187 protein-coding genes, 6 tRNA genes, 9 pseudogenes and 1 riboswitch (2 of these 203 only partly in view) are annotated in these 230,686 nt (G+C 50.5%); of the genes and pseudogenes, 121 read left to right on the forward strand and 81 right to left on the reverse strand.

What is annotated here, in order from left to right:
* The 20 genes from LVJ88_RS00255 to LVJ88_RS00350 all read left to right on the forward strand — a co-directional run.
* On the forward strand, positions 1–1,586 hold the 3' portion of the coding sequence (locus LVJ88_RS00255) for an ABC transporter ATP-binding protein (protein WP_085418536.1). The gene continues 265 nt to the left of window position 1, outside the view; 1,586 of the gene's 1,851 nt are visible here — the last part of the coding sequence; its start codon lies off the left edge, out of view; its stop codon occupies positions 1,584–1,586.
* Between the two features lie 656 nt (positions 1,587–2,242).
* Positions 2,243–2,611, forward strand: a complete 369-nt coding sequence (locus LVJ88_RS00260; protein ID WP_054599408.1) for an NADH-quinone oxidoreductase subunit A — start codon at positions 2,243–2,245, stop codon at positions 2,609–2,611.
* Complete coding sequence (locus LVJ88_RS00265) at positions 2,602–3,081, forward strand: NuoB/complex I 20 kDa subunit family protein (RefSeq protein ID WP_009115715.1); 480 nt, start codon at positions 2,602–2,604, stop codon at positions 3,079–3,081. Before LVJ88_RS00260 ends, LVJ88_RS00265 begins: the two co-directional genes overlap by 10 nt.
* A 9-nt stretch (positions 3,082–3,090) precedes the next feature.
* Positions 3,091–3,678 (forward strand): NADH-quinone oxidoreductase subunit C, encoded by a 588-nt coding sequence (locus LVJ88_RS00270; RefSeq protein ID WP_054599409.1) that lies wholly within the window; start codon positions 3,091–3,093, stop codon positions 3,676–3,678.
* Positions 3,671–4,927 (forward strand): NADH dehydrogenase (quinone) subunit D, encoded by a 1,257-nt coding sequence (nuoD, locus tag LVJ88_RS00275; RefSeq protein WP_085358685.1) that lies wholly within the window; start codon positions 3,671–3,673, stop codon positions 4,925–4,927. The genes LVJ88_RS00270 and nuoD overlap by 8 nt, the downstream gene beginning before the upstream one ends.
* Entirely contained in the window at positions 4,927–5,400 is a 474-nt protein-coding gene (gene nuoE, locus LVJ88_RS00280) for an NADH-quinone oxidoreductase subunit NuoE (RefSeq protein WP_054599411.1), read from the forward strand. Before nuoD ends, nuoE begins: the two co-directional genes overlap by 1 nt.
* Positions 5,401–5,440: 40 nt before the next feature.
* Positions 5,441–5,836, forward strand: coding sequence for a GFA family protein (locus tag LVJ88_RS00285; RefSeq protein WP_085418535.1), 396 nt, complete (start codon positions 5,441–5,443; stop codon positions 5,834–5,836).
* A gap of 306 nt (positions 5,837–6,142) precedes the next feature.
* A complete protein-coding gene (gene nuoF / locus LVJ88_RS00290; RefSeq protein ID WP_009119547.1) occupies positions 6,143–7,438 on the forward strand; it encodes an NADH-quinone oxidoreductase subunit NuoF in 1,296 nt (431 codons plus the stop codon).
* Positions 7,439–7,446: 8 nt separating this feature from the next.
* Positions 7,447–7,725, forward strand: coding sequence for a hypothetical protein (locus tag LVJ88_RS00295; RefSeq protein ID WP_085418544.1), 279 nt, complete (start codon positions 7,447–7,449; stop codon positions 7,723–7,725).
* A gap of 87 nt (positions 7,726–7,812) precedes the next feature.
* Complete coding sequence (nuoG, locus tag LVJ88_RS00300) at positions 7,813–10,071, forward strand: NADH-quinone oxidoreductase subunit NuoG (protein ID WP_085418543.1); 2,259 nt, start codon at positions 7,813–7,815, stop codon at positions 10,069–10,071.
* A 2-nt stretch (positions 10,072–10,073) separates the two neighbouring features.
* A complete protein-coding gene (gene nuoH, locus LVJ88_RS00305) occupies positions 10,074–11,123 on the forward strand; it encodes an NADH-quinone oxidoreductase subunit NuoH (RefSeq protein WP_009119545.1) in 1,050 nt (349 codons plus the stop codon).
* A gap of 15 nt (positions 11,124–11,138) precedes the next feature.
* Complete coding sequence (nuoI, locus tag LVJ88_RS00310; protein ID WP_009115726.1) at positions 11,139–11,618, forward strand: NADH-quinone oxidoreductase subunit NuoI; 480 nt, start codon at positions 11,139–11,141, stop codon at positions 11,616–11,618.
* Between the two features lie 12 nt (positions 11,619–11,630).
* Positions 11,631–12,290 (forward strand): NADH-quinone oxidoreductase subunit J, encoded by a 660-nt coding sequence (locus LVJ88_RS00315; protein ID WP_085356625.1) that lies wholly within the window; start codon positions 11,631–11,633, stop codon positions 12,288–12,290.
* Complete coding sequence (gene nuoK / locus LVJ88_RS00320; RefSeq protein WP_009115728.1) at positions 12,287–12,592, forward strand: NADH-quinone oxidoreductase subunit NuoK; 306 nt, start codon at positions 12,287–12,289, stop codon at positions 12,590–12,592. The genes LVJ88_RS00315 and nuoK overlap by 4 nt, the downstream gene beginning before the upstream one ends.
* An 18-nt stretch (positions 12,593–12,610) precedes the next feature.
* Positions 12,611–14,629: an NADH-quinone oxidoreductase subunit L gene (gene nuoL / locus LVJ88_RS00325; protein WP_085418534.1), complete on the forward strand. Its 2,019-nt coding sequence runs from the start codon at positions 12,611–12,613 to the stop codon at positions 14,627–14,629.
* A gap of 103 nt (positions 14,630–14,732) precedes the next feature.
* Positions 14,733–16,253 (forward strand): NADH-quinone oxidoreductase subunit M, encoded by a 1,521-nt coding sequence (locus tag LVJ88_RS00330; RefSeq protein ID WP_054599415.1) that lies wholly within the window; start codon positions 14,733–14,735, stop codon positions 16,251–16,253.
* Between the two features lie 9 nt (positions 16,254–16,262).
* Positions 16,263–17,705 carry an NADH-quinone oxidoreductase subunit NuoN gene (gene nuoN, locus LVJ88_RS00335; protein WP_085418533.1) on the forward strand — a complete coding sequence of 481 codons (1,443 nt, stop codon included), beginning with the start codon at positions 16,263–16,265 and terminating at the stop codon, positions 17,703–17,705.
* A gap of 113 nt (positions 17,706–17,818) precedes the next feature.
* Entirely contained in the window at positions 17,819–18,118 is a 300-nt protein-coding gene (locus LVJ88_RS00340) for a DUF2818 family protein (protein WP_085418532.1), read from the forward strand.
* Positions 18,119–18,170: 52 nt separating this feature from the next.
* Positions 18,171–19,295 carry a glutamate 5-kinase gene (gene proB / locus LVJ88_RS00345; RefSeq protein ID WP_085418531.1) on the forward strand — a complete coding sequence of 375 codons (1,125 nt, stop codon included), beginning with the start codon at positions 18,171–18,173 and terminating at the stop codon, positions 19,293–19,295.
* A 229-nt stretch (positions 19,296–19,524) separates the two neighbouring features.
* Positions 19,525–19,953 (forward strand): hypothetical protein, encoded by a 429-nt coding sequence (locus tag LVJ88_RS00350; RefSeq protein ID WP_233127596.1) that lies wholly within the window; start codon positions 19,525–19,527, stop codon positions 19,951–19,953.
* A gap of 89 nt (positions 19,954–20,042) precedes the next feature.
* Here LVJ88_RS00350 and udk read toward each other — a convergent pair whose 3' ends face one another.
* Positions 20,043–20,678 (reverse strand): uridine kinase, encoded by a 636-nt coding sequence (gene udk / locus LVJ88_RS00355; RefSeq protein ID WP_233127594.1) that lies wholly within the window; start codon positions 20,676–20,678, stop codon positions 20,043–20,045.
* A 139-nt stretch (positions 20,679–20,817) separates the two neighbouring features.
* Here udk and LVJ88_RS00360 point away from each other — a divergent pair, with 139 nt between their 5' ends.
* From LVJ88_RS00360 to LVJ88_RS00410, 11 genes and pseudogenes are all read left to right on the forward strand, one after another.
* Positions 20,818–21,678, forward strand: a complete 861-nt coding sequence (locus tag LVJ88_RS00360; RefSeq protein WP_054600636.1) for a ParB/RepB/Spo0J family partition protein — start codon at positions 20,818–20,820, stop codon at positions 21,676–21,678.
* 310 nt (positions 21,679–21,988) lie between these two features.
* A complete protein-coding gene (locus tag LVJ88_RS00365) occupies positions 21,989–22,342 on the forward strand; it encodes an ATP synthase subunit I (protein ID WP_085418530.1) in 354 nt (117 codons plus the stop codon).
* On the forward strand, positions 22,332–23,198 hold the full coding sequence (gene atpB / locus LVJ88_RS00370) for a F0F1 ATP synthase subunit A (RefSeq protein WP_054600634.1): 867 nt from the start codon (positions 22,332–22,334) through the stop codon (positions 23,196–23,198). The genes LVJ88_RS00365 and atpB overlap by 11 nt, the downstream gene beginning before the upstream one ends.
* An 86-nt stretch (positions 23,199–23,284) precedes the next feature.
* Entirely contained in the window at positions 23,285–23,518 is a 234-nt protein-coding gene (atpE, locus tag LVJ88_RS00375) for a F0F1 ATP synthase subunit C (RefSeq protein ID WP_004284425.1), read from the forward strand.
* A gap of 72 nt (positions 23,519–23,590) precedes the next feature.
* On the forward strand, positions 23,591–24,061 hold the full coding sequence (locus LVJ88_RS00380; protein WP_054600633.1) for a F0F1 ATP synthase subunit B: 471 nt from the start codon (positions 23,591–23,593) through the stop codon (positions 24,059–24,061).
* A 4-nt stretch (positions 24,062–24,065) separates the two neighbouring features.
* Positions 24,066–24,599, forward strand: a complete 534-nt coding sequence (locus LVJ88_RS00385) for a F0F1 ATP synthase subunit delta (protein WP_085418529.1) — start codon at positions 24,066–24,068, stop codon at positions 24,597–24,599.
* Between the two features lie 10 nt (positions 24,600–24,609).
* Positions 24,610–26,157 carry a F0F1 ATP synthase subunit alpha gene (atpA, locus tag LVJ88_RS00390; RefSeq protein WP_085418528.1) on the forward strand — a complete coding sequence of 516 codons (1,548 nt, stop codon included), beginning with the start codon at positions 24,610–24,612 and terminating at the stop codon, positions 26,155–26,157.
* 25 nt (positions 26,158–26,182) lie between these two features.
* The gene (gene atpG, locus LVJ88_RS00395) at positions 26,183–27,058 is read left to right on the forward strand and encodes a F0F1 ATP synthase subunit gamma (protein ID WP_085356633.1); all 876 of its coding nucleotides are present in this window, start codon (positions 26,183–26,185) and stop codon (positions 27,056–27,058) included.
* A 36-nt stretch (positions 27,059–27,094) separates the two neighbouring features.
* A complete protein-coding gene (gene atpD / locus LVJ88_RS00400; protein ID WP_054600629.1) occupies positions 27,095–28,492 on the forward strand; it encodes a F0F1 ATP synthase subunit beta in 1,398 nt (465 codons plus the stop codon).
* A 10-nt stretch (positions 28,493–28,502) separates the two neighbouring features.
* Positions 28,503–28,928: a F0F1 ATP synthase subunit epsilon gene (locus LVJ88_RS00405; protein WP_085358649.1), complete on the forward strand. Its 426-nt coding sequence runs from the start codon at positions 28,503–28,505 to the stop codon at positions 28,926–28,928.
* A gap of 69 nt (positions 28,929–28,997) precedes the next feature.
* Positions 28,998–29,146, forward strand: a pseudogene (locus LVJ88_RS00410) (lipoprotein signal peptidase).
* Between the two features lie 454 nt (positions 29,147–29,600).
* Here the strand turns inward: LVJ88_RS00410 and LVJ88_RS00420 are convergent.
* Positions 29,601–31,415 (reverse strand): BCCT family transporter, encoded by a 1,815-nt coding sequence (locus tag LVJ88_RS00420; protein ID WP_233127592.1) that lies wholly within the window; start codon positions 31,413–31,415, stop codon positions 29,601–29,603.
* 515 nt (positions 31,416–31,930) lie between these two features.
* Here LVJ88_RS00420 and sodA point away from each other — a divergent pair.
* On the forward strand, positions 31,931–32,551 hold the full coding sequence (gene sodA / locus LVJ88_RS00425) for a superoxide dismutase [Mn] (RefSeq protein ID WP_054600532.1): 621 nt from the start codon (positions 31,931–31,933) through the stop codon (positions 32,549–32,551).
* A 218-nt stretch (positions 32,552–32,769) separates the two neighbouring features.
* Here the strand turns inward: sodA and LVJ88_RS00430 are convergent.
* Together LVJ88_RS00430 and LVJ88_RS00435 are read right to left on the reverse strand one after the other, a co-directional pair.
* Positions 32,770–32,904, reverse strand: a pseudogene (locus tag LVJ88_RS00430) (lipoprotein signal peptidase); the annotation flags it as partial.
* Between the two features lie 30 nt (positions 32,905–32,934).
* Positions 32,935–33,981, reverse strand: a complete 1,047-nt coding sequence (locus LVJ88_RS00435) for a metallophosphoesterase (protein ID WP_085418541.1) — start codon at positions 33,979–33,981, stop codon at positions 32,935–32,937.
* A gap of 196 nt (positions 33,982–34,177) precedes the next feature.
* On the opposite strand from LVJ88_RS00435, the gene LVJ88_RS00440 reads away from it, so the two are divergent.
* The gene (locus LVJ88_RS00440; protein WP_231990509.1) at positions 34,178–34,597 is read left to right on the forward strand and encodes a glycine zipper domain-containing protein; all 420 of its coding nucleotides are present in this window, start codon (positions 34,178–34,180) and stop codon (positions 34,595–34,597) included.
* 132 nt (positions 34,598–34,729) lie between these two features.
* Here the strand turns inward: LVJ88_RS00440 and accC are convergent, their stop codons facing one another.
* The 4 genes from accC to hpaR form a co-directional block, all read right to left on the reverse strand.
* The gene (accC, locus tag LVJ88_RS00445) at positions 34,730–36,091 is read right to left on the reverse strand and encodes an acetyl-CoA carboxylase biotin carboxylase subunit (RefSeq protein WP_054600533.1); all 1,362 of its coding nucleotides are present in this window, start codon (positions 36,089–36,091) and stop codon (positions 34,730–34,732) included.
* Between the two features lie 96 nt (positions 36,092–36,187).
* On the reverse strand, positions 36,188–36,655 hold the full coding sequence (gene accB / locus LVJ88_RS00450) for an acetyl-CoA carboxylase biotin carboxyl carrier protein (RefSeq protein WP_054600534.1): 468 nt from the start codon (positions 36,653–36,655) through the stop codon (positions 36,188–36,190).
* Positions 36,656–37,034: 379 nt separating this feature from the next.
* Positions 37,035–37,541, reverse strand: coding sequence for a 4-hydroxyphenylacetate 3-monooxygenase, reductase component (gene hpaC / locus LVJ88_RS00455; RefSeq protein ID WP_054600535.1), 507 nt, complete (start codon positions 37,539–37,541; stop codon positions 37,035–37,037).
* 14 nt (positions 37,542–37,555) lie between these two features.
* Entirely contained in the window at positions 37,556–37,993 is a 438-nt protein-coding gene (gene hpaR / locus LVJ88_RS00460) for a homoprotocatechuate degradation operon regulator HpaR (RefSeq protein ID WP_054600536.1), read from the reverse strand.
* Positions 37,994–38,208: 215 nt separating this feature from the next.
* Between hpaR and LVJ88_RS00465 the strand changes: the two genes are divergently transcribed.
* From LVJ88_RS00465 to LVJ88_RS00525, 13 genes and pseudogenes are all read left to right on the forward strand, one after another.
* Positions 38,209–38,457, forward strand: coding sequence for a hypothetical protein (locus tag LVJ88_RS00465; RefSeq protein WP_125940199.1), 249 nt, complete (start codon positions 38,209–38,211; stop codon positions 38,455–38,457).
* 146 nt (positions 38,458–38,603) lie between these two features.
* The gene (locus LVJ88_RS00470) at positions 38,604–45,278 is read left to right on the forward strand and encodes an Ig-like domain-containing protein (RefSeq protein WP_143773670.1); all 6,675 of its coding nucleotides are present in this window, start codon (positions 38,604–38,606) and stop codon (positions 45,276–45,278) included.
* 406 nt (positions 45,279–45,684) lie between these two features.
* Complete coding sequence (locus LVJ88_RS00475; protein WP_085418525.1) at positions 45,685–46,467, forward strand: helix-turn-helix transcriptional regulator; 783 nt, start codon at positions 45,685–45,687, stop codon at positions 46,465–46,467.
* Between the two features lie 120 nt (positions 46,468–46,587).
* Positions 46,588–47,034, forward strand: coding sequence for a VOC family protein (locus tag LVJ88_RS00480; protein ID WP_085418524.1), 447 nt, complete (start codon positions 46,588–46,590; stop codon positions 47,032–47,034).
* A 292-nt stretch (positions 47,035–47,326) separates the two neighbouring features.
* Positions 47,327–49,660: a DNA helicase RecQ gene (recQ, locus tag LVJ88_RS00485; protein ID WP_085418523.1), complete on the forward strand. Its 2,334-nt coding sequence runs from the start codon at positions 47,327–47,329 to the stop codon at positions 49,658–49,660.
* 51 nt (positions 49,661–49,711) lie between these two features.
* Positions 49,712–50,305 carry a ribonuclease HII gene (rnhB, locus tag LVJ88_RS00490; protein ID WP_143773669.1) on the forward strand — a complete coding sequence of 198 codons (594 nt, stop codon included), beginning with the start codon at positions 49,712–49,714 and terminating at the stop codon, positions 50,303–50,305.
* Positions 50,306–50,631: 326 nt separating this feature from the next.
* Positions 50,632–50,961: pseudogene (locus LVJ88_RS00495) on the forward strand (hypothetical protein); the annotation flags it as partial.
* 315 nt (positions 50,962–51,276) lie between these two features.
* On the forward strand, positions 51,277–51,897 hold the full coding sequence (locus tag LVJ88_RS00500; RefSeq protein ID WP_085418520.1) for a hypothetical protein: 621 nt from the start codon (positions 51,277–51,279) through the stop codon (positions 51,895–51,897).
* A gap of 464 nt (positions 51,898–52,361) precedes the next feature.
* On the forward strand, positions 52,362–52,679 hold the full coding sequence (locus LVJ88_RS00505; RefSeq protein WP_085418518.1) for a hypothetical protein: 318 nt from the start codon (positions 52,362–52,364) through the stop codon (positions 52,677–52,679).
* 288 nt (positions 52,680–52,967) lie between these two features.
* A pseudogene (locus LVJ88_RS00510) lies at positions 52,968–53,642 on the forward strand (hypothetical protein); the annotation flags it as partial.
* 1,632 nt (positions 53,643–55,274) lie between these two features.
* Positions 55,275–56,129 (forward strand): annotated as a pseudogene (locus LVJ88_RS00515) (calcium-binding protein); the annotation flags it as partial.
* A gap of 160 nt (positions 56,130–56,289) precedes the next feature.
* Complete coding sequence (locus LVJ88_RS00520) at positions 56,290–56,904, forward strand: hypothetical protein (RefSeq protein ID WP_085418583.1); 615 nt, start codon at positions 56,290–56,292, stop codon at positions 56,902–56,904.
* A gap of 194 nt (positions 56,905–57,098) precedes the next feature.
* Complete coding sequence (locus tag LVJ88_RS00525; protein WP_244694174.1) at positions 57,099–62,273, forward strand: calcium-binding protein; 5,175 nt, start codon at positions 57,099–57,101, stop codon at positions 62,271–62,273.
* A gap of 174 nt (positions 62,274–62,447) precedes the next feature.
* On the opposite strand, the gene LVJ88_RS00530 is transcribed toward LVJ88_RS00525, so the two are convergent.
* The 3 genes from LVJ88_RS00530 to LVJ88_RS00540 all read right to left on the reverse strand — a co-directional run bounded on the left by LVJ88_RS00530 (position 62,448) and on the right by LVJ88_RS00540 (position 66,684).
* Positions 62,448–63,203 (reverse strand): ABC transporter permease, encoded by a 756-nt coding sequence (locus LVJ88_RS00530; RefSeq protein ID WP_054600013.1) that lies wholly within the window; start codon positions 63,201–63,203, stop codon positions 62,448–62,450.
* Between the two features lie 242 nt (positions 63,204–63,445).
* A complete protein-coding gene (locus LVJ88_RS00535) occupies positions 63,446–64,798 on the reverse strand; it encodes a D-serine ammonia-lyase (RefSeq protein ID WP_269844491.1) in 1,353 nt (450 codons plus the stop codon).
* 185 nt (positions 64,799–64,983) lie between these two features.
* Positions 64,984–66,684 (reverse strand): sigma-54-dependent Fis family transcriptional regulator, encoded by a 1,701-nt coding sequence (locus tag LVJ88_RS00540; RefSeq protein ID WP_085418585.1) that lies wholly within the window; start codon positions 66,682–66,684, stop codon positions 64,984–64,986.
* A 600-nt stretch (positions 66,685–67,284) separates the two neighbouring features.
* Between LVJ88_RS00540 and LVJ88_RS00545 the strand changes: the two genes are divergently transcribed.
* From LVJ88_RS00545 to dmpE, 14 genes are all read left to right on the forward strand, one after another.
* Entirely contained in the window at positions 67,285–67,536 is a 252-nt protein-coding gene (locus tag LVJ88_RS00545; RefSeq protein ID WP_054600015.1) for a phenol hydroxylase subunit, read from the forward strand.
* A 28-nt stretch (positions 67,537–67,564) separates the two neighbouring features.
* Entirely contained in the window at positions 67,565–68,566 is a 1,002-nt protein-coding gene (locus LVJ88_RS00550) for an aromatic/alkene monooxygenase hydroxylase subunit beta (protein WP_085418586.1), read from the forward strand.
* Between the two features lie 3 nt (positions 68,567–68,569).
* Positions 68,570–68,839: an MmoB/DmpM family protein gene (locus tag LVJ88_RS00555; RefSeq protein WP_054600017.1), complete on the forward strand. Its 270-nt coding sequence runs from the start codon at positions 68,570–68,572 to the stop codon at positions 68,837–68,839.
* Between the two features lie 50 nt (positions 68,840–68,889).
* Positions 68,890–70,389, forward strand: coding sequence for an aromatic/alkene/methane monooxygenase hydroxylase/oxygenase subunit alpha (locus LVJ88_RS00560; protein WP_054600018.1), 1,500 nt, complete (start codon positions 68,890–68,892; stop codon positions 70,387–70,389).
* 93 nt (positions 70,390–70,482) lie between these two features.
* Positions 70,483–70,845, forward strand: a complete 363-nt coding sequence (locus LVJ88_RS00565) for a phenol hydroxylase subunit P4 (protein ID WP_054600019.1) — start codon at positions 70,483–70,485, stop codon at positions 70,843–70,845.
* A gap of 18 nt (positions 70,846–70,863) precedes the next feature.
* A complete protein-coding gene (locus LVJ88_RS00570) occupies positions 70,864–71,925 on the forward strand; it encodes an NADH:ubiquinone reductase (Na(+)-transporting) subunit F (RefSeq protein ID WP_085418587.1) in 1,062 nt (353 codons plus the stop codon).
* Between the two features lie 72 nt (positions 71,926–71,997).
* Positions 71,998–72,906: an acetaldehyde dehydrogenase (acetylating) gene (locus LVJ88_RS00575; protein ID WP_085418588.1), complete on the forward strand. Its 909-nt coding sequence runs from the start codon at positions 71,998–72,000 to the stop codon at positions 72,904–72,906.
* Positions 72,907–72,916: 10 nt separating this feature from the next.
* Positions 72,917–73,948 carry a 4-hydroxy-2-oxovalerate aldolase gene (dmpG, locus tag LVJ88_RS00580; protein WP_054600022.1) on the forward strand — a complete coding sequence of 344 codons (1,032 nt, stop codon included), beginning with the start codon at positions 72,917–72,919 and terminating at the stop codon, positions 73,946–73,948.
* On the forward strand, positions 73,945–74,736 hold the full coding sequence (gene dmpH / locus LVJ88_RS00585) for a 2-oxo-3-hexenedioate decarboxylase (protein ID WP_085360801.1): 792 nt from the start codon (positions 73,945–73,947) through the stop codon (positions 74,734–74,736). Before dmpG ends, dmpH begins: the two co-directional genes overlap by 4 nt.
* Positions 74,737–74,757: 21 nt before the next feature.
* Entirely contained in the window at positions 74,758–74,949 is a 192-nt protein-coding gene (locus LVJ88_RS00590; RefSeq protein ID WP_054600024.1) for a 4-oxalocrotonate tautomerase, read from the forward strand.
* Positions 74,950–74,960: 11 nt separating this feature from the next.
* Entirely contained in the window at positions 74,961–75,341 is a 381-nt protein-coding gene (locus LVJ88_RS00595) for a 2Fe-2S iron-sulfur cluster-binding protein (RefSeq protein ID WP_233127602.1), read from the forward strand.
* Positions 75,342–75,430: 89 nt separating this feature from the next.
* The gene (locus LVJ88_RS00600; RefSeq protein WP_085418589.1) at positions 75,431–76,357 is read left to right on the forward strand and encodes a catechol 2,3-dioxygenase; all 927 of its coding nucleotides are present in this window, start codon (positions 75,431–75,433) and stop codon (positions 76,355–76,357) included.
* A gap of 235 nt (positions 76,358–76,592) precedes the next feature.
* Positions 76,593–78,053, forward strand: a complete 1,461-nt coding sequence (locus LVJ88_RS00605) for a 2-hydroxymuconic semialdehyde dehydrogenase (RefSeq protein ID WP_085418590.1) — start codon at positions 76,593–76,595, stop codon at positions 78,051–78,053.
* A gap of 207 nt (positions 78,054–78,260) precedes the next feature.
* Positions 78,261–79,046 (forward strand): 2-oxopent-4-enoate hydratase, encoded by a 786-nt coding sequence (dmpE, locus tag LVJ88_RS00610; protein WP_085418591.1) that lies wholly within the window; start codon positions 78,261–78,263, stop codon positions 79,044–79,046.
* A 156-nt stretch (positions 79,047–79,202) separates the two neighbouring features.
* Here dmpE and drt2 read toward each other — a convergent pair whose 3' ends face one another.
* The 7 genes from drt2 to LVJ88_RS00645 all read right to left on the reverse strand — a co-directional run bounded on the left by drt2 (position 79,203) and on the right by LVJ88_RS00645 (position 87,584).
* On the reverse strand, positions 79,203–80,510 hold the full coding sequence (gene drt2 / locus LVJ88_RS00615) for an antiviral reverse transcriptase Drt2 (protein ID WP_085418592.1): 1,308 nt from the start codon (positions 80,508–80,510) through the stop codon (positions 79,203–79,205).
* A gap of 417 nt (positions 80,511–80,927) precedes the next feature.
* Positions 80,928–81,971 (reverse strand): Csu type fimbrial protein, encoded by a 1,044-nt coding sequence (locus LVJ88_RS00620; protein ID WP_085418593.1) that lies wholly within the window; start codon positions 81,969–81,971, stop codon positions 80,928–80,930.
* Positions 81,950–84,577, reverse strand: coding sequence for a fimbria/pilus outer membrane usher protein (locus LVJ88_RS00625; protein WP_085418594.1), 2,628 nt, complete (start codon positions 84,575–84,577; stop codon positions 81,950–81,952). The genes LVJ88_RS00620 and LVJ88_RS00625 overlap by 22 nt, the downstream gene beginning before the upstream one ends.
* Entirely contained in the window at positions 84,564–85,289 is a 726-nt protein-coding gene (locus tag LVJ88_RS00630; RefSeq protein ID WP_096777403.1) for a fimbrial biogenesis chaperone, read from the reverse strand. Before LVJ88_RS00630 ends, LVJ88_RS00625 begins: the two co-directional genes overlap by 14 nt.
* Positions 85,290–85,508: 219 nt before the next feature.
* Positions 85,509–86,093: a Csu type fimbrial protein gene (locus LVJ88_RS00635; protein WP_085418595.1), complete on the reverse strand. Its 585-nt coding sequence runs from the start codon at positions 86,091–86,093 to the stop codon at positions 85,509–85,511.
* Positions 86,094–86,291: 198 nt separating this feature from the next.
* Positions 86,292–86,966, reverse strand: coding sequence for a histidine phosphatase family protein (locus LVJ88_RS00640; RefSeq protein WP_085418596.1), 675 nt, complete (start codon positions 86,964–86,966; stop codon positions 86,292–86,294).
* 114 nt (positions 86,967–87,080) lie between these two features.
* Positions 87,081–87,584 carry a c-type cytochrome gene (locus LVJ88_RS00645; protein ID WP_085356799.1) on the reverse strand — a complete coding sequence of 168 codons (504 nt, stop codon included), beginning with the start codon at positions 87,582–87,584 and terminating at the stop codon, positions 87,081–87,083.
* A gap of 366 nt (positions 87,585–87,950) precedes the next feature.
* Between LVJ88_RS00645 and LVJ88_RS00650 the strand changes: the two genes are divergently transcribed.
* The 3 genes from LVJ88_RS00650 (at position 87,951) to topA (ending at position 92,597) form a co-directional block, all read left to right on the forward strand.
* Positions 87,951–89,204 carry an NRAMP family divalent metal transporter gene (locus LVJ88_RS00650; protein ID WP_085418611.1) on the forward strand — a complete coding sequence of 418 codons (1,254 nt, stop codon included), beginning with the start codon at positions 87,951–87,953 and terminating at the stop codon, positions 89,202–89,204.
* A 192-nt stretch (positions 89,205–89,396) separates the two neighbouring features.
* Positions 89,397–89,849, forward strand: coding sequence for a surface-adhesin E family protein (locus LVJ88_RS00655; RefSeq protein WP_054600034.1), 453 nt, complete (start codon positions 89,397–89,399; stop codon positions 89,847–89,849).
* A gap of 420 nt (positions 89,850–90,269) precedes the next feature.
* On the forward strand, positions 90,270–92,597 hold the full coding sequence (gene topA, locus LVJ88_RS00660; RefSeq protein ID WP_085418597.1) for a type I DNA topoisomerase: 2,328 nt from the start codon (positions 90,270–90,272) through the stop codon (positions 92,595–92,597).
* 313 nt (positions 92,598–92,910) lie between these two features.
* On the opposite strand, the gene LVJ88_RS00665 is transcribed toward topA, so the two are convergent.
* From LVJ88_RS00665 to LVJ88_RS00680, 4 genes are all read right to left on the reverse strand, one after another.
* A complete protein-coding gene (locus LVJ88_RS00665; RefSeq protein WP_143773673.1) occupies positions 92,911–93,357 on the reverse strand; it encodes a hypothetical protein in 447 nt (148 codons plus the stop codon).
* A gap of 60 nt (positions 93,358–93,417) precedes the next feature.
* Positions 93,418–94,107 (reverse strand): hypothetical protein, encoded by a 690-nt coding sequence (locus tag LVJ88_RS00670; RefSeq protein ID WP_054600038.1) that lies wholly within the window; start codon positions 94,105–94,107, stop codon positions 93,418–93,420.
* Between the two features lie 420 nt (positions 94,108–94,527).
* Positions 94,528–94,908: an MAPEG family protein gene (locus tag LVJ88_RS00675; RefSeq protein WP_085418599.1), complete on the reverse strand. Its 381-nt coding sequence runs from the start codon at positions 94,906–94,908 to the stop codon at positions 94,528–94,530.
* 76 nt (positions 94,909–94,984) lie between these two features.
* A complete protein-coding gene (locus LVJ88_RS00680; RefSeq protein WP_233127604.1) occupies positions 94,985–95,422 on the reverse strand; it encodes a c-type cytochrome in 438 nt (145 codons plus the stop codon).
* A gap of 245 nt (positions 95,423–95,667) precedes the next feature.
* On the opposite strand from LVJ88_RS00680, the gene LVJ88_RS00685 reads away from it, so the two are divergent.
* Together LVJ88_RS00685 and LVJ88_RS00690 are read left to right on the forward strand one after the other, a co-directional pair.
* Complete coding sequence (locus LVJ88_RS00685; RefSeq protein ID WP_085418601.1) at positions 95,668–96,921, forward strand: BaiN/RdsA family NAD(P)/FAD-dependent oxidoreductase; 1,254 nt, start codon at positions 95,668–95,670, stop codon at positions 96,919–96,921.
* Positions 96,922–97,515: 594 nt separating this feature from the next.
* Complete coding sequence (locus tag LVJ88_RS00690; RefSeq protein ID WP_231990511.1) at positions 97,516–98,415, forward strand: DMT family transporter; 900 nt, start codon at positions 97,516–97,518, stop codon at positions 98,413–98,415.
* A gap of 167 nt (positions 98,416–98,582) precedes the next feature.
* Here the strand turns inward: LVJ88_RS00690 and LVJ88_RS00695 are convergent, their stop codons facing one another.
* From LVJ88_RS00695 to LVJ88_RS00715, 5 genes are all read right to left on the reverse strand, one after another.
* Positions 98,583–99,752 (reverse strand): LD-carboxypeptidase, encoded by a 1,170-nt coding sequence (locus LVJ88_RS00695; RefSeq protein WP_085418602.1) that lies wholly within the window; start codon positions 99,750–99,752, stop codon positions 98,583–98,585.
* A 165-nt stretch (positions 99,753–99,917) separates the two neighbouring features.
* Complete coding sequence (locus LVJ88_RS00700) at positions 99,918–100,334, reverse strand: HIT family protein (protein ID WP_085418603.1); 417 nt, start codon at positions 100,332–100,334, stop codon at positions 99,918–99,920.
* A 75-nt stretch (positions 100,335–100,409) separates the two neighbouring features.
* Complete coding sequence (rng, locus tag LVJ88_RS00705) at positions 100,410–101,906, reverse strand: ribonuclease G (protein ID WP_085418604.1); 1,497 nt, start codon at positions 101,904–101,906, stop codon at positions 100,410–100,412.
* Between the two features lie 245 nt (positions 101,907–102,151).
* Positions 102,152–102,511, reverse strand: a complete 360-nt coding sequence (locus tag LVJ88_RS00710; protein WP_085356817.1) for a hypothetical protein — start codon at positions 102,509–102,511, stop codon at positions 102,152–102,154.
* A gap of 326 nt (positions 102,512–102,837) precedes the next feature.
* Positions 102,838–103,887: a factor H binding protein domain-containing protein gene (locus LVJ88_RS00715; protein ID WP_143773674.1), complete on the reverse strand. Its 1,050-nt coding sequence runs from the start codon at positions 103,885–103,887 to the stop codon at positions 102,838–102,840.
* A 133-nt stretch (positions 103,888–104,020) separates the two neighbouring features.
* Between LVJ88_RS00715 and gluQRS the strand changes: the two genes are divergently transcribed.
* Positions 104,021–104,944, forward strand: a complete 924-nt coding sequence (gene gluQRS, locus LVJ88_RS00720; RefSeq protein ID WP_085418606.1) for a tRNA glutamyl-Q(34) synthetase GluQRS — start codon at positions 104,021–104,023, stop codon at positions 104,942–104,944.
* 5 nt (positions 104,945–104,949) lie between these two features.
* Here gluQRS and LVJ88_RS00725 read toward each other — a convergent pair whose 3' ends face one another.
* Positions 104,950–105,261, reverse strand: coding sequence for a porin (locus tag LVJ88_RS00725; protein WP_085418607.1), 312 nt, complete (start codon positions 105,259–105,261; stop codon positions 104,950–104,952).
* Between the two features lie 156 nt (positions 105,262–105,417).
* Between LVJ88_RS00725 and LVJ88_RS00730 the strand changes: the two genes are divergently transcribed.
* The 4 genes from LVJ88_RS00730 (at position 105,418) to LVJ88_RS00745 (ending at position 109,453) form a co-directional block, all read left to right on the forward strand.
* Positions 105,418–106,221 (forward strand): carbon-nitrogen hydrolase family protein, encoded by an 804-nt coding sequence (locus LVJ88_RS00730; RefSeq protein WP_085418608.1) that lies wholly within the window; start codon positions 105,418–105,420, stop codon positions 106,219–106,221.
* A gap of 908 nt (positions 106,222–107,129) precedes the next feature.
* Positions 107,130–108,476 (forward strand): YadA family autotransporter adhesin, encoded by a 1,347-nt coding sequence (locus LVJ88_RS00735; protein ID WP_085356812.1) that lies wholly within the window; start codon positions 107,130–107,132, stop codon positions 108,474–108,476.
* 83 nt (positions 108,477–108,559) lie between these two features.
* Entirely contained in the window at positions 108,560–109,027 is a 468-nt protein-coding gene (locus LVJ88_RS00740; RefSeq protein ID WP_054600049.1) for an outer membrane protein assembly factor BamE, read from the forward strand.
* 3 nt (positions 109,028–109,030) lie between these two features.
* Positions 109,031–109,453, forward strand: coding sequence for a murein L,D-transpeptidase (locus LVJ88_RS00745; RefSeq protein WP_369799571.1), 423 nt, complete (start codon positions 109,031–109,033; stop codon positions 109,451–109,453).
* Between the two features lie 81 nt (positions 109,454–109,534).
* On the opposite strand, the gene betT is transcribed toward LVJ88_RS00745, so the two are convergent.
* The 4 genes from betT to betB all read right to left on the reverse strand — a co-directional run bounded on the left by betT (position 109,535) and on the right by betB (position 115,995).
* Positions 109,535–111,547: a choline BCCT transporter BetT gene (betT, locus tag LVJ88_RS00750; protein ID WP_085418901.1), complete on the reverse strand. Its 2,013-nt coding sequence runs from the start codon at positions 111,545–111,547 to the stop codon at positions 109,535–109,537.
* Between the two features lie 172 nt (positions 111,548–111,719).
* Positions 111,720–113,408: a choline dehydrogenase gene (gene betA, locus LVJ88_RS00755; RefSeq protein WP_085418900.1), complete on the reverse strand. Its 1,689-nt coding sequence runs from the start codon at positions 113,406–113,408 to the stop codon at positions 111,720–111,722.
* Positions 113,409–113,557: 149 nt separating this feature from the next.
* The gene (locus tag LVJ88_RS00760; RefSeq protein WP_085356808.1) at positions 113,558–114,469 is read right to left on the reverse strand and encodes a hypothetical protein; all 912 of its coding nucleotides are present in this window, start codon (positions 114,467–114,469) and stop codon (positions 113,558–113,560) included.
* 62 nt (positions 114,470–114,531) lie between these two features.
* The gene (gene betB, locus LVJ88_RS00765; protein ID WP_085418899.1) at positions 114,532–115,995 is read right to left on the reverse strand and encodes a betaine-aldehyde dehydrogenase; all 1,464 of its coding nucleotides are present in this window, start codon (positions 115,993–115,995) and stop codon (positions 114,532–114,534) included.
* A 333-nt stretch (positions 115,996–116,328) separates the two neighbouring features.
* Between betB and LVJ88_RS00770 the strand changes: the two genes are divergently transcribed.
* Both LVJ88_RS00770 and metE read left to right on the forward strand, forming a co-directional pair.
* A complete protein-coding gene (locus tag LVJ88_RS00770; RefSeq protein ID WP_085418898.1) occupies positions 116,329–117,012 on the forward strand; it encodes a 2,3-diphosphoglycerate-dependent phosphoglycerate mutase in 684 nt (227 codons plus the stop codon).
* A gap of 177 nt (positions 117,013–117,189) precedes the next feature.
* Positions 117,190–119,466, forward strand: coding sequence for a 5-methyltetrahydropteroyltriglutamate--homocysteine S-methyltransferase (metE, locus tag LVJ88_RS00775; protein ID WP_085418897.1), 2,277 nt, complete (start codon positions 117,190–117,192; stop codon positions 119,464–119,466).
* 394 nt (positions 119,467–119,860) lie between these two features.
* On the opposite strand, the pseudogene LVJ88_RS00780 reads toward metE, so the two are convergent.
* Positions 119,861–120,072 (reverse strand): annotated as a pseudogene (locus tag LVJ88_RS00780) (transposase); the annotation flags it as partial.
* Positions 120,073–120,152: 80 nt separating this feature from the next.
* Here LVJ88_RS00780 and LVJ88_RS00785 point away from each other — a divergent pair.
* Positions 120,153–120,692, forward strand: a pseudogene (locus tag LVJ88_RS00785) (IS1595 family transposase); the annotation flags it as partial.
* A gap of 37 nt (positions 120,693–120,729) precedes the next feature.
* Here LVJ88_RS00785 and LVJ88_RS00790 read toward each other — a convergent pair.
* The 6 genes from LVJ88_RS00790 to metG all read right to left on the reverse strand — a co-directional run bounded on the left by LVJ88_RS00790 (position 120,730) and on the right by metG (position 129,835).
* Positions 120,730–121,734, reverse strand: coding sequence for a quinone-dependent dihydroorotate dehydrogenase (locus LVJ88_RS00790; RefSeq protein ID WP_085418896.1), 1,005 nt, complete (start codon positions 121,732–121,734; stop codon positions 120,730–120,732).
* A gap of 105 nt (positions 121,735–121,839) precedes the next feature.
* Positions 121,840–123,624 (reverse strand): T6SS phospholipase effector Tle1-like catalytic domain-containing protein, encoded by a 1,785-nt coding sequence (locus tag LVJ88_RS00795; protein ID WP_085418895.1) that lies wholly within the window; start codon positions 123,622–123,624, stop codon positions 121,840–121,842.
* A 3-nt stretch (positions 123,625–123,627) separates the two neighbouring features.
* Complete coding sequence (locus LVJ88_RS00800; protein ID WP_085418894.1) at positions 123,628–124,389, reverse strand: DUF3304 domain-containing protein; 762 nt, start codon at positions 124,387–124,389, stop codon at positions 123,628–123,630.
* A gap of 62 nt (positions 124,390–124,451) precedes the next feature.
* A complete protein-coding gene (locus tag LVJ88_RS00805) occupies positions 124,452–125,243 on the reverse strand; it encodes a DUF4123 domain-containing protein (RefSeq protein ID WP_085418893.1) in 792 nt (263 codons plus the stop codon).
* 13 nt (positions 125,244–125,256) lie between these two features.
* Positions 125,257–127,593 (reverse strand): type VI secretion system Vgr family protein, encoded by a 2,337-nt coding sequence (locus LVJ88_RS00810; RefSeq protein ID WP_244694175.1) that lies wholly within the window; start codon positions 127,591–127,593, stop codon positions 125,257–125,259.
* A 157-nt stretch (positions 127,594–127,750) separates the two neighbouring features.
* On the reverse strand, positions 127,751–129,835 hold the full coding sequence (metG, locus tag LVJ88_RS00815; protein ID WP_085418102.1) for a methionine--tRNA ligase: 2,085 nt from the start codon (positions 129,833–129,835) through the stop codon (positions 127,751–127,753).
* 698 nt (positions 129,836–130,533) lie between these two features.
* Between metG and tldD the strand changes: the two genes are divergently transcribed.
* From tldD to LVJ88_RS00845, 6 genes and pseudogenes are all read left to right on the forward strand, one after another.
* Positions 130,534–131,976: a metalloprotease TldD gene (tldD, locus tag LVJ88_RS00820; RefSeq protein WP_085418103.1), complete on the forward strand. Its 1,443-nt coding sequence runs from the start codon at positions 130,534–130,536 to the stop codon at positions 131,974–131,976.
* A gap of 164 nt (positions 131,977–132,140) precedes the next feature.
* A pseudogene (locus LVJ88_RS00825) lies at positions 132,141–133,149 on the forward strand (IS5 family transposase).
* Between the two features lie 207 nt (positions 133,150–133,356).
* A complete protein-coding gene (locus tag LVJ88_RS00830; protein WP_085419041.1) occupies positions 133,357–133,710 on the forward strand; it encodes a helix-turn-helix domain-containing protein in 354 nt (117 codons plus the stop codon).
* Positions 133,711–133,816: 106 nt separating this feature from the next.
* A complete protein-coding gene (locus LVJ88_RS00835; RefSeq protein WP_085419040.1) occupies positions 133,817–134,506 on the forward strand; it encodes an IS3 family transposase in 690 nt (229 codons plus the stop codon).
* Between the two features lie 145 nt (positions 134,507–134,651).
* Positions 134,652–135,629, forward strand: coding sequence for an IS30 family transposase (locus LVJ88_RS00840; protein WP_244694176.1), 978 nt, complete (start codon positions 134,652–134,654; stop codon positions 135,627–135,629).
* A 13-nt stretch (positions 135,630–135,642) separates the two neighbouring features.
* A pseudogene (locus tag LVJ88_RS00845) lies at positions 135,643–136,305 on the forward strand (integrase core domain-containing protein); the annotation flags it as partial.
* Between the two features lie 78 nt (positions 136,306–136,383).
* Here LVJ88_RS00845 and LVJ88_RS00850 read toward each other — a convergent pair.
* Positions 136,384–137,055 carry a response regulator transcription factor gene (locus tag LVJ88_RS00850; RefSeq protein WP_085356663.1) on the reverse strand — a complete coding sequence of 224 codons (672 nt, stop codon included), beginning with the start codon at positions 137,053–137,055 and terminating at the stop codon, positions 136,384–136,386.
* 270 nt (positions 137,056–137,325) lie between these two features.
* Positions 137,326–137,892 (reverse strand): PepSY domain-containing protein, encoded by a 567-nt coding sequence (locus LVJ88_RS00855; RefSeq protein WP_158087933.1) that lies wholly within the window; start codon positions 137,890–137,892, stop codon positions 137,326–137,328.
* 338 nt (positions 137,893–138,230) lie between these two features.
* On the opposite strand from LVJ88_RS00855, the gene LVJ88_RS00860 reads away from it, so the two are divergent.
* Entirely contained in the window at positions 138,231–139,133 is a 903-nt protein-coding gene (locus tag LVJ88_RS00860) for an ABC transporter ATP-binding protein (RefSeq protein ID WP_085418057.1), read from the forward strand.
* Positions 139,134–139,208: 75 nt separating this feature from the next.
* Here the strand turns inward: LVJ88_RS00860 and apbC are convergent, their stop codons facing one another.
* Positions 139,209–140,288, reverse strand: coding sequence for an iron-sulfur cluster carrier protein ApbC (gene apbC, locus LVJ88_RS00865; protein ID WP_085418056.1), 1,080 nt, complete (start codon positions 140,286–140,288; stop codon positions 139,209–139,211).
* Between the two features lie 218 nt (positions 140,289–140,506).
* Between apbC and LVJ88_RS00870 the strand changes: the two genes are divergently transcribed.
* Positions 140,507–141,469: an L-lactate dehydrogenase gene (locus tag LVJ88_RS00870; RefSeq protein WP_054600067.1), complete on the forward strand. Its 963-nt coding sequence runs from the start codon at positions 140,507–140,509 to the stop codon at positions 141,467–141,469.
* 97 nt (positions 141,470–141,566) lie between these two features.
* On the opposite strand, the gene LVJ88_RS00875 is transcribed toward LVJ88_RS00870, so the two are convergent.
* The 13 genes from LVJ88_RS00875 to frr form a co-directional block, all read right to left on the reverse strand.
* Complete coding sequence (locus tag LVJ88_RS00875; protein WP_085356668.1) at positions 141,567–142,985, reverse strand: alanine/glycine:cation symporter family protein; 1,419 nt, start codon at positions 142,983–142,985, stop codon at positions 141,567–141,569.
* A 292-nt stretch (positions 142,986–143,277) separates the two neighbouring features.
* Entirely contained in the window at positions 143,278–144,456 is a 1,179-nt protein-coding gene (gene lpxB / locus LVJ88_RS00880; RefSeq protein ID WP_085418055.1) for a lipid-A-disaccharide synthase, read from the reverse strand.
* A 307-nt stretch (positions 144,457–144,763) separates the two neighbouring features.
* On the reverse strand, positions 144,764–145,540 hold the full coding sequence (gene lpxA, locus LVJ88_RS00885) for an acyl-ACP--UDP-N-acetylglucosamine O-acyltransferase (protein ID WP_085418054.1): 777 nt from the start codon (positions 145,538–145,540) through the stop codon (positions 144,764–144,766).
* Between the two features lie 70 nt (positions 145,541–145,610).
* On the reverse strand, positions 145,611–146,066 hold the full coding sequence (fabZ, locus tag LVJ88_RS00890) for a 3-hydroxyacyl-ACP dehydratase FabZ (protein ID WP_054600063.1): 456 nt from the start codon (positions 146,064–146,066) through the stop codon (positions 145,611–145,613).
* 2 nt (positions 146,067–146,068) lie between these two features.
* Positions 146,069–147,124 (reverse strand): UDP-3-O-(3-hydroxymyristoyl)glucosamine N-acyltransferase, encoded by a 1,056-nt coding sequence (gene lpxD, locus LVJ88_RS00895; RefSeq protein WP_085356671.1) that lies wholly within the window; start codon positions 147,122–147,124, stop codon positions 146,069–146,071.
* 92 nt (positions 147,125–147,216) lie between these two features.
* Positions 147,217–147,726, reverse strand: coding sequence for an OmpH/Skp family outer membrane protein (locus LVJ88_RS00900; protein ID WP_085418053.1), 510 nt, complete (start codon positions 147,724–147,726; stop codon positions 147,217–147,219).
* A 36-nt stretch (positions 147,727–147,762) separates the two neighbouring features.
* Entirely contained in the window at positions 147,763–150,162 is a 2,400-nt protein-coding gene (gene bamA / locus LVJ88_RS00905) for an outer membrane protein assembly factor BamA (RefSeq protein ID WP_085418052.1), read from the reverse strand.
* 5 nt (positions 150,163–150,167) lie between these two features.
* Positions 150,168–151,508 (reverse strand): RIP metalloprotease RseP, encoded by a 1,341-nt coding sequence (rseP, locus tag LVJ88_RS00910; protein ID WP_085418061.1) that lies wholly within the window; start codon positions 151,506–151,508, stop codon positions 150,168–150,170.
* A 224-nt stretch (positions 151,509–151,732) separates the two neighbouring features.
* Entirely contained in the window at positions 151,733–152,923 is a 1,191-nt protein-coding gene (ispC, locus tag LVJ88_RS00915; RefSeq protein ID WP_085418051.1) for a 1-deoxy-D-xylulose-5-phosphate reductoisomerase, read from the reverse strand.
* 73 nt (positions 152,924–152,996) lie between these two features.
* Positions 152,997–153,755, reverse strand: a complete 759-nt coding sequence (locus tag LVJ88_RS00920) for an SIMPL domain-containing protein (protein ID WP_054600058.1) — start codon at positions 153,753–153,755, stop codon at positions 152,997–152,999.
* A gap of 47 nt (positions 153,756–153,802) precedes the next feature.
* Positions 153,803–154,600 carry a phosphatidate cytidylyltransferase gene (locus tag LVJ88_RS00925; protein WP_054600057.1) on the reverse strand — a complete coding sequence of 266 codons (798 nt, stop codon included), beginning with the start codon at positions 154,598–154,600 and terminating at the stop codon, positions 153,803–153,805.
* A 3-nt stretch (positions 154,601–154,603) separates the two neighbouring features.
* Positions 154,604–155,353, reverse strand: a complete 750-nt coding sequence (locus tag LVJ88_RS00930; protein ID WP_085418050.1) for an undecaprenyl pyrophosphate synthase — start codon at positions 155,351–155,353, stop codon at positions 154,604–154,606.
* A gap of 142 nt (positions 155,354–155,495) precedes the next feature.
* A complete protein-coding gene (gene frr / locus LVJ88_RS00935; RefSeq protein ID WP_054600055.1) occupies positions 155,496–156,053 on the reverse strand; it encodes a ribosome recycling factor in 558 nt (185 codons plus the stop codon).
* Between the two features lie 376 nt (positions 156,054–156,429).
* Here frr and LVJ88_RS00940 point away from each other — a divergent pair, with 376 nt between their 5' ends.
* Positions 156,430–158,937: a TonB-dependent receptor gene (locus tag LVJ88_RS00940; RefSeq protein WP_085418049.1), complete on the forward strand. Its 2,508-nt coding sequence runs from the start codon at positions 156,430–156,432 to the stop codon at positions 158,935–158,937.
* Between the two features lie 318 nt (positions 158,938–159,255).
* On the opposite strand, the gene LVJ88_RS00945 is transcribed toward LVJ88_RS00940, so the two are convergent.
* Complete coding sequence (locus LVJ88_RS00945) at positions 159,256–160,221, reverse strand: DUF4349 domain-containing protein (RefSeq protein ID WP_085418048.1); 966 nt, start codon at positions 160,219–160,221, stop codon at positions 159,256–159,258.
* A gap of 49 nt (positions 160,222–160,270) precedes the next feature.
* A complete protein-coding gene (locus tag LVJ88_RS00950) occupies positions 160,271–160,849 on the reverse strand; it encodes a gamma carbonic anhydrase family protein (protein WP_085418047.1) in 579 nt (192 codons plus the stop codon).
* Between the two features lie 222 nt (positions 160,850–161,071).
* On the opposite strand from LVJ88_RS00950, the gene LVJ88_RS00955 reads away from it, so the two are divergent.
* The 4 genes from LVJ88_RS00955 (at position 161,072) to pyrH (ending at position 164,158) form a co-directional block, all read left to right on the forward strand.
* Positions 161,072–161,296, forward strand: a complete 225-nt coding sequence (locus LVJ88_RS00955; protein ID WP_085418046.1) for a hypothetical protein — start codon at positions 161,072–161,074, stop codon at positions 161,294–161,296.
* 144 nt (positions 161,297–161,440) lie between these two features.
* Positions 161,441–162,166 (forward strand): 30S ribosomal protein S2, encoded by a 726-nt coding sequence (gene rpsB / locus LVJ88_RS00960; protein ID WP_054600431.1) that lies wholly within the window; start codon positions 161,441–161,443, stop codon positions 162,164–162,166.
* A gap of 142 nt (positions 162,167–162,308) precedes the next feature.
* Complete coding sequence (gene tsf / locus LVJ88_RS00965; protein WP_054600430.1) at positions 162,309–163,163, forward strand: translation elongation factor Ts; 855 nt, start codon at positions 162,309–162,311, stop codon at positions 163,161–163,163.
* A 275-nt stretch (positions 163,164–163,438) separates the two neighbouring features.
* Positions 163,439–164,158: a UMP kinase gene (pyrH, locus tag LVJ88_RS00970; protein ID WP_054600429.1), complete on the forward strand. Its 720-nt coding sequence runs from the start codon at positions 163,439–163,441 to the stop codon at positions 164,156–164,158.
* Positions 164,159–164,230: 72 nt separating this feature from the next.
* Here pyrH and LVJ88_RS00975 read toward each other — a convergent pair whose 3' ends face one another.
* The 8 genes from LVJ88_RS00975 to mgtE all read right to left on the reverse strand — a co-directional run bounded on the left by LVJ88_RS00975 (position 164,231) and on the right by mgtE (position 169,900).
* Entirely contained in the window at positions 164,231–164,719 is a 489-nt protein-coding gene (locus LVJ88_RS00975) for a TlpA disulfide reductase family protein (RefSeq protein WP_054600428.1), read from the reverse strand.
* Positions 164,716–165,105 carry an acyl-CoA thioesterase gene (locus tag LVJ88_RS00980; RefSeq protein ID WP_054600427.1) on the reverse strand — a complete coding sequence of 130 codons (390 nt, stop codon included), beginning with the start codon at positions 165,103–165,105 and terminating at the stop codon, positions 164,716–164,718. The genes LVJ88_RS00975 and LVJ88_RS00980 overlap by 4 nt, the downstream gene beginning before the upstream one ends.
* Positions 165,106–165,109: 4 nt before the next feature.
* Complete coding sequence (locus LVJ88_RS00985) at positions 165,110–165,469, reverse strand: VacJ (protein ID WP_085418044.1); 360 nt, start codon at positions 165,467–165,469, stop codon at positions 165,110–165,112.
* A 178-nt stretch (positions 165,470–165,647) separates the two neighbouring features.
* On the reverse strand, positions 165,648–166,118 hold the full coding sequence (gene rlmH, locus LVJ88_RS00990) for a 23S rRNA (pseudouridine(1915)-N(3))-methyltransferase RlmH (RefSeq protein WP_054600425.1): 471 nt from the start codon (positions 166,116–166,118) through the stop codon (positions 165,648–165,650).
* Positions 166,119–166,198: 80 nt separating this feature from the next.
* Entirely contained in the window at positions 166,199–166,414 is a 216-nt protein-coding gene (locus LVJ88_RS00995) for a SlyX family protein (protein WP_054600424.1), read from the reverse strand.
* On the reverse strand, positions 166,414–167,760 hold the full coding sequence (locus LVJ88_RS01000) for a Na+/H+ antiporter family protein (RefSeq protein WP_054600423.1): 1,347 nt from the start codon (positions 167,758–167,760) through the stop codon (positions 166,414–166,416). Before LVJ88_RS01000 ends, LVJ88_RS00995 begins: the two co-directional genes overlap by 1 nt.
* A 528-nt stretch (positions 167,761–168,288) precedes the next feature.
* Positions 168,289–168,365 (reverse strand) — tRNA-Met (locus LVJ88_RS01005).
* A gap of 98 nt (positions 168,366–168,463) precedes the next feature.
* Entirely contained in the window at positions 168,464–169,900 is a 1,437-nt protein-coding gene (mgtE, locus tag LVJ88_RS01010) for a magnesium transporter (protein WP_085356687.1), read from the reverse strand.
* A gap of 463 nt (positions 169,901–170,363) precedes the next feature.
* Between mgtE and LVJ88_RS01015 the strand changes: the two genes are divergently transcribed.
* Positions 170,364–171,023: an HAD-IA family hydrolase gene (locus LVJ88_RS01015; protein WP_085418042.1), complete on the forward strand. Its 660-nt coding sequence runs from the start codon at positions 170,364–170,366 to the stop codon at positions 171,021–171,023.
* Positions 171,024–171,561: 538 nt separating this feature from the next.
* Here the strand turns inward: LVJ88_RS01015 and LVJ88_RS01020 are convergent.
* A complete protein-coding gene (locus LVJ88_RS01020; RefSeq protein WP_085418041.1) occupies positions 171,562–172,368 on the reverse strand; it encodes a cytochrome C assembly family protein in 807 nt (268 codons plus the stop codon).
* Positions 172,369–172,490: 122 nt separating this feature from the next.
* Here LVJ88_RS01020 and ffh point away from each other — a divergent pair, with 122 nt between their 5' ends.
* Positions 172,491–173,861, forward strand: coding sequence for a signal recognition particle protein (ffh, locus tag LVJ88_RS01025; RefSeq protein ID WP_054600419.1), 1,371 nt, complete (start codon positions 172,491–172,493; stop codon positions 173,859–173,861).
* 266 nt (positions 173,862–174,127) lie between these two features.
* Here the strand turns inward: ffh and LVJ88_RS01030 are convergent, their stop codons facing one another.
* Positions 174,128–174,859 carry a LytR/AlgR family response regulator transcription factor gene (locus LVJ88_RS01030; RefSeq protein ID WP_054600418.1) on the reverse strand — a complete coding sequence of 244 codons (732 nt, stop codon included), beginning with the start codon at positions 174,857–174,859 and terminating at the stop codon, positions 174,128–174,130.
* 818 nt (positions 174,860–175,677) lie between these two features.
* Between LVJ88_RS01030 and rsmD the strand changes: the two genes are divergently transcribed.
* The gene (rsmD, locus tag LVJ88_RS01035) at positions 175,678–176,259 is read left to right on the forward strand and encodes a 16S rRNA (guanine(966)-N(2))-methyltransferase RsmD (RefSeq protein WP_085418040.1); all 582 of its coding nucleotides are present in this window, start codon (positions 175,678–175,680) and stop codon (positions 176,257–176,259) included.
* Between the two features lie 75 nt (positions 176,260–176,334).
* Here rsmD and LVJ88_RS01040 read toward each other — a convergent pair whose 3' ends face one another.
* Positions 176,335–176,769, reverse strand: coding sequence for a YiiD C-terminal domain-containing protein (locus tag LVJ88_RS01040; protein WP_085418039.1), 435 nt, complete (start codon positions 176,767–176,769; stop codon positions 176,335–176,337).
* Between the two features lie 272 nt (positions 176,770–177,041).
* Here LVJ88_RS01040 and LVJ88_RS01045 point away from each other — a divergent pair, with 272 nt between their 5' ends.
* The 22 genes from LVJ88_RS01045 to rpoC all read left to right on the forward strand — a co-directional run bounded on the left by LVJ88_RS01045 (position 177,042) and on the right by rpoC (position 200,334).
* Positions 177,042–177,539 carry a hypothetical protein gene (locus tag LVJ88_RS01045; protein WP_085418038.1) on the forward strand — a complete coding sequence of 166 codons (498 nt, stop codon included), beginning with the start codon at positions 177,042–177,044 and terminating at the stop codon, positions 177,537–177,539.
* Positions 177,540–177,713: 174 nt separating this feature from the next.
* A riboswitch (TPP riboswitch) is annotated at positions 177,714–177,819 on the forward strand.
* 102 nt (positions 177,820–177,921) lie between these two features.
* A complete protein-coding gene (gene thiC / locus LVJ88_RS01050) occupies positions 177,922–179,796 on the forward strand; it encodes a phosphomethylpyrimidine synthase ThiC (RefSeq protein ID WP_085418037.1) in 1,875 nt (624 codons plus the stop codon).
* 175 nt (positions 179,797–179,971) lie between these two features.
* The gene (locus LVJ88_RS01055) at positions 179,972–181,126 is read left to right on the forward strand and encodes an FAD-dependent oxidoreductase (protein WP_233127522.1); all 1,155 of its coding nucleotides are present in this window, start codon (positions 179,972–179,974) and stop codon (positions 181,124–181,126) included.
* Positions 181,113–181,310: a sulfur carrier protein ThiS gene (gene thiS, locus LVJ88_RS01060; protein ID WP_085418035.1), complete on the forward strand. Its 198-nt coding sequence runs from the start codon at positions 181,113–181,115 to the stop codon at positions 181,308–181,310. Before LVJ88_RS01055 ends, thiS begins: the two co-directional genes overlap by 14 nt.
* A gap of 132 nt (positions 181,311–181,442) precedes the next feature.
* Complete coding sequence (locus LVJ88_RS01065) at positions 181,443–182,240, forward strand: thiazole synthase (protein WP_085356695.1); 798 nt, start codon at positions 181,443–181,445, stop codon at positions 182,238–182,240.
* A gap of 108 nt (positions 182,241–182,348) precedes the next feature.
* On the forward strand, positions 182,349–183,767 hold the full coding sequence (locus LVJ88_RS01070; protein WP_085418034.1) for a cryptochrome/photolyase family protein: 1,419 nt from the start codon (positions 182,349–182,351) through the stop codon (positions 183,765–183,767).
* Positions 183,768–183,968: 201 nt separating this feature from the next.
* Positions 183,969–184,256, forward strand: a complete 288-nt coding sequence (locus LVJ88_RS01075) for a hypothetical protein (RefSeq protein WP_085356697.1) — start codon at positions 183,969–183,971, stop codon at positions 184,254–184,256.
* Positions 184,257–184,464: 208 nt separating this feature from the next.
* On the forward strand, positions 184,465–185,868 hold the full coding sequence (locus LVJ88_RS01080) for an OmpP1/FadL family transporter (protein ID WP_416171747.1): 1,404 nt from the start codon (positions 184,465–184,467) through the stop codon (positions 185,866–185,868).
* Between the two features lie 179 nt (positions 185,869–186,047).
* Positions 186,048–186,299 carry a YfhL family 4Fe-4S dicluster ferredoxin gene (locus LVJ88_RS01085; protein WP_054600408.1) on the forward strand — a complete coding sequence of 84 codons (252 nt, stop codon included), beginning with the start codon at positions 186,048–186,050 and terminating at the stop codon, positions 186,297–186,299.
* Between the two features lie 135 nt (positions 186,300–186,434).
* Positions 186,435–186,518 (forward strand) — tRNA-Tyr (locus tag LVJ88_RS01090).
* A 42-nt stretch (positions 186,519–186,560) separates the two neighbouring features.
* Positions 186,561–186,634 (forward strand) — tRNA-Gly (locus LVJ88_RS01095).
* Between the two features lie 10 nt (positions 186,635–186,644).
* Positions 186,645–186,719: transfer RNA gene (locus tag LVJ88_RS01100), tRNA-Thr, on the forward strand.
* A gap of 45 nt (positions 186,720–186,764) precedes the next feature.
* Positions 186,765–187,949, forward strand: a complete 1,185-nt coding sequence (tuf, locus tag LVJ88_RS01105) for an elongation factor Tu (protein WP_085360440.1) — start codon at positions 186,765–186,767, stop codon at positions 187,947–187,949.
* 9 nt (positions 187,950–187,958) lie between these two features.
* Positions 187,959–188,034 (forward strand) — tRNA-Trp (locus tag LVJ88_RS01110).
* A 152-nt stretch (positions 188,035–188,186) separates the two neighbouring features.
* Positions 188,187–188,618, forward strand: a complete 432-nt coding sequence (gene secE, locus LVJ88_RS01115) for a preprotein translocase subunit SecE (RefSeq protein WP_231718110.1) — start codon at positions 188,187–188,189, stop codon at positions 188,616–188,618.
* Positions 188,619–188,620: 2 nt separating this feature from the next.
* Entirely contained in the window at positions 188,621–189,157 is a 537-nt protein-coding gene (gene nusG / locus LVJ88_RS01120) for a transcription termination/antitermination protein NusG (protein ID WP_085356962.1), read from the forward strand.
* Positions 189,158–189,300: 143 nt separating this feature from the next.
* The gene (rplK, locus tag LVJ88_RS01125) at positions 189,301–189,732 is read left to right on the forward strand and encodes a 50S ribosomal protein L11 (protein ID WP_085418033.1); all 432 of its coding nucleotides are present in this window, start codon (positions 189,301–189,303) and stop codon (positions 189,730–189,732) included.
* A 1-nt stretch (position 189,733) separates the two neighbouring features.
* Positions 189,734–190,426: a 50S ribosomal protein L1 gene (rplA, locus tag LVJ88_RS01130; RefSeq protein ID WP_054599428.1), complete on the forward strand. Its 693-nt coding sequence runs from the start codon at positions 189,734–189,736 to the stop codon at positions 190,424–190,426.
* A 262-nt stretch (positions 190,427–190,688) separates the two neighbouring features.
* Complete coding sequence (gene rplJ, locus LVJ88_RS01135; RefSeq protein WP_054599429.1) at positions 190,689–191,189, forward strand: 50S ribosomal protein L10; 501 nt, start codon at positions 190,689–190,691, stop codon at positions 191,187–191,189.
* Between the two features lie 50 nt (positions 191,190–191,239).
* Entirely contained in the window at positions 191,240–191,611 is a 372-nt protein-coding gene (gene rplL / locus LVJ88_RS01140) for a 50S ribosomal protein L7/L12 (protein ID WP_054599430.1), read from the forward strand.
* Positions 191,612–191,857: 246 nt separating this feature from the next.
* Positions 191,858–196,036 (forward strand): DNA-directed RNA polymerase subunit beta, encoded by a 4,179-nt coding sequence (gene rpoB, locus LVJ88_RS01145; RefSeq protein WP_054599431.1) that lies wholly within the window; start codon positions 191,858–191,860, stop codon positions 196,034–196,036.
* 119 nt (positions 196,037–196,155) lie between these two features.
* Positions 196,156–200,334 (forward strand): DNA-directed RNA polymerase subunit beta', encoded by a 4,179-nt coding sequence (gene rpoC / locus LVJ88_RS01150; protein ID WP_085356960.1) that lies wholly within the window; start codon positions 196,156–196,158, stop codon positions 200,332–200,334.
* 522 nt (positions 200,335–200,856) lie between these two features.
* On the opposite strand, the gene LVJ88_RS01160 is transcribed toward rpoC, so the two are convergent.
* A tRNA-Lys gene (locus LVJ88_RS01160) sits at positions 200,857–200,932 on the reverse strand.
* A gap of 186 nt (positions 200,933–201,118) precedes the next feature.
* On the opposite strand from LVJ88_RS01160, the gene LVJ88_RS01165 reads away from it, so the two are divergent.
* From LVJ88_RS01165 to LVJ88_RS01175, 3 genes are all read left to right on the forward strand, one after another.
* Positions 201,119–201,517: a lipoprotein gene (locus LVJ88_RS01165; protein WP_054599433.1), complete on the forward strand. Its 399-nt coding sequence runs from the start codon at positions 201,119–201,121 to the stop codon at positions 201,515–201,517.
* Between the two features lie 402 nt (positions 201,518–201,919).
* A complete protein-coding gene (gene yccS / locus LVJ88_RS01170; RefSeq protein WP_085418032.1) occupies positions 201,920–204,079 on the forward strand; it encodes a YccS family putative transporter in 2,160 nt (719 codons plus the stop codon).
* A gap of 206 nt (positions 204,080–204,285) precedes the next feature.
* Positions 204,286–204,783 (forward strand): GlcG/HbpS family heme-binding protein, encoded by a 498-nt coding sequence (locus tag LVJ88_RS01175; protein ID WP_085418031.1) that lies wholly within the window; start codon positions 204,286–204,288, stop codon positions 204,781–204,783.
* A gap of 244 nt (positions 204,784–205,027) precedes the next feature.
* Here LVJ88_RS01175 and miaB read toward each other — a convergent pair whose 3' ends face one another.
* The 5 genes from miaB to LVJ88_RS01200 all read right to left on the reverse strand — a co-directional run bounded on the left by miaB (position 205,028) and on the right by LVJ88_RS01200 (position 213,044).
* Entirely contained in the window at positions 205,028–206,347 is a 1,320-nt protein-coding gene (gene miaB / locus LVJ88_RS01180; protein ID WP_085418030.1) for a tRNA (N6-isopentenyl adenosine(37)-C2)-methylthiotransferase MiaB, read from the reverse strand.
* 23 nt (positions 206,348–206,370) lie between these two features.
* Positions 206,371–206,757 (reverse strand): hypothetical protein, encoded by a 387-nt coding sequence (locus LVJ88_RS01185; protein ID WP_231718111.1) that lies wholly within the window; start codon positions 206,755–206,757, stop codon positions 206,371–206,373.
* Positions 206,758–206,920: 163 nt separating this feature from the next.
* A complete protein-coding gene (locus LVJ88_RS01190; protein WP_085418029.1) occupies positions 206,921–208,423 on the reverse strand; it encodes a surface lipoprotein assembly modifier in 1,503 nt (500 codons plus the stop codon).
* A gap of 124 nt (positions 208,424–208,547) precedes the next feature.
* Positions 208,548–209,417, reverse strand: a complete 870-nt coding sequence (locus LVJ88_RS01195) for a Slam-dependent surface lipoprotein (RefSeq protein ID WP_332888947.1) — start codon at positions 209,415–209,417, stop codon at positions 208,548–208,550.
* Between the two features lie 345 nt (positions 209,418–209,762).
* Complete coding sequence (locus tag LVJ88_RS01200; RefSeq protein ID WP_085418027.1) at positions 209,763–213,044, reverse strand: TonB-dependent receptor domain-containing protein; 3,282 nt, start codon at positions 213,042–213,044, stop codon at positions 209,763–209,765.
* Positions 213,045–213,387: 343 nt separating this feature from the next.
* On the opposite strand from LVJ88_RS01200, the gene LVJ88_RS01205 reads away from it, so the two are divergent.
* Positions 213,388–214,860 carry a protein adenylyltransferase SelO gene (locus LVJ88_RS01205; RefSeq protein WP_085418026.1) on the forward strand — a complete coding sequence of 491 codons (1,473 nt, stop codon included), beginning with the start codon at positions 213,388–213,390 and terminating at the stop codon, positions 214,858–214,860.
* Between the two features lie 67 nt (positions 214,861–214,927).
* Here LVJ88_RS01205 and LVJ88_RS01210 read toward each other — a convergent pair whose 3' ends face one another.
* A complete protein-coding gene (locus LVJ88_RS01210) occupies positions 214,928–215,389 on the reverse strand; it encodes a c-type cytochrome (RefSeq protein ID WP_054599440.1) in 462 nt (153 codons plus the stop codon).
* A gap of 91 nt (positions 215,390–215,480) precedes the next feature.
* Here LVJ88_RS01210 and LVJ88_RS01215 point away from each other — a divergent pair, with 91 nt between their 5' ends.
* Entirely contained in the window at positions 215,481–216,311 is an 831-nt protein-coding gene (locus LVJ88_RS01215; RefSeq protein WP_054599441.1) for an SDR family oxidoreductase, read from the forward strand.
* Between the two features lie 168 nt (positions 216,312–216,479).
* The gene (locus LVJ88_RS01220; RefSeq protein ID WP_082402983.1) at positions 216,480–217,481 is read left to right on the forward strand and encodes a patatin-like phospholipase family protein; all 1,002 of its coding nucleotides are present in this window, start codon (positions 216,480–216,482) and stop codon (positions 217,479–217,481) included.
* A gap of 151 nt (positions 217,482–217,632) precedes the next feature.
* On the opposite strand, the gene pncC is transcribed toward LVJ88_RS01220, so the two are convergent.
* The gene (pncC, locus tag LVJ88_RS01225; RefSeq protein ID WP_054599442.1) at positions 217,633–218,109 is read right to left on the reverse strand and encodes a nicotinamide-nucleotide amidase; all 477 of its coding nucleotides are present in this window, start codon (positions 218,107–218,109) and stop codon (positions 217,633–217,635) included.
* A 454-nt stretch (positions 218,110–218,563) separates the two neighbouring features.
* Between pncC and LVJ88_RS01230 the strand changes: the two genes are divergently transcribed.
* Both LVJ88_RS01230 and LVJ88_RS01235 read left to right on the forward strand, forming a co-directional pair.
* Positions 218,564–219,172, forward strand: a complete 609-nt coding sequence (locus tag LVJ88_RS01230; protein ID WP_231718112.1) for a YdcF family protein — start codon at positions 218,564–218,566, stop codon at positions 219,170–219,172.
* 402 nt (positions 219,173–219,574) lie between these two features.
* On the forward strand, positions 219,575–220,363 hold the full coding sequence (locus LVJ88_RS01235; protein ID WP_085418025.1) for a methyltransferase domain-containing protein: 789 nt from the start codon (positions 219,575–219,577) through the stop codon (positions 220,361–220,363).
* 83 nt (positions 220,364–220,446) lie between these two features.
* Here the strand turns inward: LVJ88_RS01235 and LVJ88_RS01240 are convergent, their stop codons facing one another.
* Positions 220,447–221,925: a hypothetical protein gene (locus LVJ88_RS01240; RefSeq protein ID WP_085418024.1), complete on the reverse strand. Its 1,479-nt coding sequence runs from the start codon at positions 221,923–221,925 to the stop codon at positions 220,447–220,449.
* Between the two features lie 477 nt (positions 221,926–222,402).
* Positions 222,403–224,043, reverse strand: coding sequence for a glucose-6-phosphate isomerase (pgi, locus tag LVJ88_RS01250; protein ID WP_085418023.1), 1,641 nt, complete (start codon positions 224,041–224,043; stop codon positions 222,403–222,405).
* A gap of 521 nt (positions 224,044–224,564) precedes the next feature.
* Here pgi and aroG point away from each other — a divergent pair.
* Entirely contained in the window at positions 224,565–225,608 is a 1,044-nt protein-coding gene (gene aroG / locus LVJ88_RS01255) for a 3-deoxy-7-phosphoheptulonate synthase AroG (protein WP_054599446.1), read from the forward strand.
* A gap of 70 nt (positions 225,609–225,678) precedes the next feature.
* A complete protein-coding gene (locus tag LVJ88_RS01260; RefSeq protein WP_085418022.1) occupies positions 225,679–227,847 on the forward strand; it encodes a primosomal protein N' in 2,169 nt (722 codons plus the stop codon).
* A gap of 48 nt (positions 227,848–227,895) precedes the next feature.
* Here LVJ88_RS01260 and LVJ88_RS01265 read toward each other — a convergent pair whose 3' ends face one another.
* From LVJ88_RS01265 to dnaA, 3 genes are all read right to left on the reverse strand, one after another.
* Positions 227,896–229,251 (reverse strand): TPR end-of-group domain-containing protein, encoded by a 1,356-nt coding sequence (locus LVJ88_RS01265; RefSeq protein ID WP_054599448.1) that lies wholly within the window; start codon positions 229,249–229,251, stop codon positions 227,896–227,898.
* A 151-nt stretch (positions 229,252–229,402) separates the two neighbouring features.
* Positions 229,403–230,506 carry a DNA polymerase III subunit beta gene (gene dnaN / locus LVJ88_RS01270; protein ID WP_054599449.1) on the reverse strand — a complete coding sequence of 368 codons (1,104 nt, stop codon included), beginning with the start codon at positions 230,504–230,506 and terminating at the stop codon, positions 229,403–229,405.
* A 19-nt stretch (positions 230,507–230,525) separates the two neighbouring features.
* Positions 230,526–230,686: the 3' portion of a chromosomal replication initiator protein DnaA gene (dnaA, locus tag LVJ88_RS01275; protein ID WP_085418021.1), read on the reverse strand. Its footprint extends 1,387 nt past the window's final position; the window shows 161 of its 1,548 coding nt (coding positions 1,388–1,548); its start codon lies off the right edge, out of view; it ends in the stop codon at positions 230,526–230,528.

The raw sequence follows: 230,686 nt of genomic DNA on the forward strand, positions 1-230,686 counted from the left end.
GCATGGCCGCGCTGATGGTGTTTGCCGTGTTTTGGCATTTCGTTGCGTCGAACGTGCGCCTGCAAACCCTGCAAGGCGTGTTTCCGATGCGCCTGCGCTGGAATTTCCACCGCCTGATGCTGGGGCAGAGCCTCGGGTTTTATCAGGACGAATTTGCCGGGCGGGTTTCTGCCAAAGTGATGCAAACCGCGCTGGCGGTGCGCGATACGGTGATGACGCTGGCCGATATGGTGGTGTATGTGCTGGTGTATTTCATCAGCTCGGGCGTGATTCTGGCGGCGTTCGACGGCTGGCTGCTGCTGCCGTTCGTGTGTTGGATTATCGCGTTCGGCACCGTGATGCGCGTGCTGATTCCCAAGTTATCGAAAACCGCACAGCGTCAGGCTGATGCCCGCTCTTTGATGACCGGCCGCATCACCGATGCCTATTCCAATATCACCACAGTCAAACTGTTTTCGCACGGCGCGCGCGAGGCTCGGTATGCCAAGCAGTCGATGCAGGAATTTATGGTAACGGTGCATGCACAAATGCGTTTGGCGACTTTGCTGTCGACTTGTAATTTTATTGTGAATACGTCGCTTACCTTGTCCACCGCCGCCTTAGGCATTTGGCTGTGGCAGAACGGGCAGGTCGGCGTAGGCGCGATTGCCACCGCCACCGCCATGGCTTTGCGCGTGAACGGGTTGTCGCAATACATCATGTGGGAGTCAGCCCGTTTGTTTGAAAACATCGGCACCGTAAATGACGGCATGGTTACTTTGTCTAAACCGCAAACCATTTTAGACAAACCGGCCGCACTGCCGTTGAAAGTGGAGCACGGAGAAATCCGTTTCGAGCATGTCGATTTTTCCTATGATGCCGGCAAACCGTTGCTCAACGGCTTTAACCTTGCCATCAAACCGGGCGAAAAAGTCGGCCTGATAGGGCGTTCGGGCGCAGGCAAATCCACCATCGTTAATCTGTTGCTGCGCTTTTACGAGCCGCAAAGCGGTATCATCACTATCGACGGCCAAAACATCAACGACATCACCCAAGAAAGCCTGCGCGCCCAAATCGGCTTGGTGACACAAGACACCAGCCTGCTGCACCGCTCCGTGCGCGACAACATCATTTACGGCCGCCCCGATGCCACCGAAGCAGAAATGTATCAGGCCGCAGAAAAAGCCGAAGCCGCCGATTTCATCCCCAACCTTTCCGATGCCAAAGGCCGCAGGGGATACGATGCCCATGTGGGCGAAAGAGGCGTGAAACTTTCAGGCGGCCAGCGGCAGCGCATCGCCATCGCCCGCGTGATGCTGAAAGATGCGCCGATTCTGTTGCTCGACGAAGCCACCAGCGCGTTGGATTCCGAAGTGGAAGCCGCTATTCAGGAAAGCTTGGATAAAATGATGGAAAACAAAACCGTGATCGCCATCGCCCACCGTTTATCCACCATTGCCGCTATGGACAGATTGATTGTGCTTGATAAAGGCCGTATCGTCGAAGAGGGCAGCCATGCCGAATTGCTGGAGAAAAACGGTTTGTATGCCAAATTGTGGGCGCACCAAAGCGGCGGGTTTCTCAATCAAGATCAGGTGTATGGTTGATTAACCCAATGCTTTTGCCGCATGGCAGGGTTGTTCTCACAGGCAAAGCCGATAACCGGCAGAACCGGAAGCAAAACCGGTCTTGCCAAGGTTTCAACGTATAAGCTTTCTTGTCTTAATTATAAAGGCAGAGGCCGTCTGAAAACATTCAGACGGCCTCTGCCTTATTTTACGGACAAGTGAATCCTTTCCCACGCTTGGAAAGGCTGACATGTTATTTGTCTCATGACACCGGAAGCCGTTGTTGGATTTTAGTATTTATAGTCAATCAACCATTTTTCATACAGGGCCGCAAGCCGAAAACAATGTGAGTATTACGACATGGCGCTGCAATGCCGTAGTAAAAGTTAAGTTGATGGACGAAATACGTTGATTAGAAACTCAGGCTTTCAAGCTTTTAATCAAATAACATCATTTTTTAATATATCAAATTTATTGAAAATAACTTTTTCATACAAAAAATCAAATTTATACAAAATAAAGCACACGGTTATTGATTAAATATTAATTAATGATAATCGTTATCGAAAATTCATTGAAATTATTAGCTTTTTTCGTCATTTTTTTAACGCTTCAACTTTTAAAGGTTTTTGAAATTAGATACAATCGGAAAGTATTTACCAGCATTTTATGTAAACAAATTTAGGTGTAAACCCATGTTGGCAAACTATTTACCTGTATTGATATTCATCATCATCGGCTTAATAGCCGGTGTCGTGTTTCTGACTTTGGGCAATGTGCTCGGCCCGAAACGCCATTATGCCGAAAAAGACGCGCCTTTCGAGTGCGGTTTCGAGGCTTTTGAAAACGCGCGTATGAAATTCGACGTGCGCTACTACTTGGTGGCGATTCTGTTTATCTTGTTTGATTTGGAAGTGGCATTCATGATTCCGTGGGCCGTGGTGTTTAAAGACCTGATGGTTTCCCACGGGCAGTTTGCCTTCTGGTCGATGTTTGTGTTCATTGTGGTGCTCACGGTGGGCTTTATCTACGAATGGAAAAAAGGTGCGCTGGAATGGGAATAGAAGGCGTTTTGAATAAAGGCTTCGTAACCGCCAGCGCGGATACGGTGTTGAATTATGTGCGCACAGGCTCGTTGTGGCCGGTAACTTTCGGCTTGGCATGCTGTGCGGTAGAAATGATGCAGGCAGGTGCGTCGCGTTACGACCTCGACCGTTTCGGTATTATTTTCCGCCCGTCTCCGCGCCAGTCCGACCTGATGATTGTGGCCGGAACCTTGTGCAACAAAATGGCGCCCGCTTTACGCCGCGTATACGATCAAATGGCCGAGCCGCGCTGGGTGTTGTCGATGGGGTCTTGTGCCAACGGCGGCGGCTACTACCACTATTCTTATTCAGTAGTGCGCGGTTGCGACCGCATCGTGCCGGTAGACGTATATGTGCCAGGCTGTCCGCCAACTGCCGAAGCCTTGATTTACGGCCTGATTCAGCTGCAAGGCAAAATCAAACGCACTTACACCATTGCCCGTAACTAGGAGAACAAGATGCACGTAAACGATTTGTATCCGGTTGTCCAAAACGTGTTGGGCGATAAAGCAAGCAAAGTGATCTTGGCTTTAGATGAAATTACCGTTGAATGCCAACCCGAGCATTACCTGAATATCATGACCACGCTGCGTGATCATGCCGACCTGCACTTCGAATCGTTGGTAGATTTATGCGGTGTCGATTACAGCACCTATAAAAACGAACCGTGGGAAGGCAAACGCTTTGCCGTAGTCAGCCAGTTGGTGTCAATAAAAAACAACCAACGCATCCGCGTACGCGTGTGGGCGGCAGATGACGATTTTCCTGTTGTCGATTCCGTTACCGATATTTACAACAGCGCCGATTGGTATGAACGAGAAGCCTTCGACCTGTTCGGTATTCTGTTCAACAACCACCCCGATTTGCGCCGCATTCTCACCGACTACGGTTTTGTCGGCCATCCTTTCCGCAAAGATTTCCCGATTTCCGGCTATGTAGAAATGCGCTACGACGAAGCCGAAAAACGCGTGATTTACCAACCCGTAACCATCGAGCCGCGCGAAATTACCCCGCGCATCGTCCGCGAGGAGAACTACGGTGGCTAATAAATTAAGAAACTACACCATCAACTTCGGTCCGCAGCACCCTGCCGCACACGGCGTATTGCGTATGATTTTGGAGCTGGAAGGCGAAACCATCGTCCGTGCCGACCCGCATATCGGCCTTTTGCACCGCGGTACCGAAAAACTGGCCGAAACCCGCACCTACCTGCAAGCCCTGCCTTATATGGACCGCTTGGACTACGTTTCCATGATGGTCAACGAGCAGGCGTATTGTTTGGCAGTAGAAAAGCTGACCGGTGTCGAAGTGCCTATCCGCGCCCAATACATCCGTGTGATGTTTGCCGAAGTAACCCGTATTCTGAACCACCTGATGGGCATTGGTTCGCACGCTCTCGATATCGGCGCGATGACTGTGTTTCTCTATGCTTTCCGCGAGCGCGAAGAGTTGATGGACTTATACGAAGCTGTATCCGGCGCCCGTATGCACGCGGCCTACTTCCGCCCCGGCGGCGTATATCGCGATTTGCCCGACTTCATGCCTAAATACGAGTCGAGCAAATTCCGCAATGCCAAAGTGCTGAAAAAGCTCAACGAAGCCCGTGAAGGCACCATGCTCGACTTTATCGAAGCCTTTACCGAACGCTTCCCCGGTTGTGTAGATGAATACGAAAGCCTGCTCACCGACAACCGTATTTGGAAACAGCGTACCGTCGGTATCGGCGTGGTTTCGCCCGAACGCGCCCTGCAAAAAGGCTTTACCGGCGTGATGCTGCGCGGTTCGGGCATCGAATGGGATATCCGCAAAAAAGCCCCTTATGATGCCTATGCCAACGTCGATTTCGATATTCCCGTCGGCGTAAACGGCGACTGCTACGACCGCTATCTGTGCCGTATCAACGAAATGCGCGAATCCAACCGCATTATCAAACAGTGCGTGCAATGGCTCAAAGCCAACCCCGGCCCCGTGATTGTCGATAACCACAAAGTCGCGCCGCCCAAACGCACCGAAATGAAAATGGGTATGGAAGACTTGATTCACCACTTCAAACTGTTTACCGAAGGCATGCATGTGCCCGAAGGCGAAACCTATGCCGCAGTCGAGCACCCCAAAGGCGAGTTTGGCATTTATATGATTTCAGACGGCGCCAACAAACCTTACCGCCTGAAAATCCGTGCGCCCGGCTTTGCCCACCTGCAAGGCATGGACGAAATGGCACGCGGCCACATGTTGGCCGACGTGGTAGCCATCATCGGTACGCAAGACATCGTATTCGGAGAGGTAGACCGATAATGTTATCCGCAGAATCTTTAAAACTGATAGATGTTGAATTGGCGAAATACCCCGCCGACCAACGCCGTTCCGCCATCATGGGTGCATTACGCATTGCCCAAGAAGAAAAACGCTGGCTCACGCCCGAAACCATAGAGTTTGTGGCCGATTATGTCGGCATCGCACCGGCAGCCGCTTACGAAGTTGCCACTTTCTACAATATGTACGACCTTGCCCCCGTAGGCAAATACAAACTCACCGTCTGCACCAACCTGCCCTGCGCCCTGCGCGGCGGTGTGAATGCAGCCGAATACCTGAAACAGAAACTCGGCATCGGCTTTGGCGAAACCACTTCAGACGGCCTCTATACCTTAATGGAAGGCGAGTGCATGGGCGCATGCGGCGATGCCCCCGTGATGCTGGTGAACAATCACAAAATGTGCAGTTTTATGACTGAAGAAGCGATTGAGCAAAAATTGGCGGAATTGCAGTAAGGGCTACCTGAAAGGCCGTCAGAAAAGAAAGGAAGCAGAAATGGAAGCCAAATGCTTGTGTGGTGCTGTATCCATAAAAGTTGAAGCTGACCGCAAGCTGCACGCCTGCCATTGCGGCAAATGCCGTACTTGGGGTAGTGGTGCAAGTTTTACCTTGACGGCCAAAAAACCTGAAATTAGTGGCAGCGAACATATCGGTCGCTACCGCTCGTCCGAATGGGCGGAACGCTGTTTCTGCAAACAATGCGGCACGCACCTGTTTGTTCAGGTGGGCGACGATTATTACATCAATGCGGGATTATTTGCCGATAACGCCGATTTTGAGCTGGAAAGCCAAATTTTTATCGACTGCAAAGCACCGTATTACGATTTGGCCAACGATACGCCGAAACTGACCGAGCATGAGTTTTTAGCCATGATTGGCGCGGAGAAATAACGGGCAGCAAGCCGTAGGTCGGATTCTTGAATCCGACATCTTAAACAAAGTTGCAATTCGGAAAATGTCGGATTCAAGAATCCGACCTACAAAACATTGAAGGCATTTGAATCCGATACGGCCAAGCATTTGAAATTAAACACTTTAAAAAATCCCTGTTTCAGACGGCCTCAACAAGGCTACCTGAAAGGCCGTCTGAAAACCTTTCAGACAGGCATGTAAACAAAATATCAGCGCATAACCGCATCAGGCGGTTGGGCGGCAAAACAAAAGATTGAAGAAGATTAACCGATTAGGGCTAAGCAAATGGCTATTTTCCAATCAGGCGTGATTTTTGAAAACGTCGATACCCGCAATCCCGACTGTTGGCACTTGGAAGCATACCAAGCGCGCGGCGGCTACCAAGCGCTGCGTAAAATCCTGACTGAAAACATGTCGCAAGACGACGTGATTGCCGAAGTCAAGACTTCGGGCTTGCGCGGGCGCGGCGGTGCGGGCTTCCCCACCGGTTTGAAATGGAGCTTTATGCCCCGTTCCTTCCCCGGTGCGAAATACGTCGTCTGCAACACCGACGAAGGCGAACCCGGCACATTCAAAGACCGTGACATCATCAACTTCAACCCCCATGCGTTGATTGAAGGCATGATCATTGCCGGATACGCAATGGGTGCGGAAGCAGGCTATAACTATATCCACGGCGAAATCTTCGAAGGTTACCAGCGTTTTGAAGAAGCTTTAGCCGAAGCCCGCCAAGCCGGTTTCTTGGGTAAAAACATCATGGGAACGGATTTCAGCTTCGAGCTATTTGCCGCCCACGGTTACGGCGCATATATCTGCGGCGAAGAAACCGCTTTGCTGGAGTCGCTCGAAGGCAAGAAAGGCCAACCGCGCTTCAAACCGCCGTTCCCCGCTTCATACGGCCTGTACGGAAAACCCACCACCATCAACAACACCGAAACCTTTGCTTCGGTGCCGTTCATTATCCGTGACGGCGGACAAACCTTTGCCGACAAAGGCATCGAAAATGCAGGTGGCACCAAGCTGTTTTCCATTTCCGGCCACGTTGAACGCCCCGGCAACTACGAAGTGCCGTTGGGTACGCCGTTTGCCAAACTGCTGGAAATGGCCGGCGGCATGAAAGACGGCAAAAAACTCAAAGCCGTGATTCCCGGCGGTTCGTCTGCGCCCGTACTGCCCGGCGAAGTAATGATGACCTTGAACATGGATTACGATTCCATCGCCAAAGCAGGTTCCATGCTCGGTTCGGGCGCGATTATCGTGATGGACGAAGACGTGTGCATGGTAAAAGCCCTCGAACGCTTGAGCTACTTCTACCACGAAGAATCCTGCGGCCAATGCACACCCTGCCGCGAGGGTACAGGCTGGCTGTACCGCGTGGTGCACCGTATTGCCGAAGGCAAAGGCCGCCCCGAAGATTTGGACTTGCTCGATTCGGTCGGCAACAACATGGCCGGCCGCACTATCTGCGCCTTGGCCGATGCCGCCGTATTCCCCGTGCGCAGCTTTACCAAGCATTTCCGCCATGAGTTTGAACACTATATCGAGCATGGCAAACCGGCTAAAGAGCATAAGTGGTGCTAATCTCAGAGATGAAAACGATTATAGAGCCACATCAGCTTGAGGATGCTCATCAATATTGCCTTCGTAACGGTAAGATGCTGAAAGAAGAACAAATTTGTGGCTGTTTCCACTGCCAAAGAATCTTCTTGTCGAGCGAATTAAAAGCGGAAGACTTTATACCTGAAGAGGATGGTCATGACACAGTATGGTGCCCTTATTGCGGTATCGACAGTGTCATCGGTGAAAAAAGCGGCTATCCCATTACCGCTGAATGGTTGGCAGAAATGAACCGATATTGGTTTTCCTGAAAAACTGAAGTATGAAGATGCAGGCCGGTTGTTTGAATGCCTGAACTTAAAAAATTTTTGAATAAAACCGTAACTAGGAAACACACCATGTTACAAATTGAAATCGACGGTAAACAGATTGCAGTCAAGCAGGGTGCGACCGTAATGGAAGCGGCGCACGAGCTGGGCACTTATATCCCGCATTTCTGCTACCACAAAAAATTATCCATTGCCGCCAACTGCCGCATGTGCTTGGTGGAGGTGGAAAAAGCCCCCAAACCCCTGCCTGCCTGTGCCACGCCGGTAACAGACGGCATGGTGGTGCATACCCATTCCGCCAAGGCCAAGCAGGCGCAGGAAGGCGTGATGGAATTTCTGCTCATCAACCATCCGCTGGATTGCCCGATTTGCGACCAGGGCGGTGAGTGTCAGCTGCAGGATTTGGCCGTGGGCTACGGTAAATCGTCGAGCCGTTATCAAGAAGAAAAACGCTCGGTTGTACCCAAAGATATGGGGCCGTTGGTGTCGGCGGAAGAAATGAGCCGCTGTATCCACTGTACCCGCTGTGTGCGCTTTACCGAAGAGATTGCCGGTTTGCAGGAAATCGCTATGGCCAATCGCGGCGAGTTTTCCGAAATCATGCCGTTTATCGGCAAAGCGGTGGAAACCGAATTGTCCGGCAACGTGATTGATTTGTGTCCGGTGGGTGCCTTAACCAGCAAACCGTTCCGCTACGATGCCCGTTCTTGGGAATTGAGCCGCCGTAAAACCATTTCTGCGCATGATGCTTTGGGCAGCAATTTAATCGTGCAAACCAAAGACCACACCGTGCGCCGTGTGTTGCCGTTGGAAAACGAAGCCGTGAACGAATGCTGGATTTCCGATCGCGACCGCTTCGCCTACGAAGGCCTGTATCACGAAAGCCGTCTGAAAACCCCGAAAATCAAACACGGCGGCCAATGGCATGAAGTGGATTGGCAAACTGCACTCGAATATGTGCGTAAAACCTTAGATTGCATTCAAAAAGAAGACGGCCAAGATGCGGTAGGTATTTGGGCGAACCCGATGAATACCGTTGAAGAGCTGTATCTGGCCAAAAAACTTTCAGACGGCCTCAATATCAAGCATTTCGACACACGCTTGATGCAGCAAGACAGCCGCCTTGCGGGCAGCTTGAAAGGTGCGCAATGGCTGGGTCAAAGCATTGAAAGTTTGGGCAATGCCGATGCCGTGCTGGTTGTAGGCGCGAATCTGCGCAAAGAACAACCGCTGCTGACTGCCCGTTTGCGCCGTGCCGCCAAGTCTTATATGGCTCTGAGCATCATGGCGAGCAGCAAAGAAGAATTGCACATGCCTTTGTTGGCACAAGAAGCCGTACATCCGAACGAATGGGCAGGCCGTCTGAAAAATATGGCGCAAGACCTTGAAAACGCCGTTTCAGGTAGCCTGAAAAATGCTGAGAAAGCGGCAATTGTGTTGGGTGCCGAAGTGCAAAACCACCCTGATTATGCGGCGGTTTATGCTGCCGCTCAGGAATTGGCCGATGCCACCGGTGCGGTTTTAGGCGTTCTGCCGCAAGCCGCCAACAGCGTGGGTGCGGATGTGTTGGGCGTGAACCGCGGCAACAGCATTCAAGAAATGTTGGCGCAACCGAAAAAAGCCGTGTTGCTGTTGAATGTAGAGCCTGAAATTGATGTGGCAAACGGCGGTAAAGCGGTCGCTGCATTGAAGCAAGCCCAAAGCGTGATGGCGTTTACGCCGTTTGAAAGCGAAACCTTGCGCGAAGTGTGCGATGTGATGTTGCCGATCGCGCCGTTTACTGAAACATCGGGCAGCTTCATCAGCATGGAAGGCCGTCTGCAATCGTTCCACGGTGTGGTAAAAGGCTTTGCCGATTCGCGTCCGTTGTGGAAAGTTTTGCGTGTGCTGGGCAATGTATTCGAGCTGGAAGGCTTCGAATACGACAGCAGCGAGCAGGTGTTGAGAGAAGCGGTAAACAAAGAAAGCCTGCCTGAAAAACTCAACAACCGCAGCACTTGGCAAGGCGAAGCCGTTCAGACGGCCTCCGGTTTGGTGCGCGTAGGCGGTGTGGGCATCTACCATACCGATGCGATTGTGCGCCGCTCCGCTCCGTTGCAAGCGACTTCACATGCACAAGTGCCTGCCGCCCGTATTCATCCGAACACCTTGGCTGCTTTGGGCTTGCAAGACGGCGAGGCCGTGCAGGCAGGGCAGGGCAGCGCAACCGTTGGTGTGCGTGTAAGCGCCGATGCGGGCCTGCCTGAAAATGTTGTGTATCTGCCGCTGCATACTGAAAATGCTGCGTCGGGTGCGTTGATGAACACTATCGAACTGACGCGGGGTTAATCATGCAGGAATGGTTCCAAGCCTTGTTGGGTAATGAGATCGGCTTAATCGTTTCGATTGTGCTGAAAATCGTGATTATCTTGATCCCGTTGATTTTGACGGTGGCGTATCTTACCTACTTCGAGCGTAAGGTAATCGGCTATATGCAGCTGCGCGTCGGCCCGAACGTAACCGGCCCGTTTGGTTTGATTCAGCCCTTTGCCGACGTGTTGAAGTTGCTGTTTAAAGAAGTTACCCGCCCCAAACTGTCGAATAAAGCGTTGTTTTATATCGGCCCGATGATGTCGCTGATGCCTGCGTTTGCAGCTTGGGCGGTGATTCCGTTTTCTGATGAATGGCTGCTGACCAATGTGGATGCGGGTTTGTTGTATATTCTGATGATTACCTCTCTGTCCGTATATGGAGTGATTATTGCGGGTTGGGCTTCCAACTCCAAATATTCGTTCTTAGGTGCCATGCGTTCTTCAGCCCAAACCATTTCTTATGAAATTGCCATGGGTGCGGCATTGGTATGTGTGGTAATGGTTTCGGGCAGCATGAATTTCAAAGAAATTGTTGCCAGCCAAGCCCAAGGCATTGCCGGCGGTTCGATTTTCTCTTGGAACTGGTTTGCTTTGTTCCCTGTATTCATCGTGTATCTGATTTCCGCCGTAGCCGAAACCAACCGTGCACCGTTCGACGTTGCCGAAGGCGAGTCGGAAATCGTGGCCGGTTTCCATGTGGAGTATTCGGGCTTTGCATTTGCCCTGTTCTTCCTTGCCGAATATATTTTCATGATTCTGATCGGTGCGCTTACCGCCATCATGTTCTTAGGCGGTTGGCTGTCTCCGTTCCCGCAAAGCTGGGGCATTATCGGTACGCCGAGCGCATTTTGGATGTTCTTGAAAATGGCCTTTATCCTTTACGGCTATTTGTGGATTCGTGCCACTTTCCCGCGCTACCGTTACGACCAAATTATGCGTTTGGGCTGGAAAGTGCTGATTCCGGTAACTTTTGTGTGCATCGTATTGCTCGGCTTGTGGATGATTTCGCCCTTGAGTTTGTGGAAATAAGGGAGAGAGTGAATTATGGCTAATTTAGTAAAAACCTTCCTGCTCGGCGAATTGGTAAAAGGCATGGGCGTTACGCTCAAAAACTTTTTCGCCCGCAAAGAAACGATTATGTTCCCCGAAGAAAAAACGCCGCAGTCCGTGCGTTTTCGCGGCCTGCATGCCCAGCGTCGCTATCCGAACGGGGAAGAGCGCTGCATTGCCTGCAAACTGTGTGAAGCGGTTTGCCCGGCAATGGCGATTAATATTGAAAGTGAACAGCGCGAAGACGGCAGCCGCCGTACCACCCGTTACGATATCGATTTGACCAAGTGCATTTTTTGCGGCTTTTGCGAAGAAGCCTGCCCGACTGATGCCATTGTGGAAACCCATATTCTCGAATACCACGGTGAGAAGCGCGGCGATTTGCACTACACCAAACCCATGCTGCTGGCGATTGGTGACAAATACGAAGCCGAAATCGCCAAACGCAAAGCTGCCGATGCACCCTACCGCTAAAGGAACAGAACCATGACTTTTTCTCTGATTATGTTCTATATATTGGCGGCCATTATCCTATTCGGTGCGGTAAAAACCGTTACCGCCAAAAACCCGGTGCACGCTTCTTTGTATTTGGTGCTTACTTTCTGTATGTCGGCAATGATGTGGATGCTGATGCAGGCCGAATTTTTGGGCATTACCTTGGTTGTGGTGTATGTTGGCGCAGTAATGGTGCTGTTCCTGTTTGTGGTGATGATGTTGAACATCGACATCGAAGAAATGCGTGCGGGCTTTTGGCGCAATGCCCCCGTTGCATTTACCGTAGGCGTGTTGATGGCGGTGGCGCTTATTTTGATTTTGGTTGCACCTGATACCAATTTGGCCGCATTCGGCCCCATGAAAGATATTCCCGCCGATTACAGCAACGTGCGCGATTTGGGCAGTCAAATTTACACCACTTATTTGCTGCCGTTCGAATTGGCTGCGGTGCTGTTGGTGCTGGGCATGGTGGCAGCGATTGCGTTGGTACACCGCAAAACGGTTAACCCCAAATATATTAATCCTGCCGATCAAGTGAAAGTGAATGCCAAAGAAGGCCGTATGCGTATGGTGAAAATGGAAGCTGTGGTGCATAAGCCCGCACAGCCTGAAACAGATTCAGACGGCCCGGCAGAGGAGGGCAAAGCATGATTACGATTACGCATTATTTGGTGCTCGCCGCCTTGCTGTTCGGCATCAGTGCGATGGGTATCTTTATGAACCGCAAAAACGTGTTGGTATTGTTGATGTCGATCGAGTTGATGCTGTTGGCAGTGAATTTTAACTTTATCGCGTTTTCACAATACCTTGGCGATACTGCGGGGCAGATTTTCGTGTTCTTCGTGCTAACTGTTGCGGCAGCCGAGTCTGCCATCGGTTTGGCGATTATGGTATTGGTATTCCGTAACCGCAACACGATTAATGTAGCGGATTTGAACAGTTTGAAGGGTTAATCGGGAGAAATAAGAAAAATGAACGATATGAGCTTATATCTGGCGATTGCTCTGATTCCGCTGGCAGGTTCTCTGCTGGCCGGTTTGTTCGGCAATAAAATCGGCCGTGCCGGTGCGCACACGGTAACCATTTTAGGCGTAGCCGTTTCCGCCGTATTATCGGCTTATGTGTTGTGGGGCTTTATTAACGGCTCGCGCCCCAAATTCGATGAAAATGTATACACATGGTTAACCATGGGCGGGATAGATTTTTCTGTCGGATTTTTAGTAGACACTTTAACAGCCATGATGATGGTGGTGGTAACCAGCGTTTCTTTAATGGTGCATATCTATACCATTGGTTATATGCACGACGAGAAAGTAGGCTACCAACGCTTCTTCAGTTATATCTCGTTGTTTACGTTCAGCATGTTGATGCTGGTGATGAGCAATAACTTCATTCAGTTGTTTTTCGGTTGGGAAGCCGTAGGTTTGGTTTCTTATCTGCTCATCGGTTTTTATTTCAAACGTGAAAGCGCGATTTTTGCAAACTTGAAGGCTTTTTTGGTTAACCGCGTCGGTGACTTCGGTTTCATCTTAGGTATCGGTTTGGTATTGGCCTATTTCGGCGGCAGCTTGCGTTATGCCGATGTGTTTGCTTATTTGCCAAATGTAGTAGGCATGCAGATTTTCGGTTGGGATTTAATTACCGTAACCTGCCTGCTGTTATTTGTGGGTGCGATGGGTAAATCTGCCCAGTTCCCGCTGCATGTTTGGCTTCCCGATTCGATGGAAGGTCCGACACCTATTTCTGCATTGATTCATGCGGCAACCATGGTAACGGCCGGTTTGTTTATGGTATCGCGCATGTCGCCGATTTATGAATTGTCTACTACGGCACTTTCGGTGATTATGGTAATCGGTGCGATTACTGCGCTCTTTATGGGCTTTCTCGGTACGATCCAAAACGATATTAAACGCGTGGTGGCTTATTCTACCTTGTCTCAATTAGGTTATATGACTGTGGCCTTGGGCGTGTCTGCCTACTCAATCGCCATGTTCCATGTGATGACCCATGCTTTCTTCAAAGCATTGCTGTTCTTAGCAGCGGGTAGTGCCATTATCGGTATGCATCACGACCAAGATATGCGCCATATGGGCAATCTGAAAAAATACATGCCGATTACCTGGATCACTATGTTGATTGGTAACTTGTCTCTTATCGGCACGCCTCTGTTTTCAGGTTTCTATTCGAAAGATTCGATTATTGAAGCCGTGCATTTTAGCGATCTGCCCGGTAGCGGCTTTGCTTACTTTGCCGTGCTCGCCAGCGTATTCGTTACAGCTTTTTATGCATTCCGCCAATACTTTATGGTTTTCCACGGTAAAGAAAAGTGGCGTGAAATCCATCATGAACACCATTCAGACGGCCACGATGACGGTCACCATCACGGCTTGGGTAAAAACGACAATCCGCACGAAAGCCCTTGGGTGGTTACTTTGCCGCTGATTTTGTTGGCGATTCCGTCGGTAATCATCGGCTATATTGCCATCGAACCCATGCTATACGGCGATTTCTTCAAAGATGTGATTTATGTCAACCATGAAGCGCATCCGGTTATGGCGCAAATGAAAGAAGCATTCCACGGCCCCTTGGCTATGGTTTCACACAGTTTGCATACCCCTGTGTTATATCTTGCCATTGCAGGCGTGGTTACCGCATGGGTGTTGTATGTGAAAGCACCGCATCTGCCGGCGAAAATCGCTTCTGCATTTAGCCCGATCTATAAACTTTTGGATAATAAATACTATTTAGATACGATTTACTACAACGTATTTGCCAAAGGCAGCCGCGCATTGGGCAACTTCTTTTGGAAGGTTGGTGACACAGCCATTATCGATAATGGGTTGGTAAACGGCTCGGCCAAGTTGGTTGGTGCCATTGCCTCTCAAGTCCGTAAGATGCAAACCGGCTTTATTTACACTTATGCTGCCTTTATGGTAACGGGTGTGCTGGTGCTGGTAGTGGCGTTTTTCTGGGGCTTATGGTTTAAATAAGGCCGTCTGAAAAAGCTTTCTTCATGAAAAACAGCAATACGGAAAAGATTTAGATTTACCCGAATAACAAAAACTTTATTTTGATAAACCACAGGCTATGACTATGTTTTTCAACAACCTACTCAGCTTGGCAATATGGGTGCCGATTATCGCCGGTGTGCTGGTGTTGGCTACGGGCTCGGATAATCGTGCCCCGCTTGCACGCGTACTTGCCTTTATCGGAGCACTGGCCGGATTTTTGGTAACGCTGCCATTGTTCACGCAATTCGATCGCTTAAGCGGCGGTTATCAGTTCCAAGAGTTCTACCAATGGATTCCTGCGCTAAACATTCATTATGCGTTAGGCGTGGACGGCATTTCAGTGTTGTTTATCATCTTGAATGCCTTTATTACCCTGATGGTAGTGCTGGCCGGTTGGGAGGTTATTCAAAAGCGTGCCGCACAATATATGGCTGCTTTCCTGATTATGTCGGGTTTGATCAATGGTGCTTTTGCCGCTCAAGATGCCATTCTGTTTTATGTATTCTTCGAAGGCATGCTGATTCCGCTTTACCTGATCATCGGTATGTGGGGTGGGCCTCGCCGTGTATACGCTTCTGTTAAGCTGTTTCTCTATACACTGATGGGCTCCCTGTTGATGTTGGTGGCTCTGGTTTATCTTTCTTATCAAACAGGCGGCAGTTTCTCGATTGTCGATTTCCAAAATCTGAAGCAGATTCCTTTGGGCGTCCAACAGCTTTTGTTTATCGCATTCTTTCTGTCGTTTGCCGTTAAAGTACCGATGTGGCCTGTGCATACATGGTTGCCTGATGCCCACGTTGAAGCACCTACGGGCGGTTCGATGGTATTGGCTGCCATTACTTTGAAAGTTGGGGCATACGGTTTCCTGCGTTTTATTTTGCCGATTTTGCCCGATGCATCACGTTACTTTGCTCCTGCCGTAGTGGTGTTGAGCCTGATTGCCGTGATTTATATCGGCATGGTGGCATTGGTGCAGACTGATATGAAAAAACTGGTTGCTTATTCTTCTATCAGTCATATGGGTTTCGTCACACTGGGTTTGTTTGCTTTTGCAGGTTTATTTAGTGGCGGTGATTACGGCCAATTGAATGATTGGGCGCTTAAAGGTGCCATCATCCAAATGATTTCACACGGTTTTGTTTCTGCCGCGATGTTTATGTGCATCGGCGTCATGTACGACAGGCTGCACAGCCGCAATATTGCCGATTATGGCGGTGTGGTGAATGTTATGCCTAAGTTTGCCGCCTTTATGATGTTGTTTGGTATGGCTAATGCCGGTTTGCCCGCCACCTCGGGTTTTGTAGGCGAGTTTATGGTTATCATGGGGGCGGTAGAAGTGAACTTGTGGGTTGGTGCACTCGCTGCTATTACCCTGATTTACGGTGCTTCTTATACTTTGTGGATGTATAAACGCGTTATTTTCGGAGAGATTAAAAATCCCGAAGTAAAAGAGATGAAAGATGTAAATTGCCGCGAATTTGCTATTTTAGCCATACTCGCGTTTGCTGTTTTGGGTATGGGTTTGTGGCCGGAGCCGTTTATTGCGGTGATCCATCAGGCTGCCAATGATTTGATTGTACAAGTAGCGCAAAGCAAAATTTGAGGTGTGTGAATGAACTGGACAGATTTGAATTTAATTCCCGCCATGCCTGAAATCGTTTTGCTTTCGGCATTAGGTATTGTGTTATTGGTTGATTTATGGTTGAAAGATGAAAACCGCTATATTACTCATTTGCTGAGTTTGGTTTCTCTGGTGGCCGTGGCAGTAACACAATGGTTGGTTTGGGCGCCGGGCAGCGTCGCTACTTTCAGCGGTATGTATATTGCCGACGGTATGTCGCAGTTATCTAAAATGGTAATGTATGCGGCGTTATTCGGATTGTTTGTATACAGTAAGCCGTATAACGAATCGAGAAACATTTTCAAAGGTGAATTCTATACCTTGTCGCTTTTCGGTTTGATTGGTATGAGCGTGATGGTAAGTGCAGGACATTTTCTGACCGCTTATATCGGCTTGGAACTGTTGTCACTTTCTCTTTATGCCATGATTGCTTTGCGCCGCGATTCGGCTAAAGCAGCCGAAGCTGCCTTGAAATATTTTGTTTTGGGTGCGTTGGCTTCGGGTTTGTTGCTTTACGGTATTTCTATGGTATACGGAGCAACCGGTTCTTTGGAATTTGCCGCCATTCAGGAATATGCACGTCAAGGTAACGCACACGGCTGGTTACTGAAATTAGGTGTGATTTTCATCGTAGTAGCGGTTGCATTTAAGTTGGGTGCAGTACCTTTTCACATGTGGGTGCCCGATGTGTACCAAGGTGCACCTACTTCGGTTGCCGCTTTTATCGGTACCGTACCTAAAATTGCCGCAGTCATTTTTGCGTTCCGCATTTTGGTTTCAGGGTTGAATACCGAAAGTGCCGATTGGTCGAAAATGCTGGCTATTTTGGCCGTAGCTTCGTTGGTGCTGGGTAATCTGGCTGCTATTATGCAAACCAATATCAAACGTATGTTTGCCTATTCGACCATTTCGCATATGGGCTTTATTCTGCTCGCTTTTTTAGCAGGAGCCTTGGGCTTCACCGCCGGTTTGTATTACGCCATTACTTATGTGGTGATGGGTATGGTAGGTTTCGGTGTATTGATGTTGTTGTCTAACGAATCGTTTGAGTGTGAAGAAGTAAGCGATTTGGCGGGTTTGAACCAGCGTAACGCTTGGTATGCTTTCCTGATGCTGTTGGCTATGTTCTCTATGGCAGGCATCCCTCCGCTGATGGGCTTTTATGCAAAATTTGCTGTGATTAAGGCTCTGCTTTCCGAGGGCTATGTATGGCTGTCGGTATTTGCGGTTATCATGAGTTTGATTGGTGCTTTCTATTACCTGCGGGTGGTAAAAGTTATGTATTTTGATCCTGCCGGCAGCGACCACCCTATCGGCAGCAATGTGGCAACGAAAGTGTTTTTGTCTATTAATGCAGCGCTGTTGCTGGTATGGGGTGTTATGCCGCAAAGCGTTATGGATTGGTGCTTAAAAGCATTGCAAAATACTCTTTGATCAATATATTAAGCGCAGAGACATCAACGGCAGCCCCGAAAGCTGCCGTTTTTGTTAATATGCCGGATTCGGATAAATGTTCAGACGGCCGTCTGAAAACATTAAGGTGTATCATGACCTCATCAATGTATATATTGCTGCTGTTGGCTTTTATTTTTGCCAATGCACCGTTTCTGACCCAGCGTTTGCTGGGCGTATTCAAGCTAAAACGCAAGCATATCGGACATCATTTATTTGAATTGTTTATCGGGTTCGGTATTACATCCGCCTTGGCGTATGTGCTCGAATCACGGGCAGGCGTTGTTCATAATCAAGATTGGGAATTTTACGCCGTGGTGATTTGCCTGTATCTGATTTTTGCCTTTCCTGCTTTTGTTTGGCGTTACTTTTGGCACGGACGGAATAGGGAATAGGCCGTCTGAAAAACCGGCTGTTTGATATTTTATATTTGGATGAAAACTTGCTATGCGTGTAGAAAATATATCCCATGCCCGTTTGATTGTTGTAAAAGTAGGCTCGAGTTTGGTTACGGCCGAAGGAAAAGGCATAGATCAAAACGCACTTAATCAATGGGCCGATCAGATCACTGCCTTAATGAAAAAAGGTGTCGATGTAGTGTTTGTATCCAGCGGAGCGATTGCAGAAGGCATTAAGCGTTTGGGTTGGCCGAAACGTCCTACCGCATTAAACGAATTGCAGGCCGCCGCCGCAGTAGGTCAAATGGGCATCGCGCAAGCTTACGAAACCGCGTTTCGGCCACATAAGGTGCACACCGCGCAAATTTTGCTGACACATGAAGATTTAAGCAACCGCACCCGTTATCTCAATGCCCGCAGCACATTGCGTACTCTGCTTGAAAAAGGCATTGTGCCGATTATTAACGAAAACGATACGGTTACCACCGACGAAATCAAGCTGGGGGACAACGATACTTTAGGAGCATTGGTGGCCAATCTTGTTGATGCCGATGCCTTAATTATTCTCACCGACCAACAAGGCTTATATGACAGCGATCCCCGCAAAAATCCTCAGGCGCAGTTTATCCGCAGCATTTCGGCCGAGCACCCCGAATTAGAAAAAATGGCAGGCGGTGCAGGAAGCGGGGTCGGCACCGGCGGTATGTACACCAAAGTGCTGGCAGCAAAACGTGCAGCTTTGAGCGGAGCGGCAACGGTAGTGGCTTCAGGGCGGGAACCGGAAGTTTTGATTCGTTTGCTCGAAGGAGAAAGCATCGGTACATTGTTTTTCAGCAGCCACAGCCGAGTGGCGGCCCGTAAACAATGGTTGCTGGGGCATGTTCAGCAGGCAGGAAAAATTACAGTGGACGACGGAGCAGCCAAAGCACTAACCGAAGGGCGCCGCAGCTTATTGCCGGTGGGTTGCCTACGGGTAGATGGTCATTTCCATCGCGGGGAGTTGGTTGCGGTATTGAATACCGAAGGTAAAGAAATAGCCAGAGGTTTGGTCAATTACAGCAGCGGTGAGATTGCTAAAATTTTACGCACGCCGTCTGAACGGATTATTGCCAAACTCGGTTATATAAATGAAGAAGAGTTGATACACAGAGATAATATGGCTCTTCATTGGTAGTTTTGAAAAATATAGTCAATCAACTTAACTTTTACTGCTGCGTTGTTGCGCGCGTACTACCTGTATTGTCTTCGGCTTGCTGCCTTGTATTAAAAATAAGTTGATTGACGATAGGCAAAGGTCTCAGGCCGTCTGAATTTTTCAGACGGCCTCTTAATAATTTGAAAATACAGAATAAGCTCCTATATTTACCTTATCTGATTAGTAATAGAGCGAAAGTAGCCATAAAATGATTTCTTTTACTACACTGGTTATAGCGGGCATTTTATTCGTTATTGCGTTGTTGGCGGGCATCTTCCTGCCGCATCCGATTACTTGGATAAGTGCATTGATTTTAGGCGGAATCTTATTTTTTATTTTGTTGCCGAAGTATCAAGGACAGCAGCAGGCGATTAGTCATGGAGTTGAGATTCAAGCCGCCGTACAAGAAGTACGGGAGTGGAGCAGGAAAACGGGAGACGGCGATTATGTAGACCGGTATGAAATTATTGCCGTAGCACCGAATCCGGATAACGGCGAAATGTACACATTCGTCAGTCCGCCGATGGGTCAGGATCCCAAACCTTATCTGAAAGACCGGATAACCGTTAAAGTAGATTGGTCCAACCCCAAAGCGTATACGATGGATTTATCGTTTTTACCGTTTCAAGTTCATTAAAACGCCTGTAAATGAGAGATTAGAACTGCCGTCAGAAAGATGTGAAGAGGTGGTTTTTTTAACTCCGCAATGCTTTCTGACGACACGGCCTAAGAAAGATCGATGCGTTCCCGTAATACCGTGCTGATTTTGGCTATCAATACATCGATGGCCACATTATTTTGTTCGTCGCACGGAATGATAATATGGGCGTGACGTTTGGTCGGTTCGACAAATTGGTTGTGCATAGGGCGGACTTGTTCCGTGTATTGCTTAACTACCGATTCCACCGAGCGTCCGCGTTCCTGAATATCGCGCAGCATTCGGCGGATAAAGCGCAAATCGGCATCAGTATCCACAAACAGCTTGATATCCATTAAGTTTCGGATTCTTTCATCATATAAAGCCAAAATACCTTCGATAATAATCACATCTACCGGTTCTTGGTATTTGGTTTCCGAATGGCGCATGTAGTTTGTGTAGTCATATTGCGGAATGTCCACCGCTTTGCGTGCCAGCAGCAGATTTATATGGTTAAGCAATAAATCATTGTCGTAGGCAGAAGGATGGTCGTAATTCTGCTTCTTACGCTCCTCAATAGGCAGTTCGGGCTGATTTTTATAATAATAGTCTTGTTCGATAATGGTAATCGGACTGCCGCTGAATTCACGGTAAATTGCCTGAGATACCGTTGTTTTACCCGAGCCCGAGCCACCGGCTACGCCGATAATAATAGGTTTTTTCATCGTCATCATTTCTCTTGCTAAATGAGCCGCTATTATAACGCGAAACCTTCCCGCATTTTTCAGACGGCCCTAAAAGCAAGGTATGCGGCAACAGTCAATATCCGATACAATTAGGCCGTCTGAAAAAAGGATACTTCGTATGGCAAAACCCAAAGGCGGCTTGGGCCGCGGTTTAGATTCTCTTATCTCCAACAACATTGACGACGGCGGAAACGACCGCTTAACAACCGTAGCCGTGTCTGATATCCAGCCGGGCCGCTATCAGCCCCGAGTACAAATGGATGACGAGGCTCTGCATGAATTAGCAGAATCTATCAAAGCGCAGGGCGTGATACAGCCCGTGATTGTGCGTGAAAGAGGCTTATCGCAATATGAACTGATTGCAGGCGAGCGGCGTTGGCGTGCCAGCCAGCTTGCCGGTTTGACTGAAATTCCGGTCGTTATTAAAAGCATTAGCGATGAAACAGCTCTAGCCATGGGTTTGATTGAAAATCTCCAGCGCGAAAATCTTAACCCCATTGAAGAAGCGCGCGGTTTAAAACGCTTGGCCGACGAATTCAGTCTCACGCATGAAACCATCGCCAAAGCCGTAGGAAAAAGCCGCAGCGCCATATCAAACAGCCTGCGATTGCTCGGTTTGCCCGAGCCGGTTCAAGATATGCTTTATCAACGCCGTTTGGAAATGGGCCATGCCCGTGCATTATTAACCTTGCCGGTTGTCGATCAATTATTGCTGGCTCAAAAAGCAGTGAAGAACGGATGGTCGGTACGGGAAGTCGAACGTCGCAGCCAAATGCTGCAACAAGGGCACAAACCCGCCGCATCAAAAAAAATAAACCCCGATATACGCCGTCTGAATGAAGCGATTACCAACAAACTGGGTGTGAATGCGGAAGTTCAGAGCAGAAACCAGAAAAAAGGCAAAATCGTTTTATATTTTGATACCCCTGAAACATTAGAAAATCTCTTACAGCAGCTGGGCATCGATTACGATTACTAAAAACAAGTTTATATTTAGGCAAACTTCAGCAAAGGCCGTCTGAACATTTCAGACGGCCTTCGATTTAAAATAAATTGTGCCGAACTTACAGTAAAAAAAGCAGAATATTCACAAATATACAGATAATCCGCTGTTTAATTTTTAACGATGTGTAGTATCATGTAGTCTGCTTGTGAGAGGTAAGCAAGTTTCAGTAATATCAAACAAAACTAAGGCAGATGTTTAGTTGACAAAGGTTAACAATTGTCTTGACGCTTAAACACATCTTGATTATAGTAGCCCCGCTTAATCATGCCTTTGAGTCACTTGTATGAATAAGATTTTATATGTGCAGTTGGCTGCGTTGGCAATAGTTGCTTTTGTGTGTGCGGTAGTCAGTGGAGAAAGCGGATTTTGGTCGGCCTTGGCAGGCGGCCTGAATTATTTGCTGCCTTCCGCAGCAGCGGTATTACTTTTAAAACTTTTCAAGCCCTACCCCCATTTGGCCGGAAAAATCTTTCTGTTTGGAGAAGGTTTAAAAGTAATGCTGGCATTAGTGTTAATGATCGTGACCTTTGCAATTTGGCACGAAACGCTAAAATTTTTACCCTATATAGCAGGGTTATTTGTAGTCAGCCATCTGGTTTTTTTAGCATTGTTGAGAGTTAGAGACTATGGCAGGTGAATCGATGACTGCTGCAGACTATATCAAGCACCATTTACAAAGCTTGACCAGTTTGCAGGATGTAACCCAAGGGCAAGGCCTTAAGAATATCGCTGATTTTTCCTTCATCAACTTAGATGCCGTATTTTTCGCGGTTGTGTTGGGTATCATAGGCAGCTTTTTCTTGTGGCGCGGAGCAAAAAAAGCTACTGCCGGAGTACCCGGCCGTTTTCAGGCCGCAGTAGAAATATTGTTCGAGTTTGTGGACGATATGTGTAAAAGTATTGTTCATAACGAGCAATCACGCAAATTTGTTGCGCCGCTTGGTTTAACCTTGTTTGTGTGGATTTTCTTGATGAATGCCATGGATTTGCTTCCCGTGGATTTGCTGCCCTTGGGGTGGCAGATGGCTACCGGTGAGCACCATGCACTACTCCGCGTGGTTCCCACTGCCGACTTAAACACTACTTTGGCCATGGCAATCGGTGTTTTGCTAATCTGTATTTTCTATAACATTAAGATTAAAGGCTTTGGTGGTTGGATGCACGAGATGTTCACCGCCCCGTTCGGCCCCATGTTGGCTCCTGCAAACTTTATTCTGAATATTGTAGAGTTCTTATCCAAAACGGTATCACACGGTATGCGGTTGTTCGGTAATATGTATGCCGGTGAATTGGTATTCCTGCTGATCGCCCTTTTAGGTGGCGCATGGGCGGTATCCGGCAGCGTAGGAATCATGGATCCGATCATGTTTGTATTCCATATTCTTGCCGGTTTGGTATGGGCTATTTTCCATATTTTGGTTATTACCCTGCAAGCATTTATCTTTATGGCTTTGGCTTTTGTATATATCGGCCAAGCACATGATGCACACTGATCATCTGTATTGGTTTGCTTCCCATCATAAAAAATGGTTTTTTCAACGTAGTTTTTAACCTTTGTTTTTAATTAAGGAGTTTTAAAATGGGTTTGATTGCTATCGCATGTGGTTTGATTGTTGCATTGGGTGCATTGGGTGCGTCCATCGGCATTGCCATGGTAGGTTCTAAATATTTGGAATCTTCTGCCCGCCAACCTGAATTGATTGGCCCGCTGCAAACCAAACTGTTCTTGATTGCCGGTTTGATTGATGCTGCGTTCTTGATCGGTGTGGCCATTGCTCTGCTGTTTGCTTTCGTTAACCCGTTTGCAGGCTAATCCGAACAGGGAAGCGTTTCGAATTTGTACGAAACACTGTTTGATTAACCCTAAATACGAAGGTTAAGTAAAGTGAATATTAATGCAACCTTATTTGCGCAGTTAATCGTATTTTTCGGTTTGGTATGGTTTACCATGAAATTTGTGTGGCCACCTATCGCAAAAGCCTTAGACGAGCGCGCCGATAAAATCGCCGAAGGTTTGGCTGCTGCCGAACGCGGTAAGAGCGATTTTGAACAGGCAGAAAAGAAAGTTGCAGAACTCTTAGCTGATGGGCGTAACCAAGTTGCCGAAATGGTGGCAAACGCCGAAAAACGTGCAGCGAAAATTGTAGAAGAAGCAAAAACTCAAGCTTCGACCGAAGCTGCGCGTATTACAGCACAAGCTAAAGCAGACGTAGAGCAGGAAACTAACCGTGCTCGCGAAGCTTTGCGTGAGCAAGTTGCTGCATTGGCTGTAAAAGGTGCCGAATCCATTTTGCGTAGCGAAGTCAATGCTGAGAAGCATGCGCAAATGTTAAGTGCCCTAAAACAGGAGCTGTAACCTTATGGCTGAGTTCGCAACAATTGCCAGACCCTATGCGAAAGCATTGTTCGGATTGGCACAAGAGAAAAACCAAATACAGTCTTGGTTGGGCGGACTAAAAGAATTAGCGTCTGTTGTGCAACAGGAAAAAGTTGCTGCATTTGTCGAGCAGCCGGAGCAAAGTGTCGCCGAAAAAGCAGATGCTTTGGCTAAGCTGGTTGATCTAAGCGACTCAAATCTGAAAAATTTTGTATTGGTGCTTGCCGAACAAAAACGCTTACAGATTCTCCCTGAAGTTTATGCGCAATTTCAAGACTTAACTTTGGCACTAAATCAAACAAAACAAGCGGTTATTTATAGTGCTTATCCACTAAATGAATCGCAGTTAAATGATCTGACCAATGAGTTGCAACAACGTTTTGGTACCAACTTGGTGGCTACTACTCAAGTAGATACGTCATTGATTGGTGGGGTCAAAGTTGAAATTGGTGACCAAGTACTGGATTTGTCGTTACAAGGTAAATTGAATGCTTTGTATACGGCTATGACAAATTAGGAGAGTTTTCATGCAGCTTAATCCTGCTGAAATTAGCGATTTGATTAAAGCCAAAATAGAAAATTTGTCTGTCAATGCAGAGATCCGCACTCGAGGTACGGTAATTTCTGTTACAGACGGTATTGTGCGCATTCATGGCTTGTCAGACGTTATGCAAGGTGAAATGCTTGAATTCCCCGGCAACACGTTCGGTTTGGCTATGAACTTGGAGCGCGACTCCGTAGGTGCTGTCGTGCTGGGTGAATATGAGCATATTAAAGAAGGTGACGAAGTTAAGTGTACCGGTCGTATTTTAGAAGTGCCTATTGGTCGTGAATTAGTGGGTCGAGTTGTAAATGCCTTAGGCCATCCGATTGATGGTAAAGGTCCGATTAACACCACACTCACAGCTCCAATCGAAAAGATTGCACCGGGTGTTATTGCGCGCCAATCAGTAGATCAACCGATGCAAACCGGTATAAAATCAATCGATTCTATGGTACCTATTGGTCGTGGTCAGCGTGAGTTGATTATCGGTGACCGTCAAACGGGCAAAACAGCAGTTGCACTTGATGCGATTGTTAACCAAAAAGGTACCGGTGTTATTTGTATTTACGTTGCAGTAGGCCAAAAAGCTTCTTCTATTGCTAACGTGGTGCGCAAGTTGGAAGAATATGGTGCAATGGAACATACCATTGTAGTTGCAGCCACAGCTTCAGAGGCAGCGGCATTGCAATTTATTGCACCCTATTCAGGCTGTACCATGGGTGAATTTTTCCGAGACCGCGGCGAAGATGCATTAATTGTTTACGACGATTTGTCTAAACAAGCTGTGGCTTACCGTCAAATATCATTGCTGTTGCGTCGACCACCCGGTCGCGAAGCTTATCCTGGCGACGTATTCTATTTACACAGCCGTTTGCTTGAAAGAGCCGCACGTATTAATGCCGATGAAGTAGAAAAACTGACTAATGGCGAAGTAAAAGGCAAAACAGGTTCTTTGACTGCTCTCCCCATTATTGAGACCCAAGCAGGTGACGTTTCAGCTTTTGTACCAACTAACGTAATTTCTATTACAGACGGCCAAATCTTCTTGGAAACAGATTTGTTCAACTCTGGTATCCGTCCGGCAATCAATGCGGGTATTTCTGTATCACGAGTGGGTGGTGCCGCACAAACTAAAGTTATTAAGAAACTCGGTGGCGGTATCCGTTTGGCTTTAGCTCAGTATCGCGAACTGGCGGCATTCTCTCAGTTTGCTTCGGATCTTGATGAAGCTACTAGAAAACAACTTTTACACGGTGAAGTTGTGACTGAACTGATGAAGCAAAAGCAATTCAGCACCCTTAGTACGGCTGAAATGGCATTAACTTTGTGGGGTATCAACAATGGTTCCTATGAAGATGTGCCTGTTTCGAAAGCTTTGGCTTTTGAGGCTGAGTTCCTGAGCTATGTCCGTACGCAACATCCTGAGGTACTTGAAGAAATTAATGCTTCGGGTGCTATGTCGGATGAAAATGAACAAGTGCTGACCCAGGCTATGAAATCATTCAAATCTTCTTACGCTTATCAAGCCTAAGAGTACAGGATGAAAGGAGTCTGAGATGGCAGTAGGAAAAGAGATTCTCACCAAAATCCGCAGTGTTCAAAATACTCAAAAGATCACTAAAGCGATGCAAATGGTGTCAACCTCTAAAATGCGGAAGACTCAAGAACGGATGCGTCTTGCACGTCCGTATGCTGAAAAAGTACGTTTGGTAATGAGCCATTTGGCTCAAACCCATTCTGATCATGGTGTCAAACTGCTTGAGCCGCATCGCAGCGTACAGCGTGTAGGATTCATCCTAATTACCACCGACAAGGGTTTGTGTGGTGGTTTGAATGCAAATGTGTTGAAAAAATTTTTAGCACAAGTTCAAGAGTATCAAGACCAAGGTATTGAAGTTGATGTGGTGTGTTTGGGCAGCAAAGGATTAGCAGCTTGCCAACGAATCGGATTGAATGTAATCGCCAGCGTTGTTAATTTAGGTGATACTCCGCGAATGGAAAAATTATTAGGAGCCTTGACCGAAATTTTCCAGCGCTATGAGAAAAAACAGTTAGATGCGATTCATTTGGTGTATTCAGGTTTTGTGAATACCATGCGCCAAGAGCCCCGCAATGAAATTTTATTGCCGATAGGCCAAAACACAATGGAAAGTGTGAGTGAAAGCAGTGATTATAATTGGGATTATCGCTATGAGCCCAGTCCTGTTGCTGTTTTGGAATATTTGGTCCGCCGCTATTTAGAGTCTGTGGTTTATCAGGCGTTAAGCGATAATATGGCTTCAGAGCAAGCCGCACGAATGGTAGCGATGAAAGCCGCTACCGATAATGCGGGTAATGCCATTAAAGAGCTGCGCTTGGTATATAACAAGTCGCGCCAAGCCGCGATTACCACGGAGTTGTCAGAAATTGTTGCCGGTGCTGCTGCTGTTTAAGGTGGCGGTATCGTGCATTTAAAATAGGATGCGATAATGAGCCAAGGCAAAATCGTACAAATTATCGGTGCGGTAGTTGACGTAGAGTTTTCCCGCGATGCTATTCCGCATGTGTATGATGCCCTGAAGTTAGTTGATCAAGACTTGACTTTAGAAGTTCAACAGCTTTTAGGCGATGGAGTAGTGCGTACCATTGCGATGGGCAGTTCAGACGGCCTCAAGCGCGGAATGTCTGTGATGAATACAGGTTCGCCGATTACTGTTCCGGTAGGTAAAGCTACGCTGGGCCGTATTATGGACGTACTCGGTAATCCGGTAGATGAAGCCGGCCCTGTTGGTGCAGATGTAAAACGTGCTATTCACCAAGAAGCTCCCAAATTTGACGAGCTTTCAAGCACTACTGAATTATTGGAAACAGGAATTAAAGTAATTGATTTGCTTTGTCCTTTCGCCAAAGGTGGTAAGGTAGGCTTGTTTGGTGGTGCGGGTGTTGGAAAAACCGTAAACATGATGGAGTTAATTAACAACATCGCCAAAGCACACAGCGGCTTATCAGTATTTGCCGGCGTGGGTGAGCGTACCCGTGAAGGTAACGACTTTTACCATGAGATGAAGGATTCCAATGTATTGGATAAAGTAGCCATGGTTTACGGTCAAATGAACGAACCTCCGGGTAACCGTTTGCGCGTTGCTTTGACTGGTTTGACTATGGCCGAATATTTCCGTGACGAGAAAGATGAAAACGGCAAAGGTCGTGACGTCTTGTTCTTTGTGGATAATATCTATCGCTACACTTTGGCCGGTACGGAAGTATCTGCATTGTTGGGCCGTATGCCTTCGGCAGTAGGTTACCAGCCTACATTGGCAGAAGAAATGGGCCGTTTGCAGGAGCGTATTACTTCTACTCAAACAGGTTCGATTACATCTATTCAAGCAGTATATGTGCCTGCGGATGACTTGACAGACCCGTCTCCCGCTACAACTTTTGCTCACTTGGATGCAACTGTGGTATTGAGCCGTGATATTGCTTCATTGGGTATTTATCCGGCAGTAGATCCGCTTGATTCTACTTCTCGTCAATTGGATCCGATGGTTTTGGGTCAAGAGCATTATGATGTAGCCCGCGGCGTACAATCTACCCTGCAAAAATATAAAGAATTGCGTGATATTATTGCCATTTTGGGTATGGATGAATTGTCTGATGAAGACAAACTGACAGTTATGCGTGCGCGTAAAATCCAACGTTTCCTGTCACAACCGTTCCATGTTGCAGAAGTATTTACAGGTTCTCCGGGTAAATATGTTTCTTTGCGCGACACTATCGCAGGCTTCAAGGCAATTTTGAGCGGTGAATATGACCACTTGCCGGAACAAGCTTTCTATATGGTTGGCGGTATCGAAGAAGCCGTAGAGAAAGCGAAAACCGTAAACTAAGGAGGCCGGCATGAGTGTCATGCAAGTTGAAGTGGTAAGTAATGAGCAGAATATTTATTCAGGGGAGGCTAGTTTTGTGGTTGTGCCGACCTTGGCTGGTGAGCTTGGTATTTACCCCAAACATGAGCCGATTATGAGTTTAGTCCGCCCGGGTACCTTACGTTTGACAGTACCGGGTTCTGCCGAAGAAATGTTAGTAGCGGTTTCAGGCGGCCTTTTGGAGGTTCAGCCGGATAAGCTGACTGTATTGGCCGATGTTGCAGTGCGTAGCGAAGAAATGGATCAAGCTCGTGCTGAAGAGGCTAAGAAAGCCGCAGAAGCCTGCATTTCTCAAGCTGCTGATGATGATTCACTGGCTAAAGCTCATGCAGCTTTGGCTGCAGCGATTGCGCAGCTGAAAACCTTGGATTATATTCGTTCGCAAAAAAACAAATAAAAATCTGTTTGTTAAACCAAAAGCACAGCATTTGCTGTGCTTTTTTATTGTATAGTCAATCTGAGACCTTTGCAAAACCTCCATCTGCGGCGCATTTCTGCGTTGTGCGCTGCTCGCTCGTTTGCGCCTATCTATATGATATGTCTGCACTCGCTGTGCTGCTACGCCTTGAACTGCACCCACATCTGAGGGTTTTGCAAAGGTCTCAATCTGCTTAATTTTACTACGATGTTGCTACTCCCTAGTTAAAGAGAACGATTGTGTATGCCGCTGAAGCGGCAACAGAATCGGTTTCGCACTTATATAGTTAATCCTCTTAGTTTTTAATACAAAGCACTAAGCCGAATACAGTACAACAGGTTGAGACCTTTGCCCCCCCCATCTGAGGCGCATTTCTGCGTTGTGCGCTGCTCGCTCGTTTGCCTATCTATATGATATGTCTGCACTCGCTATGCTGCTACACCTTGAACTGCATCCACATCTGAGGGTTTTGCAAAGGTCTCAGGTTGTACGGCAAGGCGCAGCAACGCCGTAGCTAAATGTAAGTTTATTTGCGATATGATGTATAACAAATCGCCGGCGCTTTTTAATGGAAGATGGGAGCGGAGAAAATAAATAAGCGGTGGGGAATATACCGCACCGCTTGGCATGTGTAGCGTATCTGCGTAAGGTTTAAGATGTCGCATCGTCGTTGCTGTGCCGCTTTTCTTCATAAACGGCTTGTTGCGCCAAAACAGAACCTTCGGGTGCTTGAGAAGTTTCTCCGTATTCCCACGGTGCATTGCTGGGGATTTCTTCGATGTGGATGGTTTTCAACGAATAATCAGGCTGGTAATACAAATCGTATTTGGCTGCTTTGATAACCGACAACATCATCATACTCATGATTACCAATAAAGGAGCGCCTGCAAAGATGGAGGCCGTCTGAAGCGTGTTCAGTCCGCCGATGAACATCAATGTTGCAGGCAAAATGCACAGTGTGAATGCCCAAAACAACCGGTTCCAACGGTGGGGTTCGCCGTGAACCTCGTGTTGCACAACAGATGCGAGAATATAAGAAATACTGTCGAAAGTGGTTGCGGTAAAGATTACCGCCAGCAGAGTGAACACGCCAATCGAAATTTGCGGCATCGGCAAGGTGGATAGAATCGCAAAAATCGTGGCGGTTGCGCCTTTATCGTTAAGTAGAGCGACCACATCCATCGCACTGCTCAATTGCAGGTAGAGACCGTAGTTGCCCAATACGATAAAGAATACGGCGCAGCCGAGCGAGCCGTAGAACATTGAGCCGATGGTCATTTGGCGGATAGTGCGTCCTTTGGAAATTTTAGCGATAAACAGGCCGATAGTCGGCGCAAAAACCAACCACCATGCCCAGTAGAAAATCGTCCAATCTTTCGGAAAACCGGTATTTTTGAAACCGTGCTGTTCAAAGTGGCCGAACGATTCCGCCCATGTCATCATGGTAAACATCTGGGTAAGCGAGCGGCCCAAGCTTTCCAAACCCACGTTCAAAATAAACACCGTAGGGCCGACTAACAACACAAAAATCAGAAAGGCAATGGCCAAGTAGAAGTTAAAGTTAGATAGTCTTTGGATACCGCCGCGCAAGCCCTGATAGGCACTGTAGGCAAAAATACAGGTAGTAACCAGCAGTACGCCCAAGCTGGTTATCCAATCAGACGGCAGGCCGAACAGTTTGTGCAAGCCTTCGGTAATCATCGGAGAAGCCAGGCCAAGAGAGGTTGCTCCGCCGCCTATCATGCCGAAAACAAAGAAAATATCAATCAAACGGCCCCAGTTGCTTTTCGTAAACTTTTCGCCCAACAAAGGCATTAAGCTTTGGCTGACCTTCAACACCGGAGAGTTGCGCACATGGGCAAAATAGGCAATGGCTACGGCGGGTACCAAATAAATCGCCCAAGCTATCGGCCCCCAATGGAACAGCCCATAGGTGCTGGCCCAGCGTACTGCGTCGGGTGAACCGGGAGCAATTCCGAACGGAGGCCCTTGGTAGTAATAAGCCCACTCGATGATACCCCAATAAAGAATGCCCGAACCGATTCCGCCGCAAAACATCATGGCTGCCCAAGAGCCGGTTTTGAACTCGATTTCGTCTTCGGGTTTGCCCAGTTTAATGTTGCCGATATCGGAAAAAGAAATATAAATAACAAAGATAAAAGCCAGCAGGCCGAATGCCAAATAACCGATGCCTAATTTGGCGGTAACAAAATCTTTAACCAAAGCGACCCAATCGGCACCCTCTTGAGGAAAGGCAATTAAAGGCAGGGTTACGCAAAGCAGAATGATCAAGACGCCGAAAAAAGTAAACCGGTCGATCCGTGTGTCGGGTGTAGAAGATGCGCCGTGGGGTTGAAAGTTTTTATCGGCATCAAACATGCCCAAATGCCGGTAGGAAGGGCGGGGCTGTGCCGGTTTGTAACGGAAGCGGACATCGGTAGAGTCGGGTTTGTTGTGAACAGACAATGTTGGCTCCTTATGTAGTGGTTATTGTTTTGAGTGTCATGTCGGTTTATCGCAAATAAACTGAACTTGCTGCGCCTTGTCGTACTGCTTGTACTGTTTGCGGCTTGCTGCTTCGTATCAAAAATAAGTTTATTTGCCATATGCACGCTTTTTATAATTTTTATAATGTATTGAAAGGTTTGTAAACAAAAGCGGCTTGTGTGCTCTGACGATTTTATGTAGATGTATGATTTTAAACAATAAAATTTTAATAACTTAAGTTGTTGATAAATAAGGTTAAGGCCGTCTGAAAAGCCTTTGCTGCGGGAAGGTTTTTGGTGCTTGCAGTCAAAGATAATTGTTAATATTATTCATGCTGACACTTTTGCAAAACCGACAGATAATGCGGCCTGCTTCTGTATCCGGTATGGCTGCATGATAAGCACTATCCGGTTTTGAAGGTTTTCCAAAGGTTTCATGCCGGAAACGGCGTTTTGGATTTCCAACCGCAACCAAAAATTTTTAAGGAGATTAAGATGGCTTACGTTCTGCCCGAACTCGGCTACGCTTACGATGCGTTAGAGCCTCATTTCGATGAGATGACCATGAATATCCACCACACCAAGCACCATCAGGCTTATGTAAACAATGCCAATGCCGCTTTGGAGAGCCTGCCCGAATTTGCCTCGTTGAGCGCCGAAGAATTGGTGTCGCGTTTGAAAGAACTGCCTGCCGACAAGCAAACCGTGTTGCGTAACAATGCAGGCGGACATGCAAACCATTCTTTCTTCTGGAAAAACCTTAAAAAAGGTACTGAATTGAAAGGTAAACTCAAAGAAGCCATCGAGCGTGATTTCGGTTCGTTTGAAGCGTTTCAGGCAGAATTTGAAAAAGCGGCGGCTACCCGTTTCGGTTCGGGTTGGGCATGGCTGGTGTTGGACGGAGGCCGTCTGAAAGTGGTTTCTACCGCCAACCAAGATACGCCGCTGATGGGTGAAGAGATTGCCGGTTGCAAAGGCTATCCGATTATCGGCTTGGATGTGTGGGAACACGCTTACTATCTGAAATTCCAAAACCGCCGCCCCGATTATGTGAAAGAGTATTGGAATGTGGTGAACTGGGACGAAGCGGCCAAACGCTTTGAATCCCAACAATAATCAGATAGAGAGATTAGCCCGGCTTGGATAGAGCAGGGCAGAATAAAGGGTTGAGGCCGTCTGAAAAAACTTATTCAGACGGCCTCAACCCTTTATACAACTTGAAACCTTTGCAAAACCCTCAGATGCGGATGCAGTTCAAGGCGCAGCAGCACAGCAAGAGACCTTTGCAAAACCCTCAGATGCGGATGCAGTTCAAGGCGCAGCAGCACAGCAAGAGACCTTTGCAAAACCCTCAGATGTGGATGCAGTTCAAGGCGTAGCAGCACAGCGAGTGCAGACATATCATATAGATAGGCAAACGAGCGAGCAGCGCACAACGAAGAAATGCGCCGCAGATGGGGGTTTTGCAAAGGTCTCAGCAAGTGCAGACCACGGAAACATTACACTGTTTTGACTACATCGCCGTTGTCAAATACCAATACCCGCTCCGGCCAGCGCATGGCTGCGAGATGGAAGGTGGAGCGTTCGACCGGCGTGCCGGCTTTGCGGTCGCGCCAGCGTGCGCCGACGGAAAAATCGAGACAGAACACATTGCGCCGTGCGCCGTGCCATGCGTTGCCGGCGGCAGGCAGGATGTTTTCCCTGTCGGGCGAGAGCGGTTGGGGCAAGCGGTTTCGCCAGTAGTGGCCGATAAGCACGGGAATGTCGTCGCGGTAATCGTCCCACCAGCTGCAACGTGCCGTAAACCGCCAGCGGCCTCCGGCATAGAACGGTTGGGATGCGATATTTTCAACACCGCTGGTTAGTGCGCGTATCGGGTGCAGGCGGCTGCGGTTGAGTTCGTATTGGGCGGTGGCAGGCATCGGCGGAGGAGGCTGGGGATGTTCCAGCGCGTCGGCGTAGCGTTGTTGTTCTTGCAAGTAGTCGGGATACCAAGAGGCCGTCTGAAGTGTGTGGCGCAGTTCGGCATCGAAACGGCGGTATTGTTCGGTAAGCGGTTCACCGGCGGCTGCTTCGAGGGCAGGGAAAGTGTGCGGTTGCCAAGCGGCATGAACGATACGCAGGTCGGCGCGCTCGAGTATCAACGGTTGGGCGGCCAAGCGGCTTTCCAAATCGGGTTTGCGCTCGTCGGGTAAAATGCGCCAAGGGGCATAACGTTCGGCGTCTTTGTTGTAACGCTGGGGAAAAAACCAGCCTGAGCCGTCTTTGGGGTCGTGCACAAGCGCATTCAGCTCGTGGTTGCCCAGCACGGTAAAGGCGTTGCCGGCATCGTGTGCCTGAAAAAACCAGTCGAGTACAGCGGGGCTGTCGGGGCCGCGGTCGCACAGGTCGCCGACAAAAACGATTTTTCTGCCTTGCGGGTGGCTGCCGTCGCTGCGGTAGCCGAGATGATGCAGCAAAGTTTGCAGGGCGTCGATTTCGCCGTGAACGTCGCCGATGATGTCGAGCGGGGTGTCGGGGAGGGGTTGGCGGTATTGATAGGACATGGTTTGTTTTCCCGTAAAGGCCGTCTGAAACATGACGGTCAACTGCATAATATTACATTGGCTGTGCATTTCTTAAAACCGGTGGGCAGTATGATACCGCAGGTTGCTTTAACCGACCGTTCTGCCATGCGTTGTCGGCAGATACGGCTTGTTGTGGTAAAAGCAACCTTTTCCCCGCAACTGTACGGAGATGTTTATGAATACTGTCCGCAAATCCATGATAGCCGCACTGGTTACTTCGGCTTTGGTGCTGGCACCGGCCGCCCAAGCGCGGATGACCGACCGCACTAAAGCTACGATCGTGGGTGCTGCCGTCGGCGGTGTAATCGGAAGTGCCGCAGGCAACAATATGGAAAGCACGTTAATCGGTGCTGCCATCGGCGGTACGGCAGGCAATCTGTATGCCAAGCGCAATCAAAAGCGTGAAGCGGCCGAACGTGAAAACCGCCGCCGTGAGGTGGTTTACCGCGACAGACACCATCATCATTACTATTATGATGACGACGATGATGACAAAAAGCGTAAAAAATACCGTCATCACCACGTCAGCCACAAAAAATACGGCAAAAAGCACGGAAAATACAAACGCTACGAGCGTGATGACGATGATGATTGATGGATGAACGCTTGAGGCCGTCTGAAAATCTGTTTTCAGACGGCCTCACCGTATCGAATGTGTATATTTCAGCTTCGCATTGAACAAAAACGAACGAACCGCCCGATGGATTCAGGCGGTTCGGTTTTTTAATCAGGCTTGCTGTTTGGCTTTACGTTCTTCCAGCCAGTGCTCTAAGTAGTGGATACTCACGCCGCCCGCTTGAAAACCGGGGTCGGCAAACAGATCACGGTGCAGGGGGGTATTGGTTTTGATGCCGGTAACGGCCAGCTCGGCCAGTGCCACACGCATTTTTGCCATGGCCTGTTCACGGTCTTTGCCGTGCACGCAGATTTTACCGATCAGGCTGTCGTAGTTGGGCGGAATGCGGTAGCCTTGGTAAATGTGGCTGTCCACCCGCACGCCCAATCCTCCGGGCAGGTGGCAGCTTTCAATCGGGCCGGGGCTGGGAATGAAGTTGTACGGGTCTTCCGCATTGATACGGCATTCGAAAGCATGGCCTTCCAGCACGATGTCTTTCTGTTTGTATTGCAAAGGCAGGCCGCTGGCTACGCGGATTTGCTCTTGAACGATGTCAACACCGCTGATCAGCTCGGTAACCGGATGTTCTACCTGCACACGGGTATTCATTTCGATAAAGAAGAATTCGCCGTCTTCATACAGAAATTCAAACGTACCCGCACCGCGGTAGCCGATGCGTTTGCAGGCGGCTACGCAGGCTTCGCCGATTTTCTTGCGTTCTTTTTCGGTAATGCCGGGAGCAGGTGCTTCTTCAATCACTTTTTGGTGGCGGCGTTGCATAGAGCAGTCGCGTTCGCCCAAATAAATGGCGTTGCCTTGTTCGTCGGCTAAGACCTGAATTTCGACGTGGCGCGGTTTTTGCAGATAACGCTCCATATAAACCATGGGGTTGCCGAATGCCATGCCGGCTTCGGTTTTGGTCATTTCCACCGATTTGAGCAGGTCTTCTTTTTTCTCGACCACACGCATACCGCGTCCGCCGCCGCCGCCTGATGCTTTGATAATCACGGGAAAGCCGACTTTATCGGCGATTTTGAGGATTTCGGCATCATCGTCGGGCAGCGCGCCGTCGGAACCGGGCACGCAGGGCACGCCCGCTTCGATCATGGCGTGCTTTGCAGATACTTTGTCGCCCATCAAGCGGATGGTATCGGCGCGGGGGCCGATAAACACGAAGCCCGATTGTTCTACCTGCTCGGCAAAGCTGGCGTTTTCAGCCAAAAAGCCGTAGCCGGGGTGGATGGCGTCGGCGCCGGTTACTTCGGCAGCGGCGATGATGGCGGGAATGTTAAGGTAACTTTGGGGGGAGGGAGCCGGGCCGATGCACACCGATTCGTCGGCCAGTTTGACATGCAGGCTGTCTTTATCGGCTTCGGAATGCACGGCAACGGTGGCGATGCCCATTTCGCGGCAGGCGCGTAATACACGGAGCGCGATTTCGCCACGGTTGGCTATCAATACTTTTTTCAGCATAAGATTCTTTCAGAAGAAGTTTCAAAGCAGGGCTTTGTTCTGAATGTAAGTAATTCAGACGGCCTCATGCACAGGGGCCGTCTGAAAATAATTCTGTTACTCGATGATAAACAATGGCTCGCCGTATTCGACAGGCTGGCCGTTTTCAACCAAGATTTCTTTGACCACGCCGGATTTTTCGGCTTCGATTTCGTTCATCAGTTTCATGGCTTCGATAATGCACAAGGTGTCGCCGGCCTTAACGGTTTGGCCTACTTCTACAAACGGAGGGGAAGTGGGGCTGGGTGCGCGGTAGAATGTGCCGACCATAGGTGATTTTTGTGCATTGGTCAGATCACGCGCAGCGGGAGCGGCAGGAGAAGCGGAAGGTGCGGCGGCAGGTGCCGCGGGGGCGGCAGGTGCAGGCGCGGCATGGTGAACGGCGGTAGGCGCAGCATAAATGGCTTGCTGGGGAGCGGTGGAGCGGGTAATGCGTACTTTTTCTTCACCTTCGGTCACTTCGATTTCGGCGATACCCGATTCTTCAACCAGATCAATCAATTTCTTCAGTTTGCGTAAGTCCATAAAGGTTCCTTTTGCTTAATGTAAAGCCGTGATTGCTTTGCGGCACGGATTGGCTGCCGTTTTGCCGCAAAACAGATGGTATGCTGCGCCTTTTTCTTAGGCGGTTACAAAAAAAGATATACGGATATTGTTACTAACTTGCTGCTAAATGTCCAGTAAAATATCAAAAAAAGGCAGTTTTGGGTAAAAACATCCGAAATAGGCCGAATGGAAAAAGCCGACGGGGACTCTTGTGAGTATTTATTCTAAACCTGAAGGCCGAAAGCTAAAAAACGTTAAAGTTTGCATGAGGAGTTCTGACGGGAGCAGAAGGGAGGAGGCTTCGGTAAAAGCCCGTTTGAGAGTATCGCGGCGGCCGATGTCTGTTTTCTTTACGCAGCTATGGCAATTGATTGAAATTTCTGCGGAAATAAACCAATGCGGGTTGAGTGGTGTCGTGCACGTTGATTTCGTTAATCAATACATAAAAAACATGATGTGTGCCGATGTCGTGTTGGGCGGTAATTTTTCCGTGAAGGTGGGCAAGCGCGCCTTCCACCTGCAATTGCCCGGTTTGCCCGCGATGCCAAATGTGGTATTCGAAGCGTTCTTCGGGCGAGAGCTTGGTGATGCCGGCAAAATGCTCGGCAACATCCTGCTGGGCAGCCGATAGCACGTTGATACACAAATCTTCGTTGGTTTGAAGTATGGGGATAATGGCGGAACGGCGGTTGATGCAGATCATCACGGTGGGCGGCGCGTCGGTAACGGGCGTAACGGCGGTCATGGTAATGCCGTAACGGCCTGCGCTGCCGTCGGTGGTGATGACATGCACACCGGCTGCGCACGAAGCCATGGCATCTCGGAAGCAGGGTTGGAGTGCGTGGTCCGGTTTGTTTTCTGTCATGGCGTATGCGGAGCTTATTTAAGAAGTTTGCCTATATTGGAAAGTTCGCCGAGCAAGGTTTGCAGTTGCAGCATTTTTTCCCTTGAAAAAACGGTTTCAATGCGGTCGTAGCATTTATCGACTTCTTCGCCGAGCGAATCGTACAACGCCTCGCCTTCTGCGGTTAACTTCAAATAAACGCGGCGGTGGTCGTTAGAAGGTTTCAGGCGAACCAACAGCCCGGCTTTTTCAAGGCGCGTGAGAATGCCGGTTAGGCTGGGGCGCAGAATGCAGGCTTGATTGGCCAAGTCCTGAAAGTCGAGCGTACCGTTTTCGGCCAGCAGGCGGATAATGCGCCATTGTTGGTCGGTTAAACCGACATTGTGCAGAATGGGGCGGAACTGGGTCATCAGTGCTTCGCGCGCCTGTATGAGGCTGATATTCATTGATGCATGTTTGGATGAGTGAGCCATATTTGGTTCTCCGTGGTCTGCCGTTGTTGTATATTGTGTTTGGCGTGTTTTCAGTTGGTCAATATTATTCCAATACGCAGCGAACCTCAATCAAATACTGAAATCACAATGATTCATTCAGTAGAAAAACCGAGTGATTATAGTCAAATAACGCCATCAGCACTATATCCGTATGGGTGCATATTCAAGGTGTTGAATACCCGGGATAACGGTAAATGGCAAGAGCAGAACGGCTTTATGTATATTCAAAAGCAATCAGCTGCCGGATTAAAGTGTACAAAATGATGATAACTGTTGTTATCTTGTGTCATTTTTATGCCGCTTGTTTAAAAAATATGCCGAATGTCGTTATATTGAATGTTTTACTCTATATAATAATTGCCTCTGTTCATCGTGCAATCGAAACGGCTGTTCAACTTTTTGCCGTTTCCGCAATGAAAGATAGTAGATCAACTTATTTTTGAGACAAGGCGGCAACGCCGTAGCAGAAATAAAGTTTATTTGCTATGCAGATTGCTTTTTATGGCAACAGATTCCGATTTTCTTTGCATGCCAAGTGCCGATACTTTTTACTAATAACCATTCATTGCATTCGCTTACTGGAAAACTTATGAAAACTTATACACTTAATGTTACCCGTAACGGGCAGACAGACGCATTGTTGATACAGGAGGGCGCAGCAGCCCTCGTTCAAACTGAGCCGGATACCCTTTACCTTGTGGTCGATTCCGAAGGTAAGGCTGTTGACGGGTCTGTGTTGCAATGGATGGAAAACGACTTATGGGTATATTTGGACGGCGTGCAAGACGACACGCCCGATTTGGTATTGAAAGACTACCGCATCAACTATCCGATTGAAAACAGCCGATATTTACAAGATGCGGGAGCGACCTTTGCAACAGCCGCCGATGAAGCATCTCATGCACAAATTGCCGTAGCGGTTGCCGAAGAAGTAGGAATTGCCGGCTGGACGACCGGTTCACAGCTATGGGCCGCTGCTGCGTTGGCGGCCGGTGCAGCAGTAGTCGGTATCGCAGCGGCAGGCGGAAATTCGGATAATCATAACGATCAGCAACCAAAAGATAAAACCGAACCTAAGCCACCGAAACAGCAGGAAGAGCGGCCGTCTGAAAAAGACAAAGATCAGGCAGCCGATTCTGAGTCTCAAGATAAAACCGAACCTAAGCCACCGAAACAGCAGGAAGAGCGGCCGTCTGAAAAAGATAAAGATCAGGCAGCCGATTCCGAGTCGCAGGATAAAACCGAACCTACGCCGCCGAAACAGCAGGAAGAGCAGCCGTCTGAAAAAGATAAAAATCAGGCAGCCGATTCCGACGCTCAAGATAAAACCGAATCTACTCCGCCGAAGCAGCAGGAAGAGCGGCCGTCTGAAAAAGACAAAGATCAGGCAGCCGATTCTGAGTCTCAAGATAAAACCGAACCTACGCCGCCGAAACAGCAGGAAGAGCGGCCGTCTGAAAAAGATAAAAATCAGGCAGCCGATTCCGACGCTCAAGATAAAACCGAATCTACTCCGCCGAAGCAGCAGGAAGAGCGGCCGTCTGAAAAAGACAAAGATCAGGCAGCCGATTCCGATTCGCAGGATAAAACCGAACCTACTCCGCCAAAGCAGCAGGAAGAACAACAGCCCGAAAAAGACAAAGATCAGGTTGCCGATCCCGACACTCAAGATAAAACCGAACAGAATCCTCCGCCCAAACCCGAAATCATTTTGAATCCGGTGAGTGAAAATAATGTCATCAACTCGGAATCGGTCAAAGCCGAACAAGGTTTGGTGTTATCAGGCCGTCTGAATGTAGACCCCGCGCTGGTGTCGCCTTCCGTATCGGTTGCGGTTGGCGGCAGGGTTTATGCGGCGGAAATCAGCGGTGACACTTGGAAGGTTAAGCTGGATAACGGTGTGCTTGCCGATATACAGGGCGAGCAGAAAATCAGTATTTCCGTTACCGCCCAAGATGCCGACGGCAATCCCCATACCGCTACGGTTGAGCAAACCTATACCATCGATACGCAAATTGCCACACCTGTGATCGATATTCACAAGGTAGCGCAAGACGACATCATCAATTTGGTAGAGTCTCAAGCAGCATCCATCACGGTTACCGGCACGGTGGAAAATGCGCAAAACGGTGATGAAATTATTTTGAAAGTCGGCGAAGCGCTGTATCGCGGCATAGTAACCGACGGAACGTTCTCCGTGCCGGTACATACCAGAACTTTGGTCAACCACGGCAAAATTTCTGCCGAACTGACAACACGCGATGCGGCCTTAAACAGCGCTACCGGCACGGCCGAACGCAGTTATCGTGTGGATACGGAATATGCGCCCACCATCAGCTTAAACAATATCGCCGGCGATAACATACTCAATATCGAGGAATCGAAAGGTAAGGTAACGGTGAGCGGCCAAGTCAGCGACGTAGCCGACGGAGAGAGCGTGGTTGTTTCGTGCGGCTGCGAGAGCTGCGGCAACGTGAAATGGGTCGACATATTGGCCAAAGTGCGCAACGGTGCTTTTTCGGTTGATTTTTCGGGCGAAACGCTGAAAAAAGAAGGCTATAACCTGATTAAGGCCAGCGTGAGTTCGCAGGATGATGCCGGCAACACCGCTACCGTACAGACTACCCGCCAATACCTTACCGACTTGGATGCGCCTGATGTTAAATTGTCGATCGAGCCGATTGCCGGAGACGATGTATTGGGCAAGGCCGAGCGCGCGCATGCCCGCCAAACCGTTTCGGGTTCGTTTACCGGCTTGAAAGAAGGTGAGCGCATTGAAGAACTGACGGTTCAGGTAAACGGCGAAACGTATGCCGCGCAGGTGAGCGGAGAGCGTTATACGGCAGAAGTGCCGACTTCCGTGTTGGTTGCGGGTCAAGAAGTGCGCGTATCGGCGCGGGTAACGGATGCAGCGGGCAACGAAGCGGTTGCAAAGGCAAATCGCGAATACACGGTAGACGCGTTGCAGCCGGCAATCTATCTTGATCCCATTGCGGAAGATAACTACGTTAACAAGGCCGAATTCGATACAGGCACCATCACCTTATCGGGTTGGGTGGAAAACCTTCCCGACGGCGTGTCGGTTACTCTGGCGGCGCGCGGTAATAACGTTCAGGCTACCGTTTCAGACGGCCGCTTCAGTGCCACCGTGCCGGTTTCCTTTTTAGGGTTGAGAAATAATGCCACAGAAGCTGGGTATATATTGAGTGCGTATGTCGATGAGTCTGAAAAAAATCCTTTTCTTGTTGCCAACCAGCCGTATACGATTGATTTGCTCAACAACACAGGCATCACGATCGATGGCATAACCGGCGACAATGTGCTGGATGCCGAAGAAATGTCCCAACCGACCGTAACCATCCGCGGGCGCGTAACCGACGGGAAAGTCGGTTCAATCGTTACTGTTGATGTGGCGAAGGTAACTTACACGGCCACCGTTCAGGAAGGAGGGGAATACAGCATAGAAGCGGAAATCGACCGCATCTTTCCCCAGAAAGATGACGGCAAATATGCCTTAAAGGTCAGCGTCGACCGTGTTGACCAAGCCGGTAACAGGGGAGACGGAAAAGCAACCGCATCGCGCATCTTTATAGTGGATAAAACGCCGCCGCAAGGTGAAATCGTGTTTGACAAAATCGGAGGCGACAATGTGCTTAACCAAAGCGAAATCGGCCAAGCTACCATCACGCTGAGCGGCAAGGTGAACAGATTGGGCGAAGGAGACGAAATCAGATCGATAACGGTAAACGTGGGCGGCAAGCAATATCCGGCATCTATTACGGGTGCGGGATTCAGCGTGCAGGTTCCTGCCGAAATATTGGCGGCCAACACATCGGTTAGCGCGCAAGGCATGATCCGAGATGCGGCAGGCCGCTCTACCTCCGTAGCCGAAAGTACGCAAACGTATGAATTGAAAACCACTCTGCCTACCGTATCGGTTACTGTAGAAAGCATCAACGGCAACCAACCTGTTAACGCTGCCCAATTACCTGAGCAAGTGAGCCTGACGGGAAGGTTGGTGCTGGGCGATACGGTGGCTCCGGAAACCGTTAAAGTGACGGTTGAGATTGACGGTAAGGTTTATCAGGCCCGCGTTTCCGGTAATGATTGGAATTTGGAGGTGCCTGCCACTGTGTTGGCACATTCCGAAGGCCGTCTGAACGTAAATGTGCAGGTTGATGTGGCAGACCGTTACGGCAACACCGCGTCAAGCAGTGCGACAAAAACATTTGATGTCGATACGCATCTTCCCGAGCCGACGATCATGTTGAACGCCATCGCAGAAAATGATGCGCTGGATATTGCTACACAAGGCGATATTACGCTTTCCGGCCAAGTGGGCGGTGAGTTTAAAGCGGGCGATACCGTTACACTAACCGTTAACAACAAACAGCAACAGGTATCGGTTAATTCTCAAGGTGCTTTTAGCGTTGCAGTTGCCGCCGCTGAGCTGACCGCTGCGCCCGTGCCGGTGATCCGCGCCGCCGTTACCACGTCCGACAATGCGGGCAACACCGGCTCTGCGCATACCGCACGCGGATACAGCGTGAAAAAGGGTGATATCCAGATCCAGCTCGATACCATTACCGGCGACGATCTGATTAATGTAACCGAAGCCGGAAAAGACATCACCATTTCGGGCAAAGTTTCGGGAGCGCAAGCGGCACAAGGCCAAACCGTTACGCTGACGGTGGGCAAAGAAACGCTGCAGGCACAAGTCGGAGAAGATTTGACATTCCGTACCACCGTGCAAGGCAGCAAACTGTTGGATAACCAAGGCTATACCGTGTTCGCCGCTATTTCCGGCAACGGTTCCGGCTCGGCTTCCGCTGCCCGCAGCTATGCCGTAGACGGTGCTGCCGCAGCGAAAATCGATATTACTCAGGTGGATAACGATTTCAATCTGCAGGTTCATCAAACTGAAGCCAATACCCGCCTGCGCGGCGTGATCGAATTGGCGGGAGATTTCGCACAGGGCATGAACAAAGAGCGTATGCGCCAGATTACCGTAGATATCGGCGGCAAGTCGTATAAAGCCGGCGTTAAGCGCGATCTCAGCTTCTTTTTAGACATTCCCACCGACGAATTGAAATCGCTCAACGGCGAAAAACTCAGCTTTACCGTTGAAGCCGACCCCCGGTTGTATAAAGTGGCCAAATGGGCTGACGGATCATACAGGGTTCAATATATCAACAAAAATGCGCCGGTGCAGATTAAAGACATTACGTTCGACAGCCCCTATATCCAAAAAGATTCAGACGGCCACCATACGGTAACAGGCGTAGGCGAGCGCACCGTCAACATCAGCGGCACCGTTGGCGGCACGGCCAAAGCAGGCGATGAAATCAGCATCGACGTGGGCGGCAAAATCTACAAAACCGCCGTTGCCGACAACCTGACGTTCAAAGCACAGGTTGCCGCCGACGATTTGGCGGCAAACGGCGCCCACAAAGTGAAGGCTTCGCTGCATACTGCCGATTTATCCGGCAAAGCCGTAACCGTAAGCGATGTGGAAAACTACGCATCGCTGAAGCAGGTGAGCGATACCTTTGTAAACGCGCACCAGCCGATGCAGAAAGCCAAAGTAAACAGCGACCACACTTCAGACGGCTATAACTTCCCTTATTTCATCGAAAAAATCGGGTCGTTATACGGACGCAGCTACAATATTCCATTTGGCGGATCAAGCGACAAGCCTGCCGTAATCAAATACCATTTTATGACGCTCGACGAAATCGCCGCTTTACCGGTTGGGTTTAACCACTACATCGACCGTTCGACCATGACCACTTATTCGTCTGAATTGCAGGGCATCATACGCAACGCCTATAAAGAAATCAGCACGGTTGCCAATATCGAATTCGTAGAAGTGGGCAGCAGAGCCGAAGCCAATACCAACTTTTTTATGGGCAACCTGAAAAACGGCTTTGAAAGTGCTTCGGCCATTGCATACAGCGGCGGCCTGATAGCATGGAACAGCCGGCACAATTACAAAGGATGGGGCAATGAGTTTTTAAACTACACGGCTTTGCACGAAATTACCCATACTTTCGGCATGGGTCATACTTCGGTAGGCTTTACCGGTGATTACGCCGGAGAGGAAAACATCGAGTTTTCCAACATGTCGTATAAAGCCTATAAAAACGACAATTTGTTTTTAGACAGAGGCCATCTGCGCCCTTACGATTTGGCATACATGCAATATGCTTACGGAGTCAACCGCCATACACGCACCGGCAACGATATCTACACCTTTAAAAACTACAATATGTACAGCCGCGATGCCGACCGCTATATCTGGGATGCAGGCGGTGTCGATACCTTCGACGCTTCCGAAGAAAAGCAGGGCGTCAATGTGAACCTCACCCCCGGTTCGTGGATATATGTGGGCGATACCCGTGAAAAAACCTTTGCCGTAAAAAGCAGCCAAACATACGATATGCACGAATATTTCGGCTTTGACAAAAAACAAGCCTTATACGGTTTCAGCGGCATCAAAGGTTCGCTCGACACTTATACCGAAGGTCAGGCATTCATAGGCTTCGGCACGCAGATTGAAAACCTGATCGGTTCCGCCCACAACGATACCCTTACCGGCAACAAAGCCGACAACAATATCTATGGCGGTGCAGGTGCCGATATCATAAACGGCGGCGAAGGCAACGATTATCTCGACGGCGGCGCAGGTGCGGATCAACTGAACGGCGGCACCGGCAACGATACCTATGTGGTCGACGATACGGGCGATGTGGTTACCGAACATGCAAATGAAGGTGATGCAGACCATGTATTGAGCAGCTTGGAAAGCTACACATTGGGCAACCATTTGGAGCACCTGACCTTGATCGGCACCACCGCCGTTACAGGGCAGGGTAATGATGCCGACAACACCCTTACCGGCAACGGCCTTAACAACACCCTGAACGGCATGACCGGTAACGACCGCATTATCGGCGGAGCAGGCAGCGACACGCTTACCGGCGGCGACGGCAGGGATACGTTCGTGTTCGACACCGCTTTAGACGGCAGCGTCGATACCATCACCGATTTCACGGCAGGCCAAGACATTATCGAGCTGAAAGCCACCATCTTCGACAGCTTGAGCACCAATACCATGGATGAATGGGATCAATATGTGAAATATCATAAAGATACCGGCTATATCACTTACGATAAAGACGGCAAGGGCAATGCCGATGCCATTCACTTTGCCACGTTGGACAAGGATTTGGTAATAGATCACACCAGTTTCCAAGTCGTGTAAACCGTATGCTTCGGCAGATGCCGTCTGAAATTTCAGACGGCATTTTTCTTAAGCGTTCGAGATATCACGCATACACTATAGCCAACCAACTTAAAAATAGTACATTCGTCATACTCGGGCTTGACCCGAGTATCTTGAGTTTCAGCAAATTTAGGGGATATGCGGGCCAAGCTCGAGTATGACGGTTTTGTTATTAAACTTAAGTGGATTGACTATATCTGTATTGCCCGTAAGCTGTGAATCTATATTGGCCGATAATGCCCAATTACCAATAATCTATTTTTCAGATACTATAAAAGTGTTGATTGTCTTACTGCCAATGCCTAGACAACTGCACCGATCGTATTGTTTGCTCTAAATATTTCCATCAGTTTTAAAAGAGCACAATGAACAGGGTAGCCCGACTATGCTTTCATTAAACGAAGTAACCACCCATATCAGAGCCTGCCTGAAACACAATCCCACTCCTGCCGATATTGCCGCACATTTCGGCTACAGCCGCTTTTATCTCAGCCGTTGGTTTCAGCGTCAAACAGGTATTTCTATGCGTGACTACATTGCCGCCCTTAAAATAGAACAAGGCATTGAGCCTTTGATTGAAGGTAAAAGTATTATTGAATCACAACTTGAAGCCGGTCATGCCAGTGCAGGTACATATAGCCAACGCTTCCATTATCATACCGGCCAAACTCCGCGCGATTACCGCAATCAAGCAGAGGCCGCAAGCAGCACACTCAACAAACAGATTACAGATGCCGTTCCCCGTGCTATTCCCCATTACAGTTTTGACCCTGAGAAACACCCGCAAACCCATTCGCTCAATATATCTGTGTCAGGCGCAAGCCAATACAGCGTGGTCTTTGCCGGCCTGTTTCCCGAACCCATTCCACGTGGCGTACCCATAGTCGGCAAGGCTTTGTTCCACACTAGGCATTTCTCAATCTGTAATGTGCCTGACGGTGTTTACTATCTGCTCGGTTGTGAAATCAAACCCAGCCTTAATCCTTTACACCATTTCCGCCTTGACCATTGCCTGCGGGGTATTCATCCCGACCCCATCTGTTTTCCGCTGTCTGCGCCACTCGCAATAACGCTCAATCTGCGTCCTTTCCAACCAAGCGACCCGCCAATTACCGTTAACCTGCCGAAACTACTTTTTGACGTTATCAAAGCTCAGGGCAATCCGTAATAAACAACCTGCTTTCAAATGGTTTAGTATCCATCAGGCTTGTTTGAAAACAAACAAGCTCTCGAAACTTATTTTTGTTATGTAGAAATAAAGTTCATCGGCCATAAAAAGGAGAACACCATGAAATTCATTCCCTATCTCTATTTCAACGGTAATTGCGCAGAAGCCATCGAATTTTATGCACGGCTTTTCAAGGCACAAATTACAGAACGCCATACGTTCGGCGACATGCCGTCTGAAGCCGATATGCCGCCTCTTTCCGAAGCTGACAAACAAAAAATCATGCACGCCCAATTGACAATCGGTTCGCAAGTTTTAATGTTGTCAGACGTTGTTCCTGAGTTATGCGCCACAGGAAGCGGCTATCAAAAACCGCAAGGCTTACAAATCAGCATCAGCCTAGATACTCCTGCCGAAGGGCAACGTATTTTCAATGCTTTGGCAGAAGGCGGGACTATCGAAATGCCGTTTGAAGCAACCTTCTTTTCCAAGGGTTTCGGTATCGTTACCGACCGCTTCGGTATCCCTTGGTCGATAGACAGCGGTGATGCCGAACTTAGTAAGTAATTTATTACAATGAGTTGTGCAAGCCGAACCACATAAATAAAGCGGAGGCCTTTGCAAAACTTTCTCAAAATCCCCTAAATTTCCAACCAAGCTATTTAGGGGATTTTTCATGAATACTTTTTCAGCGCAGGTCTAGGCTTGTATTAAAATTAAGTTGATTGACTATAATCTTGTTTTTTCAGACGGCCTTAAGTGAAAAAGGCTAAAATACCGCCCTAAACCCGATCCCCGCCATCATCGCCGCGCGGGGGGCAGTCTCTTTTATCCACACGCCCCTTACGGAACCCGCCAAATGCAACATGCCACCGCCGCCCAAATTCTGCACGACGTTTTCGGCTATCCCGAATTCCGCGGCAGTCAGGCCGAGATTGTGGATACATTGGCGGGCGGCAACAGCCTGCTGGTGTTGATGCCCACCGGCGGCGGCAAATCGTTGTGTTACCAAATTCCCGCCTTGATGCGCGAAGGCGTGGCCGTGGTGGTGTCGCCGCTGATCGCCCTGATGAACGACCAAGTGGCCGCGCTGCACACGGCAGGTGTGGCGGCGGCCTGCGTACACAGCGGCACCACTCCCGACGAAGCGCGGCAGATTGCCGACGATATCCAATCAGGCCGTCTGAAACTGCTTTACGTCGCACCCGAACGCTTGGTTGGCGAGCGTTTCCTGCGCTTTCTCGACCAACACACCATCAGCCTGTTCGCCATCGACGAAGCCCATTGCGTGAGCCAATGGGGGCACGACTTCCGCCCCGAATACCAACAGCTCGGCCTGCTGGCCGACCGCTATCCGCACGTTCCCCGCATCGCCCTCACCGCCACCGCCGATGCCGCCACCCGTGCCGACATCAAGCATTACCTGCGTTTGGAAGACGCGGCCGAGTTCGTGGCCAGCTTCGACCGCCCGAATATCTACTACCAAGTGATTGAAAAAAACAACGGTAAAAAACAACTGCTTGATTTCATTGTGAAACAGATGGCAGGGCAAAGCGGTATCGTGTATTGCCTGAGCCGCAAAAAAGTGGAAGACACCGCCGCCTTTTTATGCGAGCACGGCTTGGATGCCATTCCCTACCACGCTGGTTTGAGCATGGACGTGCGCGAGGCCAACCAGCGGCGTTTTACCCGTGAAGACAACGTTATCGTCGTCGCCACCGTCGCTTTCGGCATGGGCATCGACAAACCCGACGTGCGTTTTGTCGCCCATCTCGACATGCCGCAAAGCGTCGAACATTTCTACCAAGAATCAGGCAGGGCGGGGCGCGACGGCCTGCCTGCCGCAAGCTGGCTGTGCTACGGCCTTAACGACTGGGTGCTGCTGCGCGAACGCATCCAAACCGGCAACAGCGACGACATGCAAAAACAAATCGAACTGCAAAAACTCGATGCCATGTTGTCGGTATGCGAAACCGCCGACTGCCGCCGCGTTTTGCTGCTCAAACACTTCGGCGAAGATTCCCAACCCTGCGGCCATTGCGACAACTGCCTGCACCCGCCCGTGCGCTTCGACGGCACCGTGCTGGTGCAGAAACTGCTCAGCTGCGTGTACCGCGTCGGCCAACAGTTCGCCGCAGGTTATGTGATTAACGTATTGCGCGGCAAAAGCGACGATTGGATTGCCCGCAACCGCCACCACGAATTATCCACCTTCGGCATCGGCGACAACCTTTCCGACAAAGAATGGCGTGCCGTTATCCGCCAATGCATCAGCGCCGGCTACCTCACCGTCAACCCCCTGATGCACCAAGCCCTGCAACTCACCCCCGCCGCCAAAACCGTACTCAAAGGCGGCACACCCGTATGGCTGCGCCCGCTCAAACGCGACAAAGCTGCCACCCAAAAACCCAAAGAAGAATGGCTACGCACCGAACGCGAAGAACGCATCTGGCAAGCATTGCGCGCTTGGCGGCTCAAACGCGCACAGGCCGAAGAAGTACCCGCTTATGTGATTTTCGGCGACAAAACCCTGCGCGACATCGTCGAAAAACTGCCCGCCACCCCTGCCGAACTGCACGACATCTACGGCTTGGGCGAAGCCAAAATCAACAGCTTCGGCAACGAAATCATCGAAGTGTGCCAAGCCTTTACAGAACACGGCAGGCCGTCTGAACACCCATCCGCCTTGCCCGATACCGTTTCAGACGGCCTCGAAACCGAACGCGACCGCCGGCTTTGGCAAGCCTTGAACACATGGCGCAGCCGTACCGCACAGGCAGAAGGCGTTACCCCGCACACCGTCTGCCCCGACGACAGCCTGCTCGACTTAGTCCGCAACACCCCCGAAGAAGAAGCCGACCTAAACGGCATCTACGGCTTGGGCGCAGTACGCATCGGCAAATTCGGCAGCAGCATATTGGCCGTCTGCAAACCCTTTTCAGACGGCCTCAGCAACGAAGCCAAACACAAACGCCGCCTGATGCGCGCCCTGATGCAGTGGTGCGCCGCCACCGCCGAAACCGAAGGCGAACCCGAGCACACCGTCTTCAGCAAAATCACCCTGCGCGCTATCGCCGCCAAACAGCCGCAAACGCTGGCAGAATTGAGCGGCATACACGGCGTGGACACAGACAAAATCGAAAAATACGGAGAGGCCGTGTTGGAAGTGTGCCGGCGTTTCGATAACCCGTAAAAAGAGGTTGAAATGAGGCCGTCTGAAAACCTGAAAAAGGAGTCTGAACAAATGAATGATGTTTTTCTGACTGCCGGCGTAGACGAAGCCGGGCGCGGGCCGCTGGTCGGCAGCGTGTTTGCCGCCGCCGTTATCCTCCCGCCCGACCACAACCTCCCCGGTTTGACCGATTCCAAAAAACTCACCGAAAAAAAGCGCGACGCCCTAGCCGTACAGATTAAAGAACAAGCCATAGCATGGTGCGTGGCATCGGCAAACGTAGCCGAAATCGCCGAGCTGAACATCCTGCACGCCACCATGCTCGCCATGACCCGCGCAGTGCAAGGCTTGGCTGTCAAACCGCAAAAAGTTTGGATAGACGGCAACCGCATTCCCGAAAATCTCAGTGTCGCCGCCGAAGCAGTGGTCAAGGGCGACAGCAAAATCATCGAAATATCCGCCGCATCCGTATTGGCCAAAACCGCCCGCGATGCCGAAATGTATGCCCTGGCCGAGCGTTACCCGCAATACGGTTTCGACAAACACAAAGGCTACGGCACCGCCGCACATCTCGCAGCCTTGGAAAAATTCGGCGCACTACCCGAACACAGGCAAGACTTCGCACCCGTAAAAATGCTTTTGGCTCAGGGGAAGTTGTTTAGATAGTTAGGCTGTTTAATTTTTATAACGGTGTGCGCTTTTTTAAGTTGATTAACCATACAAGTGAAATGTTTGATGTGATTTTGTAGGGGTGGATTAAACATCCGCCCTTAACGGCAAGGTTACAAGCATATTAAGATATACAAAATAACTTTGGTTATACAGTTGATTAATTTAAAAAACGCTACCCCTGGATATGAAATTATCACTATTAAAATTTAAGTGGGCTGACTATATAGTAGTTGAATACGCTTTTAATCTTTAAAAAGCCGTCTGAAATAATTTTTCAGACGGCTTTATCGACAGCAAAAATAAAAATTACCGATTTGTGCGTATCACACGATATAAACCAAGGCGGCATCAGCCAAGAAAACGAGTTGTTCACACTCGAATCTCTGAATATCCAATCGCTTAACACGGCCTATCAAGATGTCAACACCCGTTTGGGCAACGGCAACAGTTTGGCTCAAAAAGGCAGCTACACGCTTTCAGACGGCCAAGTGCGTGAAATGGGCGATGTGCTGTTAGCCAACGATACATTCCACAGCCGTTATATTGATGCGGTCAAACTGACTGAAGAACAAATGCAGTCGCCCAACCTGCAAGGCATAGGCCGTTTGCGCGACTTGCGCGAAGCAGCGGCGTTGTCGCTCAAACTGGCGGCTTGAGGTCGATGCACATAAAAGTAGCTGATTGGCATTTTAATATGCCGTTTGTTGTGTTTTGATGGGATGGTTTGGCTCTACAGATTAAGATAATGAAATGCTTGAAGCATTAGAGGCTGTTTTTATTTTTAGATTTTTTAGATCGTATGAATGTTCAGATTGTTTTAAATATTCAAAAATGAATGTTTGTCAAAATGGTTAAGGGAGTTTATGTAGATGTTTGGCTGCAATTTCAATTTAGCCTGATTAAAACATTTTATATCATTTGTTAAATTAAAAAATATATTTATTGCAAAAGGCATCGGGCTATCAATGAGAAAAATTTTCTGCGTATTAAAGTTAATTTTAATATTGTTTCTTACAAATATTGTTTTAAGTTTTTATACCATATTCATCGGAGATGTTTATGGCAATCTTGATTTCAATTTGGGCTTTATCGAATATCTGCAAGTGGGAAACCATGCCGATGCCGCAGCCCGCTCTTTGAATTTGACGATATTGTTTTCAATCTTTTTATTTGTTTTAAGTACGGGTGTCAGCTTGGTACTGATTTACTGGTATTTTAAAGGGGTTGATAAAAGAATTTTCAATCTATTGAGAAAGAAAAATAGAATTCTTTTTGAATTTGGAATGTTTGCGATTAATCCTTATTTTTTTAAGCATAAGGTAATTGATGGTCGTGGTAAGGCTTCTAAAATATTTATATTTATATTTTATATATTCTTGGCTTGGATTATTTTTCTTTTTCTTTTTGAGTTTGAAGTCGTTAAAACACCAGAAGTGCTGAGAACGTTGAAACTGGTTATAAATCATAAAATATATTTATTTATATTTAATGTGATGTTGTTTTATACCATTTCTTTTGGATGGTTTACTTGTTTATTTGGTGCGGTATTGACCTTAATATCTATTCTTAAAAAACAGGAGCTTTAACATGTCAGCTAATTGCAATACTTACGATGAAAGAAACAAAGTTGGTGATGCCCTTGGGGCGGGATTCACAAGTGCGGATAAAAGTGAAATATTTGGTATGGGTGTAGTATGAAGCTAATTGGGGCTTTATTGCTTTTGCTATGTTCCTTTGGGTATTTTTTAATTGGCTTGCTATTTTATATGAACAAAGGTGTTAATTATGGTTTTTATCTGAATGATTTTATTTTTTGGAATAAAAATATATTTTATGCTTCATTTTTTATAGGTTTTTTTTTAGCTAAATTGTCAAAATTTTTGAATATTAGATATTTAAATAATGTTGAACATAAAAACTTATGGGTTAATTTGTTCCAAGAAATAACTTTTTTTATTGTTTATTCATGTTTGTTTTTAAATTTAAACTCTTTATTTTGGATGTTGGTTTTTACTTTTCGTCGATGAGATAATTTTTAAAGGAAAATTGTATGTCAAAGTTTCAAAATTCTATTTCATATGTCGATGCATTGAATAATGCTAATAACATTAAAGAATACCTAGGTAAACCGGCTTCATCAAGAGCGTCACTTGAGGGACTTGATACTGCTATTGCATCTATTTCTGTGGCAGCTACACTTGCAACTACTTCTGCAAGTATGGCAAATGCAAGTTCGTCAGGTGCGGCAAATTCTTTTGGAGCTATTTCAACAGGAATGGCATTTCAATTAAACGGAGCGGTAGCCTCTGCATCATTGGCTGCAACTGCTGCATATGTAAAGCAGGGGCAGTTTGATAAAGCAGCATAAACCAGTTTGGGTGTGATTACCGGCATTGCAGGTATGATTCAAACTGGAGCATCGGTTGCGCCAGGTGTAAATAAAACTGAAGGCCAAGCAGCTGCGGTTGGGGCTGTTGCAACGGCGGTTAATTTGGCTGTTTCCAACAAAGCACTTTTTGAAAAAACCATGAATGATATAGGGGAGCAATACGATCAAGGTGTTAAAGATTTTGCAAATTGGTTCTTGCCTAAAGTTTTTGATTTTGGTGATAAATTTAATGATGCAGTTAATCCCGATACATGGCGTGATTTTGTTAAAGAAAAATTTGATGAAGCAGGTAAAGCATGGGATGAATTTCAAAAAGATTTGGGCGAATGGTTGTTGCCCAATCTATTAGATTGGAGTGATAAATTAGGCGATTGGCTCGGCTTTAACCGCGACGGCAAATACCACATCGTCGATCCCTTGGTACTCGATCTCGACGGCGACGGCATCGAAACCGTCGGCACGCAGGGCTATCACGGTGCGCTGTTCGACCACAACAAAGACGGCATCCGCACGGCCACGGGCTGGGTGTCTGCCGACGACGGCCTGCTGGTTATCGACCGCAATTCAGACGGCCTTATCGACGCACAAGACGAAGCCTTCAAACAACTGCGCGTATGGCGCGATCTCAATCAAGACGGCATCAGCCAAGAAAACGAGTTGTTCACACTCGAATCCCTGAATATCCAATCGCTTAACACGGCCTATCAAGATGTCAACACCCGTTTGGGCAACGGCAACAGCCTGGCTCAAAAAGGCAGCTACACGCTTTCAGACGGCCAAGTGCGTGAAATGGGCGATGTGCTGTTGGCCAACGATACACTGCACAGCCGTTATATTGATGCGGTCAAACTGACTGAAGAGCAAATGCAGTCGCCCAACCTGCAAGGCATAGGCCGTTTGCGCGACTTGCGCGAAGCAGCGGCGTTGTCGCCTGCGTTGGCGGCTTGATTTTGTATTTTTTGGTATGGTTATTCAATGTATTAATTATGCGTTTGTTATTGTTTGATGCCGTTTGTAAAATTTTTTTGTCTGTTTTTTTGGTGGATTGCTATGATGCTCAAGAACACTTTGAAATTAATAATTTAGATTTTTTGAAAAAATCTTCATGTTGAATTTATTTTATATTGAATAAATTTTATGGGAAAAAAAAAGATTGAACGATTTAAGTCTTTACAATTATTATCTTTTAGTTTGAGTGCCACTTTATTTTTTATTTTTATTGTTTTTTTATATTTCAGGCAAATTTGATCTATCTTTATTTGAAGAGCGGTAATGATGAGTTGGAGATTTCAAATGTGCAAGTTTTGGCTGTGAAGGCTACAAACTACTCTGTGCCTCGATTAACAAAACAATATATAAGAATAATAGAAAAAAGTTTTATTCTGACTGTTTACGGAAGTTCAAATTATGTGAAAGTGATAATTTTTATAAAAAAACGGATATAAAAAATAGTGGCTGTTAAGCAGACTAATTCGAATATTGTTATAAAGGGAATTCATTTTTTAGACGGAATTGTTAGTTATAATTTAAATTTTCAAGATGCAAATCATAAAATTTATTATGATTTTCAACAAGATATTAAGTCTATTTTGATTTTTTATTTTCATCAGTTTTCTTTTTTATGTTAGGAATGTTTTTCTTAAATTTAGGATTAAATTATGTCAAGATCACAAGGTGTAACTTATTTGTTATCAAATGTAAGCAGAAAAGTAGGAGCTGTTGATGGAATGATTGGGGCAAGCACAAGCACTAATGCCACAGGGGCGATTGTGGGGACAATTACAGCCGTAGGAATTGGAGCTTCAATGTTTTCGGTTCCGTTGGGCAAGTGAAAACAGCTTTAACCATAGGAGTTAATTTAGGGAAAACAGAAAGATAAAATTTATGGTAAATCAAAAAAAAATATTTTTGCTATCTTTATTATTTATATGTAATATTATCTATACTGTTCAATATTTTGAATTTTAGAAATAATATGGGAATTTCTATAGTCTGTTCGTATCTCATTCTGCTATCTTTATTCTTTTTTAGAAGAATAAATATTAATACTTATGAGCAAAATATGAATATTAGGAAATTTGAAACGGTATTAATTGCTTTGAATATATCTTTATTTTTGACATTAATTATAGATCTTGAAAATTACAAAATATTTATATTGCCCATTTTTATTCTTTCCATTCCATCTATTTTCTTTATTTTAGTAACAAAAAAAATCTTCTCAGCTCGGAAGGAGTCCTAAATGAAAATTTCCAATACGCAAAACAAGCAGCTCAAGCAATAACACAAATTGGCGGGGGAGCGACTAATATGTATGGGGCTTTGACCGGCTTCGGAGAGGCAGTTAGCAAAGGAGATGCAGGAAGTATTTTATCTACGGCATCAGGCGTTATTTCTACAGTGAATTCAATGGCAACTATTGCTGGAAGTAATTCAAAAGGTTCTGATGCCATTGCACTTGGCGCTGCTGCTAGTAGTTTAGCAGTGAATATCAATAAGCTTTCAAAACAAGTAGAAAGTAATGAGCAAATAAAACTTACAGATATTCAAAATATAATTGGTGATGTTTTTAGTATTGCAGGTGATACTGCATCCTTAGTAGGAGGAAAAACAGGTGAAGCTCTTGGCGTTGAATTAAATGCTATTGGGCTTGGTATTAAAGCATATCGAGAAGCTACTTTAGGAAATCAAACAATATCCCCCGATGATTTATTCAATGCTGATAATTGGAAAGGCTTTGGATGGGATTTGGCTGAGCGGTGGTCTCGTCAATTCTACGAACTATTCCCCGATGAACTTAACCCGTGGAAAGATTTTAACCGCGATGGCAAATACCACATCGTCGATCCCTTGGTACTCGACCTCGACGGCGACGGCATCGAAACCGTCGGCACGCAGGGCTATCACGGTGCGCTGTTCGACCATAATAAAGACGGCATCCGCACGGCCACGGGCTGGGTGTCTGCCGACGACGGCCTGCTGGTTATCGACCGCAATTCAGACGGCCTGATTAACAACGGCAACGAACTGTTTGGCGACAGCACCGCATTGAAAGACGGCAACAACGCCGAACACGGCTATGCCGCATTAAAAGAATTAGACACCAATTCAGACGGCCTTATCGACGCACAAGACGAAGCCTTCAAACAACTGCGCGTATGGCGCGATCTCAACCAAGACGGCATCAGCCAAGAAAACGAGTTGTTCACACTCGAATCCCTGAATATCCAATCGCTTAACACGGCCTATCAAGATGTCAACACCCGTTTGGGCAACGGCAACAGCCTGGCGCAAAAAGGCAGCTACACGCTTTCAGACGGCCAAACTCGCGAAATGGGCGATGTGCTGTTGACCAACGATACACTGCACAGCCGTTATATTGATGCGGTCAAACTGACTGAAGAGCAAATGCAGTCGCCCAAACTGGCGGCTTGAGGTTGGTGATTGATTTGGTATTTAAGATATAGTTTTACAGTTAATTAATTGTGTATCGGGTATGGAAAATACCCGCTTGTTTTATTCTGAACAAATGTTGAGCCGTTTGGGATAAACTCATTACATGTCGATGTATTTTATAAAGATTGAAATAATGATATTAAAAAATATTGATAATGTTTTTAAAATAAATTCATTAATTACTGCTGTTTATCTGGTTGCTCAGATTTTTTTTGTATTCATTTTAGATGAAAAGATTTTTTCATTTGACATTCCCGGAGTGGCTGCTTTGGAAAACAAATCATTGTTTCCTGTTCGGACTGCTAATTCCCTAACGGCAACTCTGCTTGTTGGCTTGGTTTCTTTACTTATTAATATCCCTGTGGTTTTTCAATTGGTTCAAATTTTTCTGAAAGACAAATCGACAGATAATTTGGAATCATTAAGAAAAAAATATATTGTTTTTTATTATTTGGGCTATGGGGTTTTAAACCCGTACAGGATTTGGAAGGGGTTTAATAGCAGAACCATAAAATTTAGAATGTTTGCCATATTTTTTTATTGCTACATGGTGTTTATGCTGCTTTATTGGATATTTGGCTGGGATTTTATAAATATTCCGCAACACTATACTTTAGTTTATTTGGTTTCTAGCTTTAAATTTTTTTTGTATCTGTTAAATATTGTAGTTTTTATTAGTTTGGGGTTCTTTTTCCTGACTATTTGTTCAGGTGTTTTTTTAATTATTTATTCTTTATTTTCTGATTAATCCTAATTTTGAGGTGAAAAATGAAAGATTGTACATATAATAATCCAAGTCGTACCAAGCAAATGGATTACAATGATTTAATCGGAGCTGGGTTGAGTTCTGCAGATGCAGGTGCGGTACAGGCTTTAAATAAGTTCGATTTAAAAGATTTAGCAAAAATGCCTGCTGCAAGAGTATTTAATGCTGCTGGATTTATGATTTCTGGGGCACAAGTTATAGGCGAAACTTATAAAGGCAATTACGGTCAGGCCTTTGTAGAAGCAGTTGCTACTACTGGTGCATATTTTGGAGCAGGCATTGGCGGAAGTTTGGGGACATTGCTATCGCCGGTTGCCGGTACGGCTTTAGGTGCGGCTGGGGGTGCATTTGCTGGTGCCATGCTTGGTAGGGAAGTCGGCGAATATGTGTTGTGGCAATACAGACAGTTAACCAGTGATTACCACTGGACTTGCCCCAAAGAATACGAAGATTATAAAAACGCCAACCGCGACGGCAAATACCACATCGTCGATCCCTTGGTACTCGATCTCGACGGCGACGGCATCGAAACCGTCGGCACGCAGGGCTATCACGGTGCGCTGTTCGACCACAACAAAGACGGCATCCGCACGGCCACGGGCTGGGTGTCTGCCGACGACGGCCTGCTGGTTATCGACCGCAATTCAGACGGCCTGATTAACAACGGCAACGAACTGTTTGGCGACAGCACCGCATTGAAAGACGGCAACAACGCCGAACACGGCTATGCCGCATTAAAAGAATTAGACACCAATTCAGACGGCCTTATCGACGCACAAGACGAAGCCTTCAAACAACTGCGCGTATGGCGCGATCTCAACCAAGACGGCATCAGCCAAGAAAACGAGTTGTTCACACTCGAATCCCTGAATATCCAATCGCTTAACACGGCCTATCAAGATGTCAACACCCGTTTGGGCAACGGCAACAGCCTGGCGCAAAAAGGCAGCTACACGCTTTCAGACGGCCAAACTCGCGAAATGGGCGATGTGCTGTTAGCCAACGATACATTCCACAGCCGTTATATTGATGCGGTCAAACTGACTGAAGAACAAATGCAGTCGCCCAACCTGCAAGGCATAGGCCGTTTGCGCGACTTGCGCGAAGCAGCGGCGTTGTCGCCCAAGCTGGCTGAAGTGCTGGCGGCATACAGCAAGGCAGAAACCAAAGCGGCGCAGAAAGCGTTGCTGCCGGAGTTGATTAACGAATGGGCAAAAACCGACCCGCAATTCGGCACGGGAATTGAATTTTTGCGGCCGATGATCCGAACGGTTAGCGAAGGAGTGGGGCTGACACCGACACAAGAGCGGGAAATAGCCGGCAAGTTCCTGGTTATTCCCGAAGAGCTGCGTAAGGCGGCCAACGAAGCTTTGAATAAAATAGCCGTTTTGGATGCGTTTTCAGGGGAGCGTTCGGCGGTGATTTATGTATCTTCGGTAGAAGAGATTGCCTCTTTCCTGAAAACCGCCCGCGAGGCCTACGACAAACTGGCCGACAATATCTATCACGCCTTAGAGTTCCAAACCCGTCTGAAACCTTATTTGGATGAAATCGGCCTTAAAGTCCAAGGCGCTGAACTGGCTTTGGATTATTCGGGCGTTGAGAAGAAATTTGCAGCGGTGTATGCGGAGAATCCGGAAAAAGCGTTTGTGGATTTGGGCAGCTTACTGGCACGGGGCAAGCTCCACCAATGGTTGGAGGGCAGAAGCCTGTTTGAAAATTGGATTAAAGAGGCAAAAGAACAAGGTGTTTTAGATCAAAGAATCGAAACCTTGGGCAAAGAGACCGTAGATCTGCTTACCCGTACCAATGGTGATAATAGAGACAATGTATTGCAGGCATTGGGATTAAAAGACAACGGCAACAACCACTTTCACGGTGGTGCAGGTAACGATGTGCTAATCAGCGGTAAAGGCAACGATTACTTAGTAGGCGGTGAAGGCAGCGACACCTACCTGTTCGGCAAAAACTTCGGCAGGGATACCGTTTACAACTACGACGGTTCGGAGGGTACCGATACCATCCGCTTTACCGCCCACACCCAGAGTGAACTCAACTTCCGCCGCTCCGGCAGCGATTTGGTTATCGAAGCCAAAGAAGGAGAAGACCGCGTAACGGTACAAAACTATTTCTATGACGAAAACTACACCACGGATGCCGTAGAGTTTTCAGACGGCCTTAAGCTGGATAAGGCAGCCGTTAACAAACTCGCACAACAAGGTAGCGAACAAAACGATTACCTCTATGCTTATGCCGAAGGCAGCATCTTGAACGGATTGGGTGGTAACGACACCCTTTACGGCGACGAAGGCAACGACACCTTAAACGGCGGTAACGGCAACGATACGCTGAACGGCAACAACGGCAATGACGTTCTCAACGGTGATGAGGGTAACGACAGTCTGAACGGCAACAGCGGCGACGACACCCTCGACGGCGGTATCGGCAACGATTACTTAGTAGGCGGTGAAGGCAGCGACACCTACCTGTTCGGCAAAAACTTCGGCAGGGATACCGTTTACAACTACGACGGTTCGGAGGGTACCGATACCATCCGCTTTACCGCCCACACCCAGAGTGAACTCAACTTCCGCCGCTCCGGCAGCGATTTGGTTATCGAAGCCAAAGAAGGAGAAGACCGCGTAACGGTACAAAACTATTTCTATGACGAAAACTACACCACGGATGCCGTAGAGTTTTCAGACGGCCTCAAGCTGGATAAGGCAGCCGTTAACAAACTCGCACAACAAGGTAGCGAACAAAACGATTACCTCTATGCTTATGCCGAAGGCAGCATCTTGAACGGATTGGGTGGTAACGACACCCTTTACGGCGACGAAGGCAACGACACCTTAAACGGCGGTAACGGCAACGATACGCTGAACGGCAACAACGGCAATGACGTTCTCAACGGTGATGAGGGTAACGACAGTCTGAACGGCAACAGCGGCGACGACACCCTCGACGGCGGTATCGGCAACGATTACTTAGTAGGCGGTGAAGGCAGCGACACCTACCTGTTCGGCAAAAACTTCGGCAGGGATACCGTTTACAACTACGACGGTTCGGAGGGTACCGATACCATCCGCTTTACCGCCCACACCCAGAGTGAACTCAACTTCCGCCGCTCCGGCAGCGATTTGGTTATCGAAGCCAAAGAAGGAGAAGACCGCGTAACGGTACAAAACTATTTCTATGACGAAAACTACACCACGGATGCCGTAGAGTTTTCAGACGGCCTTAAGCTGGATAAGGCAGCCGTTAACAAACTCGCACAACAAGGTAGCGAACAAAACGATTACCTCTATGCTTATGCCGAAGGCAGCATCTTGAACGGATTGGGTGGTAACGACACCCTTTACGGCGACGAAGGCAACGACACCTTAAACGGCGGTAACGGCAACGATACGCTGAACGGCAACAACGGCAATGACGTTCTCAACGGTGATGAGGGTAACGACAGTCTGAACGGCAACAGCGGCGACGACACCCTCGACGGCGGTATCGGCAACGATTACTTAGTAGGCGGTGAAGGCAGCGACACCTACCTGTTCGGCAAAAACTTCGGCAGGGATACCGTTTACAACTACGACGGTTCGGAGGGTACCGATACCATCCGCTTTACCGCCCACACCCAGAGTGAACTCAACTTCCGCCGCTCCGGCAGCGATTTGGTTATCGAAGCCAAAGAAGGAGAAGACCGCGTAACGGTACAAAACTATTTCTATGACGAAAACTACACCACGGATGCCGTAGAGTTTTCAGACGGCCTCAAGCTGGATAAGGCAGCCGTTAACAAACTCGCACAACAAGGTAGCGAACAAAACGATTACCTCTATGCTTATGCCGAAGGCAGCATCTTGAACGGATTGGGTGGTAACGACACCCTTTACGGCGACGAAGGCAACGACACCTTAAACGGCGGTAACGGCAACGATACGCTGAACGGCAACAACGGCAATGACGTTCTCAACGGTGATGAGGGTAACGACAGTCTGAACGGCAACAGCGGCGACGACACCCTCGACGGCGGTATCGGCAACGATTACTTAGTAGGCGGTGAAGGCAGCGACACCTACCTGTTCGGCAAAAACTTCGGCAGGGATACCGTTTACAACTACGACGGTTCGGAGGGTACCGATACCATCCGCTTTACCGCCCACACCCAGAGTGAACTCAACTTCCGCCGCTCCGGCAGCGATTTGGTTATCGAAGCCAAAGAAGGAGAAGACCGCGTAACGGTACAAAACTATTTCTATGACGAAAACTACACCACGGATGCCGTAGAGTTTTCAGACGGCCTTAAGCTGGATAAGGCAGCCGTTAACAAACTCGCACAACAAGGTAGCGAACAAAACGATTACCTCTATGCTTATGCCGAAGGCAGCATCTTGAACGGATTGGGTGGTAACGACACCCTTTACGGCGACGAAGGCAACGACACCTTAAACGGCGGTAACGGCAACGATACGCTGAACGGCAACAACGGCAATGACGTTCTCAACGGTGATGAGGGTAACGACAGTCTGAACGGCAACAGCGGCGACGACACCCTCGACGGCGGTATCGGCAACGATTACTTAGTAGGCGGTGAAGGCAGCGACACCTACCTGTTCGGCAAAAACTTCGGCAGGGATACCGTTTACAACTACGACGGTTCGGAGGGTACCGATACCATCCGCTTTACCGCCCACACCCAGAGTGAACTCAACTTCCGCCGCTCCGGCAGCGATTTGGTTATCGAAGCCAAAGAAGGAGAAGACCGCGTAACGGTACAAAACTATTTCTATGACGAAAACTACACCACGGATGCCGTAGAGTTTTCAGACGGCCTTAAGCTGGATAAGGCAGCCGTTAACAAACTCGCACAACAAGGTAGCGAACAAAACGATTACCTCTATGCTTATGCCGAAGGCAGCATCTTGAACGGATTGGGTGGTAACGACACCCTTTACGGCGACGAAGGCAACGACACCTTAAACGGCGGTAACGGCAACGATACGCTGAACGGCAACAGCGGCGACGACACCCTCGACGGCGGTATCGGCAACGATTACTTAGTAGGCGGTGAAGGCAGCGACATTTACATCTTTGCCGAAGGTCATGGTAAGGATTCGGTGTCGAATTACAGCAGTGATATTTTGAATATAGATAATCTGCTGTTTGAGGGTGCGGAATCTACCCATGCCGTGTTCAGCCGTTCCGGCAATGATTTGTTGGTTAAAGCTTTTGGAGAGGGCGATCAGGTAACGGTGCAGGGCTATTTTTATTCCGACCAATACCGCCATGCCGACTTTACTTTTGCCGATAAAAAATTAACCGGTAATGAGGTATTGAATTTGGTGGTCTGATAAGAGCTTGCTGCTTTTGACAACAATCAACAGGCGTTATTCTTTTGCAAACAGGAATAACGCCTGTTTTTTGGTTTATTTTGGATAGTGATGAGGTTGAGGTGCCTTAAGCCAAATATGCTGAAACCTTTGCACCCCCCCCCCATCCGAGGGTTTTGCAAAGGTTTCATGCTTTCAACTGCGCAGCTTCCAGCCGGATTTTAAAACGGCGAGTACGAATATTGCCAAGCCTAATGAGACGCTGCCGACTACGGCGGCCGACAGCCAGGGCGAGGTGTCGCTGACGCCGAAAAAGCCGTAGCGGAAGCCGTCTATCATGTAGAACACGGGGTTGAGGTGGCTTACGTTGCGCCAAAATTCGGGCAGGCTGTTGATGGAGTAGAACACGCCGGAAAGGAAGGTGAGCGGCATGATGAGAAAGTTTTGAAACATGGCGAGTTGGTCGAATTTTTCGGCGACGATGCCTGCCAGCAGCCCGAGCATGCCCATGATGGCGCAGCCGAGCAGGGCGAAGGCGGCGATCCATAAGATGTTGTGCGGCATGGGCAGGCCGAAGGGGGCGGTAACGGCGATGACGCCGATGCCGACGAGCAGGCCGCGCAAGACGGCGGCGCCGACGTAGGCGGAAAAAAAGGCGGAAACGGGCAGCGGCGGCAGCAGAATGAAGACGAGATTGCCGGTGAGCCGTGATTGGATCAGGCTGCTGGAGGCGTTGGCAAAGGCGTTTTGGGTCATGCTCATCATGGCCAGCCCGGGAATCAGGAAGGCGTTGTAGGCAACGTCGGGCAGGGCTTCGATATGCCTGCCGACGGCATGGGAGAATATCATTTGGTAGAGCAGGGCGGTGAGCATGGGGGCGGCAACGGTTTGCAGGCCTACTTTCCAGAAGCGTAAGACTTCTTTTTTAAACAGGGTAAAGAATCCGGTCATGTTGTTTGGGTGGTTTCGGTGTGCAGGCCGTCTGAAAGGTGTGTTCAGACGGCCTGATGTTTGGGGGAATGGTTAGTTAAATTGTTTTACGTTGTTTTCGCAGGCGTTCAAGCGTGTTGTGCTTTTGTTTTGCATCTGCGGATGGATTATCAAACCGCTTTGCCGATTGAACGGCGGCATACTTTGAGCTTCGACGGGCTTGTTGCGGGCGGTGCGAAAGTTTCGGATTGTATGTTATCTCTTTAATCTTGTGCGAGATATTCGGCAAATATTTCTTCGGGAACCATGTTGCCGCCGGTTGCCCATACGAGATGTATGGCGTCGGGGTGGCGGAAATGGCGCAATCCGGCGAAACCGGCGCATGCGGAAGGTTCGAGTTTCAGCCCTTCGGTTTCATGGGCGAGACGCAGCCAGCGGAAGAGTTCGCTGTCTTCTACCGTATAAAAGGCGTTTAGCGAGCGTTGCATGGCGCGGCCGACGAAGCCGGAAGGACGGCCTACGGCCAGGCCGTCGGCGGCGGTGCGGTTGTTTAAGCCGATGTCTTGTACGCTGATGCGCTCGTGCAGGCCGGTGTACACGCCCAGTAACATGCAGGGAGACTGCACGGGCTCGGCGAATATGCAGTGTACGTTGTCGCCGAATGCGAGCTTCAGGCCGAATGCTACGCCGCCGGGGCCGCCGCCTACGCCGCACGGTAGATAAACATATAGGGGGCGTTCGCGGTTGATGGTGATGCCGGCCTGTTCAAACTGTTTTTTCAGACGGCCTGCGGCTACGGCGTAACCGAGAAAGAGATGGCGTGAGTTTTCATCGTCAACAAAATAGCACAAGGGGTCGGCTTCGGCCTGTTTGCGCCCTGCGGCTACGGCTTGGCCGTAATCGCCGGTGTATTCGAACACTTCAACGCCTGCGGCGCGCAGTTTGTCTTTTTTCCATTGCCGGGCATCTGCCGACATGTGTACGGCGGCGCAAAAGCCGAGTTTGGCGGCCATGATGCCGATGGAAAGGCCGAGATTGCCGGTAGAGCCGACGGCAACGGTATGGCGTGCAAACAGTTTGCGTGCCGCCGGTGAGCCGAGCTGGGTGTAATGGCCGGCGGTGTCGATCAGGCCGTGCGTGAGTGCCAGTTGTTCGGCGTGTTGCAGCACTTCGTAAATGCCGCCGCGTGCTTTGATTGAGCCGGATACGGGCAGTTCGTTGTCGGCTTTGATATACAGCAGGCCGTCTGAATAACCTGCCGCCTGCTGTAAAGAGGCTACGCGGTACAGGGGGCTTTCGATGATGCCGTCTGAAGCGGCGGTTTCGGGAAAGGCTTGGCTGATATAAGGTGCGAACCGCTGTAAGCGTGCGGCGGCATCATCAACGTCGCTGCGGGTAAGCCCTACGTCGCTTAAAGCTTCGGCAAACGGGGCGGTGTGCGGATTGTGCCAACATACTGGCTGTGCGGCACGGATGCGCTGCATAACAGGGTCGTTTTGAAAAGCCGACAGATCGGGCATGGTCGAATGCTCTTGAATGGGGTGGAAGCGGGGATTATACGCTATGGTGAAACCGCTTGCTCGGCGTGCCGGCAGGCAGGGATGCCCGCCCTGCATAATATACAGCCGGCCAACCTGACTTTAATAACCTAAAGTGTCCTGCTCGGGTTTGGCCCGACTATGACGGGTGTACTATTTTTAAGCTGATTGATGCTGATTGATTATGAGGCCGTCTGAAAACATTTTTCAGACGGCCGCGGCAAAGAAAAAGATACAGGCAGGGTTTTTACAAAGGTTTCAGTTTATTTGACAGGCAGATTGTATTTTTTCAGCTGGTAAGCCAGCGTTGCCCGGCTGATATTCAGTTTTCGGGAGGCTTCGGAGATGTTGCCTTTGCTTTGTACGACGGCTTCCCGAAGAATGTCGGCAATCCATTCTTCCAAATCGAACCCCTGCTCGAGCAATTGCTGTATATAGGCATGGCGGCCGCCTTGCGGTGCCGCAGCCGCAGGAGCGGACAAGGTGCCGTCTGAAATACCAAAGTTGCCGGATACGGGTTTGAAATTGGGAAACAGGTTTTGTGCTTCGATAACGTGATTGTGTTCGGTAAGGATAACGCCGCGTTCGATGACGTTTTCCAGCTCGCGGATGTTGCCCGGCCATTGGTGTTGCAGCAGCAGTTCGCGCCCTTGGTCGCTGATGCCCAAAATGCGTTTTTGATGCTCGGCACTGTATTTTTCGAGAAAGTATTTGATCAGCAGCGGAATATCTTGATGCCTTTCGCGCAAGGGCGGGATATACACGGGGAAAGTGTTCAGGCGGTAGTAGAGGTCGGCACGGAACTTGCCTGCGGCGACTGCGTCGGCCAGCGTTTCGTTGGTAGCGGCAACCACCCTGACATCGATTTTACGCACTTGCGTGCCGCCTACGCGCTCCAGCTCGCCTTCCTGCAAAACACGCAGCAAGGCCGCCTGCGCTCTGGGTGAAAGCTCCACCACTTCGTCGAGAAAAATCGTGCCTTTGTCGGCCCGTTCGAATTTTCCGGGCTTGCTCTGGCCTGCGCCGGTAAATGCGCCGCGTTCGACGCCGAACAGCTCCGATTCGATCAAATCGGGAGGAATGCACGCGCAGTTGACGGCAACAAACGGTTGTCCGCTGCGGTTGCTGGCCACATGCAGCCCTTTGGCGAAAGCTTCTTTGCCGACGCCGGTTTCACCTTCGAGCAAAACCGTTACCTTGCTCTGCGCCGCTTTACGCAGCATATGGCAGACTTGGCGGAATGCAGGTGATTCGCCGATCACATCGAAATAATTGCCTTCTTTGAGCAAATCGTTGAGTTTGCGGTTTTTGAGCATATCGAGTTCGTGACGCAGGCCGAAAAGCTCTTCAGACACAGGGTCGGGCAGCATGGAACGCTCCAAATCGGTTGTGTCTTCCCATTCGCTCATCGGCTTGCCGGTAATCAGGCAGCATGCGTGCCCCATCGATTCGCATTGGGTTTCTTTGAACGCAATCGGAATCCCCATAAAGTAGCTCGAATAACCGCTGGCATAGCCCAGCAAAGCCCAGCAAACCGGCTCTTTGCTGATGCCGTATTTCTTTTTGTGGTAAGCCACTTCAAACGAACCTTCCCATTGGAATACTCCGTAAAACCGCCCTTTTTCGGCGCAAAGTTCCAATTCCACCGGCGTAACTTTTACCATGCCGCGTATGCTGTGCAGTTGCGGGCCTGCCAAAAACGCTTCGCGCAGGCTGCTGCCGGGGCGGATTTTTTTGGCAATTTCCGCATCTTGCACACCCGCATAATAACCGTAACGCATAAAAAAGCGTTTGGCACTTTCCAAACCGAGAGATTCGACCAAATCCTCACGGAACAGCCACAAAGCGTAGGCATGGCTTAACAGCATCCTCTGCTCGTAAAACCAGATTTTTCCGTTGTCCACATCGAATTTGATGGCATCGATAAGATCTTGGCCGGGTAGGTTCTGTTCCTTATTCCTCATAGCGTTCCTCATTAGTAGCGGTGCCTTGCGGATTATGTTTTTATTAATATATTTCCCGATTTTGTTATGATTTTTTTCTAGGCGTTTAAATGCTCGGTTTTTTGCTAATGTTTTGCGAATAATTCATATTCCTTGTGTGTCATTTATTGATAAATGTTTAGGTAACTTAACAAGTTGCCGTCAGTTTGTGCAACATGGTTTTTGCCATTTACATTTAATTTACATATAAAAACATTAATGTTTATTGTGAAAAAAGTAAACGTTACTTAAGTTTTTAAGCCTGTTTGCCATTTATCGCTTTTATCATTAAAAAAATCTGCCGGACGCCCGAACGGGCAGTTTCTCAAGATAATCTCATTCTCTTTAATATTTTCTTAAAAATCAAGTTGTTTAAAAATTTCATCATTTGATCACATCTGTTTGGTGCGATTTTATCAAATGATAAAAAATTAAAGGGTGCCGTTTCTGTTTCTTATTAGGTTTAATTTTTTTATTTGATAAAAATCAATAAATTATATTTTTAATCATGTTTTGGCACGGTGTGTGCTATATGAAAAGATATGCGTTTTCTAAAAAGCTGTCGGAAAAGAAAGGCACGATATGCACACTCCTTCTGCCGCACCATCGAATTTTGTGAAATACATCCGCGTTCGCAGCGAGCCGGATGCGCGTTTTGTCGAGTTTGATTTTGCCATTAACGACCCCTCGCTGTTTGTCGAACTCATCATGCCCCAGTCTTGTTTTGAAGAGTTTTGCAAGCGCAACCAAGTGGTTCACATGAGCGAAGAGCAATCCCAAAAAAACGATCAAGAAGCAGCCAAATGGCGTTACGGAACAGAAACCGGCCAATAACAAGGCGCAAATTTAAGGAGAAACACAGATGACTTTAGAAATCAAAACCGCCACCATCGAACCGGTTCGCCAAACATTTGCCAATGTGGAGCGGCGGTTCGGCAACAAGCCGGCCTCCCGTTATCAAGAGGCCACTTATGATGCGCAGGCGACAGCCAATTTCCATTACCGTCCGTTATGGATGCCCGAAAAAGAACTCAACGACCCCGGCCATACCGCGCTGACCATGCAGGATTGGTATGTTTTAAAAGACCCGCGCCAGTTTTTTTACAGTGCCTATGTGCAGAACCGCGCCAAGATGCAGGATGCGGCCGAGAACAATTATGCGTTTTTTGAAAAGCGCGGATTGGGCAAACTCATCGACCCCGATATCCAATCTCAAATTATTTTCAGCCTGCTGCCTTTGCGGCATGTGGAGCAGACCGCCAATCTGAACATGATGTCCGGCTCGGCTTACGGCTACGGAACGGCGTTGACTCAGGCTTGCCTGTATGCCGCTATGGACCGTTTGGGTATGGCGCAATATTTGTCGCGCATAGGTTTGATGCTCGACGAAAACAGCGGCGAATCGCTGGCCCGTGCCAAAAAAATCTGGATGGAAGACCCTGCTTGGCAAGGCGTGCGGGCGTTGTGCGAAGAAATGCTGGTGCATAAAGATTGGGGCGAATTGTTTGTTGCCCAAAATCTGGTGGCCGATACCTTGGTTAACGTGGTGTTTTACCAAAAGCTCGACCAATGGCTGCTGGAGAACAATGCTCGCGATATTTCCATGCTCACCGAATTTATGCAGCTCTGCCTGAAAGACCAAGCGGGTTGGGCAGACAACGTTTTGAAAACCATAGCTGCCGAAAACGAATCCAACCGCGCCCTGATGAGCGGCTGGGTGGAAAAATGGCAGGAAAAAACCACACAAGCCTACCGCCCGTTAATCGACGCTTTGTTTGAAGACGGCGGTGCGGTGGTGGAAACGGTTAACGGCGAAATGGCCAAACGTGCGGCCAAAATCGGCCTGACGGCGAAAGGAGAATAAAGCATGTCAAAAGTTTATCTCGCTCTGCAAGACAACGACACTTCCCGCTATATCGTTGAAGCCGTCGAACAGGACAATCCCGATGTGGTGGTGATCTACCAGCCTGCCATGATCCGTATGGAATGCGAAGGCAAGTTGGTGGTGAACAAAGCCACGGTAGAAGAAAAGCTGGGGCAAAGTTGGGAGGTGCAAGAGCTGCATCTGAATCTGGTTACCATCGGCGGCAATGTGGACGAAGACGACGAAAGCCTCACGTTAAGCTGGAACCGCTGAAACCGCCGGTATACAACAAGCCGCTAGAAAAAATAACGAGGAGACACCCCATGGCTAAACTGAATTTAAAAGACAAATACCGCTTGCTTACCCGCGATTTGGATTGGGATTTTTCCTATCAAGACCGCAAAGAAGCGTTTCCGTATGAAGACTTCGAAGGCATCAAAATCACCGATTGGTCGAAATGGGAAGACCCGTTCCGCCTCACTATGGATGCCTATTGGAAATATCAGGCCGAAAAAGAGAAAAAACTGTATGCCATTTTTGATGCGTTTGCCCAAAACAACGGCCAGTTGAATATCTCGGATCCGCGCTATGTGAACGCCATCAAAATCTTCCTGACCGGCGTTACCCCGCTCGAATATCAGGCTTATCAAGGTTATGCCCATGTAGGCCGCCAGTTCGGCGGCATCGGGGCGCGCATTGCCTCGCAAATGCAGTCGATCGACGAATTGCGCCATGTGCAAACCCAAATCCACGCCATGAGCCACTACAACAAATATTTCGACGGTTTCCAAGACTGGAGCCACATGCACGACCGCGTGTGGTATCTCTCCGTGCCCAAATCGTTCTTCGAAGACGCCCGTTCGGCAGGGCCGTTTGAGTTTTTGCTGGCCATCAGCTTCTCGTTTGAATATGTGCTGACCAATCTGTTGTTTGTGCCGTTTATGTCGGGCGCGGCGCACAACGGCGACATGGCTACCGTTACCTTCGGTTTCAGCGCGCAATCCGACGAAGCCCGCCACATGACGCTCGGCCTCGAAATCATCAAATTCCTGTTGGAACAGCACGAAGACAACCTGCCCATCGTGCAGAAGTGGATCGACAAATGGTTTTGGCGCGGCACCCGCCTGCTGTCTATCGTGGCCATGATGATGGATTACATGCTGCCCAACAAAGTGATGTCGTGGAAAGAAGCATGGGAAGTGTATTTTGAAGAAGCCGGCGGCGCACTGTTTAAAGATTTGTCGCGCTACGGCATCCGCCTGCCCAAATACAGCGATGTGATCGAGAAAGAAAAAGAGCACATCTCGCATCAGGCGTGGTGGATTTTCTACAACTTCGGCCACGCGGCGGGCTTCCACACTTGGATTCCGACCGACGAAGAGCTGGATTGGCTGAGCGAGAAATACCCCAACACCTTCGACAAATACTACCGCCCGCGCTGGGAGCTGGCGAAAAAAATGGAAGCCGAAGGCAAACGCTTCTATTCAAACGGCCTGCCGCAGCTTTGCCAAGTGTGCCAAGTGCCGATGGGCTTTACCGAAATGAACGGCGACCCCGGCGAAATCAGCTACCGCAGTGCCGAATTTGAAGGCGAGCGTTACCACATGTGTTCAGACGGCTGCCACGATATTTTTGTAGACGAACCCGAAAAATTCGTACAGGCCTGGCTGCCGGTTCATCAAATTCTCCAAGGCAACTGCGGCGGCCCCGATTTGGAAAGCATTTTGCGCGACTACTACCGCCTCAATGTGGGAGCCGACAACTTGGATATGAAAGGTTCTCCCGACGAACAAAGATGGAAAGAATGGAAAGGCGTGGCCTGATCCGCCCGATTTGTTCGCACCGGCCAGCCGCAGACGCAGAGGCCGTCTGAACAGGCTGCATACACAACCCGATAAATAAAAGGAGAGAACACCATGCCTACCAAAGCCATTGTGAGCAATTACCGCGGCGAAGTGCGCGACCGTCGCGAAAACTTCGGCGGCAACATTTTAGTATTTGTCGGCTGGGACAAACACCTGCTGTTTTGTTCGGCGTTGGCTTTCGCCCTGCCGCCCGATATGCCCTTCCAAGATTTCCGCCAAAACGTGCTCAAGCAGGGATTTTCGCAGCACCCCGACTTCGATTCCATCAAATGGGACGATGTAGAGTGGCAGTTGAACGGCCGTGCGCTTGCCCCCGATGACGGCAAAACCCTCGAACAGCTCGGTTTCGACCATAAATCCCTGCTGCGCTTCAACACGCCCGGCCTCAACGGCTGGAACGGCAGCGGCGTATAAGCAGATAAGGAGGGTGCAATGAGCTATCAAGTAACAGTAGAGCCGACCGGCGATGTGATCGAAGTGGAAGAAGGCCAAACCATTCTGAATGCCGCGCTGCGTCAGGGCGTGTGGCTGCCCTTTGCCTGCGGCCACGGCACCTGCGGCACCTGCAAAGTGCAGGTAACCGACGGTTACGGCGATTTGGGCAACGCCTCACCGTTTGCCTTGATGGATGTCGAGCGCGACGAGGGCAAGGTTTTGGCCTGCTGCTTCATGCCGGAATCGGACGTAACCATCGAAGCCGACATTGATGTCGATCCCGATTTCTTAGGCTACCCCGTGGAAGACTACACCGCCACCGTAGTAGCAGCCGAGCCGCTTTCCCCCACCATTCTGGGCATTACGCTGAAGCTCGACCGGCCCATGCAGTTTCAGGCAGGCCAATATATCAACCTGCAAGTGCCGGGCGTGGAAGGCACGCGCGCGTTTTCGATTGCCAATCCGCCGTCGATGGCCGACACGGTTGAGCTGCATGTGCGCAAAGTCGAAGGCGGCGCGGCCACCACTTGGCTGCACGAAAACCTGAAAGAAGGCGACGAATTGCCGCTTTCCGGCCCTTACGGCCAATTCTTCGTGCGCAAATCCGACGACCAAGACGTGATTTTCATTGCCGGCGGTTCGGGTTTGTCCAGCCCCGAATCCATGATTCTCGACTTACTGGAAGCGGGCGACAGCCGCCGGATTTACCTGTTTCAGGGCGCGCGCAACGTAGCCGAACTCTACCACCGCGAGCGGTTTGAAAAGCTGGCCGAAGCGCATGAAAACTTCCACTACATTCCGGCATTGAACGCCGCCCTGCCCGAAGAAAACTGGCAAGGCTTCAACGGTTTCGTACACGAAGCCGTGGCCGATTACTTCAGCAACCGTTGCAGCGGCCACAAAGCTTATCTGTGCGGCCCGCCGCCGATGATCGAAGCGGCCGTATCCACCCTGATGCAGAGCCGCCTGTTTGAGCGCGACATCCACATGGAGCGTTTCTTAACTGCTGCCGACGGCAGCGAAACACAAACCCGTTCGGCCTTGTTCAAAAAAATCTGAACCACGGTTCAGATGTTCAGACAGGCCGTCTGAAAACCTTGCCGAACAACCAGATAATAAGAGGAGAAAGCCGTGAGTAAAAAACTAAAAGCGGCCATTATCGGGCCGGGCAACATCGGCACCGACCTACTGATGAAAATGAAGCGTTCCGAGTGGATAGAGCCGGTGTGGATGGTCGGCATCGACCCGCAATCAGAAGGCTTGAAGCGCGCCCGCGACATGGGCATCAAAACCAGCGACACCGGCGTGGACGGCTTGCTGCCGTTTGTTAAAGAAGACGATATCCGCATCGCCTTCGATGCCACTTCGGCCTATGCCCACGCCGAAAACAGCCGCAAGCTCAACGAGCAGGGCGTGATCATGATTGATTTGACACCCGCCGCTGTCGGCCCTTTCTGCATTCCCCCCGTTAATCTCAAAGCCCATGCCGAAAAGCTGGAAATGAACGTCAACATGGTTACCTGCGGCGGGCAGGCCACGATTCCGATGGTGGCGGCCATTTCCCGCGTTCAGCCCGTCAGCTACGGCGAAATCATCGCCACCGTGTCGTCCAAATCGGTCGGCCCCGGCACCCGCGCCAATATCGACGAATTCACCCGCACCACCGCGCAGGCCGTGGAAAGTGTGGGTGGCGCCAAAAAAGGCAAAGCCATCATCATCATCAATCCGGCCGAACCGCCTTTGATGATGCGCGACACCATCCATTGCCTCACCGAAAGCGAACCCGACCAAGCCGCGATTACCGAATCGGTGCAGCGCATGGTGGCCGAAGTGCAGCGTTATGTGCCGGGCTACACGCTGGTCAACGGCCCCGTGTTCGACGGCAACAAAGTGTCGATTTTCGTAGAAGTGAAGGGCTTGGGCGATTTTCTACCGCCTTATGCCGGCAATCTCGACATCATGACTGCCGCCGGTTTGCGCACCGCCGAAATGTTTGCCGAAGAAGCGGCCAACGGCGTGTTGACTTTGCCCGCACGCTAAGGAGAACGACATGGATTTAAAAGGTAAAAAAGTTACCCTGCACGATATGAGCCTGCGCGACGGCATGCACGCCAAACGCCATCAGATTTCGTTAGACGAAATGGTGAACATCGCCACCGGCCTCGACGAAGCCGGTATGCCGCTGATTGAAGTAACCCACGGCGACGGCTTGGGCGGCGCGTCGCTCAACTACGGCTTTCCCGCCCACAGCGACGAAGAATACCTCGGCGCTGTGATTCCCAAAATGAAGCAGGCCAAAGTGTCGGCCTTGCTGTTGCCCGGCATCGGCACCGTTGACCATCTCTTAATGGCCAAAGACTTGGGCGTGTCGTGCATCCGCGTGGCCACGCATTGCACCGAGGCCGATGTTTCCCAACAACACATTGCCAAATCCGCCGAGCTGGGCTTGGATACCGTCGGCTTTCTGATGATGGCGCACATGGTGCCCGCCGCCAAACTGATCGAGCAGGCCAAGCTGATGGAAGGCTACGGCGCCAACTGCATCTATTGCACCGATTCGGCGGGCTACATGCTGCCCGAAGAAGTGGAAGAAAAAATCGGTGCACTGCGCCAAGCCCTGAAGCCTGAAACCGAGTTGGGTTTCCACGGCCATCACAACCTCGGTATGGGCATTGCCAACTCGCTGGCCGCCGTGCACGCCGGCGCCAACCGCATCGACGGTTCGGTTGCAGGTTTGGGCGCAGGCGCGGGCAATACGCCGCTGGAAGTGTTTGTGGCGGTGTTGGAGCGCATGGGCGTCGAACACGGCACCGATCTCTTCAAACTGATGGACGTGGCCGAAGACCGCGTGGTGCCGATTATGGACCACCCCATCCGCGTTGACCGCAACGCGCTCACGCTGGGTTATGCGGGCGTGTATTCGTCGTTTTTGCTGTTTGCCAAACGCGCCGAAGCCAAATACGGCGTGTCTGCCCGCGAAATTTTGGTGGAGCTGGGCAAGCGCGGCACCGTCGGCGGGCAGGAAGACATGATCGAAGATTTGGCACTCACCATGGCCAAGCAGAAAGGCAAAACAGCATGAGCACATTAAGCAGAGAACACATCGAGCAACTGGCCGAACATTTGGAAAACGCCGAATTGCAGGCTTATGAAGTGACCAAAATCACCGACGATTTTCCCGATATGGATTACGAAGACGCCTTCGACATCCAATGGGAAATCCGCCGCCGCAAAGAAGCGCGGGGCAACAAAATCGTCGGCATGAAAATGGGGCTGACCTCATGGGCGAAGATGAGCCAAATGGGCGTGGAACACCCCTGCTACGGTTTTCTGGCCGACTATTTCAGCGTGCCCGAAGGCGCGGCGGTGAAGCACGACGAGCTGATCCACCCCAAAATCGAAGCCGAGCTGGCGTTTGTAACCAAAGCCGACCTGCGCGGCCCCGGCTGCCACATCGGCGACGTATTGGCCGCCACCGATTTCGTGATGCCCGCCATCGAAGTGATTGACTCGCGCTATAAAGATTTCAAATTCGATTTGAAATCGGTGATTGCCGACAACTCTTCTTCCAGCCGTTTCATTACCGGCGGCTGCGCCAAACCCGCAAGCGAATTGGATTTGAAAACGCTAGGTGTGGTGATGGAAATCAACGGCAAAGTGGTGCAGACTGGTGCGGGCGCGGCGGTGTTGGGGCATCCGGCCGCATCGGTGGCCATGCTGGCGAACATGCTGGCCGAGCGCGGCGAATATCTGCCGGCCGGTTCGTTTGTGATGATCGGCGCGATTACCGCCGCCGTACAGGTGGAAAAAGGCGACTCGTTCTGCGTGCATTTCCAAGATTTGGGCAGCATCAGCGGCCGTTTTGAATAAACCTAAAGAAAGGAAACAACCATGCCGATTATTCAAGTCCACATGATGGAAGGCCGCACCGACGAGCAGAAAGAAGCCGTTATCCGCGAAGTAACCGAAGCCATGATCCGCGCCGTGGGTGCGCCCAAAGAATCGGTGCGGGTGCTGATTAACGAAATGCCCAAGCAGCATTTCGGTATTGCAGGAGAGTCGGCCAAAGCCAAAGGCCGCTGACGGTGCTTAGTGTGTTCAGACGGCATGGAGGCCGTCTGAAACCACCCAAGCAGCAAGGAGGTGGGGTGATGTGCTACACGGTATGTATCAAAGAGCAAATCGATTCGGATTGCTGTTTACGCAATATCACGGTTGAAGAAGGGCAAAGCCTGCTGGTTGCCTCGGAGCGCAACGGGCAGCCGCCGATTGCCGTCGGTTGCCGCGGCGGCGGGTGCGGCGTGTGCAGAATCCGCATCGTGTCGGGCAGCTACCGCAAAAAGGCCATGAGCAAAACCCATATCAACGAGCAAGACTTGGCGCAAGGCGTGGTTTTGGCCTGCCGGGTGTTTCCCGAAAGCGATATGGAAGTGGTGAGCGAAAAGCCTTGCACTCCCTACAACCCGTTTGCGTAACCGCCGCTTCAAGCCGCTTGGGTTGCGTATCGGTTCGCCCGTTATGGCGTTTTTAGATTGTTTGCTGGATACAAATAAGGAGAAAGAAGATGAGAAAAGGTGTGATGCGCCCCGGCCATGTGCAAATCCGGGTATTGGATATGGATGAAGCCGTGAAACATTACGGCGACTTGTTGGGCTTGATTCCCGTCGGCACCGACGGGCAGGGTCGCCGCTATTTTAAAGGCTGGACGGAAATAGACAGTTTTTCGGTGGTGCTGCGCGAGGCAGACGAAGCCGGTATGGATTTCATGGCGTTTAAAGTGGTTGACGAAGCCACCTTAGACCAACTGCGCCAAGAGCTGGTTGATTTCGGCGGTTTGGACGTGCACGACATCCCCGCCGGCGAACTGAAAGGCTGCGGCCGCCGCGTGCGTTTTACCGCGCCCACAGGGCATGTGTTCGAGCTGTTTGCCACCAAAGACCAACCGGGCAAATACGGTGTGAGCAACCACAACCCCGAAGCGTGGCCGCGCGATTTGAAAGGCATGAAGGCCACCCGTTTCGACCACTGCCTGCTTTACGGCGACGATCTCGACCGCACGTTTGATCTGTTCACACAAGTGTTGGGTTTCGGTTTGGCCGAGCAGGTGGTTACGCCCGAGGGCGCGCGGGCCGCACAGTTTTTAACCTGCTCGATGAAAGCGCACGACGTGGCTTTTATCCGCCACCCCGAAAAAGGCAAATTCCACCATGCTTCGTTTTACTTGGAAACATGGAACGACGTGCTGTTGGCAGGCGATTTAATCTCCATGACCGATACCTCCATCGACATCGGCCCGACCCGCCACGGCTTAACCCACGGGCAGACGATTTATTTCTTCGACCCCTCCGGCAACCGCAACGAAGTGTTTGCGGGCGGCGATTACTATTATCCCGACCACCCGCCCGTTACTTGGGATGTGGATAAGCTGGGTAAAGCCATTTTCTACCACGACCGCGTGCTCAACGAGCGTTTCTTAACCGTATTGACTTAAGCGGCATGTTCAGACGGCCTGCTCGAAACAAGAGGCCCTCTGAACATGAATAACCGCCATACCCGGGCTTGACCCGAATATCCCCGAACCGACTGAAAGCCAAGATACTCGGGTCAAGCCCGAGTATGACGGCGGTTATTGATGAAGTATTGAGCGGTCTAACCGTTCTTTTCAGACAGGCATCAAGGCCGTCTGAAAAGCGTGCACGAACCCTATCGAAAACAGAGGCAGAAACATGAAAGAATTCAAACACTTTATCAACGGTAAATACGTCGGCTCCGCCGGCGGCAAAACCTTTGAAAACCGCAACCCCGTAGACAACAGCGTGATCGGCATCGTACACGAAGGCGGCAGAGAAGAAGTCGATGCCGCCGTTGCCGCCGCCCGCGCCGCACTCAAAGGCCCGTGGAGCAAACTCACGCAGGCCGAGCGCATCGAATTGCTCAATAAAGTGGCCGACCGCATCAACGAACGCTTCGACGAATTTCTCGAAGCCGAATGTCTCGATACCGGCAAGCCGCGCAAAATGGCCGCCCATATCGACATCCCGCGAGGCGCGGCCAACTTCAAAGCCTTCTCCGAAACCTTGGCCAATCACCCCACCGAAGGCTTCCGTCTCGACACGCCCGACGGCAAAGGCGCGTTAAACGTCGGCCACCGCACCCCCAAAGGCGTGGTTGCCGTGGTTGCCCCGTGGAACCTGCCCCTGCTGTTGATGACATGGAAAGTCGGCCCCGCCTTGGCCTGCGGCAACACTGTGGTCGTGAAGCCGTCTGAAGAAACCCCCGCCACCACCACCCTGCTGGGCGAGGTAATGAACGAATGCGGCGTACCGCCCGGCGTGTTCAACGTCGTGCACGGCTTCGGCCCCAATTCCGCCGGCGCATTCCTTACCGAACACAAAGACATCGACGCCATCACCTTTACCGGCGAAACCCGCACCGGCGAAATCATCATGAAAGCCGCTGCCGTCGGCCTGCGCAACATCTCGATGGAATGCGGCGGCAAAAACCCCGCCATCGTGTTTGCCGACTGCGATTTGGAAAAAGCCGTCGAAGGCACCATGCGTTCCGCTTTCGTCAACTGCGGTCAAGTGTGTCTCGGCACCGAGCGCGTATATGTAGAACGCCCGCTCTTCGATGCCTTTTTAAAACGCATGAAAGAAGAAGTGGCCAAACTCAAGCCCGGCCGCCCCGACGACCCCGAAGCCAATTTCGGCCCCCTAATCAGTTTGGAACACCGCGATAAAGTGCTGTCGTACTACAAACTGGCCGAAAAAGAAGGCGCAACCGTAGAAATCGGCGGCGGCATACCCGACATGGGCGAAGCCCTGCAAGACGGCGCATGGATAGAACCGACCATTTGGACAGGGTTGCCGGACGAGGCCCGCGTGATCCGCGAAGAAATCTTCGGCCCCTGCTGCCACATCCGCCCCTTCGACAGCGAAGAAGAAGTGATTGCACTGGCCAACGACACCCGCTACGGCCTTGCCGCCGCCATCTGGACGGAAAACAGCAGCCGCGCCGTGCGCGTGGCCGAGCAGATGGAAGCCGGTTTGGTGTGGGTGAACAGCTGGTTCCTGCGCGACCTGCGCACCGCATTCGGCGGCGCCAAACAATCCGGCATCGGCCGCGAAGGCGGCGTACACGGCCTCGAGTTTTACACCGAGCTGAAAAACATCTGTATCAAACTCTAAGCAGGCCGTCTGAAAGCAGACTGTGCGGTTCTAAAAACCGTAGGGCGGGCATCTCTGCCCGCCGTCCAGCAGCCCAAGCGCAACGGCAATCAGACAAAGCAACCAACAATGCCAGTCTGAAAAACGTAGGGCGGGCATCCCCGCCACCCGACAACCCATAACAAAAGGCCGTCTGAACATTCAGACGGCCTCAAGCGGAGAAACCACATGACCCAAGACGACATTAAACGCTTCGGCACCATGCTCTACCAAGCCATGACCAACCGCCAAGCCATCCGCCCGCTTACCGAACAAGCACCCGACATCACCATCGAAGACGCCTACCACATCTCCCAAGCCTTCTTGCAACACCGCTTGGATGCAGGCGAAAAAGTGATCGGCAAAAAAATCGGCCTCACCTCGTACGCCGTACAATCCATGCTCAAAGTCGACCAGCCCGATTTCGGCTTTCTCACCGACAAAATGGTATTCAGCCAAGGGCAAGACATGCCCATCAGCCAAATGCTGATGCAGCCGCGCGCCGAAGGCGAGATCGCCTTCGTGCTGAAAAAAGACCTCAACGGCCCCGGCGTAACCGCCGCCGACGTCATCGCCGCCACCGAATGCGTGATGCCGTGTTTTGAAATCGTCGATTCCCGCATCGAAAACTGGCAAATCAAAATCCAAGACACCGTCGCCGACAACGCCTCCTGCGGCCTGCTGATTCTGGGCGACACCGCCGTCAGCCCGCGCCAAGTCGATTTGCGCACCTGCGGCATGGTCGTCGAGAAAAACGGCAAAATCATCAGCACCGGCGCAGGTGCCGCCGCCCTCGGCAGCCCCGTCAACTGCGTCGCCTGGCTCGCCAACACCCTGGGCAGCTTCGGCATCCCGCTCAAAGCCGGCGAAATCATCCTCTCCGGCGCACTCGTGCCGCTGGAAAACGTGAGCGCAGGCGATTTCATGTCGGTATCCATCGGCGGCATCGGCAACGCTTCGGTGCTGTTTAGCTGAAATCTTTTAAATCAGTTGGATAGACAAGGTAAGCGAATGTCTTAATCCTGTGAATCTATATGGCCGTCTGAAAATTTATTTTCAGACGGCCTCTTTGAATTATCAGTGCAAGTTTATTTTATAAAGATATTATGAATTAGCTTGTTAGCTATGAATTTAATCAGTTTCAATTCTATATTGCAGTCTTTTCCATAAAGGTTTTAATTGTTTTCTAATTTGTGGAGATTCCATAATCTCGGCAGCTCTTCGTCCGTAAGAGATAAAATTTCTTCTGCCGAAGTGGGAATAGGTTGAATATAATTTTTTCTTGAATAATCGTTTTCCAGAAAGAGCATTTTTAGACCGAATAATATTATATTTCCTTTGAGTTTGTTTAGCTAAACTAACTCCGCGCTTCATTTTTTTTGAATATTTTGTAAATGCAGCAGGGCGAATGGTAATAGATTCGTCTTTTAGAATAAATCCTAAATACTGGAGTTTTTTATCATTAAGAACTTTCCGTTTTTTATCATCATACTTAAAAGTAATAATTTCTGTCTTTGTTGGATGAATTTTTAGCTTTAGCTTCATAATTTCTTGATTAACTAAATGCTGAATTTCATCTACTCTTGGTGTTGGAACTATACATAAAATATCATCACAATATCTTAAGTATAATCCACCTAATTCGCTAATTTTATTGTGACAAAAAGCATCAAAATCAATCATGTAAATATTGGATAATAATGCACTAATCGGAGAGCCTTGAGGTATTCCTTTATTTTTATTCGGAATAAATAAATTTTGATCTGGTAAAGCTAAAGAAAGCTTATGTTTTTTTCTAAATGATCTGAATTCTTCTGGGGTACAAATTCTTTTTCTATTATTACTTCTTGGCGTGTGAGAAGATATTTTGAATTCCTTGAATAAAATATCTTTTGATATTGTTGTGTATTGGGTAATAGCTTTAAATACGGCAAAGTGATCAACGGGTAAAGTATGCGTTCCTAATAATTTGCACCACTGTTGCTTCAAAATTTTATGATCTAGGTTGCCAAAGAAATCAGATATATCTAATGCAATTACAGAGCAATTTTTTGCTTGTTTTATATTATTAAATGCCTGTTGTGCGAAATTAATATTATTTTGACCTAATTTTCTAAAGGCCAATACTGAATTATTAATACTGCTATAGCTATTATTTAAAAGATGCTCATACTTGTCATTTAAAATATAAGCATAGTAGCTAAAAATATGACTATCTTTATGAGATGCATAAGAGATTACGCGTTTTTTAGGCTCTCGAGTCAATTTTCCTTGGGTATTCTTTTTTAATTTTGGAACTGATAACGTACATGAAATAAATGGATAAAAGCTGTGTTTTGCGACGCGTTCAGGGCATGAAACAAGTTCATTTGCTTTTTGTAAGCTAATAGGAGTATCAAAATGTAGATACCCTCGCATTTTAAACCAAGGTAAATCCATATATCTTCATGATGAATTAAATAGAAAAGCAAAACTAAGGGCTTAGGATTGCGGTAGTCCCTAACTACTTAAGTAGTTAACAGCCCTCAGTATAGCCAAGCACTCTCAGTTAAGGAGCACCATTTTGCATACTATTGCATGACAACAATTTTACGCAGACCGCTAATATGCTAAAGATGAATTATAATCAAACAGATATAATTACCAAGGAGTTAAACATGACAATAATCTATGCCATGCGTTTCCTGTTGATAATACTGTCATGGTCTATGGCAACTTTCGAAGCCTATAATGACCTTGACAGTCTGCTGACAACCTCATTTCCTATGATGAAATGAGCATTCATATTGTATCATTGATGTATGTAATAATTTTGAAAAATTTTATATGGGTTGGTTAATGTAATATCCGTCTGTTTCAATAATAAACGTTAATGATCACCCTGTCCCGATACTCGCCCGGGCGGTAGTTGTTAACTGAGTCGATGGTGGCATACACATCGTGTTTTTGTGTCGTGCCGCTACCGGTTCCGGCTACGCCGTTGTTGGTGCTTTGGGCGGTTGCCGTGTTTCCCCAAACGGTGCCGTTTAATCCGGCGGTCGAACGCAGTTGGTAGGGTACGCCGTCGGGGTTTCCTGCCTGCACAGCCCGCATGACCCCTTGCCCGTTTTGATTGTTATTGGAAGGTTGCAGACCGATTTTGTAGGGTGTGCCTTGGGTACAGGTTACTTTAAAAGAAGATTGGCCTTGCAGGTTGGTGGCATTTGTTTGAACCGTGCCGAAGTTGATGTCTCTTGCCTCGCTGATGATGCAGTTTTTTATGACGTTTGCGGTTACAGTAAAGGCAAAACGCCGACCGCCGATGCCGCACGATGTGTTGCCGAAAGACAGCGAGGTAGAACCGCCTCCAAAACCGATGGAGTAAATTCCTTCCGTTACATTGGTGAAGGGCGGGATAAGTTTGGCATAGAAAGGCACGTCCACGGTGTGCGATGCAGCCCCGGCGGGAACGTTTATTGTTACATCAATGGGTCGGCCGTTTTGTCTCGGTGTAGACCAAATTCTCGTGTGTGCGGGGTCGTGGTAGAGATCATAAGTTACGAAAGGGGGTGTATCGTTGTTACTACAACGACTACTTTTGCATAAGCGCTTGGGGTTTAATGTTTGCTGGGAAGTCTGACCGCCGTCAACCGCCAAGCAAACGTTAAAACTCTGCGGACTTGATCGGCTGGCTGTTTTTGTGCAGGTAACAGACACTGCACCTTGTGCGGTGGCGGGGCTTGGAGCGAGCAAATTTACGTTGCCGAAATGGATACTTTGCGCCGTAGCTGTACAATCTGCCAATGCTTCCTGCACGGGCAGTATGGCCAGCAGGGCGGCGAGAAGTACGCCCGCAGGCAGCGGTAGGGCGGCTTGCTTGGCGGGTGTTGCGGGTAGGTTTACTGCTGTTTTTTTGTGCATATCATTTCACCTAAATCGGGCAGGCTGTCTTTGTGTTGTTCGGTTTGATAATCCACTTCAAAGCGGCATTCGCTGCCGTTTTCGGGCTGTTGCACCGTAAAGCGGTTGCGCCCTTCCGCCAACTGTTCGACAAATGCGCGGCCGTCGAAACCGACCACGGCAACGGGCGTGCCGTCTTTGTTGTAAATCACCGAGCCGTCTTTTACAAAGAGGCCGTCTGAATGTTTCAGGGTCAGCGCGGCGGCGCGCATGATGTTGATTTTGAAATCCACCGCCACACCGGAGCGTTCGGTCGGCACGGCCTGTACGCGCGAGTGTTCTACCTGCACGTTTTGCGGCAAATCGGTAATGTCGATATCGAGCGAGTTTTTCTGGTAAGCCGATAAGTTGGGCACCAGCAGCAGGCCTTTGCGGTTGGTTTTGCCGACGGTGTTGTTAAACAGCATCACGGGCACGCCGCCCATGCCGCCCGCGTTGACGACGGCAAAGCTGTCGTTCACGGTGCGGGTGGCGAACACGTCGCCCCTCATCAGCACGATGCCGCCGCGCACGCCGGTGTTCCAGTTGGTCATGCCTCTGGTGTGGTATACGCTGCCTCTGAAGTCGCCGTATTGGGTATCGTGGTTCAGATAGCCGTTCAGATGGCCTTGGCGTTTGGTGTGGCTGCTGCTTTGCTGCTGCCAGCCGATATTCCAAGAAGGGCTGCCCAATCCGGCGGAAGATTTGCTTAGAGAGACGCGGTGGCTTCGGTTGCCGCTGCCGTCGCGCTGGCTGCCGGCATTGGCGGAATAGCCTTTGTCCAAGCTGAGCGATATGCCGCCGTAGAGGCTGCGCTGTTCGCTGTTGTTGAAATGGTGTGCGGCATTCAGATACACGCCGAGGCGTTTGCCGATATTCACATTCCAGTTGAATGTGCCGATTTTGTCTGTTTGCTTTTCTGCGCTGCGTTTGTTGTGCAGATAAGAGAGTGCAAACGAGCCTAACTTGCGGCTGCTCCAGCCGAGCGAGGCGGAGGCGGTGCGGATGTGGCCGGGTTCGGGTTGAAATGCTTTTTCATCGAGAATCCGGCTTAATTCGGAAAAACGGTTGCTGTAAAGGCTCCAGCCCGCGCCAAACGACCATGCGCCTTTTTGCGTGCTGAAAAATATGCTGCTTTGCGCGCCTTTGTGTTGTTTGAAACGGCTTTGCGCATGGCTGAAGTTGAGTTGCCCCAGCGAGCCGATAACGCTGTTGGCCGCCGCGCCGAACTGGCGGTATCCGCCGCCGCCCTGCGCATGAAGCTGGCCGGTTAGGAAGTGGCTGATGCCGTAGCGTATTGCGCCGCTTCCGACTAATGTTTTGTGGTAGTCGAAATCGCTGATGCCGTAGCCGCGCCGCAAATAGCCTGCTTCCAACGACCATTCGTTCAAGCCTTTGGCCAGCATGCCGGTGCCGCGGTATAAAGGCAGATCAACGGTTACTTGGCGGCCCAATACGTCGGTTGCCACCACTTGTGCCGTGCCGCTGCCGCTGATGGAAGGCGGCAGGGTGATTTCGTAGCGTCCGGCGGCGACATCTTGGCTGTATTGTTTTACGCCGTTCAAATATAAATCGACGGTGCCGGGCAAAGTGGTTTCGCCCAAATAAGAACGTAAAGGCGCGGTGTTCCGCCACGGTTGGGTGCGGTAGGTGCGTTCGAGTTTGATGCCGCCCAAGCGCGAGCTGCTGCCGCTCAACTGGCCGGCAAAAATGTCGCCGGCTGTCAGCACCAAGCCTTGTTCCGGCCAAGTGCTGCGCCAATAGGTGTCCAAACGCACGTTTTTGTTGGTGCTGCGCTCGTTTTCTTGATGGCGGTTCCACAGATGGTTGTGGCTCAGATAGCCGGCAGGAGTGGTCAGGCGCGCTTCGGCCAGCAGGCCGTGGCCGGTGCTGCCGTTGCCGTTGCGTGTGATGTTGTAATCATAGTTCAACACGCCCGCGAAACCGGGGCGGGCAATCCGGTAGGCTTGTTCGGTTTCTTTGCCGATATGGGTTACAGGCAGGTTGAGCCAATCCAAAGGGGCGGTAAGTGCCAAAGTTTGGGCGGCGGCATCGTATTGAACGTGCAGTTCGGGAATGGTTTCCAGCTCAATCCAGCCGGATGAAGCGGTGTCGGCGGCAGTTGGATTGCCTGCTCGGTGTGCTTGGTTGTGTGTTGGGGATTGCCCGTCAAGCTCGGTCGGGTTTTCAGACAGGCCTTTTTCAGACGGCCTTTCCGAAGCGGCAAGTTCGGTTTCGGATTCTGTTGTGATCGGGTTTGTATCGGTTGCAGGAGCGGCAGAGCTTTCGGTGCCAATCTGCCCTTCGGCCTGCTTGGCCTGCCGTATATGCGAATCGGGCGTATGGATGCCGAGAGAAGCGAGCGTATCCGCTTTGACGAATAAACGCCCGTGGTGCGACATAAATTTGAACAGACCTTCCGCCGTGCTGCCGTTTACAGACACCTGCGGATAAACCGGCAGCCATTCTTGGGCATACGCGGCGGTTTCCGGAGCAAAAGTTTCGGCGGATGCCTGAAACGTGTATAAAAACAAGAAAATGCCGGAAACAATCTGTTTTAAAGGAAATGCAGTATTAACGTACTGCACCTTGAACCTCCGGCTTTATCTGCCGACCGTTTACCGTGGCCGACAATCCGCCGTTTTTCAAAGAAGCAGGCTCGGTATCCACTACGCTTTTCCAAGTGTTGCCCGGCAGCACATATCCTGCCAAGCCGCCGGCCAAGCTTTTGTCTTTGCTGCCGTTTTTCACAGAAATATTGCTCAACTGGGCATAAGCCTTGCCGATATTTTTAACGGTGAGCACGCTTTTGCCGCCCGCTGCCCGCTCGACGCGCCATTGCAGTTGCGGCTCGGGTGAATCGGTTTGGTTTAAAAACAGCGGAATCGAATAGCGCAGCACGAATTGCAGGCTGGATTGGGGTTTGTCTTCAGGGGAGGGCAATTCGTCTACCACCAAGCGGAACGCCTCTTCGTGCGGTGCGGCGGGCTTGGTGCGGATCACGCGGAATTGCTGTGCCTTTCCGGCAGCCAGTTTCACCATCGGCGGGCTGGCCACAACATCGCCGCTGGGTGTGAGCACGTCTTTGCCTTCACCGTCTTGGCTCCAGCGGTACACACGCACCTGCGCGGTCAGCGGCTTGGCACCGGTATTGGTTAACGTGAAAACGCCTGCCCGCTGTTTGGCGGGCAGGGACAAACCGGTAGGGCTGACTTGCAGGCCGGCGGCAAAGGCACCGGATACGGTGCTCAGTGCCAAACCGGTAAGTATGCAAGCTGGGGAAGGTTTCAGGTTAGCCATATCTGTATCCGCTTTCATGATGAAGGTTGGAATGAAGGGAAATAACGCAGCTATTTCAAAAAATATTCAAATAAAATATTTATTTGGGCTTAAAAACAATATACGCCATATCCGAGCTTGACGCAGATATCGGCAGGCATCGTTAAATGCCTTGAAACTACTGCCAAGCTCGAGTATGACGAAATGTAGTATTGATGGACTTATTTATGACTCTAATGGTTAGTAGCTTACTGTTACTCTCACACGGTCAAAATAACGACCCGCAGTTTTATTCAGCTCTGTACCAGCCACTCTACCGTAAACAGGGTAGAACTGTTCTGTACCCGTACCTCGTAAATCTTTGAAAGCATGTTCTCCGGTTCCCCAAACTTTTCCGCGACCAGCATCTTGATAGAGTGTATATGCAATTTTATCGTTGGCAGTTGCCGCAGCTGAACCGCTTACACCATGCATTTCGCCTGTTCCATCGTTACCATTTTTATTGGTTGTTGTCAGAGCAATTTCATAAGGAGTGCCTTTAGTACAGGTAACACCAATACCCCCATTTGTGCCAGCCTGGCTCAGGCGTTCAACATTGTTTGTACTGTTAGAAGCATGATCTTCAAAATCAATGTCCGCACCTCTTGCATTGGATGATAATTCTGTAGGTGCTGTAGTTGCGAGAGTTGATACTGTACAAGCAGGTGTTATGCGAATGCTGACATAAAACTCTCCTTCTACTGTTGTAGTTGCCATAGCCAACCCAGAAGCCGACATCGCAGCCATAGCCGAAGTGAGTACAAAAAGTTTTTTAACCGCGTTCATGTGTTTAATCCTTTTTATTAAAGTTATTTATTGTGCGTTAAGTTGCAAAATAACCAGTAGTCTAATTTTCAGACCGTTGGTATTTGTAAAACCAGATTATCATTCTTAACAAAAATAAACACAAGTTATTTTCCAACTATTATTCAGAATCTTGCGGATATTGTCTTTTTTGTGCCAATCGCATGACATGCTGGAATGTTATGCCGATAGAAAAGTGGTTTCTCCCACGCTTTCGATTCGCCATTTGCCTTGCTCGAACCGCAGCCGGGATACGGAAGCGTTGTCTACGCTGCGGTAGGGGATGCTGTTGAAATCAATGTTTTTCAAAATAGCCGTGATGGCCATGCCGTGCGCGACAACCAATATGCGTTGGGCGCCGTTGCTCTGCCGCACCACTTCTGCCATGCCGTTTTTCAGACGGCCTGTAAACTGCTGTTCGTTTTCGGCCAAACCCAGTTCGTCTAATGCGGAAACTGTTTCCGCCAGCAAATGATGGTCGGCGTTTTGGTATGTCTGTTTCCATGTTGTTACGTCGGGTAAGCCCAGCGATGCGGCGATGGTTTGGTGCAGGGTGTGGTTGAATTCGCCTTCAAAGCCGCCGAAGCAGTATTCGCGCAAATCGGGCAGTTGTGTCAGCGGTAAATCGGATTGCCCCTGATGCGTCAAAATGATACGGGCGGTTTCGGCGGCGCGCGGTGCGGTGCTGGAAAAGGCGGCATCGAAGCGGATGCTGCGTTCGGCCAATCCGCAGCCCAAGCGGGCGGCGATGTCGCGGCCTTCCTGCGTGAGCGGCGAGTCGCTCCAGCCTTGCAGGCGGCCTACGGTGTTGAAGACGGTTTTGCCGTGGCGGACGAGGTAGATTTGTAGGGACATGTTGTTCTTTCTGTGGTGGTTTCCGGCAGGCATTATAAAAGCATCAGGCCGTCTGAAAAGAGGTTTTCAGACGGCCTGTATGGCCTGAGCCTAAATCGTTAGGCGGGTTGGGGTTTATTCTTTGCGGAATGAATCGTGGCAGGATTTGCAGCTTTGGCCGACTTCGCCGAACGGTTTTTTCACATCGTCGAGTTTGCCGGAAGCGGCGGCTACTTTCAGAGCGGCTGTTGCGGCGGTGAATTTGTCGATTTCTTTTTTAAATTCGTCGGGCTTGCTCCAGATTTCGGGCTTGGCTTCAGATTCTTCTTTGGCACTTTCGGGGGTGTAGTGTTCCCATGGTTTGCCTGCATCGGCATCCAAATTGTCGGCAGCCTGTTGGAAGGCGGCGGCATCGAAAGGTGCTTCGCCTTTAACCATTTTGGCCATCGTGCCCATTTGTTTTTTGTAGTTTTCCATCAGTTGCTCGCGCTGCTCAATTGATGCTTTCGCGCCTGTTGCGGCCGCTGCGGATGCGGTGTCGGCAGCCGCAGGTGCTTGGGCGTTGTTGTTTTGGCCGCCGCAGGCAGCCAGCAGGGTGAGGGCGGCAAGCGTGCCGAGTGTATATAAAGATTTGTTCATGGTAGGTTCCTTTGTTGTTACGGGGTAACATTGTTGTTGTAAGGGCGGCGGGACAGCCCGTGCCGTACGGGTTAGAACCCGCAGGCCGTCTGAAAGTTTTTCAGACGGCCTGAAACCGTGTTGCGGCGGCTTTACTTAATATATGCGGCACCGTGCAGGGTTTCTGCCGCGTATTATACCGTTTTCGCGACAGGCCGTTATCGGCGGTTTGCGGGCAATCGGTGCCGGCTGTGTTGCTGCATGTTGGAGGGCAGGCGTAAACCGTGGTTTTTAGATAAACAATCAGGATGAATTTCTCTATAATGGCCGCTTCTCTGTGTTGCGGCGGTGCCGTTACGCAGTTAATTATGAATGGGAAAATTGAACATGAATGAGCAAACGGTAAACGGTTCGCGCTGGCGCAGCCGTTTTAAAGCGATGGGGCCGGGGATTATGATGGCATCGGCGGCGGTGGGCGGTTCGCATATTATTGCGTCCACTCAGGCCGGTGCGCTTTACGGCTGGCAGTTGGCGTTGATTATTGTGCTGGCCAATCTGTTTAAATATCCGTTTTTCCGCTTCGGCCCGCAATACACGCTGGAAACGGGCAAGAGCCTGCTTGAAGGCTATGCGGAAAAAGGCAGAATTTATTTGTGGGTGTTTTTTGTGCTCAACTTGTTTGCCACCGTTATCAATACGGCGGCGGTGAGCATGTTGTGTGCGGCGATTTTGAATTTTGTGTTGCCGGGAGAATGGTCGGTAAACGGGCTTTCGATTGCGGTGCTGGCATCGGCGGTGTTGCTGCTGTTGGTGGGGCCTTACCGTACGGTTGACGGTATGTCGAAAATCATTATGGTCAGCCTTACCGTTACTACCGTTGCCGCCGTTATTGTGGCGGCGTTAAACGGTTCGCAGATGCAGGCCGATTTTATCGAACCCAACCCGTGGAATTTGGGCGCGCTGGCGTTTATTGTGGCGTTGATGGGCTGGATGCCTGCGCCGATCGAGATTTCGGCGATTAATTCGATGTGGGTGGCGGCCAAGCGCAATCTGGAAAAAGTCAGCTATCAAGACGGCTTGTTCGATTTTAACGTAGGCTATATCGGCACGGCATTGCTGGCGCTGGTGTTTTTGGCTTTGGGTGCGCTGGTGCAGTACGGTTCGGGCACGGAAGTGAAAATGGCCGGCGGCGCGTATATCAGCCAACTGATTAATATGTATGCTTCCACCATCGGCGAATGGTCGCGCTGGTTGGTTACTTTTATTGCTTTTGCGTGTATGTACGGCACAACGATTACGGTGATCGACGGCTATTCGCGCACCAATATGGAATCGCTGCGCCTGATTGTGGGCGGCGAGCGCAACACCAACCGTATTTTGGCGGCATGGATTACGTTTGCGGCGGTTGCCGGCCTGTGCGTGATTCTGTTTTTCAAAGGTGCGGTGCTGGTGATGCTGAAGTTTGCCATGATCGCTTCGTTTGTGAGCACGCCGGTTTTTGCTTGGCTGAACCTTTCTTTAGTGCGCAAAGGCAGCCATAAGCTGCAACCGTGGCTGATGTGGCTGGCTTGGGCGGGCTTGATTTATTTGAGCAGCTTTACGGTATTGTTCCTGCTGCATCAGGGCAAGCTGATCGGCTAATGTGTGCTTGGATAAAACGCACCCCGCCAACGGATTCAAACCGTGGCGGGGTGTTTTTTAATTCCAGATATGGCCGAACTTAATGCAGACGGTTTACGCTATTTTATTTATTTTTGTGTTCAATCACATAAAACCGCTTAATATATCGGCGTTTTGATTATGGTCTGCCCGCAGGCCGTCTGAAAGGAATGTATGAATACCTACCGCCTTTTTCCGCGCTTTGCTGCGGCTTCCCTTGTTTTGTTGATGGCTGCGTGTACCACCGTCAACAGCCCCACAGGCCCTTCGGTAAGCGGTAATTGGAGCAGTATCGGCACGGTTGCCAACGGCAATATCAAAGTGGCTGTCGACAAAAACAGCATCCGCAAAAACGGCAATTTAGTAACCTTCCGCGACAGAAAAGTGGTGGTTAAACCCGGCTCGCACAATTACGGCAACACCCCCAAATACAAAACCGCCATCGGCACTTGGGAAATCCACTGCACCAACAAAACCTACCGCCTTACCGCCCTCCAACTGCTTGACGAAAAAGGCACGGTAGTGGCCAATGAAACCTACACGGCCGCCGGTTTGCGCCCCATGAGCGTGCAAGGCGGCACCATCACCGAAAAACAGTTTGAAACCGCTTGCGGCAAGAAACTTTAAAACCCATATAAAGTTTCGGAATCACATACATCAAGGCCGTCTGAAAATTCAGACGGCCTTGATGGCGTTCAGACGGCCTCCTCAAAACCGCCATGCCGCCGCTCGCTTTTCTCTTTTTACAACACCGTTTATCGGGCGGGTGCGAATTGGCGCACAAACAGTAGGATTTGCGGTATATTGTGCGCCTTTTACATAAACACACATACGCTCATCGCTTTTTGATGCCGTCTGAAACCGAAAATAGTTTTGACAAGGTTTCAGACGGCATCATATAAATATAATAATAAGCAGTTAGCCGATACAGATTGATACTATATATACCGAGCTTCCCGTTCAGACGGCATCGCACAACAAATGCGCGCAGGCCGTCTGAAATCACAACGGCAACGGTATGGCACGAATAACCCAAGGGAGCCGACGATGGCAAAGAATTTATTGATTGTGGAGTCGCCCTCCAAAGCCAAAACGCTGAAAAAATATCTCGGAAGCGATTTTGAAATCCTCGCTTCCTACGGTCATGTGCGCGATTTGGTGCCTAAAACCGGCGCGGTCGACCCCGACAATAACTTTGCCATGAAATACCAAATGGTCAGCCGCAACGCCAAGCACGTCGATGCCATCGTTGCCGCCGCCAAAGAAGCTGAAAACCTTTATCTGGCAACCGACCCGGATAGGGAAGGCGAAGCCATCTCTTGGCACTTGCAGGAAATCCTCAAATCCAAACGCGGCTTGAAAAACATCAAACCGCAGCGCGTCGTGTTTCACGAAATCACCAAAAACGCCGTGCTCGATGCCATCGCCCACCCGCGCGAACTCGAAGAAAATTTGGTCGATGCCCAGCAGGCGCGCCGCGCGTTGGATTATCTGGTCGGCTTCAACCTTTCCCCCTTATTGTGGAAAAAAATCCGCCGCGGCTTGAGCGCAGGCCGCGTACAAAGCCCCGCCTTGCGCCTGATTTGCGAACGCGAAAACGAAATCCGCGCATTCGAAGCGCAGGAATACTGGTCGGTACATCTCGACAGCCACAAAGGCCGCAGCAAATTTACCGCCAAACTCGTGCAATGGAACGGCGAAAAGCTGGAACAATTCTCCCTGCCTGACGAAGCCGCGCAACAGGCCGTCTTAAAAGGGTTGGAAGGGCAAGAAGCCCAAGTGGCCGCCATCGAAAAGAAAAAACGCAGCCGCAACCCCGCCGCACCGTTTACCACTTCCACCATGCAGCAAGATGCCGTGCGCAAACTCGGCATGACCACCGACCGCACCATGCGCACTGCCCAGCAACTGTATGAAGGTATCGACGTAGGGCAGGGTGCCATCGGTTTGATTACCTATATGCGCACCGACAGCGTAACCCTGTCGGACGAAGCCTTAACCGAAATCCGCCACTACATTGAAAACAAAATCGGCACGGAATACCTGCCTTCCGCCGCCAAACACTATAAAACCAAATCGAAAAACGCACAGGAAGCGCACGAAGCCATCCGCCCGACTTCCGTGTACCGCACCCCCGAAAGCGTGAAGCCCTTCCTGACTGCCGACCAATTCAAACTCTACCAAATGATCTGGCAGCGCACCGTAGCCTGCCAAATGAACCCCGCCAAGTTCGACCAAACCACCGTCGATATTGCCGTGGGCAACGGCGTATTCCGCGTAACCGGCCAAGTGCAAACCTTCGCAGGCTTTTTGAGCGTGTATGAAGAAGGCGTGGACGACAACGACGAAGACGAAGACAACAAAAAACTACCCGAAATGAAAGAAGGCGAAAAACTGCCCGTCGACAACATCTACGGCGAGCAGCACTTCACCACCCCGCCGCCGCGCTTCAACGAAGCAACGCTGGTGAAAGCACTCGAAGAATTCGGCATCGGCCGCCCCTCTACCTACGCCAGCATCATTTCCACCCTGAAAGAGCGCGAATACGTAACGCTGGAGCAAAAACGCTTCATGCCCACCGACACCGGCGACATCGTCAACAAATTTTTGACCGAACATTTCGCCCAATACGTCGATTACCACTTCACCGCCAAACTCGAAGACCAGCTCGACGAAATCGCCACCGGCAAACGCGAGTGGATTCCCGTGATGGACAAATTCTGGAAAGGATTCCACAAACAGGTTGAAGAAAAAGAAGGCATCGAACGCGCCAAATTCACCACCGAAGAGCTTGACGAAATCTGCCCGAAATGCGGCAACCACAAGCTGCAAATCAAATTCGGCAGAATGGGCCGCTTCGTCGCCTGCGCCGGCTATCCCGAATGCAGCTACACCCGCAACGTCAACGAAACCGCCGAACAAGCCGCCGAGCGCATCGCCAAAGAAGCCGCCGAACAAGCCGAACTCGAAGGCCGCGAATGCCCCAAATGCGGCGGCGGACTGGTTTACAAATACAGCCGCACCGGCAGCAAATTCATCGGCTGCGCCAACTATCCGAAGTGCAAGCACATCGAACCTTTGGAAAAACCCAAAGACACCGGCGTAGAATGCCCGCAATGTAAAAAAGGCCATTTGGTAGAACGCAAATCACGCTACGGCAAACTGTTTTACAGCTGCAGCACCTACCCCGACTGCAACTACGCCACTTGGAACCCGCCGATCGCCGAAACCTGCCCGAAATGCCAATGGCCGGTGCTGACCATCAAAACCACCAAACGCTGGGGCGTAGAAAAAGTCTGCCCGCAAAAAGAATGCGGCTGGAAAGAACAAATAGAACCGCCTGCCCCGAAAGGCAGTAAAGAAGCGGAAGGGTAAAATAGAGGCTGAGACCTTTGCAAAACCCTCAAAGTCTACTTTTTACGCAAAAACAGCCGGAACATGATGAAGAATGTTCCGGCTGTTTGTTGGCGTGGGGTTTTGCAAAGGTCTCAGGCCGTCTGAACATTCAGACGGCCTTTTCATCCTAAGTGTGTATAGTCAATCAACTTCATTTTTACTACTGTGTTGCTGTGCCTTAGCTCAAAGAGAAAGATTGTGTCAAGCCGCTAAAGCGGTACCAGAATCGATTCCGTACTACTGTACCGTCTTCAGCTTGTTGCCGTGTATTAAAAATAAGTTGATTGATTATTTAATCAGGCTTTGAAACTGGCGGTGTTTGCACATCGGTTTCAGCACAACGGACACATAGAGTTTTGACGCGCGGAAGCACTGTTTTGCCTTGAATCTTGATGAAGATACCGTCAACTTGCTCCGTGCTGCCGCATTTTTCACACACATGCAATGATTTTTGTTGAACCTGTTCTATCATTCGTTCGAGTGTTTCATCGGTGAAATTGGTATGGAAACTCAGGCCGCCGAATTTTTGTTTGATTTGCAGAATAATAATCTGTTCCGATTCAGGCTTGTGTTGATTGTAGGAATCGATATAGTCAATCAGCGGACGGATCAAAGGCAGCCAGCCGCTTTCGCATTGAATGCCGAAAGTTTCAAATGAAGAAGGCAGATGATGGTATGACACAGATCGGATATGGTCGCTCATCTTGTAACTCCTCGCTGTTAGGGCAAATAAAGCCATTGATACAAGAATGATGCCGTCTGAAAACTTTCAGACGGCATCATCACTTTAAAGCCGCTTTTAGAACCCGCGAGCTGCTTTATAATCAGCCAAAATCTTATTCATTTCCGGACGGAACAATTCAATGTATCCGTATGACAAGCCTCGGCTTGCACTCGGATGGGGCAGGCAAACGACTTGGCAGTGTTCAAAACCTTGAAAGCCTACTCGGAATCTAGTTCCTTCAAACGGTTTTTGCTCATAGTGAAGAGGCTCGATTTCCTCCCCCATGATTTGCTTGAATTTAGGCAAGACTTCGGGTCGGTTTAGATAATTTAATAATTTGCTGCCCATAAAGAAAATAACCTTCGGACGCAAAGTTTTAAGATGGTGCATAAAGTTATTTACTTGTTCGGGAGAAAGAAATTTTTCATAATCGTTTACGGCTCGGTCTTGAGTGTTAGCCCAGTTAGTCTGTAACAGCGACTTTTCAAATGCCCCGCCTAAACCTTGTTCGTTTAAAGGATGGCCCCACAAATCGAACCATGTTTTAATCGCATTGTCGTAGCGCCAAGTTTTGGCACGTTCTCCGTAATACAACGCTTTATTAGCAAAAGTATGCTCCACTTTTTCCTCGGGCAGTGTGTATTCTCCCTGTTCATAAGCGGCTTCATCGGCTTTGCTCCAGCCCCATTCATAACCGCAAATCATCAGACCGTTTTGATCGTTGAAGCCGGGAAAAATCGAATTGGCGAGATTTAATTCATCCATGTTTTTATTTCTCTCTAAAGTATTTTTAATATAACGATGCCATCAGGCATGGATATCTATAGTATGAAATGTCATTGATGTTTTTACTTATCCGAACTCATTTATAAAATTAAGTAATGAGGATTGCCTGAATGGCATTTAAATAAGAAGTGAAATTTTAAAACATTAAACAAAAGTTTACAATCAATCTGGGTAAATTTGGTAGATGCAGATAGGATATTCGTATTCGATAAAATGGTAGGGGTGGCAGAAATGTTTAATCATTGTAATTGTGCGGATAAGTCGGATTCGAGAATCCGATCTAAGGAGGCTGGAAAGAACAAATAGAACCGCCTGCCCCGAAAGGGAGTAAAGAAGCGGAAGGGTAGAACAGAGGCCGTCTGAACATTCAGACGGCCTTTCTCAATTGCAAAACCCTGCTTAAGCTTTAAATACTGCCCCGACCAAACCGGCTAGAATCAAGATAAATGTGGGTATGACCGTCAGCAGAAAGCCCACTGCTCGGGTTTGCGGGTCGGCGGTGTAGGCTCGGCGGTAGAGAAAGCGGCCGATCAAATACACGGCTCCGATGGCGGCGATGGGTGTTTCGTTCCAATAATAAGATGCGATAAACAGGGCGGGTAGGAAAACGACGAGCTGTTCGAGGGTGTTGGCTTGGATGCGGAAGGCGCGCTCGAAGTGTTCGTTTCCGGAAACGGCGGGGGCGTTAACGCCGTATTTTGCTCTGGCGCGGCCGACGGCAAAGCCGAAATACAGGTATTGTATTAAGGCGAGCAGGGCTACGGTGTGGATTAGGTTCATGCTGTTTCCTTTCTGTATGTTTCGGTAAAACTCGCGAAGTTGGTTTTCAGACGGCCTGCGGGCTTATTGTTTGGGCTTATTCTTTAAATGTCTGGTGGCAGGCTTTGCAGCTTTGGGCCATTTTGTCGAACGATGCTTTAACGGCTTGGTAGTTGCCGCCGGCAGCGGCTTGGTTCAGTGCGGCGGCGGCTTGGTTGAAGCGTTTGATAGCGGCTTGGAATTGCTGCGGTTTTTCCCACACGGCGGCTTTGGCTTCGGAATTTGCTCCGTTGGTGCCGGGGCCGTAATATTCCCACGGTTCGTTTGCGGTACTGTTTAATTCGGCGGCGAGCGCGGCAAACTGTTGGGCGGGAAAGGTTTGGGCGTTGCTGTTTTTGAGTATGCCGCTCATCTTTTTGTTTAGGCCGCGCCAGTCTTTCATGTATTGTTGGCGTGCTTTGATGTCGCCTGCGTCGGCGTAAACCGGGGCGGCGGCAAGGCACAGGCAGAGGGCTGCCCAGATGTGGTTGCGCACGGTGTGTTCCTTTGGCTGTGTTTTGAAATTTTGTGTAGTGTATAGGTTGATAGGTTTCGGGCTTTGTCGGGCAAGCATACGCCAACTTGCGGGGAGCGTCCAGCAGCGGCGGTTGGTGTGGTAGGCCGTCTGAAAAGCAGTTTTTTGCCCCCGTTTTTTTCAGACGGCCTCGGTTACGGCGGATGGTGCGGTGATACTGTGCGGACGATTGGCTATAATGGTGCGTTTGGATAAGCGGGAAAACGATGAAGACTGTTGCTTATTTTGATTGTGTGGTGATCGGTGCGGGTGCGGCGGGCATGATGTGTGCCGCCCGTATGGGGCAGCGCGGCTTTGGCGTGGCTTTGATTGACCATGCCCTGAAAATCGGCGAGAAAATCCGCATTTCCGGCGGAGGGCGCTGTAATTTTACCAACCGTAATCTGAACGGGCACGACGGCTCGCAATATTATGTTTCGCAGCAGCCGCGTTTTGTCCGCCACGCTTTATCGCGCTTTACCGCTCAGGATTTTATTGCGCTGCTCGACCGCTACGGCATTGCGTATCACGAAAAGCATAAGGGGCAGATGTTTTGCGACCGCAGCGCGCAGGATATTATCTCGATGTTGCAGGCGGAATGTGCAAACGGCGGCGTGAGTTGGCATACCGGCTGCCGTATCGAAGCCGTGGATTGTGTTCAGACGGCCTCTGATAACAAAGGCGCGCGTTTTGAAGTGCGCACGTCGCAAGGCGTATTCCGATGCCGCAACCTGATTGTTGCCACCGGCGGTTTGGCCGTGCCTGCGGTGGGGGCAACGCCGTTCGGATACGAATTGGCCAAACAGTTCGGCCACAGTATCGTGCAGCCCGAAGCCGCTTTGGTGCCGTTGCGTTTCGAACATTGGGCGCAGCAGGGTTTTGATGCGTTGTCGGGCATTGCCCTGCCGGTACGCATCAGCACGGGAAGTGGCAGGCAGGCTGTGGATTTCGATGAAGATTTACTGTTCCGCCACAAAGGTTTGAGCGGGCCGGCGGTGTTGCAGATTTCGAGTTATTGGCAGCCGGGGCAGGTTATCAGGGTAAATCTGGTGCCGGATACGGATGTGGCGCAGGCTTTGTGCGACGGCAAACACGGTCAGAAAATCCAGCTGAATACGGCATTGAAGCAGCTTTGCCCCGCCTTGCCCGAGCGTTTGTTGGATTTTTGGCTTGCCCGCGACACATTCGCACCCTATGCCGCGCAAAAATGGGCCGACATTCCCAATGCCTTGCTGCAAGAGTTGGGCAGAAGTTTGAACGAATGGACGTTGTTGCCCAGCGGTTCAGACGGCCATAAAAAGGCGGAAGCAACGCGGGGCGGGGTAAACGTGAAGGAAATCGACCCGAAAACCATGCAAAGCAAGCTGTGTGAGGGTGTGTATTTTATCGGCGAGGTGATGGACATTACCGGCTGGCTCGGCGGCTATAATTTCCAATGGGCTTGGGCATCGGCGGTGTGTGCGGCGCAGGCGGTGGATTGAGTGAAGTTGAAACAGGTGAATTTATCGATACGTTTTTATTGAATTGTTTTTAAGCAATTGATTTAAATGAAGTATTGAATATTTTCTGCAATCTGGCACGGATGGATTGTATATTCGCCCTTACGTTTCAGGATATTGGCAACAAGTTAAGTTTGGGTGTGGTTTATATAGTTAATCCACTTAAATGGAATAACCTAATTGTAGGGGCAGATGATATATCTGCCCGCAACGGCAAATCTTGCAAGGATTGCCCGAACATTCCGTAAATGCAAACACGGGCGGATATGTAATCCGCCCCTGCCGATTAAGGTTGCTTAAGTAAGTAGTTTGGATATAGTTGAATCCGCTGGCCTGATGTATTTCATACCGATAATCCTGCGGCATCTTTCATGCCGTCTGAAACATGAAATCCGACCCGCAACGCAGAGATCAAGTTAAATTTTTCTCTGTAATGTTGTAGGGGCGGAGCCGATTCTATTGCTGTTTCAGCGGCTTACGCAATCGTTCTCTTTCAACTAGGGCGCAGACGGAGGTTTGCACAGGTCTCTTGTAGTAAGATAACGCCCTTAATGCGTTTATCCTGATTGGTGTTTTGTGAATAAAAATCTCAACGTCCATTTGAAATTGTCGGGCATGGCCGCACTGTGGGGCGTATCGTGGGTATGGGGCAGGATTGTCGCCCAAAATCTGCCGCCCGTAAGTGCCAGCGCCATCCGCTTTATACTGGCGGGAACGGCTTTGGCGGCGGGGCTGCTTTGCATGGGCAAGTTTCCCAAGCTCAAAAATCTGTCGCGCAAACAATGGTTGGGGCTGACGGTTTCTGCTTTTTTCGGCGTGTATGCCTATGCGGTGTGTTTTTTAACCGGCCTGAAACATATGCCTGCCGGTGAAGCGGCGGTGATTATTTCTTTGAATCCCGTGCTGATTTTGCTGCTTTCGCGGCTGATTTTTAAAGAAAAAATTACCTTACGCATCGGCACGGGCATGGCGATGGCGTTTTTTGGTTCGTTAATCTGCATCACACGCGGCAATCCGCTGATGCTGTTCCAGCAGCAGCTGGGTTTGGGGCAGATGCTGATTTTGGGCTGCGTGTTGTGTTGGGCGTGCTATACCATCGTGGGGCGGTTTGTGCTTAAGGGCATTGATGCCTTAACGGTTACGCTGGCAACGGCGTGGATAGGCGGGATGATGCTCGCGGTTACGGCATTGTTGGCGGAGCGGCAGTCGTTTGATTGGGTGTGGCAGACTGCGGATACGGTGTGGTTGAGTTTGATTGCGCTGGCCATCGGCTCGACGGCTCTGGCTTATGTGTGGTTTTTTGAAGGCGTGAAGGCATTGGGTTCGGGCACGGCCGGGGCTTATATCACGCTGGTGCCGGTGTTCGGCGTGCTGTCGTCGGTGGCCTTTTTGGGCGAACCGCTGCATTTTTCGCTGGTATCCGGCGGGATTTTAGCAGTGTGCGGTATGTTGGTGATGTATTTGGGTAAGCGTTAGGTCAAACTGCTTAGTCGGCCAACTCAAAGATAATATACGTCATACTCGGGTCAAGCCCGAGTATGACGGTTTTGTAATTAAACTTAAGTGGGTTGACTATATCTTTAAAAAGCCAAGAGGCCGTCTGAAATTTTTCAGACGGCCTCTTGGCATTGAAATACCTGCGATTATTCCTGAATCGGGTCTTCAACCACGTTTACCGGTTCGTAAGTAATCTGCGGCAGCAAGGTATCGAGCATCAGGCCGGAGGCGTTGAGCGTCGGGTAGCCGCTGAAAGTTACCGAGTAGCCGCCGTTGGATTCGCCGCGGATTCGGGCGTGCGCACCCAGCGGGAAAGTGGCTTTGTTGGTAATGTGGCCGAACGGGAAGCCGGTTAACACGGGTACTTTGGTGATGCGGCTGACGTTGTTGACCACCGATGTGAAGTCGTAGCTGCTGTCGTACACGTCGCGGATGGTGCCCATGCGGAAATCGCCGAACACGATGGCCTGCTGTTTCGACAATACGCCTGCCAAATGCAAGGTTTGCAGCATGCGCTCGATACGGTAGGGTTGTTCGCCGACGTCTTCCAAAAAGAGGATGCCGCCTTGAATATCGGGCATATAGGGGCTGCCCGCCAGCGAAGCGAGTACGCTGAGGTTGCCGCCCCACAATGTGCCTTCGGCGTTGAACTGCCTGCGTTGGATGGCGTGCACACTGATGGTGTTTTGGGCGTTGGTCACACCGCGGATAAACGAATCCATCGTATAAACGCTCGGTTCGGGTTTGCCGAATTCGCTATATACCATCGGCCCGGCGAAACTGGGCATATTGCCTTTGGCCAGCAGGGCAAGTTGCACGGCGCACACGTCGCTGAACCCGAAAAACAACGTGCCGCGTTCGCGCATTTTGGCGCCCAAACGGGCAAAGTCGATGTGCGGCAGAATCCGCACGGCACCGTAACCGCCGCGTAAGCCCATCAATACTTTCGGTGCGGCGGCTTTGCCGAGTGCGACATCTTGGAAATCGGCGATGCGTTCGCCGTCGGTACCGGCGAAGCGTTGGTAGCGGCGAAAGCCCGCCTGCTGGTTGGTTACGGTGAATCCGGCGTTATACAGGCGGGTCAGGCCGGTTTCGGTGCGGCTTGCGTTTTCGGCAAAACCGGATGGGGCGACAACGCGCAATACGTTGTCGCCGCTGCGGGCGGGATAGGTACGTTTCGGTTGCACGGGTTTGGCCTGAGTGGATTGCGAGCTGGGTTGGGTGGAGCCGCCGGTGCCGCAGGCGGTGAGAATGCCTGCGCCGGCTGCGGCGGCGGATGCTTTGAAAAAACTGCGGCGGGAAGGCTGCCAAGTCATGAAAATTCCTTGTAATGGTCGGGCGTGGTGCCGATATGTGTTGGTGCGGATTGTAAAACGGTGCTGATTTCAACACAACCGCGCGGGTTTGGTATTGAGGCTGTCTGAAAGCGAGCTTTGTGAGCTTCGCCAAAACCCGCTAGCGGGTTTCGCTAAAAATAAGTTTTAAGCCATTGAAGCGTGCAGCAGTTGTTTAAGCTGCGCCGTCCAATCTTCCGGCAAATCCAGATTGCCAGCCCGTTGCGGTGCGGCCCAAATGGGCGCGGGAAAATGCGCGTCGTCGTTGAAACGGGCGATCACATGCCAATGCAGGTGCGGCACGACGTTGCCCAAGCTGGCGAGATTGATTTTGGCGGGCTGCAACACTTGGCGCATGGCGGCTTCAACGCGGTACACGGCTTCCATCAGCTCATGCCGTTCTTCGGGCTTGAGGTCGGTCATTTCGGCCACATGCGCGTTCCAAATCACGCGGCAAAAGGCGGGGGCGTGCGTTTCGTTGTGAACGGCAATCACGCGCAAGGTGTCGTTTTGCCATAACACCTCTTCGTTTTCGGGGTGGCACAGCGGGCAGGTAGTGTTCATGGTGTGGCTTTCTTGGGTATGTAAACCTGCAAATATGTGCGGCCGTCTGAAACGGTTTCAGACGGCCTTTATGTTTTACATCAACACGATATCGTATTGCTCTTGTGTGTAGGCGGTTTCAACGGCCAGCGAAATGGGCTTGCCGATAAAATCGATCAACATGGCGAGCGATTGCGATTCTTCGTCTAAGAATAAGTCAATCACATTGGGCGCAGCGAGAATGCGGAAGCTCTTGGCATCGTAGCGGCGGGCTTCGCGCACGATTTCGCGCTGGATTTCGTAGCACACGGTTTGCGGTGTTTTCAGACGGCCTCTGCCCTGACACGACGGGCATGGCTCGCACAATACATGGCTGAGGTTTTCGCGGGTGCGCTTGCGGGTCAGCTCGACCAAGCCGAGGCTGGTAAAGCCGTTGAGCGTTACGCGGGTGCGGTCGAAGCTCAAGGCTTTGGCCAGCTCTTGCAACACGGCTTCGCGATGGGCATCGTGCGCCATGTCGATAAAGTCGATGATGATGATGCCGCCGAGATTACGCAAACGCAGCTCGCGGGCGATGGTGTGGCAGGCTTCGAGATTGGTGCGGAAAATGGTTTCGTCGAAGTTGCGCGCGCCGACAAAGCCGCCGGTGTTCACGTCGATGGTGGTCATCGCTTCGGTGGCTTCGATAATCAGATAGCTGCCGAAATTGAGGTTGACGCGCGGTTGCAGGGCACGGTTGATTTCCTGCTCGATATTGTGGGTTTCAAACAGAGGCCGCTCGCCTTTAAACAGCGTGATTTTATCGGTTGCCCCTTGAACATAAAGTTCGGCAAATTCGCGCATACGCTGGTGGTTTTCGGTGGAATCAACCAAAATCTCGCGCGTGTTTTCGCTGAACATGTCGCGCAGCACACGCAGGCTCAAGGGCAAATCTTGATACAGCAGGGTTTCCGGTGGACGGGTTTTGGCCTGATGCTGAATGTTTTCCCACACTTTGGTCAGGTAGTCGATATCGGCCTGCAATTCGGCATCGGTGGCGTTTTCCGCGCTGGTGCGGATGATATAGCCCTGCCCCTCCCCGTTGTCGGGCAACAGGTTTTCCAAACGGCTGCGCAAAGTGTTGCGCTCGTCTTCATCTTCGATACGCTGCGAGATGCCGATGTGGTCTTCCTGCGGCAGATGCACGAGAAAACGCCCCGCCAGAGAAATCTGCGTGGAAAGGCGCGCGCCTTTGGTGTTGATGGGGTCTTTAATCACCTGCACCAGCACCGACTGCCCTTCAAACAGCATGTGCTCGATGCGCTGGGTTTCGTCGGGATTGCGGCGCTGTTCCAACACATCGACAATGTGCAGAAACGCGGCGCGCTCAAGGCCGATATCGATAAACGCGCTCTGCATGCCGGGCAGCACGCGGCGTACAACGCCGAGATAAATGTTACCGACCAAGCCGTGGCCGCTGTTGCGCTCGATATGCAGCTCGCAAATATTGTTTTCTTCAAGAATGGCCACGCGCGTTTCCTGCGGCGTGATGTTGACGAGCACGGTTTCGGGCGGGCGCACCGTGTCTTTGGGCAAGGGAATACCGTTTAACATAAGTCGCTCTTTAAATATAAAAATACTTTTGCAATCGGCCTTGCTCGTAAAGCCGGTTGCAAAAGTGTTTTCCTACGCCCCGAATGATACGCTAAACGCATGCTTTAATAAACCTTGCCTCCTATCCGCAAGCTCAAGGCACACAAACACAAGCCTGATGATTCGCCACTGCTTGAAGAGATTTAAAAAGTATCAGGCCGTCTGAATAAAATGTTTCAGACGGCCTGTTTAACGGTGCAGCCTTATCAGTCTAAATCGGCTTTGTATTCGATAACGCCTTGGCGGTTACGCTCGATAGACACATCCAATGCCTGATCGCGGCGTTTGAATTTCAAATCGGCATCATCATTTTTGATATCCGATTCCACCACTTCAAACCCGTGCCGGCGGGCATGCTCGCGCACCCGTTCCACCAAGTGCGCCACACTGGTGTTACCCGCATCGATGCGGAATTCGGCTTCATAACCGCCGTCGCTTTGGGCATCTGCCTTTACCACTTTCGCACCGCGCGGCTGAAAAATCTCACCCGGCAGCCCGGCCGCTGCCGCACCAGCGGAAAAAAGTGCCATAATGCCCGTTATCAAAAGCGTTTTCGACTGTTTCATCATTACACCTTCATTCATATTACATGTTGATTCCATTGAAATTGCGCACAATATAACCACCAACCCCGCCTGCATCAAGCCGATAAACTTTGTTTTACGCCCATACGTCATTCGGCTGCTTTATGCTTACACTTTATTTCATAAATAGCATGAATATGACGGGAACTTTAGCCAACAATCCCGTTAAAGGCCGTCTGAAAAGCGGTTCAGACGGCCTCAAGTCTATTGCCGTGTCGCTCCTATATAATTGCCAAGCAAAATAAAATGCCAACCGATCGGTTGGCATTTTATTTAAATGTACAACATGAATAAGACAAAGCAAACAATTAACGTTGACCGCCAAAGCCTATTTCAACGTCTTGCTGCTCAATCTCTTGTTCACTGTCACCCGGTATAACAAAATCTGCAACACCAACAATCTCTTCGGCTTTAGGACCGAAAATACCTAAGGCATATTCGCCCTTACCCAATTTCTCAGACACGGCTGTGCCTTCGATTTCTCCACCGTTCTTGAGAACCGGATGCTCTTCTGTTATCTGTTTGATAGATGCTTGATTCAGCTTGATATCACCGAATTGCTCCATGCCGGTAATACTGCCACTGCCCACTCTTTTCTCGAAGTCAATCGTATATTGCAGCGTACCTTCGGCTTTTTCATCGAACGCTTTACCGTTGTAGGTATAAACACCTTCTGTCGGAAGCATTTTGAACGGAGTAACATCACCTTGAATTGCATACCCATTATCAAAACTGAATGTATTTTCGTTTTCAGTATCTTCAGGTGAAGCCTGATTGAATTTCTTCTTCACAAAAGTGCCGGTCAATACTGAATAATGCTGTTTATATAAACGCAAATTACCTTCGACTACTGCTTGCTGGCTCGGTAAACCTTCAATCGTTTGCGTGATGGATTCTTTGAAAGGCAGTGTGTTTAAGCCAAGTTGTAATGACGAAATGTCTATTTTGTCTTGACTACGGTAGGTTTTGCCGTTTAACTGAATCTGATAATTGCTGGCAATGATTTTCCCATTAATAATCGGTTTACCGTTAATCGTTTCAACAATCGTACCAATTTCTTCGTTTTCAAGGTTGGGAACGACCAAAAACGGATAACCGTTTGAAGACTGTTGTGAAGAAGGGGCATTTTCTTCCTGCTTTTTATCTTCCTGCTTTTTATCTTCCTGCTTTTTATCTTCCTGTTTTGTATCTTCCTGTTTTGTATCTTCCTGTTTTGTATCTTCTTGTTTATTGATGGGATCTAGCATTCCAGCAGCGTTAGGTGTACTTTGTGCCGAGGGAACATTATTGCCACTGCTGCCGCAAGCTGCCAATAGTAAAGCAGAGAATGCACACATGAAGAGAGAAGTTTTTTTCATGACTTTCCTTTTTAATATTGTTTAATATTGCACTTTAAAAACCCGAATAATTTTAACACGAATTAAAATAAACTGTACTTTATAAATATAAATTTACACATTTATTGATCAATTTAAACCTTTAAGAAAAAATATGCCACTTTCTCGCTCCTTTCCCCCCTACACCGGCCGCTTTGCACCCAGCCCTACCGGTTTGCTGCATATCGGTTCGCTGCTGACCGCCCTTGCCTCGTATGCCGATGCCAAGGCACACGGCGGGCGGTGGTTGGTTCGCATGGAAGACCTTGATCCGCCGCGCGAAATGGCCGGAGCAGCCGACAATATTCTGCGCACGCTGGAGGCATTCGGTTTCGAGTGGGACGGCGAAGTGGTTTACCAGAGCCGCCGCTATGAGCTGTATGAAGAGGCATTAGGCCGTCTGAAAAAACAAGGGTTGGTGTATCCCTGCTATTGCAGCCGTAAAGACTGGCAGGCCGCGGCGCGGATGGGGGCGGACGGTTTTGTGTATAACGGCCGCTGCGGCAAAGCGGATTACAGGCCGTCTGAAAAAGATTTGGCAAAAACACCCGCGTGGCGGTTGCGTGTGCCCGATGAAAACATAGGCTTTAACGATGAAATTGTCGGGCATTACACCCAAAATCTGGCGTGTGATATCGGCGATTTCGTGTTGTTGCGGGCCGATGGCTTTTGGGCGTATCAGTTGGCGGTGGTGGCAGACGATGCCGAGCAAGGCATCACGCATATTGTGCGCGGGCAGGATCTGCTGGTGTCCACACCGCGGCAGATTTGGCTGCAACGCTGCTTAGGCGCGGATACGCCGCACTATGCGCATTTGCCTTTGTTGGTGAACAGGCAGGGGCAGAAATGGTCGAAACAAACGCTTGCCCCGGCATTGGATGTGAGCCGGAAAGAAAAACTGCTCAGGCAGGTTATGTCTTATCTCAACCTGCCTGCCGCGCCGGAAGTGGAGAGGCCGTCTGAATTATTGGCCTGGACGGTGCAGCATTGGGATATGAACAAAGTGCCGAAAACGGCTGTGTGCACGGAAACCGATTAAACGGCTCAGCCGCCCGCATGTATCGTGCTGTTTTCTTTTTTGCGTTTGAAGTATTCGCGCATCGAGCCGCTGCTGCCCACAGGCGTATCCTGCTCGAACTGCCAGATAACTTTGCTGCCGCCGCCGATGGCATGCGAACCGCGAAAACCGACATAGCTGCCCAAATCTTCAACGGCAGTGCGGGTATTGTTGCCGCCTGTGGCTATTTTGGTTTGCGACACACTCACGCCGCTGCGGATATTGCCGTATAGTTGGATGTCGGCGGATGCCGCCATTGGAGCGAACACCAATAATGTGATAAGGGTTTTGATATACATGGTCCGGCCTTTGAAAACTCTGTCGCAAAATATTGTACAGTAAAACGTCAACGGGATTGCCTAAGCTAAAACAGGCATCCGTCTATTCCATATATAAAGTATGTCGGCACATCGGGCATTGCCACGATAAGGCCGTCTGAAAAAGGAGAACTATCCATGCATACCGTGAGAGTTGCCGCCGTTCAAATGGTGTCGGGTATTGACCCCGAGGCCAATATCCAAACCATGCAACGCTTGGTTGCCAAAGCCGCCGCCGCAGGTGCTGCGTGGGTATTGTTGCCCGAATATTGGCCGTTGATGGGTAAAAACGATACCGACAAACTAACCGTTGCCGAACCTTTGGGGCAAGGCATGTTTCAGACGGCCTTAAGCGAAGCAGCCAAACAAAACGGCGTTGTCCTTTTCGGCGGAACCATACCCCTGCACAGCCCTGACGTTGATAAGGTATTGAACACGATGACGGTGTTCAACCGCAGCGGAGAATGCGTCGGCACCTACAACAAAATACATTTGTTCGGCTACTCGGGCTTGGGCGAACGCTATTCCGAAGCCGACACGATTACAGCCGGGCAGGAAGTTCCCCGCTTTACAGCCGACGGCATCAACTTGGCCGCAGGCGTGTGCTACGACTTGCGCTTTCCCGAATTTTTCCGCGCCCAACTGCCCTTCGACGTACTCTTACTTCCCGCCGCTTTCACCTACACCACAGGCAAAGCACATTGGGAACTGCTTCTGCGCGCCCGTGCCGTAGAAAACCAATGTTATGTGATTGCTTCGGCACAAGGCGGCACACACGAAAGCGGCAGGCGCACATTCGGCCACAGCATGATTATCGACCCGTGGGGCGAAATACTGGATGTGCTGCCGGAAGGCGAAGGCCTTGTGATTGCCGAATTGGATGCGGCACGGCTCAACAGCGTCCGCACCCGATTACCGGCCTTGCAGCATCGCTGCCTGTAACCTGCCGAAACAGACACCAGTATAGTCCATCACCAATATCCGCTCACCGTTCAACAAACAAAATCAGCGTGATCAGGCAATACGCAAGCCGGTCACGCTGCTTCTTTTTTAACGGAATGCACTGTCTCAAGCAGTCTCATCGGTAAAACAACCACTCAAAATTATTCCAAATAGATATTCACAACCGTTTAATTAATTAAATGTCATTAATAACCAGCCTAAACGTATATGCTATTCAAATAAAAATAAAGATAAAGTTATTTTATTTTTATGCAAACGGTATTTGATTTTCACGTCATAAAACCCCGTTTTAAAACCTATCCCGATGGGAAATTTGACAAGCAAGCACAAAAAAAGTGTAAAAAATGCAACAGTTTTTCAAGCAGCTTTTCAAATCAAAAATCTCCAAAACAGGCAAAATATTTATTATTCATAAATAAATAACTTGAATATTTCCTATATTAAATTCAACCCAAACCCATGAAAATTTATGATGTTTAATTAAATGAATTAATTTTCACAATATTAAATTAATTTAATTGAATTATTGTAAAGATTATTTATAAAAAATAAGTAAAATTGTAAAGATAATAAAACATATAATGTATTTGATAAATATTACTCAAGTTAATTTAAAGCATTTCGTCTAACACAGCAAAGATAAGGGGAAGATTTGATTGTAAGAATTTACTTTAGTCAAATGCGGTTAAGCTTTATTATGGGGATAAAGAAACGGATAAGAGTAAGCAATGAAATTGGACGGTTCTGTTTGGGTTTCATTAATTTTTGTTTTAACTGTTGTATCGGGGGTCTGACCTGCATATTTATGCGGGAAAGGCTGTTTGTGCGGCCGAATATGATGTTGGTTGAAGGCTGAAACGATACTCTTTTAAGTTTGGGAGATAACCATGAACCATAAAAATGTTCACACCAATGTTAAACCCCGTCTGCTGGCAGTTTCTGTTGCAGCCGGTTTGATGGTTTTAGCTTCTGGCGCACAAGCCAATGTGGCTTATGTAACCGGCACCAAAAGCAGTGTCGATTATGTGAGCGTAGGCGGCGCAACCAATAACCCTAACCCCTCTGCAAACGGCAATAAAGACAGCTTGGGCGCAAGCGGCCGTTACGGCGTGGCCGTCGGCTGGAATGCTGCGGCCAAAGACCAAAGCACCATCGCCATCGGCACCGGCACCAATGCCAATCTGAACGCCGGCGTTGCCATCGGTTCTTTGGCACAATCTAACGGCGTTGCCGCTACCGCTTTGGGCGGTCAGGCCAATGCCGGTGCTTACGCCTCTACCGCTATCGGCCGTCAAGCCAAATCTACCGGCGGTTCGAGCACTGCCGTAGGTACTAATGCCGCTGCCTCTGCTTCTTACGCTGCCGGTTTCGGCGGCGGCGCCCAAGCCAGCGGAAACTTTGCAACTGCTTTGGGCAGCCAATCTAAAGCAACCGATGTAAGCGCTACCGCTGTCGGCAGCAGCGCGAATGCCAGCGGAATCGCTGCAACCAGCGTAGGCGCAAACGCCCAAGCCTCTGCAGTGGCTTCAACTGCTTTGGGTAACGCTGCCAAAGCAAGCGGTGCCAATGCCGTTGCCATCGGTCGCAATTCCAACGCTTCTTCTGCCAACAGCATTGCCCAAGGCACCAGCGCCCAAGCAACTGCTTTGAATGCCGTTGCCATCGGTAACGGTGCGGTATCGTCTCACGCCGGTTCGGTAGCTTTGGGTTCTGCCTCTAGAACTGCTCCTGCCCAAGGCACAAACAGCGCCACAGTAGGCTCGCTGACTTACGGCGGCTTTGCCGGTACTGCTCCTGTGGGTACGGTAAGCGTGGGTTCTTCAGGTGCCGAGCGTACCGTCACCAACGTAGCGGCAGGCCGCATTACGGCAAACAGCACCGATGCCATCAACGGCAGCCAACTGCACAGCCTGTCTGAAAAAGTAAACCAAAACGGCGGCAACATCACCAACATCAACAATCAAATCACCAACATCAACAACCGTGTGGGTGATTTGGACAAAGACCTGCGTGCGGGTATCGCCGGTGCTACTGCCATCGGCTTCCTGCAACGTCCGAACGAAGCCGGTAAGAGCTTGGTATCTGCCGCTGTGGGCGGTTACAAAAACCAACAGGCTTTGGCTTTGGGCTATGCGCACAACTCTGACAACAACAAGTGGTCTACCAAGTTCGGTGTGGGCGTAAACACCCGTAAAGACGTGAACTGGGGCGCCAGCTTGGGTTACCAGTGGTAATGACCTGCGGGGCCGTCTGAAACGGGCGGCCTGTTTGAGCTAAAGAACGAATCGAATCAAAGAATGATCGAAAGGAAATCATAATGAAACTGTCTGCATTGATTTTACCTCTGGCAGCTGCACTGACACTGGCAGCTTGCGGCAACCTGAGCAAAGTAAGCAAAGACGGCATGACCGACAACCCGGTATGGCCCAACCCTGAAAAAACCACTTTCCGCCACAGCGGTTCGCAACACGGCTCTTGGCCCAACTGGGATAACGTGCGCCAAATCGAAGCCGGTATGAACAAAGACCAGATCTACAACCTGATCGGCCGCCCGCACTTCAACGAAGGCCAATACTTCGTGCGCGAGTGGGACTACCTGTTCAACTACCGCGAAGACGGCCAACACAAAACTTGCCAATACAAAATCTTGTTTGACAAGAAAATGAACGCACAAAGCTTCTTCTGGCTGCCGGAAGGCTGCGGCCCGAAAGCCAAAGCACCCGAAGTTGTGCGCGAAGTGATCATCCGCGAAGTGGAAACTTCTCCGAAGCGCATCCGCCAATAATTTGTGATGAAAACTGTTGCAGTTATTGCCGCCGTGCTGCTCGGCCTGAGCGTTCATGCTCAGGCGGGCAGCACGCCGCATTTGAAGCGTAAAGCGGTGGTGCATACCGACAGGGCGGAATTGTGTTTGGAAAACAACCGCTGCTACCCTGTGTTAATCGGTAAAACCACACCCAAGGGTACGTTCGACCTGAATATCGTCAAAACCAACTGGCGCGGCTATGGCGGCGATGTGATGAAATTCAAAGAAGAAGGCGACTTTATGTTCGCCGTTCACCGCGTGTGGACGCTCAAACCCGAAGAGCGGCGTTTGGAAAGAATCGCTTCTTCGCGAGTAAAAGACCGTATCATGACCAACGGCTGCATCAATGTAACCGATGATGTTTACGAAAAACTCAAAGCCTATTTCGTGCTCGAAGTATTGTAATGCTTGAGAACAAGGCAACCATATCAAAAGGCCGTCTGAAATATTTCAGACGGCCTTTGTTTTCTTACCGCATTGTGCGTATCAACGCTCGAAGTGCAGGAACTGCATGTGCCGTTCGTATTGGTTCAGAATGTCGATAATAATCTGCTCTTTGGTGTAGCCGACGATATCGTAATCCTGACTGCCTTCGCTCAAAAACACCTCGGCGCGATAATATTTATCCTGTTCGCTTCTGGGCGCGATATTACCGGCCTGACCGAGTGCAAACACGGGTTTGATGGCTTCTATCAGCCGCACTTCATAAAGAAAATCCACTTCTTCGCCGTGCAGCACTTCCAGCTTGAATACATGTTTTTCTTTATCTTCCGTAAGCTTGGTTTCAATGCCTTTTTCCTGTAACTCGTGCGCCACTTCGAGCATGGCCGGTTGCAGCGTTTTGATCATAAAGCGCAAAGCGGTTTTCGCACTGGGAAAATCAACCAAACGGCTCAAGCGGTTGCGCCAGTTGCGGCCGTCGTCGAGCACCATCGCTTTGTCGATTTGCGTGGCTTTGCGTTTATTGCCTTCTTGGCGCAGGCAGATCCACATCGAAATCATATACACCACCAACACCAGCGAGAACGGCAACCCTGCCACCACCGACACCGATTGCAGCGAGCTGAAACCGCCGGCAAACAGCAGGCCGAGCGTAATCAGGCCGGTGGCCGCCGCCCAGAACAAACGCAGCCAAATCGGCGCGTCGGCACCTGAAGCCAGATTGCGCGAACTCAGATTTGCCAACACCAGCGCTCCCGAATCGGCCGAAGTCACAAAGAAAATCAGCCCGATAATCACCGCCAGAAACGACCACAGCGAAGCGAGCGGATAATGTTCAAACAGTGCAAACATGCCCATTGCCGGGTTTTCCAACGCGGTTTTGCCCAACTCGACCGCGCCGTTGCTCACCAATTCGATCGCGCTGTTGCCGAAAATCGAGAACCACGCAAAGATAAAGCCGAGCGGGATAAACATCACGCCGAACACAAATTCGCGCAGGGTGCGGCCGCGCGAAATGCGGGCGATAAACAGGCCGACAAACGGCGCCCACGCCACCCACCACGCCCAGAAGAAAATCGTCCAAGCCGATTTCCATTCCGCGCCTTTCTCGCCCGTGTAGGCATACACTTGAAAGGTTTTGCCAAGCAGGGTTTGGAAATAATCGCCGATGTTTTCGGTGAGCGCGTTCAGCAGAAAAACCGACGAACCCATCACCAGCAGCGCAATCAGCAAAAAGGTTGCACCCAGCATATTGATTTCAGACAACCGCCGCACGCCGCGTTCCACGCCCGACATGGCCGACAGCCCCGCCACCACCACCACTGAAATGATAATGGCCGCCTGCACAAACTGGCTGGCGGGAATACCGAACACATGGCTCAAACCCGCATTCGCCTGCAATACGCCGATACCCAAGCTGGTGGCGATACCCAACAGCGTACACACCACACCGAACGTATCCACCGTATTGCCCAGCCAGCCGTCGGTGCGTTTTTGGCCGAACACCGGCACCAATGCGCTGCGCAGAGCCAGCGGCATGTCTTTACGGTAGGCGAAATAAGCCAAAGCCATACCGATTAAGGCGTAGATGCCCCAACCGTGCAGCCCCCAATGCAGAAAGGTTTGCGACAAGGCCTCACGCGCCGCTTCGGGCGTGCCGCCTTCGCCGGTATTGGGCGTGAGATAGTGTGCCAGCGGTTCGGACGCGCCGAAAAACAGCAAATCAATGCCGATGCCCGCCGAAAACAACATCGCCGCCCACGCTAAAAAAGGGAAATCGGGTTTGTCTTGATCTTTGCCCAGCTTGATGTCGCCGTAGCGGGAAAAGCCGACAAACAGCGAAAAAATCGAATATGCCGCCACTACCAGCATGTAATACCAGCCGAAATGATCGGATACCCAGCGCAGCGAGCTGCCGAGCACGTTTTCGCCGATTTCCGGAAACAGAATGGTAAACAGAATCAGAGCGATAGAAATCACCGAAGCGGCGGTGAAAACGGTTTTGTTCACCGCCAGCTTGGGCGCGTCTGCCGCCGTGGAATTGGGTGCACTGTGCATGTATCCTCCTTTTTATGGTTTTTATGTTTTCAGACGGCCTCTCACACCGGTCTGCTTGCTATTAAAGGCCGTCTGAATCCTCGACTCGCTGAAATCGAAAATATTCGGGCTGATTGCTTATCCGTCCGATAAGGCCGTCTGAAAACACGATTCAGACGGCCTCAACCAGCCCTTACGCCCTGCGCTTCGGTTCGCCGCGTATCGGCGCGCCGTCGGCCACATAATAATCCGCCGTCGATTTCGGCAACGGCTGGCGGCCGCGGATTTTGTCGGCGATTTTCTCTGCCAGCATAATCGTCGTGGCGTTCAGATTGCCCGTGATGATGTTCGGCATAATCGACGCATCCACCACGCGCAGGCCGTCGATGCCGTGCACGCGGCCTTCGCCGTCCACCACCGCATCGTTGCTCTCGCCCATCGCGCAGGTGCACGAAGGGTGGTAGGCCGTTTCGGCGTGTTGGCGCACATATTCGTCGAGCTGCTCGTCGGTTTGGATGTTTTCAGACGGCGTGATCACCGCGCCGCGATAGCGGTCGAGCGCGGGCTGGTTCATGATTTCGCGCGTGATGCGGATGGCGGCGCGGAACTCTTCCCAATCCTGTTCGTGGCTCATGTAGTTGAACAAAATGCTCGGATGCTCCGCCGGATTGCGCGATTTCAGCTTGATGCGGCCGCGGCTGGGCGAGCGCATCGAGCCGACGTGCGCCTGAAAACTGTGCGACTTGCTGGCGTTGCGGCCGTCGTAGCGCACGGCAATCGGCAGAAAGTGATATTGGATATTCGGCCACTCGAATTTTTCATGCGAACGGATAAAGCCGCCGCCTTCAAAATGATTGGTCGCGCCCAAGCCCGTACCCAACAACAGCCATTCCGCGCCGATGGCAGGCTTGTTCCACCAATTCGTTGCCGGCGCAATCGACACCGGCTCTTTGCACTCATACTGCATGTAAAGCTCGAGATGGTCTTGCAGATTGTTGCCCACACCCGGCAAATCCAACACCTCGCTCACACCCGCCTCACGCAGCCATTCGCCCGGGCCGACGCCGCTGCGTTGCAGAATCTGCGGCGACGCAATCGCCCCCGCACACAGCAGCACTTCGCGGCGCACTTCGATGCTGTGCGTTTGGTTTTGATGGCTAAAGCGCACGCCGCGCGCGCGTTTGCCGTCAAACAGAATCGTATCGGTGAGCGCGCCGGTGAGAATCGTGAGCCGCTCGCGGTGTTTTGCCATATCCAGATAACCGCGTGCGGTAGAAGCACGGCGGCCGCGCGGCGTCACAAACCTGTCCATCGGGCCGAAGCCTTCCTGCTGATAGCCGTTCAAATCGTCGGTGCGCGGATAGCCCGCATCCACGCCTGCCTGAATCATGGCCTCAAACAACGGGTTCACATTCGGTTTGGCAGTAGTTACATGAATCGGGCCGCTGCCGCCGTGGTAATCGTTTTCGCCCGCATCGCGGTGTTCGGCCTTTTTGAAATAAGGCAGGCAGTCGAGATACGTCCAGTCTTCCAAACCGGGGATTTTCGCCCAATGATCGAAATCCAGCGCATTGCCGCGGATATAGCACATACCGTTAATCAGCGAAGAACCGCCCAAACCCTTGCCGCGCCCGCAATCCATACGGCGGTTGTTCATAAACGGCTCGGGGTCGGTTTTGTAGCCCCAGTTATAAGTCAAACCTTGCAGCGGCATCGCCAGCGCAGCGGGCATCTGCGTGCGGAAATCCAAACGGTAGTCGGGCAGGCCGGCTTCGAGCAGCAGCACCGATACATTTTCGTCTTCCGTCAGCCGCGCCGCCAACACATTGCCCGCACTGCCCGCGCCGATGATAATGTAGTCGTAAGTGGATTTTAGGGTCATGGGTTTCCTTTTTAGTGTGTGGTTTTCAGACGGCCTTTATGTTTGCAGGCCGTCTGAAACAGATTTTGAAACGGATCATGTTCGGGTTTCATCGTCATGATCTTTTGCTAAAAGGCCGTCTGAAAAACCGCATCAGGCGGTTGCCGTCTTCAGGTGTCTGAACTTTTGCCGTTCTGCTTTTCCGCTTGGTTCGGCTGTTTTTTCTTCGCCCTGCTTTTACTCTCAGGCAGCCACGGATTCAAACCTCTCTGCTCAATTTCGGGCTGCCATATTTGAATGATGGCCTTTACTTCTTCCCGGTCGTAGCGGTTTATTTTGACAGCCAAGCGGTTCCACTGGTCTTGGCTCAAATGAAGAACCGCCCAACAGATTAAATAAGGGATATGTGATTCGCGGTCAGGCTCCTCGCAATACCTGACTTCCTGTTCAAGATGTGCCAATCTCTTCTGCAACTGAGAACTTGGCAACGGCGGCGGATACCAAACTTCCACACCATGATCGGCCAGCTCGTTGCAACAGGCTTGCACGGCATAACGCAATGTTTTTTGCAACTCGAAATCACCGAACTGCGGCGCTATCCTATCCCATTGCGCCTGATTAATCTTGGGCAGAATCTTTTTGTATGCCGGCCAAAAAACACGGGCATGACCCGATGCCATCAGTTCTATTACGGCATCCAATTTATCCCGGTCGGAACCGCACATCTTTCCCAGCCAGCTTGCCGCCCATAGTTTTGCCTGATGAAGGGCTTGCTCCGTGCTCCCCGGCGTTTCTTCCTGCGTATCCGGAACGGCATGGAAAACAGCCATTACCTCAGTCCACATTTTGGCGTGCCTGGCACGGATATGGTTGCCGATAGCATCGGTAAAGCTATGCAGCGCGTCCGGGTGTTCATGCTTAAGCGTGTTGATGATTTCGGCCGCGTGTTCGAGATAACCGTAAAGCTGTTTGTCGGTGGGGTGCGAATATTTGTTGGGCATAGGCCAATCCAAACCACGGTCACGCACGGCTTTTTCCAATGCAATTTTGGCCTGCTTAATTTGTTCGATTCTGTTTGCCATTATTTCACTCCCTTCCGCAAGGCAACCCGACATACTGAATTAACGCTTTTTTTCAGACGGCCTCAAAACACCGATTGATAATCCCCCAGCTCCACCAGCACCGATTTGGTTTGCGTGTAGTGCATCAGCGTTTGGATGCCGTTTTCGCGGCCGATGCCGGATTGTTTGTAGCCGCCCACAGGCATTTGCGCGGGCGATTCGCCCCAGGCGTTGATCCAGCAGATGCCCGCCTGAAGTCTGCCGATGATGCGGTGGGCACGTTTGATGTCGGGCGTAACCACGCCTGCGGCCAAGCCGTATTCGGTGTGGTTGGCGCGCACGATCACTTCTTCTTCGGTGGTGTAGGCCAAAATGCTCATCACGGGGCCGAAGATTTCTTCGCGGGTAATCGCCATATCGTCGGTGCAGTCGGTGAACACGGTAGGGGCAACATACGCACCGTGTTCCATGCCGTTTTCTTTCAGACGGCCTCCGCCCGCCAGCAGCCGTGCGCCTTCCGCTTTGCCTCGTTCAATGTAGCCCAGCACTTTTTCCATGTGCGCGAAACTGGCCAGCGGGCCGAAATTCACGTTGTGGTCGAGCGGGTTGCCGGCGCGGATGCGGGCTACGCGCTCCACCACTTTGGCTTCAAACGCTTCTTTTTTGTTCACCGGCACAAACACGCGCGTGCCGTTGGTGCAGACTTGGCCGGAGCTGTAAAAATTGGCCATCAGAGCGATGTCGGCGGCAAGGTTCAAATCGGCATCGTCGCAAATAATCAGCGGCGACTTGCCGCCCAGCTCCATCGTCACTTCTTTCAGGGAAGACGCGGCGGCTTGCGACATCACTTTTTTACCCGTCGCCACACCGCCGGTAAACGACACTTTGGCAATCTGCGGATGGTTGCTCAAGGCCTCGCCCACGCGCCAATCGCCTTGAACCACATTAAACACGCCGTCGGGCAGACCGGCTTCGGTGAAAATTTCCGCCAGTTTCAGCGCGCCGGTAGGCGTCACTTCGCTGGGCTTGAAAATCATGGCGTTACCCGCCGCCAACGCGGGCGCGGCTTTCCACATGGCAATCTGAATCGGATAATTCCACGCGCCGATGCCGGCCACCACGCCCAACGGCTCTTGGCGGGTGTAGGCGAAAGCGGAATCGCGCAGGGGAATTTGGCGACCTTCGATCGCCTGCGCCAAACCCGCATAATATTCAATCACATCCGCGCCGGTAACGATATCGACATACAGGGTTTCAGACAGGGGCTTGCCGGTATCCAAGGTTTCGATGCGCGCCAATTCGTCGTTGCGTTCGCGCAAAATGGCCACGGCTTTGAGCAAAATGCGGCTGCGTTCCACGGCGGTCATCGCCGCCCAAACCTTTTGACCCGCCAAGGCCGTCTGAACGGCGGTTTCGATTTCTTCGGCACTGCTTTGCTGAACAGTAGATAAAACATCACCGTTGGCAGGGTTGATATTGCTGAATGTTTCGGCTTGGGAATCGGCGTTTACATAAGCGCCGTTGATGTATGCGGTGAGTATTTGCATGAAGAACCTCTCTTGTCTTGACCAATCGGACAGCCTGCCCGAACGCATCGCACGACACGGCAGTCAGGGTTTAGGCTCTGCAAACAGTATTGAAAAGCGGCTAACTGCCGTATATTGTGCGTAAAAGTGAATATTTTTACCTTATTGAAGCGAATTTCATTTTTACCATAACATATTTTCATAGCTGTGTCATGGCAAAGCCCCAAGCCTGAAAGCCGTTTTTCAGACGGCCTTACCGCACCTATCCGATAAATACACCGCGCCAACCGGCAACGGCGGGGTCAAAAATATGTTATAAAGGCATTTTCAAACCTACAAACTTGGAGCAACACGATGGAACTCGTATTTATCCGCCACGGGCAAAGCGAATGGAACGCCAAAAACCTGTTCACCGGCTGGCGCGACGTGAAACTGAGCGAGCAGGGTTTGGCAGAAGCCGCCGCCGCCGGGCAAAAACTCAAAGAAAAAGGCTATCAGTTCGACATCGCCTTCACTTCCGCATTAACCCGTGCCATCAAAACCTGCAACATCGTGCTGGAAGAATCCGACCAACTGTGGGTTCCCCAAATCAAAACATGGCGTTTGAACGAACGCCACTACGGCCAACTTCAAGGCTTGGATAAAAAACAAACCGCCGAAAAATACGGCGACGACCAAGTGCACATTTGGCGCCGCAGCTACGACACCCTGCCGCCGCTGCTCGACCCCGCCGATGAGTTTTCCGCCCACAACGACCGCCGCTACGCCCACCTGCCCGACGATGTGGTGCCCGACGGCGAAAACCTGAAAGTTACCCTCCAACGCGTGCTGCCTTTCTGGCACGACCAAATCGCCCCCGCCATTTTAAGCGGCAAACGCGTATTGGTAGCCGCCCACGGCAACAGCCTGCGCGCCTTGGTGAAACACATCGAAGGCATTTCCGACGACGACATCATGGGCGTGGAAATCCCCACCGGCCAGCCTTTGGTTTATAAATTGGACGAAAATTTGAAAGTTGTGGATAAATTCTATCTGTAACCCCGCTTTCATCATCAACATGCTTCGAGGCCGTCTGAAAAATATTCAGACGGCCTCTTCACATTAAATCCATTCATACATCCATGCAAATAACTCGTTTGCGCCTTGCCCGAAAAACCTTCAAGATACGACCATCCGAATAAGCATCCGCAATTGATTTAACAACAGGAGTTGAACATGAACACATTTCATCTATCCGGCTACCCGCGCATCGGCGCGAAGCGCGAGCTGAAATTTGCCGTAGAAGCCTTTTGGAAAGGCGCGAAAAGCGAAGCCGAGCTGCAAGAAGTTGCCGCCGAAATCCGCCGTCTGAACTGGGCCACCCAAAAAGCCGCCGGTGCCGATTTGCTGCCCGTAGGCGATTTTTCTTTTTACGACCACGTTTTAGACCTGCTCTGCACTTTGGGCGCGATTCCCAAACGTTTCGGTTTCGACGCGGCCAACCTGAGCCTGCCCGAATACTTCCAACTGGCGCGCGGTAACGCCACCCAGTTTGCGATGGAAATGACCAAGTGGTTCGACACCAACTACCACTACATCGTACCCGAATGGCACACCGACACCGAATTTAAAGTCAACGCCAAAAACCTGATTGCCCAAATCAAAGAAGCCAAAGCACAAGGCCACGACATCAAGCCCACGCTGGTCGGCCCCGTTACCCTGCTGTGGTTGGGCAAAGCCAAAGACGACAATTTCAAACGCATCAGCCTGCTGCCCAAGCTGCTGCCCGCTTACGCACAACTGCTGCGCGAACTGGCCGCCGAAGGCGTAGATTGGATTCAGATCGACGAGCCGATTCTCTCTGCCGACGCCGATGCCAACTGGATCAAAGCCGTTGAAACCGCTTACAAAGAATTTGCCAACACCGGCGTGCGCATCATCATCGGCACCTACTTCGCCTCTGCCGCCGAACACCTCAACCTGCTCAAAGCCCTGCCCGTTCACGGCGTACACATCGACTGCGTGCGCGCACCCGAGCAACTCTCCGTGTTTGCCGACGCATGGCCGGAAAACAAAGTATTGTCGGTCGGCCTGATCGACGGCCGCAACGTATGGCGCGCCAACTTGAGCAAAGTGATCGACACCCTGAAACCCGTTCAAGACAAACTGGGCAACAACCTGTGGATCGCACCGAGCTGCTCGCTGCTGCACAGCCCGCAAGACTTGGCCGTAGAAGAAAAACTCGATGCCGAAATCAAAAACTGGATGGCTTTCGCCGCCCAAAAACTGGTTGAACTGGGCGTAGTGAAACAAGCCTTGGCACACGGCAAAGACAGCGTAAAAGAAGCCATTGCCGCTTCCGATGCAGCCGCTGCCGACCGCGCCACCAACAAAAAAATCCACAACGATGCCGTTAAAGCCCGTGTGGCCAATCTGCCCGAAGGTGCCGACCAACGCAAATCACCGTTTGCCGAGCGCATCAAAGCGCAACAGGCTTGGATGAACCTGCCCGTATTGCCCACCACCACCATCGGCTCGTTCCCGCAAACCACCGAAATCCGCCAAGCGCGCGCCGCCTTCAAAAAAGGCGAACTCTCCGCTGCCGATTACGATGCCGCGATGAAAAAAGAAATCGCCTACTGCGTGGAAGTACAGGAAAAACTGGAACTCGACGTGCCCGTACACGGCGAAGCCGAGCGTAACGACATGGTGGAATACTTCGGCGAACAACTGGCCGGCTACTGCTTCACCCAATTCGGCTGGGTACAAAGCTACGGCTCGCGCTGCGTGAAACCGCCCATCATCTTCGGCGACGTATCGCGCCCCGAACCGATGACCGTTTACTGGTCTGCCTACGCGCAAACCCTGACCAAACGCCCGATGAAAGGCATGCTCACCGGCCCCGTAACCATGTACAAATGGTCGTTCGTGCGCGACGACATTCCGTTGAGCGAAGTGGCCAAACAAATCGCCTTGGCCTTGAACGACGAAGTGTTGGACTTGGAAAAAGCCGGCATCAAAGTGATTCAGATCGACGAACCGGCCATCCGCGAAGCCATGCCGCTGAAAAAAGCCCAATGGGACGAATTTTTGGCTTGGGCGTGCGAAGCCTTCCGCTTGAGCAGCACCGGCGCGGAAGACAGCACCCAAATCCATACCCACATGTGCTATTCCGAGTTTAACGACATCCTGCCCGCCATCGCCTCTATGGATGCCGACGTGATCACCATCGAAACATCACGTTCCGACATGGAATTGCTCACCGCGTTCGGCGACTTCAAATACCCGAACGACATCGGCCCCGGCGTGTACGACATCCACAGCCCGCGCGTACCGACTGCCGCCGAAGTGGAAAAACTGCTGCGCAAAGCCATGGAAGTGGTGCCGGTCGAGCGCTTGTGGGTCAACCCCGACTGCGGCCTGAAAACCCGCGGCTGGAAAGAAACCATCGAGCAGCTGGAAGTGATGATGGAAGTAACCAAAAAACTGCGTGGCGAGTTAGCCGCCAAATAAAGCCAAGTCTGTGAAATAGAGAGCCAAAGGCCGTCTGAAAAATTTTCAGACGGCCTTATTTTTGACTTTTTTCAAAAAACAAATGTAGTTCATCTTCTTCTTTTTAATCATTTACAACACCAACCCAATAAGCTGAGACCTTTGCAAAACCCCACGCCAACAAACAGCCGGAACATTCTTCATCATGTTCCGGCTGTTTTTGCGTAAAAAGTAGACAAATTACCCCTAAATTCCCCTTAAAGTGCCTCATTATGAGGCACTGCCTGCCTATTCAGGCAGCAACAGACACACCTATCCTGAGACCTTTGCAAAACCCTCAAAAATCCTCTAAATTCTCGGAGTTTGATGTGAGTGGGAATTTAGAGGATTTTTGAGGGTTTTGCAAAGGTCTCCGGCTGTGCCATTGGCCGAGCAGGATGGCTTTGAACATGGAGAGCAAAGGATAGGCGGGACGGCCGCCGTTGTCGCGCACGTAGCGGGTTTTGCGGCCGGCGAGGTATTGTTCGATGGGTGTCCAGTCAAGAATACGTCGAGTTTGATGAGTGGGAAGCGGTCAAGATGTTTTTCGATGTGGTGGAGGGCGTCGGTGTGTAAAAAGCTGCTCATGAACAAAATCCTCTAAATTCTCGGAGTTTGATGTGAGTGGGAATTTAGAGGATTTTTGAGGGTTTTGCAAAGGTCTCAGCCTGTACCTGAAACTAAGGCGACGATTGGCTGACGAATGTGAGCGACAGACACCTTTGTGCGGCATAGTGGAATTGAACGAATCCTATTTCGGTGCCAAACGTATCCGCGGCAAACGCGGGCGAGGTGCAGGCGGTAAAACGATTGTTTTCGGTATACTCAAACGAGGTGACAAGATTTATACCGAAATCGTTTCCGATGCTTCAAAAGCAACGTTACAAAAGGTTATCAGAGGACATATCTCTGTTGAGAGCGTCATCCATACTGATGGATGGCGTGGTTATCAGGGGTTGGTTGATATGGGCTTCGCGAAGCATTTCAGAGTGCGTCATAGTGATAATGAATTTGCTCGCGGCGCTCAGCATATCAACGGTATTGAATCCTTTTGGAGCTACGCGAAGCATCGCTTGGTACAGTTTAACGGTGTACCTAAGCATACGTTTTACCTGCATTTAAAAGAAACCGAGTTCCGCTTCAATCACAGGCATGACGATTTGTATAAAGTGCTGCTGGGAATGTTGCGGAAAGATCCTTTAAAATGAATTTTGCTTCCTAAGCCCCTATATAATATATAGTTAATCAACGGCAAGCCTTCAAACACTCCCGCACCAACTCCGGGCCGCGGTAAATCAAGCCGCTGTAAACCTGCACGGCCGCAGCACCCAAACGCATCTTTTCAGCCGCATCACTACCGTTCACAATACCGCCCACACCGATAACCGGCAATCGGCCTTCCAACTCTTTAACCAACTGCACAAGCACACGGTTGCTTTTCTCGCGCACAGGCAAACCGCTCAAGCCACCCTGCTCCCCCGCTTGCGGATGGTTGCCGAGCGAAGATTTATCGATCGTCGTATTGGTCGCAATAATGCCGTCCATCTCCGTTGCCAACGCCACACGGGCGATTTCAGCCACTTGCGCCTCATCCAAATCAGGCGCGATTTTCACCGCCAACGGCACATAACGGCCTTGCGCGGCAGACAACGACAACTGCTTGTCTTTCAGCTTGCCCAACAACGCCGTCAACTCATCCCCGCCTTGCAAATCACGCAGGTTTTTCGTGTTCGGCGAAGAAATGTTTACCGTAATATAACCGGCATATTCATATGCTTTTTCTAAACAAATCAAATAATCAGATGCCGCCTGCTCGATAGGCGTATCGGCATTCTTACCGATATTGATGCCCAAAACACCGTTGTAACGGCTGTTGCGGATATTATTGAGCATCGCATCAATACCGTGATTATTAAACCCCATACGGTTAATAATCGCCTGATGTTCGGGCAGGCGGAACAAACGCGGCTGAGGGTTGCCGCTCTGCGGACGCGGCGTCACCGTACCCACCTCGATAAAACCGAAACCCAAAGCCGCCAACGCATCAATATACGCCCCGTTTTTATCCAAACCCGCCGCCAGCCCCACAGGATTGGGCAAATCCAAACCCATCAAACGGGTCGGGCGGGTATCGCGGTCGATGGTGGGCAATACCCCCAAACGGTAAGCCGAATTCAACGCATTTAACACAAAATGATGTGAAGTTTCAGGATCTGTTTTAAACAACAGCGGACGCACAAAAGAATACATAGAATAAGCCGTTTGTAAGTGATTTCTGATGAAGATATTTTACCTGAACGGTATCGTTTCGGGCAGCTTTGAGAATGTGCCTGCAATCATTCTTAAGGCCGCTAACTAATATACGTGCCGAAGCCGTAAATATCCCCATGCCTCCGGCGATTCAATTCGAAACCATGCCCGGGAATCATGTACATAATCATCAAAGAAAGCAATGGTTTTACTGTCACTTAAAGGTGCACCATTCCATAGATTTTTTAGTACTTTTTCCCATTGTTGGTATTTTTCTCTCATTGCATACTCTGTTCGGGTAGAAGTCATTTCATTTTTTAAAGCAGGTCGCTTCGGTATACGGATAACGGTATTACTCAAACTGTAAGGAGAACGTATTCTGGTTTCCTTGTATTCCTGCAAAAACTTTAACTCATACTTCAATCCTTTTTCAGCATCAACAATATCGTTATAGTCTCTTATCGCCGTTTTATTGTTTTCGTTGTTGATTTTATCCCCTAGCTTAGCAGCCAATTCACCATAACGCGCTTTATGCCATAAAACATAATAAGAATAGTGATAATTGATAATATGTTTTATATTGTTTTGCGTGTTCCAATTCTTGTTATATGTGGCCGTATAATAATGATTAAAAGAAATAATCAATTGCTTACTTACAGCCATTACTTCATTAACCGATTGATTACTTTTCCATTCGGAAGGAAGCAGGAAAGGCACACCTGATAACAATGCCTTACGATACATATCCGCTAAAGGAATTTGTGATAATTTCCCTATATCCCCGTTAGCTTCCGTAGATTTACCTTGTTCGAAAGGCGAATACCCTCCACCCACATCCGAATGCACACCCGGATACGCGATTTCTTCCGTATTCGTTATGCCTTTTGCAGAAGTAAGCGGAAATGAACCACGTATTTCATGTGCCGACACCAAATGAACACATTTCCTTACAGAGGGGGACATAAATTTAGGCAGGGCCCAGTCGTAATGCCCATCGCCACCGCCCGAGCGGGCAAGTCCAACCGAAGCCACCGTATCGAAAATCCCTAAAAAGCTCAATTCAAGTCGGAATCCGATTTTCAAGCCTTGCAACATATAATTTATTCTGCTGGCAAAACTGCGCGCTGCCGCTGCACCGCGTGAGAAACCGAAAATATAGAGCTTGATATTTCGGATATTGGGCTTTCTGGTATTCTGCATCCGGGGCAGGTAGGGATCCAAATGCAGCTGAAATATATTACGTATACTCGATTCACCGCGAAAAACCTGCCCTCCGCAACCCTTAGCTATCTTTTGAATCACGCTCGCAGGCAAACTGCCTTCGCCACAAGTCTCCATAGCAAGGCTTAATACCTGAGCCATCGCCCAGAAAATCCGTTCGGCTCCGTAGGCACCGAAAGCTTCCCCGGCAGTATTCTGGCCGATAAACGGAAATATTTTGCGCGTATTTGCATCCCCCACATCAGGAAATGGCGTACCGACCCCGGGAACATAAATCTTCCGAAAATATTTATGGATATTGGCGGGCATTTTTTCATGATAGCGTTTGGGATAATCCTGAGATGTAACACGGGTTTCATACTCATTGTATTCATTCACATACCGGGTGGCACGGGTTCCGGTGGTTGCGCCCTGCCCGGGAAACACGTCGTATAATCGCGCCACATTGCTGTGCGATTTGCTTTGGGTGTCGAAATATTTGTTATTGTTAGTACCGTCGAAGAATACGCCGATGTGCAGATCGTAAGAGCAATGCACATTGGGGCGGCCTTTGCTGTCGCAGTTTGCGGGTTGGAGGGTGGAGCGGAGTTTTGCTATCTCGGTTAATTCTTTCCGATCTAATTCAAAAGGCTTTGTTCTGCATCTATCGGCAAATTTTATTGTAGCCACAATTTATTCTCCCCACTCAGGATCACGCCAGTCAATATCACACATTTTTTTATTCGTAACAGCCCATTCTTTGATGCAATCATTTTTCCAATCTTGACAATCAGCTTTTGTCCAACTACTAAATTCTGTTATATCTTGTTCTGATAGTGAAAATATTTTGCGGCATTTTATTCTAGTCCACTCTGCAAACTGGTCATTTACATTGTCATAATGCGGCAGATACATATAACAAAACCTCTTATCATTCTTGTCCATACAGGCTTCCAGCGGTTCTTTCTGCTCCCGCCCTTTCCAGCCCGCTTCCCCCGGGTAGCTGCTGCCCACCACAAACTCCGCTTTTTGCTGCGGATAAAACACGACCGTCAAATCCTCGGGCTGCTCATAACGGGGAAGCTCTGCGGTATGGCGGTACACGGTCTTATCCGGCAAATCAGCCGAACCCGCCTGCCACAACACGGTATATTTCAACCCCGGCCGCCACTGTTTCGGCAGGTTGGCGCAGCATTCGCTGCCGCCTCCGTCCAGCGCCATCAGATTGCCGCCGCCCACGGGGTAGTAACCGTCCAAACGCAGTTCGATATGCGGATCGGCTTTGTATTTGGGGTCGGGTTGTCCGGATACATCGTATAGGCTGAAGGTAACACCCCTGTCGGCGTTGTAATTGATGCTGCGCACAGCCACTGCCACCTGATTTTTATCTTCGGCCTGTGAGCATCCGGCAAACAGGGGCAGGGTTAAGAAAAAGGAATAAAAGGCAAACTTCATCTTGCAATCTTTCGTTGATGTAGACTGGGCTGAAATATTTTTCAGACGGCATATATAAAAAGTTAACCTGTTATGTTAAGGGTATCGTTTTGCACCTGTATATGGTTTTCTATTGCGTCTAGGCAATTTTTCATAACAGTATCCAAATAAAATGTAGGAGATGAAACATCCGTTGTAGTTATACGCTCTTGAACTTCTCTCCAAATAAAACTTTGATATTTGTTAACAGTTTTTTCGTCAAAATGCCCGCATATTTTCTGATAAACCGTATAAGGTATCATTCCGTCAAGAAAGGTTTCGTACTGCTTATCTGTCAATTCGAGCATATCTTGCAGCGGTTGTGTTTCTTTTTGCCCGCCACCTTCTAAATACTGCCATTCTCCGGTTATGTCAGGATAAGCCCAAAGGGTAATAGGCTCAAAAAAATGCTTTTTCTGTTTTTCAGACAATGCTGTTTTCATCAGGGGCAAGATGCGGGTGTCTGCAAAACGAAGTATTAAATTCTGGCCGTCTGAAACAGTTTTGCAGATACTGTATTTTCCCAAATGTACTGCTAATGTTTCGATAGGCATGGGGCTGACCAACAGGCTGTATAAGGGCTTGTTGCGCCATGCCGGTTTGATTTTCTGTAAGAAAGCAGTTATGGGCTTCGCTGTGTCCAGATTAATAAGTTGCGGAGAAATGCTTTCATCATTCATTTTTAAAACATTTTTCCATATAGAGACGCAGGGAAAATCATATGGTAAAGCACGTTGGCGCATAGACAGTTGGCTCTGGTCGAGCAAAGCATAAAAATACAATTCCCCGTTATTTTTTTGTAAAGACTGAAATGTGATATTAATTACTTCGTTCATTTCTATCTATTCCTTAAATTAATGCAAAAGGACTGCCACTTTCAGCTGCTAATTTCAAACAGTCTTCACATACAGTTAACGGAAACTCCGGAAGTGGTGGATTGATACTACTCGGCTCCATCACCTGAAACCCCGCACATTTCACCCACACCATCTTCGGGCAGCCCAGTTCGATGTTGCCGTCTTTAATCTTGATGTATGCCCCGCCGCTGGTGAGCAGGATTTCGTCTTTCGCTGCCACGGTTACTTTGCCGGCGCTGCTGGTAATGGTGGCGTCTTTGAGGGCGTTGATCTGCATCTCGTCGTTCTGTGCCTGAATCTCTACCTTGCCCTGATTGGCCTGTAACTTCGCGCCGCTGCTTTGGGCAAACAGGTTGACGCTTCCGACTGCATGGGCGGTAAAGTTGCGGCCGGTGCTGATGTCGGTGTCGCCGCCGCTGATATGGTGGATGTGTTGGCCGGCGGTGTGCAGTTGGCTTTGCGGGGTGGCGGTGGCGATGCCGTTGGGGGCGGATTGGATGATGCCCGAACGTTGCAGCTGTTTGAGGCTGTCGTTCAGACGGCCTGCCTGTTCTTCGGCTTCGGTGGCTTCGTTTTGGGCGGTTTGCGCGGATTTGTTAAGGCTTTTGGCTAGGGAGATTGCCTGTTCGAGCTGGGCGATGGCGGCATCCATATCCAACACCTGTCCCGAAGCCTGACTCTGAGCATCGGCACTGATGAACAAACCCTTGCCCGCCCGCAATGCGCCCCAGCTGTCGGTACGCAACTCGAAGCCTTCGCCGTTGTCGCCACGTTTTTGGCGTTGGCTGTCGACGATATGGCCGAGGTTGAGTTGGGTTTTGCCGTATTCGGTCGCCAGTTTGATATGTTCCTGACCCTGTTTGTCTTCCATCCGCAGTTTGTTGTTCGCCCAGGTGCGGATAACGTTGCGGGTGTTCCAGTCGGCGGGAACGTGGTCGGGGTGGGAACTGTCGTGCATCACACCCGAGATATACGGCCTATCGGGATTGCCCTGTACGAACGACAGCATCACTTCGGTACCTTCGTGTAAGGGGAAGTGTTGGCCGTAGTCGGGGCCGGCATAGGGTTTGGTCAGGCGGATGGGGCGGCTTTCCCCGCCCGGGCTCCATTCGTCGAGGTCGAACGGCAGTTTGACGCGGTAGCGCCCCATATTGTCGATATAGGCGTAGGTGTAGTTGCCGGGGCTGGTGACTCGTGCGGGTAGGCTGCCCTGTATCTTCGGCAGCGGAGTGATGCGTTCGGGGCGGAAGATGCTGTCGGCGGGAATGGCGGTGAAAGTATGGCTGTATGCTTGGTCGCGGCTGCCGCTGTGGGTGAGTGATACCACCAACCAGCCGTTGGGCGCTTCGCTGAAGGCCGGGGCGGTCTGAAACACTTGGCCGGGGCTGAGGGCGGTGATGTTGCCGCTGCCGGATGCGACGATACGGCGGCTGTGGTCGAGCTGTTGCAGTAAGGCCGTCTGAAGTTGGGCTTCTGCGGGGGTCTTTTGATGCAAACCCCAATGGCTGTCGCTGCCGAGTAGAACGCTGCTGTCGCTTTCCGTGTCCTTCGCCGTTACTTCGGACGACAAATCGGTATCGGCATCGCGGTAGTTGTAGTCGCTGACGCGGATGGATTCGAGAATGGGATTGTGTTTCACCTGTAAGGCGAACACCGCTTCCTCGCCGACACTCTCCAACCCGCCGTGGGGGCGGTAGGCATACGGATGACGGTTGTCGCGAAAATAATGGGCGGCATCGTCACCGAATACCGCCACATCGCCATATTGGGCATTCTGCTCGAAGGCGTACCAAATGCCTTCTTCTTCACACAGCCGGTTGATAAAGGCAAAGTCGGATTCCTGATACTGGGTCACATACTCGCGCACACCGTATTCGCGGGAAGTGTTGAAACGGAAATCGACGCCTGAGAAGCCGTGATGTTTCAACAGCGACGAAATGATGTCGGGCACGTTTTGGTTTTGAAACAGCCGCGAAGTGCGGTGGTGCTTCAATGCGGCGATGCGCGGTTCCAATACCATGCGGTAACGGGTTTCGTCAGCCGATACCGACAGCTTCTCGCAGGATGTGATGATGCCGCTCCATTCCTTCAGCGCTTGGGGGGCGATCATCCCTTCGATCAATCCCAACGCATCAGAACTCACCGGAGTTACCGTAAACTTGGCCGCTTGGTTGATATACGATGACAGCGGCAAATCGGCATCGGCAGAAGTGAGTTCGATGTCGAGACGGTAGGCTGTGTTGAGTGCTTCGGTAGCGGTGAAGGAGACGACGGAGAGAGAGGGAGTGAAGCGGGAGAGGGTGAGATGGTAGGATTGGGTTTGGGTCATCGCGGGCGTTCCAAAACTGTATTCAAAGTATCGGGATTGAAGATGTATGTTTTGGAAATATATCAGAATGAATATTTTTGCCCAATATGGGTATGACAAAAGGCCGTCTGAAAGTTTCAGACGGCCTTTTTATGGAATCGGATTTACAGCAAAGGAATTAACCCACCTTATCCCCCGGCTGTGCGCCTGCATCCACGTCCAGCAGCTTCAATTTGCCGTCTGCCGTGGCGGCGGAAAGGATCATGCCTTCGGATACGCCGAATTTGGCCATTTTGCGCGGGGCGAAGTTGGCGACGGCGATGACCATGCGGCCGTTGAGTTCGGCGGGGTTGGGATAGCTGGCGGCGATGCCTGAGAAGATGATGCGTTGTTCAAAGCCGAAGTCGAGGTCGAATTTGAGCAGTTTGGTGCTGCCTTCGACGGCTTCGCAGTTCAGCACTTTGGCGACGCGCATGTCGATTTTCATGAAGTCGTCGAAGCTCGCTTGTTCGGCGACGGGCGCGTATGGGGATTTTTCGGCGGGGGCGGCTTCGGTTGAGGCCGTCTGAATGCTTTGTTTGTTGGCTTCGATTAAATCGTCCACTTGTTTTTGCTCCACTCGTTGCATTAAATGTGAGTATTGGTTGATGGTGTGGCCTTCGGGCAGCACGGTTGCGGCGGCGTCCCAGCGCAGGCCGTCGAGATTGAGGAAGGCGGCGGCGCGCTCGGCTACTTTCGGCAGCACGGGCGCGAGGTAGATGGTGAGGATTTTGAAGGCGTTGATCAGCTCGCTGCATACTTCGTGCAGGCTCGCGTCTTGGCCTTCTTGTTTGGCCAATTCCCACGGTTTGTTGGCATCGACGTATTCGTTTACTGCGTCGGCCAGCGCCATGATTTCCCGCAGGGCTTTGGCGTATTCGCGGTGTTCGAAATCGGCGGCGATGTTGTCGCGCTCGGCGGCGAGTTTTTGTACCAATTCGCTGCCTGAAACGTCTTTCAGACGGCCTTCAAAGCGTTTGGCGATAAAGCCTGCGGCGCGGGCGGCGATGTTGACGTATTTGCCGACCAAATCGCTGTTGACGCGGGCGATGAAGTCGTTCAGGTTCAAGTCGATGTCTTCGATTTTGCTGTTGAGTTTGGCGGCGATGTAGTAGCGCATCCATTCGGGGTTGAGGCCGCCGTCGAGGTAGGATTTGGCGGTGATGAAGGTGCCGCGCGATTTGGACATTTTTTGGCCGTCGACGGTTAAAAAGCCGTGGGCGAACACGCCGGTGGGGGCGCGGTGGCCGCTGAATTTGAGCATGGCGGGCCAAAACAGGGCGTGGAAGTAGAGAATGTCTTTGCCGATGAAGTGATACATCTCGGTTTGGCTGCCGGCTTGGAAATATTCGTCGTAATTCAGGCCGGTGCGGTCGCACAGGTTTTTGAACGAGGCCATGTAGCCGACGGGCGCGTCGAGCCAAACGTAGAAATATTTGCCGGGCGCGCCAGGGATTTCGAAGCCGAAATAAGGTGCGTCGCGGCTGATGTCCCAATCGGAAAGGGTGGTTTCGCCGTTTTCTCCGCCACCCAGCCATTCGTTCATTTTGTTGAGGGCTTCGGCTTGCAGGTGCGGCTGGGTACGGCCGTCTGAAAGCTCAGTGCTGCCTGAAGTCCATTCTTTCAGGTAGTCGGCGCACTCGCCGAGCTTGAAGAAGAAGTGTTCGGATTCTTTCAGCACGGGGGTGGCGCCGGATACGGCGGAATAGGGGTTGATCAGCTCGGTGGGCGAGTAGGTGGTGCCGCACGATTCGCAGTTGTCGCCGTATTGGTCTTTGGCGTGGCATTTGGGGCATTCGCCTTTCACGAAGCGGTCGGGCAGGAACATGTTTTTTTCGGGGTCGAACAGCTGCTCGATCACGCGGCTTTCGATTTTGCCGTTGGCTTTGAGGGCAAGGTAGATTTGTTCGGAAAGCTGTTTGTTTTCAGGCGAATGGGTGCTGTAATAGTTGTCGTAGCCGATGTGGAAGCCGGTAAAGTCGGCCAAATGCTCTTCGCGCACTTTGGCAATCATGTCTTCGGGCTTGATGCCTTGTTTTTGGGCGGCCAGCATCACGGGCGTACCGTGGGTGTCGTCGGCGCAGCAGTAATGGCATTGGTGGCCGCGCAGTTTTTGAAAGCGCACCCAGATGTCGGTTTGGATGTGCTCGACCATGTGGCCTAAGTGGATGCTGCCGTTGGCATACGGCAGGGCGGAGGTAACGAGGATTTTGCGTTGGGTCATGGTTGGTGTTCGATAAACGGAAAACTAAAGTGGTGAATTATAGCGTATAAAACGTATATAGGCCGTCTGAAAGCGTGGGTGGGATGAAAGCGGGGAGCAGGTTTTCAGACGGCCTCAAGAGCAGGAAGTATTTGGAAGCACCAATCTAAAACACCGAACCGCTGCATCAGGGCAGCGGTTCGGTGTTTCGGTTTTGAGTATTTGATGTAAAGGGAACTGTATATCTCGTATATGCGCACTCCGGTAAGAAAGAGGGAATAAAAAGAAACAATCTCTTCAGGTGTTTAATGGACCCGGCATTTAGGATGTCTGCCAAGTGTCTTTATTCTGCACTAAACAATAATAATTATCAATAATAAAAACCAAGAAAATTAATTAACTTTTATAACATAATGAAAATAAAAGAAATTAATTTCAAACTTAGCCTAAAGCAGGTTGCCGTCAAGCACGATATATATCCGGATGTTTCTCAATCCACCCCATAGCCGAAAGCAACAGCCGTATCAAGCCGCCGCCAAATCCCTTATAATTTTGATACAAAACGATACTTGCCGCCCTATGCAGGCCGTCTGAAACCTTTATTTTATATTTAAATATGACTAAGGCAGCCCCATATCAGGCTTCGGCACCAGTTTAGCCGTATTCTTTTTTATCGACCGATGCCGTCTGAAAAGCATCGCACAACCCGATCGAATTATATGTTCCACACTTATCAAACCGTACAACGCGACTTACTCGAAGCCAACCGATTGTCGCCCGAAATCCTGTCTCAAAGCTTGAGCATCATCGGCAACCATCATGTGGATTATGCCGATATTTACTGCCAACGCACCGCGTTTGAAAGCTGGCATCTCGAAGAAGGCATGGTGAAATCGGGCAGCTTTCAAATTGATCAAGGCGTAGGCGTGCGTGCCGTTTCGGGCGACAAAACCGCTTTTGCCTATGCCGACAGCCTCGATGCCGCCTCTATCAACCGCTCCGCCCAAGCCGTGCGTGCCATCGGAGCGGCCGGCCAACACGCATCGGTGCCGGTGGCTGCCGCCCACCACGGCAAAAACGTACACGCAGCCGTTAACCCGATTATCGGTTTGGATTCGGCGGCCAAAGTGGCTTTGCTCAATAAAGTGGAAGCACTCGCCAAAGCCGCCGACCCGCGCATCGTGCAGGTGATGGCAGGTCTGACTTGCGAATACGACATGATTTATCTTGCCCGTTTAGACGGCAGACACGCCGCCGACATCCGCCCGATGGTGCGCCTGAATGTAACCGTGATCGCCAAGCAGGGCGACCGCCGCGAACAAGGCAGCGCAGGCGGCGGCGGGCGTTACAGCTTGGATTATTTCGACGAAAACCGCGTCGGCCAATATGTTCAAGCCGCCGTAAAACAGGCACTGACCAATCTCGAATCCCGCCCCGCCCCCGCAGGCGCCATGACGGTGGTGCTGGGCAACGGCTGGCCGGGCGTGCTGCTACACGAAGCGGTGGGGCACGGCTTGGAAGGCGATTTCAACCGCAAAGAAACCAGCGCATTTGCCGGAAGAATCGGCGAACGCGTGGCGGCCAAAGGGGTAACGGTTGTCGATCAAGGCGATATTGCCGACCGCCGCGGCTCGCTCAACATCGACGACGAAGGCAACGAAACCCGCCGCACCGTGCTGATTGAAGACGGCATTCTCACCGGCTATCTTCAAGACGAAACCAACGCACGCCTGATGGGCGTATCGGTTACCGGCAACGGCCGCCGCGAAAGCTATTCGTCCACACCCATGCCGCGCATGACCAACACTTTTATGGAAAACGGCAGCTATGATCCCGAAGAAATCATTGCTTCTGTCGACAAAGGCATTTATGCGGTGAACTTCGGCGGCGGTCAGGTAGATATTACCAGCGGCAAATTTGTATTCAGCGCATCCGAAGCGTGGTGGGTGGAAAACGGCAAGCTGCAATACCCCGTAAAAGGGGCAACCATTATCGGCAACGGCCCCGAAGTGCTGAAACACGTTTCGATGATCGGCAACGACACCGCGCTCGACACCGGCGTGGGCGTGTGCGGCAAAGAAGGCCAAAGCGTACCTGTTGGCGTCGGCCAGCCGACTCTGCGGATTGATGCGGGATTAACGGTGGGCGGCAGCGAAGTGTAATACGCCGCAACTTCCAACGTTTTACAACCGGCAATCAGGCCGAGACCTTTGCAAAACCTTGCGTCTGCGGCTTTTAGAGTGAAGGCCGAGACCTTTGCAAAACCCTCAAAAATCCTCTAAATTCCCACTTACATCAAACTCCGGGAATTTAGAGAATTTTGTTCATGAGCAGCTTTTTACACACCGACGCCCTCCACCACATCGAAAAACATCTTGACCGCTTCCCACTCATCAAACTCGACCGTATTCTTGACCGGACACCCATCGAACAATACCTCGCCGGCCGCAAAACCCGCTACGTGCGCGACAACGGCGGCCGTCCCGCTTATCCCCTGTTATCTATGTTCAAAGCCGTCCTGCTCGGCCAATGGCACAGCCTCTCCGACCCCGAACTCGAATACAGCCTCATCACCCGCATCGATTTCCAACTCTTCTGCCGCTTCGACGACTTCCGCATTCCCGACCACGGCACCCTTTGCCGTTTCCGCAACCGGCTGGCACAAGACAACACCTTGGCCGAACTACTGGATCTGATTAACCGCCAACTGACTGACAAGGGCTTAAAAGTAGAGAAAGCATCCGCCGCCATCGTTGACGCCACCATTATTCAGACGGCCGGCGGCAAACAGCGTCAGGCCATAGAAGTGGATGACGAAGGCGTTGTCTGTGGCGAAACCACTCCCGGCAAAGACCCGGATGCTGGGTGGATCAAAAAATACGGCCGCTTCCATCCGGGCTACAAACAACACACCCGCACCGATGCGGACGGCTATATCGAGAAACTGCACATCACCCCGGCCAATGCTCATGAGTGCAAACACCTGCTGCCATTACCGGCGGACATCGCAGAAGGCAGCACCGTCTATGCGGATAAAGGCTACGACAGCCGGGAGAACCGACAACATTTGGCAGCGTGCGGCTTGAAAGACGGCATCATGCAAAAAGCACACCGTGGCTGCCCGTTAAGTCAAGAGCAGAAAATCCGCAACGGCCGGCTGGCGAAAGTGCGCTATGTGGTGGAACAAAGCTTTGGTACGTTGCACCGCAAATTCCGCTATGGCCGGGCAGCCTAATTTTGGGTTGGGCAAAGTGAGGGCGCAAAGCCACCTGAAGGCGATGTGTGTGAACCTGTTGAAGGCGGCCAACAGGATAGGTGTGCCTGTTGCTGCCTGAACAGGCAGGCAGTGCCTCATAATGAGGCACTTTAAGGGGACTTTAGGAGTGGTTTGCCTGCTTTTTACGCAAAAACAGCCGGAACATGATGAAGAATGTTCCGGCTGTTTGTTGGCGTGGGGTTTTGCAAAGGTCTCAGGCCGTCTGATATTGAACTGCACTCCAAAAGTTGGACACCCCTCCAACTTAAAAAGGTGCAGTTTTCTTATGTCCAAATATACACCAGACTTCAAATACCGAGCCGTACTCCATTATCACCAAGTGCGCAGCCAACAGCGCACCGCAGAGCACCTCAACGTCTCGCGCACACACCTGCGCCGTTGGATAGCCGCCTATCGGCAAGGCGGCATCGCCGCACTGCAACACCCTCAGGCGCACTCCATGAAAACCAAACGCAAAAACCCGTTTATCGTCGACAAGCCCGACCATGAAAAAACCCAGGCAGAGCTGATTGAAGAACTGCGCTATATGCGTGCGGAGAACGACTACCTAAAGCACATGAAAGCCTTCAACGAAAAGGAAGAGAACGCCGCCAAAGCTGCGAAACCGTTCAAAAATTGAGGGCGAAACACCCGCTGAAATATCTACTGCACAGTGCCGGCATCCCCAAAAGCAGTTCCATTACCATATCGGCAAACCCGACCCCGATGCTGCGGCCAAAACCGCAGTGAGCGAAGTATACCGTCAACACAAAGGCCGCTACGGCCAACGGCGGATTGCCGCCGTATTGTCGTGGAACAAAAAGAAAGTCGGGCGCATTATGGGTTTATTGGGGTTGAAAGCCAAAGTCCGCAACAAAAGAACCTACCGCCCGCAGGCCATAGGGGAAGTTTCGGCAAACATTCTCAATCGCGAATTTAATGCCGTCAAATCGCAAGATAAGTGGTTGACCGATGTGACCGGGTTTAAATGCACAGACGGCAAACTGTACTTATCGCCGATATTGGATGTGTTCAATCGCGAGATTGTGGCCCATTCTTTAAGCCGCAGAGCAAACGGTGACATGGTAACGCAAATGCTGGATAACGCATTCGGCCGTCTGAAAGGGGCAACACCGCTGCCGCATTCCGACCAAGGCGTACTGTATCGCACCGGTGCTTATCGGGCGAAATTGGCTGAGAACGGGATTGTGCAAAGCATGTCGCGCAAAGGCAACTGCCGGGACAATGCGCCGATGGAGAGTTTCTTCGGCACATTGAAAACGGAAAGCTTCTATGAAGAAGGTGGGCTATCGGTGGCAGAGCTGACAACGGTGATCAATGATTACATCCATTACTACAATCATGAACGTATTAGTTTAAACTTAAAAAAGCTGAGCCCTGTGGCCTACAGAACTCAGCTTGAAGAGGCTGTTTGAGAAACATTCTTAACTTGTCCAAGGATTGGGGGACAGTTCACTTTTTTTCAGACGGCAGCGGATTCAAATTTGAAGTGCAACTTTCCACAACAGAAAAAGGCCAGTATGCGGTAGCATACGGCCTTTCCTGCAAGAAAGATTGCATATGAGCTACACACAACTGACCCAAGACGAACGATACCACATCCAATACCTGTCCCGCCACCACAGCATCAGCGAAATCGCCAAACGGCTTAACCGCCATAAAAGCACCATCAGCCGCGAAATCAAACGGCACTGCCCACAAGGGCAGCAATACAGTGCCGAAAAAGCCCAACAGCAAAGCCGGCTTACCAAGCAGCGCAAAAGAAAGCCCTATAAGCTCCATTCGCAGCTGATCCAACACATCGCTACCCTCATCCGCCGCAAACTCAGCCCCGAGCAAGTGTGTGCCTATTTGCACAAACACCACCAAATCACACTCCACCACAGCACCGTCTATAACTATCTGCGCGACGACAAAAGCAACGGCGGCACTTTGTGGCAGCACCTCAGAATATGCAGCAAATCCTACCGTAAACGTTACGGCAGCACATGGAGCAGAGGCAAAGTACCCGACCGCATAGGCATTGAAAACCGACCCGCCATCGTCGACGAAAAATCCCGTATAGGCGACTGGGAAGCCGACACCATCGTCGGCAAAGATCAGAAAAGCGCATTATTGACACCGGTCGAACGGGTTACCCGCTACACCATTATCTGCAAATTGAAGAACTTCAAAGCCCAAGATACGGCCAATGCCGTCATTCGGGCGCTGAGGGCGCATAAAGACAGGGTGCACACCATCACCATGGATAACGGCAAAGAATTCTACCGCCACACCCGAATAGCCAAAGCATTGGCGGCTGAAACCTATTTCTGCCGTCCTTACCGTTCTTGGGAAAAGGCGCTGAATGAAAACACCAACGGACTCATCCGCCAATACTTCCCCAAACAAACGGATTTCCGCAACATTAGTGAGCGGGAAATACGCAGGGTTCAGGATGAGCTGAACCACCGGCCAAGAAAAACACTTGGCTATGAAACGCCAAGTGTTCTATTCTTGAATCTGTTCCAACCACTACTGCCTGAGTGTTGCATTTGAAATTCGAATCTAAGCTCGTCTTAAGCTGCCCGTCCCGCAAAAAAGCACCAATAACCGCTTCAAACAAGCCAAATACGGTATGAAGCGCCCGGCCAAGGCGGAGCGGGAAATTGAAGAGATGTTGAAAAAGCAAGCACGCCGCTACAACAAATCCTATCCCGGAGAAATGGTGCATTTTGATACCAAGCGGCTACCCGGGCTGAAAAACCAAACCGTCGCCGACCCCTTCGAATACTTGTTTGTCGCCATTGACGACTATTCCCGCGAGCTGTATGCGGCCATCCTGCCTGACCGCACCGCTGCCGGTGCGGCTAAGTTTCTGCTGCGTGATGTGATTGACTGTTGCCCGTACACCGTGGAGTGTGCCTATTCGGATAACGGTGTCGGGTACAAGGGAAATGCATCCCACCCGTTCAGTGTGGTCTGCTGCCAAAACAACATTGTGCAAAAGTTTACCCGCATTGCCCGCCCACAGACCAATGGTAAGGCGGAGCGCGTTATCCGTACACTGATGGAGATGTGGCATGACAAGCAAACTTTTGCCGATGCACAACAACGTTGTAGAGATTTGCGTCGGTTTGTGAATTTCTACAATACGGTTAAACCTCACAGCAGCCTGAAAGGTAATACGCCTTTTGAAGTTTTGGAGACCTACTTTACTCAACCTGTTGTGTAAACAACGCGGTTATTTCTTACAGTTAAGGCGTGCGGGCAACAAGCAATATAGAAATATGCCGCAGATGGGGCAAAGGTTTCATGCTGTTTTTTTGGGAACCAGCCAGCCGACGCCGCGGACGTTTTTGATGCTGTCGTGCCCGAGTTTTTTGCGCAGGGCGTGAATCAGGTAATCGACGGCGTTGCTTTCCGGCTCTTCACCCCATGCGTAAACTTTGTCTTCCAGATCGTTGCGGGAAAGAATGGTGCCGGGGTGCTGCATCAGGGCATGAAGAATGGCAAATTCGCGGTTGGAAAGTAGGATGTTTTCGCCGTTGTCGTGGCGGCGGACATAATAGGTGGAGGGGTCAAGGCTGAGTACGCCGTTGTCGAGCATATTGACGGCGCTGCCGCCGCTGCGCCGCAGCACGGCGCGGATGCGGGCAAGCACTTCGGACATATCGAAAGGTTTGATGATGTAGTCGTCGGCACCGTTATCCAAACCGGATAAGCGGGATTGGATGTCGTCGCGGGCGGTAAGGATTAACACAGGCACGGTAAGGCCGCGGGAGCGGATGCCGGCAAGCACTTGCAGGCCGTCTTTTTGCGGCAGACCCAAATCGAGTAAAACGACATCGTAGGGTTGGGCGGTTAAGGTGTCGATGGCGGTTTTGCCGTCTTTCACCCAATCTACGGTATAACGGTTGTCTTTCAGGCTGCCTTCTACGGCGCGCCCGATCATGTTGTCGTCTTCTACCAAGAGTATGCGCATGGATGTCTCCGCTGTGAAGATTAAGGCTGATACCTGTGCAAACTTGCTTTACTGCCTGCGGTGCATTTCTGCTTTGTTGCTCTGCCTGTTGCTCTGCGTTTTGAACTGTATCCGCACCCGGCAGGTTTGTATGTAAAGGTATGAGGCCGTCTGAAAGGTTTCAGGTTTTTTCAGACGGCCCGGATGTTTCGCAAAACAGTGTTTGGCTTGTTTAAACGGTTATTCCGGCCGGGCTGTTTTGCGGAAACTTTGCCTGTGTGCCGTATCGTTTTAATCGTCGTAATCGACAAATGATGCCAATACGTTGCCGTTGTTTGCATCTACGATGACTTTGTAGGGTACGTTGTCGGCAGAGAGAATTTCTACTTTGTAAACGATTTGCCCGCGGTTGCTGTCGCGTTCGGCTTCCAATACGCGGCCGTTGATTTTGCTTTGGGCGATTTCAATGGCGCGCTCCAAAGGCAAGGCGGCTTGGCGCATCGGTTTCCATTCGGTTTCGAGTTTGCTGCCCAATACTTTGCCGTTGGCGGCATCTACATAAACGGTATGTTCGCGTTGGCCGCTGCGTACTTCTACTTCATACACGGGTGCGCCGTATTTGCCTTTCAGGTGAATTTCGGTAGCGCGTCCGCCGGCCTGTTTTTGGGCGATGGAGATGGCTTGTGCGGGAGAAAGGCTGGCAGTTTGTGCGGAGGTGTGGTGTGCGTGTGTAGGCACTTCAACGGTATGGCTGTGCTGGTGTGCAGGTGCGGCGGTTGCGGTAGAAGCAGTACCGCAGGCGCTCAGTGCCAAAACAGCGGTGCCGATGGCGGCCAGTGTGTAAACATTTTTTTTCATATTGGATTCCTCTGATAGGGGTAGGGGATGAATTATGTACATTGTATAGGGTAATGTTTATGTGAAAATTAGGGAACCTTTAAATTGTGTAAAACAGGCCGTCTGAAAAGGTTTCGGCCTGCTGCCGTGAAACCGCATGTGTGTTTGTGGTCATTCCACTTCATTTTTACTGCGGCTTGCTGCTTTGTATTAAAAATGCGTTGATTGACTATATAATCGGGGCTCTGTTGTTTGATACAGCCAATCAACTTAACGATAGGCTGTATTGCCGGTAACTTGGCCTGTGTAGCCGACAACGAACCCCCTGACACATCAGGCCGTCTGAAAAGAAAGAAATTATGCAAACTCAAGCCGCCGTTCATATTCAAAATGCCGTCAAAACCTATTCCAACGGGTTTTGCGCACTCAAAGATGTCAGTTTCCAAGTCGGGCAGGGAGAGTTTTTCGGGCTGCTCGGGCCGAACGGGGCAGGTAAAACCACTTTGATTTCGGCCATGGCGGGTTTGAGCCGTTTAACTTCGGGCAGCATCAGCGTGATGGGGCATGATGTGGTTGCCGACAGCTACGCCGCCCGCATGAGTTTGGGGGTCGTGCCGCAGGAATTGGTGTTCGACCCGTTTTTTACCGTGCTGGAAGCGTTGAAATTCCAGTCGGGCTATTTCGGCATTAAAAACAATGGCGACTGGATAGACGAAATCATCCGCAATCTCGGTTTGGCAGACAAGGCATATACCAATACCCGCAACCTTTCGGGCGGCATGAAACGGCGGGTGATGGTGGCTCAGGCGTTGGTACACCGCCCGCCCGTGATTGTGTTGGACGAGCCTACGGCGGGTGTCGATGTGGAACTGCGCCAAAGTTTGTGGATGTTTATTTCCGGTCTCAACCGCGAAGGGCATACGGTGATTCTGACCACCCATTATTTGGAAGAGGCGCAAAGCCTGTGCGACCGCATCGCCATGATGAAGCAAGGCAAGCTGATTGCGTTGGATAAAACCGAAAACCTGTTGCAAAGCGAGCAGGGCGTGCGGGCGGAAATGCTGTTGGGTGAGGGAACGCTGCCCGATAATCTGCGCCAATGGCTGGTGTCGGAAGACAACGGGCAGGTTTTGTTCAAACTCGACGATTACGACCAGCTGGCGTTTGTACTGCAAACCTTGAAATACGCGGGCGTGGAAGTGAAGCACATGTCGCTGCCGGAAACAGATTTGGAAGATGTATTTGTGCAGATGATGAAGTGATGAAATACCGGATTTTATATAAAAAACAGGCGGCACATTTGGCCGCCTGTTTTTTTATGCGCGGGGCGTTGCAGATTACTCCACCACGATTTTCGGAAAACGGCTGCTGAAGTCTTTTCCTTTGTCGGCAACCGCCAAAGCAATCTGCCACGCCGCTTGGGTGTAAATTTCGGCTACGGCGGGGTTGGCAGCCTGCATTTTTTCCGCCGTGCCGCCGTCCATGGCTTCGCGTACGGGCAGGCTCAGGGGCAGTTGGCCGAGCAGCGGTACACCGAGTTTTTCGGCCAGATGTTTGCCGCCGTCGCTGCCGAAAATGGCTTCGGCGTGGCCGCAGTTCGAGCAGATGTGTACCGACATGTTTTCCAATACGCCGAAAATCGGAATGTTCACTTTTTGGAACATATCTACCGCTTTGCGGGCGTCAATCAACGCAATATCCTGCGGTGTGGTAACGACTACCGAGCCGGTAACGGGGATTTTCTGCGACAGGGTTAACTGGATATCGCCTGTGCCGGGAGGCAAGTCGATAAAAAGATAGTCCACATCGTTCCATTCGCTTTGAAACAGCAGTTGCTGCAAGGCTTGGCTCAACATCGGGCCGCGCCACACTACGGCTTGGTCGGTGTCCACCAAAAAGCCGATAGACATCACTTGTATGCCGCTTGCGGATACAACGGGAACGAGTTTTTTATTTTGCTGGTCGGGTTTGCGGTCGGCCACGCCGAGCATGGTCGGTTGGCTGGGGCCGTAGAGGTCGGCATCCAGCACCCCTACTCGGGCGCCCATATTGGCCATGGCAACGGCAAGGTTGGCCGCAGTGGTGGATTTGCCTACGCCGCCTTTGCCCGATGCAATGGCGATGATGTTCTTTACGCCTTTGATGGTGGTTACGCCGGGTTGGACTTTATGCGTTCCTACGGCTACATCGATGTTTACATGTATCGGCAGGTTGCCGCCGGCTGCCGTTAGGGCCGTCTGAATATTTTCGGTTAAAGCGTGTTTGATATGGTTGGCGGGGTAGCCGAACTGCAAACCGATATGGAGGCCGTCTGAACGCTCTTGTATGGATTTAACCGCTTTTTCGCCGCCCAATGTGCGGTTGCTTTGCGGAATGGGCACCGCATCGAGTGCGGTGTGTATGGCTGAATGATTCATGATGTTCTCTGTGTGGGTGTGTGGCGGTTATTTTAGCAGAACCGCCTTAGCGTTGCCGCCCGTTGGTGAGCAGGCGGTTTTCACGGTAGGGGCGGGATGTTGGAATTGATCCGTACACGTTATTTTTTCAATGTTTAATCTTTCCAACGATTCAACGGGTGGGTGGTTTTATTTATAATTGAGAGTCATTCACAACAAACAATACAGGAAAGAGCAAAATGACAAAAAAAGTAGGTAACAAAGTTGCCATTATCGGCACGGGTGCAGTCGGCATCAGTTATGCGTATTCCATGCTCAATCAAGGGCATTGCGACGATATGGTGTTGATTGACCTCAACCGCAAACGTGCGGAAGGCGAAGCACGCGATTTGCGCCACGGTGTGCCTTACGCCGTTACGCCTACGCGGATTTTTGTAGGCGATTATGCCGATTGTTCGGATGCCGATATCGTGTGTATCTGTGCCGGTTTGCCGCAGCGTCCCGGCGAAACGCGGCTCGATTTGATTGATAACAACCTCAAAATTTTCCACAGCATCGTTACTTCGGTAATGGCTTCGGGCTTCGAAGGTATTTTTCTGGTGGCCACCAACCCTGTGGACGTATTGTCGTATGCAACATGGAAGTTTTCCGGCCTGCCTAAAGAACGGGTAATCGGTTCGGGAACCATACTCGATACCGCCCGCCTGCGCGTGTGTTTGGGCAACGAATTCAAGGTGGCTCCGGTCAGCATTGATGCCATGATGATCGGGGAGCACGGCGACAGCGTGATTGCGGCATGGAGTACCGCCAATATTGCCGGTATGCCGTTGAAAGAGATTTTGGAAAGCGAAGAAAACGGCAAAGAGCATATGGAAAAAATTTATGACTCCGTGCGCAATGCCGCTTACGACATCATAGATGCCAAAGGTTCGACCAGCTTGGCCATCGGCATGGGGTTGAGCCGTATTTCGAATGCGATTCTGCACAATCAGAATGTTGTGCTCACCATATCTACCCTGCTGGAAGGGGAGTTCGGTCAGGACGGCGTGTATATCGGCGTGCCGGCGGTGATTAACCGTCAGGGCGCGGTGCGGGTGATTAACAAGCCTTTGGATGAAAACGAATCGGCTTTATTCGCCGAATCGGCCGCATTGCTGAAAAGTTATCAGCTTAAAGTAGATGAGTTTTTAGCCAAAGTATAGTTTTCAGACGGCCTCAATCCCATAAAAAACCGCCTTAATGTGCCTGCAAGCGAATAGGCTGCGGCATACATTAAGGCGGTTTCAATCAGGCCAATCCTTACCAAATATCCGATTTAATGCGGCGTTTCAAAACCGGGTGTTCAGACAGTTTGAATATCGGCTCTTTGCCCATTTTCAGTTTGGCGGTGTAATCTTTCAGCAGCAGGAAGACCAGCGGGCTGAGTGCCAAAATAGCCAACAGGTTGATTAAAGCCATCGTGCCCATCGTTAAATCGGCCATATCCCAAACCAAAGGCACATGGTTTACCGCGCCGAAATACACCATGCCCAGCACGCACATGCGGAACACCGCCAACACCAACCAATGGTTGTTGATAAATTGAATGTTGGATTCGGCGTAGGCATAGTTGCCGATAACGGTAGAAAAAGCAAACAGAAACAGCACAACGGCCAGAAAATCCGCACCCCATGCGCCCACATGGCTCACAATTGCCGCTTGGGTAAGCTGCACGCCGGTCAGTTCGCCCGGCGTAACGTCAGACAGCAAAAGCAGGAAAGCGGTGCACGAACACACAATCAAGGTATCCACAAACACGCCCAGCATTTGAATCATGCCTTGGGAAACAGGATGTTTCACATCGGCCGCCGCCGCCGCATTCGGTGCGGAACCCTGTCCGGCCTCGTTGGAGTATAAACCGCGTTTGATACCGTTCATCATGGCGGCCGAAATCATCGAACCCAGCAGGCCGCCGCCGGCCGCTTCCACATTAAATGCAGAACCGAAAATCAAACCGAACACACGCGGGATTTCGGCAATATTGGTTATCATCACATACATGGCCAAGAGCAGATAAAGCGTAGCCATCACCGGCACAATGGCCTCGGCCACGCGCGATACCCTGCGGATGCCGCCGAAAATAATCGGTGCGGTTAAAATCACCAAAGCCACGCCCACGGCGTGTTTGTCCCAGCCCCATGCCACTTCGGTAGCAGCCACAATCGAGTTGGACTGCACCGCATTAAATACCAAGCCGAAACAGAAAATCAGGCTTACGGCAAACAGTATGCCCAGCCATTTCTGCCCCAATCCTTGCGTAATGTAGTAAGCGGGGCCGCCGCGGAATTGGCTGTTTTTATGGTCGCGCACTTTAAACAGTTGCGCCAACGAGGATTCGGCAAATGCCGAACTCATGCCGATTAATGCCGTAACCCACATCCAAAACACCGCGCCCGGGCCGCCCAAAGTAATGGCAATCGCCACGCCGGCAATATTGCCCACCCCCACGCGGCTGGCCAAGCCGGTCACAAACGCCTGAAACGGCGTGATGCCGTGAGGGTCTTCACCTGCTTTTCTGCCGCCCAGCATTTCTTTGATACTGCGGCCGAACAGCCTGAATTGAACAAAACCGGTGGCAAGCGTGAAAAACAGACCGGTGCCGAGTAACAGGAAAATCAAGCCCTCCCAAAGCGGGGAGCTGATTTTATTGATCAGTGCGTGAAATGTTTGTATATCCATGATGAGGTTTCCGACTTGATTGTATGGCTTGAATCGAACCGTATGCTTGGTTCGAGCCTGATTGAATACGGGCAATAAAGGCCGTCTGAAAGCAAAGCATTCTAATATAGATTGGGCGGAAACGAACAAGTTTTACCGGCGTGCACATTTTTAGGCGGGAAAATATTGTGCCGCGGGTGGATCATGCCGTTTTCCGATGCAGGCAACTTAATTTAATACAAGGCAGCAACACCGCAGTAAATTTAAGTTGATTAACGATAAACGATGAATATAACAGTTTGTTTGCCCGTGTTTATTTCGGCATCTGTATGCCTGCTTCCGCCAATACGGCTTGTGCCGCCAATGCGGCCGTATCCTTTTTCAACAGCAGGTGCAGTTCGTGAAAATCCCGTTTTAACGCGGCTACATCTTCAGGCGATTCATACCATTCGGCTACTGCTGCGGCCAGTTTTTCCGGTTCGGCATCATGTTGCAGCAGCTCCGGCACGGCACCCTTGCCCAGCAGGATATTGGGCAGGCCGACATGCGGCACGGTAATTTTGCGTTTTACATATGCATAAGTAAGCGGAGAAATTTTATAGCTGATCACCATCGGCCGCTTGCACAATGCCACTTCCAGCGTGGCCGTGCCGCTGGTTACCAACACGACATCGGCGGCCGTACAGGCCAAGTCGGCGTGTGCAGACATCAGCTGTATCGGCAAAGCCCTGAATTCGGGCCGGTCGAGAATCTGCAATAAGCGTTGACGGGTGGCAACGGTAGCTACAGGGAGCAGAAAGCGGGCACTGGGATAGCGTTGCAGCAGCAGCTTGGCGGTGCGGAAGAAAATCGGCGCCATGTAGTCGATTTCGCTGACGCGGCTGCCGGGCATCAGGCAGAACACGGTTTCCCAGCCTTCGATTTTCATTCTCCGGCGTGCGGCCTGCTGGTCGGCTTCCAAAGGCATGGTTTGCGCCATAGGATGCCCCACAAACTCGGCTTGTCCGCCGGCTTGGCGGTAAAGTTCCGGCTCCATCGGAAACAGGCACAACACGCGGTTGACCTGATGAATGATGGTATTGACCCGTTCGCGCCGCCAAGCCCATACGGAAGGGCTGACGTAATGCACGGTGGGAATGCCGGCTTTTTTGAGTTTTTCGGCCACGCCGAGGTTGAAGTCGGGTGCGTCTATGCCCACAAACACATCGGGGCGGATGTTTTTCATGTCGCGCACCAGCCCTTTGCGGATACTCAAAATTTCGGGCAGCCGTTTCACCACTTCGGCAAAGCCGCGCACAGCCAGTTTTTCTTGCTCGTACAGGCTTTCAAACCCACGGGCCAGCATACGCGGGCCGCCGATGCCGATAAAACGCGCCTGAGGGCAACGCTGTTTGATGGCATCCATCAAATGCGCGCCGAGCAGGTCGCCCGATGCTTCGCCTACGCACAGGGCGATGGTAACGGGGCGGTGGTGTTGGGTAGGTGGGTTCATGAAGCTGGATAGATGAAAGATGATTGGATAATGGCCGGTGTGCTGGTTATCTTACTCAATTTCCGTCGTTGTTTTGGTATTTTTGCCCGAGCGTTCCGGAATGATGACGAAAGACTATGGGTAACGGGATTTCACGGGCATGGCGTGGCGGAATGTTTATGGTTTTTATGATGCCGTCTGAAAATTTCAGACGGCATGCAGAGTTTTTTCTGTGTATATGTGCTGTGTTGTGTATCTTGAATACTGGATGCGGTTAGGCAAGCTCTGAGGCCGTCTGAAAACCGTATCGTGTTTTTCAGACGGCTGCTTAGCGGATAATCCCGCGCGTTGATGTTTCAAAGAAGCGCTTGAACACGGCCAGCTCGGGCGCGGTTTCGGCTTGTTTCAACACTTCGGCCTTCGCCTCTTCCAAACCCAAACCTTGGCGGTAAAGCGTTTTATAAACATTTTTCACGCGGCTGATTTGTTCGGGGGCGAATCCGTTGCGGCGCATGCCTTCGGTGTTGAGGCCGGCCGGTTCGGCGCGGTAGCCTGCGGCCATCACATACGGCGGCACGTCTTTATGTACGCCGGCGGCAAACGCGGTCATGGCGTAATCGCCGATTTGGCAGAATTGGAAAACCAGCGTGTAGCCGCCGAGAACCACATAGTCGCCGATGGTAACATGCCCCGCTAAAGAAGCGTTGTTGGCAAAAATGGTGTGGTTGCCGACCACGCAGTCGTGCGCGAGGTGTACATAAGCCATAATCCAGTTGTCGTCGCCGATGCGGGTTTCGCCGATGCCGGTTACGGTGCCGGTGTTGAAGGTGGTAAATTCGCGGATGGTGTTGCCGTTGCCGATAATCAGGCGGGTTGGCTCGTCGCGGTATTTTTTATCTTGGGGTTGCGCACCGAGACTGGCAAATTGGAAAATTTTGTTGTGTTCGCCGATGGTGGTGTGGCCGTCGATAACCGCATGGGGGCCGATTTCGGTGTGGGCGCCGATTTGCACGTTCGCACCGATAACGGTGTAAGGGCCGACTTTTACGCTGCTGTCGAGTTCGGCTTTAGGGTCGATAACGGCGGTCGGGTGGATTAAGCTCATAGGAGGCTTCCCTTCTGTGAAAGGCCGTCTGAAATACCTGCACGGTGTTTTCAGACGGCCTTTTAAATATTTATAGTTCTACCGTGCGTTTGGCGCACATGATTTCTGCTTCTACGGCAATCTGACCTTCTACTTTGGCTACGGCTTTGAATTTGCCGATACCGCGTTTGTTGGCCATCAGCTCCACTTCGAAAACGAGTTGGTCGCCCGGAATCACTTGGCGTTTGAAACGGGCGTTGTCGATGCCGGCGAAGAAATAGATTTCTTCGGGATTGCGACCGCCTTCGCTCAAAATGGCCAATGTGCCGCAAGCCTGTGCCAGCGCTTCGATAATCAGCACACCCGGCATCACGGGAAAATCGGGGAAATGGCCTTGGAAATGCGGTTCGTTCATACTCACGTTTTTAATGGCCGTGAGGCTTTTCATGGATTCGAAGGCCGTGATGCGGTCGAGCAGCAAAAACGGATAGCGGTGGGGAATCAGCTTCTGGATGTCTTTAGCTTCAATCGGGAGGGTAATATCCATGATTATTCCTTATTATTTTCAGCGGATTGGAAAGTTTCAAGCGCTTGTTCGAGCTGCTTGATGCGTTTGTTCATTTCACTCAGATGGCGGATATGCACGGCATTGCGCGCCCATTCTTTGTGGGTTTGCATCGGATAAGGGCCGGCAATGTGCTGCCCGCTCTCTTTTATGCTGTGGGTAATGCTGCTGCCGCCGCCGATGGTGGTTTTGTCGGCGATTTCGATATGGCCGACCGTGCCGACGCCGCCGCCGATCACGCAATAATTGCCGATGGTAACGCTGCCGGAAATGCCGGTTTTGGCGGCAATCACGGTGTGCGAGCCGATTTTGCAGTTGTGGCCGATTTGAACCTGATTGTCGATTTTGGTGCCGTTGCCGACCACGGTATCGCTCATCGCACCGCGGTCGATATTGCTGTTGGAGCCGATTTCCACATCGTCGCCCAGCGTTACGCCGCCGGTTTGCGGTATTTTAAACCACGAATCGCCCGCAAACGCCAAGCCGAAACCGTCGGCACCGATCACGCTGCCGCTGTGGATTTCCACGCGGTCGCCCAATGTGCAGCCGTAATAAATCACGGCATTGGGGTGGATAACCGTTTCTTTACCGATTCTGCAATCGTGCTGAACGACCGCGCCGGCCAAGATGCGGCATCCTTCGCCCAAAACGGTGTTGCCGCCGATATAGGCATGTGCGCCGATTTCGCAGCTTGCGGGAACGGTTGCGGTCGGCTCCACAACGGCTGTCGGATGAATGCCTGCAACAGCCTTGGCTACGGGTGAAAACAGGCGGGCTACTTTGGCAAAGTACAGGTAAGGATCTTGTGCCACAATCAAATTGCGGCCGGGAAATTCGTCTGCCGCTTTCGGGCCGACAATCACGGCACCGGCGGCACTTTCGGCAACGTCGGCTTTATATTTGGGATTGGCCAAAAAGCTGATGTGGTCGGCGGTTGCATCTGCCAAAGGCTGTACCGCGGCAATGCTGATGTCTTCGCCGCGCCATTCTCCGCCTAATTCGGCCACAATTTGCGATAAAGTGTAGAAAGCTGGTGTCATGTTGTTAGGCCGTCTGAAAAAACAGCTGCCTGTTGTGGCAAACCTTAACTGCACATGGGCGGCACGGCTTGCCTGCACACAGGCATCTGCGTTTAGCGCGCATTCAAGGCTTTGATCACGCTGTCGGTAATATCGTATTTGCTGTTAACGTAAATCACGTCTTGCAGAATCAGGTCGTAACCTTCTTTTTTCGCCAAATCGACAATCACGCGGTTGGCATTTTGCTGAAGGGCGGCAAACTCTTCGTTGCGGCGCAGGTTGTATTCTTCGGCAAGCTGTGCCTGCTGAAGACGGAATTTCTGCACCAGTTCGCCCAGTTCGCGCACCGCATCTTCATGCGCACTTTGGGAAAGTTTGCCGGAAGCCAGTTTTTTTTCGACCGCTTCGCCTTCTTTGCGGATTTTATCCAAAGCTTTTTGCCGGCTGTCGAATTCTTTTTCCAGCGTTTTCTGAATACGTTGCGCCTGCTTGGATTCCTGATAAACACGTTCGGTGTTGATGAATCCGAGTTTCTGCACGCCTTCGGCAACTGCGTTGCCCATCAGGCTCAAGCCCAATGCGGCAACGGCGAGTTTGCCCATCAAATGCGATGTTTTGCTCATAACTTTCCTCAATTGGCTCTTATCCCGGTTTCCGAATTAGAAAGTGGTACCCAATTGGAATTGGAAACGCTGGATTTCATCGCCCTGTTTTTTCTTAAGCGGATAAGCATAGCTGAACTTCATAGGGCCGAGCGGCGACAACCAAGTAACGGCGGCACCGGCAGAATAGCGCAGCTCTTCTTTAAAGGTGGATTTGTGTACGGCGTCTTTACCGTAAACGTTTTGGGCCGCACCTGTGGTGTGGAAAGGATCGCTGCTGCTGTTGTTGTAGGTTTTGCCGTCCCATACGCTGCCGGCATCTGCAAACATGCTCAAACGCACGGTGCGCGAGTCTTTAATACCCGGCATCGGGAACAGCAATTCGGCACTTACGTTGGCTTTTTTGTTACCGCCGTAGCTGATCACTTCGCCGTAACGGTCGTAAACTTTCGGCCCTAAAGTACCGCTCTCGAATCCGCGTACCGAACCTAAGCCGCCGCCGTAGAAGTTTTCAAAGAACGGCATATTTTTGGTTTTGCCGTAGCCGTTGCCGTAGCCTACTTCGCCGCCCAACATCAGAGTCAGCTGTTTGCTCAACGGGAAGAACCACGTTTGGTTGTGGGTCAGCGTATAGTATTTCAATTTGCTGCCCGGCAGGCCGATTTCGCCGTTTACATTGGTCAGGTAGCCGCGGGTCGGCCACAGGGCGTTATCGGTTTTGTTGCGTCCCCAGCCGATATTGCCTTTATATACCCAACCTTTGAACTTGCCGATGCCGTCGGTACCTTTGCCGTGCTCGTCGATAAACTCGCGATAGCGTTTGGGCGCGCCCTCGTAGGTGTTTACGGTTAAATGTTCCGCACCCAAGCCGAAGTTCACGCGGTCGTATTCGGTAACCGGCACGCCCATACGCAGCCCGGTGCCGAGTGTGGTGGTTTTGTATTGGTGGGTGCTGGAAGAAGATTTACGCGGGTCGTACACTTTGCCGTAGATATCGTAGCCCAAGCTCACGCCGTCGGGTGTGAAATACGGCTCGGTAAACGATAAAGAGGCATTCTGGGTGGTTTTGCTGCGCGATATACGGGCAGAAACCGATTTGCCGGTGCCGAACAGGTTGTCTTGCGCCACGCCGGCCGACATAACCAAACCGGTATCCTGCACCCAGCCTGCGCTCAAGTCGAGCGAGCCGGTGGAGCGTTCTTTGAGCGACATATCCAAATCAACTTGGTCGGGCGTACCTTCTACGGGTTTGGCATCAAATTTGACATCGTCGAAGTAACCTAACAACTCAACGCGCTCTTTAGAGCGTTGCAGCTTGGAAACATCGTAAGGCGCGGCTTCCATTTGGCGCAATTCGCGGCGGATCACTTCGTCGCGGGTTTTGTTGTTGCCCGAAATATTGATTTCGTTGACATAAACTTTACGACCGGGTTCTACATTCAGCACAAAATCGACAATGCCGGTTTCGGTATTGGGAACGGGTTGGACATTGATCTCGCTGAAAGCGTAACCGGCACTGCCCATGGCCGTTTGCATCGCTTGCAGGCTGTCGACCATTTTTTGGCGTTCGTACAGACGGCCTTCTTTCATTTTCAGCATTTTGTACAAATCTTCTTTGGCCACTTCACGGGTGTCGCCTTCAATTTGTACTTTGCCCCAGCGGTAGCGCGGGCCTTCGTGTACTTTTACGGTGATGGTTTGTTTGGTTTTGTCTTCGTTGGTGTCAATCTGCGTATCTAAAATACGGGCTTCGAAGTAACCGTTGTTTTGGTAAAACTCGGTTACGCGCTCCATATCTTGGGCAAATTTTTCTTCGTTGAACTGATTGCTTTTGGTCAGCCAGCTGAAAAGGGTTTTTTCGCTGAGCGACATTTGTTTGCGCAGTTTGCGGTCTGAATATTTTTCGTTGCCTTCAAACTCGATATCGACGATTTTGGTGCTTTTGCCTTCTTCGATTTTCACGTCGATGGCCACGCGGTTGCGTGCGAGTTTGGAAACGGTGGGTGTGATTTGTACCGATTGTTTGCCGCGGTTGATGTATTCCTGTTTGAGGCCGGCAACGGCTTCGTTAAGCGTGGCTTGGTTGAAAGGTTGGGATTGCGCCAAGCCGAAAGCATCGAAATTTTTCTTGATGGCATCGTTGGGCAGCATTTTGGCACCGGTAACGTTCAGGCTGCTGATGGTAGGCCGCTCTACAACGGTGAGCAGAACCTGATTGCCCAGGGTTTCTACGCGCACGTCGTCGAAAAAGCCGGTGGCATAGAGATTTTTAATGATTTCTTCACTCTTGGCGTCGGTAAAAGTATCGCCGATTTTAACGGGCAGATAGTTGAAAACCGTGCTCGGTTCGGTACGTTGCAGGCCTTCTACACGGATATCCTGAATGGTGAAGTCGGCCAAGGCGAGGGGCGAGAGGCCGATTAACGTTAAGGTTGCAGCAATCTGTTTCAATTTCATAACATTTATCCAAACAAACGGGTTATATCGTTAAAGAAAGCCACCATCATCATCATCATCATGACGGCAAGGCCGAAGCGCAAGCCGATGGCCTGTATGCGCTCGCTCAGCGGTTTTCCGCGTATCCATTCGGCGGCATAATACACCAAATGCCCGCCGTCCAAAACAGGCACCGGTAATAAATTCATGATTCCTAAACTGATACTGACGAGTGCGAGAAATTCCAAATAACTCTGCAAACCGTGTTCGGCGGTTTTGCCCGCCACATCGGCAATCGTTACGGGGCCGGAAATATGCTTTAACGATGCTTGGCCGGTAATCAGTTTGCCGAAAAACTGCACGGTCATGGTGGAGTATTTGACGGTTCGTTCCCAACCCATTTGGAAAGCTTCTGCCAAGCCGGGTTGGTATTCACGGGTGATTTTTTCCATCCATGCTTTGTCGCTTTGCGGTGCCACGCCGGCTTTACCGACGAGTGTGCCGTCTGAAAGCTCTTCTGAGTTGGGGCGTAAATGGGTTTCGGCTGTTTGGCCTTCGCGGCGGTACTGTATGAGCAGGTTTTTACCGGGGCTTTGGCGGAATATTTCCGCCCATTCCGCCCAAGTGTGGATTTCGAGGCCTTCTGCGGCGATGAGGGTGTCGCCTGCTTTCAGTCCGGCCATTTCGGCAGGGCTGCCGGCAGCTACTTGGCTGAGTGTATTGGTGATTTTTACCGGCAGCAAACCGATGTGGCCTTGTTGTTTGATTACTTTTTCAGCTTCGGGCGTGCCGGCAATATTGATCGAGCGCACCGCATTGCTGCCGGTGGGGGTTTCTACGGCAACATCGACTTTGCCTGCTTCGAGATTCAATACGATTTCGTTGCGTGCGTCTGCCCAATCATCAACTGCCACACCGTTGACCGAAAGCATTTTGTCGCCCGGCACGAAGCCTGCGCGGGCGGCGATGCTGGCGGGTTCGACCGTGCCGACAAACGGGCGCAGTTCGGTCACGCCAAATGAAAAGCTGAGGCCGTACAGCAATACGGCCAGAATCAGATTGGTCAGTGGGCCGGCTGCCACGATGGCGATGCGTTTGGCAGGGTGCTGTTTGTCGAAAGCGTAGGGCAGGTCGGCTTCAGACACATTGCCTTCGCGGGTATCGACCATTTTCACATAGCCACCTAACGGGATAGGAGCCAAACACCATTCGGTGTCGCCGCGTTTTTTCTTTAGAAACGGTTTGCCGAAGCCTACGGAAAAGCGCACGACTTTCACGCCGCACAAGCGTGCGACGATATAGTGGCCGAATTCGTGAAGGCTGACCAAAATCAGAATGGCTACGATAAAAGCCAAGATGGTGTTCAACATGATTCCCCAAAATATTGCTGTATGTTTTTTTCAGACGGCCTGTGTGCTTTGAGGCCGTCTGAAAAATGTTTCATTGTATAAGAAGAAGCGGCGGATATAACAAGCGGGTTTGCACAATGATTACAGAACTTTATAAAACCGTTAGGCCGGTAAAATGCCTATTGGTTTCAGACGGCCTGTAAATTATCGGCACATTTTCAAGTGCGGTTGCCGCCGCGGGTTTATTTTATAGCCAATGTGCTGATGCCTTTTTGCGCTTGAATGCGGGTTTGCGCATCTTGTGCGAGCAGGCTGTCGATATCGCCGATGCCGTCTGAAAAGCCTTGTTCCAAGCAGTGCGCAACGATGCGGGCGATGTCGGTAAAACGGATTTTTCCGGCAAGAAAAGCGGCAACGGCTTCTTCGTTGGCGGCATTAAGCACGCACGGTGCGCTGCCTCCCGCGCGCATGGCTTCGTAAGCGAGCTTCAAACACGGAAAGCGTTTGAAATCGGGTTCGCGGAAGGTGAGGGCGGACAGCGTGCCGAAGTTTAATGCGCTCACGCCCGATTCGATACGTTCGGGCAGCCCCAAGCAATAGGCAATCGGCGTGCGCATGTCGGGAGTACCCATTTGTGCCAACACCGAGCCGTCGCGGTAGCGCACCATGCTGTGAATCACGCTTTGCGGATGGATGACGGCTTCGAGCTTGTCGGGCGGGCAGTTAAACAGCCAATGCGCTTCAATCAGCTCCAAGCCTTTGTTCATCATGGTGGCGGAATCAACGGAGATTTTCTGCCCCATCGACCAATTCGGATGTTTGACCGCCTGTGCGGGGGTGATGTGGTCGAAGGCGGCCAAATCGGTATCGAGAAACGGCCCGCCGGAGGCGGTTAGTATGATGGATTCGATGCCGTGCGCATTCAGACGGCCTGAATAATCGTGCGGCAATACTTGGTAAATGGCGTTGTGTTCGCTGTCCACCGGCAGGATTTGGGCACCGTTGGCTCGCGCGGTTTCCATAAACAGGGCGCCGGAAACCACCAGCGTTTCTTTGTTGGCCAAATAAATGGTTTTGCCTTTGCGGGCGGCAGCCAGCGCGGAGGGCAGACCGGCCGCGCCGACAATCGCCGCCATCACGCCGGTTACTTCGTCGGCGGCGGCAATGTCGATAAGCGCTTGTGCGCCGTATAACACTTCGGTGTTGCAGTCGGCCGGTTCTAAAAGCTGCTCCAATGCGGCGGCGTGTTCGGCATCGGCCACAACGGCAAATTCGGGCTTGAAACGCTCGCATTGTGCGGCGAGCTTCTGAACCTGTTTGTGTCCGGCCAGTGCGAAAATGCGGAATTTTTCAGGATGGCGCGATACGACATCGAGCGTGCTTTCGCCTATGCTGCCGGTGCTGCCGAGTATGGTTAAAACGTGTTGTGTCATGATGGTTCTTTATGTGAGGCCGTCTGAAAACGGTTTGAGCGGGTTTGCAGACGCCTCGGTTTTGCTTAATCGCTTAATCTATGTTGTATTCAATCGTGACCACCAATCGAACCTGTTTACCGATGGTGGATTTGTCGTAGGTACCGCCGTAGTCTTCTTCTTCAGCACCTTTGCCGCTGTCGGCATAAATATTAAACGAACCCTGCGAGGCGGAACGCATTTTGCCTACTTGGCCGCCGCCGGTTTTGGCAAATTCCTGAGCGCGTTTGTGGGCATCGTCGGTGGCTTGGTTAATCAGTTCGCGTTTGATGGTTTCCAAATTGCCGAGCAGGTATTGCGGATCGGAAAAGTCGATCAGTTCGTTTTGGGCGCGCAGATTCAGAATGGCTTTATGGGCTTTTTGAATGTTACCCAGTTTATCGGTGCGCACGGTAATGGTTTGCGTGCCGTCGTAACCGTTGGGAACGCGGCGTTCGTTGCGGTGTTCGTCGTATTCGGTGATGTAGGCACGGGTGATTTCGGGCGTGCCGGTTTGGATTTCGTTTTCGGCAAAGCCTTGTTCGAGTAAAAACTTTTTCAATTTGGGGCGTTGTTTTTTCAGCGCGTCCAACACTTCTTGATAGGTGTCGGCATGAAGGCTCACCGAGGTATTCCATTGTGCATGGTCGGATTGGAAATTTTTTTCGGCCAAGCCTTTCACGGTGATGGTGCCGGGCTGGCGGAAGTTTTTAAACTGCGTGCCGAGTATAAAGGCCGCCGCAATCAAGCCTGCGGCCAGCAGCCCGCCCAAAACACCCAAGCCTTTCGATAGGGATAAGTTTTTTTCCGACATGGTTTCGTGCTCCTGTTGTTAAGGCCGTCTGAAAAATACAAAGTGTGTCAGCCGAACACAACCATCATGGCCGTGTAAACACTGATCACTGCAATCAGGCTGTCGGTGCGGTCGAATACGCCGCCGTGCCCCGGCAGCAGGTTGCTGCTGTCTTTGAAGCCGGCGGAGCGTTTGAACCAGCTTTCGAGCAAGTCGCCGCCGATGCTGACTGCCGTGAGTATCCAGCCTACCAACACCGCGCCGAACCATGAAACATCAAAAGCCAGCCATCCCGCATTCCACACCGAAACCATATACACGGCAACGAACAGCGCACCGCCGATTGCGCCTTCCCAGCTTTTGCCGGGGCTGATAGACGGGGCGAGTTTGCGTTTTCCGAATGCTTTACCGCAAAAATAGGCGAAAATGTCTGCTATCCACACCAAACCCATAACGGCGAGCAGCGAAAGTGCGGCATCGGTATTCGGGCGCAGGCTGTTCAGGGCAAACCAAAAAGGCAGAACGATGATCAGGCCGGTGGCATAGGCTTTCCAGTCTGCCTTCAACTGCCATTTTTTATACAGCCACAAAGGCATGACCAGCAACCAAAATGCCAGCACCAACAGCCATGAAAAAACGGGCAGCGTCCACCCGCCAGCATAAGCGGTAAGGCCGAAAAAAGCCGTGGCAGCCAAAAAATGATGGTTTTGGGCTTTTTCCATGCCGCTTAAGCGGGCGTACTCCCACAAAACCAGCAGGGCGATCAGGCCGGTAAAAAATGCCCATAGGCCGTCTGAAGCCCAAAACAGCATGCCCAACATCAGGGGCAGCAGAATCAAAGCGGTAATGACGCGTTGTTTTAACATGGGTTATTCGCTCCGTTGCTGTTCAGGCGGAAGCTGTTCGGATGTGCGGCCGAAACGCCTTTCACGTTTTTGAAACGACTGCACGGCCGCATCCAGCGCGGCACTGTCGAAATCCGGCCACAGGGTATCGGTGAAATAAAGTTCGGTATAAGCCAGCTGCCACAGCAGAAAGTTGCTGATGCGGGTTTCTCCGCCGGTGCGGATAAACAAATCCGGCTCGGGAGCATCGGGCAGCATCAGGTGTCGGGCAAGCATGTCTTCGGTAATTTCGGTAACGCCTTCTCGAATCAGGCGGTTGGCCGCTTGGAGAATATCCCAGCGGCCGCCGTAGTCGGCCGCGATGGTAATCGTAAGCCCCGTATTGGCGGCGGTAAGCCGTTCTGCCTGTTCAATACCGGTGCGGATGTCTTCGCTGAAACGGCTGCGGTTGCCGATTACCTTTACCCGCATATTGTTTTCGTGCAGGTGTTGTACTTGCTTTTGCAGCGCCTGTAAAAACAAACCCATCAGAAAAGAAACTTCGTCTTCGGGGCGGCGCCAGTTTTCGGTTGAAAAAGCGAACACCGTTAAATACTGCACACCCAGTTCGGCACAGCGTTTCACCATGTTTTCCAAAGCATCCAAACCGCGCTTGTGCCCCATCACGCGGGGCAGGAAACGCTTTTTCGCCCAGCGGCCGTTGCCGTCCATAATCACGGCGATATGGCGCGGTATCTGAGTGTGTTCCAAAATGGTTTGCGTGCTGCTGCTCATCTGTTTGCCTTATGAAATAACGATAAATAAGGGTGTGTGGCGGACATGATTAACGGTTGTCCCAAGATGACGGGGAAGCGTTGGAAGCCGTCTGAAAAGGTTTCAGACGGCCTTTTCTGATTATGATTATAGGTTATAAAACTTAAATCGCCATCAAATCTTCTTCTTTGGTGGCAAGCATTTTATCGACTTCGCCGATGTATTTGTCGGTGAGTTTTTGGATTTGGTCTTCGCCGCGGCGGGCATCGTCTTCAGAAATTTCTTTGTCTTTCAACAAGCGTTTGAAATCGTTGTTGGCATCGCGGCGTACGTTGCGGATGGCAACGCGGCCTTCTTCGGCTTCGCCGCGCACGACTTTGATCAAGTCTTTGCGGCGCTCTTCGGTGAGCATCGGCATCGGCACGCGGATCACGTCGCCCATCGCGGCGGGGTTCAAGCCCAAATTCGATTCGCGGATGGCTTTTTCTACCGCCGCAGCCATATTGCTTTCATATACTTTCACGCCGATGGTACGGGCATCGAGCAAGGTGATGTTGGCTACTTGGCTCACTGATACGGGGCTGCCGTAATATTCCACTTCCACTTGATCCAGCAAACCGGTGTGGGCGCGGCCGGTGCGTACTTTGGCCAGGTTTTCACGCAATACTTCCAAAGAGCGCTGCATTTTGCTTTCGGCAGTTTTTTGAATGTCGTTAATCATTTGTACTCTTTCAAAATTATTAAAATCAATAGGATAAAGCTTGAATATGGCTGCAACGTATTTTTCAGACGGCCTTTGCAGCAGGATAACAAGCCATAGTACCGTGCTTGGCGGTTTCCGACAAGCGCGAAAGCCGATGCCGCCCGCCCAAAGCCTTGATGCGGCAATGAGGCGCACAGGCACAGAGCATCAAAGAACATCATTGGATAGCACGGTACATTGCCGATTGCGGCAAACGAGTGGGAAAGAAGGTTTTGATTTGTTATTTACGGATTAAAATCAGTAATTAATAATTAACATAAAGTAAAGATATTGCTATTTGAGTAAACAAAACTTAAAATAAATTGTTACCATATAACATTTCAAATAGTAAACCATGAAATATTCTAATTTTGCCATCTCCCCTCTGCTGCTGATATTAAGCACGCAAGTATGGGCGGAAGTTGAGACGGAACACAAACAAAACTTGGAAGAGGTAACGGTTGTCGGCAAACGCCAGCCGACGGCACAGCCGTTTACCGGCAACCGAAAAGCGAGCGATATGCTGATCAGCGGCGAAAAGCTCAAGAGCCGCTCGGCCACTTTGGGTAATGCTTTGGCCGGAGAGCTGGGCATTCACAGCAATCCTTTCGGCGGCGGGGCGAGTGCGCCGGTTATCCGCGGTCAGGAAGGCGTGCGGGTGAAGATTCTGCAAAACGGTTCGGATGTCGTCGATATGTCTTCACTCTCGCCCGACCATGCGGTAGCGGCCGATACGCTGCTGGCGCAAAGGGTGGAAGTATTGCGCGGCACGTCTACGCTGGCTTATGCCGCGGCATCCCCCGCCGGTGTGGTGAATATTGCCGATAAACGCATTCCGACTTCGGTGCCCGAAAAAGGTTACGAAGGCGAAACTGCCGTCCGCTTCGATACGGCGGCCAAAGAAAAAGCGGCAACCGCAGCCGTTACGTTCGGCTTGGGCGACAATATTGCCGTTCATGCAGAAGGGCTGACACGCCATTCCGACAATTACCGCGTTCGGGGAATCAATTTGGGCGAAACGCTGAAATATGTGCCGGACACCCATAACAAATCACATGTCGGCACGCTCGGGTTGTCTTGGGTGGGCAGCAAAGGGCATTTGGGTGCGTCATACACTTACCGCAAAGACCGCTACGGCCTGCCCGGGCACAACCATATGCTCGACCGTTGCAGCGGCCACATTTTCGACGTAACCACCGCATCGCCGATTGCACGCACTTATCTTTTGCCTTACCCGCATCTGATGGCTGACGAAGATGTTAACGATTCGCACCATTTCCATTGCGACAGCGAACATAACCAAAACAAAAAACACAGCCACGACAACGTGTACGGGCATAAACACGACCACAGCGGACCCGGCCCGTGGGTGGATATGAATGTGAAACGCTACGAATTGGCCGGCGAATGGAAACAGCCTTTTGCCGGTTTGAGTAAAATCAAGTTCTCAAGCGTGTACAGCAATTATTATCACGACGAGAAAAACGACGGTAAAGTCTATATCAGCCCCGACGACCCCGAAGACTACAAAAAGCGCAAGCTGAGAGACGGCATGGAGCAACAAGGCAAGCCCGATGCCATATTTGCCAACAGGGGCCTGAATACCCGCTTGGAGTTTTTCCACACCCCGATTGCCGGTTTCAACGGTATGGCCGGCATCCAATACCAAACCCAGAAAAGCAGCGCCCGCCGCGTCGCACCGCCTTTGAAACACGGCGAGCGATACATCAACGAGCGTAATCCGTTGGTAGAAAACACCAACAAACAGCTCAGCCTGTTTGCTTTGGAACAATACCGTATCGGTAATGTTCTGTTGGAAGGCGGCGTGCGTTGGGAGAAACAGCGCATTCCCATCCGTTACGATCAAGAACTGCTTGCGCGTTACGTTAAGCCCGGCACGCAGCAGCCCGATTTGAGCGCTTATTCGGAAAAAGCCTTTTCTTATTCGGGCGGCCTGCTGTGGGATTTCGCGCCTTACTACCGCTTATCGCTCACCGCGTCCCACAACGAACGACTGCCTACGCCGATGGAGCTGTATTATCACGGCAAACACTTGGCGACCAACTCATTTGAGTTCGGCAACAAGGGTTTGAGAAAAGAGCGTTCCAACAATGTTGAAATCGGCTTGAGTTACAGCGGCGAGAAATGGGACTATAAAATCAGTGCCTACCGCAACCGCTTTAAAAACTTCATCCATGCCGAAAACCTGCACCGCAGCGGCAATTTGTTTGTACGCCGTTATATCCAGTCGCAGGCACGTTTCCACGGCTTGGAAGGAGAAATCGGCTATCAATTTACCCCGCGGCATAAATTCACCGTGTTCGGCGACATCGTGCGGGGCAAACTGTTCGGCCTGCCGATTCTCTACGGCGACAAAATTTACCGCGAATACACCTGTGTGGATGAAGACGGTTTGGAAGATACCTGTTTCGATGTTGTCGGACGCGAAACGGCACAGCGGCCCGACCGTTACGCACCGCGCGTACCGCCCGCACGCTTAGGTTTCAGATTGAACAGCGAATTCAACGAAAAATGGTCAACCTCGCTTGAATACACCCGCGTTTTCAATCAAAACCGCACCGCCGTTTCGGAGTTTCCGCGCAAATTTGACGACGATGAATTGGAAGAAAACGGCGCAAAACAAAGGCTCTATACCATCCCTGTATTGGAAGACCCCACCCGCGGCTACCATCTGTTGAATGCGGGCATCGCCTACCGCAACCGCGTAGGCAAAACGGAATATAAAGTGTCTTTGGATATGAACAACCTGCTCAACCAAAAGGTATATATCCACAATTCGCACTTGCCGTATGTGCCTCAACCGGGAAGAAACTTTATTTTCGGTGTGAACGTGAAGTTCTAAACAGGCCGGTTTGAACCCTTAGGCCGTCTGAAAACTGATTGCGGAAAAGCACAGGTTTCAGACGGCCTTTTTTGGTTTGTGAGCAGATTGTTGGGTTACGATATATGGGATAGATGATATGTCTGTATCCGCTGTGCTATATAGTTAATCCGCTTCATTTTTAGAGCTTATCTCGTACAAACCCAAAAATGAAGCGCATTGACCATATTGCATTTTGAACCGCAGCCCCATCCGAGGATTTAGCAAAAATATCAGGCCGTCTGAAAAACAGTTTTTCAGACGGCCTGTGTTTCATAATGCATACGCCAACGCGTGTTTTCAATCTTGATTGTTGTTGTCGTTGTTTTCTTTGCCGGCGATATGCTGACGCCAAAAGCGTCTTCCAAACCAGACAAGTGCGATCAGCAGCCAAAGCGGCCATGCTGCCATCGTAATCAGCAGTATGTATTGAAACAGATACCAGCCTTTTTCCAGCATCGGCAGGATTTGTGCAAAAAACGGCGGTTCAGATTGCTTGGCCAAAGCTTCGGGGTTCGGTCTGCTGCGGCGGATAACCGTTTCGGGCTGGTTGAAGTGAAGCTGTATGGTGGCGAAGTCAACTTTGTCCTGCCAATAAGCCTTTTCCAGCTCGGCGTATTCTTGTTGGGCTTTGGCGTCAAACTGCCAACGGGTTACTTGCGCCGAATCTTTTTTGTCGGAAGGTTCTTCAGACTGCTTCACATCGGCCAATTGGTCGGCAAGCTGCTGTTGGCGCAGCGCTTCGAGTGCTTGCCGGCGCAAATCCAAGCTTACGTCTTCGGCTGAAAAATGCTGGTTGTTCAAAAATGTAATGTGTGCCTGCAAATCGCGAAGAAATTCGGAAGCATGGTCGGTGGGAATCCGCACCACTAAATCGGCGCGGTAGGTATAGCGGCTGATTTCAAGCAGCGTGCCGTCGGTTTGCGGAAAAGAATCGGTGCTGCGGATGTCGGCATTAATTGTATTGGTTGCAACAAAACCGCCGTGCTTGGCAGTAAGCGTTTCTATATCGGCCGCCGTTTTGCGCGTGTCGGTAGTTTGGAAATCAATATTGGCGGTTACGGCAAGCTGCCTGCCTTCTATTTTTTGATCGACCACCGCGCTCGGTGTCAATTTGGCGGCTTGTTTGTCGGAAGACTGTTCCGCCACGGCGGCTGCGGGAGCCGGAGCTTCTGCTTCGGAAGCGTTACGGCTGCCGTTGTCGCCGCAGGCGGTCAGCAGCAGCGAACCCAACAATGAAATATAGGCAATGCGGCGAGTGTTCATGTTGATACCTTTGTGATGAAACCAGTGAAATAAAGTACGTTTTGATTGTTTATTTATTGGGAGCAGCGGAGGGCGCGTTTTCAGACGGCATCTCTGCCAAAGTTTTCTTATGGTTGGCGGCCACGCGCATATAGTGCTGCGCCGAATACACCAAAAACGCTTTTTCGTCGTCCGTGAGCGGGCGCACCTGTTTAACGGGAGAGCCTACATACAAAAAACCGCTTTCCAACCGCTTGCGCGGCGGCACCAAACTGCCGGCACCGATCATCACGTCGTCTTCAATTACCACATCATCGAGAATCACCGTATTCATGCCCACCAGCACACGGTTGCCGATAGTGCAGCCGTGCAGCATCACTTTGTGGCCGATGGTTACGTCTTCGCCGATAACCAGCGGCGAACCGTCGGGCTTGGCCGCCGTTTTGTGCGAAACGTGCAGCATGCTCAAATCCTGAACATTGCTGCGCGCGCCGATGGTAATGCTGTTCACATCGCCGCGCAGCACCGCAAACGGCCACACCGATACGTCTTGCGCCAGCGAAACCTCCCCGATCACGGCAGAAACCGGGTCGATATAGCAGCTTTCATCAATGTGCGGAACATGCTCCAGATAAGGGCGGATATTCATATCGTTCTCCTCGACGGGTAAGTGTTTTCAGACGGCCTGAAGGCTTGTTGATGGGTATTGTAGCCGAACATCGCGCATCTTAGCCCAAACAGGCCGTCTGAAAACATTGCACGGCCAAACGGCAGCAAAGCGGGTGCGTTCGGATGATCCGACTTGGCCGCAAACGGCCCGATTCAGGATAAAATAATCAGCCCCGCATTCAGATGAGATTAAAGGATTATCATGTGGTACATCATCGCCATCGGTTATCTATTCGTGGCCGTTTTATTTTCTGCCGCCCAGCCCACCATTGCCCGCGCCTTGATTTATCTCGTGTTTTGGGCGGTGCTGCCCAGCCTGTTTACCTTTTGGGTGGTTAAAACGCGGCGGCGGAACAAATTGATGAAAATACAGGAAAAACAGCATAAAACCGCAAAAACGGATAAGCACTTTTCAGACGGCCTTTAATCTTATATAATTCCGCAGTTTCCGTTTCGGCGGAATCTTTTTTATTTTATTTTTACCAACGCCCGCACCCCGCGCGAAAGGGTGCCTGCCCTAAAGCAGGTTCTATGCGACAGGGTGTATGCTTTAACCCTTTAAAGGATCATTATGTCTCAAGTTACTATGCGCCAGATGCTCGAAGCAGGCGTTCACTTCGGCCACCAAACCCGTTACTGGAACCCGAAAATGGAACAATACATTTTCGGCGCGCGCAACAAAATCCATATCGTAAACCTGGAAAAAACCCTGCCGCTGTTCCAAGAAGCGCAAGAAGCCGTACGCCGTCTGGTTGCAAACAAAGGTACCGTATTGTTTGTAGGTACCAAACGCCAAGCCCGCGACATCATCCGCGAAGAAGCTACTCGTGCCGGTATGCCTTTCGTTGATTACCGTTGGTTGGGCGGCATGCTGACCAACTACAAAACCGTTAAGCAATCCATCAAACGCCTCGAAGAAAAAACCGCGGCTTTGGAAAATGCCAACGAAAGCGGTTACAGCAAAAAAGAAATCTTGGAAATGCAACGCGAAGTTGAAAAACTGGAGCGTTCGCTGGGCGGTATCAAAAACATGAAAGGCTTGCCCGACGCAATTTTCGTGATCGACACCGGCTACCAAAAAGGTACTTTGGTTGAAGCTGAAAAACTGGGCATCCCCGTGATTGCCGTAGTGGATACCAACAACAGCCCCGACGGCGTGAAATACGTTATCCCCGGTAACGACGACTCTGCAAAAGCAATCCGTTTGTACTGCCGCGGTATGGCAGATGCCGTATTGGAAGGCAAAAACCAAGCCATCCAAGAAACCGTAGCCGCTGCCCAAGCCGCTGCCGAATAAGGCTTTTCAAAAAGGGGGCTTTATGCCCCTTTTCTCGAAACAGGCCGTCTGAAAACGCATCAAATACTACCTTTTCAGACGGCCTCACCAAGATTCACAAGCACCACAAACCGTGCTTGTCCCAATTTCTAGGAGATTCAAAATGGCAGAAATTACTGCAAAAATGGTTGCCGACCTGCGTGCCGCTACCGGTCTGGGCATGATGGAGTGCAAAAAAGCACTGGTTGAAGCCGAAGGCAACATCGAAAAAGCCGAAGAAATCCTGCGCATCAAATCAGGTGCCAAAGCCGGTAAATTGGCCGGCCGTACCGCTGCCGAAGGCGTATTGGCTTACGCTATCGAAGGCAACGTAGGCGCTTTGGTTGAAGTAAACTGCGAAACCGACTTCGTAGCAAAAGATGCCGGCTTTGTAGAATTTGCCAACTTTGTTGCCAAAACCGCCGTTGCCAAAAAACCGGCTACTGTGGAAGAGTTGAGCGGGCTGGTTGAAGAAGAGCGCAAAGCCATCATCGCCAAACTGGGCGAAAACATGTCTGTACGCCGTTTCCAAGTGATCGAAACCGCTAACAGCCTGACTGCCTACATCCACGGTGCTTTGGCTACCGAAGGCGTATTGGTTGAATTCAAAGGCGCCGAAGACGTTGCCCGCAAAGTAGGTATGCACATCGTTGCCGCCAAACCCCAATGCGTGTCTGAGGCTGAAGTAGACGCGGAAACCGTTGAAAAAGAACGCCGCATTTACACCCAACAAGCCATCGAATCAGGCAAACCTGCCGAAATCGCCGAAAAAATGGTTGAAGGCCGTATCAAAAAATTCTTGGCCGAAGTTACCCTGAACGGCCAAGCATTCGTGATGAACCCTGACCAAACCGTAGCCCAATTCCTGAAAGAAAACGGCGCGGAAGTTATCAGCTTCGTACGTTACAAAGTAGGCGACGGTATCGAAAAAGCCGTTGTAGACTACGCTGCCGAAGTAGCTGCTGCTGCGAAAGTATAAGGCTTATGAAAAACAAAGCACTCAGATTCTTATCGAATCGGGGTGCTTTTTTTTGAGGACATTTTTCAGACGGCCTGCCGTTTATAGCAAAAAAAACCGCAGGCCGCAACGTTGGCAACGGGCGGAAAACAAACCATCCGAGATTTGACTTAGTGCTTTGAAAAGCCCTGAAAAACGCACTACAATCAGTGCAGTATCCGTTCCCCGAAACATGATAGGCCGTCTGAAACGGTTTCAGACGGCCTCCCCGCAACCCGAAGAAAGCAAGGTATCCCATGACACAGCAAACCAAATACAAACGCGTTTTATTAAAACTTTCCGGCGAAGCCCTGATGGGTAAAGACGCTTTCGGTATCAACCGCGACACCATTATGCAGATTGTCGGGCAGGTAAAAGAAGTCGTGGACATGGGCGTGCAGGTTGCCGTGGTGATTGGCGGCGGCAATATCTTCCGCGGGGTAGCCACCCAAGCCCAAGGTATGGATCGCGCCACCGCCGACTACATGGGTATGATGGCTACCGTGATGAACGCGCTGGCCTTGAAAGATGCTTTCGAATCGCTGGGCATCAAAGCCCGTGTGCAATCCGCCTTGAGCATGCAGCAGATTGCCGAAACCTACGCCCGCCCCAAAGCCATCCAATATTTGGAAGAAGGCAAAGTGGTGATTTTCGCCGCCGGCACAGGCAACCCTTTCTTCACCACCGACACAGCGGCTTCTTTGCGCGGTGCGGAAATGAACTGCGACATCATGCTCAAAGCCACCAATGTTGACGGCGTTTATACCGCAGATCCTAAAAAAGATCCGTCGGCCACCCGCTATCAAACCATTACTTTCGACGAAGCCATCAATAAAAACCTGCGCGTGATGGACGCCACCGCTTTCGCTCTGTGTCGTGAGCAGAAGCTGAATATCGTTGTATTCGGTATTGCCAAAGACGGCGCATTAAAGCGCGTTATTGCCGGAGAAGATGAAGGCACATTGGTGCATTGTTGATTTTATTCCAGTAATCAAGGCCGTCTGAAAATTCAGACGGCCTTTCTTTTGGACGGATTTATGTGGACGGATTTATTTCGCCAATTCTTGATCAATTTCTTGATATAAATCGGAAAAATTCGGCTCTCCTACAAAGGTTTTCAACAGTTCGCCTTTTTTGTTCACAAAAAACGAGGTAGGCGCAACTTGAACGCCGAACGCCTTGCCTGTTTTTCCGTCGGCATCATACATCACGGCAAAGGGCAGCTTGCGTTCTTCGGCATAATTCACCACGCTCTCAATCGGGTCGTAAGGCAGGGAAATGGCGATAATTTGGAAATCTTTGCCTTGATAATCTTGCGCGGTTTTAATCAGTTTCGGCATTTCGCTCACACAACCCGGGCAGGAAGGATACCAGAAATTAATCAGGGTAACTTTGCCCTGTAAATCTGCATTACTGATGGTCCGGCCTTGTAAATCGGGTAGAGAGAAGGCGGTAACGGGTTGGTTTTTCGGCCATAAAACAAAAGCAAGTAAAGCGGCTATGGCCACGGCAGCAAAAATGGGAAAGATTTTTTTCATGATGGTATGTGTTGGGAAAGAGAAGTGGATAATTCTGAAGGTAAATCGGTTGCCCGGCCGTTCGGGCCGACGGGCACTAAAGTGATTTCCGCTTCGGCAACGGTTTTTCCGGTATCGGCGCGCACAATGGTTTGGGTGAGCACAACCTGACGCGCCGCAACGGTATCAACGCGGGTATGGATGTTCAACTGCTGTCCTTCTTGTGCGGCGCGACGGTATTGTATGTTGATGCGTACCACCACCATCATCAAACCGTCGAGCCGGTTCAACAGGTTATGTTGCTCAAAAAACGCCCAGCGCGCTTCTTCGAGAAATTCGAGATAGCGCGCGTTGTTGACATGGCCGTAACCGTCTAAGTGGTAGCTTCGTACCCGTATAACGGTCATGGTATCAATTCAGGGTGATGGGTTGGAAAATTTCACGCCCCAACGGTTTTTGTTCCAAATCGGTTACCACGGTAGAAAGTTGGATATCGAACCATTCGTTGAAAATATCGGCATCCAAATCGGGCCAAAGGCTTTCGTCTTCACACCAATCGGCCAGTTCGGCTGCAAAAATCTGCTCGAAGCGGGTTTCTATCTCGTCCCACACCTCATCTGCGGTTTCGCAAGGGCGAACCAGATAGGAGTTGGCATCCGACTGCAAATCTTCCAGCGTGATATCCATAGGGGTTTCGGGCAGCGATTGCAGCCAATTCCAAAACGGCTCCAACGGGATCAGTAAAAATACGCTGCGGTTTACTTCATACATGGCTGTGCTCCTGCGGGTAATGGTAGAAATGATATAGCAAAGATATGGGAAAATCTATACGGCTTACCCGAGGCCGTCTGAAAACGTTCAGACGGCCTCGGGCTATTCGTAAACCATCATTGACCAAATCATGCTTTGCATCGGATACCGAGCTGAAATCCGGCGCTATGGTTTTGAATCATTCGCGATGGTAAGGATGGTTGTGCAAAATCGACACGGCGCGGTAAAGCTGTTCGGTAAGCAGCACGCGCACCATGCCGTGCGGCAAGGTGAGGCTGGATAGGCGCAGCATCAGCCGTGCCTGCTGTTTGAGGCGGTCGGTCATGCCGTCCGCCCCGCCGATCACGAAGCAGACGTGTTCGCCGTTTTGCTGCCAGTTTTTCAGGTGCTCCGCCAATTCGATCGAAGTGGGCGCTTTGCCGCGCTCGTCCAATACCACCAAAAATGCGCCTTGCGGCACCGCTTCGAGAATGCGTTTTTCTTCCGCCGCCATGCCCTGCGCGGCATTCACGCCTGCGCCACGTTTTTCGGGCTTGATTTCTTTGAGGGTGTAGTTCACGTCGCGCCCGAAACGTTTGGCGTATTCGTTTACGGCTTCGTCCACCCAGCGCGGCATTTTGGTGCCGACGGCTAAAACGGTAATATTCATGGCTCTTTCTCTTGCGGAAAATCCGCTGTGATAATGATGAGGCCGTCTGAAACGGTTTTCAGACGGCCTCATCATTAAGGTTAATAATGCGGCGGTATCTCATCGAGCAGGCTGTACGGCTCGCCGTTGCCGCTGCTTTTTTCCTGCATCCGCTGATACAGCAAGCGCAACTGCCCTTGCTGTAAATCAAGCGTTTGCTGCATCTTGGCAATGGTGTCGTTCAGGCTGGCAATCAGGTCTTCCTGTAAGGCCGTCTGAATTTCCAGCTCGGTAACGCGTGCTTCCAAATCATTCATTACAACACCATCGCGGCAATCCAGCCGGAAACCATCAGCGGCAGGTTATAGTGCAGGAAGGTGGGAATCACCGTATCGCGCACATGGTCGTGCTGGCCGTCCACATTCAAACCGGCGGTGGGGCCTAAAGTGGAATCGGAAGCGGGCGAACCGGCATCGCCCAATGCGCCCGCCGTGCCGATCAAAGCCAAAGTAGCCATCGGCGAGAACCCCATGCTGATACACAAAGGCACATAAATGGTGGCGATAATCGGCAAGGTGGAAAAAGAGCTGCCGATGCCCATCGTAACCAGCAAACCCACCAACAGCATCACAAAAGCCGCCATGCCTTTGTTGCCGGCAAACATTTCGGCTGAAGTCTTAACCAACGGCTCAATCTGGCCGGTGGCTTTCATCACTTCGGCAAAACCTTGTGCCGCAATCATGATAAAGCCGATCATCGCCATCATTTTCACGCCGTCGTTAAACACCGTATCCGCTTCGCCCCAGCGCACCACGCCCGCCGCCATAAACACGGCGAAACCGACCATCGCGCCCAGCAGCAGCGACCCCGCCCACAACTGCACCACAAAAGAAATCACAATTGCCAGCAAAGCCACCATGCTGCGGTAGGTGGAAATTTTCGGCTGCACGGCTGCCTGATGATTCGCTTCCACATCTACCGATGTATTTTGGTAAGCACGCGGACGGCGGTAGCTGACGAACACCGCAACCAACAAGCCCGCAATCATGCCCAATGCGGGAATGGTCATCGCTTGAACCACATTGATATTGTCAACATTCAAACCGGCTTTATTGATGTTGCCGACCAAAATCTGTTTCAAGAAAATTTCGCCGAAACCCACCGGCAGCCACATATAAGTGGTAACCAAACCGAAAGTCATCACACAGGCCAGCAAGCGGCGGTCGAGCTGAATGCGGTTGAATACCAGCAGCAGCGGCGGAATAATCAGCGGAATAAACGCAATATGAATGGGAATCAGGTTTTGGCTCATCACGCTCATAGCCAGCAAGGCCAGCAGCAGCCCCCATTTAACTACATTCACGTTGCCCGGCACATTGTCGCGCACGCGGCTGTTGTCTAAGCGGCGGATAACGGCATTGGCCAGCGTTTGCGGCAAACCCGAATGGGCGATGGCCACGGCAAACGCACCCAGCATGGCGTAGGAAAGCGCAATCTGCGCACCGTTGGCCAAACCGGTTTGAAACACTTCCATGGTTTTCGTTAATCCCAACCCGCCGGCCAAACCGCCCGCCAAAGCCCCGAGCAGCAGGCTCAGCACCACATGCACCCGCGCCAGCGACAAGATCAGCATCACGGCAACGGCAATTACAACGGCATTCATATTTTCATTCCCTTTGTATCTTTCAGACGGCCTCATATACCGTCAACCAGCATACTCAACCATTTTCTTGAGTGTGGAAAACCCATGGTTCGAAAAGAGGCAAACTCCCGGTTTCTTTTTCCTGTCTTCGGTTATATTCGGGGTAAAACCCATTAAACTAAACTTCAAACAAAAACCGGCCTGTTTGCTCCCGCTTAAGTTATGCCGCCAGTTGGTGCGCGACACGGCCAAAACCATGAAAACAAAACACATGATTTTACTCGCCATTAAGCAAGTTTACAAACATAGCCGGCAGCTGTTGTATCTTTAATCTAATCTGTGTAGCGCATAACATAAGACCTTTGTAAAAAACGGACATATTTGTTACCGCTGTGCTGCTGTGCCTTGAATTGTGCCGCAGGCGGTGCGGCAAAGCTCTTATCATGGCATTTATTGATGAATTTTTGAATAAAGCAGCAACTATTGATATCTGCTTGTTAAAAGAAAAATAAAAAAGCACTTTCGAAAGAAAGTGCTTTTTTAAGAATTTGGTTGCGGGGGCAGGATTCGAACCTACGACCTTCGGGTTATGAGCCCGACGAGCTACCATGCTGCTCCACCCCGCGGCAGATTTGTAATTATATGGATGCTATATATTGTTGTCAACAGTTATCAACACTTTTTTCTGCGTAAGGCTGAAATATTGTGTTGCCGACCGCATCCGCTACATCAAAAATAACGTAGCCAATCCCAAGAAAATCAGAAAACCGCCGGAATCGGTAACCGCAGTAATCAACACCGAACTGCCCAGCGCGGGGTCGCGTCCTGCTTTTTCCATCGCAACGGGAATCAGCACGCCGACAGTCGCCGCCAGCAGCAGGTTAAGCGTCATTGCGGCAATCATCACTAAACCGATGCCGAAATTATCGTACAGCAGCCACGACACCACGCCCATTACCGTACCCCAAATCAAACCGTTTACCAAAGCCACACCCACTTCTTTTTTCAACAGCCGCCCGGCTTGCAGGCCGGAAAGCTGCCCCATTGCCATTGCCCGAACGATCATGGTAATGGTTTGGTTGCCGGAGTTGCCGCCGATACCGGCCACAATCGGCATCAACGCGGCAAGGGCGACAATTTTTTCGATGCTGCCTTCAAAGGCACCGATTACGCGGCTGGCAACGAATGCGGTACATAAATTGATGGCAAGCCACATCCAGCGGTTTTTTACCGAATCCCAAATCGGTGCAAACAGGTCTTCTTCCTCTTGCAAACCGGCCATGTTCAACATATCGGCTTCGGTTTCTTCGCGGATTACGTCCACCATTTCATCGATGGTAATGCGGCCGATCAGCTTTTTGTTGCCGTCCACAACGGGGGCGGTTACCAAGTCGTAACGCTCAAACGCCTGCGCCGCTTCTTCCACATTGTCTTCCGGGCGGAAGCGCACCACATCGGTGGCCATCACATTTTCCACCAACTCTTCGGGGTCGGCCACCAGCAGTTTGCGGATGGGCAGCACGCCTTGTAATACGTCGTCGTGGTCAACCACGAAAATTTTATCGGTGTGGTCGGGCAGGCTTTCAAAACGGCGCAGATAACGCAACACCACTTCGCAAGCGACATCGGCACGGATGCTTACCAGCTCGAAGTCCATAATCGCGCCGACTTGGTCGTCTTCATACGACATTGCCGCCTGAACTTGCGCACGCTCTTCGGCATCACGGGTTTGCAGGGCTTCATACACCACTTGGTGCGGCAGGTCGCCGGCCAGCTCGGCCAACTCGTCTGCATCCAAATCGTCTACCGCCGCCAGCAGCTCCTCGTTATCCATCGACTCGATCAGCGTTTCGCGAACGGCATCGGATACTTCCAGCAAAACTTCGCCGTCTTCCTCGGGCGCGGCCAAATGCCATACCAGCGTACGTTCTTTGGGCGGCAACGATTCCAGTACATTGGCCACGTCTGCCGGATGCAGATCATGCAATACGTTGATTAATTCGGCCAGTTTGGTGTTGAGTTCAACATCTTCGATAACCCCGCCTTCTTCGATTTGCGAAGAAAAAGGCAGCAAGGCTTCGGAAAGCTCGTGAATGCGCTCGATATCAAGCGGCAAACGCTCTAATTCGGTTTGAGTCGGTGTTTCTTGCTCGATGCTCATAAATACTCCGCCCGCCTGTATTGCGGGAGCAGCATTCAGGCAGGGTGATTAAATGATAGGGTTGTGCGACGTTAATAATGAACTGGGAAGGTCCATAGCATGCGCCTGCTTTGTGCAGGTCTTGAGTTGGAAACGGCGCATATTCTACACCGATTCAGCGAGCTTTACCAATGCTTACAAAAACAGGCCGGGGCCTTTGCAAAACCGCCATTTGCGGCGCATTTCTGCGTTGTACACCGTTTGCTCGATTAGCCTGAACCGCATCGGCATTCGGAGATTTGGTAAGGACTCAGGCCGTCTGAAAGCAGGCTTGGCATGTTTTGCTAAAACTTGCTTATCTGTTTCAGATATAAGCTTTCAGACGGCCTCACATCAAAAACACCTCATTAAACGGATCAGCGATTAGGCAGCCCCGGCAATCACAATGTATAATCAACTAACTGAATATATTAGATAAAGCACTATGAAACCCAAACTGATTATCTTCGACTGGGACGGCACTTTGGCCGACACTACCGGCCCGATCATCAACACTTTCCAACAAACCTTTTTAGACTGCGGTCTTCCCGCTCCCGAAGCCGATACGATACGGGCTTTAATCGGCTATAACCTCGTTACCATCATTCACAGACTTGTTCCCGATGCCGCCCTGCATCTGAAAGAACAGCTCGCCGAAACCTATGCGCACCATTATCTGAATCCCAATAATCACAACATGCGCCTCTTCGATTCCGCACTGCCGTGCCTGAACAACTTAAAAGAGCAGGGTTATTGGCTGGCCGTGGCTACCGGCAAGGGGCGCAGCGGGCTGGATAAAGCCATCGCCCAAACCGACACCGCTGATTTTTGGTTGGCTACGGCCTGCGCTGGAGAACAACCCTCAAAACCTGCGCCCGATATGGTTTTCACGCTGTGCGACGAATTGGGGTTAAACCCTGCCGACGCTCTTGTTGTCGGCGATACGACTTATGATTTGGAGATGGCTGCGAATGCGGGTGCGCGGGCAGTAGCGGTTGCCACCGGTGCACATCCGCAAGAGCAGTTGGCAGCATTTCCCTGTTTGACCGTTTTAAAAGATTTATCCGAACTTCCCGGTTTCATACGCAACATGTCAAACACATAACACACTCTTCTGCCTAATGTTTTTGGTTTTCAGCTGTTCATTGGCCATGCAAGCACTTAACATTTAATTCTATTAAATCAAAGTTACATGGTTTTAAACGCCAACATAATCTTTTTTTCAATCAAAACCGAGCTTTATTTCTATTTTTTCTTATACGAAGCTTGCACTTTCAACCAATATCAATTACATTCTGTTACACCAAGTGATGTTAATCACAAGCCAAGTAAGCAAAGGCAAAATAAATAGAGAGAGAATTAAGTAGTTGTCAACATTAGCAAAACAGGCTGCCGATAAAGGCAGCCTGTTTTATGTCTAGCTCGGGCGGTTAGATATTTTCACCTAACTCAAATTCGTGATAATTTCTATAATAATATTCAAAACAGCAAATTCAATCTTAAATTAACTGCTGCTTACTACACTTTACTACACAAATGCCCGTTTTCCGATTTCATAGCCAATCAACTTAGTTAAGACAGAAAGCCGGAGCAACCCCGTAGTAAAAATAAGTTGATTGTCTATATTGCATAAGGGCGCAGGCTTAGCGGTTCAGTATGATTTGAAGCACAAATTTGCTTCCTACATAAGCCAGCATCAGGCTTAAGAAGCCGATGATGGTCCATACCGCCGCCTTCTTGCCCCGCCATGCAGTCATGCTGTGTTTCAACAGCAAGCCGCCGTAAATCAGCCAAGATACTATTCCGAATATGGTTTTATGGCTGAAATGAACCGGCTGCCCGAACACATCTTCAGTAAAGAACGTGCCGCTGACAACCGAATAAGTGAGCAGCAGAAAACCCGCCCACATTCCTTGAAACATCAGCTTTTCCAAACTGAGCAACGGCGGCAGAAACGATACCAGAGGCGAAAATCTTTTTTTATGCAGATCGTGGTTGAGCAGCAAAATCAACACTGCCAGCAAGGTTACGATACCGAACAGGCCGTAAGCCAACAATGATGTGCCGATATGAAGCATAAACGGCCAATCACTGATTTGATAAGCCGACATATTGCCCGGAAACAATACGCCTAACAGCAACGACAATACCACGCACGGATACAGTAACAGTTGCAGGCCGCGCAAACAGTAAAAAAAGCTGCCCGTCCAATACATCGTCAACATCAGCCACACAATCAGACTGACCGCATAACCAAACCCCATTACCACTATGCGGTCTTGCGCCACGGGCAAAAACAACACGATACCGTGTACCAACAACGCGGGGGCGAGTATGGCTAATTCGGTTTTAATCGGATAGGGCTTATCGTTGCGGGTTTTGTGGTGGAACCATACAAAGCCCGCCAACGCCGCATATACCAGTATTAAACAGACCAACACAATCGGCATGACAAACTTTCTCTTGCGTGCATATTCAGCGGCGCACGCCTAGTGTAAAATAAAATAATTTTATCAAATAACGCCCGATTCGGGCAGCTATTCTCATTATCAATGAATGTTCAAGGACAAGTATGTTAGACAACCTAACCAGCCGCTTTAGTAACGTGTTGAAAAACATCCGCGGCCAGGCCAAACTGACTGAAGACAATATCAAAGAAGCCTTGCGCGAAGTGCGTTTGGCTTTGTTGGAAGCCGATGTGGCGCTGCCTGTGGTTAAAGAATTCATCAACAGCGTGAAAGAAAAAGCACTCGGGCAGGAAATTACCGGCAGCCTGACGCCCGACCAAGCCTTTATCGGTGTCGTTAACGAAGCTCTGATCGAACTGATGGGCAAAGAAAACAGCACCTTAAATCTTGCCGCTGCGCCCCCCGCAGTAGTGCTGATGGCCGGTTTGCAGGGTGCGGGTAAAACCACCACCGTGGGCAAGTTGGCGCGCCTGCTTAAAAACGACCATAAAAAGAAAATCTTGGTGGTTTCTGCCGACGTTTACCGCCCTGCGGCAATCGAACAGCTGAAATTACTGGCCGAGCAAGTAGGCGTGGATTTCTTCCCCTCCGATGCCGGACAACAGCCCGTAGATATTGCCAAAGCCGCTGTCAGCCATGCCAAACGCCATTTCTACGATGTGCTGATGGTCGATACTGCCGGCCGCTTGGCGATTGACGAAGAGATGATGAACGAGATTAAAGCGCTTCATGCTGCGGTTAATCCCGTTGAAACCCTCTTCGTGATTGATGCCATGCTCGGTCAAGATGCCGTGAATACCGCACAAGCCTTCAACGAAGCCTTGCCGCTCACCGGTGTGATTCTGACCAAAATGGACGGCGATTCGCGCGGCGGTGCGGCTTTATCGGTGCGTCAAGTTACCGGCAAACCGATTAAATTTATCGGTGTCGGCGAAAAAATCAACGGTCTCGAGCCTTTCTATCCCGACCGTATCGCCAGCCGCATCTTGGGCATGGGCGACGTATTGAGCCTGATTGAAGACGTTCAAAAAGGTATCGACGAAGAAGCCGCCGCAAAAATGGCGAAAAAGCTCCACAAAGGCAAGGGCTTCGACCTCAACGACTTTAAAGAGCAAATCCAACAAATGCGCAACATGGGCGGTTTGGAAAGCCTGATGTCTAAAATGCCGGGCGAACTCGGCCAGCTTTCCAAACAAATTCCCGAAGGCACGGCGGAAAAAGCGATGGGGCATGTGGAAGCCATCATTAATTCGATGACGCCGAAAGAACGTGCCAATCCTGCGTTGATTAAAGCCAGCCGCAAACGCCGTATTGCCGAAGGTTCCGGCACATCTGTTCAGGAAGTGAACAAAATGCTCAAGCAGTTTGAGCAATCGCAACAGATGATGAAGATGTTCAGCGGCAAAGGTATGGCCAAGCTGATGCGTATGGCTAAAGGTATGAAGGGGATGAAAGGTATGTTCCCGGGCATGTAAGTGTTTCCGTTATGATGGGGCAGGCCGTCTGAAAAAATGGGACTGCACTTCTTAAGTCGGGTTGGATTAGATGTCCGACTTAAGAAGTGCAGTCCCATTTTTTCAGACGGCCTGCCCAGATGAAAGCCCGGTATGTAAGCCTTTATAGTCAATCAACTTAGTTTTACTACGGCGTTGCTGCGCCTTGCCGTACTAACTGTACTGTTTGCGGCTTGCCGCCTTCTATTAAAGTTAAGTTGATTGACTATATCAATACACGGAAAAGTTTAACCTTCACGCAAAATTTTACGGATGGCGGCAAGCTGGCGGCGGCTCACAGCCAAAGGTTTTTCAATATCCAAAACCCGCGCACCCCAAGTGGCGTTGGTGTCGTCTTCCTCGCCGTTATCCAAACGGATCAGGCAATCTAGGGTGTGGCGGAAAACCAAAGCATTGCGGTGGATACGGATGATTTTATCGCCCAGCAATTCTTCCCAATAAACCAGTGTTTTGGGCAACTCGTAGCTTTGGCCGTCGCCCGTAAACAGAAATACGGTTTTATGCTCGGCCATCAGATAGCGCACTTGCTGCCACGGAATTTCGACCATTCTGTTGCGGTTGAACACTTTGAAATGGGTAAAATCATCTGCTTTTTCGCGATGTTTTTCATTCAAACGCTCCAAAGCGGCCTGAAGGCGCGACACTTTGATGGGTTTGAGCAGATAATCTGCCGCCGCCAGCTCGAAAGCCCTTAACGCGTGTTCTTCGTAGGCAGTGGTAAAAATCACTTCGGGTTGTTTTTTCGCTACGCGTTTGATGCGCTCGACCAGTTCGAGGCCGGTAATTTCAGGCAGGCCGATGTCGGCAAATACAATATCCGCCTCGTGGATGCTCAGCCAATCCAAAGCGGGTTGTGCGTGATGGAAAATTTTCAGCAACACTACATTGCACTCTTCCAGCAATACCCGTAAACGCTCTGCAGCCAACACTTCATCTTCAACAATAATCGCACTCAGCATATTCTGTCAGTCTTATTGGTTTTATCATGTAAATGTTCAAAAATGAACGACCAAGAAATTACCACGAGTGGCAATATTATCAAACTGTTAGGGAGATGAGAAAAATCTGTAATGTATATGTATCGTATCCCCATCGATAGCATATATCAACATTCATTTTAGCTTTGCTATGGTTTTGGCATGGTTTTTAAAATGACAAGAAATTAAAATGATTAATCAAGATATTGTGATTATATTAAAATCTAAATCGAATTCAAACAAACGCCAAGACAAAAGTTCACAAAAATAAATAAAACTTTTAATTATTGTACCATTGTTTACAGTTTTATTTGTGAAACAATGCGCGAAAATGCAGACGGTTCGCGGCGGGTACTTAAATGCAATACGGTGGTAATGCCCGTATTATGGTGCTTTAGAGCATATCCAACCCTGAATCGGGTGTGTGCAAAAAACAGTTATGCCCCTTAAAAATTCTGCTGATTTATCAACAATGGCGGAATGGGATAATGTAAATAATCTGTTGCGAAACTGCAATGAAAATATGGCTGCGGGGCTGATGCGGGTGTGGGCGTGTGGTAAACCGTGCATCTTTTGAGTTGTATTTGATTTATTTAATATAAATATAATATTAGATGAAGTGAAAGTGATTTCGGATTCGAATGATTTGCTGACATGCTGCGGGCAGCGTTAGAAACGGGTCTGGCTTTTGAAAAATTTTGATCCGCAGCTTAAAGTTGAAAGAAATGTTCAGACGGCATCTGAAAATGGTTTTTGGATGTTGAACTTGTGTGTATTGATTTATTTTTTATTCGGAATTTATGAAGCATAACAAACACCATAATCAAATCCGTATTATCGGCGGCGTTCACCGCGGGCGGAAACTGCATTTTGCTGATGCCGACGGCTTGCGCCCCACGCCCGACAGTGTGCGCGAGCGTTTGTTTAACTGGCTGGGACAGGACATGACCGGACAAGCCGTGTTGGATTTGTTTGGCGGCAGCGGGGCGTTGGGTATGGAGGCCGCATCACGCCATGCGGGCAAGGTGGTTGTGGTGGAAAACAACCGCAACACGTTGCTGAATATTCAAAACAATATGCGCGAGTTGGGAATCAGCCGAATGGAAACCGTGCTTTCAGACGGCCTTTCTTATTTGAAACACGGTCATGAGCGTTTTGATACGGTGTTTTTGGATCCGCCGTTTAACTGGCAAAAATGGCCGGAATTGTTTGATTTGCTGGCAGGCCGTCTGAATGAGGGGGCGATGGTTTACATAGAGGCCGGCAGCTTGCCCGAAATACCGGCATGGCTGACGATTTACCGCGAAGGTAAAGCGGGCATGAGTAAGTTTGTTTTGCTGGCATACGAAGCCGAAAGCGAAGAGAGTGGTTCTGCTTCGTAAGCAGAAGATTGTGCGCGGAAGCCGCATGCTGTTTGTGTTGGAAGGGTTATGGCTGGTGTTCAGACGGCCTCATGGTCAGGCCAATACGACATATCTGCCTTCAAAACGTGCGACTTCGGTGTTTTCGCTAAACAGAATGCAGCTTACGGTAATTTTGCCTTTGCCCCGCTCGGCCAGCATCCGGCTGCAATGTTCCCACGCTTCCGCTCCGGTTTTTTCGCATACTGCGTTTAAATCTCCGCGGGCGGGTTGGGTGTAACGGACATGGCTTTCTTGAATCACGATTTTGCCGCGGTATTCGGGATAGTTCAGGTGCACCAGCGACCAACCGCACAGCGTGGCCAGCATCGAGATACTGCCGCCGAATACGGTTTGATGGTGGTTGCGGTTAAGGGAGATGGGCGCAGACAACACCACCCGTTGCGGCGAGCTTTCGCTTACGTTGAGTGACAAAGCGGCGGATGCGGGGATGTTGCGGTGGAGGAATGATTGCAGTTCGGCGGCGTTCATTGTTGGTTGTATGGGATATGTTCGCCGGGCATTATAACGTTAAGATGCTTGCTGCCTCGTGTTAAAAATGAGGTTAATTGATTATATTGGCCGGAACCGTGTTATTCGCGGGAAAGTCGGGTAAGGAAGTGGCAAGGGTTGGTAATATTTTGGAAGGTAATGATAATCAAGGAAATATAAAGGAACAAAACGCAAATGCTGCCATCTGACAGCTTACCTGCGCATATATAAAAGTGTGCAGGAAGCTCTTAAATATACACAGGAGACAGTATATGAAAAACGTATTCAAATTGATTGCTTTCCCTTTGGCAGCTTTGGCTTTCAGCTCCGTAGCCCATGCGGCAGACCGTGAATGTAGCGGCAACTTGGGCAAAGTTTCGGTAAGTGACAATGTGATCGTGAAAAAAGGGCAGGCGTGCAAACTCGAGGGCACTAAAGTCGGCGGTGATGTCAAAATCGAAGAAGGCGGTAAGTTTTCTGCTTCGGGCATTCATATCGACGGCAATATTCAGGCCGACAAAGCTGCCGAAGTCGCTGTTGCGAAAAGCCGTGTAAACGGCAGCATTCAATTGAAAGAAGCTGCGGGCGCGGTATCGGTAAGCGATACGCGTGTGGGCGGCGACATCCAATTGTTTGACAACAAAGCAGGTGTGTCTGTGCAGGCGAATATGGTAGAAGGCAACCTGCAATGTAAAAACAATATGGGCAATGTTGCCGGCGGTGCCAACAAAGTGAAGGGAAACAAAGAAGACCAGTGCGCCCGCTTGTAGGCCGAAAGCAATATGTAAGCCAAAAGATACCGGCAGCCGCTTATGGCGGTTGAGTATCTGAATGATTGGATTTAAGAAAGAAACAGGCAGAACGATACCGACAGTATTCTGCCTGTTTTTATTTTTCGCATGCTCCGGTTATTTACGGATTCGGATATTCATGTTTTAATCCGCACATCGAAACAGGGGTGCTGTGCTTTGATATTCAGGGCGCGGCTGAGAGTTACCCTTTATACCCGAACAAGATAATACTTGCGTGGGGAGTTTTCAGCGTAACCGATTTTTTTCAGACGGCCTCAAACTTTATCGGCAGGCCGTCTGAAAAGCAGATACCGCGCTCCTGTTTCTCTTTTTGCGAACGAGAAAACAGGAGCGTTTTTTTATGGTATTGAAAACCACAGGCCGAGAGGCCGCCCAGCTTGACGAGTTGAGCCAAGACATCGGCATCCGCTTCAAATACCCTAATTCCACCAAAGTTTATCTGCAAGGCAGCCGCAGCGACATCCGCGTGCCGCTGCGCGAAATCGCCCAAGACGACACCGTTACCGACAAAGGCCGCGAACCGAACCCGCCGATTCCGGTGTACGACACCAGCGGCGTGTATGGCGACCCTTCCGCCCATATCGACCTCAAACAAGGGCTGCCGCATATCCGCAGCGCGTGGATAGAAGAGCGCGGCGATACCGAACGCTTGGCCGGTTTGTCGAGCGAATACGGCCTTGAACGTGCCCACGATCCGAAAACCGCCCATCTGCGTTTCAACCAAATCACTCAACCGCGCCGTGCCAAAGCAGGCAAAAATGTGACCCAAATGCACTATGCGCGGCAAGGTATCATCACGCCGGAGATGGAGTTTGTCGCTCTGCGCGAGCGCATGAAAATGGAAGAAATCTGGCGCGACCCGCGTTACGCCAAAATCATCAAGCAGCATGCCGGCGAATCGTTCGGCGCGAACCTGCCCACCCATCCCGACCAAATCACGCCCGAGTTTGTGCGCAGCGAAATTGCCGCCGGCCGCGCGATTATCCCCGCCAACATCAACCACCCCGAGTTGGAACCGATGATTATCGGCCGCAATTTCCGTGTCAAAATCAACGGCAACTTGGGCAACTCCGCCGTTACTTCTTCGCTCACCGAAGAAGTGGAAAAAATGGTGTGGTCGCTGCGCTGGGGTGCCGACACGATTATGGATTTGTCCACCGGCGCGCACATTCATGAAACGCGCGAATGGATTATCCGCAACGCGCCCGTGCCCATCGGCACCGTGCCGATTTATCAGGCTTTGGAAAAAACCGGCGGCATTGCCGAAGATTTAACGTGGGCATTGTTCCGCGACACCTTAATCGAGCAGGCCGAGCAAGGCGTGGATTATTTCACCATCCATGCGGGTGTGCTGCTGCGTTATGTGCCGCTGACTGCCGACCGCATCACCGGCATCGTGTCGCGCGGCGGTTCGATTATGGCGAAATGGTGTTTGGCGCATCATCAGGAAAACTTCCTTTACACCCATTTCGACGAAATCTGCGAAATCATGAAGGCTTACGACGTATCGTTCAGTCTCGGCGACGGTCTGCGCCCCGGCTGCGTGGCCGATTCCAACGATGCCGCGCAGTTCGGCGAATTGCACACGCTGGGCGAGCTGACCGCCAAAGCGTGGAAGCACGACGTGCAAGTGATGATTGAAGGCCCCGGCCATGTGCCGCTGCAACGTGTGAAACAAAACATGACCGAAGAGCTGCAACACTGCTTTGAAGCGCCGTTCTACACCCTCGGCCCGTTGGTTACCGATATCGCCCCCGGCTACGACCACATCACTTCCGGCATCGGCGCGGCCAATATCGGCTGGTACGGCACGGCCATGTTGTGTTATGTCACCCCGAAAGAACATTTGGGCCTGCCCGACAAAGAAGACGTGCGCACCGGCATCATTACCTACAAACTGGCTGCCCACGCCGCCGACTTGGCCAAAGGCTGGCCGGGCGCACAGTTGCGCGATAACGCCTTATCGAAAGCCCGCTTTGAATTCCGCTGGCGCGACCAATTCCGCCTCGGCCTAGACCCCGAACGCGCCGAAAGCTACCACGACCAAACCCTGCCGGCGGAAGGCGCGAAAATCGCCCACTTCTGCTCGATGTGCGGCCCCAAATTCTGCTCGATGAAAATCACGCAGGAAGTGCGCGACTACGCCGCCGCGCAAAAAGGCATGGAAGAAAAAGCGGTTGAGTTTATGAAGAAAGGTGCTGAGATTTACAGTTGATGCGCTTTGAGGCCGTCTGAAAACGCAGATGTTGTTTCAGACGGCCTTTTATGTATGGTTTCACAGATCTTATCATTTCGGCTTAAGAGGCCGTCTGAAAAAACCATGCCGATGTAAGTGAATGAAATAAATAATAAAAACCGCCTGCCGTGAGTGGGCGGGCGGAAAGGAATCCATGATGAAAACCTACCAAGCGGCGGTGCTGGGCGGCGGGTTGCTGGGGCGGCTGACTGCGTGGCGGTTGGCCGAATCGGGCGTGCGCACCGTGCTTTATGATGCCGCCTCGCCGCAAGGGGAGGGCAGTGCGGCGTATGTGGCGGCGGCCATGCTTGCACCTGCGGCCGAATCAATAGAAGCCGAGCCTTCGGTAACGGCTTTGGGGCGGCAAAGTTTAGCGTTGTGGCGCGATTATGTCGGCAGATGGTCGAGCAAAGTGTTTTTCCAGCAAAACGGCAGTTTGATTGTGTGGCATCCGCAAGATGCCGCCTTGAGTACGCGTTTTTTGCAGCACCTTCAACTTGCACACGGCGGCACACAACCTGCGCAGCGGTGGCAGCCGGAGGATATTGCCCGCGCCGAACCGCAGTTGGCTGGGCGCTTCCGGCAGGCTTTGTTTCTCGATGGCGAAGGGCAGCTTGATAACCGCCAAGTGTTGGCGGCATTGGCTGAAGCGTTGGTACAGGCCGGAGCGGTGTGCCGTTGGAACACGCCCGCCGAACCGCACACCCTGCATGATGAAGCGGAATGGGTCATCGATTGCCGCGGCGTCGGTGCCAAGCAGGCTTGGAACGGAGCAGACGGCAGCCGTTTGCGCGGCGTGCGCGGCGAAGTGGTGCGGGTTTATGCGCCCGAAGTCAGCCTCAACCGCCCTGTGCGCCTGCTGCATCCGCGTTATCCGCTGTATGTGTGCCCGAAAGAAAACGGCCTGTTTGTGGTCGGCGCCACCCAAATCGACAGCGAAGACGCCAGCCCGATGTCGGTTCGCAGCAGCTTGGAATTGTTTTCCGCGCTGTATGCGGTTCATCCTGCTTTCGGCGAAGCGCGGATACTCGAAAACGCCGTCGGTTTGCGCCCGACCCTTCCGCACGGCAGGCCGGAAATCCGCTGCGATGCAGACAAACGCCTGCTGGAAGCGAACGGTTTGTTCCGGCACGGTTTTATGATTTCCCCCGCCGTAGCCGAATCGGTGGTTGAATACGTTAAGGCTTTGCTGGGCGGCTCAGATTTGCCGCAAAACAGCCGTGTGCCGCTTGTCCACACTCAAACAGCCGCTTCGGAACATCAAAACAAAGCATCTGATCAGAAAGTCTTTACCCATGCCGAACATTAAAATCAACGGAACAAACCACAGTTTCGAAGGCCGCACCGTGGCCGATTGGCTCGCGCAGCACCCGCCGCAGCCGCCTTTTGCCGTTTCCGTCAACAAAACTTTCGTGCCGAAACAGCGTTACGGCGAAACCGAGCTGTGCAACGGCGATGAATTGGACATCGTGCGCCCCGTGGTGGGCGGCTGAACCGTCACCGAGACCGTTGCCCTCATCTGCGGCGCATTTTTGCGTTGTGCGCTGCCCGCTTGTTAGCCTATCTATATTCAAGGCCGTCTGAAAACAACAGCGCGGCCATCCCTAAGTATTTGAGGAACACCCATGCTCACGCTTTACGGACACTCTTTCCCCTCCCGCCTGCTGTTGGGTACGGCGGCTTATCCTTCTTTAGATATCATGCGTCAGGCCGTGGCGGCTGCCGAGCCGGCCATGATTACCGTTGCCCTGCGCCGCCATAATCCCGCTTCCGACAGCGGCGGCGAATTGTGGACGCTGCTGCAAGAAGCCGGTATTCCGCTGCTGCCGAACACGGCCGGCTGTTTGAGCGTGCAGGAAGCCGTAACTACCGCACAAATGGCGCGCGAACTCTTTGATACCGATTGGATCAAACTCGAATTGATCGGCCACGACGACACCTTGCAGCCCGATGTATTTCAGTTGGTGGAAGCGGCAGACATCCTTATCCGCGACGGTTTTAAAGTGCTGCCGTACTGCACCGAAGATTTGATTGCCTGCCGCCGTTTGCTCGACGCGGGCTGCCAAGCGTTGATGCCGTGGGCGGCGCCAATCGGCACGGGCTTGGGTGCGGTTAACGGCTATGCCTTGCGCCTGCTGCGCGACCGGCTGCCCGACATACCGCTGATTATCGACGCCGGTTTGGGCTTGCCTTCGCATGCGGCGCAGGTGATGGAGTGGGGATTCGACGGCGTGTTGCTGAACAGCGCGGTTTCGCGCAGCGGCAATCCCGTTCAGATGGCCAAAGCATTCGCACAGGCCACCGAAGCAGGCCGCAACGCCTATGAAGCCGTGCCGATGCCGCCTTCGGAGCATACCCGCGCCAGCACGCCCACGGTCGGCCAGCCCTTTTGGCACAGCGACAACTATAACCAACCAACTTAACTTTTACTGCGGCTTGCTGCCTAGTGTTAAAGATGAATTTGACTATGCCGTTGCCGCCCAAAACCTTTACAATGCCTTCATCTCATTACACAGCGTTTCAGACGGCCTATGACTGTGCAACCCATTACGCTTATCTGGTTCCGCCGCGACCTGCGTCTGTTTGACAATACCGCCCTGCAAACCGCCGTCCGCCGCGGTCTGCCTGTTGTCGGCGTATATGTTTTCGACAACCGCACCGATACCCCCGAGCAGCGCAACCACCGCCGCCTGAGTTTTCTATACGACAGCGTGGCTGCGTTTCAGACGGCCTTACAAGCCAAAAACATACCGCTGTATGTTTTGCACGGGCAGGCGGAAATCGAGATTCCCAAGCTGGCTCAAGAGCTTCATGCCGCTGCCGTCGTTTGTGCCGATGAAGACGAACCGCAGGCTTCCGCTCGCGACAACCGCATTTGGCATGCACTTGATTCGGCAGGGCGGGAAATGGTGCGGGTGGACGACCAAGTCGTGCTGCCCAAAGCCAGTGTGATGACGCACAACGGCAGGCCGTACACCGTTTTCACCCCCTATAAAAACGCTTGGCTGCAAACCTATTCCCGTCTGTTCGGGCAATGGCAGCCGGCAGACGACTGGCTCGAATTGGCGGCATTGCAGGCCGATCTACCCGACACCCTGCGCCGCCCCCCCGTTTTACCGTCTCCCGAAACGCTCGGCTTTATCCATCAGCCGACGATGTTTGCCGGCGGAGAAGAGGCCGCTCAAAAACAGCTCGGCCGTTTTCTCGAACATATCAACACTTATCATCTCGCCCGCGATTTTCCCGCACAAAAAGGCACGAGCCGGCTGTCTCCGTATCTGAGCCACGGCATGCTGTCGCCGCGCCATTTGGTTTTCTTGGCCAAACAGGCCGATAACGAAGGTGCAGGCGTTTGGCTGAGCGAGCTGATATGGCGCGAATTTTTCAAACAGGTACTGTTCCATCATCCCCATGCGGCAGAAGAAAGTTTCCGGCAGGAATACCGTTCCATCGTTTGGGAGAACAACCAAGAATGGTTCGAGCGGTGGAAAACAGGGCAAACCGGCTACCCCATTGTCGATGCCGCCATGCGCCAGCTCAAAAGCAGCGGCTGGATGCACAACCGCCTGCGCATGATTACTGCCGGTTTTTTGGTTAAAGATTTATTGATCGACTGGCGCTGGGGCGAAGCATGGTTTGCCGAGCAATTGATCGATTACGACTTGGCTGCGAATAACGGCGGCTGGCAGTGGTCTGCCGGCACAGGCTGCGATGCCCAGCCGTATTTCCGAATTTTCAACCCGATCTTGCAATCGCAGAAATTCGACCCCGACGGGCAGTTTATCCGCCGCTATGTGCCGGAGCTGGCACATTTGGGCAAAGATGTCGTTCACGCACCGTGGTTGGCGCGCGAAAGCATAGATACGCACGGCTACCCCGAACCCATGGTCAATCACGCCGAACAGCGTGAAAAAGCGTTGGCGTTGTTCAAGCGCGAAAATCAGCCGTAACTGCCGGTAAAAGCATATCAGGCCGTCTGAAACAATCATTTCAGACGGCCTGATGTTTATGATTGGCTGCTTTTTTTAAGTTTAAGTGGATTAACTATATTATGTGCGGCCGTTTCACATAAGCCCATAAGTGCCGGCTTAAAGTTTAGGTAAAATGATTGCTTTCCGCGTAATTGAGATAGAGAGAAGAAAGGATAAGGTATGGCTGCCCACTACCTACTCACACCCCGCCCTTATCGAACACTGTCGGCACTTACCGCACTTGTCGGCACCTTATTGTTGTGGCGTTATGCTGCTTCTGCACAAAGTATCGCCGCTTTTGCCGCAGTGTTGCTGCTGTTTGCCGGTGCGTTGATTGCCATTGCCGCCGTAATATTAGCCCTTCGGCAGCGAAAGAGCGGCACAGCCATCCAATGCCTGTTATTGATGTTGTGGCAAGTCGGTTTTCCGCTGGTGTGGATGGCCAAAGTTGGGCAGCAGGCCGTCTGAAAATGCGGTTGAAAAATCGGCACTTCCAACAATGTTGCATTTGAGAGTGAAAAAATATCCCATAAAGTGCAAAAGATTGTTATAGAATTGAGTCTCTACACTAGATGGTTGGCGGCCCGCTGTTTGGCGGCCGCAGTAAAAATACCACTCGAACGGCTGTTTCAGACGGCCTTTTTTCCGATTTCTACCAACAATATATCCTATTAAGATTATGAAATACTCACTTCACCGCTTTTCTTTGGCAATCTGCGCAGCACTGGCTGCTTATGGCGCACAAGCTTCCGGTTATCATTTCGGTACACAGTCGGTATCTGCACAAAGCACCGCAAACGCTTCGGCAGCCGAAGCCGCCGATGCTTCCACTTTGTTTTACAACCCCGCAGGTTTGACGAAACTCGACAGCCATGAAATTTCAGCATCGTTGAACGTGGTTGCACCCAGCGTTAAGTACAGCGAAGGTCAAGCCGTTTATAACAAAGGCACAAAAGTAGCCGCAGGCAGCACCGGCGGAAAAATCACGCCCGATGTCGTTATCGCACCGCATGTATACGGTGCTTATAAAATTAACGACAACCTTACGGCAGGCTTGGGCGTTTATGTGCCTTTCGGTTCTGAAACCGAATACGACAAAAATTCCGTTTTGCGTTACAACTTGAATAAAACCGAATTGACCAGCATCGCCGTCGAGCCGGTTTTAGCCGTGAAAGTGAACGATCAGCATTCGGTCGCCGTAGGTGCTGTTGCCCAATACAGCACCGCCGGATTGCGTAAATATGCCGACTGGGCCGCTTCCAGCCGCCCCAGAGTTGATACAGAAGGTGCAGGTATCCTAGACGGCTATGCCGAAGTGAAAGGTAAAGATTGGGGAGTGGGCTACCATCTTGCGTGGCTGTGGGATATCAATGACCGCGCCCGTGTCGGCGTAAATTATCGTTCGCATGTCAAGCACAACCTGAAAGGTGTGGCAGATTGGACGCCTTCCGGAGGGTTGGCCAAAGCGGCATACACCACCAACATCGGAAAAACCATTCAAAACGGCGGCATCGGCTTCGTGCCGCATGAAAAAGCCAGCTTGAAAGTAACCACCCCCGAATCACTTTCCGTGCACGGCATGTACCAAGCCTCACCCCGTTGGGATATATTCGGCGATGTAACTTGGACGCGCCATTCCCGCTTTAACCGCGCCGAGCTTAAATTTGAAAATAAAAAAGTTACAGCCAGCGGCAAACAATCAAATGAAACCGTTATCACGCCGAATTGGCGCAACACCTATAAAGTGGCTCTCGGAGCGGCTTATAAAGTCAGCGACCCCTTACAGTTGCGTTTCGGTATGGCTTACGACCAATCTCCCGTCCGCAAAGACGAAGAACGCTTGGTAACTATGCCCGACAACAACCGGATTTGGTATTCGGTCGGTATGAAATACGATTTGGGCAAACAGCATACCATCAATGCCGCTTATAGCTATGTGCACATCCAAAAAGCCCGGGCCGTTACTCAGGCTAAACAGTCGAATGCAGAAATTACCACAGTCGACAGTAATGTTTCTTCGTCTGCACGTTATAAAAGCCACGGCAATATTTTAGGATTGCAATACACCTACAAATTCTAATCTGGCTAATATCCGATAGCGTAAAAAGTATGCCTTTATAATGCTTTAAGGCCGTCTGAAAACAATTCAGACGGCCTTCTTGCATCAGTTTTTACATCTCAGTAAGTGCATGGCTGTAAAAAAGTTTATGCTATAATCCGCCTTCGGTTTTGAAATAACTATTTATAAAGGAAAAGAAAATGTCGCTCTTTATTACAGACGAGTGCATTAATTGTGACGTTTGCGAGCCGGAGTGCCCCAACGATGCCATTTCGCAAGGCGACGAGATTTACGAAATCAATCCCAGCCTGTGCACCCAATGCGTAGGCCATTATGACGAACCGCAGTGCCAGCAAGTATGTCCGGTAGACTGTATATTGATTGATGAAGAAAATCCCGAAACGCAAGAAGAATTGCAGGCAAAATACGAACGCATTATTGCAGAAAAATAGTCGGCGCTCAAAAATCAGCCAAAAATCGACAAAATAAAACGATTTAAAATTAATACGCTAACCATGCTATTTAAAAAAAACAAAAAACACTCTTGACGGAAAAAAAATAACTGTCTAATATTGCGTTTCTCTTTAGGAGGGATTCCCGAGCGGTCAAAGGGGGCAGACTGTAAATCTGTTGCGAAAGCTTCGAAGGTTCGAATCCTTCTCCCTCCACCAAAAATCCAATCAAAATTGGAGCAGAGAAAAATATGTAAGTAAGCGGGTGTAGCTCAATGGTAGAGCAGAAGCCTTCCAAGCTTACGGTGAGGGTTCGATTCCCTTCACCCGCTCCAAAATAATTCAGCCCATGTAGCTCAGGGGTAGAGCACTCCCTTGGTAAGGGAGAGGTCGGCAGTTCAATTCTGCCCATGGGCACCATCACTAAATTTACCCAAACTTAAAGCTTAGGAATAGGAAATTGCCATGGCTAAAGAGAAATTCGAGCGGAGCAAACCGCACGTAAACGTTGGCACCATCGGTCACGTTGACCATGGTAAAACCACTTTGACTGCTGCATTGACCACCATTTTGGCCGAAAAATTCGGCGGTCAGGCTAAAGGCTACGATCAAATCGACAATGCCCCGGAAGAAAAAGCCCGCGGTATTACCATTAATACTTCCCACGTTGAATACGAAACCGAAACCCGCCACTACGCACACGTAGACTGCCCGGGTCACGCCGACTACGTTAAAAACATGATTACCGGTGCCGCTCAAATGGACGGTGCCATCTTGGTATGTTCCGCTGCTGACGGTCCTATGCCCCAAACCCGTGAGCACATCTTGTTGGCACGCCAAGTAGGCGTACCTTACATCATCGTATTCATGAACAAATGCGATATGGTTGATGATGCCGAGTTGTTGGAACTGGTTGAGATGGAAATCCGCGACCTGTTGAGCAGCTACGACTTCCCGGGTGACGATTGCCCGATCGTACAAGGTTCTGCTTTGCGTGCCTTGGAAGGTGATGCCGCTTACAAAGAAAAAATCTTTGAACTGGCCGCTGCTTTGGACAGCTACATTCCGACACCTGAGCGTGCAGTTGACAAACCTTTCTTGTTGCCGATTGAAGACGTATTCTCTATTTCAGGCCGCGGTACAGTAGTAACCGGTCGTGTAGAGCGCGGTATCATCAATGTAGGTGACGAGATTGAAATCGTAGGCTTGAAAGAGACTCAAAAAACCACCTGTACCGGTGTTGAGATGTTCCGCAAGTTGTTGGATCAAGGTCAGGCAGGTGACAACGTTGGCGTACTGCTGCGCGGTACCAAGCGTGAAGAAGTTGAGCGTGGTCAAGTATTGGCTAAACCGGGTTCTATCACTCCGCACACCAAATTCAAAGCTGAAGTATACGTATTGAGCAAAGAAGAGGGTGGTCGCCATACTCCGTTCTTCGCCAACTACCGTCCTCAGTTCTACTTCCGTACTACCGACGTTACCGGAGCGGTAACTTTGGAGGAAGGTGTTGAAATGGTAATGCCCGGTGAGAATGTGACCATTACTGTAGAGCTGATTGCTCCGATTGCGATGGAAGAAGGTTTGCGTTTTGCGATTCGTGAAGGCGGCCGTACAGTTGGTGCAGGCGTAGTGTCTTCTATCATTGCTTAATAGTTTTAGAGGCCAGTAGCTCAATTGGTAGAGTATCGGTCTCCAAAACCGAGGGTTGGGGGTTCGAGACCCTCCTGGCCTGCCAAATAAAAATTAACCGGCCCAAGTGCCGGTTAATTTTTTATCATTTACAGCTACAGCTCCCATATTCCGGCCGTATATTTGGAAATTGAATACGGAGTTTATAAGTCAAAAAGCTTTCAAGAACAGTTCATGCTTATGTTTAATATTGGATAAATGATGGCGGAAGATACAAAAAAACGCACTGGTCAAGCAGAAGATAGTTTACCTGAGCGTAAAAATAACCCTGCTTTAAAAAGTGCAGATTGGTTCAAGCTGCTCATTGCAATATCGTTGGTTGTTTGTGGAATGTGGCTTTTTTATAATATGCCACAACTCTCTGTTTATATAAGATTGTTATTTCCATTTGCCGGTGTAGTCTTGGCATTATTGATAGTGTTTTATTGGTGTGATTTTGGTAAGCGACTTGTTATTTATATTCGTGAGTCTGTAACAGAGTTTAAGAAAGTTGTTTGGCCGCCAAGAAAAGATGCTACCAAAATGACTATTTTTGTTATTATCTTTGTGGCTGTGTTGTCTCTATTTATTTATGCGGTAGATAGTTTGATTTCATGGTTGTTTTTTGATTTATTATTGAAGAGGGGATAAAAATGTCAAAACGTTGGTATGTGGTGCAGGCTTATTCCGGCTTTGAAAAAAATGTGCAAAAAACCTTGAAAGAACGGATTTCTCGAGAGGGGATGGATGGTCATTTTGGAAAAATCCTGGTGCCTGTTGAAGAGGTTGTTGATATTAAAAACGGGCGTAAAACAATCAGTGAACGTAAATTTTTTCCTGGATATGTGTTGATTGAAATGGAAATGACCGATGATTCTTGGCATTTGGTAAAAAGCACGCCGAGAGTCTCAGGTTTTATTGGTGGTACCGCTAATAAACCTATGCCTATTTCACAAAAAGAAGTTGATGCTATTTTGCAACAAGTTCAGTCCGGGGTGGAAAAACCTAAGCCGAAAGTTGAATTTGAAGTTGGTCAACAGGTGCGAGTGAATGAAGGCCCATTTGCAGACTTCAATGGAGTTGTTGAAGAAGTTAATTATGAGAGAAATAAGTTAAGAGTAACTGTACAGATTTTTGGTCGTGAAACTCCGGTTGAGCTTGAATTTAACCAAGTAGAGAAGATCTTATAAATTGATTTAATTCCAACTTAAGTAACTTAGATATAAAGATTTAGTTGAAGTTTTGTATCGGTTAAATTATAATAATCGCTCTCTTTTTTGGGGAGCGATTATTTATTTTCGCGTTATACCCGTTTTGTTAGGAGTAATTATAAGTGGCAAAAAAAATTGTAGGCTACATTAAGCTGCAGATTCCTGCAGGTAAAGCCAACCCTTCTCCTCCTGTTGGTCCTGCGTTGGGTCAGCGTGGTTTGAATATTATGGAGTTTTGTAAAGCATTTAATGCTGCGACGCAATCTATGGAGCCTGGTCTGCCGATTCCTGTTGTGATTACAGCGTTTGCTGATAAATCATTCACTTTTGTGATGAAAACTCCTCCTGCTTCTATCCTTTTGAAAAAAGCTGCTGGTTTGCAGAAGGGTAGTTCGAATCCGTTAACCAATAAAGTGGGTAAAATTACTCGAGCTCAATTGGAAGAGATCGCAAAAACAAAAGAACCTGATTTGACTGCAGCTAATTTAGATGCGGCTGTGCGCACTATTGCTGGTTCTGCCCGTTCTATGGGCTTGGATGTGGAGGGTGCGTAAAATGGCTAAAATTTCTAAGCGTTTAAAAGAGCTGCGTTCTTCTGTAGAAGCGAACAAGCTGTACTCTATTGATGATGCTATTGCGTTAGTAAAGAAAGCAGCTACTGCTAAATTTGATGAGTCAGTAGATGTTTCATTTAACCTTGGTGTAGATCCCCGTAAATCGGATCAGGTGATTCGCGGTTCAGTTGTATTGCCTAAAGGTACAGGTAAAACAACCCGCGTTGCTGTATTTACGCAAGGTGCGAATGCTGAAGCCGCTAAAGCTGCAGGTGCAGATGTTGTTGGCTTTGAAGATTTGGCAGATGAAGTGAAAAAAGGCAACTTGAATTTTGATGTTGTCATCGCTTCTCCTGATGCAATGCGAATCGTTGGCCAGTTGGGTACTATTTTGGGTCCCCGCGGTTTAATGCCTAACCCAAAAGTAGGTACAGTTACTCCAAATGTTGCTGAAGCTGTTAAGAATGCCAAGGCAGGCCAAGTTCAATACCGTACAGATAAAGCTGGTATTGTGCATGCCACTATTGGTAGAGCTTCATTTGCAGAGGCTGATTTACGTGAAAACTTCAATGCGCTGTTGGATGCAATTGTTAAAGCTAAACCTGCTGCAGCTAAGGGTCAATACCTTAAAAAAGTAGCTGTATCAAGCACTATGGGTTTAGGCGTGCGTGTTGATACTTCAAGCGTGAATTAATATTTAAGCAAAATTTTTGGATGACCATACGTACTTTATTTTCATAGAATAGATAAGTATGGCCATCTGAATTTGGGCTACTTAATTTTAAGTAGATGTCCAAGACCGTAGGGATCGCAAGATTTAATCGTAACTGCCCTACGCAGACGGTAGTCCTGAATCGAATAATCATAACCAACTTGTCTATTGATTAATATCTTTTTAGGTTGCCGAACTGGTGAAATACATATGTATTTCTTTGTTTAACAGTGGGAGGTAGACCTTGAGTCTCAATATTGAAACCAAGAAAGCAACAGTAGAAGAAATTAGTAATGCTATTGCTAATGCTCAGACTATGGTAGTTGCTGAATATCGCGGAATCAGTGTTGCCAGTATGACTGAACTTCGTGCCAATGCTCGTAAAGAAGGCGTTTATCTGCGTGTTCTGAAAAACACATTAGCTCGTCGGGCTGTAGAAGGAACTTCATTTGCTGCACTGGCCGATCAAATGGTTGGTCCGTTGGTATATGCTGCATCTGAAGATCCTGTTGCTGCTGCAAAAGTACTGCATCAATTCGCGAAAAAAGATGACAAAATTGTTGTTAAAGCAGGTTCTTACAATGGTAATGTTTTAGATGTGGCTCAAGTAGGCGAGCTTGCTTCTATTCCGAGCCGTGAAGAATTGCTGTCTAAATTGCTCTTTATCATGCAAGCGCCTGTTTCTGGCTTTGCCCGAGCATTGGCAGCATTGGCTGAAAAAAATGCAACTGAAGAAGCTGCGTAATAATTTTGTTTCTATTAATTTTTTAATACAATATTTGGAGTTTAAATAGCATGGCTATTACTAAAGAAGATATCTTAGAAGCAGTTGGTTCTTTAACCGTTATGGAATTGAATGACTTGGTTAAAGCATTTGAAGAAAAATTCGGCGTTTCTGCTGCTGCTGTTGCAGTTGCAGGTCCTGCTGCAGGTGGTGCCGCAGCTGCTGAAGAGAAAACTGAATTTGATGTGATCTTGGCTTCTGCCGGTGATCAAAAAGTAGGCGTGATTAAAGTTGTTCGCGCTATTACTGGTTTGGGCTTGAAAGAAGCTAAAGATATGGTTGATGGTGCGCCTAAAACTGTTAAAGAAGGTGTTTCTAAAGCTGAAGCCGAAGATATCCAAAAACAATTGGAAGAAGCCGGCGCTAAAGTCGAAATCAAATAATTCTCTCTTTAAAAGAAGGCTGGCAGATATCTGCCAGCCTTGTTTTGCTTGAATGGCAGCAAATTTCGAATATTTACCTATATTTTCAATTTATTTATAGCTTATTGTTAATAAATGTAAATATTCTAATTTATTTTCGTAGTGTTCTTAAGCGTATTTTATTTTTTAATGCATTCTTTATTTATTTAATGCATCAATTTCAAAATTTTTGTTTCACATAATCTCCCTACTTTGGAGTTTCTTTTTATGAGTTATTCTTTTACCGAGAAAAAGCGTATCCGTAAGAGTTTTGCTAAGCGGGCAAATGTATTAGATGTGCCTTTTTTGCTGGCAACACAGCTGGATTCTTATTCGAAATTTTTACAGTTGGGTAAGCCTTTTGATCAGCGTAGTGATGATGGTTTGCAAGCTGCTTTTAACTCTATTTTTCCAATCGTTAGCCATAATGGTTATGCGCGTTTAGAGTTTGTGCATTATGTTTTGGGTGAGCCTTTGTTTGATATTCCCGAGTGTCAATTAAGGGGTATTACTTATGCATCTCCCCTTCGTGCGCGTATTCGTTTGGTTATTTTGGATAAAGAATCTTCCAAGCCGACTATAAAAGAAGTGCGTGAAAATGAAGTTTATATGGGTGAGATTCCTCTGATGACGCCCAGCGGTTCTTTTGTCATTAACGGCACAGAACGTGTGATTGTGTCTCAGCTGCATCGTTCTCCGGGTGTGTTTTTTGAGCATGACCGCGGAAAAACACATTCATCAGGTAAGTTGTTATTTTCTGCCCGTATTATCCCTTATCGCGGTTCTTGGTTGGATTTTGAGTTCGACCCTAAAGACTTGTTGTATTTCCGTATCGACCGCCGCCGTAAAATGCCGGTATCCATCTTGTTGAAAGCTTTGGGTTACAACAACGAACAAATTTTAGATACCTTTTATGACAAAGAAACGTTTTACTTGTCGAAAGACGGTGTTCAAACGGATTTGATCGCAAGCCGTCTGAAAGGTGAAACTGCAAAGCTTGATATAGTGGATAAAGAAGGCAATGTATTGGTTGCCAAGGGCAAACGTATTACTGCCAAGAATATCCGCGATATCAGTAATGCAGGCTTGAAACGTTTGGATGTTGATCCCGAAAGTTTGTTGGCCAAAGTGTTGGCAACAGATTTGATCGTGCCCGATACCGGTGAAGTTTTGGCTACGGCAAACGAGGAAATTACAGAAGAATTGCTGGCTAAGCTGGATATCCACGGCGTTGAAAAAGTGGAAACGCTATACATCAATGAACTGGATCAAGGCGGTTATATTTCCAATACGCTGCGTACCGACGAAACTGCAGATCAGCAAGCTGCCCGTGTAGCGATTTATCGCATGATGCGCCCCGGCGAACCACCTACCGAAGAAGCGGTAGAGCTGTTATTTAACCGCCTGTTTTTCAATGAAGACAGCTATGATTTATCTCGTGTGGGTCGTATGAAATTCAATACCCGCACTTATGAGCAGAAGCTTAGCGATGCTCAGGCAGATTCATGGTATGGCCGTTTGTTGAACCAAACTTTTGCCGGTGCAGCTGAAAAAGGTGGTTTTGTGTTGAGCGTGGAAGACATCGTTGCTTCTATTGCTACTTTGGTTGAGTTGCGTAACGGTCATGGCGAAGTGGACGATATTGACCATTTGGGTAACCGTCGTGTCCGTTCGGTAGGTGAATTGGTGGAGAACCAGTTCCGCAGCGGCTTGGCTCGTGTTGAGCGGGCAGTGAAAGAGCGTTTGAATCAGGCGGAATCTGAAAATCTGATGCCTCATGATTTGATTAATGCTAAGCCGGTTTCTGCTGCAATTAAAGAGTTTTTCGGTTCCAGCCAGTTGAGCCAATTTATGGATCAGACCAACCCGCTGTCGGAAATTACCCACAAACGCCGTGTGTCTGCACTGGGTCCGGGTGGTTTGACGCGCGAACGTGCGGGCTTTGAGGTACGCGACGTACATCCGACCCACTATGGCCGTGTGTGCCCGATTGAAACACCTGAGGGTCCGAACATTGGTTTGATTAACTCATTGTCTGTTTACGCACGCACCAACGAATACGGTTTCTTAGAAACCCCATACCGTCGTGTGGTGGATGGCAAGGTAACCGATGAAATCGATTATTTGTCTGCTATCGAAGAAGGTCGCTATGTGATTGCACAGGCAAACGCCGAATTGGATTCAGACGGCCGCTTGACCGGTGATTTAATTACCTGTCGTGAAAAAGGTGAAACCATTATGGCTACTGCCGACCGCGTTCAGTATATGGACGTGGCGACCGGCCAAGTGGTTTCTGTGGCTGCTTCTTTGATTCCTTTCTTAGAGCATGACGATGCGAACCGTGCCTTGATGGGTGCCAATATGCAACGTCAGGCCGTGCCATGCTTGCGCCCGGAAAAACCGATGGTGGGTACCGGCATTGAGCGTTCGGTAGCCGTGGATTCCGCTACTGCAATTGTTGCCCGTCGTGGCGGTGTGGTTGAGTATGTCGATGCTAACCGTATCGTTGTTCGCGTACACGATGATGAAGCGACTGCCGGCGAAGTGGGTGTGGATATTTACAACTTGGTGAAATTTACCCGCTCAAACCAATCAACCAACATTAACCAACGTCCTGTGGTGAAAGCCGGTGATGTGCTGCAACGCGGCGACGTCGTGGCCGATGGTGCTTCTACCGATTTAGGTGAATTGGCTTTGGGTCAAAATATGACTATCGCCTTTATGCCGTGGAACGGTTACAACTATGAAGACTCGATTCTGATTTCTGAAAAAGTGGCTGCGGATGACCGTTATACTTCTATCCATATCGAAGAATTGAACGTTGTGGCACGTGATACCAAGCTGGGTGCAGAAGACATTACCCGTGATATTCCGAACTTATCCGAGCGCATGCAAAACCGTTTGGACGAATCGGGTATCGTTTATATCGGTGCGGAAGTTGAAGCCGGTGACGTGTTGGTAGGTAAAGTAACGCCTAAAGGCGAAACCCAGCTGACACCAGAAGAAAAACTGTTGCGTGCCATTTTCGGTGAAAAAGCATCAGACGTAAAAGATACGTCATTGCGTATGCCTACCGGTATGAGCGGCACGGTTATCGATGTGCAGGTATTTACCCGCGAAGGCATCCAACGCGACAAACGTGCCCAGTCGATTATTGATTCGGAACTGAAACGCTACCGCCAAGATTTGAGCGACCAACTGCGTATTTTCGATAACGATGCCTTCAGCCGTATCGAGCGCATGATTGTCGGCCAGAAAGCCAACGGAGGCCCGCTGAAACTGGCCAAAGGCAGCGACATCACTTCAGAATATCTGGCATCGTTGCCGAGCAAGCACGATTGGTTCGATATCCGTTTGGCCGACGAATCTTTGGCTAAGCAGCTGGAGTTGATCAAAGTCAGCCTGCAACAAAAACGCGAAGAAGCCGATGCCTTGTATGAAGTGAAAAAGAAAAAGCTGACACAGGGCGACGAATTGCAACCCGGCGTACAAAAAATGGTGAAAGTATTCATCGCCATCAAACGCCGTCTGCAAGCCGGTGACAAAATGGCCGGCCGCCACGGTAACAAAGGTGTGGTATCGCGCATTCTGCCGGTGGAAGACATGCCTTATATGGCAGATGGTCGCCCCGTAGATATCGTATTGAACCCGTTGGGCGTACCGTCCCGTATGAATATCGGCCAGATTCTCGAAGTGCATTTGGGTTGGGCGGCAAAAGGTATCGGCGAGCGCATCGACCGCATGTTGGCCGAGCAGCGTAAAGTAGGCGAAATCCGTGAGTTCCTGAATAAACTCTATAACAACAGCGGTAAGCAGGAAAATCTGGACGAGCTGAGCGATGAAGAAATTTTAGCCTTGGCTGAGAATCTGAAACGCGGAGCCACATTCGCCTCGCCGGTATTCGACGGTGCTAAAGAAAACGAAATCTACGAGATGCTCGACTTGGCTTATCCGAGCGACGATCCCGAAGTAGAAAAACTCGGCTTCAACAACAGCAAAACCCAAATCACCCTTTACGACGGCCGTTCAGGTGAACCGTTCGACCGCAAAGTAACCGTCGGTGTGATGCACTACCTGAAGCTGCACCACTTGGTTGACGAGAAAATGCACGCCCGTTCTACCGGCCCGTACAGTCTGGTTACTCAGCAGCCGCTGGGTGGTAAAGCCCAATTCGGTGGCCAGCGTTTCGGTGAGATGGAGGTGTGGGCACTGGAAGCTTACGGTGCCGCCTACACGCTGCAAGAGATGCTGACCGTGAAATCGGATGACGTTGCCGGCCGTACCAAAATGTATGAAAACATTGTTAAAGGCGAGCACAAAATCGATGCCGGTATGCCTGAATCCTTCAACGTATTGGTTAAAGAGATTCGCTCATTGGGCTTGGATATCGATCTGGAACGTTACTAATATCGGAACCGGTTTTCAGACGGCCTCCAAAACATTCGGGCCGTCTGAAAAAAGATTTTCAAATGAACAGGCTTTCTTAATGAGGCCGTCTGAAAACTACCGTTCCACAAGGAGCAAAAATGAATTTGTTAAACTTATTTAATCCGTTGCAGTCTGCCGGCATAGAAGAAGAATTTGATGCGATCAAAATCGGCATTGCTTCACCTGAAACCATCCGTTCATGGTCTTACGGCGAAGTGAAAAAACCCGAAACCATCAACTACCGTACCTTCAAACCCGAGCGCGACGGTTTATTCTGCGCCAAAATTTTCGGCCCGGTAAAAGACTACGAATGTTTGTGCGGTAAATACAAACGTCTGAAATTCAAAGGCGTAACCTGTGAAAAATGCGGTGTGGAAGTTACTTTGTCTAAAGTACGCCGCGAGCGCATGGGCCATATCGAATTGGCCGCACCCGTCGCCCATATCTGGTTCTTAAAATCACTGCCTTCACGTTTGGGTATGGTTTTAGACATGACCTTGCGCGATATTGAACGCGTGTTGTATTTCGAAGCCTATGTGGTTACCGACCCGGGCATGACACCCCTGCAACGCCGCCAATTGCTGACTGAAGACGATTATTACGCCAAGCTGGAAGAATACGGCGACGACTTCGATGCCAAGATGGGTGCCGAGGGTATTCGCGAATTATTGCGCAGCTTGGATATTGCTTCGGAAGTAGAAGTATTGCGTCAAGAGCTCGAATCCACGGGCTCGGACACCAAAATCAAAAAAATCGCCAAGCGTTTGAAAGTATTGGAAGCCTTCCAACGTTCGGGTATGAAACTCGAATGGATGATTATGGATGTGTTGCCGGTATTACCGCCTGATTTACGTCCGTTGGTACCGCTGGACGGCGGCCGTTTCGCTACTTCCGATCTGAATGATTTGTACCGCCGCGTGATCAACCGTAACAACCGTTTGAAACGCCTGCTGGAATTGCATGCTCCGGATATTATCGTACGCAACGAAAAACGTATGCTGCAAGAAGCGGTAGATTCGCTGCTGGATAACGGCCGTCGCGGTAAAGCCATGACCGGCGCCAACAAACGTCCGCTGAAATCGTTGGCCGACATGATTAAAGGTAAAGGCGGCCGCTTCCGTCAAAACCTGTTGGGTAAACGTGTGGACTATTCAGGCCGTTCCGTGATTACCGTGGGTCCTTACCTGCGTCTGCATCAGTGCGGTTTGCCGAAGAAAATGGCTTTGGAATTGTTCAAACCGTTTATTTTCCACAAATTGGAAAAACAAGGTTTGGCTTCAACCGTAAAAGCGGCTAAAAAGCTGGTAGAGCAGGAAGTGCCGGAAGTATGGGACATCTTGGAAGAAGTGATCCGCGAACACCCGATCATGCTGAACCGTGCGCCGACGCTGCACCGTTTAGGTATTCAAGCGTTCGAGCCGATTCTGATTGAAGGTAAAGCCATTCAGCTGCATCCTCTGGTTTGTGCCGCGTTCAATGCCGACTTTGACGGTGACCAAATGGCCGTACACGTTCCGTTGAGCTTGGAAGCGCAAATGGAAGCACGCACTTTGATGCTGGCCTCCAACAACGTATTGTCTCCCGCCAACGGCGAACCGATTATCGTGCCGTCGCAAGATATCGTATTGGGCTTGTACTACATGACCCGCGACCGCATCAATGCCAAAGGCGAAGGCAGCTTATTCTCCGATGTAAAAGAAGTGCATCGTGCCTACCACACCAAACAAGTAGAGTTGGGTACGAAAATTACCGTGCGTCTGCGCGAATGGGAGAAAAATGCCCAAGGCGAGTTGGAGCCGGTGGTAAAACGTTATGAAACTACAGTAGGCCGTGCTTTGCTCAGCGAGATTCTGCCTAAAGGCCTGCCGTTCGAATACATTAATAAAGCGCTGAAAAAGAAAGAAATTTCCAAGCTGATTAATGCATCGTTCCGTTTGTGCGGCCTGCGTGATACCGTTATTTTTGCCGACCACTTGATGTATACCGGTTTTGCATTCGCAGCCAAAGGCGGTATCTCGATTTGTGTCGACGATATGGAAATTCCGAAAGAAAAAGCCGCATTATTGGCCGAGGCGCAAAGCGAAGTTAAAGAAATCGAAGACCAATACCGTCAAGGTTTGGTAACGAACGGCGAGCGTTACAACAAAGTGGTCGATATTTGGGGGCGTGCCGGCGATAAAATCGCTAAAGCGATGATGGACAATCTTTCCAAACAGAAAGTCATTGACCGCGAAGGTAACGAAGTAGACCAAGAATCGTTCAACTCCATTTACATGATGGCCGATTCGGGTGCCCGTGGTTCGGCAGCGCAGATTAAACAGCTTTCCGGTATGCGTGGTTTGATGGCCAAGCCGGACGGCTCGATTATCGAAACGCCGATTACCTCAAATTTCCGCGAAGGTTTGACGGTATTGCAATACTTTATTGCGACACACGGTGCGCGTAAGGGTTTGGCGGATACCGCATTGAAAACGGCAAACTCAGGTTACTTGACCCGCCGTTTGGTAGACGTTACCCAAGATTTGGTTGTGGTAGAAGACGATTGCGGCACAACTGACGGTTTTGTCATGAAAGCCGTGGTGCAGGGCGGTGATGTGATCGAACCGTTGCGTGACCGTATTTTAGGCCGCGTAACTGCCGGTGACGTGGTTGATCCTTCAAGCGGCGAAACGCTTGTTGAAGCAGGTACGTTGCTGAATGAGCAACTGGTTGATCTGATTGACCAATCTGGTGTCGATGAGGTTAAAGTCCGCACCCCGATTACCTGTAAAACCCGCTACGGTTTGTGTGCCCACTGTTACGGCCGCGACTTGGCGCGAGGCAAATTGGTTAATACCGGCGAAGCTGTCGGCGTGATTGCCGCTCAGTCTATCGGTGAGCCGGGTACTCAGCTGACGATGCGTACCTTCCACATCGGTGGTGCCGCATCGCGTGCCGCCGCCGCCAGCCAAGTGGAAGCCAAATCAAACGGTACCGCACGTTTCAGCAGCCAAATGCGTTATGTTGCCAACAACAAAGGCGAACTGGTGGTAATCGGCCGTTCTTGCGAAGTAGTGATTCACGATGAAATCGGTCGTGAGCGTGAGCGCCATAAAGTGCCTTACGGTGCCATTCTGTTGGTACAAGACGGTGCGGCGGTGAAAGCCGGCCAAACCTTGGCAACATGGGATCCGCATACCCGTCCGATGATTACCGAGCATGCCGGTCAGGTGCGTTTTGAAAACGTGGAAGAAGGCGTGACCGTTGCCAAACAAACCGACGATGTAACCGGCTTGTCTACATTGGTGGTAATCGACGGCAAACGCCGTTCGGCATCTACTTCCAAACTGTTGCGTCCGACCGTGAAACTGTTGGATGAAAACGGCGAAGAAGTATGCATGCCCGGCACGACCACTGCCGTGTCGATGGCGTTCCCGGTAGGTGCGGTGATTACCATCCGTGAAGGTCAGGAAGTCGGCAAGGGCGACGTATTGGCACGTATTCCGCAAGCGTCTTCCAAAACCCGCGATATTACCGGTGGTCTGCCGCGTGTAGCCGAACTGTTTGAAGCACGCGTGCCCAAAGATGCCGGCATGTTGGCCGAAGTAACCGGTACCGTGTCTTTCGGTAAAGAAACCAAAGGCAAACAACGCCTGATTATTACTGATGTGGACGGTGTGGCTTACGAAACCCTGATTTCCAAAGAGAAACAGATTCTTGTCCACGACGGCCAAGTGGTGAACCGCGGTGAAACCATTGTCGACGGCGCGGTTGACCCGCACGATATTCTGCGTTTGCAAGGTATCGAAGCGTTGGCCCGCTACATCGTACAAGAGGTGCAGGAAGTTTACCGCCTGCAAGGTGTGAAGATTTCCGACAAACACATCGAGGTCATCATCCGCCAAATGCTGCGCCGTGTGAATATTGCCGATGCAGGCGAAACCGGCTTTATTACCGGCGAACAAGTAGAGCGCGGCGATGTTACATTGGCTAACGAGAAGGCATTGGCCGAGGATAAAGAACCAGCACGTTACGAAAACGTATTGCTGGGTATTACCAAAGCTTCTTTGTCTACCGACAGCTTCATCTCAGCCGCATCGTTCCAAGAGACCACACGCGTATTGACCGAAGCCGCAATTATGGGCAAACAAGACGAGTTGCGCGGTCTGAAAGAAAACGTGATTGTCGGCCGTCTGATTCCGGCAGGTACGGGTTTGACTTACCACCGTACCCGTCGTCAGGTATGGCAGGCACATCATGAAGCCGAAGTGGCCGAACAGGTTGATGAAGCCGAATAAAATGGAATGACGTAAATATTAAGCCAAACGCCGATTGTGTCAGCAATCGGCGTTTTTTCAGACGGCCTGAGAGGTAGGAAATATCATATGTAGTAAATCGACTTCATTTTTTAATATAAGGCAGCAAGCAGCAGACAGTGGAGTGATACGGCAGGGTACGGCAACCCCGTAGTAGAAATTAAGTTGATTGACTTTAAAGCGGCAACAGAATCGGTTCTGTATGACTATCAGTACTGTTTGCAGCTTGCTGCCTTATATTAAAAATGCGTTGATTGACTTAGGCTGAAACCTTTGCAAAACGCTCAGATGTGAATGCAGTTCAAGGCGTAGCAGCATAGTGAGTGCAGACATATTCATATAGACGGGGCAAGCGAGCGAGCAGCGTATAACGCAGAAATGCGCTGCCGATGGGGCAAAGGTCTCAGGCTGATTTTGAAATATGGATACGGTTGAATGCCGTCTGACGTTTTGCCAGAAACAAGAAAGGCCGCAATTGCTTGCGGCCTTTCTTGTTGATTTATCTGGTGGGTCGTGAAGGATTCGAACCTTCGACCAACGGATTAAAAGTCCGCTGCTCTACCAGCTGAGCTAACGACCCGATAAGCTGTGAATTTTAAATATTGGAGGGGGTTCTGTCAATAGATGCATGTTATTTTTTCTGCATCTTTATGTAAAAGAAGAAAATTTATTTATTTTATCTGAACGGCGACTATGTTATGATTTTAAGCGTATCAATGAAAGTATTCATTGGTCATCGAATACATATTGAAAAGGATAAACACAGATGAAAAAAATTCTGATGGCTCTTACTGCTGTTGCTGCTTTAGCAGCTTGTTCTCAAGAAACCAAACAGGAAACTAAAGAAGCTGCCCAAGCTATTGCTTCTGAAGTGAAAACCGATGTGCAAGATGCCAAAGAAAAAGCGGCTTCTGCGGTAAGCGGTGCGGTTGAAGCTGCAAAAGAAACCGGTGCTAAAGTGGAAAACGCGGCTTCTAATGCTGCTGTTGCCGGTAAGGAAGCGATGAGTGATGCCGCTCAAGCAACCAAAGAAGCTGCTGCTGATGCGAAGAATGCTGCTCAAGATGCGGTTGCCAAGGCTAAGGCTGCTACAAAAGAAGCTGCCGCCGATGTGAAGAATGCTGCTCAAGAAGCTGATGCCAAAGCGAAAGACGCTGCTAAATAATTTGTTTCTTCATCGAGATTTGCCGTTGAGTGTGTAAGCATTTTATGCGGTAAAAGTTCGATTTAGGATGGAAATGCTGTCAAGCGGGATATCTGCTTTGACAGCATTTTTGTTGAGCAGGTGCCGGAATGGGTAATCGGAAAAGATCTTTGACTATAAACCGAACCGAGACTTACCGCTTTCATAGCAAATCAACTTTAATTTCTGCTGCGGCTTGCGGCTTTGTATCAAAAATAAGTTTATTTGTGATAACAGGGGCATAATTCAAGTATGTTGTTTTTAATTCGTGTTTTGGTAAGCCGGATTTTGTTTTTCAGACGGCCTGTTCTGTTTCTTTCTCTAGAGAGAGTTTGAATCCTGTACAATTCATTATTTTATTGATTTTTCTGCCGCCTCTGTCTTATGCGCACTCCTGCCGTTAATCCTAAAGTTATTGCCACATTGCCGGTTTTTTTCAGCGTGTTAATTGTGACGGCGCTGATTTGGTATTTCAATGTGCCCCAGCTGACTACGCCTTTGGTGTTAGGGATTATTGCCGGCGGTTTGGTGGATTTGGATAACGGTTTGACAGGCCGTCTGAAAAATATTGTGATTACGCTGGTGTTGTTTTCGGTTTCTTCGCTTGCGGCTCAGTTTACGCACGGTTCGGGCTTGCCGTTTATTCTGGTGATGACGCTGATGACCTTCGTTTTTACGCTTTTGGGTGCGGTGGGGTTGCGTTATCGAACGCTGGCGTTCGGCACTTTGGCGGTGGCAACTTATACAACGCTTGCCTATACGCCGAGTATGCCGTGGTTTGTGAATCCTGTGCTGATTTTGTGCGGCACGCTGCTGTATAGCACGCTTACGTTGTTGCTGCATATGATTTTTCCGCACCGTCCGGTTCAGGAGAGTATGGCTTCGGCTTATGCTGCTTTGGGCGGTTATTTGGATGCCAAAGCTGCTTTTTTTGATCCGGACGAAGCGGATTGGTTGGAGAACAGGCAGATTGATTTGGCGATGAAAAACACCGAAATCATCGGGGCGTTCAACCAATGCCGTAATGCTTTGTTTTACCGTATGCGCGGGCAGCACCGTCATCCGCGCACCATGCGCATGTTGCGTTATTACTTTACCGCGCAGGATATTCACGAGCGCATCAGTTCGGCACATGTTGATTACCGCGAGCTGGCAGACCGTTTAAAAAATACCGATTTGATTTTTCGGATCAACCGTTTGCTTGAACTTCAAGGGCAGGCTTGTCGGGATGTGGCGGAAAGTTTGCGCAGCGGCCGGCCTTATCAATACGGTAAGCGTTTGGAGCGTGCGATTCAGGGGTGCCGCCAGTCGCTGAAGCTGTATGCGGAAAGCCACAACGGCAGCGAAGTACATACTTTGCAGCGGCTGCTGGAAAACCTGTTCAGCGTCGATTACCAACTCAGCCATATCGAAAGCGGCGATCAGGCTGCCGATGAAGGTGCTTCAGATAAAACCCGTATTGCTGCGTCGGAAAACGGCGGTTTGCGTAATATATGGCCGTCGGTGCGCAGCCAGCTCAATCTTGAATCGGTGGTGTTCCGCCATGCCGTGCGCTTGTCGATTGTGGTGTTTGTTGCGTGCAGTGTGGTGGAAATTTTCCATGTGAATATGGGCTATTGGATATTGCTGACGGCTTTGTTTGTATGCCAGCCCAACTATTCGGCTACCAAAAAGCGCATTAACCAGCGTATTGCGGGAACATTGCTGGGGGTGGTGGTCGGCTCGCTCGTGCCTTATTTCACGCCCTCGATGGAAACCAAATTGTGGATTGTGTTGGCGGCAACCACGCTGTTTTTCTTTTTCCGCACCAATAAATACAGTTTTTCTACCTTTTTTATTACCGTTCAAGCACTTGCTGCTATGTCGTTGGCGGGGGAAGATGTGTTGTCTCTAACGTGGACGCGCGTAACCGATACTTTGGCGGGGGCGGCAATCGCATGGGCGGCAGTCAGCTATTTGTGGCCGGATTGGCGTTATCTCACCCTCAGCCGCACGGCAGGGAAGGCGGTTAACCGCAACGGATTGTATTTGCGCCACATTCTCGGCCAGTTGAGAACGGGCGGTTCCGACGATGTGGCTTATCGGGTTGTGCGCCGCCAAGCGCACGAAGCTGCTGCGGCATTGAGCAGCACGCTTTCCGATATGAGCGGAGAGCCTGAAAAATACGGTCGCAAACTGCAAGACGGTTTTAATCTGCTCAAACTCAGTTATGCCTTGATCGGTTATATTTCCGCACTCGGGGCATACCGCAGCCATATGGCCAACGGCTGCGAACCTGAATTTACAGAAGGTTTTTTCCGTACCGCCAACCGCATAGCGGATATATTGGAAAGCATTTCCTTTTCAAGCCCCGAAGCGTTTCAGACGGCCTTAAACGAAGTGAGGCAGGGTTTGCAGCAATTGCACGGTTTGATTGGCGAAGACCGCCAGAGCAGCATTTTATGGCAGCAGTTAAGCTTGATCGGCCGCCAGCTTGAGCCTTGTTATACAGCTCTTCACGGCAGTGGCGAAGAAATGCCCGCTGTTTCTGCCCCGGGCGCATAAGCCAATAAACTGAGACCTTTGCAAAACCCTCAAACTTTATTTCTGCTGTACCGTTGCGGCCTTGTATCAAAAATAAGTTTATTTGCCGTAACGGTTACGCCTGATTCTGACAACCGTCAAAATAAACCGTGTTCGACATTGACCCTTGTTGAAAAAGGGTTTTAAATCAATGGGGAACGCTGTCGTTCATTTTTGAGGAGAGAAACATGCGTAATTCCAAAGTGGCTGTATGGTTATTCTCATTATTTTTGGCTTACCCCTCCGCATCTTCCGGGCTGACCAAAACCTTGCCGGGCGATATCACGCTGGAGCAGGCGCAGGCGGTGGTTCAGGCGGCATTGAAGAAAGCCGAAACCATGAAAGTGCCGATGAATATTGCCGTTGTAGATGCAGGCGGCAATCTGAAAGCGTTTGCACGCATGGATGATGCGTTTCTAGGCAGCATCGACATCGCCGAACGCAAAGCGCGTACCGCACGTTATTTCAATATGTCCACCCGCGATTTGGGTAAAGCCGCACAGCCGGGGCAGCCGTTGTTCGGTATCGAATCGACCAACGGCGGGTTGGTGATTTTCGGCGGCGGCGAACTGCTCACCGATAGAAAAGGCACGATTATCGGCAGTATCGGCGTGAGCGGGGGCACGGTGGAGGAAGATGAAAGCGTGGCCAAAGCCGGTGCCAAAGCTTTACTTGGCCGTTGGTAAATGGCGATAACGGTAGAGGCCGTCTGAAAAGTTTTTTTCAGACGGCCTCTTGTTTGATGCTTACCGTAAATGATGATTACGATTCGGCACTTATGGCTGTGAAAATGAAGTTTTTATACAAGGCGGCGAGCCGCAGACAGTACAGATAGTACGGAATTGATTTTGTTGCCGCTTCAGCGGCTTACAAAATCGTTCTCTTTGAGCTAAGGCGAGCCAACGCAGTATAAAAGATTCAGTTTCACAGCTATACGATTTCTCCGCGTAAAGAGAAGGTGTAGGCCTCGGTAATCTTTAAATCCACCATTTCATTAATCAGGTGCGGATTACCGGTGAAGTTGACCACGCGGTTGTTGGCGGTGCGCGCTTGCAGTTGGTCGGGGTCTTTTTTGGAAATGCCTTCCACCAAACAGCGTTGCACCGTGCCGAGCATACTTTGGTTGATGCGGGCGGTTTCGGCTTCGATTACTTCGTTCAAGGCTTCCAAGCGGCGCACTTTTTCTTCATGCGGCGTGTCGTCGGGCAGGTTGGCGGCCGGTGTGCCGGGGCGCGGGCTGTAAATGAAGACGAAGCTCAAATCGAAGGCAACATCTTTTACCAGCTTCAACGTTTGCTCGAATTCGCGTTCGGTCTCGCCGGGGAAGCCGACGATAAAGTCGGAGCTTAAACACAAATCGGGGCGGATGGCGCGCAGTTTGCGGATGATGGATTTATATTCCAGCGCGGTATAGCCGCGTTTCATCGCGCTCAACACGCGGTCGGAACCGCTTTGCACCGGCAGGTGCAGATGCGATACCAGCTTGGGCAGGTCGCGGTAGCATTCGATAATCGCATCGGAAAACTCGCGCGGGTGGCTGGTGGTGAAACGCATACGCTCGATGCCGGGGATTTCATGCACGATACGCAGCAAGGTGGCGAAGTCGCAAATGCCGCCGTCGTTCATCGCACCGCGGTAGGCGTTCACGTTTTGCCCCAGCAGGTTGATTTCTTTCACGCCTTGCTGGGCGAGATTGGCGATTTCGGTGAGTACGTCATTCAACGGGCGCGAAAACTCTTCGCCGCGGGTGTAGGGCACCACGCAGAAGCTGCAATATTTCGAGCAGCCTTCCATAATCGATACGAACGCGCTGCCGCCTTCCACGCGGGCAGGGGGCAGGTGGTCGAATTTTTCGATTTCGGGGAAGGAAATATCCACTTGCGAGAGGCCGGTGGTTTCTTTATCCACAATCATCTGCGGCAGGCGGTGCAGGGTTTGCGGGCCGAACACTACATCTACATAAGGCGCTCGTTTCACAATCGCTTCGCCTTCCTGAGAAGCAACGCAGCCGCCTACGCCGATGATGAGATTGGGATTTTTCGCTTTCAGCGGTTTGATGCGGCCTAAGTCGGAAAACACTTTTTCCTGCGCTTTTTCGCGCACGGAGCAGGTGTTGAACAGAATGATGTCGGCTTCTTCGGCCTCGCTGACTTGCACCAGCTCGTCGCCTTCGGCAAGCACCGACAGCATTTTTTCGCTGTCGTACTCATTCATTTGGCAGCCGAAGGTACGGATAAATACTTTTTTCATGTTTGTTGCGGATGAGAGAATGATTAGGGTTGGAGGGTGGCGGCGCGTTGCTCGAATGCTTTCTGCTCGGCATCGGTCAGCACCCAGATTTCGGTGATATTGCCCGCATCGTTACGGCGCACGGCTACGGTTTTTCCGAGATGCAACATCAGTTTGCCGCGAACGATAAAACGGTTGCGCTCGTCTTTGATGCGCAGGTCGTGGGTGGTATTGAAGGCAGAAACATTATTATCGAGCCAGCCCAGCGTGAGGATTTTCAACCACGGAAAACCGCCGTTGCTCAACACAACCTGAGGATAATTCACCTGCTTTAATACGGCCACGTCCATTTCGGTAGGAACGGTGCGTTGCGCCCAAGTAAGCGAGGAGCACAATAAAATCAAAACGGTAAAGACATTACGCATGTTCATTTTTGTTTTTTTCTTGAGTGAGTAAGACAGCCGCGCATTATAACACAGCACGCTTTTCAATATGGGCGGTTTATTGTTTTTAATAGGTTTTTTATATCTGCACATGTGGTTGAGGCCGTCTGAAAAGGCTTTTTCAGACGGCCTCTTTGCCGAAGAGGAGAATTTAGAAACTGTATTCCGTTTTGAATACAAATTCGTTGCGCTTATAGCGGTTTACCCAAGATGAGCTACGGTTATCGGTATGTTTGAAACTGAATATCGGTGTAAAACCGCGCAGAGAAGGGCGGTTGAATTTGACGTCCAGCTGGTAAATCCGCTCGCGGTCTTTGCGGCGTGTTTCCAACCAGGCATGGTAGTCCTGATAAGCCGTTCTGCGCCAAATGGTATGCAAAGTAGTGTCGATACCTGAGCCGAAATGTTTGTTGATGCCGAAACGCACACCGTGGCGGCGGTATGAATCGACGGCCTCACGGCTGTTTTTGCGCAGATAATCATAGCCGCCGAATATTGTCCAGTTATTCGGCAGGGCGTAAACGCCGTTGGCAAACAGCAAGGTTTGTGGGCCGTTGAAATGGCGCAAGTTTTGTCCGCGGTAGCGGTCGTATTTATGCTCTGCCTGTATGCCGAGAAAAGCATTGGGCGATACTTCGCGGTTGAAAGAAGTGCTGATGCCCATGTTACTGCTTTGCAAGCGGCCTCCTTCCCAATTGTGCTGCCACAAAGGGCCTATGGTGAATGTATTGTTTTTATTGGTAAAACTATATGTCGGATTTAGTCCTGTGTTGTGTTCGCTATATTCTGCGTGGTTCGGATAAAGACGGCCGAGAGCAAAGGCATTGAGTTGGATACCGTGATGGCCTTTTAGTGAAATCCGTTTGTTTGCCGCTGTTTCATATATCCAAACCTTACCATCGACCGCATTGGGAGAATAAGCGGGCAGCTTTTCGGTGCGGCAGGATAATTCGCCGTTGCTGTCTAAAATCGGCTGGCCGTCCGAACCGAAACCGCAGAGTGTCTGTTCTCTCCAAACAGTGCTTTCCGAAGAACGGTTGAGATTGGTTTCATAGCCCGCTCCAAGCGAAACCGAGCCGTGCCATGCCTCGCGGTTTGCCAACGCATCTTTGAAAACCGTAATTTTACGGTTGATTTCGGGAACTTCAGGCACGGAGATATCTGAAAACAAAGCCGCGGCTTCACGGTTTTGCTTATCTATAAACAGTAAACGCGCCAAATCAAGCTTGCCACGCACAAATCCGGGATTGCGCTCATAAACTTGCCGGTACAGTGCAACAGCCTCTTTCATATCATTGCGGAAAACGGCCTGATTGGCCTTAACGAATATCACCATATCGGGGTCATAGTCGGGCTGCTGTTGGTAAACCGCAAGCAACCTTGCCGTTTCCGCTTCATCTTGTGCGTTAACCGCTTGCATTAAGGACATAAAAATATCTTCGCCTTCACTACTTGCGCTTCCATAAGCAATATTTTCGCTACCTACGATATTGTGTTCCTGCTGCTGTTTGCGGGATTCTACGCTTTGATTGAGCTGTATGCGGCGGTCTTCACGGTCTGCAAAGGAATAAAAGGGCAGGGTAAAAAGGCAAATACCGAAGCAGGCTCGGCTTAAATAGAAAGAAAATCGGAACAAGGCGGAAGTGGGTTTCATAAATCGGTCGGCAAACAAAAAGGCGGTGTTGACTGCTTTTTTATAGGTTGGGTCGGTATCGGGTTTGTGCGCGGGCAGAGCTTACGGGCTGCTGCCCGCTGTTCGAGTCGTTCATTGTGTGTGACTATTTTTTCGTGCCGCCGAATGCGGTGTTAAATTTGTGGTTTTTACCGAAATCTGCTACGCCTGCCAATGCCGCAGCCTGATTGCCGAAGAAGTGGCCTTTGGTGGTACCGTTTACGCTGTTGTTGGCTTTTGCTACACCTGCAAACGAAGCATCTTGTTTGATTTCGGCATTGTTGATAGCAATTTTCAAACCTTGACGGGCGATGGTACCGTTAAGCTTTTTAGTGCCGAAATCGGCTGTCAGGTTGCCGGTCAATACCGCAGTGCCTTGTTTCACATGGTTATTGATGCCTTTAACCGCATAAGTGGCTTTACCGCTGGTAGGCATTTTGGCGGTTTTGCCCGTGCCGCTGTAGAACACAGTGTAGTTGGTTCCTGCGGTATCGGCTTTTGCACCGGAAGGCACATTGGCCCAATCACCGAAATACACATCATGGTTGCCCGCTTTGGCGTAAGAGAAGCGGCCTAAGTGGGAATGGTCGGGCATTTTTGGGATAAGCTGCCACGCGCCCGTCATGCGGTAGAGTTGGGCAACAGTTACACCGTTTTTATCTTTCCCCAAAATCCCTTTGGCGATTGTTTTTACAAAGAAGTTATTGGCAGTTCTGTCGATTTTTGCAAATGATACAGGTTGATTATTCGCAAGCCCATTTTTATTGTTGGTTTTTGCATTTTCGTCATGAACAATAATGGCAGCTTTGCCTAAATCATCTTTGTTTTTCTGTTGTGTTTCAACACCCAGCGTAATATGCCGAATGTTTTTGCCTGATATAGCGGTAGAGCTGCCTGAAGCAGGATCAGCAGCAAAAACTGCAGAGGTTACAAACACCGTACCCAATGCTAAAACCAGTTTTGAATGTTTCATCATTTGCTCCTTAAAGAAATATGAAGAATATATAAAAAGAAGATACCTTCAGCCGCGCCTGATGCCGCCTGAAAAGCAGTTTCAGACAAACGGTACAAACAGGTGCTTGAAAGGTATTTTGATTATACTTATCCTTATAATATTTGCAAATAAAAATTAATATTATTTATATGATTTATAATGAATAATTGCCATGTAGATATTTTTTTGAGCGATAACGCCGTTTCGGGCGGATTTCCTTGTATGTATTCGATGATGTTTTTTCAGACGGCCTTTTCTCAATAGTGGAAAAAGGCGGGCAAAAATGCCCGCCCTGCGGTTTTCAGACGGCCTCAAAGGCAAAGGCGGTTAGAATTTGCCGCTGATGCCGATTCTGATGCCCCTGCCGGGGGCGGGCAGGTAGGATCGGCTGAGCGGGTCGAGATAATAGCGGTCGGTCAGGTTGGTGCCTACCAGCTCGGCAGTCAGGTTTTTGCCGATTTTATAGCGCAGGTAGGCATCCCATACCGCAACGGGCTGCCAGCGCATATCGTTGGATTGAGGTTTGTCATTCTTATCTACAATTCGGTTGAATTGGTGATACAACGGCCACCAAGCATCATCACGGTTTTGATATACGCGGCTGTGGTAATGCATGCGTACACCGGCTTCGAGTTTGTTGTTTAGGAAACGCCCGCCCAAATCGGCATCAACCGACCAGCGCGGCTGGAGTGCGCTTGCCAGATAGCCGGAATCGCTCAACCCGCCGTGGTTGCATACAGGGCCTTTGACCGGTGTTTTGGTTTCAATGTAGTTGCGAATAGCCCAAGAGCCCAATGCTGCACTTGATGCAAAAGATTCGTCACACATTTCATTTTTCAGATTCCGCAACACTCCTAAACCGCCGAAAAAACGCCCCGTATCGAAACGCGCCTGAAGCTCTATGCCGCTGCGGGTGAGCTTGTCGAACTGCTCAAATTCGAGGTTTTCATCGCGGTCGATAATGTTTTCGGTTTTATTGCGGAAATAGTTGATGCGGAAATCGGCATGGCGCATTTTGGGAAACAGCCCGGTCAGGTCGTGGATATAGCCTACTTCCCAGTTTTTGGCGTGTTCGGGTTTCCAGCCGTAGCCTGCGCGGGCGAACGTGCCGGCGGCGGTTGAAAAGCCGTAAGTGCCTTCAAAGATGCTGGGATAGCGCAGGGCTTCGGTATAGCGCAGATAGGCGCGGGCTTTGTCGGTAAAGTTTACGGTGGCTGAAAACGCTGGTGTCCAGCCGCTGCCGCCCTGTTTTTGCGCCCGCCGCCGCTCTGTATCAGTCATGTTGGTAGTATATTCTTCTGTATAGCTATTTGTATATTTCCACACCATGTGCGGGCTGTTTGGGTCGGCAGGGTTGTAGGCGGCATTGGGAACCTTTGCGTGCAGGTCGGGAATGCTGCCGTTTAAGAGTGGGTTGTCTTTGATATTCAGACGGCCTGAAGCGTCTTTTAACCAATAATACTTATCCCCGTGAAGTAAAGCTGCTGATTCGGGGTCGTGGCTTTCCTGATTTCTAAGTGCTTGGTAATCTAAAACAGCTACTCCATCATCTAATTTAACTCTGTCGTATACATATTGAGCTTTGAAATATTCATTTTCATTGGATAAGTCGTCTGCCAAACCTGCTTCGAGAATTTTTGCTGCATTCAGGTGGTCTTGGTATTCTTTCTCGGTAGCGACGCGCTGAAACTCAAATTTTATTCCTCTGTTTATACTTAAAGGGTAACTGTATTTATCCCGCCCCGTTTCCAGCCGTTTGCTTTTATCCTGTATCGAAAAGTTGGTATAGCGTGCGCCTGCGGTCAGGCTCAGCCAGTGGAAGGGGTCGTATTTGAAGTTGAAGCCCAGATTGTATTCGCGGCGTTTGCCGTTGCGCGGTACGCCGAATTGGTTCAGCTCGTAATTCGGACGAAGGATATCGTTGTCGAGTTCGTTCCGGTATTTTCTGCCGCCGTCGGCTAATTCTGCTGAAAAATTGTCGCGGGAATTGAGTTTTTCGTTTTGAAAATCGCCTAATACCGTGAGTGAAAGTTTGTTGTTCAATTTCATACGGTTGGAAAAATGAAAGCCGGTGCGCTTGTTGTTTGAATAATAGGCTTGGCCTTCTACGGTATTGAAGCGGCCGTTGATGTTGGGGGTGGTGATGGCCGGGGGTTTGGGCGGTTCGACTCCTGCATTGAGCAGCTCTTGCCGCTCGGCAGGTGTGTATGACTGCCAGCTGAGGTATTCATCGCGGGCGCGTTGGAAAACACGGTCTTCATAGAGAGTATCGCCCGGCGAGCCGCCGGCGGTGTTGGTTTTCGATTTGGTGCGCGTTGTCCATAGTGTGGCATCAAAATCTATCCAGCGGTTGCCTTCGGGCTTCCATGAATAATCGATGTTGTAGGATTTTTGTTTTACTTTGGCGTCGGGCCATTCGGCGATTTTGTTGAGCACTTTGGCATCCCAGGAAATCGGCCCGATAATGCGCGAGGGCATTACTTCGCCGAATACGGTATCGGTGTGGCGCAGGCCGAGTTTGAGGGTTTGGCGGTTAGGCAGGCGGAAAGTGGTTTTGCCCACCCATGATTTGGTTTGGAGCGAGGTGTTGCTCACTTCTCCTCCGGGGTGGTAAAACAGGCCGATTTTGGCGATATCGGGTGCGCCCAGCATATTTTCACTACCCCAGAATTTTTCGCCCCGTTCCGCTGCTTCTTCTTGGCGGCGTTTGAGTTCGTCTAAAGTTTCTTGTGTCCACGGCCCGATGTAGCCGTAGCGTTGCGCGCCTTTTTTGCCGGAAAAATAATTGCCTTTGTTGCGGTAGGCATAGGCGATCATGGCATCGAAGTTTTCCTGCTTGGTGGCGGCGGCGATGCGGTAGGCTTTGTCTTCAAAGAATTTGTTGCGGCCGCCGAAACGCTGGTCAACGCGGTCGCTGCCGTCAAACTGGGCGCGCCAGATGCCGCCGGTGGCGACTTCGGGATAAGGCAGAGTGCGGTAATCTACCGATTTTTCGTAGGCGTTTTGGCGCGGTTTGATGGAGTTGGTTGAGGTTTCGGCTTTAAACTCAAAACCGTATTTTTGGCCTTCGGGCACAATGTCGTCGGCATCGATGGTTTTTAAGGCAACGGTACCGCCGATGCCGCTTTTGGCATCGCGGCTGAATGAAGGGCCTTTTTCAATATAAACGCTGCTGATGATATTAGGGTCGACATAATTGCGGTTGTTGGCACCGGCATAGCCGCGCCATACGGTAATGGCCTGCTCGGTGCCGTCTATGGTTACCGGCACCCGCCCCTGCCCCTGTACGCCTCGGATGTTGGGGTCGAGTGCGCCGCTGTTGCGGGCATCGCCGCTGTATACGCCGACCAAACCGCTGAATAGGTCGGATACGGTGTTGCCTTTGAAGGTTTCTACTTCTTGTTTGCCTTTGTAGAGGTTGACCACTTCGCGGGCATATACGCGGTTGCGCCCTTTTTCGTCTTTAGTAGTGCGCGATCCTTTTACTTCTACCGTGCCTAAAGTGGCTTCGTTTGCTGTTTGGGGGCTTTCTCCCGCCGCCCGCAAATAGGGGCTGCTCCATGCGATACTCAGGCAGACGACAATGGTTTTTAAGGGGTATGTTTTCATGATCACTCCTGTTGGTGCTTCCCATTTGCTTCGGTGCAGCTATCTGTAAAATCCTAATCCGGTTTGAAGGTAGGAAGAGGTTAAACCATAAATAAAACTTATTTCCATTATCGTTTGTAGAGTATTTTTTATCTTTTTTGTTTCCCGAACGGGGATTTTTTACAAATGAAAGGATGGGTTACGGCCGCCAAGCCGATGTGGCAGAGATGTAGATAGGGAATCCGCTTCAATTGTGCTTGATGCTTGCCGCATTGCTTTGAGGCCGTCTGAATATGCCCGTTGTGATTGTTTGAGAATGAAGTTCGGCGTATGCTTCTGCAAACATCAAGATAAGGATAAAACCATGCCGCACACACTTCCTTTAAACCCGCCCGCATTTGCCCGATTGCCGGAAGCGTTTTACAGCCGCGTCCGCACCGAACCGTTGGGCGAACCCTATTGGGTGGCGCAAAATCATGTATTGGCGGAAGAAATGGGCTTGAGGCCGTCTGAAATTTTCGATAACGCCGACAACCTGCTTTATCTGGCCGGCAGTGCCAAACAATACGATCCCGCGCCGATTGCCTCAGTGTACAGCGGGCATCAGTTCGGCGTGTATGTGCGCCAATTGGGCGACGGACGTGCGGTGTTGATCGGCGATTCGGTCGGTTCAGACGGCCTGCGTTGGGAATGGCAGCTCAAAGGTGCGGGCAAAACGCCGTATTCGCGCTTTGCCGACGGGCGGGCGGTGTTGCGTTCGAGCATCCGCGAATATCTTTGCTCGGAAGCCATGCACGGTTTGGGCATTCCGACCACGCGCGCGCTGGCGATTACGGGCAGCAACGATGCCGTTTACCGCGAAGAAGCCGAAACTTCAGCGGTGGTTACGCGCATTGCGCCGAGTTTCATTCGTTTCGGCCATTTTGAATACATGTATCACACCGGCCAACATCACAACCTGCCCGTGTTGGCGGACTTTTTGATTGACCGCCACTTCCCCGAGTGCCGCGAAGCCGAAAATCCATACTTAGCTTTTTTCCAAACTGTTTCCCGCCGCACCGCCGAGTTGGTGGCCGCGTGGCAGAGCGTCGGCTTTTGCCACGGCGTGTTGAACACCGACAATATGTCGGCTCTAGGGCTGACCATCGACTACGGCCCGTTCGGTTTTCTCGATGCCTACGACCGCCGCCATGTGTGCAACCATTCCGACACGGGCGGCCGCTATGCCTACAACGAGCAGCCGTATGTGGTGCATTGGAACTTGTCGCGCTTTGCCTCGTGCCTGCTGCCGCTGGTTTCGCAAGACGATTTGGTGGCAGAGTTGGAACGCTTCCCCGATATTTTTCAGACGGCCTATCTGCAAAAAATGCGTGCGAAACTCGGTTTGCAAACGCAAGAAAAAGGCGACGACGAACTGGTGGCCGATATGTTCACCGCCCTGCAAAGCCGCAAAGTCGATTTCACGATGTTTTTCCGATATTTGAGCGAAGTGGGTAATGTCCACGGCGAACCGCTGCCCGAAAAACTATTGGCACTGTTCCACGGCCCCACCGAAGCGTTTACCGCGTGGATAGGCCGTTACCGCGGCAGGCTGCGGGCGGAAAACAGCAACCCCGCCGAACGCGCCGAACGGATGAATGCCGTCAACCCACTGTATGTGTTGCGAAACTATCTGCTGGAGCAGGCGATACAGTTGGCAAAAAGCGGCGACTTCCGCGAAATCGAGCGCCTGCACCGCTGTATGCAGAATCCGTTTGTCGAGCGCAAAGAGTTTGCCGATTTTGCCGAACTGCCGCCGCAATGGGCGGAAAGCATTTGCGTGAGCTGTTCGAGTTAGAGGGCTTTTACACAAGCATCAGGCCGTCTGAAAACGGATTTTCAGACGGCCTGATGCTTTTTAATATTTATTTGGGTCGGCGGAACACATCGTGGCAGGATTTGCAGTTGGCGCCCACTTCGCCGTAAGCCGCTTTGATTTCTTCCAAATTGCCGCCTTGGGCTTTGTCATTCAGATTGGCAACGGCCGCGAAAAATTTTTCTTCCGCCGCTTTGAATTCATCCGGTTTCTCCCACGTTACCGGCAAGGTGTCGCCGTCGCCCTGTTCGTCTTTTTGGAAATGTTCAAACGGCTTCTTGCTTTCTTCTACAAAAGTTGCCGCCGCCGCTTTGAATTTTTCCACTTCATAAGGCTCATCGCCCTTAACCATTTTGCCCATGCTGCTGAAGTTAGGCATCATGGATTTGAAAGCGGTGGTGCGTGCCTCGGAAATCGGCCCTTTGGCCACTTCCGGTTCGGGTGCGCCGCAGGCGGCAAGGCTCAATAGTGCTGCGGCCGCCAAAGCCGCATAAGTGATTCGGGTATTCATGATAATGTGTTCCTTTCGGTGTGGTAATATTGTTGGGATTATTCAGTATCATACCCGAATCAATAAAGAGTGATAAGCAAGGAGAATAACCATGGCCATTTTGATTACCGGCGCATCGGCCGGATTCGGCGAGGCAATGTGCCGTTCGTTTGTGGCGGCGGGCTACCATGTGGTGGGTGCCGCACGCCGCATAGAAAAACTGCAAGCCCTGCATGCGGAGTTCGGAGAGCGTTTTCTGCCGCTTGAAATGGATATGACGCGCCCCGATTCGATTGATTCGGCTTTGCAAAATCTGCCCGAACCGTTTGCGTCGGTCGACTGCCTGATCAACAATGCCGGCCTTGCTTTGGGTTTGGATGCGGCGCACAAGGCCGATTTTTCCGATTGGCAAACCATGATTCAAACCAATATCGTCGGCCTCTCTTATCTTACCCGCAAAGTGCTGCCGTTTATGGTGGAGCGCAAAAACGGCTATATCATCAACATCGGTTCGATTGCCGGCACTTATCCTTATCCCGGCGGCAATGTCTATGGCGCAACCAAAGCGTATGTGCGCCAATTCAGCCTGAATCTGCGTGCCGATTTGGCCGGCACCGGCGTGCGTGTGAGCAACATCGAACCGGGCTTGTGCGGCGATACCGAGTTTTCCAACATACGCTTCAAAGGCGATAACGAACGGGCGGCGCAACTGTATGAAAACGTGCAGTTTATCCGCCCGCAAGATATTGCCGACACCGCTTTGTGGCTTTACCAACGCCCCGCACACATGAATGTAAACAGTATCGAAATCATGCCTGTGGCGCAAAGTTTCGGTGCTTTGCCCGTACACCGCGAAGCGCCTCCGATTGCGGCAGCGGTGGAAAACGGCTTCGATAAGCAAAGCATGTCGTTGTTTCAAAAAATCAAATCTTGGTTTAAATAGAGGCTGATTTATGCAGGCCGTCTGAAAAGGTTTCAGCCCGTTTCAGACGGCCTGAATGTATGGCAGCTTTGTCTTCTTTGCCTGTTCTGGCTGCGGCGGGCTTGTATCAACAATCGGTTTATTTGCTATACAATAATCAGGTTTTTATCAATGATGCCGTCTGAACATATGGATAAACGTTATACAGCAAACAAACCGATTGTTGATGCAAGGCAACAAGCCGCAGGCAGTACCGACAGTACGCAAAGGCGCGGCAACGCCGTATCCCAATTTAAGTTTATTCGCGATACCCGCCGTGTCGTGTTGGTTGCGGCCGTGTCATTGGTGCTGGCTGCATGTGCAAGCGATAAAGCTCCGGGGCGGCCTGCCAAGCCGGTTGGCCAAGCCAAACCGAAAGCCGTGGTAGGGTTGGCTTTGGGCGGCGGAGCGTCAAAAGGCTTTGCGCACATCGGCGTGCTTAAAGTTTTGAGAGCCAACAATATTCCCGTTAAAGTGGTTACGGGCACCAGCGCAGGTTCGATTGTGGGCAGCCTGTACGCGAGCGGGATGTCGCCCGACAGATTGGAACTGGAGGCCGAGATTTTGGGTAAAACCGATTTGGTGGATTTAACGCTTTCCACCACCGGCTTTATCAAGGGCCAAAAGCTGCAAGACTACATCAACCGTAAGGTCGGCAACCGCCCGCTGCAAAACCTGCCGGTTAAGTTTGCGGCAGTGGCTACCGATTTGGAATCCGGCAAAATGGTTACGTTTAACCGCGGCAATACCGGGCAGGCGGTAAGGGCTTCGGTGAGCATTCCCAATGTATTCCAGCCTGCGGTTATCGGCGGCCGCCATTATGTAGACGGCGGTTTATCGGCTCCCGTACCGGTAACGGCGGCGAAAAATATGGGGGCAAACTTTGTGATAGCGGTGGATATTTCGGCCAAACCGGCCAAGCTTTCGGATGCCGGCTTTTTCGCTTATCTTGATCAGAGCCTGAACATCATGAGCGCGGCCGCTTTGCAGAACGAATTGGGTAAAGCCGATGTGGTGATTAAGCCCAACGTGCAACATCTCGGTTCGGTGGGCGGTTTCGATCAAAAAACACAGGCCATCAAGTTGGGCGAACAGGCTGCCTTGGCCGCTTTGCCCGAAATCAAACGCAAGCTGGCTGTTTACGGCCGTTAACGGCAGAAGAATCGGTTGCGTACCATTTTTAAACGGATTCACGATAACAATCCGCCCCTATATCCGATATAGGGGCGGATTGTTTGTTTTGCCGGTTTCAGACGGCATTGTTGGTTGCTTCTTTGGTTGCTTAAGTAGTTTGGCTACATATTCAAGCTTCTTCGATTTTTTCGCACAGAAAATCCAGCGCGAATTGTACGGCTTGGGCGCGGATGCTGTCTCTGTCGCCGTCGAACAAGGCGGTTTTCGCCCAAATGCGCTGTTTGGCTGCCAATCCGAACCAAACCGTGCCGACGGGTTTTTCTTCGCTGCCGCCGGTAGGGCCGGCGATGCCGGAAATGCTGAGGGCAAAATCGGCTTTGGCGGCAATCAATGCGCCCAAGGCCATTTCGCGCACGGTTTCTTCGCTCACCGCACCGTAAAAAGCCAAGGTATTGTCTTTCACGCCTAAAAGCTGTTGTTTGGCTTCGTTGCTGTATGTAACGAAGCCGGCATGAAACCATGCGGAGCTGCCCGGCAGTTTGGTGAGTTCGGCAGAAAGTAAGCCGCCTGTGCACGATTCGGCGCAGGTAACGGTTTGCCCGCATTCGTTGAGACGGGCGGTAACTTTGGCAAGGGTGTTATTCATATGATTGCCTTTATACCTTTATATATATATGTATGGATTGACGTTTGTGTGGCTGAGACCTGTGCAAAACACCCTGCGGCGGTTGTGTTGCAATATTATTCCGTTTGGGTATTTTAGGCTGCGCATTATACCCCTGTTTAAATTATCTTGTTTGTGATGATTTTCAAAGGTTATTATTTGTGAACAAACGGTTGGTTGTATCTGTAACCGGATGAATAGAAAACCGCCGCAAGATATACCCGTTTGGCGGGGTTTTCAACCGCTGGTGTCTAAGTTTTATACCGTTAAGGGTTGTGTTTGGTAAGCTTGCGCCATCATACGGCTTGTTTGGGCGATTTTTACACACATTTTTGTTTGTTGCCTTTTTTGCACACCGCTTTGCGGTAAAGTGTTACGCAAATAATAACCATGCCGTATGCGCGGGAATCATCAACAAACCCTTTCTGAATAATGCATGAGTAAAAAACGTATTATGTTGCTTTATGTGCCTGCGGTGTTGGCTGTGATTTGGCTGGTGCTGCTGATGTGGGTGCATGTGTCGGCTTTGTCTTTCCGTTATATTACCTTAGATGAAATCCAACCGGCCGATGCCGCCTTGGTGTTGGGCAATTCTGTTTATAAAAACGGCAAGCCCAACCCCTGCCTGCGTTCGCGCGTGGCGGCGGGGGCGGAGCTTTACCATAAGGGTAAAGTAACCAAACTGGTGGTTAGCGGCGGCACAGACAGCGACGGCAGCAACGAAGCCCGGCACATGAAAGCGATTGCGGTAGAGTTGGGCGTGCCGGAATCGCATATCCTAACGGAAACCAAATCCGAGAACACTTATGAAAACATTCTGTTCAGCTCGATTGCGTTGTCGAACAATTCGAGCGTGGTGCTGGTCAGTGCCGACTACCATCTCAAACGTGCGTCATGGCTGGCGCGCCGCCAATGGCAGGATACCAAAACGATTCAGGCTTATTCGGGAAAAGCCGAATGTGATGAAGAAAGCAGCGGCTATCTGCGTAAAATCGTGCGCGAAAGCTTGGCTTGGATTAAAGCGTATTTCATGACGCCGGAGTGAGGCGGCTTATATTCGGTGCGGCGCGGGAAATCGGGTAGAATATGCGCCACCGAACTGGAATCAATAACAGACTATAAGTTAATCCCCTTAACTTTTACTACGGCGTTGCGGTGCTTCAGCTCAAAGAGAACGATGATGTAAGCCGCAGAAGCGGCAACAGAATCGGTTCCGTATTACCTGTGCTGTTGGCTTGATGCCTTGTATTAAAGTAAGTGGATTAACTATATTGCAAAGGTCTCAGGCCGTCTGAAATGTTTCAGACGGCCTGTTATTTTGTTTACACAATCCCATAGTAAAACGCTTACTTAATAACCTATCCGCTCCCGCGAAAGCTGCTGACAGAGTAGGGCGGGTTGTTGCGCGGGTGAGATGGTTTCTTCACTTCATTTGACGGCTAAAAATATGAATGCTTCCGACCGTTGGCAGATACACCGTTATCTTGCCCGAAATACCGATGAACGCTTGCAGTTGGTGCGCGACGTGCCGCAGCAGATTATTTTGGTGGGTGCCGATGCCGATGAAAGCCGCAGCCTGCTTGCCGCCCGTTATCCCAAAGCCACTTTTACGGAATACGACCCGCGCCCTGATTTTTTGGAAGCGGCAGCCAAAGCCCGTAAATCAGGTTTGTGGCAGAAGCTGACGGGCAAACAGGTGGTGCAGCACTGCCAGCCTGTCGGCCAGCTTTTGCCCGAAGCTTCGGCGGATATGTTGTGGGCGAATCTGGCCTTGATCACGGCGAAAGAGCCTGTGCCGGTGTTTGAAAACTGGGCGCGTGCTTTGAAAACCAACGGTTTGCTGTTTTTTACCCATTTCGGTATTGATACTTTGGGCGGGTTGGCAGGCCGTCTGAAAGCGCAAGGTATTGCGGTGGAAACGCCGATGTTGTTCGATATGCACGATTTGGGCGATATGCTGTTTCATCACGGTTTTTACGATCCGGTAATGGATACGGCCAAGCTGGAGTTGCATTACCGCCGGGCAGAGACGTTTTGGCAGGATATGGATACTTTGGGGTTGTGGGCATCGCTGGTGTTCGGCGATGAAGCTGCGGCGCGGGCAGCGGTGGAAGCGGTATTTGCCCAAGAAGGCGAATTAACGATTACGCTGGAAACGGTGTTCGGCCATGCCGTGAAAAAACTGATGTTGCCGCAAGGGGAAAGCCCGGTGCAGTTTTATCCGAAAAAGGCATAATAGAAGCACATATAAAAAACACCTGTCTCAGGTTTGGCCTGCAGCAGGTGTTTTTTTATGTGAATCAGCGGAATAAAGCGGGCTTAACGTTCGATATGCTCGTAGATTTTATACGGCTCTTGGTCTTCGCTGTCGGGAATATCGGCGGTTTTTTCATCGTTTATATCGTCGCTATCACCCTTAAATGCCTTAATTATGTCCATCAGGCCGATGGTTTTGGTTTTGTCGGGGTTAAAGGTAAACACCGGTTTGCCGAAGCGGTTCATGTAGAGAACCGAATCGATATTGAGTGCCTGTAATTCGCCGTTGATTTGCACATAATGGCGCATACCGACCAAGCGTCCTTTTTTATCGAGATACCAATCGGATGAAATGGGCATGCCTACGATGCCGTTTAAGCGGACGGTGTCGTTAAGGCTGTCAAATACGCCGAGAAGCAGCTTTTTGGTTTGTTCGTACTTCTCTTTGCTGACGGCTGTTTCGGGTTTTTCTTTCTGCAAGCGGTTGAATTCTTGTGAAAAATGTTTTTTCATGGCCTGCGTTAAGAGTTTCTCGAATTCATTGTCCATCAGGTAGTGGATGCGGTATGTGCCGCCGGCCTGCTTGGTGTATTCGTCGGGCGGCAGGCTGCGGTAATACTGCGGCGGAATATCGGCATAAGCGCGGTAAGCGGCGATGAACATGGCTTTGGTCGCCGTTTTCAGCGGATAGTTTTTCGGTGAATCCTGTATTTCTTTACTGCTGTCGCTGATTAATTCGTCTACATCAGACAGCTTCAGGTAAATCGGTTCGTGAATCAAACGCTCGCGTAAAGCAGGTGGCGCAATCAGATTGAGAGCCGCGGGGATGGAGGCGGGCAGATCGACAATGATGCTCATCTCTTCGCCGTCGAGCAGTATGGGCATGCTGATGCGGGTGCTTTCATTGCGGTTAACCAGTGAAAATTCGGGCGTGAGTTCGAGCTTTTTGCGTCTTAAATCCAACGCGCCGGAATATTTGATACGGGCATTTTCAAGGTAACGTGCTATGGCCGGGCGTTCGTAGAGGTAGTTTGCCGCTTTTCTGCCGATATTATTGCTGCTTGAGGGCACGGCAGTCAGCAGCGACGGCGTTATGGTGTTCATCACGAAAGCGGCGGCGCGGTAATCGTCGCCGTTGTTTTCGCTATCGGTGCCGTCTGAATATTCGCTGCCGGCTGCTTCTTCAGGTTCGGTATAGTCTGCGGCAAACTCTGCTGTGTTTACTGCGGATGCGGCGTTTGTTTCGGCTTCCGCTTCAAATTCTGCTTCAGCCTCTGCCTCTGGTGCGGCTTCTGATACGGCTTCAAGGCCGGCGGCCAAATCGGCAGCGGCTTTTTCTTTGGCGGCCGGTTCGGGTGCGTAGCCCTTATCGAACGGGGTAAAGGCAACTTTGATTTCGCCTTGGAAGTTGTAGCTGTAATCTTTGGTCAGGCTGCGTTCTACCGAATGGCTGACCATTTCGTGAGGGCTTTTGCCGTCTAAAGTGCTGCATGCGCTCAGGCCGATTACGGCTAAGGCTGTGGTTAGTGAGCTGAGTTTCATTATTTTCCTTTGGTATCGGACGGTTTTGGATAGTGGTTATATAGTCAATCAACCTGTTTTTAATACAAAGCAGCAAACCGCAGACCGTACAGACAAACGCCAAGGCGCGGCAACGCTGTGGTAAAAGTTAAGTTGATGGGCTATAAATGGTGGACGGCAGTAAACGGACGGGTTGTCTGTTTTGCCGTTGGTAAGGCAGATCGAGACCTTTGCAAAACCGCCGTCTGCGGTGCATTTCTGCGTTGTGCGCCGCCCGCTTGTTTGCTTATCTAGATGATATGTTTGCACCCGCAGTGCTGCTACGCCTTGAACTGCATCCACATCCGCAGGTTTTGAAAAGGTGTCAAATTATCGGAAAGCGGAAATTATTTGTCCAGCATGTTTTGACGTGCGGTAGCAGGGCTTGTTTAAAGCCGAGGCCGTCTGAACAACCGGAACGGTTTTTCAGACGGCCTGCTTGTATGTTAACCACACGTTCTAAGTATGGCCGGTACAGCGGCGGTAAAAACCGATCAGCCCGTTGGTTGAAGAATCGTGTTGCAATTGGCGTGCCTGTGCCAATTCGGGTTCGATGTTTTTGGCTAAGACTTTGCCGTATTCCACGCCCCATTGGTCGAACGGGTTGATGTTCCAAATCACGCCCTGCACGAAGATTTTGTGTTCGTACATGGCCATCAGCATGCCGAGATTGAAGGGGGTAAGCTCGTCGATCAGAATGCTGTTGCTGGGGCGGTTGCCGGGAAATTCTTTGTGTGGGGCGAGTTGTTCGCGTTCCGCTTCGGGCAGGTGTGCCAGTTCGGAGCGGGCTTGGTCTGATGTTTTGCCCAGCATTAATGCTTCGGCCTGTGCGAAAGCGTTGGCTACGGTAAAGCGGTGCTGGCGGCCGATTTGATAAGGGGTACGCATGGGAACGATAAAATCGACGGGAATCAGGCGCGTGCCTTGATGCAGCAGTTGGAAGAAGGCATGTTGGCAGTTCACGCCCTCTTCGCCGAATACGATGCCGCCGGTGTGCCAGCTCACGGTTTCGCCTTGAAGGGTGCGGCGTTTGCCGTTGCTTTCCATATCGAGCTGTTTCAAATAGCCGGGGAAGCGGCGCAGGTTATGGCTGTAGGGCACGACGGCGTGGCCCGAGGCGTTGCAGAAGTTTCCGTACCACACGCCGAGCAGGGCAAGCAAAACGGGAATATTGTGGCGGAAGCCGGTATGGAAAAAATGTTCGTCCATCGCATGTGCGCCGCTGAGGAATTTGCGGAACTGCGTGCCGCCCACGGCCACCATAACGGGCAGGCCGATGGCCGACCACACCGAATAACGTCCGCCCACAAAATCGAACATGGCAAAGACGTTGTCGGCAGCGATGCCGAAATTCTGAGCGGCGGCCACATCGCTGGAAATGGCGGTGAAATGGCGGGCGATATCGGCTTCGCGCAGGCCGCTTTCTCTAAACCAAGTGCGGGCGGCATGGGCGTTGAGCAGGGTTTCGGGGGTGCCGAACGATTTGCTGGCTACGCAGAATACGGTGGTTTCGGCGTTTAAGCCGGCCAAAACTTGGGCGATATTGGCATCGTCGGAATTCGACACGAAATGGACGCGTATGTTTTTACGGTAAGGTTGCAGGGCTTGAACGGCAAGTTGCGGGCCTAAGTCGGAGCCGCCGATGCCGATGTGGACGAAATCGGTAATGCGTTTGCCGGTGGCGCCGGTATGTGTGCCGCTGAGCAGGTTTTCGGCAAATGCGATGGCGCGTTCCAGTTCGCGGTGGATATCGGGCAGCACGTTTTTGCCGTCTACGTTTACGGCGGGGGCATCGGCCGGCAGGCGCAAGGCGGTGTGCAGCACGGCGCGGTTTTCGCTGAGATTGATTTTATCGCCGCGCCGCATGGCTTCGGCCTGCTGTTTCACGCCGGCGGCATCGGCCAAGCGGCACAACAGGCCGAGGGTTTCTTCGCTGATGCGGTTTTTGCTGTAATCGAACAAGAGGCCGTGAAGGGTTTCGTGCATGTTGTCGAAACGGGCAGGGTCGGCCTGAAACCAGTCGCGCATGTGCAGCGACGAAGTATTGATTTGGTGGGCTTGGAGGTCTTGCCAAATGGCGGTCAGAAGCTCTTTGTTCATAGGCGTGCGGGCAATCGGTAATCTAATGGTTAAGGCAAGTTGGTGAAAGGTTGTAGGCCGTCTGAAAAAACGGCGGATGTCGGTTGGTTATGTAGTGTCGTGTAGTATATAACAACCGGCAGGCTTTTTTGATATGAAGTCGATTAACTTAATTTTTACTGCGGCTTGCTGCCTTGTATTAAAAATAGGTTGATGGCTATAAACGCTTATTAGACCGCAAAGTTTATAAAGATAGGGCGGATTAGTGCAAAAATAGATTGATATTGCTCAAATGAGTCGATAAAAAAACGGTGCGGCACGGCGGATATGCTTTAAACGCATTCAGACGGCCTTGATGTATTAATGCGTTTTAATTGAAATAAAATACCAATATTTTAATTAAATAGAAATTTAAATTCCCATAAAAGACAAATCCATAGATTTACACAATAAAATAGCTAGAAATAAACTTTCAGCCTTGCCATAGGCCGTCTGAACCGTTAACCTTAGCAACCTGATTCATTGCATAGAAAAGAACAATCATGACACCACGCCACCAAACAGACGATGTCAAAATCAGAGAAGTAAAAGAACTGCTCCCCCCGATTGCCCACCTTTACGAACTCCCCATCAGCGATCACGCCGCCGATCTCGTGCACCAAACCCGCGGCGAAGTGGCCAAACTCGTTCACGGCGAAGACAACCGCCTGTTGGTGATTATCGGCCCGTGTTCCATCCACGACCCCAAAGCCGCGCTCGAATACGCCGAGCGTTTGCTGCCGTTGCGTAAAAAATACGAAAAAGAGCTGCTGATCGTGATGCGCGTTTACTTTGAAAAACCGCGTACCACCGTCGGTTGGAAAGGGCTGATTAACGACCCGCACCTCGACGGCACGTTCGACATCAACTTCGGTTTGCGCCAAGCCCGCAAGCTTTTGCTTACACTCAACAATATGGGTATGCCCGCATCAACCGAGTTTCTCGACATGATTACCCCGCAATACTATGCCGACCTGATTTCATGGGGCGCCATCGGTGCGCGCACCACCGAAAGCCAAGTGCACCGAGAGCTGGCAAGCGGCTTGTCTTGCCCGGTAGGTTTCAAAAACGGCACCGACGGCAACCTGAAAATCGCCATCGATGCCATCGGCGCGGCCAACCATCCGCACCATTTCCTGTCTGTTACCAAAGCCGGCCACTCCGCGATTGTCCACACCGCCGGCAACCCCGACTGCCATGTGATTTTGCGCGGCGGCAAAGAGCCGAATTACAGCAGCGAACATGTGAAAGCCGCTGCCGAGCAGCTCACGCAAGCCGGTGTAACGCCCAAGCTGATGGTCGATTTCAGCCATGCCAACAGCCGCAAAGACTACAAACGCCAAATGGAAGTGGCTCAAGATGTCGCCCAGCAAATCCGCGACGGCGAAAACAACATCATGGGCGTGATGGTGGAAAGCCACTTGGTAGAAGGCCGCCAAGACAAACCCGTATGCTACGGCCAAAGCATCACCGACGCCTGCATCGGCTGGGAGCAAACCGAAGAACTGCTCGCCTTGCTGGCAGATGCCAACCGCAGCCGCGTGTAATCCGCATCCTCCGTCAAACCGTTCGAGGCCGTCTGAAATCTTTTCAGACGGCCTCGGTTATAATACCCGCATGAACTACCACCACATCGCGCTCAACATCCCCATTTCAGACGGTCTCTTAACCTACGGCCACCCGACCGCCTTGCCCAAAGGCTGTCGGGTGGTGGTGCCGTTTCGCGGCAAGCCCGTTGTCGGCGTGGTGTGGGCGAACGGCGTAACGCCGGAGATTGACGCGGCGAAAATCCTGCCGGTTCAGACGGCCTTTACCGACGAACCGCTGTTTCCCGAAAGCTGGTGCAAGCTGCTGGCGTTCACTTCGCGCTATTACCATTATCCGCTCGGGCAGGCCGTGTTTACCGCGCTGCCGTTGGGTTTGAAAGAAGCCAAGCCTGTTGAAACCCCGCAGCCGCCGCAGTTTTATGCTTTGAACGAAGCAGGCAAAGCGCAAATCCCGCCGCCGGAGCGTTTCCACAAAAAACACGCCTTGTGGCAGGCTTTGCTTTCAGACGGCCTCAGCATGGCGGCCTTGAAACACATCCACAACCAAGCGCCGAAGCTGCTGCAAGAATGGACGGAAAACGGCTGGATACGCACCGCCCAAGCCGCCGCGCCCGTGTTGAGGCCGTCTGAACACCGATTAAACACCGAGCAGCAAGCCGCCGCGCAAGCCGTTCAGACGGCATCCGATACCTTCAAACCCTTCCTGCTCTACGGCATCACCGGCAGCGGCAAAACCGAAGTCTATTTCGACGTGATGGCCAAAGTGTTGGCGGCGGGTAGGCAAGTGCTGTTTCTGCTGCCCGAAATCAACCTTACGCCGCAACTGATCAAGCGCGTGGAAGCCCGTTTTGCCGACGTGCCGACCGCCGTGCTGCACAGCCAAACCGCAGCAGGCAAGCGCACGCAAGACTATCTGCGCGCCATGCTCGGGCAAGCCAAACTGATTATCGGCACGCGGCTGGCCGTGTTCACCCCGCTGCCCGATTTGGGCTTGGTGGTGGTGGACGAAGAACACGATTCCTCGTTCAAACAAGACAACGAACTGCGCTACCACGCCCGCGATTTGGCCGTTTGGCGCGCACGGCAAAGCAGTTGCCCCGTCGTGCTCGGCAGCGCCACCCCCAGTTTGGAAAGCTGGCACAAAGCACAAACCGGCGCGTACCAACTGCTGGAGCTGACCGAACGCGCCCATTCCGCCGCCCAACTGCCGCAAGTCGACATCTTAGACGTACGCCGCCTGCCGCTCGACAACGGCTTCTCGCCGCAAGCCCTGAAACTGCTCAAAACCAACCACGAACAAGGCGGCATGTCGCTGGTGTATCTCAACCGACGCGGCTTCGCACCCGCCCTGTTTTGCGGCGACTGCGGCCACACCTTCGGCTGCCCGCGCTGCTCCGCCAAAATGGTGCTGCACCAACGCGCCCGCCAACTGCGCTGCCACCATTGCGATTTCAGACAGCCCGTACCCTACAAATGCCCCGAATGCGGCAACCAAGACCTCACCGCCGTCGGCCACGGCACCCAACGCGTCGAAGAAACCCTGCGCAACTTCATCCCGCAAGCCAAAATCGCCCGCGTCGACCGCGACAGCACCGCCCACAAAAACGACTGGGCCGATTTATACCGACGCATCGCCGCCAACGACATCGACATCCTCGTCGGCACCCAAATGCTCGCCAAAGGCCACGACTTCGCACGGCTGAACCTCGTGATCGTATTAAACGCCGACGGCAGCCTCTACAGCGCCGACTTCCGCGCCCCCGAAAGACTGTTTTCCGAACTGATGCAGGTTTCCGGCCGGGCAGGGCGCGCCGAAGCCGCCGGCAAAGTGCTTATCCAAACCCAACTGCCCGAACACCCCGTATTCGCTGCCGTAAAGGCACAAAATTACCGCATCTTCGCCGAAAACGAGCTGAACGAACGGCAAACATTCAATATGCCGCCCTTCGGTTTTCAGACGGCCATCCGCGCCGATGCCGTCAAAATCGACGAAGCCGTGCAGTTTCTCAATGACATCCAAGCCGTTACCCAACCGCTGCTGCCCGAAACCGTATCCGCCTTCGGCCCCGTGCCCATGCTGATGGCGCGGCTGGCCGAACGCGAACGCGCGCAAATGTTTTTAGAATCCGCCTCCCGCAAAGACCTACACCACGCCGTAAGCCTGTGGGTGCAAGTGTTGCAGCAGTACCGCGACGGCAAAGTAAGATGGTCGGTGGATATCGACCCGCAAGAGATGTGAAGAGGCCGTCTGAAAAAGTTTTCAGACGGCCTTTAAGGTTATGAATGGTTAGCTTTCGGCAGAAGATTCGGGAAAAGCCTCTTTAAACCATGCTTGGAATTCGGGGGTGTTGCGGATGTTGTTGAAAACTTCACCCTCTTTAATGTTAGCTATTTCAGGCAAATCATTTTCCTGTCGTGCTAAGCGTAATTGGGCGATTGCTTCAGACGTATTGCCTTCTAGCGCATATAAGCAGGCATTTATATATGCTAATTCATTTTCAAATTGTGGATAATCATTTAAGAATTTGTCTATTAAGTAACGTGCTTGTTGCAATTCGTCAGTTTTTAGATGTAGATGTTTATAGAGCAAAAGTATCAACCAGTTTTTTACCGTTAAATAACTTTTATGATTTACAGCTAGTGCATATTGATAATATTTTTCAGCTTGCTCCCATTGTTTCTTTGCTTCATCTATTTTCTTTTCTTGTAATAAGGTGGAGGCTTCTTTATGGAAAAGAGTTCCCATATTCTCTGCACTCTCATCGCTAGCCGGGTTAACTTGTAGAACTTTTTTGTAATGTTCGTCACTTTCTTTAAACCAGTAGGCTTGTTGGTCGCGGTTACTTTTGTCGTACAGAAAGCACGCTTGAAGGCCGGCGTTGAAGTTAGCGTGTCCATCTTGATTATCTTGTTGTAGTACAGCCTGCCAAGCATAAAATGCTTGCAAATAGTCTTGATAAATTTTGCTTTGATCAGCTTTGTCAGATAGCAGGATAGCTTGGGCGCGTAGTTGTTCGATGAGGGGAATATCGTTGTGTTCCGCTAAATCTTTGGCTGCTTCGATGCTCTCTTTCTGTTGTTTGCTTTCTTTATCTTGTGCTTGAGAGCTATATTTTTTCATTTGCTCAGACAGTTTGGCGATTTCGTTTGTACTTTCTTTTGCTTGAGAGTGGAAACTCTGAATTTCATCTAAATGTGCCTGTGCATTTGAGGCGCTTTCTTTAGCTTGGGCGGCTAAGGTTTGTGCTTTCTCTGAGTGTTCTTTGGCTTGGTTAAGTATGGCCGTGGATTCGGCAAGCATTTTTTCTTTTTCTCGTCGAGATACCATATAAGGAATTGCGATGCCTACTATAGCTGCGAATATAGCAATAAAGGACAGCCACCAGTTGATCGTTTCCTGCTGGTTTTCCACCACTTTTTGGTCAGTAGCCAGTATTTTTTCTTGCAGCTTTAATTCGAGTTCTTTTAAATCGTTTTTTCCGATTATGTCAGATGTTTTGATTGATTCTGCTGGTGTTTCAATAGCTGGATTGTTCGCAGCCGTATGATTGGACTGAACCGATGTATTTGCTGCTGCCGAAAAGGAAAACATCAAGCCAAATATCAGGCAGGTGAGAGATGAAATAAGAATACGTTTGTTCATAAGGCTATCCCATTCAAGATGCGCGTAATTATAACGGCTAAACTGCAAAAAGTATGTTGTGAATGAAGCGGATAGAGATTGAACAGTATGAGGCCGTCTGAAAATGATTTTTCAGACGGCCTCATGTTTCTAACCTGAATCAAGACACGGATTAGATGCGCATCGGCATCACGATGTATTTGAAATTGGGGTTGTTCGGAATGGTGAACAGGGTGGAGCGGTTGGCGTCGCCGAAGGCAAGCTGCATGTCGTCGGCGTGTACGTTGCGCAATACGTCCATCAGGTAGCCGATGTTGAAGCCGACTTCGAGTTCGTCGCCCTGATAGGCGATTTCCAATTCTTCTCGGGCTTCTTCCTGCTCGTTGTTGCTACACACAACGCTCAACAGGCCGGGGCGCAGCAGCAGTCGGGCACCGCGGAATTTTTCGTTGGCGAGAATGGCGGCGCGTTCGAGAGCGCCGAGCAGCTGGGTGCGGTTAACCAAAAAGATTTTGTCGTTGTCGAGCGGAATCACGCGGTTGAAGTCGGGGAATTTGCCGTCCACCACTTTGCTGACGATCACGGTGTCGTTGCAGCGGAAGCGTACTTGGTTGTTGAGCAGCTCTACGGTAATCGGTTCGGCGGGGTGGTTGAGCAGTTTGAAGAGTTCGAGCACGGTTTTGCGCGGCAGAATCACTTCGGCTTTGGGCAGGTCGGCGTCGATGGTGGTGCAGGAATAGGCGAGGCGGTGGCCGTCGGTGGCGACCAGGCGCAGTTGGTCGCCTTCTACCTGCATCAACAGGCCGTTGAGGTAGTAGCGGATGTCTTGCACGGCCATGCTGTACTGCACTTGGGAAAGCATGTTTTTAAAGGCTTCCTGCGGCAGTGAAAAGGCGGCGCTCACGTTTTCGCCTACGCTCATCAGGGGGAAATCTTCTGCGGGCAGGGTTTGCAGGTTAAAGCGTGATTTGCCTGCTTTGAGGGTAAGGCGGTTTTGCGCCCAGTCGAGTGCGACGAGCGAGCCGTCGGGCAGGGCGCGCAAAATATCTTGCAGCTTTTTGGCATTGGTGGTGATGCGGAAGTCTTCGGCTTCGCTGTGGGGGCCGGAGGTGTTGATTTGGATTTCCAAATCGGTAGCCAGAATATTGGTTTGCCCGTGAAGGTTTTCGAGCAATACGTTCGACAGAATCGGCAGCGTGTGGCGGCGTTCGACGATGCCGGTAACGGCTTGCAGGGGTTTGAGCAGGGCATCGCGTTCGGCTTGTAAAATCAACATGGTCATCCCTTCGGGCTAATCAGTTTTGGATAATAATTAACAGTTTTTCGTAATCCTGCGCCAATTCGGGGTCTTCTTCGCGCAGTTTGGCTATGGCTTTTACGCCGTGCATCACGGTGGTGTGGTCGCGGCCGCCGAAGGCGTCGCCTATGCTGGGCAGGCTCAGATTGGTCAGCTCTT

Origin of the sequence: Neisseria dumasiana (assembly GCF_022870885.1) — a bacterium.
Classification (GTDB): domain Bacteria; phylum Pseudomonadota; class Gammaproteobacteria; order Burkholderiales; family Neisseriaceae; genus Neisseria; species Neisseria dumasiana.

What these genes read in the sequence shown, in the direction of transcription:
- nuoK (WP_009115728.1), top strand. Translation starts at nt 12,287, where the DNA reads ATGATTACGATTACGCATTATTTGGTGCTCGCCGCCTTGCTGTTCGGC.
- LVJ88_RS00505 (WP_085418518.1), top strand. Translation starts at nt 52,362, where the DNA reads ATGTCAAAGTTTCAAAATTCTATTTCATATGTCGATGCATTGAATAAT.
- ispC (WP_085418051.1), bottom strand. Translation starts at nt 152,923, where the DNA reads ATGACACAACACGTTTTAACCATACTCGGCAGCACCGGCAGCATAGGC.
- udk (WP_233127594.1), bottom strand. Translation starts at nt 20,678, where the DNA reads ATGAAAAAACCTATTATTATCGGCGTAGCCGGTGGCTCGGGCTCGGGT.
- mgtE (WP_085356687.1), bottom strand. Translation starts at nt 169,900, where the DNA reads ATGAGCATCGAGCAAGAAACACCGACTCAAACCGAATTAGAGCGTTTG.
- pgi (WP_085418023.1), bottom strand. Translation starts at nt 224,043, where the DNA reads ATGAACAAAGAGCTTCTGACCGCCATTTGGCAAGACCTCCAAGCCCAC.
- LVJ88_RS00770 (WP_085418898.1), top strand. Translation starts at nt 116,329, where the DNA reads ATGGAACTCGTATTTATCCGCCACGGGCAAAGCGAATGGAACGCCAAA.
- nuoE (WP_054599411.1), top strand. Translation starts at nt 4,927, where the DNA reads ATGTTATCCGCAGAATCTTTAAAACTGATAGATGTTGAATTGGCGAAA.
- LVJ88_RS00565 (WP_054600019.1), top strand. Translation starts at nt 70,483, where the DNA reads ATGCCTACCAAAGCCATTGTGAGCAATTACCGCGGCGAAGTGCGCGAC.
- LVJ88_RS00830 (WP_085419041.1), top strand. Translation starts at nt 133,357, where the DNA reads ATGTCCAAATATACACCAGACTTCAAATACCGAGCCGTACTCCATTAT.
- LVJ88_RS00560 (WP_054600018.1), top strand. Translation starts at nt 68,890, where the DNA reads ATGGCTAAACTGAATTTAAAAGACAAATACCGCTTGCTTACCCGCGAT.
- metG (WP_085418102.1), bottom strand. Translation starts at nt 129,835, where the DNA reads ATGACCCAACGCAAAATCCTCGTTACCTCCGCCCTGCCGTATGCCAAC.
- rng (WP_085418604.1), bottom strand. Translation starts at nt 101,906, where the DNA reads ATGTTAAACGGTATTCCCTTGCCCAAAGACACGGTGCGCCCGCCCGAA.
- LVJ88_RS00860 (WP_085418057.1), top strand. Translation starts at nt 138,231, where the DNA reads ATGCAAACTCAAGCCGCCGTTCATATTCAAAATGCCGTCAAAACCTAT.
- atpD (WP_054600629.1), top strand. Translation starts at nt 27,095, where the DNA reads ATGAGCCAAGGCAAAATCGTACAAATTATCGGTGCGGTAGTTGACGTA.
- nuoL (WP_085418534.1), top strand. Translation starts at nt 12,611, where the DNA reads ATGAACGATATGAGCTTATATCTGGCGATTGCTCTGATTCCGCTGGCA.
- atpB (WP_054600634.1), top strand. Translation starts at nt 22,332, where the DNA reads ATGGCAGGTGAATCGATGACTGCTGCAGACTATATCAAGCACCATTTA.
- sodA (WP_054600532.1), top strand. Translation starts at nt 31,931, where the DNA reads ATGGCTTACGTTCTGCCCGAACTCGGCTACGCTTACGATGCGTTAGAG.
- LVJ88_RS00360 (WP_054600636.1), top strand. Translation starts at nt 20,818, where the DNA reads ATGGCAAAACCCAAAGGCGGCTTGGGCCGCGGTTTAGATTCTCTTATC.
- LVJ88_RS00535 (WP_269844491.1), bottom strand. Translation starts at nt 64,798, where the DNA reads ATGCAGGGCGGGCATCCCTGCCTGCCGGCACGCCGAGCAAGCGGTTTC.
- LVJ88_RS01235 (WP_085418025.1), top strand. Translation starts at nt 219,575, where the DNA reads ATGAATGCTTCCGACCGTTGGCAGATACACCGTTATCTTGCCCGAAAT.
- LVJ88_RS00480 (WP_085418524.1), top strand. Translation starts at nt 46,588, where the DNA reads ATGAAATTCATTCCCTATCTCTATTTCAACGGTAATTGCGCAGAAGCC.
- LVJ88_RS00740 (WP_054600049.1), top strand. Translation starts at nt 108,560, where the DNA reads ATGAAACTGTCTGCATTGATTTTACCTCTGGCAGCTGCACTGACACTG.
- LVJ88_RS00760 (WP_085356808.1), bottom strand. Translation starts at nt 114,469, where the DNA reads ATGGCAAACAGAATCGAACAAATTAAGCAGGCCAAAATTGCATTGGAA.
- LVJ88_RS01185 (WP_231718111.1), bottom strand. Translation starts at nt 206,757, where the DNA reads ATGAACATGCGTAATGTCTTTACCGTTTTGATTTTATTGTGCTCCTCG.
- rplL (WP_054599430.1), top strand. Translation starts at nt 191,240, where the DNA reads ATGGCTATTACTAAAGAAGATATCTTAGAAGCAGTTGGTTCTTTAACC.
- LVJ88_RS01165 (WP_054599433.1), top strand. Translation starts at nt 201,119, where the DNA reads ATGAAAAAAATTCTGATGGCTCTTACTGCTGTTGCTGCTTTAGCAGCT.
- nusG (WP_085356962.1), top strand. Translation starts at nt 188,621, where the DNA reads ATGTCAAAACGTTGGTATGTGGTGCAGGCTTATTCCGGCTTTGAAAAA.
- LVJ88_RS01220 (WP_082402983.1), top strand. Translation starts at nt 216,480, where the DNA reads ATGGATAAACGTTATACAGCAAACAAACCGATTGTTGATGCAAGGCAA.
- LVJ88_RS00725 (WP_085418607.1), bottom strand. Translation starts at nt 105,261, where the DNA reads ATGTATATCAAAACCCTTATCACATTATTGGTGTTCGCTCCAATGGCG.
- nuoI (WP_009115726.1), top strand. Translation starts at nt 11,139, where the DNA reads ATGGCTAATTTAGTAAAAACCTTCCTGCTCGGCGAATTGGTAAAAGGC.
- LVJ88_RS01015 (WP_085418042.1), top strand. Translation starts at nt 170,364, where the DNA reads ATGAAACCCAAACTGATTATCTTCGACTGGGACGGCACTTTGGCCGAC.
- accC (WP_054600533.1), bottom strand. Translation starts at nt 36,091, where the DNA reads ATGCTGAAAAAAGTATTGATAGCCAACCGTGGCGAAATCGCGCTCCGT.
- LVJ88_RS00530 (WP_054600013.1), bottom strand. Translation starts at nt 63,203, where the DNA reads ATGACCGGATTCTTTACCCTGTTTAAAAAAGAAGTCTTACGCTTCTGG.
- LVJ88_RS00995 (WP_054600424.1), bottom strand. Translation starts at nt 166,414, where the DNA reads ATGAATGATTTGGAAGCACGCGTTACCGAGCTGGAAATTCAGACGGCC.
- LVJ88_RS00980 (WP_054600427.1), bottom strand. Translation starts at nt 165,105, where the DNA reads ATGACCGTTATACGGGTACGAAGCTACCACTTAGACGGTTACGGCCAT.
- nuoG (WP_085418543.1), top strand. Translation starts at nt 7,813, where the DNA reads ATGTTACAAATTGAAATCGACGGTAAACAGATTGCAGTCAAGCAGGGT.
- thiS (WP_085418035.1), top strand. Translation starts at nt 181,113, where the DNA reads ATGCCGAACATTAAAATCAACGGAACAAACCACAGTTTCGAAGGCCGC.
- LVJ88_RS00955 (WP_085418046.1), top strand. Translation starts at nt 161,072, where the DNA reads ATGTGGTACATCATCGCCATCGGTTATCTATTCGTGGCCGTTTTATTT.
- LVJ88_RS00385 (WP_085418529.1), top strand. Translation starts at nt 24,066, where the DNA reads ATGGCTGAGTTCGCAACAATTGCCAGACCCTATGCGAAAGCATTGTTC.
- LVJ88_RS01210 (WP_054599440.1), bottom strand. Translation starts at nt 215,389, where the DNA reads ATGAATACCCGAATCACTTATGCGGCTTTGGCGGCCGCAGCACTATTG.
- LVJ88_RS00470 (WP_143773670.1), top strand. Translation starts at nt 38,604, where the DNA reads ATGAAAACTTATACACTTAATGTTACCCGTAACGGGCAGACAGACGCA.
- dnaN (WP_054599449.1), bottom strand. Translation starts at nt 230,506, where the DNA reads ATGTTGATTTTACAAGCCGAACGCGATGCCCTGCTCAAACCCCTGCAA.
- LVJ88_RS00270 (WP_054599409.1), top strand. Translation starts at nt 3,091, where the DNA reads ATGCACGTAAACGATTTGTATCCGGTTGTCCAAAACGTGTTGGGCGAT.
- LVJ88_RS00440 (WP_231990509.1), top strand. Translation starts at nt 34,178, where the DNA reads ATGAATACTGTCCGCAAATCCATGATAGCCGCACTGGTTACTTCGGCT.
- rplA (WP_054599428.1), top strand. Translation starts at nt 189,734, where the DNA reads ATGGCTAAAATTTCTAAGCGTTTAAAAGAGCTGCGTTCTTCTGTAGAA.
- proB (WP_085418531.1), top strand. Translation starts at nt 18,171, where the DNA reads ATGCGTGTAGAAAATATATCCCATGCCCGTTTGATTGTTGTAAAAGTA.
- atpA (WP_085418528.1), top strand. Translation starts at nt 24,610, where the DNA reads ATGCAGCTTAATCCTGCTGAAATTAGCGATTTGATTAAAGCCAAAATA.
- LVJ88_RS00600 (WP_085418589.1), top strand. Translation starts at nt 75,431, where the DNA reads ATGAGAAAAGGTGTGATGCGCCCCGGCCATGTGCAAATCCGGGTATTG.
- LVJ88_RS00975 (WP_054600428.1), bottom strand. Translation starts at nt 164,719, where the DNA reads ATGAAAAAAATCTTTCCCATTTTTGCTGCCGTGGCCATAGCCGCTTTA.
- LVJ88_RS00900 (WP_085418053.1), bottom strand. Translation starts at nt 147,726, where the DNA reads ATGAGCAAAACATCGCATTTGATGGGCAAACTCGCCGTTGCCGCATTG.
- frr (WP_054600055.1), bottom strand. Translation starts at nt 156,053, where the DNA reads ATGATTAACGACATTCAAAAAACTGCCGAAAGCAAAATGCAGCGCTCT.
- LVJ88_RS00405 (WP_085358649.1), top strand. Translation starts at nt 28,503, where the DNA reads ATGAGTGTCATGCAAGTTGAAGTGGTAAGTAATGAGCAGAATATTTAT.
- LVJ88_RS00650 (WP_085418611.1), top strand. Translation starts at nt 87,951, where the DNA reads ATGAATGAGCAAACGGTAAACGGTTCGCGCTGGCGCAGCCGTTTTAAA.
- LVJ88_RS01045 (WP_085418038.1), top strand. Translation starts at nt 177,042, where the DNA reads ATGAAAAACGTATTCAAATTGATTGCTTTCCCTTTGGCAGCTTTGGCT.
- LVJ88_RS00665 (WP_143773673.1), bottom strand. Translation starts at nt 93,357, where the DNA reads ATGGCTTTATTTGCCCTAACAGCGAGGAGTTACAAGATGAGCGACCAT.
- LVJ88_RS01000 (WP_054600423.1), bottom strand. Translation starts at nt 167,760, where the DNA reads ATGAATGCCGTTGTAATTGCCGTTGCCGTGATGCTGATCTTGTCGCTG.
- LVJ88_RS00940 (WP_085418049.1), top strand. Translation starts at nt 156,430, where the DNA reads ATGAAATATTCTAATTTTGCCATCTCCCCTCTGCTGCTGATATTAAGC.
- nuoF (WP_009119547.1), top strand. Translation starts at nt 6,143, where the DNA reads ATGGCTATTTTCCAATCAGGCGTGATTTTTGAAAACGTCGATACCCGC.
- LVJ88_RS01040 (WP_085418039.1), bottom strand. Translation starts at nt 176,769, where the DNA reads ATGAACGCCGCCGAACTGCAATCATTCCTCCACCGCAACATCCCCGCA.
- LVJ88_RS00710 (WP_085356817.1), bottom strand. Translation starts at nt 102,511, where the DNA reads ATGAAACAGTCGAAAACGCTTTTGATAACGGGCATTATGGCACTTTTT.
- LVJ88_RS00930 (WP_085418050.1), bottom strand. Translation starts at nt 155,353, where the DNA reads ATGAGCAGCAGCACGCAAACCATTTTGGAACACACTCAGATACCGCGC.
- drt2 (WP_085418592.1), bottom strand. Translation starts at nt 80,510, where the DNA reads ATGGATTTACCTTGGTTTAAAATGCGAGGGTATCTACATTTTGATACT.
- LVJ88_RS00630 (WP_096777403.1), bottom strand. Translation starts at nt 85,289, where the DNA reads ATGGCTAACCTGAAACCTTCCCCAGCTTGCATACTTACCGGTTTGGCA.
- LVJ88_RS00465 (WP_125940199.1), top strand. Translation starts at nt 38,209, where the DNA reads ATGGCAAGAGCAGAACGGCTTTATGTATATTCAAAAGCAATCAGCTGC.
- LVJ88_RS01230 (WP_231718112.1), top strand. Translation starts at nt 218,564, where the DNA reads ATGAGTAAAAAACGTATTATGTTGCTTTATGTGCCTGCGGTGTTGGCT.
- LVJ88_RS00295 (WP_085418544.1), top strand. Translation starts at nt 7,447, where the DNA reads ATGAAAACGATTATAGAGCCACATCAGCTTGAGGATGCTCATCAATAT.
- nuoN (WP_085418533.1), top strand. Translation starts at nt 16,263, where the DNA reads ATGAACTGGACAGATTTGAATTTAATTCCCGCCATGCCTGAAATCGTT.
- LVJ88_RS01215 (WP_054599441.1), top strand. Translation starts at nt 215,481, where the DNA reads ATGGCCATTTTGATTACCGGCGCATCGGCCGGATTCGGCGAGGCAATG.
- rnhB (WP_143773669.1), top strand. Translation starts at nt 49,712, where the DNA reads ATGAATGATGTTTTTCTGACTGCCGGCGTAGACGAAGCCGGGCGCGGG.
- LVJ88_RS00635 (WP_085418595.1), bottom strand. Translation starts at nt 86,093, where the DNA reads ATGAACGCGGTTAAAAAACTTTTTGTACTCACTTCGGCTATGGCTGCG.
- LVJ88_RS00315 (WP_085356625.1), top strand. Translation starts at nt 11,631, where the DNA reads ATGACTTTTTCTCTGATTATGTTCTATATATTGGCGGCCATTATCCTA.
- LVJ88_RS00655 (WP_054600034.1), top strand. Translation starts at nt 89,397, where the DNA reads ATGAATACCTACCGCCTTTTTCCGCGCTTTGCTGCGGCTTCCCTTGTT.
- secE (WP_231718110.1), top strand. Translation starts at nt 188,187, where the DNA reads ATGATGGCGGAAGATACAAAAAAACGCACTGGTCAAGCAGAAGATAGT.
- LVJ88_RS00735 (WP_085356812.1), top strand. Translation starts at nt 107,130, where the DNA reads ATGAACCATAAAAATGTTCACACCAATGTTAAACCCCGTCTGCTGGCA.
- LVJ88_RS01265 (WP_054599448.1), bottom strand. Translation starts at nt 229,251, where the DNA reads ATGAACAAACGTATTCTTATTTCATCTCTCACCTGCCTGATATTTGGC.
- hpaC (WP_054600535.1), bottom strand. Translation starts at nt 37,541, where the DNA reads ATGACAGAAAACAAACCGGACCACGCACTCCAACCCTGCTTCCGAGAT.
- LVJ88_RS01195 (WP_332888947.1), bottom strand. Translation starts at nt 209,417, where the DNA reads ATGATGAAACATTCAAAACTGGTTTTAGCATTGGGTACGGTGTTTGTA.
- LVJ88_RS00715 (WP_143773674.1), bottom strand. Translation starts at nt 103,887, where the DNA reads ATGAAAAAAACTTCTCTCTTCATGTGTGCATTCTCTGCTTTACTATTG.
- rsmD (WP_085418040.1), top strand. Translation starts at nt 175,678, where the DNA reads ATGAAGCATAACAAACACCATAATCAAATCCGTATTATCGGCGGCGTT.
- betT (WP_085418901.1), bottom strand. Translation starts at nt 111,547, where the DNA reads ATGCACAGTGCACCCAATTCCACGGCGGCAGACGCGCCCAAGCTGGCG.
- LVJ88_RS01205 (WP_085418026.1), top strand. Translation starts at nt 213,388, where the DNA reads ATGCCGCACACACTTCCTTTAAACCCGCCCGCATTTGCCCGATTGCCG.
- pncC (WP_054599442.1), bottom strand. Translation starts at nt 218,109, where the DNA reads ATGAATAACACCCTTGCCAAAGTTACCGCCCGTCTCAACGAATGCGGG.
- tuf (WP_085360440.1), top strand. Translation starts at nt 186,765, where the DNA reads ATGGCTAAAGAGAAATTCGAGCGGAGCAAACCGCACGTAAACGTTGGC.
- LVJ88_RS00850 (WP_085356663.1), bottom strand. Translation starts at nt 137,055, where the DNA reads ATGCGCATACTCTTGGTAGAAGACGACAACATGATCGGGCGCGCCGTA.
- LVJ88_RS00620 (WP_085418593.1), bottom strand. Translation starts at nt 81,971, where the DNA reads ATGCACAAAAAAACAGCAGTAAACCTACCCGCAACACCCGCCAAGCAA.
- LVJ88_RS00330 (WP_054599415.1), top strand. Translation starts at nt 14,733, where the DNA reads ATGTTTTTCAACAACCTACTCAGCTTGGCAATATGGGTGCCGATTATC.
- yccS (WP_085418032.1), top strand. Translation starts at nt 201,920, where the DNA reads ATGCGCACTCCTGCCGTTAATCCTAAAGTTATTGCCACATTGCCGGTT.
- bamA (WP_085418052.1), bottom strand. Translation starts at nt 150,162, where the DNA reads ATGAAATTGAAACAGATTGCTGCAACCTTAACGTTAATCGGCCTCTCG.
- LVJ88_RS00730 (WP_085418608.1), top strand. Translation starts at nt 105,418, where the DNA reads ATGCATACCGTGAGAGTTGCCGCCGTTCAAATGGTGTCGGGTATTGAC.
- LVJ88_RS01240 (WP_085418024.1), bottom strand. Translation starts at nt 221,925, where the DNA reads ATGAAACTCAGCTCACTAACCACAGCCTTAGCCGTAATCGGCCTGAGC.
- dmpH (WP_085360801.1), top strand. Translation starts at nt 73,945, where the DNA reads ATGAGCACATTAAGCAGAGAACACATCGAGCAACTGGCCGAACATTTG.
- LVJ88_RS00640 (WP_085418596.1), bottom strand. Translation starts at nt 86,966, where the DNA reads ATGTCCCTACAAATCTACCTCGTCCGCCACGGCAAAACCGTCTTCAAC.
- rlmH (WP_054600425.1), bottom strand. Translation starts at nt 166,118, where the DNA reads ATGAATATTACCGTTTTAGCCGTCGGCACCAAAATGCCGCGCTGGGTG.
- LVJ88_RS00475 (WP_085418525.1), top strand. Translation starts at nt 45,685, where the DNA reads ATGCTTTCATTAAACGAAGTAACCACCCATATCAGAGCCTGCCTGAAA.
- LVJ88_RS00870 (WP_054600067.1), top strand. Translation starts at nt 140,507, where the DNA reads ATGACAAAAAAAGTAGGTAACAAAGTTGCCATTATCGGCACGGGTGCA.
- LVJ88_RS00685 (WP_085418601.1), top strand. Translation starts at nt 95,668, where the DNA reads ATGAAGACTGTTGCTTATTTTGATTGTGTGGTGATCGGTGCGGGTGCG.
- LVJ88_RS01200 (WP_085418027.1), bottom strand. Translation starts at nt 213,044, where the DNA reads ATGAAAACATACCCCTTAAAAACCATTGTCGTCTGCCTGAGTATCGCA.
- LVJ88_RS00365 (WP_085418530.1), top strand. Translation starts at nt 21,989, where the DNA reads ATGAATAAGATTTTATATGTGCAGTTGGCTGCGTTGGCAATAGTTGCT.
- LVJ88_RS00810 (WP_244694175.1), bottom strand. Translation starts at nt 127,593, where the DNA reads ATGACCCAAACCCAATCCTACCATCTCACCCTCTCCCGCTTCACTCCC.
- LVJ88_RS00700 (WP_085418603.1), bottom strand. Translation starts at nt 100,334, where the DNA reads ATGAACACTACCTGCCCGCTGTGCCACCCCGAAAACGAAGAGGTGTTA.
- atpG (WP_085356633.1), top strand. Translation starts at nt 26,183, where the DNA reads ATGGCAGTAGGAAAAGAGATTCTCACCAAAATCCGCAGTGTTCAAAAT.
- LVJ88_RS00285 (WP_085418535.1), top strand. Translation starts at nt 5,441, where the DNA reads ATGGAAGCCAAATGCTTGTGTGGTGCTGTATCCATAAAAGTTGAAGCT.
- betA (WP_085418900.1), bottom strand. Translation starts at nt 113,408, where the DNA reads ATGACCCTAAAATCCACTTACGACTACATTATCATCGGCGCGGGCAGT.
- LVJ88_RS00695 (WP_085418602.1), bottom strand. Translation starts at nt 99,752, where the DNA reads ATGACTTGGCAGCCTTCCCGCCGCAGTTTTTTCAAAGCATCCGCCGCC.
- nuoH (WP_009119545.1), top strand. Translation starts at nt 10,074, where the DNA reads ATGCAGGAATGGTTCCAAGCCTTGTTGGGTAATGAGATCGGCTTAATC.
- apbC (WP_085418056.1), bottom strand. Translation starts at nt 140,288, where the DNA reads ATGAATCATTCAGCCATACACACCGCACTCGATGCGGTGCCCATTCCG.
- LVJ88_RS00350 (WP_233127596.1), top strand. Translation starts at nt 19,525, where the DNA reads ATGATTTCTTTTACTACACTGGTTATAGCGGGCATTTTATTCGTTATT.
- LVJ88_RS00435 (WP_085418541.1), bottom strand. Translation starts at nt 33,981, where the DNA reads ATGTCCTATCAATACCGCCAACCCCTCCCCGACACCCCGCTCGACATC.
- atpE (WP_004284425.1), top strand. Translation starts at nt 23,285, where the DNA reads ATGGGTTTGATTGCTATCGCATGTGGTTTGATTGTTGCATTGGGTGCA.
- LVJ88_RS00920 (WP_054600058.1), bottom strand. Translation starts at nt 153,755, where the DNA reads ATGTCGGAAAAAAACTTATCCCTATCGAAAGGCTTGGGTGTTTTGGGC.
- LVJ88_RS00605 (WP_085418590.1), top strand. Translation starts at nt 76,593, where the DNA reads ATGAAAGAATTCAAACACTTTATCAACGGTAAATACGTCGGCTCCGCC.
- LVJ88_RS01085 (WP_054600408.1), top strand. Translation starts at nt 186,048, where the DNA reads ATGTCGCTCTTTATTACAGACGAGTGCATTAATTGTGACGTTTGCGAG.
- LVJ88_RS00790 (WP_085418896.1), bottom strand. Translation starts at nt 121,734, where the DNA reads ATGTATTCTTTTGTGCGTCCGCTGTTGTTTAAAACAGATCCTGAAACT.
- LVJ88_RS00260 (WP_054599408.1), top strand. Translation starts at nt 2,243, where the DNA reads ATGTTGGCAAACTATTTACCTGTATTGATATTCATCATCATCGGCTTA.
- gluQRS (WP_085418606.1), top strand. Translation starts at nt 104,021, where the DNA reads ATGCCACTTTCTCGCTCCTTTCCCCCCTACACCGGCCGCTTTGCACCC.
- LVJ88_RS00805 (WP_085418893.1), bottom strand. Translation starts at nt 125,243, where the DNA reads ATGAACGAAGTAATTAATATCACATTTCAGTCTTTACAAAAAAATAAC.
- LVJ88_RS00520 (WP_085418583.1), top strand. Translation starts at nt 56,290, where the DNA reads ATGATATTAAAAAATATTGATAATGTTTTTAAAATAAATTCATTAATT.
- rpoC (WP_085356960.1), top strand. Translation starts at nt 196,156, where the DNA reads ATGAATTTGTTAAACTTATTTAATCCGTTGCAGTCTGCCGGCATAGAA.
- LVJ88_RS00840 (WP_244694176.1), top strand. Translation starts at nt 134,652, where the DNA reads ATGAGCTACACACAACTGACCCAAGACGAACGATACCACATCCAATAC.
- tldD (WP_085418103.1), top strand. Translation starts at nt 130,534, where the DNA reads ATGTTCCACACTTATCAAACCGTACAACGCGACTTACTCGAAGCCAAC.
- dmpG (WP_054600022.1), top strand. Translation starts at nt 72,917, where the DNA reads ATGGATTTAAAAGGTAAAAAAGTTACCCTGCACGATATGAGCCTGCGC.
- LVJ88_RS01070 (WP_085418034.1), top strand. Translation starts at nt 182,349, where the DNA reads ATGACTGTGCAACCCATTACGCTTATCTGGTTCCGCCGCGACCTGCGT.
- topA (WP_085418597.1), top strand. Translation starts at nt 90,270, where the DNA reads ATGGCAAAGAATTTATTGATTGTGGAGTCGCCCTCCAAAGCCAAAACG.
- rpoB (WP_054599431.1), top strand. Translation starts at nt 191,858, where the DNA reads ATGAGTTATTCTTTTACCGAGAAAAAGCGTATCCGTAAGAGTTTTGCT.
- LVJ88_RS00550 (WP_085418586.1), top strand. Translation starts at nt 67,565, where the DNA reads ATGACTTTAGAAATCAAAACCGCCACCATCGAACCGGTTCGCCAAACA.
- hpaR (WP_054600536.1), bottom strand. Translation starts at nt 37,993, where the DNA reads ATGGCTCACTCATCCAAACATGCATCAATGAATATCAGCCTCATACAG.
- LVJ88_RS00645 (WP_085356799.1), bottom strand. Translation starts at nt 87,584, where the DNA reads ATGAACAAATCTTTATATACACTCGGCACGCTTGCCGCCCTCACCCTG.
- LVJ88_RS00500 (WP_085418520.1), top strand. Translation starts at nt 51,277, where the DNA reads ATGAGAAAAATTTTCTGCGTATTAAAGTTAATTTTAATATTGTTTCTT.
- LVJ88_RS00540 (WP_085418585.1), bottom strand. Translation starts at nt 66,684, where the DNA reads ATGAGGAATAAGGAACAGAACCTACCCGGCCAAGATCTTATCGATGCC.
- thiC (WP_085418037.1), top strand. Translation starts at nt 177,922, where the DNA reads ATGGTATTGAAAACCACAGGCCGAGAGGCCGCCCAGCTTGACGAGTTG.
- dmpE (WP_085418591.1), top strand. Translation starts at nt 78,261, where the DNA reads ATGACCCAAGACGACATTAAACGCTTCGGCACCATGCTCTACCAAGCC.
- LVJ88_RS01190 (WP_085418029.1), bottom strand. Translation starts at nt 208,423, where the DNA reads ATGAAACCCACTTCCGCCTTGTTCCGATTTTCTTTCTATTTAAGCCGA.
- LVJ88_RS01065 (WP_085356695.1), top strand. Translation starts at nt 181,443, where the DNA reads ATGCTCACGCTTTACGGACACTCTTTCCCCTCCCGCCTGCTGTTGGGT.
- LVJ88_RS00985 (WP_085418044.1), bottom strand. Translation starts at nt 165,469, where the DNA reads ATGTATGAAGTAAACCGCAGCGTATTTTTACTGATCCCGTTGGAGCCG.
- rpsB (WP_054600431.1), top strand. Translation starts at nt 161,441, where the DNA reads ATGTCTCAAGTTACTATGCGCCAGATGCTCGAAGCAGGCGTTCACTTC.
- LVJ88_RS00875 (WP_085356668.1), bottom strand. Translation starts at nt 142,985, where the DNA reads ATGGATATACAAACATTTCACGCACTGATCAATAAAATCAGCTCCCCG.
- lpxA (WP_085418054.1), bottom strand. Translation starts at nt 145,540, where the DNA reads ATGAGCTTAATCCACCCGACCGCCGTTATCGACCCTAAAGCCGAACTC.
- lpxB (WP_085418055.1), bottom strand. Translation starts at nt 144,456, where the DNA reads ATGAACCCACCTACCCAACACCACCGCCCCGTTACCATCGCCCTGTGC.
- LVJ88_RS00675 (WP_085418599.1), bottom strand. Translation starts at nt 94,908, where the DNA reads ATGAACCTAATCCACACCGTAGCCCTGCTCGCCTTAATACAATACCTG.
- LVJ88_RS00525 (WP_244694174.1), top strand. Translation starts at nt 57,099, where the DNA reads ATGATTTCTGGGGCACAAGTTATAGGCGAAACTTATAAAGGCAATTAC.
- tsf (WP_054600430.1), top strand. Translation starts at nt 162,309, where the DNA reads ATGGCAGAAATTACTGCAAAAATGGTTGCCGACCTGCGTGCCGCTACC.
- LVJ88_RS01175 (WP_085418031.1), top strand. Translation starts at nt 204,286, where the DNA reads ATGCGTAATTCCAAAGTGGCTGTATGGTTATTCTCATTATTTTTGGCT.
- LVJ88_RS00555 (WP_054600017.1), top strand. Translation starts at nt 68,570, where the DNA reads ATGTCAAAAGTTTATCTCGCTCTGCAAGACAACGACACTTCCCGCTAT.
- lpxD (WP_085356671.1), bottom strand. Translation starts at nt 147,124, where the DNA reads ATGACACCAGCTTTCTACACTTTATCGCAAATTGTGGCCGAATTAGGC.
- LVJ88_RS01260 (WP_085418022.1), top strand. Translation starts at nt 225,679, where the DNA reads ATGAACTACCACCACATCGCGCTCAACATCCCCATTTCAGACGGTCTC.
- LVJ88_RS01020 (WP_085418041.1), bottom strand. Translation starts at nt 172,368, where the DNA reads ATGCCGATTGTGTTGGTCTGTTTAATACTGGTATATGCGGCGTTGGCG.
- LVJ88_RS00855 (WP_158087933.1), bottom strand. Translation starts at nt 137,892, where the DNA reads ATGAAAAAAAATGTTTACACACTGGCCGCCATCGGCACCGCTGTTTTG.
- LVJ88_RS00545 (WP_054600015.1), top strand. Translation starts at nt 67,285, where the DNA reads ATGCACACTCCTTCTGCCGCACCATCGAATTTTGTGAAATACATCCGC.
- pyrH (WP_054600429.1), top strand. Translation starts at nt 163,439, where the DNA reads ATGACACAGCAAACCAAATACAAACGCGTTTTATTAAAACTTTCCGGC.
- LVJ88_RS00670 (WP_054600038.1), bottom strand. Translation starts at nt 94,107, where the DNA reads ATGGATGAATTAAATCTCGCCAATTCGATTTTTCCCGGCTTCAACGAT.
- LVJ88_RS00925 (WP_054600057.1), bottom strand. Translation starts at nt 154,600, where the DNA reads ATGTTAAAACAACGCGTCATTACCGCTTTGATTCTGCTGCCCCTGATG.
- LVJ88_RS00945 (WP_085418048.1), bottom strand. Translation starts at nt 160,221, where the DNA reads ATGAACACTCGCCGCATTGCCTATATTTCATTGTTGGGTTCGCTGCTG.
- LVJ88_RS00800 (WP_085418894.1), bottom strand. Translation starts at nt 124,389, where the DNA reads ATGAAGTTTGCCTTTTATTCCTTTTTCTTAACCCTGCCCCTGTTTGCC.
- aroG (WP_054599446.1), top strand. Translation starts at nt 224,565, where the DNA reads ATGACACCACGCCACCAAACAGACGATGTCAAAATCAGAGAAGTAAAA.
- accB (WP_054600534.1), bottom strand. Translation starts at nt 36,655, where the DNA reads ATGGACTTACGCAAACTGAAGAAATTGATTGATCTGGTTGAAGAATCG.
- miaB (WP_085418030.1), bottom strand. Translation starts at nt 206,347, where the DNA reads ATGAAAAAAGTATTTATCCGTACCTTCGGCTGCCAAATGAATGAGTAC.
- LVJ88_RS01075 (WP_085356697.1), top strand. Translation starts at nt 183,969, where the DNA reads ATGGCTGCCCACTACCTACTCACACCCCGCCCTTATCGAACACTGTCG.
- ffh (WP_054600419.1), top strand. Translation starts at nt 172,491, where the DNA reads ATGTTAGACAACCTAACCAGCCGCTTTAGTAACGTGTTGAAAAACATC.
- metE (WP_085418897.1), top strand. Translation starts at nt 117,190, where the DNA reads ATGAACACATTTCATCTATCCGGCTACCCGCGCATCGGCGCGAAGCGC.
- LVJ88_RS00570 (WP_085418587.1), top strand. Translation starts at nt 70,864, where the DNA reads ATGAGCTATCAAGTAACAGTAGAGCCGACCGGCGATGTGATCGAAGTG.
- recQ (WP_085418523.1), top strand. Translation starts at nt 47,327, where the DNA reads ATGCAACATGCCACCGCCGCCCAAATTCTGCACGACGTTTTCGGCTAT.
- LVJ88_RS00950 (WP_085418047.1), bottom strand. Translation starts at nt 160,849, where the DNA reads ATGAATATCCGCCCTTATCTGGAGCATGTTCCGCACATTGATGAAAGC.
- LVJ88_RS00340 (WP_085418532.1), top strand. Translation starts at nt 17,819, where the DNA reads ATGACCTCATCAATGTATATATTGCTGCTGTTGGCTTTTATTTTTGCC.
- LVJ88_RS01055 (WP_233127522.1), top strand. Translation starts at nt 179,972, where the DNA reads ATGATGAAAACCTACCAAGCGGCGGTGCTGGGCGGCGGGTTGCTGGGG.
- betB (WP_085418899.1), bottom strand. Translation starts at nt 115,995, where the DNA reads ATGCAAATACTCACCGCATACATCAACGGCGCTTATGTAAACGCCGAT.
- LVJ88_RS00265 (WP_009115715.1), top strand. Translation starts at nt 2,602, where the DNA reads ATGGGAATAGAAGGCGTTTTGAATAAAGGCTTCGTAACCGCCAGCGCG.
- fabZ (WP_054600063.1), bottom strand. Translation starts at nt 146,066, where the DNA reads ATGGATATTACCCTCCCGATTGAAGCTAAAGACATCCAGAAGCTGATT.
- LVJ88_RS00590 (WP_054600024.1), top strand. Translation starts at nt 74,758, where the DNA reads ATGCCGATTATTCAAGTCCACATGATGGAAGGCCGCACCGACGAGCAG.
- LVJ88_RS01030 (WP_054600418.1), bottom strand. Translation starts at nt 174,859, where the DNA reads ATGCTGAGTGCGATTATTGTTGAAGATGAAGTGTTGGCTGCAGAGCGT.